This is a genomic window from Brevibacterium yomogidense (genome assembly GCF_900163715.1).
GTDB lineage: Bacteria > Actinomycetota > Actinomycetes > Actinomycetales > Brevibacteriaceae > Brevibacterium > Brevibacterium yomogidense_A.
Genome location: NZ_FWFF01000005.1, coordinates 1 through 230686, shown reverse-complemented (window position 1 = coordinate 230686; position 230686 = coordinate 1). Strand labels below are relative to the sequence as shown.

The following is a 230686-nucleotide window of genomic DNA, read 5'->3' as shown; positions in this document are numbered from 1 at the left end:
CGGTTGTCGCCGGCCCGAGTAGCGTGGGTGCATGAGCGACGACGAGACGACGGAGATCGACGACACCGCCGGCATCGCAGCGGTCCGGCTGCACCGCGATGACCAGCCGGATGGATACCGAGTGCTGGTCGACCGGCTGTGGCCGCGGGGCGTGGCGAAGTCCGACCTCGGCCACGACGACTGGGACCGCGACGTCGCACCGTCGGACGACCTGCGCCGACGATTCCACGGCGGGCACCTGACCTTCCACAACTTCGCGCAGGCCTACGAGGCCGAACTGCGGCGCTCCGACGCCCCGCAGGATCTGCTCGACCGCTTCGCGGAGTCGGGGAAGGACCTGCTGGTCCTCCTGTATGCGGCGAAGGACGAGGAGGAGAACCACGCGCTCGTGCTCGCGGATCACCTTCGTGAACTCAAGGAGGACGCATGACACCCGACAGCTCTCTGACACAAGAGGACCCGCATCGCCGCGTCGACCCGCAGCCTCTCGGATCACCCGCCGAGGCGGCAGCCGGCGCGCCCCTCATGCTCGGTCCCGCTGAGGTCGCGTCCGTCGGATTCGCCTCCGCGATCTCCGCACTGCGCGACGCGGTCGTCGACTTCGACCCGGAGTCGGACCGCATCCGGACCCGTGTGTCGATGGAGAACGGCGATTATGTCCTCATGCCGTCCGAAGTGGGCGCCCACACCGGCATCAAGGTTCTCACCCTGACCCCCGGCAATCCGGACCGCGGGCTGCCCTTCATCCAGGGAGCGGTGCTGCTGTCCGACAGCACGACGCACACGCTGCAGGCGGTGCTCGACGGTGCCGCGCTCACGAACCTCCGGACCCCGGCCCTGTCCTTCGCCGCGGTGTCCGAGACAATCCGCGCACGCTTCCCGGACGGCATCCGCCTGGTGATCGTGGGCACTGGCGTGCAGGGAAGTCTGCATCTGGACGCTGCCCGAAGCGTCGTGCCGGTCACTCACGTCACCTATGGCGTCCGCACGGCAGGCCGATCGACCGCCCTGCGGGACCTGGCCGCCCAGCAGGGCATCACCGCCGCCGAGGCCCTCATCGGCCCCGCACTCGACGCCGCCATCCGTGAGGCGGACGTCATCGTGACAGCCACCTCATCGGACGAACCGGTCGTGTCCGCAGACGCCGTGCCGGATCACGCAGTCGTGATCGGCATGGGCGCGCACGAAGCGCACCAGCGCGAGCTGCCCGGCGAGCTGATGGGGCGGTCGCAGGTGATCGTGGAGAGCCGTGCGAGTGCGGAGGCGGAATCCGGCGATGTGGGGATCGCGATCCGCGAGGGGCACCTGTCGTGGGAGTCCGTCCTCACGCTGCGCGACGTCGTCACGGCGGATGCGCCCGACCCGGCACCGGGGCGGCCCATCGTGAACGTGACGACGGGGATGTCGTGGGAGGATGTCGTCGTCTCGGCCGCGGTCTGGCGCGGTCGACGAAACGACTGACGGAGGAACCCGCATGATCGATGCACTCACCTGGAGGGAAGCGCAGCACGAGGACGTGCCCGCATTCGTGGCGCTCGTCGAATCCGCGTACCGGGGTGAGGACTCCCGCGCCGGATGGACGACGGAGGCAGACCTGCTGGCCGGTCAGCGGCTGGATGAGGCGATGGGGCGCGACATGCTCGACGCCACCGACAGCCTGGTCCTCCTCTTCTGGCAGGGGGTGGGCATCGAGGCGCTCACTGCATCCACCGGGAACGCGCCCGCCCCGCCCATCGCCTGCGTGCAGCTGGAGGACAGGGGCTGTGGCATCGCCTACTTCGGCACCTTCGCGGTGTCCCCGCAGCGGCAGGGCGGCGGGATCGGCTCGCTGGTGATGGCGGCGGCGGAGCAGGCGGTCGCGGAACGCTGGGAAGCGAAGACGCTGAGGATGACCGTCATCCGGCAGCGCCAAGAGCTCATCAGCTACTACGAGCGGCGCGGATTCGCACTCACGGGTGAGACCGAGCCCTTCCCCTACGGGCAGGAGCAGTTCGGGCTGCCCCAGCGCGAGGACCTCGAGTTCGTCGTGCTGGAGAAGCAGCTGAACTGAGCCGAAGCGGTCGGCTGGGCGTCAGCCCGCGATCATCGTGGGCACGACGAGGCCGCCCACCAGCAGGACCGGTCCCACCACGACCATCGACATGCCGAAGCGGATGAGTACCCGCGTGAGACGCGGCTTCTCCTCTTCTGGCGCGGTCGCGACGACGGTCGCACCCAGGGTGGAGAACGGCGACACGTCGACGACGGCGGAGCAGACGCCCAGCGCCGCGATGAGCGCCCAGCCGGGCAGACTGCCGTCCGCAACGAGCGGGAGGGCGAGCGGGACGAGAGCGGCGAGGATGCCGGTCGTCGACGCGAACGCGGACACGAGACCACCCACCAGGCAGAGCGCGAAAGCAGCGATGAGCGGCGAGCCCAGCGCCTTCGCACCCTCGCCCAGGAGGTCGACGGCGCCCATCTCCTGGAGGACGCTCACGAAGGTGATGATGCCTCCCACCAGCAGGACCGTCGACCAGTCGATGCGAGTGACCGCCTCCTTGCCGCGCGATGGCTTGAGGAGCAGCAGCAGTGAGGAGAGGCCGAAGCACAGGATGCCGATGTCCGGGTCGCCGCCCAGGGCCGCGACGAGGACGACGGAGCCCAGCAGCACGATGATCGCGAGCACGGTCGCGGACTGCTCGAGTGTGAAGGGCGCGGACGCTGAGCTCTGGGAGTGGTCGCCATCGGTGTCGACATCGTCTGCGGAGAAGCGTGCGTCATCATCATCGCCCTCTCCGAACTCGATGGACGACGTCGACGCACTGCCGCGGGTGAGTGTGCCGCTGCCGGCTCCCACGCCGGCGGCCACAGCCTCGGGCGTGCGAGCCGACTTCCTGAAGCCCCACACGAAGTACGAGAAGCCGAGCATGAGCAGGTAGGTCACGACGGCGATCGCGAAGAGGAGGAAGGGATCCAGATCGATGCCCGCCCCGTGCGCAGTCGAGTACGTGACGATGCCGTAGAGGCTGGTGGGGGCGAAGCCGCCCGCGCCGATCGCGAAGCACATCGACAGGCCCATGAGTGCGTAGTCGATGCCGTAGCGGCGGGCCACCTGCATGCCGACGGGCATCATGACGAGGCCGGCGAGCGGTGCGCCCATCGAGGCGATCGCCGCGGTGATGAGGAAGAAGACGAACGGCAGCAGCAGGGCGTTCGAGCCGACCTTCGCGAGTGCCCGGTCGATGAGCTTGTCGATCGTGCCGTTCAGCTGGGCGATCGCGAAGAAGAGTGTGACGCCGGCCAGCAGGACCATGATGGAGAGCGGGAAGCCGCCCACCACGTCCTCGAGCGGCATATCCGTGAGCAGGAGGGCGGTGCCCGCCGCACCCGCGAACATGAGCACACCGATGTGCACACCGCGGATGGCGCCCACTGCGAAGAGGGCGATGAAGATCGCCAGGGCGATGATCTGAGCAGTCATTGTTCCTCGGGGAGACGGTCTGGGGTTTCGAGCCGGGTGAAGACTATCGGAAGCCCGGGTCTACTGTGGGGATATGCCGAAGTCCTCACCCCAGAACCATCGCCCCGCCACACGTGTCGTCGACCTGGGCCGGCCGGCCCGCGGCGAGGACACCCCCGTGAATCCGCCCATCACGCTGTCGTCCACGTATGTGGGGACGGGCGAGGTCGCGAGCGGTGCCCGGGCGTACGGGCGGTACTCGAATCCGACGTGGGATCCGTTCGAGGACGCGCTCGCCCGTCTCGAGGGCGCGGACGTGCCCGCGCTCGTCTACGGGTCCGGACTGGCGGCGATCGCCTCGGCACTCGACCTCGTGGCCCCGGGCGGCACTGTCATCATGCCGACCCACACGTACCAGGGCGCGCTGCTGGGCGCGCAGGAGACGGCGAGGACCGGGCGCTTCGACCTGGTGACGGTCGACATCGAGGACACGCAGGCCGTCATCGCGGCTGTGCGGAGCGCGACCGAGGCGAAGGCCCCGCTGGGACACGACCGTTCCGTCATGCTGTGGATCGAATCCCCCACGAACCCGATGCTCGAGGTCGCCGACCTCCCCGCCCTCGTCGAACGGGCGAAGGCGGACGGCGCGTTCGTGGTCGTGGACAACACGTTCGCCACGCCGCTGCTGCAGCGACCGCTGGAGAGCGGGGCGGACGTCGTCGTGCACTCGGTCACCAAGTACCTCGCCGGGCACTCGGACGTGGTCCTGGGCGCGTGCGTGCCCGCCGAGGCCCCCGTCCGGGACCTGCTTCTGCACCACCGTTCGATCCAGGGTGCGATCGCCGGTCCGTTCGACGTGTGGCTGGCACTGCGCGGCCTGCGCACCCTCGCGTTGCGCGTGGAGCGCTCCGGACAGAATGCCCAGATCCTCGCGGAGCGGCTCGCAGCCCATCCTGCCGTGCAGGCGACACGCTTCCCCGGCCTGCCCGCCGATCCCGGCCATGAGCGCGCGGCCGCGCAGATGGACGGCTTCGGGGCCATCATCGCGATCGACGTGGGATCGACGGAGGCGGCGGATGCACTCGTCGACGCCTGCCGACTGTGGACGCCCGCCACCAGCCTGGGCGGGGTGGAGAGCCTCCTCGAGCGCCGTCGTCGGCACACGGCGGAGCCGGAGACCGTCCCGGAGGGCCTCGTGCGCCTGAGCGTGGGCATCGAGGACGTCGAGGACCTCTGGACCGACCTGGAGGAGGCGCTCGAGGCGGTGACCGGGGGAGTCGCCTGAACTAGGGTGGGGAGCGTCAGCTACGTCACCGTAGACGCGTTGCCGCCAAGGAGGTCATCACCGATGACGACCAATCCCCAGGGAATCGTAGACACACTCGCATTCGACACCGTCGTCGAAGCGGATGCGGTCCCGGGTCCCAAGGTCACTTTCTATGTCCCCACGGAAGTCCGGAGCACGACCGCGGACACGTCCGCAGCGATCCTCGCCGCGCAGGTCAAGACCGCGGCGTCGCGCCTCCGCGAGGAGGGCCTGAGTGAGGAGGAAGCGTTCGCGCTGCTCGCACCGGTGCGTGAGCTGGTCTCCGATTCGACGTACTGGCGGCAGCAGAGCCGCGGACTCGTCGTGTTCGCGGCGGCGGGCTTCCACTCTGCCAACCGCATCCCGATCGAGGTCGCCGATGACGTCACGGTGGGAGAGCGCTTCCACGTCCGTCCCGTCGTGCCGGTGGTGGAGAACGCCGGCAGGGCCTATGTGCTCGCTCTGTCGAAGAACTCCGTGCGCCTCTTCGACGCCACCCGCAACAGCATCGAGCAGCTGCCCCAGGGGGACATCCCGACGGACTTCGACGACGTCATCGGGGAACTGCCGGAACCGCAGCTGCAGCACCGCTCGATCGGTGCGGGCCAGGCCGCCTTCCACGGCCACGGCGGCGCGGACGAAGCGGACACGATGCTCACGGAGAAGTTCCTGCGCGCAGTGGGCGAAGCGGTGGCCGCGAGGCTGGGGACCGCCCGGTCGCAGCCGCTCGTGCTCGCCTCCGTCGCGGAGTACCTCTCGATCTTCCGCAGCGTCTGCCCGTACCCAGTGATTCACGACGAGGTGATTGCGGGCAACCCCGAGCACACCGCGCCGGACGCCCTCAGGTCCGAGGCGTGGAAGCGACTGGGCGCCCGGTCGGAGGCGGTGGAGAAGGAGGAGTCCGAGCGCGCCCTCACACAGGCCCACAACGGCCGTGGATCGTTCGACCTGGCGGAGATCGCTGCGGCCGCACAGGAAGGCCGCGTCGACACTCTGTTCCTGCCGCGCGACGGACAGCGGCTGAGCTCTCCCGATGCCTCGGAGCTCGCGGATGAGGCAGTGCTTGCGACAGTCCGCGCCCGCGGCGCGGTCCGGACGTGGGATGCGTGGGAGTGGTCGGCCGACGCGATCGCGACCTTCCGGTACTGAACAGGCGCTTCCGGTACTGGACAGGTGCGGTACTGGGCAGGTGCGGTACTGGGCAGGTGCGGTAGCGAACAGCCGAAAGGGCCCGGGGCCTCGGCGGTCGTCATGACCGGTCGAGGTCCCGGGCCCTTTCGGCTGTCCCGTGGGATCAGCAGGGGATCAGCAGGGGAACCAGTGGAGGATCAGCTGGGTCGGTGCTCCTGCGCGGTGCCCTCTTCGTAGACGGCTTTCGCGTAACCGGAGAAGTCCGTGTCCGGATCGAACCACTCGTCGAAGTCTTCGACGCTGCCCTCGTCGGAGTAGCCCAGCTCCTCGAAGCGGGCGGACCAATCCGATTCCGAAGCCTCGACCGTCTCGAGGATGTCCTCGCCGATCAGGCCATTGCCGATCGCCTGCTCGGACAGCTCCACCGAGTACTCTGAGATCTCCTCCTGGAGCTCATCGGCGAACGGAGTGACCTCACCGCCGGCCTCCTTCGCCTGTCGCACCGCGTCCGCGTTGCCGCCGATCACGGCCTCCATACCGCCGGAGGAGGCCAGGGCATTGGAGTCGAAGATGATCTGCTGGTACGCCAGCGGGAGATCCTTGAAGCTGGATCCCGCGAGGTAGGCACCGGGACTGCGTGAGAAGGAAGCCTCCGTGGTGTAGCCCAGGTGCGGCGCGACCTCGAAGATTCCGCCCTCCGCAGACGGGACGAGCTGACCCAGGGTGCAGTCGACGGTGCCGCGCTGCAGCGCCTCGAACGTCTCCGCGTACTCCATCGACGTGGGCGAACCACCCAGGTGCTGCGTCTGCGCAGCCTGTGCGGTGGATGCGATCCGCACCTGGAGGCCGTCCCAGTCGTCCTCCGATTCCACCGGCTTGTTGCAGACGGTGTAGTACCCGCCTGATGCGGCGAACGGGGTGAGAGGAGTCAGCCCCATCTCCTCATAGGTGGAGAGCGCATCCTCGTTGTTCCACCCGAGTTCGTTGCCCACGGCATTCGCGACGAGCTCACCGGTGAAGGGGGAGGGCGCGACCGCAGCCATGACGGTGCCCAGGTCGTTGATCGCTGCGAACTGAGCAGGATCGTAGACCGGCAGTGTGTACGCCACGTCGAGGCGGCCGTCGCTCAGCGCGTCGTGGACCTCCGCGTAGCCTGCGATCGCCTGGCCCCAGACGAGGTCGACGGTGATCTTCCCGCCGGACCGCTCTTCGACGATCTCCTTGAAGACCGTGCCGGCGGGCGCCATGACGGAATCGGGGGATGCTGCCGACGGCTGGAACGTGATCTCCACCGGGTCGAGGTCCGCGAGCGCCGCGTCCACGTCCTCCTGGGGGGCGTCGTACGCGAAGCCCTCTCCCGCCTCACCCCCTCCGCCGGCGGCTTCCCCGGTGCCTGCTGTGCCTGCGCAGGCGCCGAGTGTCAGCGCGAGTGCGCTGAACGCGGCGGCCGCAGTCGCAGCCTTGGGCAGTCTGTGAGTCATTCGTGCAGTGGTCATCGGCTCTCCTTTGAGTCGACGGGGCGGCGCTCCTCATGAGCGCCGCCCGAGGGGTGGAACTCGGGGTGATCTGCGCGGATCAGGCAGGTCGGTGGGGGAGGATCACCTCATCGAAGATCGCCTGGCCGACGGGGCGGAAGTCCGTGTCCTCGTCGAACCATTCATCGAAGTCCTCGGTCGATCCCTCGTCGGAGTAGCCCAGCTCCTCGATGCGAGCCGCCCACTTCTCCGCGGATTCTTCGACACGGCCCTGGAGTTCGTCGCCGGCCACACCGGAATCGGCGAGCTCCGTGCGCTTGTCCTCGCTGAACTGCGCGATGTCCTGCTGGAACTCCTCGGGGATCTGCTCGATCTCGCCGTCAGCCTCCTTGGCCATGCCGATCCCGACCGCGTTGCCGTTGATGGTCGTCATCATCTGGCCGTGGAAGTAGTCGGTGTAGGCATCGAAGATGACCTGCTGGTAGCCCAGGGGCAGGTCGTTGACGCCGGACCCCGCGATGAGCGCGCCGGGACTGCGGGAGATGCTCGTCTCCGTCATGTATCCGATGTGCGGGGCGACCTCGAAGATGCCGCTCTCCGCGGACGGGACGAGCTGCCCCAGGGTGCAGTCGACCGTGTTGCGCTGGAGGGCCTCGAAGGTCTCCGTGTACTCCATCGAGACGGGTGAGGCACCGATGCTGGACATGAGTTCGCCCTGCGTCTTGGACGCGATGCGGACCTGGCGGCCGTCGAAGTCCGACTCCTCGACGCCCGGGGTGTTGCACATCGTGTAGTAGCCGCCGGAGGCGACGGTGGGAGCGATCGGCGAGATGCCCAGCTCCTCGTACTCCGCGACGATCTCCGGTGTCTGCCACGCGACGTCGGTGGCGACGGCGTTCGTGATCATCTCGCCCACGAACGGCGACGGGTCGAGTCCACCCAGCGCATCGCCCAGCGCGTTGACCGCCGGGAACTGCGCGGGGTCGTAGACCGGCAGGGTGTAGGCGAGGTCGATGCGGCCGTCGCCCAGCGCGTCGTGGATCTCCGAGTATCCGGCGATCGCCTGGCCCCAGACGGTGTCGACCGTGATCTTGCCGCCGGAGCGCTCCTCGATCGCTTCCGCGAGCACCGTGCCCGACGGTGACTGGACGGACTCCTGCGAGGAGGCCGAGGGCTGGTAGATGATCTCCACCGGTTCGAGGTCGGCGAGTGCGGCATCCACGTCCTCCTGGCTGGCACCGGCCTCGTAGGCGCCGGCCGCGTCGCCGCCGCCGCCGGCTCCGCCGCTGCCGGCGGAACCGGCGCAGGCGGTGAGGGCGAAGGCGAGTGCACTGGCGCCGGCGACGGCGGGTGCGAGGCGGCGAAGACGCTGAGTGCGCTGGGTGCGCGCTGCGGAGAGGACCATCGTGGTCTCACTTTCTGCCGGGAGGATCTCTCCCGGAAATATCTGCGAACTGGTGGGGCGGGTAGAGGGCCGACCGACCGTGTGGCCGGTCGGCCCTCACTGCTGTACTACTGGGTGGCTGTACTACTGGGTGGCTGTGGCGCCGGCTGTGCGTTCGAGGAGGTCCGGCAGCCATTCGGTCATCTGCGGCACCGCGATCATGAGGATCAGGAAGAGGACCGCGACGGGCAGGAACCACAGCAGGGACGTGAAGATGTCCTTCAGCGTGATGGTCTGACCGAGGTTCACCTCCGGGTTCTTCGAGATGTTGTGGACGATGAAGGACAGGATGCCCACGGGCGGGGTGATCATGCCCAGCTCGCCCAGCAGGACGACGAACACGCCGAACCACAGGGGGCTGACTTCCATGACTGCCAGGGTCGGCAGCAGGATCGGGATGGTCAGCAGCATCATGGACAGGGTGTCGAAGAACATGCCCATGAAGAGGTAGAGGACGACGAGGACCAGCAGGAAGCCGATTCGGTTGAGTCCCAGTCCGGTGATGAACTCTGTGATGACCGGTGCCAGTCCGGTGATCGCCAGCAGCTTGGTCAGCATCTCCGCGCCGATGATGATGAAGAAGATCGCGGCGGTCGAGGACACGGTGGACACCGCGGCGCGGGAGACGTTGCCGACGGGGTTGTTCTTCCGCGTGTACCAGAGGGTCAGCAGCATCGCGGTCAGGGCGGCGGCGGCACCGGCCTCGGTGGGGGTGAACGCGCCGGAGAACATGCCGCCGAAGAGGACGATCATGATGAGCGGGAAGCCCCAGATCTCACCGAGGGACTGGAAGCGCTGTGCCCAGGTGACCTTCTCCTGGACTCCTCCGGTGGCGTTCTTGCCGCGGCCCACGAGCTTGGGGGCGAAGATGCCGATGCAGAAGATGAACAGGCCGAAGCTGCAGGCGATGAGGATGCCGGGCACGGCGCCGGCCATGAGCTGGGGTCCGACGGGCACGGAGGCGATGCCGGCGTAGACGACGAGCAGGATCGACGGGGGGATCAGTCCGCCGGGCAGGCCGGAGACGATGACGGTGCCCACGGCCATGCGCTTGTCATAGCCTGCGCGCAGCATCTCCGGGATGCCGGCGCGGCCCAGTGTGTAGGTCATGCCGATCGTGGAGCCGGACACCGACGCCAGGCCGGCGCCGGCTGCGGTGGTGCCGATGCCCAGGCCGCCGGGCAGCCAGGAGAACCAGCGGTCGGTGGCGCGGTAGATGCGTGCGGCCATGCCGGACTGCGCGAGCAGCATGCCCATGAAGATGAACATGGGCAGCACGGAGTAGGTCCAGGAGGAGACCGCGTTGAAGGGCGAGGTGGCCAGGATGTTCGCCATGGCCGGCACGCCGGAGAGTCCGTAGACGCCGATCAGGCTGGGGATCGCGAGTGAGAACGCGACGGGTACGGACATGAACATCAGCAGGATCATCATCGCCACGCACCACAGGCCGGCCACGGGGCCGGAGGAGCTGGTGAAGAATCCGCCCAGGCACACGGCCAGGAGGACGAAGCAGACGATCAGTGCGGTCTTGCCGGGCTTGCGGCGGTTGCCGGTGGGCAGGAGCGTGCCGGAGGCCAGAGAGGTGGTCGACGGGGCACCGGCTGCGGTGCCGTTGTCGTCGGTGGTGAGGTTCGAAGCTGTCATCGTGGGTCCTTCGCCAAGAATGTGGTGGGGCTCGTGGAGACGGCGTCTCAGAGAGCGGTCTCGTCGAGCGGTTCGGCTTCGGCCTTCTGCCCGGTGCGGACATCGATGTCCGGGTCGCCGGTGCGGGCGACGACGAAGATGTCGAGGATGTAGAGCGCTGCCAGGAAGAAGAAGACCAGGGGCACGAGGAAGTACACCGGCCAGGTCACGATGTCGGTCACGCCGGCGGTGGCGCCCATGGCCATCTTGTCCATGGCCTCCTGGAAGCCGTAGTACATGAAGCCCAGGCTCACGATGGCGCCCATGGTGCAGGCGAAGATCAGGAAGACGTTCTGGGCCTTCCGGCCGAGGTTCTCCACCAGCAGGACGACGGTGATGTGCTCCTTCTGCAGATGGGCTGCGGGGATGCCCAGCAGCGCGACGATCGGCAGGTACCAGTACGACACGATCTCGTTGGTGCCGTAGAGGGGGGAGTTGAGGAAGAAGCGCATGAGCGCGTGCGCGACGACGTGCAGCATCATCGCTACAACGGCGATCGCGGTGAGCACGGAGAGCACTTTGTCCATGCCTGCGTTCACTCGAGTCATTGAAGTCACCTTCGCCTTCATTGGACAGGCAGGCGGGTGTCCGCTGCCCGTTGGTCTTGGATCGGGGTCGGACCGATCACGGCTTCTGTGCCGGGTGCCGATCCAGGGATCGCCGACCTCGGGGTAGAACTTATCGATTGATCACCCAGAGCGCAAGGGAAGAGCATCGCATAATCGAGGTCTTGCTCAACTTGTGATCCTAGTCGCTTCTGCTGAGCATCGTTCGCGCATGCGGAAGGGGCGGGCCGAGGCCCGCCCCTTCGTGCTCCCAATGGCGTGGGAGTCAGTGCATCCGGAGTCTCCGGTGCGTCACCGATCCTGTCGGTAGCGCGACCGGATGTCCTTGCCGATGATGTGCTTCATGACTTCGGACGTGCCGCCGTAGATCGACTGGATACGGCTGTCTCGGAATGCCCGTGCAATGGGGTACTCGAGCATGTAGCCGTAGCCGCCGTGCAGCTGGAGTCCTCGCGTCACGACGTCGATCTGGAGGTCGGCGCCCAGCATCTTCGCCTTCGACGCGTCGATCGCCGTCAGCGTGCCCGCGTTGAGTGCGAGTGCGCAGCGGTCGACGTACGCCTCGAGCATGTCGATGCGCGCTTCGAGATCCGCGAGCTCGAACTGGGTCGCCTGGAGGTCGCCGATCGTCCCGCCGTACGCCTGACGGGAGAACACGTAATCGGCCGTCCAGCGGAAGGCCGCGCGAGCGCCGGCGAGACCGCCGGATGCGATGCCCATCCGCTCGTACGGCAGATTCATCATGAGGTGGATGAAGCCCTCGTTGAGCTTTCCCAGCAGCTGCGAGGACGGCACCCTGACGCCTTCGAACGACAGCTCGGAGGTGTCCTGGGCCGCGAGGCCGACCTTGTCGAGGTTCCGACCCTTTGTGAAGCCGGGCGTTCCCTCGTCGACGATGAAGAGCGAGGTGCCGCGCGAACCGCGGGCGTCGGGATCGGTCTTCGCGACGACGATGACGAAGTCGCACGTCTGTCCGTTCGTGATGAACGTCTTCGCCCCGTCGATCACCCAGTCGTCGCCGTCCTGCACGGCGCGGGTCCGGATGTTCTGGAGGTCCGATCCCGCCTCCGGCTCCGTCATCGCGATCGCGCCGATGAGATCGCCGGCAGCCAGCCCCGGCAGGTACTTCTCCTGCAGGTGCTCACTGCCGAATCCCGTGAGGTATCCGGGGACGATCCCGTCGGACACGCCCCATCCGCTGATGGAGGACTGGATGCCGCGGAGTGCGGACTCCTCGCCGCGGATCATCTCGAAGCGGTAGTCGGTGACGCCCGCGCCGCCGTACTGCTCCGGCAGGGAGAATCCGATGAGCCCGGCCTCGGCCGCGGCCTTCCACATCGAGCGGTCGACGAAGCCCTGCTCCTCCCAGCGATCCTGGTGGGGCACGACCTCCTTGTCGAAGAAGGCGGCGACGGTGCGGCGGAAGTCCTCGTGGTCCTCTTCGTAGAGGTTCCTCGCGACCATCAGAGCAGCTCGAGGATCGTCGCGTTGGCCTGTCCGCCGCCCTCGCACATGGTCTGGAGGCCGTACTTGATGCCCTTGTCCTGCATGTGGTGGACCATCGTCGTCATGAGGCGCGCGCCGGATCCGCCCAGCGGGTGGCCCATCGCGATGGCGCCGCCGTTCGGGTTGACCTTCGCGAAGTCGACGCCCAGCTCCTGCTGCCAGGCGAGCGGGACGGTGGCGAAGGCCTCGTTGACCTCGAACACGCCGATGTCATCGACGCTGAGTCCGGACTTCTTCAGTGCCTTCTGCGTCGCAGGGATGGGTGCGGTGAGCATGATGACGGGGTCGGTTCCCGCCAGCACTGCGGTGTGGATCCGGGCGATCGGCTTGAGGCCCAGCTCCTTGGCGCGGTCGCCGCTCATCATGAGGAGGGCCGCAGTGCCGTCGGAGATCTGCGAGGAGTTCCCCGCCGTCACGATGCCGTCCTCCTTGAAGACGGTCTTCAGCTTGCCCAGGCCCTCCGCGGTGCCGCCGCGGCGGATTCCCTCATCCGCGGAGATCAGGCCGTGCTCCGTCTGGATCGGGGTGATCTGCGAGGCGAAGGCGCCGGAGTCCGTGGCCGCAGCAGCGCGGGCATGGGATTCCAGTGCGAGCTCGTCGACCTGCGAGCGGGTGAGGCCCCAGCGCTCGGCGATCATCTCCGCGCCGACGCCCTGGTTCGGCTTGACGCCGTCGTAGCGCTCCATGAAGCGGTCGCCGTAGGGGTTCTTGCCCATCGAGGAGGAGCCCATGGGGTTGCGCGACATGGACTCGACGCCGCCGGCGATGACGATGTCGTACTGGCCCGCGACGATTCCCGCGGCGGCGAAGTGGACCGCCTGCTGCGAGGAGCCGCACTGGCGGTCGACGGTGACGCCGGTGACCGTTTCGGGAAAGCCTGCTGACAGGGCCGCGGTGCGCGCGATGTCGCCCGTCTGCTCGCCGGCCTGGGTGACGCAGCCCCAGATGACGTCCTCGACGAGTGCCGGGTCGACGCCCGCCGTCTTCACGAGGTCCTCGAGGACATGGGCGGACAGGTCTGCGGGGTGCACGCCGGACAGTACGCCCTCGCGCTTTCCGGTGGGGGTGCGACGGGCGGCGACGATGACTGCGTCGGTCATGGGTTCTCCTCGGTGAGAGTGAATCGAGATCGGCGAATTCAACTGAACGAATGTTCGGTGATTGTGTGCCCAGCTTCACATATCGCCCAAAACCAGTCAAGATGGACTGGTAATCGTTTTCCATAGGGCAGAGCGCTCGGAGAAGGAGCATCACCATGCAGATCAAGGACCAGGTCGCCTTCGTCACAGGAGGAGCGTCCGGGCTGGGGCTCGCGACAGTGCAGGCGATCGTCGAGCGGGGCGGCCGGGCCGTGGCGTTCGACCTCAAGGGCTCCGACGAGATCGCCAAGCTGGGCGACGACGTCATCTTCGTCGAGGGCGACGTGACGGACGAGGCACAGGTCCAGGCGGCCATCGAGCGCACGAAGGAGCTGGGCGACCTCCGCATCGTCGTCAACTGCGCGGGCATCGGCGGTTCGCACCGCGTCGCCGGGCGGAAGGGCGTCTTCCCGCTCGATGCCTTCTCGAAGGTCGTGACGGTCAACCTCATCGGCACCTTCAACGTCATCCGTCTCGCCGCGGCGTTCATGCAGGACATCGAGCCTGTGGGCGAGGAGCGCGGAGTCGTCATCAACACTGCATCCGCCGCGGCGTTCGACGGGCAGGTCGGCCAGGCCGCGTACTCCGCGTCCAAGGGCGGCATCGTGGGCATGACCCTGCCGATCGCCCGCGACCTCGCGTCGTCGAAGATCCGCGTCATGACTGTGGCGCCCGGCATCTTCCACACCCCGCTCATGCTCGGGGCGTCGGAGGAGACCCTCAAGTCGCTCGGCGCACAGGTGCCGCACCCGTCCCGCCTGGGCGTCCCCGAGGAGTTCGGCCTCATGGCCGCGCAGATCGTCGAGAACCCCATGCTGAACGGCGAGACCATCCGTCTGGACGGTGCCATCCGCATGGCACCGCGCTGATCGGCACACCGATCAGCACGCCGGAGAACCCCGCTGCCGAGGTCCCGGTCGGCCGGGCGGACCAGTCCGCCCCGGCCGACCGGGACCTCGGCGGGGGCGACCCGAGCCCCGGCGACGGGGGACAGGAGCGCGGCAGGGTCGCGAAGGACGCGATCCTCGCCGCGGCGATCGACTGTCTGCTGGAGGACGGGTACGCGGCGACGACGACGCTGCGCGTCCAGCGGCGGGCCGCTGTGTCGCGCGGCAAGCTGCTGCACCACTTCCCCTCCAAGCGGGTGCTGCTGGCTGCGGCCGTGCGGCGCCTCATGGAGGAGCGGATGGACGACGCGCTGGAGGCGCATGCGGACAGTGCGCCGGACGCGGATGCCGCGCCCGATGCGTCGGATGTGCCTGCGCGGGTGGCGTGGGCGGTCGCGAGGATGTGGGAGACGTTCTTCGCTCCCAACTTCTGGGCCGCGATGGAGACGTGGATCGCCGCGCGGACGGATCCGGAGCTCGCGGGAGAGATCGTCGACCACGAGCGGCAGGTGCTGCGGCGGGTGCGCGAGCGATCTGCAGTGTCGTTCGGCGACGTGGCGGCGTCCGCGCCGGAGTTCCGGCGCACGCTCGACCTCGTCTTCACGAGCATGCGCGGGATGGCGCTGACCTACACGTTCTCCGGGCGCGATCACCGCACGGAGCCCATGCTGGACACCTGGACGGAGGCGTTCCTGCCATGACCACCACTCGCCCTGACTTCTCGCGGCTCCGGCTGCCGCTGATCGTCGCCCCCATGCTGCGGGTCTCCGACGTGCAGCTCACGTCCGCGGCCCTGCGTGCAGGGGTCGTCGGATCATTCCCCACGCTGAATGCCCGGTCGGAGAGCGCCCTGGGGGAGTGGCTGGAGGAGCTGGGCACGGTCCAGTCGGAGTCCGCTGGACTCCTGTGCCCCAACCTCGTGATGGCCGATGCGGACTCTGCGCGCCACGCGCGTCTGATCGCCGAATCCTCGGCGCGCATGGTGATCACGTCAGTGGGGTCGCCCGCCCCGGTCGCACCCTTGTTCGCCGAGGCCGGGATCGCCGTGTTCGCCGACGTCGCCACTGTGAGCCACGCCCGCAAGGCCCTGGCGGCGGGGGCCACGGGCCTCGTGCTGCTGACCGCGGGGGCCGGTGGCCAGACCGGGTGGCTGAACCCGTTCGCGTTCATCACTGCGGTGCGCGAATTCTTCGACGGACCCGTCGTGCTCGCCGGAGGCATGACCGAGGGGCGGAGCATCGCGGCTGCGCGGGTGGCTGGCTACGACCTCGCCTATTCCGGCACCCGCTTCATCGCGAGCAGTGAGAGTCCCGCGTCACCGGCCTACAAGCAGACGATCGTGGATTCGGACCCGGACGGGATCATGCTCACCAAGGCGTTCACCGGCCTCCAGACGAACATGCTGACGCAGTCCGTCCTGGCGGCGGGGGTCGACCCGGGAACGCTCGACGAGGACGCCACGCAGGAATCCGCCGCGGAGCTGTTCGGCAACAGGGCCAGGGGGATCGGTCCCAAGCGCTGGGCGGACATCCACTCCGCCGGACATTCGGTGGCGGGCGTGCGCGAGGTGCGGTCCGTCGCACAGATCGTCGACGACTTCGCCCGCGGATACGAGGATGCCCGCGCCGCCGCACTCAGCTGAACCATGCCAGAGCTGAACAATGTCAGAACACGATGGAGGATCAATGGAGATCGCAGCTCACCTCACCGGCCCCACGATGGGCGCGCAGATCCGGCGCGTCCTCGAGCGCTATCCGGACCGGATCGCGTTCAAGGATGCGCGCGGGGAGAAGACCTATGCCGAGGTCCTCGACCTCATCAGCCGCTATCAGGCGGTGCTGTCAGAGGCGGGACTGCGTCGCGGAGAGGGGGTCGCCGCGCTCGGCGCCAACCGGTACGAGGTGTGGGCACTGGGCGCAGCGGTGCAGTCGCTGGGCCTCTACGCCACATGGCTGCACCCGATGGGTGGGGTCTCGGACCAGATCTTCCAGATCGAGGATGCCCGGGTGTCGGCACTGGTCGTCGATGAGCTGCATCATGCCGAGCGGGGCCGCGAGCTGGTGGAGTTCGCTGCCGGCGCCGGGCTCACCGCGTGGTCGTTCGGACCTGCCGGCTTCGCCGGGGACCTGGACTTCGCCGGGGGATCGGACTTTGCCGGGGACCTCGAGACCGCGGCCGCCCATGTGGGACCGCAGGCGTTCCGCGACGAGGGCCGGCCGGAGGATCGCGCCATCATCAACTACACCGGCGGCACGACCGGCCGCCCCAAGGGTGTCACGCGGCGTCAGATCAACATGGGCCCGTCCACCGCGGACATCCTCGCGGACTTCGAGATCCCGGCCTCGCCCCGCTATCTCCTGATTCCGCCGATGAGCCACGTAGCGGGCACCAACGTCACGCCGACGCTGGCGAGGGGCGGCACGGTGCATCTGATGAACGGCTTCGATCCGGCCGCCGTCCTGGAGACGATCGAGCGCGAGCGGATCACTTTCACGCTGTTCGTCCCCACCATGATCTACGCCCTGCTCGACCACCCGGATCTGGAGACGCGGGACACGTCCAGCCTCGAGTACGTGCTCTACGGGGCGTCGCCCATGTCGGAGTCCCGGCTGCGTGAGGGACTGGAGCGCATCGGGCCGGTGTTCGCGCAGCTCTACGGCCAGACCGAGTGCTATCCGATCTCCATCCTGTCGCGCGAGGACCACGAGAACCCGGCGCGGCTGCTGTCCTGCGGCAAGCCGGTGCAATCGGTCGACGTGCGGATCCTGGACCCGATGGGCGAAGAGGTCCCGGTCGGTGAATCCGGTGAGCTGTGCATCCGGGGACGCGGGGCGATGGACGGCTACTGGCAGCGCGACGACCTGACCGCGGAGACCATCGTCGACGGGTGGCTCCATACCGGTGACATCGCGCGGATCGACGAGGAGGGATACCTCTACATCGTCGACCGCAAGAAGGACATGATCATCTCCGGCGGCTTCAACGTCTACCCCCGCGAGGTGGAGGACGCGCTCGCCACCCACCCGGCGGTCGCGCAGATGGCGGTGTTCGGGGTGCCCGATGAGAAGTGGGGTGAGCGGTTGACGGCAGCCGTCGTGCTGCGGGCCGGTCAGTCAGTCGAGCCGGAGGAGCTCATGCGGCACGTCAAGGAGCTCAAGGGGGCGGTGCAGGCTCCCAAGCAGGTGTTCTTCGTCGATCAGCTGCCGCAGACCGCCGTCGGCAAGATCAACAAGCGAGCTCTGTCTGACCAGGTGGTCGGTCAGGCGTGAGGTCGGGGGCTGATCCACAGGCCGTGGGCCCGCGCACTGGGAACGCCGTCGACCAGGATCTCTCCGGACATGAACCGCTTGCGGCCCTCGACCCGATCGATCCGTCCGACCACCCGAACCGGGCGGTCGAGCGGAGTCGCGGCGTCGTACGTGATGGTGAGTTCGCGCGTGTAGGAGGCGGGCAGACCGCTCGCGTGCGAGGCGTTGCCCAGGACCTGGTCGAGCATGAGTGCGACGATGCCGCCGTGCACGCGGGCGGGAGGACCCTGGTACTGGAGGGGGAGGGCCACGTCGCTCACGGATTCTCCGCCGTCGCGGCGGATGGCCATCGGCGGTGCCAGCGGGTTGACGGCGGAGGTGATCGGCGTGATGTCCCGGCGGAAGCCGCTGCGCGGGTGCGGGTCCTCGACGGTGACCGCTGCCGGGTCCTCGGCGGCCTCGAGCAGGCGGGTCGCGAGCGCACGGACGGTGTCCGCCAGGTCCGCATCATCCGTCTCGCTCACGAGGGCGTGCGCAAGGGACCGGGTCAGGCGCGCCGTGTGCTCCGCGTACGGCGAGCGCGCAGCGGGTTCGGTGTGCTCGGTGCTCCCAGCAGGCGAGTCGTGCCCAGTGGACGCGTCGTGCCCAGTGGACGAGTCGTGTGCGACGGGGGAGGGCTGTCCCATGGTGGTCCTCTCGTGTCCGGGCCGGAGCGCGGACATATCTTGTCTGTGGTTCAGGATCTCGATAAGCTCCTGAGCAAACGTTCACTCAAATTGAGTGTAGCGTCAGGAAAAATCGTTCTCAGCACATCGACCATCACAGGGAAGTGATCACGATGTATCCAGGAGTCCACGCGGAGACGCATCCGGACAAGCCCGCTCTCATCATGGCGGACACGGAAGACGTCCTCACCTACTCTCAGCTCGAGGAGCGCTCGCTTCGGCTGGCGAACCACTTCAGGTCGCTCGGCCTGGAGCCGGGGGACCACGTGGCGATCGTCGCGGAGAACCGCTTCGAGATCGTCGAAGCGCTGTGGGCGGCACTGCGGTCGGGCACGCTCATCACCGCGGTGAATCGCCATCTCACCCCGGACGAGGCCTCGTACATCGTCCATGATTGCCAGGCGAAGGTGCTCCTGCTCTCCAGCGGTCTGGAGAAAGCCGGTGAGCTCGCGGACCTGTGCGCGGACGTCGACCACCGCATCTCGATCGGTGGGTCCCTCGAGGGCTTCGAGCCCTACGAGGACGCGCTCGCCGCCGCGAGCGATCTGAAGCCGGTCTACGAGCCGCGCGGCGACGACATGCTCTACTCGTCGGGGACGACCGGGAGGCCCAAGGGGATCCTGCCGGACCTCAAGGACCAGGCGGTCGATGACCCCAACGTCCCGCTCGTGCAGCTGTTCACCCAGGTCTACGGCTTCGACGCGGACAGCGTCTACCTGTCGCCCGCTCCGCTCTATCACGCGGCACCGCTGCGCTATGTCATGACGACGCACTCCCGCGGCGGCACTGCTGTGATCATGCCCCGCTTCGATCCGGAGGAGGCGCTCGCCGTCATCCAGCGCTACCGGGTCACGCACTCGCAGTGGGTGCCGACGATGTTCATCCGCATGCTCAAGCTCCCGCAGGAGGTGCGCGACTCCTACGATGTGTCCTCCATGCAGTACGCGATCCACGCGGCGGCACCCTGCCCTGCGGAGGTGAAGAAGCGGATGATCGAGTGGTGGGGCCCGGTGATCTACGAGTACTACGCGTCGACCGAGGCAGCAGGTCTCACACTCATCAGTTCTGAAGAAGCGCTGCGCAAGCCGGGCTCCGTGGGGCGCGACGGGTACATGGGCACGATCCACGTCTGCGGACCGGACGGCGACGAACTGCCTGCGGGGGAGACCGGGCTCGTCTACTTCGAGGTCGCGGAGGGGCGGACGCCTTTCCAGTACTTCGGTGACGAGGCGAAGACGGCGGAATCACGCCACCCGGAGCACGACACATGGGTGACGACCGGCGACATGGGCTGGATCGACGAGGAGCGCTACCTCTTCCTCGCAGACCGCACCAGCTTCCTCATCATCACCGGCGGCGTGAACATCTACCCGCAGGAGATCGAGAACGCGCTCGCACTCCACCCCGATGTACGCGACGTCGCTGTCGTGGGGGAGCCGGACGAGGAGCTGGGCGAGATCGTCGTCGCGTACCTGGAGCCCGAGGACCATGTCGAGCCGTCGCGGGACCTCGGCGGGGAGGTGCTGTCCTGGCTGGACGGCCGCCTGTCGAACTTCAAGATCCCACGGCGGTTCCACACCATCTCCTCGCTGCCGCGCACGCCCACGGGCAAGCTCGTGAAGAGGCGCCTCGACCCCACGCTCGCGCGCAGCTGAGGCACCCACGTCCGGCTGACGCACGCCCGGCCGTGCCCCTGAACCCGCTGAATCCCACCCCCACGAGAGGAACGCACACATGACCGACACCGCAGAGAAGGCCGTCCTCGTCTCCACCGATGAGCGCGGCGTCATGACCATCCAGCTCAACCGCCCGCACCGCCTCAACGCCCTGGTGCTCGAGAGCGTCGCGACCGTGCGCAGGGCACTCGAGGACGCGCAGACCGACGACGCGGTCCGTGCGATCGTGCTCACGGGCGACGAGCGCTCGTTCAGCTCCGGCGCAGACCTGCAGGCGAAGGCCGAGTCTGAGGGCGAGTCGTCGGGCAGCCTGCTGGACGACGTCAACGAGATCATCATGCTGCTCAAGGATTCCTCCGTCCCGACAGTCGCAGCGGTCTCCGGTGCCGCTGCGGGTGTGGGCTGCTCGCTCGCACTCGCGACCGACTACGTCGTGGTGGATGAGAAGTCCTTCTTCATGCTCGCGTTCACGAAGATCGGCCTGATGCCGGACGGCGGCGCCTCCGCCCTCGTGGCAGCGTCCGCGGGCCGCCACCGCGCGATGCGGATGGCTCTGACCGCAGAACGCGTCTACGGCGCGAAGGCTCTGGAGTGGGGCCTTGCGAGCGAACTCGTCGAGGACGGCTCGCCGCTCGAGCGCGCACAGGAGGTCGCCGCGACCTTCGCTGCCGGCGCGCCGCTGTCGATGGCTGCCACCCGCCAGGCGATCAACGAGATCGCGCTGCCGACCCTGCGCTCCGACCTCAACCGGGAGGTCGTCGGTCAGACGCACCTGCTGGGGACCGAGGACGCGCAGGAGGGCGCCGCCGCGTTCCGTGAGAAGCGAGCACCCCAGTACAAGGGCCGCTGAGTTCACGAGCCCCTGAGTTCACAAGTCTCTGGCCCGACATCTCCACAGCACGATCCAGCACAGCTCAACCCAGCCGATGCGCTTCCCGAAAGGAACCCATGAAAGCCGTACAGGTCACCACGCTCGACGGTCCCGACTCCCTCTCCGTCGCCGAGGTCGAAGCTCCCACCCCCGGACCGAACGAGGTCCTCATCGATGTCGCCTATGCCGGCGTCACGTACCCGGAGCTGCTCCAGACCAAGGGGCTCTACCAGGTCAAGCACGAGCTCCCCTTCACGCTCGGCTCCGAAGCCGCCGGCGTCGTCTCCGCAGTCGGTGACGGGGTGGAGAACCTCGCGGTGGGCGACCGCGTCGCCACGATCGCGGGCAAGGGCGGCTACGCCGAGGTCATGACCGCGCCCGCGAACGCGACGGTGAAGCTGCCGGACTCGGTGTCGCTGTCCGCTGCCGCCGGCATGCCGATGAACCTCCTGACCGCGGACTTCGCCCTGCGCGTCCGAGGCCGTCTGGAAGCCGGGCAGACCGTGCTGGTCCACGGTGCCGCGGGTGGCCTGGGCACGGCACTCGTGCAGGTGGCGGTCGCGATGGGCGCGACCGTGATCGGCGTCGTGTCCACGGAGGAGAAGGCGGAGACCGTCCGCTCGCTGGGTGCCGCGCACGCCGTCATGAGTGACGGCTTCAAGGACGCGGTCAAGGAGCTCGTGCCCGGTGGTGTCGACCTCGTCGCAGACCTGGTCGGCAACCCGAAGGACGGCGATCGCTTCACCGATTCGCTGCGCTGCCTGGCGACGTTCGGAACCGTGCTCGTGCTGGGCTTCACCGCGGGTGAGATCCCCCAGGTCAAGGTCAACCGCCTGCTGCTGAACAACGTGGGAGTGGCCGGCGTGGGCTGGGGTGCGGCGTTCGCGAAGGACGCGGGCCTCATCGCCAGCCAGTGGGAGGCGATGTGGGACCACCTCGTCGCGGGCACGCTGGATCCCGTCATCCACGGGACCTTCACCCTCGAGCAGGCCGGTGACGCGATCAAGGAGCTCGAGACGCGCGCCGTGCGCGGCAAGGTGCTCCTCCAAGTGAAGGAAGAGGCCTGACCATGGCTGACTCACAGGGGACAGGCGCACAGCAGAACCCAGCAGGCGCGGCCGCAGTCGGGCTCGACCTCACCGGCAAGGTGGTCGTCGTGACCGGGGGCAACCGGGGCATCGGCCTCGGAATGGCACGCGGGCTGGTCCAGGCCGGGGCCTCGGTCGCGGTGTGGGGTCGCAATGAAGAGGTGAACGCGGCCGCGGTCGCGGAGCTGCGCGGGCTGGGCGGCGACGCCGAGGCGTTCCCGTGCGACGTGGCCGACGAGGCTGACGTCACCCGGTCGATGGCCGGCACGCTCGAGCGGTTCGGCCGGCTCGACACCCTCATCGCCAACGCCGGCGTGTCCGGCGCGTACGGGCGTCTGCACGAGCTGTCGATCGATGACTGGCGGCGCGTGTCCTCGGTGAACATCGAGGGCGTAATCCTCAGCTGCCAGGCCGCGGTGCGCGCGCTCATGGAGCAGGGGGAGGGCGGCTCGCTCGTCCTCGTGTCCTCGCTGGCGGGCATCGAGGCACCCACCCGGAACACCTTGTACGGGGCGACGAAGGCCGCGGTCCTGTCGGTCATGCGCGGTCTGGCGACCGAGTACGCGCGGGAGGGGATCCGCACGAACGCGATCCTGCCCGGCTGGATCGAGACGGAGATGACGCAGAAGTCCGTGGCGAACCAGAAGTTCACCGACAAGGTGATCTCGCGGGTGCCGTTCCGCACCTGGGGCACACCGGAGGACTTCGCGGCCGCCGCCGTGTTCCTCACGGGTTCGGGTTCGTCGTTCGTCAACGGCCAGCAACTGGTGGTCGACGGCGGCTACACCGTATTCTGAGTCACATCCGCGCGGATGTACGCGTGCGGCCCCCGTCTCCCCACCGATGTCACATCGTGCGGTGCGAGACGGGGGCCGTGTCCGTCCCGTGCGGCAGCCAGCAGATCCGATCACTGCACCCGGAGGTGCCGATGCTTCGCGGAATCCCGTCCACCATGGGCGACGACTACCAGCTCAATGTTCTCTCACTCCTGCGCCACGCGGCGGTGAACTTCCCGAACACGGAGGTCGTGTACCGCCGGTCGGACGGCGACTGGGGGCGGAGCACCTACGCCGAGGAGATGCGTCGCGTGTCGCGCATCGCGCACGCGCTCACGAAGCTGGGGATCGGTCCGGAGAGCACGGTGGGCGTGCTCGACTGGAACTCGCGGCGGCACTTCGAGCTGTACTTCGCAGTCCCGGCGCTGGGGGCGACGATGGTGCAGCTGAACCTGCGCCTGGGCGAGGCGGACCTGGCGTACGTCGTCAACCACTCGCAGACCCAGTACGTCGTCGTCGACGAATCGCTGCTGCCGATCGCGGAGAAGCTCGCGGCCGGTTCGTACGTGAAGCAGTGGATCGTCGCCTCGGACACTCCGTCTTCGCAGGTCGAGACGTCGCTTGAGAACGTCGTGTTCCTCGAGGATCTGATGGCCGAGGAGTCAGACGAGTACGACTTCGAGCAGGTCGAGGAGTCGACGGCCGCGTATGCGGGCTACACGACGGGCACGACGGGCAAGCCCAAGGGCGTGTACTACTCGAACCGCGCGTCCTATCTGCACACGATGGCGATCACGGCGGGGCTGAAGGTCGGGTACACCGACGTCATCATGCCGATCACCCCGATGTTCCACGTGCTGTCGTGGGGCTTCCCGCAGATGGCCGCGGGTGCCGGAGCGAAGGTCGTGCTGCCCGGCCAGTTCGCCGCGGCAGAGATGGGCGCGATCGCGAAGGCGTTCGTCGACGAGGAGGTGACGGTCGCCAACGGCGCTCCGGCGATCTTCGCCGGGCTGCTCGAGTACATCCGCGCCCAGGATGAGACTCCGGACCTGTCCCGCGCGCGTCTGATCAGCGGATCGACGGAGCCGCCGGTGTCGCTCATGAAGGGCTTCCGCGAGCTCACGGGCGCAGAGGTCATCCACGCCTACGGCGCGTCGGAGACCACCCCCGTGGTGTCGGTGAACTGGCAGATCAAGCCGGAGCTGGGCGAGCTGGACGAGGACGCGAAGTGGGACCTCAAGCGCTCGCAGGGCCTGCCGGTGGCCGGTGTCGAGGTCAAGGTCGTCGACCCGACCGGTGAAGAGCTGCCGCGCGATGGGAAGTCGATGGGCGAGCTCCTGATCCGCGGCCCCTGGATCGCGACGGCGTACCACAAGCTGGATGACAACGCGGAGCGCTTCGACGACGGCTGGTGGAAGTCCGGCGACGTGGCCGTCATCAATGAGGCGGGCTACGTGAAGCTCACAGACCGCCTCAAGGACGTCATCAAGTCCGGTGGTGAGTGGATCTCCTCCATCGACATGGAGAACGCGATCATGGACGATGCACGGGTGCTCGAGGCCGCGGTCATCGCCGTGCCGGATGAGAAGTGGGACGAGCGTCCCGTCGCCTACGTCGTCCTGCGCGACGGTGAGACGGTGTCGGCGGACGAGGTCCGCGAGGGCCTGCTGGAGAAGTTCGCCAAGTGGCAGCTGCCCGACGTGATCGAGTTCGTCACCGAGCTTCCCCGCACGTCGGTCGGCAAGCTCGACAAGAAGGTGCTCCGCACACAGCATCTGGGCCAGGACAGCTGATGACCGGCGGGGCTGGCTCTGCTGATCGGGGCTCTGCTGGTGGGGACTCTGCTGGTGGAGATTCAGCGGTCCCCGTGCCCTCACGGCCGGACGTCACCGAGGCCGCCGAACAGGTGACTGCGACGGTGCGTGTGGAGGGGTTCCCCGCGGCCCACCTGCCGGTGCTGTTCGACGGTGTGTTCTCCCGCCTGTTCCCCGCACTGGGGCAGGCGGGGGTGCAGCCCGTGGGTGCTGCGTTCGCGCTCTACTCGCGGGTGCCGGGCGAGACGGTCGACCTCGAGGTGGGCATCCCGGTGGACCGTGTGCTGGACGGCGAATTGGACCTCGGCGAGGTGGAGGTCCCGGGCAGTGCTGAGGTTCTGGACGGTGCCGAGGTCCCGGGCAGTGCTGAGGGTGCGTCATTCGCGCTCGTCGCGCGGGCCTCGGCGCTGCCGGGCGGTCGGATCGCGACAGCGGCGCACCTGGGCGGCTACGACCGCTTGGGTGAGGCGTGGCAGACGTTCATGGGTGCACTCGAGTCGCAGGGCCATCGGGTGGCTATGCCGTTCTGGGAGGTCTACACGACGGAGCCGACACCGGACATGGACCCCGCGACGCTGCGCACAGACCTATTCACGGCTCTGGAAGGCTGAGGACTCTGCATGGAGTGTCAGACGGAGCCGCGCACATGACGCGCTTCGCCCACGAACTGGCGGCCGAGCGACCGGACTGGACTGCGATTCCCGAGATCCTCCAGCGGGCGTGGCAGTGGATGGAGGATCGTGGGTTCGGCGAGGATGCGCCCGCGGGTTACTGCCTCACCCCGTACGACGGCGAGGACGGGGTGATGGGGCCGGTGTTCGCGCCGAACCTGACGCTCGAAGGATGGTTCGACACGTCTCACCCCGCGCATGCGGCGCTGCTGCCGGTGGCGGAGGCCTCCGGCGATGGCGGGATCCTCGCGCTGTGGGATGCGGGTGGCGTCGAGGATCCGAGCGGCGGGACTCTCAGAGCGGTGGTCCTCAGCGACGGGAGCGGTTTCACCGTCGCGGACAGCGCGCGGGACCTGGTGAGACTGCTCGCGGTCGGATACGACGAGCTGCAGGAGTTCACACTGGGGCTTGAACGCGAGGACGACGAGGCGCGCGAGGCCGTCGCGGATTTCCGTGCGTGGGTCGAGGACGTGACGGGGGAGCGGGTTCCCGACGAGCTCCCCGAGGTCGATGCGGATCCCTTCCCCGCATGGCTCAGCCAGCAGCTGGGTGAGCCGAGCGCAGGGTGAGCTGACCTGCGGGCGGCCCGACGGCTGGGTGAGGTGACCCGCGGGTGACCGGACGGCTGGGTGAGCTGACCTGCGGGTAACTCGACGGCTCCTCAGGGGTGGGTGAGGAGGTAGGCGCCGCTGCGGCGGAAGCCGGTGACCTTCCACCCGTCGGCGAACAGCTCGAGGAACGCTCGGCGGACAGCCTCCCGCCAGCGTGAGGCGAGTGCCGGGTCCGTGCCGCGCAGCGTCTCGATGTCGCTGGGCATCTCGATGGAGATCAGTGTCGCCTCGCGCGGCACGTCGAACTCCAGTGGACTGCCGTCGGTGTCGTCGATCCGCACGGCCGCGACGGCGTCGTCGGAGGCTGAATCCCGCTGCGTTGCATCAGGCTGGCCGGCATTGGACGGACTGGCATCAGACTGTTCCGCATTGGGCGGCTTGGCATCGGACAGACCGGCGTCGGACCGGTCCTGCATGGCCGCGGTGAGGTCCCACTCCACGAACGCGCGGTCGGAGGCGTGGCCGGCGTTGACGCCGTCGCGCATCTGCCCGTAGAAGTCCGGGTGGTACTCGGTGGGGAGGGCGCCCAGACGCGTGATGTTGAAGTAGGCGTTGCGCGCGATGAGGGGGTCGAACGTCCAGGTCATGTGCGTGATGCCGTGCTCCAGGCACCACAGGCGCTGGTGGAGCTTCATGGCGGCGCCTATGCCGCGGCCCACCGCTTCGTGCCGCACACCGGCGACGTGCGAGTGCATCGACTTCCCGACGGGGGCGGCGAAGAATCCCACTGTCACGCCGAGCATGTTCCCGCTGCTCCGGTCGTACGCCGCGGCGGTGTAGTTCTTGGCGTGCGCCAGGGCGATGAAGAGGCTGGGTTCCAGCACCGTGGTGCCGGATCCCGTCACGCTCCAGATCTCGTCGAGCAGCAGGGAGGCCTCGGCCGCGGCCTCCGCGGATTCGATGATCCGTACATCGATGCCCGCGCTGTCGAGAGCATCTCGGAGCTCTTCCTCTGCGGCCGCGAGGTGCTCCTGACCGATCGGATGTGTGACGTGCGTCTCCATGGACATATTGTGCCACTGACTCGGGTTGGGATGCGGTTCTCCGCTGGAAGCGGTGTGGCCGGACGTACTGTGGAGAGATGGAATCGAGCGTCCAGAACTCAGCCTCTTCGCATCCATCGCAGCCACCGCAGTCGCAGTCGCCCGAGTCCCAGCGTCAGGTCCCGTCTCAGGTCGCCGTCATCGGGGCGGGGACGATCGGGCTGTCGTGGGTGAGGCTCTTCGCCTCCTACGGTTCGCACGTCACCGTCTTCGACCCCCGGCCGGACCTCGCCGAGGTCGTGAACACGGTCGTCGCCTCCGCCGGAGTCAGCCCGGACGCGGTCGATCTCGCGACTTCTGCGGCGGAGGCGGCCGACGGCGCCGAGCTGGTCCAAGAGAGCGGTCCGGAACGGCCGGACGCGAAGGCCGCGCTCTTCGTGGAACTCGCCGAGGCCGCGGCTGCGGACGCTCTGCTCGTCTCGTCGTCGTCCGCGATCCTGCCGACTCGGATCGCCGCTGATCTGTCAGACGCCGCGGCCGCGCGGATGCTCATCGGGCATCCGTTCAACCCGCCGCACATCATGCCGCTCGTCGAGGTGGTACCCGGAGAGAGGACTGCGCAGAGCTCAGTGGAGCGAGCGCTTGAGACCTACCGGGCATACGGCCGCGAGCCCGTCGCACTCGCTCGAGAGACGCGCGGGTTCGTGGGCAACCGCCTGCAGAACGCGATGCTGCGGGAGGCGGTCCATCTGGTGCAGACCGGCGTCGTGGACGTCGAGGGGCTGGACGCGGTCGTCAAGGGCTCGCTGGGTCTGCGCTGGGCGGCGGTGGGGCCGCTCGAAGGCATGCACCTGGGCGGGGGAGAGCAGGGGCTGCGCGGCTTCATGGAGCACATCGGGCCGTCGTTCGCCGCGATCGACCTGCACGAGCCGGACCTGTCTGACGATGGGATGGCGGACGCTTTCGAACAGGCCGACGCCGCCTACGGCCTGCCACCGCGCCCCGAGATCACTCGTGAACGCGACCGCATCCAGGAGGAGATCCTCCGGTTGCGGAGGCGTGGGACCGACCTCGACTGAGATGACAGAGCTGCCCAGGTGACAGAGGTACGCAGGTGACCGGGACCGCCTAGGCGACCGGGACCGCCTAGGCGACCGGGACCGCCTAGGCGACCGGGACCGCCTAGGTGACCGGGACCTCGGCGACTGGAGGTTCTCAGACTGCCGCGCGGAAGAAGTACGTGGTGCGCTTGGCGATGCGGTCCTGATCGTCGAACTCCATGAAGTCCGCGAAGCCCTCGTGCGCCTCGGCGCCGTCCTTGAGAACGCCGTCGAACGTGCCGCGGATCGCGGCGCGCTGGCCGTCGGCGATGATCTCCGTGACGGTGTGGGCACCGGACACGATGACGCGTGCGCCGCGGTAGAACTCGCCGATCTGCGGGCCGGTGAGCGTGTCGTAGCCGGGGCGGTCATAGGTGGCGTCGGGTGCGAAGAGCGCGACCGTCGCGTCCGCGTCGCCAGCGTCGACGACGGTGTAGTAGTGGCGTGCCAGATCCTCGGTGCGTGACATGGGTCCTCCGTTGTCGATCGTTGGGCTGCCGATCGTTTGTCAGTCGTACGTGTCAGTCGTGCTTGTGCGGGCCGTTCGTCTCGTGCAGGCGTGTTCGTGCGGGTCCGTGGAGCCGTTCGCTGAAGCCGCTGCGGGAAGAAGTCTTCTCACGTCGGTAGATGCGGGCGTCCATATCCGCTGGACTGCCTTTGCTCCGCGCGTGTGACCCGCCTAACGTGGAGACCACACTAGTCGGCTGACTCGCCGATTGTGTTCGTACCCCACGAAGAGGAGCAGTCAATGTCGATCTATCAGGTCCTCAACCCGGCAACCGGCGAAGTCGTGGAAACATACCCCACTGCCACCGACGAGCAGATCGTCGACGCACAGGATCGCAGTGCGGCGGCGTTCACCAGCTGGTCCGAGACGACTGTGCAGGAGCGCGCGGCGATCCTCACGAAGGTTGCGGACATCTACGGCGAGCGCTCTGATGAGCTCGCTGAGATCATCAACATGGAGATGGGCAAGGCCATCCCGGAGGCGAAGGGTGAGATCAAGCTGTGCCAGCTGATCTACCGCTACTTCGCGGATCATGCTGAGGCGTTCATGGCTGATGAGCAGCTGCGCGGGACCAGCGAGGACGAAGAGGCCTTCGTGCGTCGCAAGCCGGTCGGTTCGCTGCTGGGCATCATGCCGTGGAACTTCCCGTACTACCAGGTGGCGCGGTTCGCGGCTCCGAACCTGGCGCTGGGCAACACGATTCTGCTCAAGCACGCGCCGCAGGATCCGAAGTCGTCGGCCGTGATGGAGGAGATCTTCCATCAGGCGGGCGTGCCGAAGGACGCGTACATCAACATCTACGCGACGAATGAGCAGGTGGCGGACATCATCCTGCCGTCGCCGAAGAACCAGGGTGTGTCGGTGACCGGTTCGGAGCGTGCCGGTTCCGCGGTCGCTGCGGAAGCGGGCAAGAACCTCAAGAAGGTCGTCCTGGAGATGGGCGGCTCGGATCCGTACGTCCTGCTGGATTCGTCGGATGTGAAGAAGTCTGCGAAGACGTTCTTCCAGGCGCGGATGGGCAACAACGGTCAGGCGTGCAACTCGCCGAAGCGGATGATCGTCATGGAGGACATCTATGACGAGTTCGCCTCTGAGCTGACGAGCCTGGCGAAGGCTGCGATCCCTGCGGATCCGTCGACGGGTGATACGGGTCTGTCGCCGCTTTCGTCGCCGGCGGCGCGTGAGCGCTTCATGGAGCAGGTCGACGCGGTGAAGGCCGGTGGCGCGACGGTGCTGGCGGGTGGCGATGCCTATGACACTCCGGGTTCGTATGTGCAGCCGGTGGTGTTCGAAGGTGTGAAGCCCGGGATGCGCGGTTACCACGAGGAGCTGTTCGGTCCGGCGTTCATGCTGTTCAAGGTCGGGTCTGATGACGAGGCTGTGGAGCTTGCGAACGATACGCCGTTCGGTCTGGGTTCTGCGGTGTTCTCTGATGATCTGGAGCGTGCGGAGCGTGTCGGTTCGAAGATCGAGGCTGGCATGGTGTTCCTGAACACGCCGGAGGGTTCGCGTGAGCACCTGCCGTTCGGTGGTGTGAAGCGTTCGGGTGTCGGCCGTGAGCTGGGACCGCTGGCGATGGATGAGTTCGTCAACAAGCAGCTGGTCTTCAAGAAGAAGCGCTGAGGACAAGCGCTGGCTGGTCAGCCGCACGCTGGCTGGTGAGCAAACCACTGGTGACTGAGTCAATCGCATGTCAGTGAGCAGTCCTTGTGAGTGACCAGCTGTCAGCGCACCTGGCGGGGCCCTGGATCCTGTGGGATCCAGGGCCCCGCTCTGCGTGGTGTGCGCTTCTTCCCCGAGTGGTTCCTAGAACGGCGGCGGATCGTCATCGACGTCGTCAGCGGATGGTGTCTCTGACGTCGGCTCAGCCCCTGTCTCAGTCTCAGTCTCAGTCTCTGGCCGTGTCTGTGGCCGTGTCTCTGGCTGTGGCTCCACCTGTGACGTGGGTGAGGGCTCCGGAGGGCGGTACTGGTCGAAGCGTTCATCGACGATCACGATCTGCTGTCGGGCGCAGGCGTCGTGGAGGCTGGATGCCATCTCGTCTTCGACGGCGGAGAGCCGCGCATCCGAGCGCGAATCATCTGACCCGCTCTGCTCGTCGTGCGTTGTGCTGTCGCGCGGATCCTCGCCGGTGCGCAGGGGCTGCGCCCCGAAGAACACCGGGGTGTAGAGGCTGCCGGTCCGTCCGTGACCGAACTCGAAGTGTTCGATGCGCATCGGGATGAGTGTCCGGTACCGGACCCGTTCCGCAGCGGGCCGTGGTGGAGCAGACGGTGCGGCCCGCCTTGTGGCCTCCTCGAGCTTCGCCTCTGCTCTTGCGTGAGCGAGCGAGGCGAGCCGTTCGTCGCGTGCCACGTTCCGTTCCCGCTTCCGCACGTGCGCTTCCTGCTCCCGGAGTCGGTCCGTTCGGGCCCGCAGCTCTTGACGCGCCTCCTCCTCCCAGCGCTGTACGCGGATCTGTTCCCGGACGATGCCCGCCGCCTCCGCGGCCCGTACCGTCTGGCGTTTCGAACGGGCGTGCTCCGCAGCGAAGAACTCCCTTCCGGCCTGATCGAACGCAGCATCAGCCACGCGGCGGTTCGTCTGCGGGTCACGGATCGTCCGCCGCTCGATGGTGTGCCGCGCGTCGCGTCGCGCTTCTGAATCCGCTGGCGCGCACGCCGCCGTGAGGATTCCGCCGTCATCCAGGGACGGAGCGACGGTCGTGGCTGTCGTGCCCAGAGGAAGGAGCCAGTCGACCCCACCGTCCGTCGTGCGACGCATGCGGATGCGGCCTTCCGTCTTCGCCTGGTGGTGTGCGACGCAGAGAGGGTGCAGGTTGGCAGGTTCAGTCCTGCCTCCGCGTTCGGGGTGCTCGTGATTGAACGGGATGCCGTGGTCTATCTCGCATTCCTGCGCCGGTCTGCTGCACCCGGGAAGCGTGCACGTCCGCCATTTGCCGAGCACGGACAAGCGGGTGGCCTTGTCCGGTTTGTACTTGAGTGCGACCTCGTCGAGAACCTGCCCCGTCGCCGGATCGGTGAGCATGCGATACCAGAATTTGGAGGATCCGGCGATGCTGCGGGCCATGTCCGCGGGGATGGGTTCGCCGGCGATAGTGCCTGGCCTGTCGTCCAGTCCCAGGAGTGTGGTCATCGGGACGGTCACGACGACAGTCGCCCGCTTGCGGAGGAGGGTCGCCTCATCAGGGCACTCGATGTCGACGTGGTAGCGCTCGGCCGTCTCGCCGTTTTCGGTCAGCCGCTCCAGGACTGTCTGCGTGCGCGGAGTTGCACCGATGAGGACGTCGAACATCAGCTGGCGGATCGAACGGTCATCTGCCCGTGAGAGCCGGCTCAGGTCGGGCAGCTCGTCAGCATCAGTCGGTCCGGACCTGCCGTCGGTGTGCAGTGGGCGACCTGCGCGAGTGACGGTCATGGTGGTGAGCTGGTTCTTCCAGATCGCGGAGGCCGCTGCCCTCGAGGCTGCGTGGCGGGCCTCGATGAGGGCGGCGGGTCCCTTCATGCAGTGGATCGCGAGGCCGTCCGGCAGGTGCTCGACCCAGACGCTGCGCTCGGTCCGTGCCCGGGCCGCCAGGACCGGCTTGGTCTCGAACTGAGCGAGGAAGGACGCTGCGTGCTGGAGGAACTGGCCCAGGGAGTAGCGAGGGTCCAGCCCGGCGAGGAATTCGTCGAGTGCATGCAGGTGTGTGAGCGGCAGGTGCTTCAGCTTGCGCGTGAGTCCCTCCCACCGATTGAACCGGATCTCACCGGCGAGCATGGACCGCAGAAGGAGGGGCATCCCGATGTACGCGGTGAGTGCGAGCCCGACGCGTCGGCGCGAATCACCCGTCCGTGCGTTCAGCCGCACGTTGAGGACGGCTTCGTGTTCGCGTTCGAGCAGGTACTCCGCACGTGTGAGGAAGCGTTCCGGATCCTCCAGGCTCAGGGACGTGGCGTCGACTCCGGACGCGGGGGCCGAGAGACTGGTGGCGGCGCCGTCTGGACTCGCGTCGTTGGAACTCGTGTCGGCTGGATTCGCGCCCTCAGAACTCGTGTCGTCAGTTCCTGCTCGATCGGGTCCCTCGTCTGTGAACAGGTCCGCAAGCCGGTCCTCGGAGCTGCGCCGGGTCAGCGCCAGCGTGAGCGCGGTGGTGGCGACGTGGACGAGTTCGTGGGCGCGGAGCCGGTCAACCATCGCGGCATGGGACGACAGGTCCTCCGCGAGTCGGGTCGGCGTGGATTCTCCAGACGACTGTGCAGGTGAGGTCCGGCCGGAATCAGCGGCATCGGAAGCATCGGATGCACCGGAAGAGCGGGGCGAGTTGGAAACGCCGTTGGCGTCCGCGGCATCGGAAGCACCGGTGGGAGCGACGTGCAGGTTGCTCAGCAGGGACCCGACATCGCCGAGGACCGGGTGCCCGAACTCAAGGGCGGTCTGCACGTCCGCCAGACTGCGGACCCCGCGCTCATCGGTGATGCGGTCGGCCGAAGGGGGACTGCCCGGAGGGAAACCGCCGGAAGGAGAACCGCCCGATGGGGAACCGCCCGATGGAGAACCGCCCGAAGGGGCACCGCCGAAAGGAGAGCCATTCGAGCGAGAGCTGTCCGCATGGTCATCCGTCGTCGACATTGAGCCCCTCCTTCCAGCGCCAGCGTTCCAGAATCAGCGTTCCAGAATCAGTGATCATCGTTGATCGAATAGTTCGATTCTATACTCGAACGAACGGTGCTGCAAGAGATGATCGCACAAAAGTCGAAAGAAGCGCTCCCAGGGGAAAGCCGTCCGGAAACGACAGTGCCGCCCGGGTTCGCGGTGTGCGAACCCGGGCGGCACCTCGGCGTCGTTCAGCGGCTGTCCAGCCGCCTCCTGCGCCCGGCTGAGACGACCGGCCTGGAAGCGACAGCCAGCCCGGCTGCGCCGGCCAGCCCATATGTGACGGTCAGTCGCCCTTGGTGTCGTCCCACTCCGGCTTCCGAGCCTCGACCTTGGTCGGCAGGAACATGAAGACGAGGACGATGAGCGAGCCGATGGAGGGCACCAGGTAGAGCAGCAGGAACAGCGCGGAGAACCCTGCGTCATGCAGACGCCGCGCCTGCAGCGCCAGGGAGGGGACGATCAGCGCCAGCGAGACCAGCAGCATGAGGATGAAGCCGATCATGACGATGACGCCGCCTGCGCCCATGCCGGTGGGAACGCTGGACGAGTAGGGATCCATCGTGGCCGCGCTCGCGATCACCATGATGTACCCGATGAAGAGCGGGATCGCAGCGATCAGCATGAGGAGCGACAGGGTCAGGTACGCCCACCAGTGCTCGCTCAGCGAGGAGTAGCCGGAGAACCGTGCGTACTTCTTGAAGAAGCGCTTGGTCGCCTGCATGAACGTCGCTCCGTAGAGCGGCTGGCTGAGAGCGGGCTCGCCGTCGGGGCCCATCTGCTGAGGTCCGCCGGGAACCGTCGTCGTGATGGAGCCGGCGCCCATCGGTGCTGCGCCGTACGCGCCTCCCTGCGGAGCGCCATAGGGGCTTCCGCCCTGCTGCGGCGCACCATACGGGGAACCGGCCTGCGGGGAGCCGTAGGGAGCTCCGCCCTGCTGTGCGCCGTACTGCGGCGATCCGTACGGCTGCTGGCCGCCGGGCTGGCCGCTCGGCTGGGAGCCGTACTGCGGGGGCTGCTGCTGGCCGCCGGGCTGGGAGCCGTACTGCGGCTGCTGTCCGTACGGCTGCTGTCCGGCCGACTGTGGCGATCCGGCGCCGTAGGGGCCGGATCCGTAGGGGCCCTGGCCGCCCTGAGCCGGATCGGTCGGTGAGTTGCCGTAGGTCATTGTTCTCTCCCAGTTGTCGGGTGCGCGTCGATGGTGTGAAGACCGATTGTCTGCCGAGCGATGGTCGGACGGTGCCGACCAGCCGGTCACGATGCGCTACGTTACCGGTGCGGCGACCGTTTCTACGATGTGACGTCCTCCCAGGATACCGAGGACTGTGCGGCTGCCCCGTGAACATCGCGTTGCAGATCCGCACCATCTGCGTCATCCGCCCAGGCTCGGCGCTCTGCCGATGAGGAGAGGACCACCGTTCGATGCCCGACTCGACCGACTCGACCGATGCAACCCCAGACCACCCGGCCGACCGCGCGACGGTCCGCACCATCCGCGTGAGCGCACTCGTGCTGCGCCGCGACGACACGATGCTCATGGTGCGGAAGCGAGGCACGACCGCCTACATGCTCCCGGGCGGCAAGCCCGAGCCGGGGGAGGCCCCGATCGACACGATCATCCGCGAGGTCGACGAGGAACTGGGCCTGCCCCTCACCCGTGAGGACCTCGAGGAACTCGGCACCTTCGAGGCGCCGGCCGCGAACGAGGCCGACCACCAGGTCATCGGCGACGTCTTCGTCCACCGGGGAATGCCCGACGGATTCGACTTCGACGACATCCGGCCGCAGGCGGAGATCGATTCCGTCGCCTGGTTCGCCCCCGATGCGCTGCCGGAGGATTCTGCGGCTCTCACGATCGCGCCGCTCACGCGCGATCGGGTGGTTCCGGCGCTCGCGCGGCACGGGGGCTGACAGCGGGTCACGGGAGCTGACGGCGCGTCCGTCAGAACCCTGTGAAGACCACCGCCGCCGAGGCCGCCGTCACCACCGTTCCCGCCGCCAGACCCAGCCCCACGAGCACGGAGCGGATCCCGCTCCCGCTGCTGCTCCCGCTGCGGTGGGGGCTGCAGGGACCGGGACCAAGACTGGGACTGGGATCCGGACCGGGATCGGGACCAGACCGGTCCGGTCCCGGCTGAGCCGGCGCATGCGTGGCCGGCACATGCTGGGTCGGATCATGCTGGGCCGGCGCGGGCTGAGCCAGCGCAGGCCGGGCAGGCTCACGCCGGGCTGGCGCAGGCTGCGGGACCGGGCGGTCCGGTGGGAGTGCCGGCAGCCCGTAGAGGTCCAACGGCGGGCCCTCAGCGGAGTATGCGCGGCCGGGGCCGAGCGGGTGTCGGTAGCGCTGCACGGATCGCCTCTCCTCGGCCGGCGGGGCGGAGTGCCTCAGCGCCGGGTGATCGTCGTTGCCCTCCATTCCACTGCGGGTCCGTGTGGGAGGTGTGCCGCAGGTGTGGCAGGTTCGCCACAGGGGACTCGGTCTCCTTCGTCACAGGGGACTCGACCTCCGTGCCAGGACTCTTCGTGGCAGAACCCTCACCGTTCGCACTCGCTCTGTCGGATCGCTCCGTTCCGCGTTACCGTGAGGAGGGCCGCCGGAGCGCTCCCGGCGCTCAGGCATCCATGAACCGTCCGGCCCACGAGAGGAACAGCATGGCGCTCCCGTCGGAGATCACCGCGAGTCTCGAGGAGGGCCTCGACGCGCTCGTCGGGCTCTACCGCGAGTTCCACGCCGCCCCTGAGCTCTCGATGCAGGAGCACCGGACCGCAGAGACGATCGCAGACCACCTGCAGTCCTACGGCCTCGCGCCCCAGACCGTCGGCGGCACCGGCGTCGTCGCCGTCATCGAGAATGGCGATGGTCCCGTCGTCGCATTCCGTGCGGACACGGACGGACTCCCGATCGAGGAGGCCACCGGCCTGCCGTACGCGTCGACTGCGACCGGCACCCTGCCCGACGGCACCGTGACTCCCGTGATGCACGGGTGCGGGCACGACGCGCACATCTCCGCCGGCCTCGAGATCGCCCGCCTCCTCACCCGCCACCGCGGCGCGTGGACGGGGACGGTCGTCATGCTGTTCCAGCCCGGCGAGGAGACCGCCGCCGGCGCCGCAGCCATGGTCGAGGACGACCTGTGGGAGCGCGTCCCCAGGCCCGAGGCCGTCTACGGCCAGCACGTCTGGCCGGGCGTCGCCGGGACCGTCAACCTGTCGATCGGCACCGCGATGGCGATGGCCGATTCCCTGCGCGTGACGGTCCACGGCAGGCAGGCGCACGGCTCGCAGCCGGAGAACGCGATTGACCCGATCGTGCTGGGCGCCTACATGGTGACGCGGCTGCAGTCCGTCGTGTCGCGGGAGGTCGCCGGTTCGGACATGGCGGTGCTCACCGTCGGCACGTTCCACGCAGGGGTGAAGGAGAACATCATCCCGGCGAAGGCGGTCTTCGAACTCAACATCCGCACGTTCGAGACGGACGTGCGGGAACGCGTTCTGGCCGCTGTCCGCCGCATCATCAGCGGTGAGGCGCAGGCCGCGGGCGCACCGGAACCCGACGTCGAGAGGATGTACGGGTTCCCGCGCTGCTACAACGACGACACAGAGGCGGCGGAGGTCCTCGCCGCACTCACCGCGGAACTGGGAGGAGACAGCGTGACTGAGACGAGACCTGTGTCGGGGAGCGAGGACTTCGGAGTCTTCGCGGATTCGCTGGGAGTGCCCGGCGTCTACTGGTTCTTCGGCGGCTACGCCGCGGACACCGTCGAGACCGGCGTGCCCGGCGGCAACCACTCGCCGTTCTTCGGCCCCGACGACGTGCCTGCGACACTGCGCACCGGCGTCCGCGCCGGCCTCACCGCGCTCTTCACGCGCGTGGGCCGGACTGCGCGCGTGGGCCAGCATGCACACGCTGACCAGCGCGCACACGCCGGCCAGCACGCTGACCACGCCGTGCAGGTGGCGAAGTGACCGGCGGGGCGGCGCAGGCGCCGCGCTTCGAACCGGCCGTGAGTGCAGCGGAAGGTGCCGGGGTCGTGACCCCCGGCAGGACCTCGGCGGAGGGGGCCGCCTACGAATCCGAGCTCACCTGGCTGAGTACGCGGCAGCTGGCGGCCCAGATCGCCTCGGGCCGACTGTCCGCCCGTGAGGCGCTGGCCGACCACCTGGCCCGCCTCGATGCGGTGAACCCGACCCTTAACGCGGTCGTCACGCGCGACGACGAGCGCGCCTTTGAGCAGGCGGCTGCCGCGGACTCCGCGTTCTCGCGCGGCGATCGCCTCACCGCGCTGCACGGCGTCCCGATGACGCACAAGGACACGCACGACACCGCAGGCATGCGCACGACCTACGGCTCGCCGACCCTGGCCGACAACGTGCCGATCCGTGACGCGCTGGTGATCGCGCGGCTGCGTGCCGCAGGCGTCGTGACGACGGGCAAGTCGAACGTGCCGGAGTTCGCCGCCGGCTCGCACACGTTCAACCCGCTCTTCGGCACGACGGTGAACCCGTACGACACGACGAAGTCCGCGGCCGGTTCGTCAGGCGGCGCCGCCGCCGCGATCGCCGCGGGCGTCCAGGCATCCGGCGACGGGTCGGACATGGGCGGCTCCCTGCGGCTGCCGGGATCGTTCAACAACATCGTCGGCATGCGCCCGACGAACGGTCGGATCCCGAAGGCGCTGCCCGGCAACCCCTGGTCGTGGCTGTCTCAGTCGGGCTTCATGGCCCGGTCGGTGAGTGACGTCGCGCTGCTGATGTCCATCGCCTCCGGCCCGGCCGACGGTGCGCCGCTGTCCGTGCAGGAACCCGGATCGGTGTTCGACCGGCTCGAGTTCCGCTGGCCCGGCGAGCACCGGGTCGGTTCGGGCCTGCGCGGTCTGCGGATCGGCTTCTCGACTGACCTGGGCGGGATGCTGCGGGTCGACCCCTCCGTCGCCGAGGTCGTGGACCGGACGGCGGATTCGCTCACCATCGGCGGGGGCCACGTCGACGGCATGGTCCCCGACTTCCGGGACGCGGACGAGGTCTTCCGCGTGACCCGCGCGTATGACTTCGCCGCCCGCTTCGGCGAGACGGTGCGCCGTCACGGCGATCAGGTGAAGGAATCCGTCGTCTGGAACACGGAGATGGGCCTGAACCTCACGGTGGACGAGCTTGTGTCTGCGGACGCGGCGCGCGCCCGGCTACACGGAGCGGTCGAGACGTACTTCGCGCACCACGACCTGCTGGTCCTGACGACCAGTTCGGTGGCGCCGTTCGATGCGGACCTCGAGTACCCTGCAGAGATCGACGGCAAGCCCATGGAGGACTACCTCGAATGGATGCGTGCGGCAACGGTCATCTCGGCGACCGGGTGCCCAGCCGTGTCCGTGCCCGCGGGCTTCACGCGCGACGGCCTGCCGGTGGGAGTGCAGCTGGTCGCCGCACCCGGGAAGGACGTGGAGCTGCTGCTGGTCGCCCAGGCGTTCGAGGAGCTCACCGACCACGGCGCGCGGAGGCCCGCTCTGTGAGAGGCAGGCTGTAAGTATGAGAGGTGCGCCGTAAGAAGAGCGCAGCAAGAGGCATGCTGGAACGGAGGCCGGGCTATCGCGGGAGCGACGGCCCGGCCTCTTCGTCGTCGCCGCCGGATCCTGACACTCGGGGCGGACTCTCAGGCGGCATTGCACCTCCCCACAACTTGCGATTCTTGCTGAAGCTGACTCAAGTGTTTGCGATACTCGCAAGTAGCCTCTACTGTTGACCACATGGGACAGCAGAGTGATGTGCGCGCGCCGGAGATGACCGCGCGCTTCCGTGCCGCTGTCCGTGATTCCGGAATGGCGCAGCGTGAGGTCTCCCGGGCGATCGGTCTGGACGAGACGAAGCTGTCGAAGTCTCTCTCCGGTGCACGTCGCTTCCAGCCGGATGAGCTCTTCTCCTTCGCCACCGTCACCGGTGTGACGGTGAGCTGGCTGCTCACCGGCACGGACTCCGATGGCGAATCCACCGCCGCGCCGTCGCCCGGAGCGCTTCCCGCCAAGATGACGAACTCCCCGACGGATCGAGGACTGCGCCGGCGGCGCATCGTCGTCGAGGCCTGGACCCTGTTCGCGGAGCGGGGGTACGAGCACGTGCGGATGGCCGACATCGCTCAGGCCGCTGAGGTATCGGCCCCCGCAGTGCACTACCACTTCGCGAACAAGTGGGAGATCTTCGCGGAGGCGATGCGGTACAGCGTCAAACTCGCATACGACCGCCAGCTCGCGGAGCTCGGCGAGATCGCCGACCCCGTCGACCGCCTGCGTGAAGTGGTCCGACTCCAGCTGCCGGAGAAGACCGTCACCCGCAGGGAATGGTCGATCTGGCTGCAGATGTGGTCCGCCGCCGGCACCAACAGCGAAACAGCCCGCACGGAGCACGAGTACAGCTACGGCCGCTGGGAGCGGACCATCCGCGACATCGTCGCCGAATGCATCGACACCGGCGCCTTCCGACCCCAGCCGCTCGACATGGCGGTGCTCAAGCTCACCGGACTCATCGACGGACTGGGCGTGCGCGTGCTGTCCGGACTCCTGGATCCCCAGGACATGCTCGCCGCCGTGCTCGGCCACATCGACGACGAACTGCTCGCCGATGGACATCGGACCGACGAAGAGCGGGCCCCCGAACACCGGATGGACGACGACGACCATCAGGGCCCCTACGGCTCGCCTCCCGCGGACCGTTCCAACGCGCACTCCTCGTGACGAGGAGGCGCGGGCCCTGCACCACTGGGCCCGCGCATGTGCCCCCCATCTCTCCCCAGACACATCACGCCACAGACGCCACGACGAGACACGACAGTCGTCGGGCAGACCCATCTGAGGTCGGACCGCCCGTGGCAGAGACCTCTGACTGACACCAGCCACACCGACTGAAAACTCAGCCACTCCGTCCGAAAGGACCACCACCATGAACCGCACCGTGAACCGGAACGTCATCCTCACCTGCGCCCTGACCGGCGCCGGTGACACCGCCGGCAAGAGCGAGCACGTCCCCGTCACCCCGCAGGAGATCGCGGACTCCGGGATCGCCGCCGCTCGCTCCGGCGCCTCGATCATCCACATCCACGTCCGCGACCCGCAGACGAAGCAGGGATCCCGCGACACCGAGCTCTACGCGGAGGTCGCCCGCCTCATCCGCGCCTCCGACGTCGATCCCGTCATCAACATGACCGCGGGCATGGGCGGCGACCTGGTCATCGACCCGGAGAACCCCACGACTCAGCTCGAGGGCACCGACCTCGTGAACCAGACGGAGCGCCTCAAGCACGTCGAGGCCCTGCGCCCGGAGGTCTGCACGCTGGACTGCGGCACGCTGAACTTCGGCGAGGGATCGAACACCTACATCTCCACCCCGGACATGATGCGCGCGGGCGCCGCCCGCATCCGCGAGCTGGGAGTGAAGCCGGAGCTGGAGATCTTCGACACCGGCAACCTGTGGTTCGCGAACGTCATGTACGAGGAGGGCCTGCTGGACGACCCGCCGTTCTACCAGCTGTGCCAGGGCATCCCGTACGGCGCGCCCGTGGACGCGGGCCTGCTCCACGCGATGGTGAACATGCTGCCGGAGACCGCGCAATTCACCTCCTTCGCGATCGGCCGCAACCAGCTGCCGTGGGTCGCCCAGTCGGTCCTGGCCGGCGGCCACGTGCGTGTGGGGCTGGAGGACAACCTCTACCTGTCCAAGGGTGTGAAGGCGACGAACGCGCAGCTCACCGAACGCGCGGTCGGCATCATCGAGGGGATGGGGTCCGCCGTCGCATCGCCGGACGAGGCGCGCGAGATGCTCGGCCTGCCGGTGGCAGTCGAGGAGCGCGCCAGCCGCCACGCCACCCACCAGTCCTTCACCGACTCCGCACTCACCCAGGAGGCCTGAGACATGCAGCTTCGCGATATCGACTCCATCGACACCGTCGCCTGCGTGGGCGCCGGCACGATCGGCGGCGGCTGGGCCGCCTACTTCCTGGCCCGCGGCCTGCGGGTGCGCGTATGGGACCCCAGCCCGGTGGCGGGGGAGAAGCTCGGACGCCTCATCGACTCCGCATGGCCCGCGCTCACTCGTCTGGGCCTGGCCGCGAACGCGGACAAGGACGCCTGGAGCGTCCACACGGACCTGGCCGATGCCCTGGACGGCGCAGGCTTCGTCCAGGAATCCGCGCCCGAGGTCCTGGAGATGAAGCAGGAGCTGCTCGCCGGGATCGCCCGCGCGGCTGCCGATGACGTCGTCATCGCCTCTTCCACCTCCGGCTACTCGATGACGGACATGGCCGTCCTCGCCGCCGAGGAGGGCATCGCCGACCGTCTGGTCGTCGGCCACCCCTTCAACCCGCCCTACCTCATCCCCCTGGTCGAGGTCGTCGGCGGCGAGCGCACCGCGCCGGATGCCGTGGACTGGGCCGCTGAGTGGTACGACGCGATCGGCAAGTCGGTCATCCGTATGGAGCGGGAAGTCCCGGGCTTCATCGCCAATCGCCTCCAGGAGGCGCTGTGGCGCGAGGCGCTCCACATGGTGAACGAGGGCGAGGCCACCGTCGACCAGATCGACCGCGCCATCACCGATGGCCCGGGGCTGCGCTGGCCCCTGCAGGGCCCCATGCTCACCTTCGCACTGGCCGGGGGAGAGGGCGGCATGGCCCACATGCTCGACCACTTCGGTCCCTCACTGCTCTCCCCGTGGACCCGGCTCACCGCACCGGAGCTCACACCAGAGCTGCGCGACGCGGTCATCGCGGGCTGCGACGACGAGGCAGACGGGCGCTCCTTCGACGACCTGGTCGCGGCTCGCGACGCCGCGATCATCGACATCCGCCGGGTCGTCGGCGAACTGCGCTCGAGCATGCCCGGGGCTGCGGAGGGCGCCGGCGCACAGACCAGCCCTCAGCCGAACGGCCAGCGGTCCGACGGCGGCGCCGCATGAGCCTCACGACGTACGAAACCCCCGTCCTCGAGGACTGGATCGACTACAACGGCCACCTGACGGAGGGCTACTACGTCCTGGTGTTCGGCTTCGCGACCGATGCCGCGATGGACGCACTGGGTCTGGGCCCCGACTACCGGCAGGAGTCTGGCTGCTCGCTCTACACAGTGGAGGCGCACGTCCGCTACCTGCAGGAGGTCGCCCAGGGCGCGCGGCTGCGAGTGCGCACCCACGTCGTGGGCGTCGCGCAGAAGAAGCTCCACCTCGCCCACGAGATGTTCGTGGGCGACGAGCTCGTCGCGACGGAGGAGATCCTCGGGATCCATGTCAGCCAGGCCGACGGCCGGGCGACGGTGCTGCCGGAGGCGACTGCGGCCTCGGCGGCGGAGCATCGGATCTCCCCGCCGGTCTGGGTGGGGCGTGCCGTGCGGATCTGACGCCCAGCGGCGCCGTCGTGCACCACGAGGACGTGCACCACGACGACGGCGCCGCGACCGACGACTGAACAGAGGAGCCCGAGCGGGACGGTCCCCGGACCGTGTCCGCTGGGTGTGTGCCGGAGAGCGATTCGCTGAGCCGGCGACGTGAGGAAGAGGGAAGGCACGATGAGAACGGGAACCGGACTGAGACGGGTGGAGCAGGCGCTCACCCGCAGAGGGATATTGGGAGGGGCCATCGGGGTCGGCTCGGTCGGGCTGCTCGCCGCGTGCGGGCCCGGCCCCGCCGCCCAGGTGGACATGAGCGGTGGGCCGCAGCGCGGCGGCGCACTGCGAGTCGGACTGTCCGGCGGTTCGTCCGCGGACACGGTCGATGCGCACATCCCGGTGAACTCCGGGGACTCCGCGCGCGTGATCAACATCTACGACACCCTGCTCATCCGCGGCGATGAGTTCGAGCTGCAGCACAGGCTGGCGGAGACGTTCGAGACGAACGACGACGGCACCGTCTGGACCGCGAAGATCCGCGAAGGCGTGACCTTCCACGACGGGAAGCCGCTCACCGCAGACGATGTCGTCTTCACGTTCGAGCGGATCACCGACCCGGACGACCCGAAGTCCGGCGCGGCCGGTCTGGCCATGCTCGACGAGGTCGTCGCCACCGACGACTACACCGTCGAGTTCCGCCTGAACGAGGCCAACAGTGCTCTGGACGACGCGCTCGGCCAGTACGCCATGGGGATCGTGCCGCGCGGCTACGACCCGGAGAATCCGATCGGCTCCGGGCCCTTCAAGCTCAAGTCGTTCGAGCCCGGGCAGTCCGCCGTGCTCGAGGCGAACCACGACTACTGGGACGAGGGCCCCTATCTGGACGAAGTCCACCTGCTGAACTTCAACGACACGGACGCGGTCATCAACGCGCTCCTGTCCAGCCAGGTGGACTGCGTGGGCCAGATCCCCCTCTCGCTGGTCGACGTCATCGAATCGGATGAGCGGATGCGCATCCTCAATTCTGAGACCGGCATGTGGCTGCCCTTCTCCATGCGTGTGGACAAGGCGCCGTTCGACGACGTGCGCGTGCGACAGGCGATGCGCCTGGTGGTGGACCGCGAGGAGATGCTCGAACAGGTCTTCTCCGGCCACGGACGGCTGGGCAACGACATGTTCTCCCCGCTGGACCCGGACTACCCCTCCGACCTGCCGCAGCGCACGCAGGACATCGACGAGGCGAAGCGGCTGCTCGCGGACGCCGGCTACCCCGACGGCCTCACGGTCGAACTGGTGACCGCGCCCATCCAGGCCGGTGCCGTCGAGGCGGCGCAGGTGTACGCGGAGCAGGCGAAGCTCGCGGGCATCACCGTCGACATCCGCCGCGTCGACACCACCACCTTCTTCGGCGAGAACTACCTGTCGTGGGACTTCGCCCAGAGCTTCTGGTACACCCGCAACTTCATCCCGCAGGCCACATCGTGCGCACTCGAGGAATCGAGCACGAACGAGACGCAGTACACGGATGAGGACTTCGCGGACACGTTCTACCGTGCCCGGTCGGAGACCAACCCGCGGCTGCGCGGTGAGCTCATCCGCCAGGCGCAGCACCAGCTGTACGAGGAAGGCGGCTACATCATCTGGGGGTTCGGCAATCAGGCCGACGCCTACCAGAGCTATGTGGGCGGGTTCGTCGAGAACGCGACGGGTCTGCCGCTGTCCGGATACACGTTCCGACGCAACTGGATGGGTGAAGTCTCATGATGGCGAAGCTGATCCTCCGCAGACTCGTCCTGTCCCTGTTCATCCTCCTGGCAGTGTCCGTGCTGGTGTTCTTCGCGACACTGCTGCTGCCGGGTGATCCCGCCCGCGCGATCCTCGGCCAGCAGGCCACACCGGAGCGTGTGGCCGCACTGCAGGCACAGCTCAACCTCGACCAGCCGGCCATCGTGCGGTACTTCCTGTGGCTGGGCGGACTGTTCGTGGGCGACTTCGGCATGTCCACCGCTTTCGGCGGTCCCGTCAGTGCGCTGCTCTCCGACCGGATCGTCTCGAGCCTCGTGCTCATGGTGCTGGCCGCAGTCATCTCGATCCCGCTGGGCCTGGGCTTCGGCATCTTCTCCGCTCTGCACCGCGGCAAGCGCCGCGACAAGGCCGTCACGTGGGTGAGCCTGACCCTCGCAGCACTGCCGGAGTTCGTCATCGGCATCGTGCTCGTGACGATCTTCGCGACGACCGTCTTCCAGATCCTGCCCGCGGTGACCATGTCGCCCCCGGGGCAGCAGGTGTGGATGTTCCCGTCGCAGCTGATCCTGCCGACCATCACCCTGGCGCTCGTCGTCGCCCCGTACATCGCACGCATGATGCGCGCGACGATGATCGACGTCCTGGACTCCGGCTACGTCGAGATGGCGCGGCTCAAGGGCGTCCCCGAACGGCAGGTCATCATGCGCCACGCAGTGCCGCATGCCGTCGGTCCCGTCGCCCAGGTGATCGCCATCCAGCTGGCCTGGCTGGCCGGCGGCGTCGTGGTCGTCGAGTTCCTGTTCCGCTACCCCGGCATCGGACAGGCACTCATCGACGCCGTCACCTTCCGTGACGTGCAGGTCGTGCAGGCGGTCTCGATGATCGTCGCCGTCGTCTACGTCGTGGTCAACCTACTGGCGGACATCGTCGGCATCATGTCCAACCCCAAGCTGAGGAGCGCGTCATGAGTGAGAACACCGTGGTCGATCCCTCCGGCATGCACCGTGAGGACCAGTCGGCGGAGCTCAAGCAATCCGCTTCGAAGCCCACCAATATCGTCCAGCGGGTCTGGGCCCAGTCGGAGGGGCGGATCGGCGTCATCCTCACGGCGCTGATCGTGCTGCTCGCCTTCCTGGGCCCGCTGCTGGCTCCCGTCCTCACGGGCTACTCGCCCACCGCATTCGCAGACCGGCCCTTCCAGGACAGCGGTCTCTTCGGCACGGACGATCTGGGGCGCTCCGTCGCCTCCCGCTTCCTGGCCGGCGGAGCCCTGCTGGTGACCTACTCCGTCGCGGCGACGGCCGTCGGCCTCATCGTCGGAGCGGCCTTCGGCATGACGGCCGCGTACGCCGGCGGCGCCGTCGACGCGGTCATCATGCGCTGCAACGACGTGCTGCTGGCCATTCCGCAGCTGGTCTTCGCGATGCTCGCGATCGTGGTGCTGGGACCGCAGGGCTGGGTCCTCATCATGGTCATCGGCATCACGCACGCACCCCGCATCGCACGCGTGTCGCGTGCGGCCACACTCAACGTCATCAACGAGGACTACATCCGGGCCGCAGAGATGTACGCGGTGCCGCGCGCCCGGATCATCTTCCGTGAGATCGTCCCCAACATCATGGGGCCGCTGAGCGTCGAAGCCGGACTCCGCCTCACGTACTCGATCGGCTCGATCGCCTCCCTGTCCTTCCTGGGGCTGGGCATGCAGCCGCCCACAGCGGACTGGGGCCTCATGATCAACGAGAACCGCATCGCACTGAGCATCCAGCCGTGGGGCGTGATCCTGCCGGTCGTGGCGATCGCGATCCTCACGATCGGCACGAACCTGCTGGCCGACGCGATCGCACGCGCCACGGCCTCGACGAATGTGGAGAAATCATGAGTACCGCGATGACGACGACCGCAGACACGGTCGAGGATCTGTCGACCGTCCTGCGGATGGACGACCTGCGAGTGTCCGCAGTGGGCGGCAGTGAGATCCTGCTGGGAATCTCGCTGGAGCTGTACCGCGGCCAGATCCTGGGACTGGTGGGGGAGTCCGGTTCAGGCAAGACCACGGCGGGGCTCGCCTGCATGGGGCACTATCGCACAGGGCTCCAGCACACCGCTGGCGGGATCGAGCTGTTCCCGCGAGACGGGGATCCGTTCTACCTCGAATCGCTCAGCACGGAGCAGACCCGCGAGCTGCGGGGATCACGCGTCGCCTACATCCCACAGGACCCCGCACTGTCCCTCAACCCCGCCATCCGGGTGGGGGAGCAGATCAGGGAGGTCCTGGACGTCCACGCTTTCGGGAAGTCGTCTGCCGAACGCGGCGCGCGGGTGAAGGAAGTGCTCGAGGACGTGGGACTGCCGGGGACTGACGAGTATCAGCGCCGCTGGCCCCACCAGCTGTCCGGCGGCCAGCAGCAGCGCATCGGCATCGCGATGGCGTTCGCGATGTTCCCGGACGTCCTCATCCTCGATGAGCCCACCACCGGACTGGACGTCTCCACACAGGCACACGTCCTGGACACCATCCGGGACATGACCCGCAGGCACGATGTCGCAAGCCTCTACATCACGCACGACCTCGCCGTCGTCGCGGAGCTGGCGGATCGGGTCGCGGTCATGCTGCGCGGTGAGCTCGTGGAGGAGGGTCCGGCGCAGCAGGTGCTGCACCGGCCGGAGCACGACTACACGAAGCGGCTCCTGGCCGCCGTTCCGGACCTGGCCGGCCGCAAGGACCTGTCCGCGGCCACGATGCGCGAATCCGAGGCGGTGGAGACGCAGGCGAGCGAGACACAGGTGAGCGAGCCGGGCGAGGCGACCGAGGCCTCGGCGATGGAATCTGCAGAGCCGTATCTGCTGGAGGTGACCGACCTGGCGATGAAGTTCGGGGACAACGTCGTGCTCAGCAGCATCGACATGACGCTGGAGCCGGGGGAGTCCACGATGATCCTGGGCGAGTCCGGCTCCGGGAAGACGACGCTCTCGCGCTGCATCACCGGATTGGTGGACGGTTACACGGGCTCCGTGAGGTACCGGGGCGAAGAGCTGGCGAAGTCGACGCGCAAGCGCACGATCGACCACCGCCAGGAGATCCAGTACGTCTTCCAGTCGCCGTTCTCGTCGCTCAACCCGCGACGCACGATCGGGGAGTCGCTCACCGTTCCACTGGAGATGAGCAAGAGGCTTCCCCGCAGCGAACACAAGCAGACGGTGGAGGAGGCGCTGGACGCGGTGCGTCTGGGCCGGTCCTTCTACGACCGCAGGCCCGGCGATCTGTCCGGCGGTGAGCGGCAGCGCGCGGCGATCGCTCGCGCCCTGGTGAACGCGCCCCGCGTGCTGGTGTGCGATGAGATCACGAGCGCGCTGGACGTGTCCGTCCAGGCGTCGATCGTGTCGCTGCTGAACACACTGCGGGAGGAGCGCGGGCTGGCGATCCTCTTCGTCACCCACAACATCACACTGGCCCGGCACGTGTCCGGCCACATCAACGTGCTGAACAAGGGCGTGATCGTGGACCGCGGCACCGTGGAGGACGTGCTGGAGAACCCCACCCACGAATACACGAAGGCTCTACTGTCGGACATCCCGCAGCTGTGAGCAGCAGTTCTGTGAGCGGCGGTTCTGCCAGCGGCAGTGCTGCGAGAGGAGATTCTGTGCACGACGATTCCGGCGCGACGCGGTCGCGCTTCGAGGACCTGCCCGCATATCTGCGGGCGAAGATCACTCCGCAGATGCGGGCGGTCTTGGAGCACCAGTTCGACGACGAGGCCCGCAGACGGGCGGAGCTGACACTGCCGGAGGACCCCACCGAGGCTGCTCGGGCGGACTATCGCGCGGAGCGAGCCTTCTGGAACGAGGGCGGGCCGACGATGGCGTCGACGCGGGAGCTGCGGATCCACGCCGCGGGGGTGGATGTGCCCGTGCGGATCCACCTGCCGGTGACCGTGGACGCCGCCGGGAGCGCGGATGGGTCAGGCCTGGTCCCCGCGATCCTGTTCTTCCACGGCGGAGGCTTCACGCTGGGAGACCTGGACACGCACGACCGCATCCACCGGATGCTCGCCCATCACAGTGGGGCGGCGGTCGTCGCAGTGGACTACTCCCTGTCGCCGGAGGTGAAGTTCCCGCAGGCGCTGCGCGAATGCGCCGGAGTCACGGCTCATGTGGCGGAGCACGGCGAGGAGCTGGGGCTGGACGGCAGCCGGCTGGCCTTCGCGGGGGATTCCGCAGGGTCGGGCTTGTCGATCGGTGCCGCTCTGCTGCTGCGGGACGAGGCTCCCGACGTGTTCTCGCGGCTGCAGGCCCTGGTGCTGATCTACGGCGGCTTCGGGCTGAAGGATTCCGCGGCGCGCCGGTTGTGGGGCGGCTGGTGGGACGGCATGAAGATGGACGACCTGTCCGGCTTCCAGGACGCGCTGTACGCGGATCCGGCGGATGCCGACAGCCCGTACGTGCAGACGCTGCGCTCGGACCTGAGCGGACTGCCGCCGGTGTTCATGCGCTCGGCGGAACTGGATCCGCTGGCGGACGATGCGACGGCGTTTGCGGAGTCGCTGCGGCGGGCGGGGCACACCCCTGATGTGCGGGAAGTGCCGGGCGTGCTGCACTCCTACCTGCACTTCGGCAGGCTGCTGGACGAAGCGAACTTTACGCTGACGGAGGGCGCCCAGTTCATCGCTGCGAGGTTCGCGGAGGGGTGAGGACTGCAAATTCTCAGCCGGTGATCCGTCGGATCTGCTGAGCCTTGTCCCTGTCGCGGACGACGATGTCGCGATCGCGCAGCTGATCACGCAGGGTGGCGGCCTCTCCTGCGCGTTTGTCGGTCAGTGCCCGCTGACGGGCGCGCAGCAGCGCGTGGTCTTCTGCGTCGAGCTCCGCACCGCGATCGACCCACGGCTGGAATGCGCCTCCGCGAGGGTCCTCGTTGCCGCGCCACGTGATGCCGTGGGCTTCGAAGGCCGTGCGAAGGCGCGGTTCCAACCCGTTGTCCGATGCGGTGCGGGAGAGTTCCCGGGTGGCGTCGTCGACGAGTACCAGCTCGTCGCCGTCGAGGAAGGCCTCCGCGATCTCGTCGGTCATGAAACGAGCCGATGACTTCTCCTTCGTGATGAGCACGCCGTCCGCATCGAGGGTCACTGTGCCGACTTCACCCTCCCAGATCGCGAACACGAACCAGCCTGCGAGCGCGCCGATCACGGTCAGCGCCGGGAGTGCCACGACGAGCGGGACCTCGTCGACGATGCGCAGGAAGACCGGAGCGGAGTCCACGCGGTCGAGCAGCCAGGCGGTGACGGGCCCGGCGATGAAAGCCAGGGCGAGACCGGCAACCGCTCCCAGTCCGATGAAGACGGGTGTGAGGCGGCGGTCGAGGGTGATCGTGGTAGATGGTGCGCTCATCGCGGGGCTCCTGGGGCGCTGAATGGATTCGGGATCAGACGAGTCCGATATGCGGTGCTGAGGTGGAGGACCTCCGGCTCGTGTGCGAGACTACAGCATATAACCGAGCGGTCAGTCTGTGAATTGTGGAGGGTTTGTGGCGAGGACAGTCGACCCGGCCAAGCACGCCGCCAACCGGCGGCAGATCATGGATGCGGCGGCGCTGCTCTTCGCGGAGAATGGCTTCGAGCGGACTACGACGGCCATGATCTGCGATGCGGTGGGGATGAGTCCCGGTCGCCTGTATCACTACTTCGCCGGCAAGAAGCCGCTGTTCATCGCGGTTCTCACCGACGACAGGCGGGAGACGGGCGAGATGCTGGAGGGGCTGCGACGAAGCGAGCGTCCGCTCGAGGCGCTGCTGGCGTTCGTCGAGCATCTTGCAGCTCCGGCGACCGTTCATCCGCTGGTGTCACAGCTCGTCCTCGAGGCGATGATGCAGGCGCAGCGCGACGAGGAGGTGCGGACGATCCTCGAGGAAGTCGACGATGAGGAGCAGGCCGGGATCGAGGAGCTGCTCACTCGGGCGATCAAGGCCGGGGAGACGGACCCGGGCCTCGCACCCCGGAAAGCCGCTCAGTGGATCACGACGCTCATCGGGGCGCTGTATCTGGGCGTTGTGGGCAGCGACGGTTCGACGGACCTGCTCGCGCAGCTGCGGAGGACGGTGCGGGGATACCTCATGCCAGCGCGCGCCTGATCGTCTGCTGCGGTGCACACACGCTCCATCACGCTGGCGCCCTCAGTCGCAGTAGTCGACGATCGCCTCGACCATCCGGTCGATGCTGACGCGAGAACCGGTGAGGTCCTCTGCGCGTTCGTGGACGAACGAGAATGCGACCGATCGCTTCCGGCCCCGGCAGTAGCCCGCGAGGGAATCCTGCAGAGGGCGCCGCACTCGCCGACCTGAGACCTCCCTCCGCTCCGTGAGCGTGCCGGTCTTCGCCCGCACGACCTGTGCGGCGCGAGTGTTCCGCAGGCGATAGCGGAGGGTGCCGTCCGTACCTGCCCGCGGCAGGGTCGCCTCGAACGCGCCGTACAGCGGCGAGCTGTTCATCGCCGCGAGGTACGAGGTGATCGCCCGCGGCGCGCAGCGGTTCGCTTCACCGAGTCCTGAACCGGTGCGCACGCTGATATCGGCTCCGTGGTCCGCAGCATGCTGCTCGATGAGCCGGGTGCCACGCTGCGACGAGCCCTGCGAGGCGCCGCCGGCGACTGCTGAGCGCTTTGCCATGGACACTGCGATGACGTTGTCGCTCTCGTGTCCGCAGATGGTCAGCAGGTCGAGGATGGAGGGTGAGTCGATGCGTCCCACCTCGTGGTGAGCGTCTCCGTCGACGGCGTGTTCGGCGGCTGGGGCGGCAATGCTGATCCCGGCCGCCTCCAATGCCTGCGAGATCTGCTCCGCGGCGAACAGGACAGGCTGGTCGGCCCTCGACTGGTTGAAGGACAGAGCGGTGACCGTGGGCGACGGCCGGTCCTCGTGCGCGTACAGACTCCCGTCGCCGACGACACGACCGCGGATGCTCCGGATTCCCGCAGTGGTGACCGCCTCGACCAGCCTGTCCACGGGCGTGCCGACGCCTCCGTAGCGCGCATCGATGAAGGTGCGATCGCCCAGGAGAGGGTCTCCGTCGCCGATCACGAACAGGTCGCCGTGGAGGACGCCGTCCGCATCAGGACGGTCTGCTGAGCAGAAGCGGGTGGTGAGCGTCGCATCCGCACCGAGGTGGGTCAGCGCGGTGCCTGCGGTGAAGAGCTTCGTCGTCGACGCCATGATCCTGGGCTCATCGTGACGGAACCCGAAAGCGGTCCGCCCACTCGCCAGGTCCACGACGTGGGCGCCTGCATCTTGCTTGATCGGATCGGTGAGCTCGTTTGTCAGAAAGTCAGCGAGACGTCGCTGCTTCGAAAAGCGCATAAAAGACACCCGGTCAGCGTATCTCTCGCGCTGCCGCCAGCGGGGGAGCCCACTCATCCGGCGCGGCGGATACTCGCATTCCCATGCTTCGTGGCATACACCTCCAGATCACCGACGGGCACAGGCTCCGGATGGTTTCCGGCCTCGAGCCGCGTGCGCGTCCGTGCGTCGTCGATCCGGACATCGAGGAAGAGATCCAGCACTCCGGAGGATCCCAGGACGAGTCGGTCGATCGCCAGCTCCCCGCGCAGGAGCACGCTGTGCTCCTGCGAAGACACCTGCATCGGCAGGCGCATGTACCCGCTGCTGCGTCGCCCGACCAGAGCGAGCTTCGCCCACGCCATGGCCCCCGGACCCAGGCCGTCCACCCGCACAGAGAAGATGAGGCGATCATCGACGGTGCTGACCTCGACGAGAAGGGCGGAGACCATCGCGCTCGCTTCTGTACGCTCCACCGAGGAGGCACTCACCACCCGATGGAGTGCGTCCGCCCATTTCGCGGCGATGGTGTCTGCCGAGAACCTCTTCGACGTCTCGAGGGCAGCTCCACGCATGGCAGCGACACCTTCCTCATCCATATCGAGGAACGTGTCGAGGGCGCGCGCGAGGTCGTCCGGTCGGCCCGCAGGAACGAGGAATCCGTCGACCCCGTCGGTGATGATGTCCGAGGGGCCGTAGTCGATGTCGTACGCAATCGGAATGCACCCGTTAGCCATGCTCTCTACGAGCATCAGCGACTGGCCCTCGGTGCGACTGGTGAGGAGGCTGAAGGATGAGCGCGCGAAGTGGCTGCGCGCGTCCGGGTCGTGGCCGTGCAGGCGCACGCGCTCTTCGACGTCCAGGTCAGCGATGTATCGCTCGAGAGGCTTTCGCTGCTTCCCGTCCCCGTAGATGTCGAGCGTGGGGACGATGGGGGAAGTGGACGACGCGAGCGCAAGGATCGCGTGGTCCAACCGCTTGATCCCTGAAAGTCTCGACACGATGATTCCGCGTTCGCGACGCCTTGTCTCAGCCGCTGTGCCGATGACTCCGTGAAATGGATTCGGAATGGCAACGATGTTCTCTGACGCGATGTTCTCGTCGAGAAGATGCCGTCTCTGCCGTTCGGTGAGGACTGCGACGAGGTCATACCTGTCCGCGTTCTTGAGAATCGGCAACTTTCCTGCCGCCAGCTTGCCGAGAGCGTTGTTCTTCTTGTCGTGGTGGTGTGAGTGGATCACCTGGATCAGAGATCCGCGGGGACTCGTGAACGAATGCATGAGCCCACCCGCGAATGCGGAGTCGCAGATGATCACCGACTCGTTGGCTCCGGTGACGAAGCGAAGCCAAGCGTGATAGAACGACGTCGCACTGCTCCACTGCCCAATGGCTCGGCCACGTCGTGAGTACAGGGTGAGACGTCTGCCCCCTCGGTTTCCAGGTGCTGTCACATCTTGGCGGTCTGTAAGAAGCAGAGTTCCATTCGTGCGGAATCGTGCGACTTGGAGCTCGCGGCCGTTCTCATCGGCGACCACATGGTCCGTGTGCCCAGCAGTGGGCGTGCGCTCACGATCAGAATGGTTGCCAGCTGGTGCGCCTGCGGACATCCGTCCAAGCGCATGATCGCTGGCGTGCCTCAGCTCGTCCCAGAGGTTCCGGATCCGTATACGCCGGCTGATAAGTCCCTCGAGGTACAGCTCTCGCTGTCGAGTGCGCGGAGAGAGGTCAGGGGAGAGGGTGAGTACATCCAGGCGGCGTCTGTCGGCATCCGCAAGCAGTGAAGCGCGCTGCAGCGCGACAGTCGTCATTCCTCCGAAGGATTCAGGAATCCCCCACAGCAGATGGAAGATCGGGACGTTCGGAAGGATGCGATCTCGTCGCCTCATGGGGACCTCGGGGTCATGCTTGTCGTGCTTGGACGGCTGCCCGCTGTCTCGGGCCGCGTTGTCAGCTGGGACGAGTCTCCGGGGAGACGGTCTTCGCGGGGTCGCGCTCCGCGAGGTGACCGATCGTCTCATCGACGCGGTTCAGCACATCAGCGTCGAGCTTCACGCCGGCAGCCTGGACGTTCGACTCGATCTGCTCCGGCCGTGAGGCGCCCACCAGAGCGGAGGCCACGTTCTCATGGGACAGGACCCAGGCGATGGCCAGCTGAGCCATCGTGAGGTCCAGATCCGCGGCGATGGGTTCCAGCTGTGCTACCGCGTCGAGGTAGTCGTCGGAGAGATATCGCTGGACAGCGCGGGCGCCACCAGCCTCGTCCGTCGCGCGGGACCCAGCCGGAAGCGCCTGGCCCTTCTTGTACTTGCCGGTGAGCACGCCCTGTGCGATAGGGGACCAGACGATCTGGGAGATTCCCAGTTCCTGAGAGGTGGGGATGACCTCGGCCTCGATGATGCGCCACAGCATGTTGTACTGCGGCTGGTTCGAGATGAGCTGGAAGCCCATCTCCTTCGACAGCGCGTGGGCGGCGCGGATCTGGTCTGCACGCCATTCGGAGACACCGATGTAGAGGGCCTTGCCCTGACGGACGATGTCGGCGAACGCTTGCATCGTCTCCTCGAGCGGCGTCTCGTAGTCGAAGCGATGTGCCTGGTAGAGGTCGACGTAGTCCGTGCCGAGCCTGCGCAGGGAGCCGTTGATCGACTCCATGATGTGTTTGCGGGACAGACCGCTGTCGTTCGGCCCCTTGGGGCCCGTCGGGTTGTAGACCTTCGTGAAGATCTCCAGCGACTCGCGACGCTGGCCCTGCAGCGCATCGCCCAGGACCTGCTCCGCCTTAGTGTTCGCGTAGACGTCAGCCGTGTCGAACGTCGTGACACCTGCTTCGAGTGCGGCGTGCACGCACTGCGTGGCAATGTCGTTCTCGACCTGTGAGCCGTGGGTGAGCCAGTTGCCGTACGTGATCTCGGAGACCTTGAAGCCGGAGTTGCCGAGGTAGCGGTATTCCATGAGAGCCGCCTTTCTGCCGCGGGCGTGCAGCGAGGTGCGTGGGTGCAGAACCACTCTAACGCTGAGGGATGTCCGTGTCGGGTGACGAGGTGGCTGCCTGCTGGGAGGAGCGCGACGTCCTGCGTGCATCGACGATCGTCAGCACCAGCAGCGCGACGCAGAGCCCCGTGAGCGCGACCGCCGCAGCGCCGACGGCGGTGCGGAGCGTCCCTGCAGTGGCGAACGCGCCGATGCCGATGACGGTGGCGGCCTGGAGTGCGTAGGCGACGACGTACAGCAAGGAGAGTGAAGCACCGCGACTGTGCACCGGCGCGGCGTGGTTCATCACCCCGAGGCCACCGGTGAACGCGAACGAGTAGGCGACGCCTCCCATCACGCACCAGCACAGGAAGAGCGGGATCGATCCGAACACCGCCGCCGAGGCCATGAGAGCGAGGCTGGCGACGGTCAGGAACGTTCCGGCCCAGACTGCGGCGTGCGGGCTCACACGTGACAGCAGCAGGGCTGTCACGCCGATGGCCGCCGATGAGCATCCGAGGAGCAGTCCGGTCACAGCGGTGTCGGACGTCTGGGAGAACTGCGCGATCATCTGCGCGCCGAGCGACAGGAAGATGGCACCGACGCAGTACGCGAGCGACACGGAGAGCGTGGCTATCGAGAAGCTCAGGCGCAGCCCCGGAGCGAGGCGCAGAGCCTGAGGCCGCCACGACCGTGTGTGGGTCGGTCGATCATCATGCGTCAGCACGAGAGCGATCACCGCGCCGACAGTCAGCGCCAGGAGAACGATGTAGCTCCAGAAGAGAGGCATGGGAAGGAACTGCGCGAACACCCCACTGAGGACGAGGGCGCAGGTGAGCCCTACGGCCGTCGCGATCGTGGCCAGTGAGCTGGCGAATCGGGGGTTGCCGGTGGTGTTGTTCTCGACGAGAGAGGCCGTCGCGGCGCCCATCGCCAGGCCGGAGCCGGCGCCCTGGAGCGCACGCCCCAGGAAGAGGAAACTGACGTGAGGGGCGAAGGCGAAGACGATCGCGGAGGCCGCCAGCAGCGCCACGCCTCCGATCATCACGAGACGGCGCCCGAACCTGTCTGACAGATTGCCGAAGATCGGCAGGACGACGAGCAGCGCGAGCTGGTACGTCGCGAACACTGTGGTGACCACCACCGGAGAGAGGTCCCACTGCTGTGCGTAGATCGGATAGAGCACGCTGGGCGCACCGCTGGACCAGAGGACGAGCGCCAGGACGATGGCTGCGGTCCAGAAGGCTCCGGTTCTGCCGAACGTCACACGCGATCCTTCGCCGAGGCGTTCGGGACTGTGCTCGTCGGCCCGCCGCACGTCACCAGCCCCTGACAGCGACCACGATGTCGTTCATATCCCTCACAGTAGGCGCAGCGGAGCACGAAGGTCACGGTGCTGCTGCGGCCGTGAGACGGGGGAGGGGAGGGCTGGTCGTACCAGACTCCCATGTAACGGCGTGCAACAGGCATATCTCCTTATATCAGCGCCGGCGGGAGCTGGTCCCTCTATCTCGCTGTTCGTGAGGCAGAATCAGTGGATGGCCGAATTCCAGCAGCGACTGACCGCCGCGACACGGAGCCTTCGGGCGCAGACTGCTGCGTTCACCGAACGCGGTGCGCGGATCATGCGGCGATCACGGAGCGTGACGACGGCACGTGTGCAGGAAGCCCATGTGCCGGACTCGATGCGACCGCGAGACGACGACGGGTTCATAGCCGGCGTCCACTTCGCCGGAGATGAGGACTCTGCGTACCAACTGGAGCAGTGGCTCCGCCCGCTCGACGGGCTGAACGCACATCTGCGCGATGAGTTCGGGGTCCCGCAGCCGCTGGGGATCCTGTGCCGATCCGCCGATCATGCACTGGCGATCTCCGAGCACACGACTCTGCCCGTCCGCTTCTCCCGTCTCTTCTCCGGATTGACGACTTTCATGTCGCAGCCTGAGCTCCGCGTCGTCTTCTATGTGAACCAGTCGATGAAGAACTTCCAGGCACTGCGCTTCTCCGGTCCCGCGCACGTCCATCTGAATCATGGCGAGAGCGAGAAGGCCTCCATGATCTCCAATCAGCTGAAGGCATATGACTGGGTCTTCACTGCCGGAACGGCGGCACGAGAGCGGATCCTCGGTGAGCTCATCGGAATGCCGGAGACGCGGATGATGGACATCGGTCGGCCTCAGCTCGACGAGCCGCGGAGTGTTCCTTCTGCGTGGTCTGACTCCAGCGCCGCGAGGGAGCAGGGACCAGTCGTGTTCGTCGCGCCCACGTGGGAGGGCGACTCACCGGAGATGGCCTATGGGACTGTCGCTCTGTCTGGCATGAAGCTGCTCATGTCGCTGTTCGATGCGGGGTTCCGCGTGATCTACCGTCCGCATCCGCGCACCGGGGTCGTCTCGCCGGCGGCGCGACATGCGCGTCAGGAATGCGAGCGGCTCGTCAACGCACGTGCGAATGGCTTTCTCGATACCTCTGACGGGGTGAGTTGGCAGCTGGACGTGGCGGACGCCGCCGTGTGTGAGATGTCATCCGTCGCGGTCGATTGGCTCTCCACTGGACGGCCGCTCATCATGCTCCGCCCCGCGGATCCTCGAGCAGAAGTGATCGACGGAGGACTCTTCGACCGAGCACGGTCCCTTGAACCGCACGATGCAGCGAGGGCGGGAGTAGACCTGCGCGACGCTCTTGCTCATACGGAGGACGCCTGCGCGCTGGCCGACGAGCTCGCCTCCCATTACCTCGGCCCGACGGGGCCCGGACAGCAGCAGTCACGGTTCGAAGATGCTGCAGTCTGGGCTGTTCGTCTGAGGACGGAGCGAAAAGCCTGAAGTGAATTCCGCGTGTCGCCCCGGTAACATCGGTAAGTCAACTGGTGGGTGCTACGAGGAGGAATCTATATGCGCCGGATCATCACGTACGGCACATTCGATCTGCTGCACTACGGACACATCCGTCTCCTGCAGCGCTGCAAGGCGCAGGGCGACTACCTCGTGGTGGCACTCTCGACCGATGAGTTCAACGCCGGCAAGGGCAAGAAGTCGTACTTCAGCTACGACGACCGCAAGAACATGCTCGAAGCGATCCGCTACGTCGACCTGGTGATCCCTGAGGAGAACTGGGAGCAGAAGGCGACCGATGTGGAGAAGTACCACATCGACGCGTTCGTCATGGGGGACGACTGGACGGGGAAGTTCGACTTCCTGCAGGACCAGTGCGAGGTCATCTACCTGCCGCGTACCCCTGAGATCTCCACAACGCAGATCAAGAATGACCTGGGTAGCGTGCCGGCCTGACACGTCCGCATCGGAATGTTGAGTTCGAGCATACGAGATGAACGAACGGTAAACTTGAGTGTCATCCATGGCGATGAGCCACGTGATTCGGAGAGGGGCGTGTGATGTCCACGGCACAGCGCACCGCTTCGCCGACCCTCGACGAACTGCGTGCGGTAGCTCAGCCGCCCCATGTGCGCGCGCGCAAGAACGCTGAGCACTGGACAGCGGAGCTCTACCTCCGCCACATCTCGATCTACCTCACTGCGGTACTGGTGAGGACCCCGATCTCCGCGAACGGAGTCACGGGACTCATGATCCTGTCGGGATGGGGCATCGCTGCGGCTCTCTTCATCCCGGGGATAGTGGGGGCGCTGCTCGCGCTCTTCTTCTCGCAGCTCCAGCTCTACTTCGACTGCTGTGATGGTGAGGTCGCCCGTTGGCGGGGCACCAGCAGCGCGAAGGGTGTGTTCCTCGACAAAGTGGGGCACTACACCACCGAGGGGGCTGTCGCGATCGCGCTCGGATTCCGCGCAGTGGGCGACCTGTCGCTGCTCCGTACGGACCCCGGCCAGGCTTACCCCTTCGTCGTCGCCGGATTCGCTCTGGGATGGTGCGTCCTGCTGAACAAGGCGCTCAACGACATGGTCCACGTGGCGCGTGCTTTCAACGGACTCGACAAGCTCCCCGACACGGCCGCCGCGACGGACATCCCCCGCGGAGTCGTCGCCGCACTCAAGCGCACCGCGCGGTTCGTGCCGTTCCACCGCATCTACCACTCCGTCGAGCTGTCGCTGCTGGCAGTGGGTGCTGCGCTGGTGGGTCTCATCCCCGGGATCGGCCTCACCGCCGATCGGGTGCTCATCGTAGTACTCGCGGCCCTCTGCGCTCTGTCCGTGGTAGGCCACTTCATCGCGATCATGGCGTCAAGGAGGCTCGCATGAACGATCCACGTCGCAATCGGAAACTGCTCACGGCGGATCCGGGGCGTTCGCACCAGGTCCCTCAGAATGACGGCCCGTTCGATCTTCCGGACTCGCCGAACGCCTGGGACAGGAGCTCGCACCTGCGTCGCGACGCACATGTGCTCGACGTGGGTCCTTTGGACGAAGCTACCCAGACCTTCGAACTCCCACCACCCACCACAGCGAAGTCGCCCAGGCCTTCGGCAGCGCCGGCACCCCCGGATGGCGGCGCAGCTGACACCGCGAAGCCTGAGGTTTCGTTCACCCCTCTGACGTCGCGCCGTTACGGGTTCGGTGTCGTGGTCCTGACCCAGGGGAAACGACCGGAGGACCTCCGACGGGGCCTCGAGTCGCTGCAGGCGCAGCGAGGGGTCGACCTCGATATCCTGTGCGTCGGCAATGGGTGGGAGCCCACGGGCCTGCCTGAGGGCGTGCGCTCCCTGGCGCTGCCGGAGAACCTGGGGATACCCGCGGGAAGGAACGAGGGGGTCCCGCATGTGAGCGGTGAGTTCCTCTTCTTCCTGGACGACGACGCCTGGCTGCCCGACGACACGACGCTCATGCGTATGGCACAGCTCATGCGGACGCAGCCGCGGATCGGTCTCGTCCAGCCTCGCGTCATCGACCCCACTCGGGACGACGCTCCGACCAGGTGGATTCCACGGCTCCGGAAGGGCTCCGCGGAGCAGTCTTCAAGCGTCTTCTCCGTGTGGGAAGGAGCAGTGGCACTGCAGCGTCGTGCCTTCGACGAGTCTGGCGGCTGGCCGGCGCCGTTCTGGTACGCGCATGAAGGAATCGAGCTTGCGTGGCGAGTCTGGGACGCTGGATACCAGGTCTGGTACATGGGGGATATCACCGCGGCTCACCCAGTCATCGACCCGAAGCGGCACGACGAGTACTTCTTCATGAATGCGCGCAACCGTGTGTGGCTCGCCCGGCGCAATCTGCCGTTCCCCTTCAGCTGGGCGTATGTCGGGTCATGGACCCTGGTGCAGATGCTCCGCTGGCGGTCGAAGCCCGACCAGCTGCGTCCCTGGTTCGAAGGGTGGCGTTCTGGATGGCGCGACGATCCGTGGGCTGAGGACGAGCCGCACCGGAAGCTCTCCGGACGTGGACTCCTTGCGATGTCGATGAACGGTCGCCCACCTGTGGTGTGAAACACTCGATGAGTTCATCGTCGCTGATGGATGTGAATCTTCCAGAGCATCAGAGGACATCGCCATGACCGTTCCGATCGATGTGTCCGTCGTTGTGCCGGTGTACAACGCCAGACCCTTCCTGCCTGCATTCGTCGCCAGTCTTCGACAGCAGTCACTCAGCGACTACGGGCTGATAGCCGTCGATGATGGCTCGACGGACGGAAGCGGAGCGTATCTCGAATCTCTGCAGGAGGACTTTCCGCAGCTTCGAGTGATTCATCAGGAGAACTCCGGCTGGGCCGGTGCACCGCGCAACAGGGGCATCGAGCAGGCGAAGGGTCGGTACATCTTCTTCGCCGACCCCGACGATGTGCTGGGCGATGAACAGGCGCTTGAATCACTTGTGCGCTTCGCAGATGAGCACGGAAGTGACGTCGTCGTCCCGAAGATGGTCGCGAGTGGAGGTCGCACATACGCACAGGGACGCTATGCCACGACACAGGTGGATGCCGATCTGCCGACCGTCTTCACCACACTCACCCCGCAGAAGCTCTTTCGGCGGAGCCTCCTTGTGGATCACACCGTGCGCTTTCCCGAGGGGAAGGTGCGTCTGGAAGACGGGATCTTCCTCTCTCGGGCATACCTGTTGGCCTCACGCGTGTCGATCCTCGTGGATCGCGTCTACTACGTGCTGGTGCACCACGACGAAGGCGACCATCTGTCGAAGCGCGCGATTGATCCAGAGGCATATCTGCAATCGGTGAGCACCATGGTCGAGAACGTCGACGCACTGTGCCGCGATCGCGATACAGCGAATCGGATCATCGCCGAGCTGGTTCAGCGGAAGGCGACTCTGGGGACACAGCCGAAGAAGGCTGTGAACGCGAGGCCGAAGCGCCTGCGTGCGTGGTTCGCACCGCAGCGTGAGTTCGTGGAACGTCATCTGCAGGCTGCCGATCGACGATCCGCACTGCGCGACGAGGCGCGGATCCTCATGGACGCCGCGATGGACGATGACGCTGAGGGCCTCAAAGAATGGGCATCGGCATACACAGCGCAGTACTCGGCGGTCGATATCCGCATGGTCCGTGGGACGCTCCACATCCGAGGTGATCAATCATCGTCGGCGAGAGGCGCGACCGTGGAGCTGGTGGAACGCAATGGCACGACCGCTCCGTCGACGATCTCGATCGACGTCACCGATGACAACTGGGAACTCGCGATACCGAAGGGGCAGCTGTCCAGGCCCCGGGATGTTCGACTGTTCGACGTGTACATGCTGGTGGAAACCACGAGGGGAACGGTTCGTCGACGCGTTGCCGCTGACCTCTCGGAACCTTCGTATACGTTCACGGATGGTCGGACTGTCACCGTGTATACGACAGTGCGCGGGAACCTCTCCATCCGCGTGAGCGAGGGCCTCGGCCGCATCGCCCGCCTACGGCGTCGCGCCCGTCGGATGCTCCGCCGGAAACGGTAGTCTCAGTCCGTCGCCTCCATACTGCTGGACTGACGAGTGAAGACTTCCAGCTTCCGGGCTCGGTCCTCGATCAGCTCCGAGATCGTTGCGAGGAATGCTGTGGTCGAGGTTCCGATGCCTCCTTCGCCGAAGTAGAAGGTCCGCATGCGCGACCGCTCGTCGACGTGGTCGTCCTGCTCGAGCTGTGCTCGGACCATGGCGCTGACATCACCGACCGACTCATGATCGATGACGGGAGTGCTTCGGCTGATGGGCGCTTCGCGGTGGAGTTCGGGTGTGTCCGTCCGCCGGTCGGTGAGGACGAGGGGACTCTCCGGCCGCAGGTAGAGGAAGTCGAGGCCCACACTGGAGATGTCAGTGACGAGCAGGTCGACGTCGGCGAACATCGCGAGGATGTCGCCCTGCATCTTCACCGAGTGCGGTTCCCCCGCGACTTCGATCAGCTCGCGGATCTGCGCATCTGCTTCGGCGATCGCCGCGTCATGGGTCGATTCGACACGAGGATGCGGCTTGTAGATGACGCGCGAACCGGGGACTGCCAGCAGCGCTCGGACAATCTCGACGCCGTAGAGGTCGATGGAGGTGTAGTTGTTGGAATCGTTCTCGCCCTCCCACGTCGGTGCGTACATGAGGGTGCGCAGAGCGGATGGGGCCAGTTCGGGCTCGCGGGGGACGTCCAGCTGTGGGCGCCCGACCGCGATGAGCTTCGACTCGTCGAAGTCGAGGAGCGCCGCGCGGTGCCGTTCCAGTGCGGCCTGCCCCGCGATCAGTGTCCTGTCGTAGGCCTTCGCCTGATTCGACACCATGCTGATCTTGTCGCTCTCGCCATGGTTCACGTGCACGTGGACCATGGGGGAGTAGGACAGCGACTGGAAGTTCGTCACGCCGTTGTTGACGTAGATCGCGAGCTTGTAGTCGTTGTCGAAGTAGAGGGTGGCGAGGTCCTCGAACCGGCGCACGAAGATCATCGGCAGGTGGGTGGTGCCCTTGACCGCCCGCAGCGCACCGGGCTTGCGGAAGACCAGGAGGACAGGTCGGTCTTCGTTGAGTCGCTCGAGGATGGGCAGCCACTGGGTGAGTTGGTAGATCTTCTCCGCGTTGTCTCCGAAGTACGCCACGACCTCCGCGCGGACCGGGATGCCGTGGATCTCGTGACCCGCCGCACGACCCCGTTTACGGCCGCCGCGGATCCAGCTGCTCGTCGCCGACCAAGCGCGTGAACGCACCAGTGCCTGCGCCTGTGACCGCGCCCAAGCCTTCATCAGGGTCCTTCCTCGAGGAGTCTCACCATCCGGCTCAGTGTAATGTCCCGCGATCTCGGCGCATGGACACAGCGCCATGCCCGTCAGCGCGCGGCATCGACTCGCTGCATGAACTCCCACGCGTCCGCGACGGTCTGCTCGAGCCCGAGCTCAGGTACCCAGCCGAGGACCTCCCGCGCGAGCGAGTTGGAGGCGACGAGTGACGTCGGGTCGCCCGGGCGACGGTCCACTTCGTCCGCCGGAATAGCGTGGCCGGTCACGGTGCGACACGCGTTGAGCACCTGCCTCACCGTGTACCCCTCGCCGGTGCCCAGATTGATGATGCGGTGCACGCCCGCGGTCGATGCGCCGAGGGCGAGAAGGTGTGCGCGGCCGAGGTCCGTGACGTGCAGGTAGTCGCGGAGTGCGGTGCCGTCTGAGGTCGCGTAGTCGGTGCCGAAGATCTTGCAGGCGTCGGAGCGCCCGGCGGCGACGGCCAGTAGATTGGGGATGAGGTGAGTCTCCGGTGAGTGCATCTCCCCGAACCGATCGCGAGCCCCTCCGACGTTGAAGTAGCGGAGCGAGGTCGCTGCGAGACCGTGAGCCCGGCAGTACGAACTCAGCATGTGGTCGACTGCGAGCTTCGATGCGCCGTACGCGTTCACCGGGTTCGTGGGTGTCTGCTCGGTGATGGGGGAGTCGTCGGGCTCGCCGTAGGTCGCCGCCGTCGAGGAGAAGATCACTGTGGGGATCTCTGCCGCTCGCATGGCCTCCAAGAGGGCGAAGGTGCCGGCGACGTTGTTCTCCCAGTAGAGCTCGGGAGAGGTGACGGACTCGCTGACCAGAGACTTCGCAGCGAAGTGCAGGACGGCTTCGAAACCCTGGCCGATCAGATGTGAGCGGCTGTCGTGGATGCGCGCTCGAATGAAGTCGGCGCCCTCAGGGATCGACTCGCGGTGCCCCGTGGAGAGATCATCGAGGACCGTGACTGCATGCCCCGCATCGAGGAGCTGGGAGGTGACGACTGAGCCGATGTATCCGGCTCCTCCGGTGACGAGCAGCTTCATGGCGTCTTCCTTTGTGTCGCGGCGCATTGACGAGTCGGTAATCTGATCAGACTAGCGACCGTCCGGTGGCCGCGCATGCTGTCGAGAGAAGGGCATGAGACATGAGGGTGGGAGCGTGGCTGGTCAGTGCGCGGGATCAGCTGGTGTGGCAGCGGCACGCGAACACGCCCCTCCTGGTGGCCGTCCTGGGTGTTCTCGTCGGTGCGCTGACTCTGATCCCCGGGGTGCCGCCGTCAGCACTCTTCTGGGCGAGTCTCGTGGGCCTGGCGATCGGGCTCCTCTCCATGTTGTGGGAATGGATCGCGCTGCGCCGGCGGTTCCGAGCGTCTGAGCTCGTCGAGAGGGTTCCGGTGTTCGGCGGAGCCCTTCCGTTCGACGACGATCTGCCGAACGCGTTCCGCACCGATCGGGGAACGATCCTTCACAGTGCGGACCTCGACAGTGAGATGTGCGCGGGGAGGGAATGGCATGCGGACATGCGCAGCGAGAGGTATCGGCTGCCGGACGGCATCGAGGGCGTCGCACCGTATATCCTCCGTCGCACCAGTGGAGGATCGCTGCATTTCAACGGTTCGTGCGTGCGCATGCTCGGCGACTGCCGCGTCGACGGCAGTGCTGTCATCCCGTTCCAACCGGCAGGTTTCTTCGATCTCCTGTGCACCAACGACCTCATGCGCTGGCAGATCTCCCGCGGCAGCTCAGTGTGGGACGTTCGCGGCGAGTACCTGTACGACGAGAACCGCCGTCTGTTCCCGCTGGCCAGCAGTGAGCTCGCGAACGTGGTGGGAGTCTCGACGCTGGCGGTCTCGGTGGACCGAATGGTGCTCATCGTCGAGCAGAGTCCGGCGAACCATGCCAGCCAAGGACTGTTGGCGCCGTCCGGTTCCGGGAGCCTTGAGCCGAAGGACTTCGACGATGACCTGCAGACGTTCGCGCTGAAGGGTGCCAACAGGGAGTTCATGGAGGAGACGGGAGTACCTGCGGGACAGGTCGTCCGTTCGAAGCTGATCGGATACGGGAGGTGGCTGGAACGCGGTGCGAAGCCCGAATTCTTCGGTCTGACCCTTCTCGCCGGAACGCGAGAGGAGATCGATCGGAGCCGCAGGCGAGTCGGAGGTGCCGAAGCGATGTACACGCGGCGAGCGATCTGGGTCCCCCTGGACGCGCTGCTCGATCCGACAGATGAACGGCGAGCCGTCATGAGTGTGCCGCTGGCATTCGCGCTGGACTCTCTGGAGCGGGCGCTCGAAGAGGATCCGCACGTGTTCGCACTCCCGACCGTCTGAGACGTCGTCGGAACTTCGCGAGGCGCCCCGCGCCCGTCCTCGAACTCAGGCAGAATGGCACCATGAGCATCGATCTGGAGATCGCACAGGCAGCGTCGCTGAAGCGGATCACGGAGATCGCGGACGCCATGGGCGTGCGTGCAGACGATCTGATCCCGTATGGATGGACCAAGGCGAAGGTGCCGTTGCCCGTCCTCGAACAGGCTGAGCAGGAACGCACACCCGGCCGGCTGGTACTCGTCACAGCGATGAGCCCCACACCTGCGGGCGAGGGTAAGACGACGACCAGCATCGGTCTTGCAGACGGACTCAACGAGCGCAATCGACGGCGAGTGGCGGCGGGCGAGCCCCCTACCGGGCAGGCGGTGCTGGCGCTGCGCGAACCCAGCCTGGGGCCGGTATTCGGCATGAAGGGTGGTGCAGCCGGCGGTGGTTACGCCCAGGTCGTCCCGATGGAGGACATCAACCTCCACTTCACAGGTGACTTCAACGCGATCGCTCTGGCGAACAATCTCGCCGCTACGATGCTCGACAACCACATGCACCACGGGAACCCTCTGGACATCGACCCCCGCCGGGTGCACATCAACCGCGTCATGGACCTCAACGACCGCGCCCTGCGGAACACCACCATCGGGCTGGGCGGGGTCAACGGCGGCGTGCCACGCGAAGATCACTTCGACATCGTCGTCGCGAGTGAGGTCATGGCGGTGTTCTGCCTGGCCACGAGCCTCGCGGACCTCCGGCACAGACTGTCTCGCATCGTCGTCGCGCACACGCGCGACCGCATCCCCGTCACGGTTGAGGACATCGGTGCGGCGGGTGCGATGACGGCGCTCCTGCGCGACGCGCTGTCACCCAACCTCGTCCAGACCCTCGAGCACTCTCCCGCGTTCATCCATGGCGGACCGTTCGCCAACATCGCCCACGGCTGCAACAGTGCGCTCGCCACCCGAGCCGCGATGGCGCTGGGGGACTGGGCGATCACGGAAGCAGGCTTCGGTGCGGACCTGGGCGCGGAGAAGTTCCTCGACATCAAGTGCCGCGTCGCCGGGATCTGGCCCGACGTCGTGTGCGTGGTCGGCACTGTCCGCGCGCTCAAGTATCACGGTGGCGTCGACAAGACCGACCTGGAGATGGAGAACGTCGACGCGATGCTCGATGGAATGGTCAACCTCGAGCACCACCTGACGGTCCTCCAGGACGTCTACGGACTCACCCCGGTTGTGAGCCTCAACCGGTTCCCCTCAGATACGGACGCGGAGATCGAGGCCGCGATCGCCCATCTCGCTGAGCTCGGCGTGCGGGCGGAATCGGCAGAGCACTGGGCGAAGGGCGGCGAAGGCTGCCTCGACCTCGCCGACGCCGTCATCGCAGCCGCGGCGGAGAACGAAGAGCGCGGGGGCGGGAACCCGCGTCATGCGTACGACCTCGCATCCTCTTCTGTGGAGAAGATCGAACAGATCGCCACGCGCATCTATCGTGCGAGTTCGGTGGAGGTTCCGCCTGCCGTGCAGAAGAAGCTCGACCGCTTCGTGCGGGAGGGGTACGGAGACCTTCCCGTGTGCATCGCGAAGACGCAGTACTCACTGAGCTCCGACCCCTCGCTCCGCGGAGCCCCGGAGGGTCACGTCCTCACAGTCCGCGACGTCCGCCTATCCGCAGGCGCAGGCTTCATCGTCGTGATCTGCGGCGACATCATGACGATGCCCGGGCTGCCGAAGGATCCTGCCGCATATCGCATCGATGTGGCGGAGGACGGGACGATATCGGGCCTCTTCTGATGGGCCATCATGCTCGACATGGGCCGGACGACGGCGGACAATGAGTTGTCCGCATGCAGGGACAAATGGGGCATCGGCACATGACAGAAGACAAATGCGGGAGGCACGATGGAGCGGCTGCAAGTGAATGAGGTGCTCCGAGATCTGCGTGAGCGTACGAGGAGCAAAGCCGGAAGCGGCGGTGCTGAGACGGGCGATGTCCACCCGCCCTCGCGGGACGAGCTATTGCGACATCGGTGGGATGCCCTCGAAGCGTCGTGGACGACGATCATCAAGGATCCGGCTCAGCGCAAAGCGGTTTATTCCGCCTACAGCGAGACAGTCCCTTCGCATCCCTCCGTAATCTTTTATGAGAGCATGTCCGGCGCCAAGATCATGGACAGCCCCTATGCGATCTGCGACGAGATCCTCTCCCGTCCCGACGTCTACGGAGCGGATCGACTTCACGTCTGGTCGGTCGGCAGCGACGAACGGATACCACCCAGGTTCGAGGGCCGCCATGACGTCGTCTTCGTCCGTCGCCACACCCGGGAATACATGTACTTGCTGACGCGGGCTGCTTACATCATCGGGAACTCCGTCCTGCCGGAGTACTTCGTCCGCAAGCCAGATCAGGCGTATTTGAACACCTGGCACGGCATCGGCTACAAGACGCTCGGTCGCACAGCCGATAACCCGCTGGGCGCTTCGCTCAGTGTGACGAACATGCTGCAAGCCACCCATGTGACGAGCCCGTGCTCATTCATGACGGAGACGCTCCTCACGGGATTCTCGATGCGACATACCTATACCGGCATGCTTGCCGAGGTGGGGTATCCGCGGATCGATACCACGCTGAATGCCACGGATGCGGAGAAGGAACGGCTGCGGAAGCATCTGAGACTCGACCCGCGGAAGCGGACGATCGTCTATGCCCCAACGTGGAGAGACGGTGCAGGTCGCGACAACTTCGATTTCGAGCGCCTCGATACCGACTTGGAGGCGCTGGCGAACCTCGATGTGAACGCGATCTTCCTGCCCCACCACATCATGACTCGCAATCGAGACTTCAGCACCGTGAAGGGCCTTGTTGTGCCCCCGTCGGACACGAACACGAACCTGCTGCTCTCCCTCTGCGACCTTCTCATCACCGACTATTCGAGCATCTTCTTCGACTTCCTCCCGCTCGGGCGGCCCATCGTCCATTACGTGTACGACCATGAGAAGTACAGCGCCGCGCGTGGTCTCACGCTCAGCCTCGACGAGCTGCCGGGGACGATCGCTCTGACAGTCGCGGACCTGCTCGAAGGGATCACCGACGGGCTGTCCGCCGGCTGGGAGCCCTCACCTGCCTACAGGGCCGCCGTCAGCCGGTTCTCGCCGTTCGATGACGGCCACTCGTCCAGCCGCGTCATCCGGTGGTTCTTTGGAGGCGATGATTCGTCGGTTCGGCTTGTTCAGGGAATCGGCGCCAGACGACGTGTCGTGTTCTGGGGCGGCCGTATGGAGGGGGAGGCGGAGAACGCCGAATTCCTCTCCAGAGTCAGGCGCGAAGTCCAGAGGGACGTATCCGATGTGACAGTGCTTGTGGCGCGGTCAGTCTCGAGCGACGACACAGTCGTCGCAGCACTCCGCGATCTGGGTCCCAGCATCTCTGTGGTGTGCAGGAACAACTACACGTTCGGCATGACCGAGGAAGAGGATCACGCCCGTGGTCAGGCTTCGAAGTCAGAGGGCCGAGCAGCGCGCCGTCTCTACGACCGCATCTACGAGCGCGAGTATCGACGAATCTTCGGAGACACGCAGTTCGACGACGTCGTCCTGCATCCGAATCTCAGCCACTTCTGGAAGAAGCTCGCCGGGTACGCGAGCGCATAGATCCTTTCAGATCGTTCTGAGCGGTCGTCGGTACGCCTGGCTGTCTCCCGGGTGAACTTGGCATAGTGTCCAGGTGGCATAGGGAAGAACGCGTGGTGAATGAGCAGCGCGCCTACGTGTGAAACAGGAAGAGATGGTGAACCGGTGGTTTCAGGACCCGGGAAGAAGTTCGGCACTGCAGTGAAGCGAACCGCGATGGATCGACTTCCTCGTGTGGTGTCAGGGGTCCTGCGTGAGGAGAGGCGAGGGTGGCGCAAGCGGCTCAGGCGAGACGTCGGGGTGCTGTCGAACATGCGCAAGAGCAGCGAGTTCCGACGCGCGCTCGACTCTCCGGTCAAGACGCGAACAGTGCTCTGGGAATCATTCTCGGGCAATGGTGCGCTCTGCAATCCGGAGGCCCTCTTCCGGCACGTACTCGATGACCCACGATTCGCAGACCTGAAGCACACGTGGGTGATCTCCGCGAAGACGCGCGCGCGTGTCGTGGAGGAGTTCAAGGACCACCCACGCGTCTCGTTCGTCACGCACAAGTCGGCCCGCTACTTCCGCGATCTGGAGACACACGAGTTCCTAGTCAACAACGCGACGTTTCCGCCGGAGTTCATCAAGAGGCCAGAGCAGACGTATCTCAACACGTGGCACGGCACGCCCCTGAAGAAGATGGGGTACGACGTGGACGGCGGTGCGAAGGATGCGCGCAACGTGCTGCGCAACTTCATGTCCGCCGATTTCCTCCTGTCGCAGAACTCCTTCATGACTGACCAGATGTATCTGTCCGGCTACCGGCTCACCAATGCCTTCGAGGGGACGATCCTCGAGGAGGGCTATCCCCGCTGTGACCACATGTTCGGGGAAGAGGCGGGCGCCGCCGCGCGGGCCATCCTCTCCGAGCAGGGCATTGAGACAGAGGGCCGGAAGGTCCTCGTGTTCGCGCCAACGTGGAGGGGAACGTCCTTCTACCGTCCGTCAGCTGATGCTGCGAGGCTCAAGGAGACGATCCGGAGACTGCGCGAGCACCCACTGCTGCAGGACTGGGTCGTCCTGCTCAAAGCACACCAGGTGGTCGTCGACCAGCTGGTCGGCGATCCTGACGTCGCTGAGTACCTCATTCCGAACGATGTGCCCGCAAACGAAGCGCTCGCGATCGCAGATCTCCTGGTCTCCGACTATTCGTCGATCTTCGTCGACTACCTCGCCACGGGCCGGCCCATCGCATTCCATCTTCCAGACGCGTCCGACTACTCGCTGAATCGAGGGATATACCTGGAGCCGGATGAACTGCCCGGCCCCGTCTCCACCACGGCTGACGAACTCGTCGCACATGTCACGGCCCTCGTCGGCGACGAGGGCCTCGCGGGTGCGTTCCCCTCCGCATCACAGCGGTACGGAGAGATGGCACAACGTTTCACCGCGCGTGAGGATGGACAGTCGAGCGCACGAGTAGCCGATCTGGTCTTCGGTCGGAGGTCGACGACGGATGCCGACGTGCGGCACGCACCGTCCGACGGACGCGTCCGACTCGTCATCTACCTGGGTGGAATGATCACCAACGGGATCACGTCGTCGGCGATCAACCTGCTCAACAGCCTCGACCCCGAGGAATACGACGTCACGGTCCTGTACTACCGTCCGACCGACGGCGACCGGCGGAAGAACGCGGAGCGGATCCCTCCCCATGTGCGTCAGGTGATCCGTGATCGGGGATTCCTCCAGCACTACCTCGTGGGAAGCACGTCTGCGCTCGAGGAGGTCACTGGAACGTACGAAGACGCTTCGGGGACGGATTCAGAGCTTTGGAGCTGGGAGTGGCGTCGCCTCTTCGGGAATGCCCGCTTCGACGCCGCGATAGATTTCAGCGGTTACTCGCCCTACTGGGCGCGGGTCATGCTGTTCGCCAATGCCTCGACGAGATCGATCTGGCTGCACAACGACCTCGAAGCGGACGCACTGCGAGAGGTCGACGGGCAGCGCCCCCACTTCAAGAATCTCTCCGGCCTCTTCAGCCTGTACCGCGGCTTCGACCACCTCGTGTCGGTGTCACCGGACCTGTCGCGCATCAACCGGACGAACCTCGCGTACTTCGCGCCTTCTGATCGCTTCGTCAGCGCACGCAACACGATCGATGTCGCACGCGTCCTCGAGGGAGCCGGCAGGAAGGACGCCGATGCCGTCACGGAGTCGGTGACCGTCTCAGGAGATCTGGAGAACGTCATCGAGCAGCTGGCCGCGCACTATCCGTTCGAGGACATCGTTCGAGAGGCCTCACGACAGCAGATCACGTCGGAGTTCCTCGGTGATGGCAGCGGTCGCGTGTTCGTCACAGTGGGCAGGCTCTCTCCGGAGAAGAACCATGCACGACTCATCGAGGCTTTCGCCCGAGTCCATGCGGAAGACCCTGACACGAGCCTCGTGATCATCGGAACCGGACCGTTGGCGGGGGACCTCAAGTCGCTGGCTGCGTCGCTCGGCATCGCAGACTCCGTCACTTTCACGGGTGTGCTCTCCAACCCGTATGCGGTCATGGACCGCTGCGACTGCTTCGTGCTGTCGAGCGATTACGAGGGACAGCCGATCGTCATCCTGGAGGCCCGCGTCCTGGGCCTCCCCGTGGTCACGACCCGCTTCGGGTCGGCTGAGAGCGCGATGGAGGGAAGCGGCGGCCTCATCGTCGAGCGCGATGCGGAGGCGCTCGCGGACGGTATGCGTGCATTCCTCGCAGGAGGCATCGAGGCTGAGCCGTTCGACGGGAACGAATACAACGCGGAGGCCGTCGGCGAATTCGAGGCCGCGGTGTTCGGACGCGCGTGAGCCGCGGAGCTCATGCGTCGGACATCGGTCTGCAGGGCGCGATCATGAACGCGAGAGATCACCGCCTCGATGCGGCGAAGGGTGTCCTGATCCTCCTCGTCGTGTTCGGCCATCTGCTCGAGGACCTGAGCAACGGCTGGGAAGACGGCGCTGTGCGGCTCCTGCTCACGGTGATCTACGCATTCCACATGCCTGCCTTCGTCCTCCTGGCCGGAGTCACGGCGAAGGCGAAGCGCATGACAGAGCGGATCCTCACGTTCGTCATCCTGCTGGTCGTGTTCCAATGCGTGTACTTCGCTGCGGAGCGGTATGTGGGATACCCCTTCGACTGGAGCTGGGTCGAGCCCCACTGGATCCTGTGGTTCCTGCTCGCCATGGTCTGGTGGACTCTCACAGTGCCGATCGTGGAGCGGCTTCCCCGCATCACCCTCGCGGTGTCGATCGCTGTGGGACTCGCTGCGGGACTGCTCCTGGTCGACGACGACCAGTTCAGCCTGATGCGCGGGCTCGTGTATTGGCCGTTCTTCGTGCTCGGCAAGGTGTACGGGGCACGGATGATCGCCGCGGTCCCCCGTCTCCCACGCCTGTCACGGTGGGCGATCGGTGCTGTGGCGCTTGTGCCTCCGGTCCTGCTCTTCTCCGTCGACCTCGGCCGGCAGTGGCTCTACAGCAGTCGGAGCTACGACCACTTGGACGCCACCGGCCTCGAAGGCCTGCTCATCCGTGCGGCGCTCTATGCCACTGCACTCCTGCTCACGGTCGCGCTGTTCGGTCTGGTGCCCGACTCCGCCGGCATACTCGCACAGCTGGGGGAGCGGTCGCTGTCGATCTTCCTGCTGCACGGTCTCGTCGTCATCGGTCTGTCTCCGGCCATCTCTGCGATCTTCGAATCAGGGTATGACCGTCCCGTGCAGATCGCCGGAATAGCGGTGTGCGCATTCCTCGCAGGCGCGATCGCGCTCGTCGTCTCCCGGCGACCCCTCCACTGGCTGGTCGCGACTCCGCCCAAGCGGGCAGCGACTTTCCTCACCTCACTGGTCCCGACACGGAAACAGCCTCCTCTCTCACGCGAACCGGCGCGACATGGCGTCTGAAGCGCCGGGCGCTGTGCGGGGCGGCGGAACAGTGAGGGACAGCAGACTGGACGTCGCGAAGGGCGTCCTCATCATCCTGGTGGTATTCGGCCATCTGCTGACCCGCGTCGGGCTCGGCGACGGGCTGACGGATCTCGCCTACACCGTCATCTACGCATTCCACATGCCGGCATTCATCTTCCTCGCCGGGGTGACAGCCAAATCGACGCGCCTCGTCGAGCGGATCGCCACGTTCGTGATCCTGCTGGCCGCGTTCCAGACCCTCTACTACGTGGCGGAGAGATGGGTCGGTGATGCGTTCGCCTGGAGCTGGACAGATCCGCACTGGATCATGTGGTTCCTCCTCGCCATGATCTGGTGGACCCTCACCGTGCCGTTCATCGAGCGCTTCCCCCGGACGCTCGTCGCGGTGTCGGCAGTCGTCGGCGTCTGCGCCGGCGTGCTGCCGTTCGCGGGAGCGGACCTCTCCATCTCGCGGACGCTGGTGTTCTGGCCGTTCTTCGTCGTGGGCAAGGTGTACGGGAAGAAGCTGCTCGCCTTCACCGCAGGCTTCCCGCTCTGGACCCGTGTCGGCGGATGCGTCGTGGCGCTCCTGCCGCTGCTCGCGCTGTTCGTCGCGGACACGGATAACAGCTGGCTGTACGGATCGGGGAACTTCGACCACCTCGAGGTCTCCGATCTGCGGGGGATGCTCATCCGCGCCTGCCTCACCCTCATCGCCTTCCTCGCGATCTTCGCGCTGCTCGCGGCAGTGCCCGATGTGAGGGGACCCATCACGGTGATGGGCGAGCGCTCACTGTCCGTCTACCTCTTCCACGGCTTCGTCGTCATCGCGCTCGCCCCGGCCCTCGAGGAGTTCTTCGCAGGCGGCTACGGCCACGCGGTCCAGATCGGTGCAGTCGTCCTCTGCGGCTTCGCCGCGTTCGGCATCGCCTTCGTGCTGTCGCTGAAACCCCTCCACTGGGTGGTCTCGACTCCGCCCAAGAAGGCAGCGGCCGCGTTCGCGTCACTCGTCACACCGCGTGAACACTCCCGGAACGGACGCTGAGACCGCGTGCCTCGCGTGTTCTGCGCCCGCAGCAGGGCGTAGAGTGCTTCGGTATCCACCCGTCAGCCGCTCGTCGCGGCGATTCCCACTGAACGACGGGTGACCGGACGACAGAGGACTTGGATGTTGGAACGGCGACGCGAGCCCGCAGGCGCGCCCTCACAGGAGCAGCGGGTCACCTGGTCGCAGCGTTGGGCCGACCGCCGTCGGCTGTTCCGCGAGGTCCTCTCCTTCCTCTCCGTCGGCGGCATCTCCTACCTCGTCGACGTGGGGCTGTCGAACCTGCTGCTCTTCGGCTTCCTCGGCATCCCCGCGCTCCTGGTCGCCAGCCCCATCAAGGCGAAGATCGTCTCGACAATCGTGTCGATGGCCGTGGCGTGGGTGGGCAACCGCTTCATCACGTACGGGCAGCGGGACTCCGGTTCCACCCTCGCGGGACTGTGGAAGTTCGTCGTCGTGAACCTCATCGGCATGGTGATCGTGGTCGCGCCGTTGGGCGTCACCTGGTACCTGCTGGGCCTCCACGACCCGCTCTCCTACAACATCTCCACCAACGTCATCGGCATCGGCCTGGCGATGGTGTTCCGCTTCTGGGCCTACCGCACCTGGGTGTTCCCCGACCGCGGTGCGCAGGACCCCGCCGCCGAGGTCGTCGTCACCGACGGCTTCGACGACACCCCCCGCTGAGCCGGCCTCCGCCGCCCGCTGAGCCGGAAGCAGCTCAGCAGCTGCCGCGGCGCGGAAAGTGCCTGGTAGCCTGCCACGGTGAAGCACAACATCATCTGGGCTCCGCTGGGGACCACAGCGGACGAGGTCGGCGTCCTCGTCGAAGAGAACGACGGACTGCCGCGGTACTTCCGCATCGACACTTCGTCAGCGCAGAAGCCCGATGACGACCTGATGAAGCTGGCACTGCGGGATCCCGCCGCGAAGCAGCTGCTCATGCACCTGACGACTCTCGGCTTCTCGGTCTACTACAACACCACTGACGAAAGTCGACTGATCCGGCACGATCGGATCGTCCACCACTGGCCGGCCGTCAAAGAGGGAACGTTCAGCGCCTCGGACAGCGGAATCGTGTACCAGTTCGAAGAGCCGAGCTCAGGTCAGGTGGACGGACTGGTCGTGGTCCTCTCTCCCATCAACTCGAAGCCGAGGCTGAGCCGATACTTCTGGCCCTCATTCCCCAAGCTGCAGAAGTTCCTCGCTCCCAACACCGCGGTGCTGCGGATCGCCGACGTCGGGGGAGTGAAGGGCGCGTTCTACCTGGACACCACTGCAGTGCCGGACAACAGTCAGCGGATAAGCGCGTTCATCGCGGCCGCGGCGCGGGAGCATGACGTTCCGCAGGAGCGGATCGTTCTGTACGGCGCCTCGAAGGGTGGCACAGGAGCCGCGTACCACGGTCTTGCGGCGGGCTGGAAGTTCGTCGCAGTGGACCCGATCGTGTCCGATGAGTGGTACGAGGAGCACGAGCGGGACTACCACTTCACCTCGGGCTCCGTGTTCCCGCGGCCCAAGCAGGACGTCTTCGGCGCGTTGGTGGACGACGTCTCGAGCAGCGGCCGTACTCTCGGCCAGCGGTCGGTGATCGTCACGTCATCGCGTTCCCCGCAGTTCACCTACATCAACCGCCTGCTCGGGCCGCTGTTCGACGAGCTCACGGTCTTCGACTCCGCGAATCCCGCGATCAGGACGCACCCGGACGTCGCGCGGCAGACGATCTATCTCCAGGTCATGGCTCTGAACGCGCTCTTGACCGGGGTCCCGCTGCCCTCCGGCATCGCGCCGGTCCCCTGAGATCGTCGAGGGCGCTCAGAGGCGCTGCGCGCCCTCTGCGGTGACCTTCCCCTTGGTGTCGAGGAACCGCTTCGAGGCGCGGGCGATCGCGTCGATGTCGTACTCCCGGTGGTTCTGGACGACGACCACCACGTCCGCGTCCGGCGCCGCACGCAGAGCGTCGTCGACCCGGGGGATCTGCGTTCCCGCTACCGTCCACTCGTCGATGTTGGGATCGTGGTAGGACAGATCCGCCCCGTGCTCCAGCAGCGCCTCCGCCAGCGGGATCGCCGGGGATTCCCGCCGATCGGAGATGTTCGGCTTGTACGTCACGCCCAGCAGCAGGACCTTCGCGCCCCGCACGGCCTTCGCGTCGTCGTTGAGCATGTCCTGCACCCGCCGGACCACATACGCGGGCATCGACGAATTGATCTCCTGCGCCAGCTCGACGAAGCGGAACGGATAGCCCAGTCGCGACTTCACGTTGTACGACAGGTAGTTCGGGTCGATCGGGATGCAGTGGCCGCCCACCCCGGGACCGGGGTAGAACGCCTGGAAGCCGAACGGCTTGGTGCTCGCCATGTCGATCGCGTTCCACAGGTCGATGCCCAGCTCATGGCAGAACTGCGCCATCTCGTTCACCAGGGCGATGTTCACGTGACGGTAGGTGTTCTCCAGGAGTTTCGCCGTCTCCGCCTCCCGCGTGCCCTTCGCGGCGACGGTCGTCTCGATGAAGCGGCCGTAGAAGGCTCGCGCCCGCTCAGTGCACTGCGGGGTGAGCCCGCCGACGATCTTCGGTGTGTTGACCAGCCCGTACGTCGGATTGCCCGGGTCGATGCGCTCGGGGGAGAAGGCCAGGTGGAAGTCCTCACCCGCTCGCAGCCCGCTCTCCTCCAGGATCGGTCGGACCAGTTCCTCCGTGGTGCCGGGGTACGTGGTCGACTCGAGGACCACCAGCGTGCCGGGCGTGAGGTTCCGCGCGATGGTCCGGGTGGCGGATTCGACGGCTCCCACGTTCGGGCGGCTGTCATCGTCCAGGGGAGTGGGGACGCAGATGACGATGGAATCCGCCTCCTCCAGGATCGCTTCATCGGACGTCGCGCGGAAGCCCCGCTCGCGGATCCCAGCGATGTCGTCGTCGGAGAGGTCGTCGATGTGCGAACTGCCTGCGGTGAGCCCGTCGACCACGGTGTCCGACACATCGAAGCCGATGACCGACAGTCCCGCGTGGACCGCTGCATGCACCAGCGGCATCCCGACGTACCCGAGTCCCATGACGGCGACGTCCACTGTCATCCTGATCTCCTTCGCGACGTGTCGTACATCCGTCGTTCACATGATGTTCATTGTTGTGTAAGATAGGGGGTTTTCTGCTTAAGAGTCGTTCCGTAGATTAGCAGGCATGTCCGTCCCCCTACGCGTCCTCATAGTCACTGTCGTTCACGATCCGGAGGACGCACGGATCCGCCACAGGCAGCTTCCCGCGCTCGTCGATGCGGGATTCGACGTCGCGTACGCGGCCCCGTTCACAGCGTTCGACCGGACCCCGCCGGAAGGCGTGTGGGGGATCGACCTCCCGCGGGCGAAGGGCAGGCGCCGTGTGGCGGCGCTGCGTGAGGCGAGGGCACTCCTCGACTCGATGGCACGGACAGTCGACATCATCCTCCTGCATGATCCGGACCTGCTCCTGTCCGCCCTGATGCTTCCCCGCCGCACCGCATCGATCGTGTGGGACGTGCACGAGGACACCGCGTCCGCCCTCCACATGCGGCACTGGGCGCCCCGTCCGCTGCGTCCCGTGCTCAGCGCGGGTGCCGTGGCAGGCGAGCTGTACGCAGAGTCGCAGTTCAGGCTCCTCCTGGCGGAGCACGGCTACCGCGATCGATTCACCCGCCTGCACCCCGTCGTCCCCAACTCCGTGCGGGTGCCGACGGATGATCCTCTGGAGCCTGCGGACAACCGCGTCGTGTACCTGGGGAAGCTCACGCGTCCGCGCGGGGGAGCAGAGCTCATCGAACTGGCGCGCCGCGTTCCGGAGGTGACGGTCGAGGTCATCGGACCGGCCGAGAGCGACATCGAGGATGAGCTGCGCGCGGCGGCGGACGAGGGGATCGTCGACTGGCGCGGGTTCATGCCGAACGACCTCGCGCTCGGGCGGCTCCGCGGTGCACTCGCCGGGCTGAGCCTGCTGCACGACGAACCGAACTACGCCCACTCGCAGCCCACGAAGGTCATCGAGTACATGGCGCACGGGGTCCCGGTCATCACGACGCCGAACAAGGCGCCGAAGGATCTCGTCGAGCACGCGGGCAGCGGTGCGGTCGTCCCGTTCGGCGACGTCGACGAGGCCGCGCGCGTCGTCCGGCAGTGGGCCGCCGACCGTAACGAGCGGGTCCGCCTGGGTCGAGCCGGCTACGACTACGCACGGGCGCACCTCGACTGGAACACCGATGCCCACGAGTTCGTGAAATCGCTCGAGGACATGCGCATGCTCGACAACGCGAAGCGCTACCGCCGGCGCGCCACGATCGAGCGCGTGATGGGACGCTGCCAGGACCAGACCAGTGAACGCTGAGGGCCAGCGAAGCCCGGAATCGCAAACAGCCTCGCGCCAGGGACACGTCGTCGGCACGATCGGTGCCGCGGGGGACGACCGCCGCGAGTGTGACGGTGCCGCTCTCGCTCGTATCGACGCACACACGACGGCGTGGGCGCCCCGGACCATCCACTCCTCCCACCTGACCGATGCCGAGTCCGCTCGCCGTGCGGATGCTCTGGTGATCCGCCGCGGCGAGGACCGGGATGAGCTGCGAAGCGGCGTCTCTGGCGCTGTGCCCGTCTACGTCGCGGCGGAGGGCGGCTCTGCGCAGTTCTCCTCACGGCTGTCGTCTCTCACGGCTGACGCACCAGTGCGCGCGGACTGGGACGGATGGGCACACGTCCTGGCGGCAGGCGCACCGCTGAATGGTCGCACCACGTTCCAGGGCATTCGCCGGCTTCAGCCGTGGGAATCCGTCATCGCGGAGGCCGGTTCCGTCCGCTTCGCACGCGAGCGCTGGCCGTGGCTCGACATCGAACCCGACGAGTCCGCGCGGATCGAGGACGTGGCCGACGCCCTCACCGCGGAGATGCGCAGGCTCGCGGACGACCATTCCCTCCTCTCGCTGCTGAGCGGCGGCTGGGACTCCCGGATCCTCGCGCTCTATGCCCGCCACGCGGCGACGGCACCGCCTCGGGCCTTCACGACGTCGTCCGACACCGGCATCGTGCTCGAAGAGCTCATCGCCTCCCAAGCGGCCCACCGCCTGGGTCTCGAGCACGAGGTCGTCGTGCCCCGCATCGACCGCTTCGCCGACGACATCCGCGCCTTCGTCGACGCCGTCGACCACCAGACGTCCTACCACGTGTGGCTCGTCCCGCTCCTCGAACGGATCGCAGGTTTCGACGGGCTCGTCCTGGACGGCCTCGGCGGCGGTCTCATGCTGGGCGGGGACTTCACTGTGGGAGGCGACCGCCCCTCCCGCATCGTCGGACTCATGAAGTACCTGAACGGTGCGGACCAGGTCCTGCGGCCGGACGCCGTGCGCGGGATCGGGGAGCGGACGCGCGGAGCGTTCGATGAGTTCGACGACGCCTGGCCCGAGGTCGCCGATCACCCCTTCGAGGCGACACTCACCGCCTACCTCAACCGCACCCTGCCCGGCATCAGCCAGTCGCCGTACGGCCTGGTCGCGAAGGAACACCCGGTGGCGACCCCGTTCCTCGCCGACGAGGTCGCGCGCGCCGCCCTGCGCATCCCCGCCGCCGCACATGCCGGCGGAGCGCTCTACCCGCGGCTGACCGCGCTGCTGGACCCGCAGCTGGCCACGATGCCCACGGCGCAGAGCATGGTCCCGTGGCCGCGACCCCACCCGCGGCGCATCACTGCCGATGAATCCGTCGAGGTCCTGCGGCGCCTCGTGACCGAGGGTCCCGCTGCCGCGCTGCTGGCGGACGGCCTCGCGGAGGAGGGGACCGCGCACTGGCGGCGGCTGCTGAGCCGGACCGGCACGCAGCACCTCCTGCGCAGCCTCGCGATGCTGAATCTCTGGTTCGATGCGTATGGTGACCGGATCGCAGGACCCGGAGTCGAGGAGCTGATGTCGTGAGTGCCCACGTGCATGTGCGGGCGGATGCGATCAGCACGGTGGCGCCCGCCGTCACCGTCCTCGTCGTGCCCGGTCCGTCCCTGGGCGGGCCCGAGGATCTCAGCCCGGACCTCGTCCGCGTGCTCATCGACGCGGACGTCCGCGGCCTGCAGACCGTCGCACTGGCGGCGACGATCAGCGACCTCGCTGCGACACCGGTCGCGCTCGCCCGCTTCATCGCGACGGATGACGACGACACCGCCGCCGAGGCCGCGGCTCGGGCAGGAGCAGACCGCATCCTCCGCGTGGAGGACGCCTCTGCCGGCGCCGTCGACGGCTGGATCGCCCGGGTGCCGCGCGTCGAGTCGCGCACCCTGCGACGCCGAGTGCGCAGCGCGCTGCGCGGGATCGCGCCCGTGCGGTGGGCATACGAACGGATGGGGGCACGATGACCGGGGACACGATGGCTGGAGCACAGGCGGGGGCTGGAGCGTCGACGCGGGTCGGCTCCACGCGGGACGATCGCGTGCGCGAGTTCGACGTCATCATGGCGACTGACTGCAGGTTCCCGGGCGGATCGACCGCGAGCGTCGTGGAGGAGATCGAGGCGCAGCACCGCGCGGGGTTCCGCACGGCGCTGATCCACCTGCCGTCGCCCGTGCAGCGCAGCAGGCGCCCCTTCGCGCAGCGGATCATCGACGTCCTGCGGGCGGGCAAGGCGCAGCTGGTGCTGCCGCACGAACGCGTGCGGGCCAGGACACTGCTGGTGCGCCACCCCACGCTGTTCACGACGGTGCCCGACGACCTGCCGGACATCGACGTCGCCACGACCGTCATGATCGCGAACCAGGTGCCGGTCGACGACCGGGCTACGGAGCCCTACTACGACGTGGAGACCGTGCACCGGAACACGGCGCGCGCACTGGGCCACGCGCCCGTGTGGGCACCGATCGGTCCGTTCGTGCGGACGGCGATCGTGGACTCCTGGCACCGCGTGCCGATGGTGGACGCCGACTGGGTCAACATCATCGACGCGCCCGTGTGGGCGACGCCTCGCCACGGGCTGGTGGGCGACTGTTCCCTCGGCGACCGGCCCGGAGGCGCTGTGCCGGTGATCGGCCGCCACAGCCGCGGGCACTGGTCGAAATGGCCGGACACCCGCGATGATCTGCTGGCGGCCTACCCCGACGACCCGCGCTACCGGGTGCGGGTGCTGGGCGGCACCGAGGCGCCGGAGGAGATCCTGGGCGGCCTGCCGGACACCTGGACGTCGCTGCCGTTCGGCTCCGTCCCCGTGCCGCAGTTCCTCGCCGGGATCGACTTCCTCGTCTACTTCCACCACCCCGGGCTCGTCGAGGCGTTCGGCCGCGTCGTGCTCGAGGGACTCGCCGCGGGGGCCGTCTGCATCGTCCCGGAGCAGATGGAGAAGGTGTTCGGCGACGCCTGCCTCTACGGCACCCCGCAGGACGTCACGACGATCATCGACCGCCTGACGGCCGACCCCGAGGCCCTGGTCGCGCAGCGGGAGCGCGGCCTCGCCGCAGTGCGCGAGCGCTTCAGCTACGAGGCCCACCTCGATCGCCTGGCCGAGTTCGCAGGCCCGCCGACGGGTGTGGCTCCTGGAGCGGGTGAGGCCCCTGGTGCGGGTGAGGCTATTGGTACGGGTGACCCTGCTGGCGCAGGTGAGGCTGCGGGCACGTCCGCACAGGATTCCGCACTCCTCGTCGTGCCGGGGGACTCCTTCCAGCCGCAGTCCCAGTCCACGACCCCTACCCAGCCGCAGTCCCAGTCGCAGTCGCAGTCCCAGTCCGCTGACGCGGTCGCCGAGGCCGTGGCCTGGCTGCGCAGCGCGCTCGACGTGTCGCCGGTCGTGTGCACTCCGCGTCACGACCTCGTGGTCGGCGCACCCGTGGAATCCGGTGCCGTCGACGCGCGCCGGGTGGCGCACCTCGCCCGCGCCCACGCCGCGGCGCACGTGGTGGTGCTGGACGACGGCGGGAAGGGGGCAGCGGGAGTCTCCTCCGCCTCGGCGGCGGAAGCCACGTCCGGGCTGGGAGACGACGTCGCCCTCTCCACCCTGAGCCAGGACTCTGACGCGCACTGGCGACTGCGGTCACTCGAGCGCGACCGGGCCGTCGCTCCACGCAGCGGCGCGTCAGCCGCAGTGCGGCGGACCGCGGGACGGGTGGTCGGCGGAGCGCGGAGGCACGCACCCCAGTGGGCGCGACCCGCGGCCAAGCATGCTCTGTCCACGGTCGGAGCGGTGCGGGACTGGGGCGCGCGCCGCGCTGCGGGTCCCGGCCCGGTGCCGCCCGTGTATTCCCATGTCGCACCGGATGCGCCGGTGGGACTGCTCGTGGTGACGTCCGACGCCGTCGACGCGGAGTCCACCCTGGATGCGGTGCTCGCGCAGGCGCAGATCACATCGCGCTTCCGTCCCGCGGTGCTCGCCCCCCGGAGCTGGGTGGATGCGGCGAACAGGCGGGGCGTGTTCATCGAGACGTTGCTTCCCGTTCAGCAGTGGGACGACCGCGCCGCTGTACAGTGGACCGATTATCTGGACGAGCGACTGCGGGAGACGGTGCGTCGCACCGATGCCGCCGTTGTGACGGCGATCGACAGGACGCTCGTCCCCGGCGACCGGGACCCCGTCCTCACCATCCTGACCGCGACGGCCAGCCGCCGTTGAGACAGAAGGAGCACCAGTTGTCGATGAACCCTGCACGCGCTGCCATCAAGCGGATCAGGGCCCCCTTCGGGTGGGCGTTCCGCAAGTATCGGGCGGCGAGGGTCTTCCAGATCGCGCTGAAGAAGCTCTGGCGCAAGGAGATGCAGTGGGACGTGCCGTTCACCATGCGGCGGCCGCGCTGGTGGCTGAAGGGATTCCTGTCCCGCAGCGCCGTGCTCTACGAACTGGAGCAGGGCAACGATCCGAACCGCTACGTGTCGGACGTCCACCGGTACTTCCGCACGAAGAACATGGTGCACGCGCGTCTGCAGGACATCATCAACAACAAGCTGTCGACGCACCTGCTGCTGCGGTCGATGGACATCCGCTCACCGGAGCTGATCGGTGTCTTCTCCCGCGGACTCGTGCACTTCTTCCCGGGGGAGGGACGGATGAGCGTCGTCGACTACCTCGAGTCGATGGAGCAGGCGGAGACGGTGTTCTTCAAGGTTCTCGCCGGCGCGGAGGGAAACAACATCCACGCCGTGGAGCGCACGTCTGACAGGACGTGGGCGGTCGACGGCGTGCAGCGGACGAAGGGCTCTGCGGCATCGGTGTTCGCGGTCCAGCCCAAGCCGATGATCATCGAGCGCGGACTCATCCAGCACCCGGACCAGGCCGCGCTCTTCGCGGACTCCGTGAACACGCTGCGGGTCCTCACGATGGTGGACCTGGAGAACGGCAACGAGCCGTTCATCGCCATGGCGGTCCAGCGGATCGGCTGCCGGCGCTCCGCGCCTGCGGACAACTGGACCCGCGGTGGGCTGAGCGCCCGCGTGGATCTGGAGACGGGCCGCCTGGGAAGGGCGACACGCCTGCCGGACGGCGACGTCAAGGAATGGTTCGACACGCATCCGGACAGCGGAGCGCAGATCACCGGCGTCAGCGTCCCGATGTGGCAGGAGGTGCATGACCTGGTCCTGCACTCCGCCCGGTCGCTGTCCTTCATGGAGTACATCGGTTGGGACATCGTCATCTCGCCTGAAGGCCCCGTCGTCCTCGAGGCGAACGTGAACACCGGCCTGAACGTCATGCAGTCGCACGCCCCGCTGTTCGACGATCCGCGGGTGCGGAACTACTACAGCAAGCGCGGTGTGAAGACCCGGCTGCTGGCGGAGGCGCCCGCTGAGAACGGGGACGCATCGGTACCCGTCGTGGAAGAGGTCTGAGCGGTGGAGCAGATGGAGAGGGTCCGGACGCTGGCCAGGCGAGCGCCGAGGGTCGTCGGGCGGCGCTTCCTGCGTCGCCAGGGCTTCTCCGAGACTGCGGCGGATGAATGGGTGGGCACCATCGCCCGTGACTGGAAGCAGCACGGCTTCACGCGCGCGGCGGACCTCGTGCGCGCCCACGGATCGGGTGACTCCCTGCCCGCGCACGAGCTGCGCTCCGCGCAGAACACCCCGGTCGCCCGGATCTCCGAGCGCGATTTCTACGCACGTCAGCCGTTCGACGCCCGCCGGTCCTGGCTGCGCAGCCGCATCATCGCCGATCGCGTGGTTCCTGGCATCACCGCCAGCACTCCGACGATCCTCTGCACGATCTCCCGAGGACGCGAGGGGCTGGAGGTCGTGCGTCTGCGCGCCTACCCCGCGGACCTCGGGCCGACGGGCACGGATCTGCTGGAGCTCGTGCGCAGGGAGAAGAGCGTGCGCGTCGCTCCGGTGCAGTGGGGCGCGGGCGACGGGGTCGTCCTCGCCTGGGACGGGGAGTCGTTCCGCATCGAGGGTGCGGACGCCTCGGACAGCGTGGCGGCCACCGATGGTGCACCGGCCTCGGACAGCGCAGTCCTCGCACGCCTCGACGAGCTCGCGGCGGAGCGTCGCTGCGTCGTGCTCCGGGAACGGACCGCGGACACCGGCGACGTCTTCCGCCTGCTCGCGGCGCGCGAGGGCCTGGCCCCCGCGCGCGTCATCGCGGCCGAGCGCCGGAGGGGGAAGCGCGGTGCGAAGGCGACGCGAGCTGAGCGCCGCTCGGACGTCCCCGCAGCACTGGTGTCAGGGGTCGAGCGCCTGCTGTCGCAGGACGAGAGCCGCTTCCGCCTCCTGTCGATCGACGTGCGTGCGCGGCGGGGCGACGGCGACTTCACGATCCTCGACATCGTGACGAAGCTGCCGTATCCGCGCGCAGGAATGCTCGACGACGACGGGTGGGCGCGACTGACCGCGGCGATCGAGGACGCGTCGGCAGTGCGCGAGTACTCGCTGGGCATGGGCGCGACGGTGCGGAGGGCGCGCACGCGCATGCACCGCCTCAAGAGGAAGGTGCACGCGTTCCAGCTGCGATCGACGGGTTTCAGCCGTCGGATGGCACACCTCTGGGTCAAGCAGATCAACAATGACAACCGTCGCAACGCAGACCTGCCCTCACACGTGCGGGCGCGCCATCACCGGTCGGGATTCGTCTCCACGACGGTGTCGAGATTCGGGATCACGCCGGAGAACGCGGGCGAGTTCATCTCCACACGCGACTATCTCCTCGCCGAGCCGCTCAACGAGACATACGGGAAGTGGGTGCGCGACCGCGTCTCGTCCCTCACCGTCTTCGAACCGTTCGCCGACCGCTTCGAGACGATGCACTACCAGGTCATGCAGCGGGACGGCGGTCTCCACATCGTCCCCCTCACCGCGGAGGCGCGAGAGTGCGGGACCGACATCGCGGGGCTGGCCGCCCTGCTGGCGAGGACCGGCCCACTCGCGATGGCGTCCGCGGCATGGAGCGGCCGTCGTCCGCGCATGGTGGCGCACACGGGTGAGTCCTTCACCATCGACGGCAAGGAGTATTCGGACGACGAGTTCGATGCACTGCTCACGCAGCGGGTGCGCGGACAGTTCTTCGTCCTCTACGAGCCGGTCGAACCTGCAGGACCCCTCACGGAGCTGGTCGACGGCGGGGACGTGCATCTGCAGGTCACGATGATGAACCCGGGCGGTGGGGACCCCCAGGTGGCGGAGGCGTTCGTCGTCGCCACCGACTCCGTCGACGCTCCGCAGATCCGTCGACTCGTCGAATCGGACGACGCGGGCCTCCGCATGATCGGCGGCGACGAGCGGCGCGGGAACGGGGTCGATACGGAGGAGATCGACGCGTACCTCTCGCGGCTCGAGCACCGCGCCGATGCAGAGGTGCGCAGCGACGCGACCGCCGAGTCGTGGGTCGAGGGCGACGAGGAGACCGCAGTGCAGGCGTCCGCGCGCCTGCGGTTCGAGTCGCGCATCGATGCGGACACGGGGGACTTCGACGGAGCGCGCGCAGTGATCGGCGGACAGCTCTGGTGCCTCGAGAAGCACCCCGGGACCGAGCAGCGGTTCGCAGGTCGGATCGCCGAATGGCAGTCTGTCCGGTCGCTGCTCGTCGACCTGTGCGCGTTCGCCCCCCAGCTGAAGTTCGTGCAATTCACGGTGACGCTGAGCGCACGCGGTCCGGTCATCACGAACGTGTCGGCCACTCCGCGGTACAACAAGGAGTTCCCGTACCTCCCGGCGACCGTCGAGTTCCTGCGGGAGCACATCGAGAAGAAGCGCCAGCGCACCCACACCCTGCAGGCACGGGTCAGGCGGTGGCTCCACAACGCGAAGCTCCGTCTGCGGAGGAGCTTCGCACGGGCGCTCTACCCGGAGGGCCTGGTCCCGTACCAGTCCGTGCGGTGGCTCGAGGACATGGCGCGCGACCTCATCCAGCGCAACGGCGTCCCCCTGAAGACGAAGATCTGGGCGTACCGGAACGGGTTCCTGTCCTACCGCATCCCGCAGTACGGCATCACGCCTGAGAACCGCACGCAGTTCATCTCCGACTTCGAGTACCGGTGGCTGCGACACATCAACAAGAAGTACAAGTACTGGCTGGAAGACAAGATCAGCATCAAGTACGTGGCGGCGGAGTTCAACGAGTTCCTGCCCGGGTACTACTACTACACGAGCCAGCGCGGCGGTCGCGCTCATCTGATCCCCATGATGGACAGGCCGGAGGGGTACGGAGAGACCTTCGACGAGGTCCTGCGCCTGGCCCGTGACAAGGGCGTGCTCGCGCTGAAGCCCGATGAGGGGTCCCATGGCGACGGGTTCTACCGACTCGGATACGAGGACGGCGGATACACGCTGAACGGCGAAGCGGCGACCGGCGAGCAGGTGCTCGACATCATCTCCGATCCGCAGAACCGGTACCTCATCACCGAGTTCATCGTCATGCATCCCACGCTTGCGGAGATCTATCCCCAGTCGGTCAACACCGTCAGAATGACGGTGTTCAAGAAGGACGGTGTCACTCCGCAGATCGGGAACGCATACCTGCGGGTGGGATCGTCCGCGTCCGGATACGTCGACAACACTGCAGCCGGCGGTCTGCTGGTCGAGGTGGACATCGAATCCGGCCGCTACGGCAACGCGCAGGCCCTGGACGGCGGCCGTGTGGTCCCGTGCCCCCGCCACCCGGACACGGGTGTGCTCATGGAGGGTGTGATGCCGAATTGGGAGTTCGCGAAGCAGAAGGTGCTCGAGATGGCTGAGAGCATCCCGCAGCTGGAGTATCTGGGCTTCGACCTCGCGATGACCGAGGATTCGTTCAAGCTGCCGGAGATCAACCGGTTCCCCGATTTCCCCCGCATCGACAAGCTGACTCCGGAGATCATCGACTACCTGCTGTACAAGCTCGAGAAGAAGAAGCGGCTCTTCGGCTATGACGTGAACCCGCCGCGCAAGCTCATCTCCCTGCCGAAGCGGTAGGACGATGCGGACAAGGACGAGAGGAGCCCGCCGTGGCTGACGACAAGAGGACACCGGGACACAGGGTCGCACGGACGGTGTCGAGCACTCTCAGATCCGTCAAGCGCGGAGTGGGCGCATTCACCGACTCCATGCAGAAGGAGGAGCGCACCGAACGGGCCGACGTCTCGTCGGGGCAGGACGCCTCGCAGGCCGCGCCTCTCGCGAGGCCGGCTGAAGAGCGGGCCCCGATGACCCGCACGGTCGAGCTCGACGGGGTCTCCTATCGCCCGACAGCGAGCGGGATGAAGGTAGTGGGTGTGCGACCGGACGCCACCGAGTCCGCCGTCCACAGCGACGTCGAGGGCGTCCCGGTCACCGTCATCGGCAAGGGGGCCTTCAAGGACCGCACCGGTCTGACTGCGGTGACGCTGCCCGAAACGATCATCACAGTGGGCGCCGAGGCCTTCGCCGGCTGCACGGGTCTCACAGAGGTCGAGCTCCCCTCCGATCTCCAGGTCGTCAACGCGCAGGCCTTCGAGGGGTGCACGTCGCTTCGGACCGTGTGGCTGCCCGCGGACCTCACGCGCATCGCTCGACGGGCGTTCGCCGACTGCAGCGCGCTGGAGACCGTGCCGCACTACGTGAAGCGCGGCATCGGCACCGTCCTGGCTGTGGACCGGACCATGGTGGAGGAGGCACTGCCGACGAACCTGGTCCACATGGGAGACGAGGCGTTCCGCGGATGCGCCTCGCTGCGGCGCATCGTCGTCCCGTTCCAGGTGACCGAGATCCCCGCCTCGTCGTTCGAGGGGTGCTCATCGCTGGAGTCCGTGTGGCTGCACTCGAACGTGTCGACGATCGGCGACCGCGCCTTCGCGGGCTGCCGTGCTCTCGCACGGCTGCGGGTCCCGGAGAACACGCAGACATTCGGCGACGCGGTGATTGACGCAGCGACCACCGTGGTCGGAGCCGAAGGGTCTGCGGCGCTCACGTACGCGCGAGAGCGTGCCCTCGCCGTCGAGCCCGTCTCCACACCGTCGACGGTGATCACATCGGTATTCGGCAGTGACCAGGGGCTCACTGTCGAGGAGCTCCTCGAGTCTGCGGACTCGATGGAGGACTTCGTTGAGCGATACGAGGTGCGTCCCCCGACTCATGAGATCGTCCGCGATGACGCGTCGGCCGACGCCCCGCCGGTCGAGTCGAGCCGTTTCGTGCGCGACGGCGGGGTCTACCGTCCTGCGGAGGACCGCGGCGCGGGGGACGTGACCATCTCGATGGTCGGCGACCTCATGTGCGGCATCTTCCAGCAGCATTGGGCCCGGCGCGAGGGACGCTATGGATTCGAGGGAGCCTTCGATGACATCGAGGAGCTCCTCGCCCCGGCCGATCTGTCGATCGGAAATCTCGAGGCGATGATCGCGCCGTCCTACGAGTACATGCACCTGTCCCGCTACGTCGAGGACCGGCCCAATCTGAATGCGCCTCCGGCCTTCCTCTCCGCGGTGCGCAATGCGGGCTTCGACGTCGTCATGAACGCGCAGAACCACATGTTCGACACGGGCACGAAGGGCGTGCTCGAGACGCTCGCCGCGCTCAACAGCGCTGAACTCATCCACGGTGGGATGTACGCCCATATCGACGAGCCGCGCCATATCCTCTTCGACATCCGTGGGATGCGCATCGCGGTCGTCGCGTACCTCGATCCCGCTCGACAGAAGATGAAGCAGGCGAACTTCACCGACGAGGGGATCGCGACGTTCGCCAGCCACTTCTCCGAGGAGAAGGTCCGCGCCGACATCGCCGCAGCGCGCCGTGCGGGGGCGGAGTTCGTCCTCGCATACTGCCACTGGGGGCGGGAGTACACGGACCGGATCACCCAGAAGCAGGCCGGCTACGCCCAGATGGTCGTCGACGCAGGCGCGGACTACGTCTTCGGCTCGCACTCCCACTGCCCCCAGCCCTACACGGTGATGAGGTCGCAGGACGGACGACGGGTCCCGGTCGTGTACTCGGGAGGGAACTTCCTCTCGGACATCACGCGGAGCAAGCCGATCACAGATGACACGTTCGTCGCCTCCCTCACTCTGACACGCGACGCAGAGGGACGCGTCGTCATCGCGGACGACGGGTACACACCGTGCCGCATCCTCACGAGCCGCTCGTTCCGCGGCTACTCCCGCGTGGTCCCGCTCGAGAAGCTGCTCGACGGGGCGTACGACTACAGCCCGGTCGACGCAGAGGCGGACATCCGTCGGATCGAGGCGACGATGGGTCATCAGTACGCGCGACTGCAGGGCACCGGCGGACCCGCAGTCACCCGGGACGGCTCCGGGCCCGCAGCGGATGAGGATGCGGCGCTCGTCGAGGCGTACTCCCTGCGCGAACCGCCCTTCGCCGTGCAACAGGCCGAGCAGCCGCAGGACGACGCGGACTTCGTGCGCGATGACGCGGACGGTGTGTGGAAGCGCACCCGCGATGCGGCCCGCGGCGAGGCCGTCATCATGTGCGGAGGATCGCTCACGTATGACCGGTCCCTGGAGCGGAACGCGCACGCCGGGGACGCGTACGAGTTCCGCACGCACTTCCGGCACGTGCGAGCCGTCCTGGAGGAGGCCGACCTTGCAGTCGGCAGCCTCGGCACCATGGTCGCGGACATGTTCCCGGCGATGTCGACGCTCCCCAAGCGGTACGTCGGCCGTCACTACGTGAACGCGCGATCCGAGTACGTGGATGCGCTGGCGTACGCCGGCTTCGACTGCCTCGCCCTCGCGAACCCGTACAACCTCGACGGGGGAGTGCGCGGCGTGTCCGCGACGGAGCGGGCAGTGCGCGACCACGGCGTGGTGCCCAGCGGCCTCGGCCGGGAGCGGAACCCGGTCTTCGACGTCAACGGCGTGCGCATCGCCGTGCTCTCCCACACGGTCAACGCCTACCGCGTGCGGGAGGTCGTCACGGCAGAAGGGGCCACCGAGCTCCTCAACGTACTCGACGAGGACGCGGTCCGTCAGACGATCAGCGACGCCCGCGCGGCCGGTGCGCAGTTCGTCCTGAGCTACCTCGACTGCCGGGCGATCGGGACGCAGCTGCGTCGGACGGATCGGCTCGAAGCGGCGAAGATCATGGCTGAGTGCGGGGCCGACTACGTCGTCTGCACGCTGCCGAACGTCGTGTCGAAGTACGTCTCCCACATGACGTCGGATGGCCGCACGGTCCCGATCGCCACGGGGCTCGGCACGCTCATGGCGGGATCCGGAAGCGGTGCGGAGACCGCATCGGCGCTGCTGCGGATCGCCGTGCGGCCGGGCGAGGACGGCGGCATGGTCGTCGACGACTCCTACATCCCCCTGCAGCGGTTCCACGCGTATCGCGGTGCGCGGGGCCCCGTCGTCGCAGCGCATGAGTACTACAACCCCGACTTCGCAGCGGAGGAGTTCGGGGACGGGCCGTCGCAGCTGGCCGCGCGTCTGGGCGACGGCATCGGCCTCGACCGTTCGCGTCGGGTGAAGATCCATTCGCACTACCGGCCGCAGATGAGCCCCGCACAGGTGGCCGAGGTGATCGGAGCCCGCTTCACGGAGACGGACCGTCAGACGCTGGGCGAGGCAATGGAGGAACCCGTGCACAGCATCGTCGTCCGCCCGGACGATCTGGCACCCGGTTGCATCGCCGTGCTCGCGAAGCGCGCGACGCACGGACGCAACTTCGACGAGATCTCGATCGAGGCCGCGGTCGAAGCCGGAGCCCTCATGACGGTGTCCGAAGAACCGCACGATGACCTCCCCACACTGCTGGTGGACGATCCGTGGACGGCCATGTGCGATGTGACCGCGGCGATCCGGGAGCAGTACTCGCCCTTCACGGTCGCGGTCACCGGCACGGCGGGGAAGACGACGACGAAGGAGATGCTCGCAGAGGTCTTCGAGCGTCATTTCCGCACCCTGAACGTCGAGGGCAACTACAACACGATGCGCACCGCGGGGCTCGTCGTGCAGAAGCTCGCGGCGGACGACGAGGCCTACATCCAGGAGGTGCACGGCGGTTCGCTGGGGGCCGCACGCATGCTCTCGACCGTCATCAGTCCAGACGTCTGCCTCATCACGAGCATCGGCGAGGCGCACCTAGAGCAGATGGGTTCACTCGAGGCGATCGTCGAGGGCAAGATGCAGATCATCGACGGGATGCGCCCCGGCGGCACGCTCATCCTGAATGATGACAGCCCGCACCTGCAGGCGCAGACCCCGGACGTGCGCACGGTCCGCTACAGCCTGCAGGACCGCGATGTCGACTACCGAGCCCGCGACATCCGCCGGGTCGGCGACGCACTCGAGTTCGAGATCGTCGCTCCGGACGGCGTGCACTTCGCAGTCGTCAACAGCCGGGGCATGCACAACGTCAGCAACGTGCTCGGGGTCTTCGCGGCGGGGCGGGAAGCGGGCATCCCCGCGCAGACGATCATCGCGGGGATCTCCCGGTACCGCCCGTCGTCCACGCGGCAGAACCTGGTCCAGGTCGGCGGCTACTCGCTGCTCGTCGACGCCTACAACTCGAACCCCATCTCCCTGGAGTCGGGGGTCGAGACCCTGTGCGAGATCCCGATCGCGAACGGCGGGAGGCGGGTCGCAGTGCTCGGAGACATGGGTGAGCAGGGCGAGAGGTTCGAGGAGAATCATCGGGCCGCCGGCGACATGCTCGCGCAGTATCCGGTCGATCTCGTCCTCAGCTCCGGGCCCGGGATGAAGCTCGCCGCGGAGCGTCTCCGCTCCCAGGGAACCGCGACGCACCACTACGACGACTTCGACGCGCTCGCGGCGTCTCTCCACTCGGAGATCTCACCGGAGGACGTCGTGCTGTTCAAGGCGGCGGGATCGGTCGACCTCGAGAAGAAGGTCGTCTACCCGGTCTTCGGCCGGATCATCTGAGAGGCAGACGTGCAGCAGACATTCGCAGAGGCGACCTGGCCGACGGCCTTCTCCTCGGACATCGTCCGCTCTGCCTTCGGGGGAGGCCGGCTGTCGAGCTACTGCCTCGCACTCGAAGCCTGGCGCCGCGGTCTCGAGGTGACCTACACGCGAGCGGACCTCCACTGCTTCACGATCGCCGACGGGGAGCGGCGCGTCGCGTTCGACTGCTCGCGTCCCGACTCCCTCACCGCTGCGGAGGACCACGCGCGGCTGGACAGCAAGTGGGAGTCGAAGCGCATCCTCGGCGGGCGCGGAATACCTGTGCCGCGGGGGGTGCTCATCACCGACACGGATCTCACGGATGCGCAGCTCGCGGCGCACGCGGACGCGATCGGCGTGCCCCTCGTCGTCAAGCCGGCGTCGGGCTCGATGGGCTACGGGGTGTCCGCCGGCATCCGGAGTGTTCCCGACTTCATCAGCCGCTACCGGCATCTCGTCGCGACGTATCCGGATCAGGCGGTGATCGTCGAACAGCACATCGAGGGCGACGACTATCGCGTTCTCGTCGTGGGCGACCGCGTCGTCGCCGCGACCCACAGGGTGACGGCCCATATCGTCGGCGACTCAGTGCACACGGTCGACGAGCTCGTGTCGCGGAAGACCGCCGACCGGAAGGCGAACCCGTACCTGTCGTCGGGGCCGACCCCCAGGAACGACGACACCGCGGCGCTCCTGGACGAGCAGGGCCTGACCTGGACATCCGTGCCGGCCGCGGGCAGGACGGTCATGCTCGCACGCAACGCGAGCTCCTCGCTCGGCGGCGACACTGTCGACGTGACGGACAGCCTGCCGGATGCGATGGCACAGGCCGCAGTGGACGCCGTCGCAGCCATGCCGGGCATCCACATCGCGGGCATCGACTTCATCCATGACCCGGCCGGGACGGGCGGGTTCGCGATCCTCGAGATGAACTCCCGGCCGCACATCCCCCTCAACATGTACCCGACGCACGGGACGGGGCCGGACGTGCCCCGGGCGATGATCGACCACTTCTTCCCCGACAGCCGACGCTCCGGGCGGGTGGCGGACGATTCCCTGACGCTGTCGTTGGAGACGGTGCAGCAGACGCTGCTGGCACGGAGGGCCTCAGCGGTCACGCTCATGCCGCTGCCCGGCCATGGGCTGCCCGCGCGGCTCGAATGGACGCTGCCGCCGGTGGCGACGACGATACTCCGGAGGCTCACACGGCGGAAGCTGCTCTGGCGGTCGGCGGCACACGGAGTGTCAGGCGTCCTCCGGCGTGCGAAGGACGGTCAGGTGACAGTAATGCTGGCGGCGGAGGACGCCGCCGCGTGCAGGGGCTTCATGGACGAACTCGTCGAGATCGTGCGGGAGCCCTTCGGGCTGCCCGCGGGCGTCGTGCTCGACGACCCCGTTCCGTGGGACGGGCCGGTCTCCGTGGGCTTCGCGGTCCTGTAGTCGCGCTCCGCGCAACGTGGACACCGTGAGGGTCCTCCGCGCAGGGCCTAGTGGAAAGCCGATCGGGGGAGAGGCCGGTAGTCGGGTCCCATGACCGCTGCGATCCGGGCGCGGTCCTTCCCCGCCGTGACCGGGTCATAGCCCAGCGCTCCGTCCTCCAGCTCGTCCAGTGGCACGACGGAGACGAGTCCGCGGGTGCCGCGGTCGGCGACGATCCGGCACGGCAGGTACCCGTCGTCCTTCATGACGACGGCACCGGTCGCATCGCGTGTGAGCGTCAGGGACGAGATCAGGGTGTCCAACGTGATCGGGTGGTGCCTGTTGATGTAGGCCACGAAGTTGCCGCCGGAGTACACGACGGGGACGCGCCGACCGCTCTCCGCGGTGAGGATCGTATACGGCTGCGGACAGTGCGAGTGAGAACCGAAGATGTAGTCCGCACCGGCATCGGCGACCATCTGGGCGAAGCGGGACTGCCGCGGGCTGACCCTCTCCGTGTACTCCTCGCCCCAATGGCAGTAGGCCAGCACGAATTCGGCGCCCGCCGCTCGCGCGTCTGCGATGTCACGACGGACACGGGCGGTCGAGAACAGGCTGGTCATCGCGCTGATGCCCTCCTGCGTGAAGCTGGACTTCTTCATCTTCTGCCGTACGGGGTCCAGATAGGCGACCACGCCGATCGTGATGCCCTTGATGGAGAAGAGAAGATGGCGGGGCTCGTCCGGGCCCGCATACATCCCGCCGTGCACGAGCTGAGCGTCGTTGAGCGCGTCCAGAGTCTCGAGGACCCCTCTGGCCCCTGTGTCGTACATGTGGTTCTGCGCGCTCAGTACGGCGTCGATCCCCGCGTTGCGCACCATCGTGAGATAGCTGAAGGGCGCATTGAGGTGGGGTCGGCCATCCACGTACAGGCGATCGGCCGCCAGTGGGAAGGACGGGGCGACCATCGTCTCCAGGTTCGCCAGTGCCAGATCGGTGCCGCCGAAGATGCTGCGGACATGCCGGAGGCTCTCGGAGAAGTCGAATGCGCCGTCCTGCAGGGCCGAGCGCTGCTGGAATGCTCCGGACATGAGGTCGCCGACCATTGTGAGAGTGACGTCGGACCCGTTCTCAGCAGACGTCGACTCGTACGTCCCGCCCGCCCGGCGGAACCGGGACGGCTGCACGCTGATGCGGCAGTCCTCGTCACGGGGGTCCTGCTCAGCCATCGCCGGGCGCAGCTCGTAGACCCGCTTCAGGTGCTCGACGGCCGCCGGGTCGTCCAGCACCTCCCTGATCGTGCGCATGCTCCCGGAGCCGACTGCACCGAGGGCGCTGGTGATCGGTGCGGCCGTGGGCGGATACGGAGCCACGGAGAGTCCCTGTTCCACTGCGCGACCATGCGCCGCAGATCCTTCGGCGCAGCCGATCGCCGTCGAGTCATCGAAGGCGTCTGCGGTGAACGAGGTCAGATCGTTCGGGACGTGGATGCTCTCCAGTGATCGGCAGCCGGCGAACGCCTCTGCGTCGATCTGCTCGAGGGCGGAGTGCAGCCAGATGCTCGTGAGACCGCGGCATCCCCCGAAGGCGGATTCTCGGATCCGCGTCACCTTGTGGGGGATCGCGATGTGCGTGAGGCTCGAGCAGTTCTGGAAGGCGCCGACTCCGATGTGCTCGGTGGTCTGGGGGAGCGAGTGCTCGATGAGCTTCCGGCGGATGACGCGCTGGGCCTTCGGACCGGTCGCCATGAAGTACATGAGGGTGGAGAGAGCCGTGCAGTCCGCGAACGCCCGCTGCGCGATCCGTCGGAGATCGGTGGGGAGGACGACGGTGTGGAGTGATGAGCACGCCTCGAAGGCGCGCGCGTTGATCGTGCGCAGGGTCGGCGGCAGTTCGACGCGCTCCAGGTTCGGCGAACCGGCGAATGCGTCCGCACCCAGAGTGGTCACGGAGGTGGGGACGACGACGCTGCGCAGAGTCGCGCTTCCGCGGAGGCCTCCCGCGGCGATGGCGGTGACGGGCTTCCCCGCGACCTGGCTGGGGATCGAGAGGTCCGCGACCTCGGCCGCGAGCCCCGTGACCCGTGCAGACGAATCGCCCACCTCGAAGACCACACCGTCGCGCTCGACGGTGTGCGTCGGTGTGGCCGGGGCGAGCCTGCGCAGTCGGCGGACGACTCGCCCCTTCGCGCTGCGGGCCGCGGACAGGACCCGTGTGCTCGTGCGGTCAGCATCCTCACCCCACACGCCTGCGGGTTCCGGTGCTGGGCGCGCTGCTCCGAGGTGCAGATCGACGACCCGCCGGATGAGGTCTCCACTCGCTCCCGGTGCCTGTGAGAAGGCGACGAGGTCCGGGTTCACACTCACGTCCTCGACGACGACCGACGAGGCGGTGGCCGGCATCTTCGGATCCGTGATGATCAGCGATACACGGACGATGTCTGCGCCTGCGAATGCGCGCGCCGCGTCTGCGGCCAGGCGTCGGTGCGAACGGTGCAGTCTCGCCGCACCGCCACCGGAGCTGCCGTCCTCGATGCGGACGACACTCAGGACCCTGCCGTGGACCACGAGCAGGTGGAACCTCTCGCCCGGGTGCCGTGCCGCGATCAGCGCCCGGTGGGACCGGATGACCGAGGTGCTGCGTGTCCAGGCCGCGTCGAAGGCCGTTCGGTCCATGCCCTGCATGTCGACAGGAGCACCGCCGCCGAACTGCAGCGTCGCAGAGCCGATCTCCGCAGCATACTTCCACGCGCGGTCGCGCTCTCTGGACCCGAAGGTGCGGCCGGCGGGCAGGGGCAGCGACGCGCTGCGCAGAATCGTCCGACGCAGGAGGGGGCGGATGAGGGCGAGGCGTGCGGCCTGGGAGGTCCGATCAGTCGTCGCGCCGCGGAACCCCTGCGTCTGACCGTGTCCGGTCGCAAGGAAGAGTCGGTCTGCCAGCCATTCGATCTGGAACCCGCGCGCGCTGAGCTCTGCGGCGAGCAGCGTGGCCGAGGTGGGCGTGCGGACGGGCTGCGGCGCAGTCCGCCGCGGGATGTTCCCCGCGGGCTCTGACGGGGCGAGGACCAGATCCGCCGCATCGGAGATGACATTGCGAGGAGTTCCGCCGGGTGCTGATGTCCCGTGGGACGCGAGATCCGGCAGCGAATTGACCTCCACCGCGATGTACGAGTCCTCCTCCGCCGGCTTCCGCGGTTCCGCGATGAGGAGGTCGATCCCCGCGAAGCCCATGCCCGGGAACGCGGACGCCGCACGTTCGGCGATGCGCAGGTAGGACGGGTGGATCGTATCCGTCATGTCCAGAGGCTCACCGCCGGTCGCCAGATTCGCCTTGTGGTCGATGACGTGGGTGACGCCATCGGGCAGGACCGAGAACGGGGTGAGACCCGCACGCTCGAGGCGGTCCAACCGGTGCGGCGTCATCGCGATGAGCTTCGAATGCAGGTGGAGGTTGTCGTAGCGGATGTCGTTCTTCGCGTTGAGGAGGTCTCGGACCGTGCTGGTCCCGTCTCCGACGATCTCCGGGGGCACTCTCCGGTTGGCGGCGCGCGCCACTCCGCCGACCACGGTGATGCGCACGTCCTCGCCGACGAACTGCTCTTCGACGAGGAGGCCGGATCGGGTGGTGTCCGCCGCGATCGTCCAGGCTGCGCGGAACTCGTCGATCGTCGTCACGCCGACGGTGACTCCGCGGCCGGCGTGTCCGTCCACGGGCTTGATGACGAGCGCCGGGTGCTTCTCGAGCATGTGCAGAGCGTCGTCGACAGGTGTCGTGACGCTGAAGAACTCTCCCTCCGCGATCCTGATCCCCGCACGCAGCAGCAGGTCCCGCGACATCTCCTTGTTGCCCGACGCGGCGGACCCCGGCACCCCGGTGCGGCTGGTGTCCGTGATGTGCACGAGGTACTTCTGGCCGTCCTGCCCCTCACCGAAGAGCACGCGCGTGCCGATGGTCTCGACAGTGGCGCCGCGTCGCTTCAGCTCGCGCTCCCACATGTACATGCGTGCGGGGACGCTGCGATCGAAGCGGAGTTCGGCAGGGTCCTCCTCCCAGAGCGTCATCGTCGTTCCGGTGCCGGAGTGGGCAGCGTGGAACGGGGCACGATGCCGGTCGTCGAGGTGCGCGTGGAAGCAGCCGTCATCCGTGACGGACACTGCGCGCAGCAGAGCATCGGCGCTCACCGTGGTGCGGAGCAAGTCCATGTAGAGGCGCTCGGCCACCGCGGTGGATGCCGCGGCACGCGTGCTGACCGTCGAGCCCTCGGCGCGCAGCACGAGGGTGATCGGGTGAGGGGCGTCAGCGGCGTCGGGGACGCCCTCCGCATCGGGAGTCCCGCTGAACACGAGGCTGCCGCGCACGACGTCGATGTGCAGAGCGGAGGCGCTGCGATCCCCGATCAGGATGTTCGCGCCGGCGCTGATCGCGCGGCGCTCGAAGGGGGTCGATGCGGATGGTGGCGCAGTGCTCCCCGGGCTGCTGAGCTCGCGGGGGAACGAGTGGAGGACGACGATGAGCGCCCTGCTGTCCGCCGCACGCAGCCGGGTGATGTCTGCGATGACACCGCCCGGACGCGGCGCATCGGGGTCGGATCCGCGCGAGGACGTCACGATGAGGACGGTCCGAACGGTCCCGTCGTGGAACGGCACCGTCATCTCGAACACTCCGGGAGGCAGAGGGGAGTCGGACTGCTCGCCGCTGTGTGCGGTCGCTGACCCGTCAGCACGGAGGACGAGGTCAGCGTCCGTCGGCCGGCTGCCTGTGGACGTCAGGTCGACGGTCGCGGTATCGACGGGACCGGAAGGAGTCCATCGCTTCGCGTGTGCGGAGAAGTCGATCGGCATGGTCTCTGTCTACCCCATCCGGGGTGCTGCACAGCGGAGCGGTCTCGGAGTGCCGTGCTGATCGGCTGTCCGCTGTGAGGGTCGTCTCATCCAGGGGCGCCGTCGAGGTGGAGCGCCACGATCCTCGCGGCGATGTCCGCGGTGCTTCGGGTCGAGCCGTCGCCGAATGCGGCGAGGTCCGGGTTCGTCCGCATGTGCACGACGGCGGGCGCTGCAAGGACCGGTGCGACCACGACCTCCGCGATGTCGAGTCCCGGCAACGCCGCGACGGCCGCGCGAGCGGTGCGGAGCTCGGGTCGATCGGCCGGATCGTCGTCAGGGTCGGGGAGCGGTGAAGTCTCCGTGGTCTCAGCGGACTGAGCAACCCCGGGCGCCTCCGTGGCGGTCACGGTCCCGCCCTGCGACTCCTCGCGGACCGCGACGACGGTGCCGTGGGCGACGAGCACGCGCAGACAGGGTGCTGTTGCCGCACGTGTCACACGCATGCCGGGCATGGTCGCGTGGCCGGCCGCCTCCTCCCACGCCGCGGTGAAGGCGTCTTCCGACGCGGCATCGACCACGAGGGGCCGGTGCGTGCCGCCGTGGATCGCGACGTGCCCCCACTGTGCGGCGAGCTCCTGTGCCGTCCTCCGGTCGAATCGGGTGAAGGCGCGGCCTTCGAGGAGGGGGACGCCAGCGTGTTCGAGCAGCTCGCTCACGGTGTTCGGGTTCTGCAGTGCGAACACGGCCGCGTGGGCGCTGTGATCGGTCAGGGCATCCCAGACCCCGTGGACGTGGTTCCCGCGCTGGGCGAAGAATGTGTCGTCAGCGAGCGGGTCGATGGTGAACCCCCGTGAGGCGAAGGCCCGCGCGAGAAGCGCGTGGCTCGAGGACTCGCTGGCCGTCGCACCGATCGAGTCACGGTCGAACCTGACGTTGTCACGTGGGCGGGGGAGAGGTGACGTCGTCGCGGGAGGACGGACATCGAGGATCGCCGCGGCGAGTGCACCGGCGACGTCGAGGGATTCCCCGCCCTGAGCACCCGCATGGATGCCGAGCCCCGGGTTCGGGTTGAGCTCGATCACGACGTGGCCGTCGTCTGCCGCCGGAGTCGCCAAGTCGGTTCCCATGAGATCGACACCGGCGACCCGCAGCCCCGGGACGGCCGCCACCGCGCGTTCGGCGATGCGCAGATACGACGGCGCGATCGACTCTGTCACGTCGACCGGCTCCGCGCCGGTGCGCACGTTCCCCGTCCTGTCGAGGTCGCACCGCTGGCCCTCCGCGGGGACGGACAGCGGAGTGAGCCCCGACTGCCCGAGCAGACGCAGGCGGTGCGGGGTGAGCGAGACGGGCTTCCCGCGCAGGAAGAAGCTCTCCTGCCGCCGGCTGTTCTTCGCGTTGACCAGGTCACGGATCGTGCGCTCGCCATCGCCCGTCACGTGGGGCGGGACGCGCTGGGCGGCGGCACGGGCACGCCCGTCGATGACGAGGACCCGCACCTCCTCACCGGTCCGGACCTCCTCGACGAGGACGCCCGCGCGCGTCTCGTGCAGCGCGAGGTCCCACGCCTCCCGCAGACCGTCCGGGTCGGTCACCCCGACGGTCACGCCCCGGCCCTTGTCCCCGTCCACCGGCTTGACGACCAGCGACCCCAGCCGCTCGAGCAGCTCCAGGGCCTCAGCTGGATCAGCAGCGCGGTCGAAGGACACGCCCGCCGGAACGGCGACACCCGTACGAGAGAGCAGGGCGCGGGCGATGTCCTTCCGCTCCGCCGCGTGCACCGCGGGCATTCCGTTGAGATGCGACCGGGCGTCCTTCACCAGGAGCGGAGTGCCGTCGGGGGCCGAACCCACGAGGACGTTCCGGTCTGTTCGCGTGATCTCTGCGCCGCGGATCCGCAGTGCGCGTTCGAGCAGGACGGTGGACACGGGGATCCGGGCGTCGACGCGGAATGACTGCGGCTGGTCCTCCCACGGCGTGTGCACGGTGAGCATCGGAGAGGGCCGAGGCCCCGCGAGGACGCGGCCGTTCGCGTCGAGATGCACGCGGGCGACAGCGGAGTCGTCAGACCCGACCGGTTCGACCGCCTCGAGGAACGCCACGGGGTGCGTGGTCGTGGCCAGCAGGTGGGTGTAGAGCTCCGCGGTGGACGAGCCCGTCTGCTCGAGCGGCACCAGGCGCACCTCCGTCCCGTCGTCGAGCGGTCGGGTGCGCTGCGCGAATCCGTGGGTGCTCAGCCGACCGCGGACGATGTCGATGCGGAGCTGGTCCACGTGCTGGTCCTCGGGCTGATCCACGACAGCCCCCTCACACCCAGGTGGCGTTCCACATGCGCAGCTCCCACGCCTCGCGCGGGATGTACGTGCCCGTCCACACGGGCCAGAAGAACGCGCAGGCCAGCACGGCGAGCGCCAGGACGAGTCCCACGGCCAGGCGACGCGTACGCAGTGCCGTCGGGGCCTCGGCGGCGGTGGCAGCGGTCCTGCGTCCCCACAGCAGGCCCAGCGCGTAGGTGAGCGCCAGGACGGTGAACGGGACCATGACGATCGTGTAGAAGGTGAAGATCGTCCGCTCCTGGTACATGAACCAGGGGCCCCAGGTGGCGACGAGGGTGGCGAGCAGTGCACCCGCTCGCCAGTCGCGTCGCATCACCCAGGCGAACACCAGTACCAGGACGGCCACGGGAGCCAGACCCCAGATGACGGGGTTGCCGACGGACGTGATCGCGGCGGAGCACTGCTCGACCGTGCAGCCGTGCTCGCCGGGACCCGCCGACTGATAGTAGAAGCTGGTGGGCCTCCACTGCACGATCCAGCCCCACGGATTAGACATGTAGGTGTGCTCGGACGACAGCCCCACATGGAAGTCGTAGGCGGCCTGGTGGTAGGTCGCCAGGCTGGGGATCCACCCGGGCAGGAAGTCCCACCACCCGGAGTTCACCTCCGCCCAGTCGCGGTAGTAGCCGCCGCGGGTCAGGATCCAGCCCGCCCACGTCGCGACGTAGACGACGAACGCGACCGGCACCATGGACATGAAGGCGGGGAACGCATCCTTCAGCAGCGCCGCACGCCACGGGTGGCGCACACCCATGCGCCGGCGGTGGCCCCAGTCCCACGCGACGGTGAGCAGGCCGAACACGGCGAGCGCGTAGAGACCCGACCACTTCACACCCATCGCGCAGCCCAGCGCGAGCCCCGCGGCCAGCCGGTAGGGACGCATCCCCAGCGACGGCCCCCACGAGGACGGCATGAACCACGCGGCGCGGGCACCCATCGCTCTGCTCAGGGCATTCGGGGACGCTCCCGGGCCCGCGGCCGTAAGCGCCCGGTCGATCCGCCGTCGGGTCCGGATGCGGTCCTCGACGAGCAGTCCGAACGCCACGAGCACGAAGAACATGAGGAAGATGTCCAGCAGCGACGTGCGCGAGTGGACGAGGTGCTCGCCGTCCACCGCCAGCAGCAGCGACGCGATGGCGCCCAGCCACACGGAGCCGAACATCCGCCACGCGATGACGCCCACGACGAAGATCGACAGGGTGCCGATGAGCGCGGCCGCGAACCTCCAGCTGAAGCTGTCGTCCTGCCCGAAGAGCTCGATGCCCCACCCGATCAGCCACTTGCCCAGGGGCGGGTGGACGACGAAGTCGCCGCTGTCCAGCACCACCCAGGGGTCGCCGGCCTCGAACGAGGCGTTGGGCTCCTCCGGCCATTCGCGCTCGTGGCCGAACTGCGTGAGCGCCCAGCCCTCCTTGACGTAGTACGTCTCGTCGAAGATCAGGGTGTTCGGGTGGCCCAGGCGGAAGAAGCGCATCATGCCGCCCACGGCGGCGATGAGAGCGGGGACCAGCCACCCGAGGACGGTCGGCGTGAGGAACCGCCGCAGCGCCGGCGCGGTCGAGCGCGCGGGTGCTGATGAGAGCGCGGGCCGGCGGCGCGAGGTCGGAGTGGCGGTCACAGCCGCAAGTGTAACGGGACCGTCACCTCCTCTCGTTGTCCGGCGAACAGAGCACCGAGTAGCGTGATGGCGACGGATTCTTCAGGAGGCAGCGATGAGCGGCAGCGGTCACGGCGAGTACGGCGGATACGGGACAGGGTCCGGATCGTCCGCGGACTACGGGTACGGGAGCAGCCCCTACGGGTCGGGGTCCTCGAGCGTCCCGTCGACAACGGGCCCCTACGGCCAGTCAGACCCCTTCGGCCAGTCGGACCCGTACAGCCAACCCGCCTCGTACGGCCAACCGGCGTCGTACGGCCAGCCGGTCTCCTACGGGCAACCAGGCACCTACGGTCAGTCTGACCCGTATGCGGCATACGGCAGCGCCCCGCAGGCCGTCGACCCCTACGCGGGTGCCTACCCGGGGCCGGTCGTCTACTCGCGGCCGACGAATACGATGGCGATCCTCTCCCTCGTGTTCTCCCTGGTCGGGCTCATCACCTACGGCTTCACGTGCATCGTCGGCGTCATCCTGGGCCACGTCGCCCGCAGCCAGATCAAGCGGACCGGCGAACAGGGAGCCGGCCTCGCGCTCTCCGGCCTGATCGTCGGCTACGCGTTCATGGGGCTCGTCATCATCGGGGTCATCCTCTACGTCCTGCTCATCAGCGTCGCCCTCACAACGGCTTCGTGAGGCGACGGTGAGCGCCGTCGAGCACTCAGTCGAGCAGTCAGAGGGCACCGGCCGGCTGGTGCTCGTCGGCACCCCCATCGGCAACCTGGGAGACGCGAGCCCCCGCATGCGCGAGGCGATCCTGGCCGCGGACCTCGTCGCCGCAGAGGACACACGCCGCTTCCGCGCCCTCTGCGACCGCCTGGAGCTGAGCCCGAGCGCCACGGTGCGCAGCGTCCACGACCACAACGAGGCCGACCGCGCCCGCGAGCTCGCCGATGCCGTCGCCGCCGGTCGGACCGTCGTCCTCCTGAGCGACGCGGGCATGCCCGCGGTGTCCGACCCCGGTTACCGGGTCGTGAAGGAGGTCGCCGGGAGGGGACTGGACGTGACGTCGGTTCCCGGGGCCTCGGCGGCGGTGACGGCACTGGCCGTGTCCGGACTGCCCAGCGACCGCTGGGCCTTCGAGGGCTTCCTGCCGCGCAAGCCGGGCGAGCGCAGGCGCCTGCTCGCGCAGCTCGCCCCCGAGCGCCGCACCCTCGTCTTCTACGAGAGCCCGCACCGGGTGGGCGATGCGCTCGCGGACATGGTCGCCGCGTGCGGTGCGGACCGCCCGGCCGTCGTCGCCCGCGAGCTCACCAAGCTCCACGAGGAGGTGCTGCGCGGCACGCTGGGCGAGCTCGCCCAGGCCGCGGCCGACGGCCTGCGGGGAGAGATCTGCATCGTGCTGGGGCCCGCGGCGGCCCAGGAGGCACCCGGGCCCGAGGCCGTCGTCGGCGAGGTCGCCCGCCTCACCTCCGACGGCGTGCGGGCGAAGGACGCGGCCGCCCGGGTCGCCGCGGCCCACGGGCTGCGGACGCGCGAGGTGTACGAGGCATACCTCCACGCGGAGTAGTCGTAGACTGGCGATCTATGACCTTCTACATCACCACCGCGATCGCGTATCCCAACGGCACGCCTCACATCGGCCACGCATATGAGTACATCGCGGCGGACACGCTCGCGCGCTTCCACCGGCTGGACGGTGAGGACGTCTACTTCATGACCGGCACGGACGAGCACGGTCTCAAGATGCAGCAGACGGCGGAGAAGGAAGGCATCGCGCCGCGGGAGCTGGCGGATCGCAACGCCGCCGCTTTCCAGCAGCTGCAGGACTTCCTCGGCTCCTCCTACGACCGCTTCATCCGCACGACGGACGACGACCACAAGGTGGCGTCGCAGGCGATCTGGACGCGCATGCAGGACGCGGGCGACATCTATCTCGACGCCTACTCCGGCTGGTACTCCGTCCGCGATGAGGCGTTCTACCAGGAGGACGAGACGGAGCTGGTCGACGGCGAGCGCCGCTCCATCACGACCGGCACACCGGTGACGTGGACGGAGGAGGAGTCGTACTTCTTCCGCCTGTCCGCCTACCAGGACCGCCTGCTGGACCTCTACCGGGAGCACCCGGAGTTCGTCGGCCCCGACGTGCGCCGCAACGAGGTCGCCTCCTTCGTCGCCTCCGGGCTGAAGGACCTCTCGATCTCCCGCACCACGTTCGACTGGGGCATCCCCGTGCCCGGCGACGAGCGCCACGTCATGTACGTGTGGGTCGACGCGCTCACGAACTACCTCACGGGTGCGGGCTTTCCCGACGTCGACTCCGAACGGTTCCGCGACCTGTGGCCCGCGGACGTCCACATCATCGGCAAGGACATCTCCCGCTTCCACGCCGTCTACTGGCCCGCGTTCCTCATGAGCGCCGGGATCGAGGTGCCCAAGCGCGTCCACGCGCACGGCTTCCTCTTCAACAAGGGCGAGAAGATGTCGAAGTCCGTGGGCAACGTCGTGGACCCCTACGACCTCGTGGAGTCCTTCGGCCTCGACACGCTGCGCTACTTCGTGCTGCGCGAGATCTCCTACGGCCAGGACGGCTCGTACTCCGCGGACGGCATCATCACGCGCAAGAACACGGACCTGGCGAACGAGTACGGCAACCTCGCCCAGCGCTCCCTGTCCATGGTCGGGAAGAACCTGGACGGGTCCATGCCCGCGCTGACGGATCTGACCGCGGAGGACGAGGAGCTGCTGGCGGCCGCCCGCGGACTCCTGCCGGTGGTGCGCGAGCACGTGCACCTGCAGAACCTCCACCTCTACCTGGGCGAGGCGTGGAAGGTGCTCTCCGCGGCGAACCGCTACATCAGCGCGCAGGAGCCGTGGAAGCTCAAGAAGACGGACCCGGAGCGGATGTCCGCGGTGCTCGCCGTCGTGCTCGAGGTGGTCCGGATCGTGAGCCTGCTGGTCCAGCCCGTCATGCCGGAATCCACAGGCCGCATCCTCGACATGCTGGGTGTCCCGGCCGACGCACGGACATTCGCGGACCTCGACGCACCGGTTCCCGCGGGCACGCAGCTGCCCGCACCTTCACCCGTGTTCCCCAAGCACGTGGAGCCCGTCGCGGAGGACGCCTGATGGCGGGGGCTGACCCGAAGCGGTCCGGTCCCAAGCGGTCCGGTTCCCGTGCGGCGGGGGAGTACCCGCCGGTGCCGGAGCCGCTGCCGCACCCGGTCGTCGACACCCACACGCACCTCGACATCTGCACGGGGGCGCGCGGCCCTCTGCGCTCCGGTGAGCCGAAGCCCCAGCTGGAGCCCGGTGACGACGAGGCGTTCCCCGACGTCTCCTTCTTCCACGAGACGGCGCTGGCCGCCGGCGTGACCCGGATCGTGCAGATCGGCTGCGAGATGGGAGCGGCCCGCTGGACCGCGGACCTGGTGGCCGCCGAGGCCGCTGCCGGGCGCGACTGGATGCTGGGCGGAGCCGCGATCCACCCGAACGAGGCGCCGCGGCTGGGTGCCGCGGGAGTGCTGGACGAATCGCTTGCGGAGATCGAGGAGCTGTGCCGCCGCGACCGCATGCGCGTCGTGGGGGAGACGGGCCTTGACTGGTTCCGCATCGAGCAGGCCGAGGTCAACGGCGTGCCCGTGCCCGAGGAGAATGCCCGCCGCTTCCAGGAGGAGTCGTTCCGCGCGCACATCGAGATCGCGAAGCGGCTCGACCTGGCCCTGGAGATCCACGACCGCGAGGCGCACGACGACGTCCTGCGCGTCCTGCGCGAGGTCGGGGCGCCGGAGCGGACCGTGTTCCACTGCTTCAGCGGAGACGCCGCGATGGCGGAGATCTGCGCATCGCGCGGCTACTTCATGTCCTTCGCGGGGAACGTGACCTTCAAGAACGCCACGGGTCTGCGGGAAGCGGCTCAGCGGGTGCCGCGGGAGCTGCTGCTCACGGAGACCGATGCGCCGTTCCTCACGCCGCACCCCCATCGCGGCCGGCCCGGCGGGCCGTATCTCACTGCGGTCACGGCGCGACTCCTCGCGGAGGTCCGCGGGGAGGACCTCGCGCAGCTGTGCGAGACCGTCGTGGCCAACGCGGAGAACGTGTTCGGCCGCTGGGAGCTGTGACCTGCGGCTGCGGTGTCAGGCGGCTGTGAACGAGCCACGGAATCCGTGATCTGACGGGCCTGCAGGCGGTCGTGTGTGATCTGTGAGACGGGAATGTAACGGGGATTGCCACTTAGATAACGAACCGGTTACACTCATGCAGTCGTCGCATTCTCGATTTGATTGGAACACCGTGTTCTCTGCTCTGCGCAACCGGAAGGTGCAGATCGCCGGCCAGACCGTCGTCATCACGGCACTGGTAGGCGGCACCGCCGCATTCGTCGGCCTCAACAAGCAGGTCGATCTCACCGTGGATGGTGAGACCCAGCAGGTCCGCACCTTCTCGGACTCCGTCTCCGACGTCCTCGAGTCGAACGACGTCGACGTCGCGAAGGAGGATCAGGTGCAGCCCGGCGCGGACGCGGACGTCACGCGCGGGATGAACATCATCGTGAACACCTCCAAGGACATCGACCTCACGCTCGACGGTGTGACCACACAGGAATCGACGACCGGCAACACGATCGCAGAGGCGCTCGCGGACCTCGGCGTCGATCCGGAGGGCGCAGAGGTCTCCGAGGATCTCGACGCGACCCTGGCCGACGGTGAGAACTCCGAGTTCAGCGTCGTCACGCCCAAGACCGTCACGGTCGTCGCAGACGGCGACCGCACCCCCGTCGACGTCACGGCCGCCACCGCGCAGGACGTGCTCGACGAGGCGAACATCGAGCTGGGCGAGCAGGACACGGTCTCCACCCCACTGTCCGCTCCCGTCTCCGACGGCAGCGTCGTCGAAGTCCTCCGCACTGCCACGGACGAGAAGACGGAGACGGAGACCATCGCGAAGAAGGTCACGGAGAAGAACGACTCCTCCCTGCCCCGCGGTGAGAAGAAGGTCGAGACGGAGGGCAGGGACGGAAAGCGCGAGATCGTCTACTCCGTCACCACCGTCAACGGCGAAGAGGTCAAGCGCGAGAAGAAGTCCGAAGAGGTCGTCGCGGAGGCGAAGAACGAAGTCGTGCTCATCGGCACGAAGGAGCCCGAACCGGCTCCGGCTCCGGAGGACAACAGCGACGAGGGATCCGACGACTCCGGTGATGCGGGCGATTCCGGTGATTCCGGTGAGTCGGAGGAGTCCGGCGAATCGGGTGACTCCGGCGAATCGGACACCGGTGATCGCAGCCCGATGACGACCGCGGAGATCAAGGCGATGCTGGGCGGACCCGGCAGCAAGTGGTACCAGGTCGTCAAGTGCGAGTCGAACTTCAACCCGAAGGCCGTCAACCAGCAGAACAACGCACACTTCGGACTGTTCCAGTTCAAGCAGGCGACGTGGAACTCGGTCGGCGGATCGGGCAACCCGGCAGACGCCCACCCGCGTGAGCAGTTCAAGCGCGCGAAGATCCTGCAGGCTCAGGCCGGCTGGGGTCAGTGGGCCTGCGCCTGAGCATGAGGGAAGCACACTCCGCGTCCGGCGCGGAACATGACGTACAGCCCACGAGCGGCGGTGGCACAGCCACCGCCGCTCCGGCGGTTGCGGAGCCGGTGGTCGCGGCACCACCGAGTGGGCCACCGCTGACCCGGCGCGAGGCGCTCGCACGCGAGCGTGCCGCCCAGGGCGGGGGACGCGCGGCACAGGCCGGGGGACCGGACCCGGTCGCGACTGCGATCCCGGAGCCGGCCTCGGCGGGGGTGACGGCGAGCACCGCGACTGCGACTGCGGGCGCGGAGTCCACGCGGCCTCGGGCGCGGACAGTGCAGATCGTCGGCCAGGCAGTCGTGATCTCCGCTCTGGTCGCCGGCACCGGCGCGTTCGTGGGCCTCAGCACCCCCGTCGACCTCACCGTCGACGGCGAGACCGTGCAGGCCCGCACGTTCGGCGACACCGTGGCGGACGCACTCGCGGCAGAGGGCCTCGAGGTCCGCGACGGCGATCTGGTGCAGCCCGGCGTCGGTGCGGACCTGTCCCGCGGCATGGACATCGTCGTGAACACGGCGAAGGACGTCGAACTGTCACTCGACGGCCACGAATCGACGGAGACCACCACAGCCCAGACCGTCGGCCAGGCGCTCGCGGAGCTGGGGGTCGACCCGACCGGCGCGGAGGTCTCGAAGGACCTCGACGCGCCGCTCGACCTGGAGGCGGCCACCGGCCTGTCCGTCGTCACGCCCAAGACCGTCACCGTCCGTGCGGACGGCGAGACGATCCCCGTGGAGGCGACCGCGGCATCGGTCGGGGAGGTCCTCACCCATGCGGGCGTCGACGTGGCGGACACGGACTTCGTCACGGCGCCCCTGAGCGCGCCCGTGGTGACGGGCCAGAGCATCGGCGTCATGCGCACGGAGACCACGACGGAAGAGGTCGAGGAGACCATCGAGGCGCCCGTCGAGGAGAAGAAGACGGACAAGCTGCTCGAGGGGAAGAAGAAGGTCGAGGAGAAGGGCCGGGACGGCACGCGGAAGGTCGTCTACGAGGTCGGTGAGATCGACGGTGAGGAGATCACCCGCGTCGAATTGTCCGAAGAGGTCATCGAGGAGCCGGTGGAGAAGGTCGTGCTGATCGGCACGGGCGACCCGGAGGACCCGGACAGCTACGAGGTGCCGGCTGACGACGGGACGACGATGTCGACCGAGGACATCAAGGCCATGGTCGGCGGCCCCGGCAGCCCCTGGTACAAGATCGTGCAGTGCGAATCGGAGTTCAACCCGAAGGCCGTGAACCGGCAGAACAACAAGTACTTCGGGCTCTTCCAGTTCGGGATCCCCACCTGGGAGGGCGTGGGCGGCAGCGGCAACCCCGCCGACGCGAGCCCCCAGGAGCAGTTCATGCGCGCGAAGATGCTGCAGGAGCGCTACGGCTGGAGCCAGTGGGAGTGCGCCGGCATGGTCGGCGTCGGCTGAGTCGGCTGGAGGCGGAGCCGGAAGCGGCCGCGCGGTACCCGGGCAGGGTGCCGCGCGGCCGCTTCTCTGTGTGCGCGACCTGTGGGCAGCAGGTGGCGGGCCCGCCCTTGACTTGGTGTGAGGTGCGCCATACTCTGTGACATGCAACCTGAATCACCTTTCATGAACCGCATCGGGGACGCTCTCTCCGACAGACTCCTTCCGACGAAGAAAGGAGTGGCCATGCGCTACTCGACACCGTTCAAGGCAGGCGCCGTGACGGCCATAGCCGTCCTCGCGCTCTCTGCATGCGCCCCCGCGGCCACCGACGCGGACGGCGGCTCCGAGGCGCCGTCGGAGGTCTCCATCGGCGTCATCACCAGTGAGACCGGTCCCCTCGCAAGTTACGGCGAGCAGTACCTCGACGGTTTCCGTGCGGGTCTGGACTACGCGACGGACGGCACCGGCGAAGTCGATGGGACGACGCTCGACGTGCAGGTCGTCGACGATGCGGGCGATCCGGACAAGGCGGTCACCTCCGCGAAGGGCCTCATCGGGCAGGGGGTCGGCATCCTCGCGGGCAGCGCATCCTCCGGCGTGGCGGGCGTCCTCGCTGAGCAGGCGCAGCAGAACGAGGTCCTCTTCATCTCCGGGCCCGCCGCCGTGGACTCGATCACCGGGGCGAACGACTACACGTTCCGCAGCGGTCGCCAGAGCGCCCAGGACGTCGCCACTGCCGGCACGTTCCTCGATGACATCGACGGCAGCAAGGTCACCGTGCTCGCCCAGAACAACGCGTTCGGCGAGGGCAACGTCGCCGCCGTCGAATCGATCCTCGGTGCGGAGGGCGCCGAGGTCGCACCGGTGCTCGTCGCAGAGGATGTCACGGAGTTCACGTCCTTCGCGCAGCAGGTCGTCTCCTCGGAGCCCGATCTGGTGTTCGTCGCCTGGGCGGGCGCCACGACCGGCGCCATGTGGCAGGCGATGAGCCAGCAGGGAGTGTTCGAGGAGATCCCCGTCGTGACGGGCCTGGGCGATTCGGCCACCTTCAACTCGTACGGAGCCGCGGCGGAGGAGATCAACTTCCTGAACCACTACGTGCCGGAGGCGCCGGACAACGAGGTCAACGACCACATGGTGTCCGCGGTCGAAGAATCGGGCGGGACACCGGATCTCTTCACCCCCGATGGCTTCAACGCGGCCCTCATGGTCGTCGAGGCGGTGTCCCAGGGGGCCGGAGACGTCGACGCGATGATCGGTGCGCTCGAGGGCTTCGAGTTCGAGGGGCCCAAGGGGACGAACACGGTCCGTGCCGGTGACCACGCGCTCATCCAGGACATGTACCAGGTGAAGCTGGTGGAGGACGGCGACGCCGTCTCGCCGGAGCTCGTCGGCACCGTGCCGGGCGAGGACGTCGCACCGGCTGAAGCGGAGTGATCGATGCGTGAGGACATGAGAGAGGAAGCGCCGTCCGCCCCGGCGGCACTGAGGGTGGAGGGGCTCGGCCTGCAGATCGGCGGCGCCAGGATCCTCGAGGACGTCGACCTCGACGTCCCGCAGGGATCGATCGTCGGCGTCATCGGGCCCAACGGGGCGGGGAAGACCACACTGTTCAACGCGGTCTCGGGACTCATGGCGCCCACCGCCGGACGGATCCACATGGGCGGGCGCGACATCACGTCGCTCTCCGTCCCGGCGCGGGCGCGTGCGGGCCTGGGGCGGACGTTCCAGACCTCCAGCTACTTCCCCGGCCTCAGCGTGCTGGAGAACGTCCGGCTCGCCGCGCAGGTGCGGGAGGGCGGCAACTACTCGCTCTTCCGTTTCCCGCGCCCCGGCGACGCGGCCTCGGTCCTGGCGCACGAGACGCTCGAGACCGTAGGGCTCGCGCACAAGGCGCAGGCGCCGGCCGGCGACATCTCCCACGGCGACAAGCGGAAGCTGGAGATCGCCGTGCTGCTCGTCGCGGACGCGAGCCTCGTGCTGCTCGACGAGCCGATGGCCGGCGTCGCATCGGGCGACGTGGCGGGCCTCGTGCAGAACATCCGGGACATGCAGCGGCTCAAGGACTGCACCGTCCTCATGGTCGAGCACCACATCGACGTCCTCCTGGGGTTCGTCGACCGCGTCGCCGTCATGTACTTCGGCACCATCATCGCGTTCGACACCCCGCAGAACATCATGGACAACCCCACCGTCCAGAGCGCCTACCTCGGGAGGTCGGCATGAGCGATCCCATCCTCAGAGTCTCCGGACTCCGCTGCTCGATCGCCGGCCAGCAGGTCGTCGAGGACGTGAGCTTCGAGGTCCCGCCCGTGGGTATCACCGCGGTGCTCGGCCGCAACGGTGCCGGCAAGACCTCGACCCTGCGCGGCATCATGGGCCTCAGTGCGCGCAGGGGAGAGATCGTCCTGGCGGGTCAGCGGATCGATGCGCTGCCCACGCACCGCGTCGTGCAGCGCGGCGTCGGGTACGTGCCGGAGGACCGCGAGGTCTTCGGGACCCTGTCCGTGGCGGAGAACCTCGCACTCGCCGAGCGCCAGGCCCAGCCACGGCGCGAGTTCGTCGCAGAGCTCTTCCCGGACCTCGTGAAGCGGAAGGACCAGGCGGCCGGCTCACTGTCCGGCGGGCAGCAGCAGATGGTGTCGCTCGCCCGGGCGCTGCTCAATGACAACCGCATCCTGCTCGTCGACGAACCGACCAAGGGGCTCGCCCCGCAGATCGTCGACGACGTGGCCGATGCGCTGGCGGAGGCGTCGAAGACCGTACCGGTCCTCCTCGTCGAGCAGAACCTCGACGTGGTGAGGAGACTCGCCGCGGGCGCGGTCGTGATCTCGAGCGGACGGGTCGTGCACACGGGCGATGCCGCGGAGATCCTGGACGACGAGGCGCTCACGCAGCGGCTCCTGGGAGTCCATGCATCGGGGGAGGCCGCATGAGCGCCGTCGTTCTCACCCTCATCACCGGCGTCGGCCTGGGCGCCCTCTACTTCCTCGTCGCATCGGGACTCAGCCTCATCTACGGGCTCATGCACGTCCTGAACTTCGCCCACGGCGCGTTCCTGTCGCTCGCCGCCTTCATCGGCTGGCAGACGGCGCAGGCCCTGGGCGTGTCCTCGTGGTGGGCGCTCCTCGCGTCCATCGGCGTGGGGGCGCTCGTCGGAGCCGCCTTCGCGGTCTTCACAGAACTTGTGCTCATCCGGCCGCTCTACGAGCGCCACATCGAGCAGGTGCTCGTGACGGTGGGTCTCGCGCTCGCCGCGGTCGCCCTCTTCGAGGGGATCTGGGGCTCCGACCCGCTCACCGTCGCAGGACCTCCGTGGCTCAAGCAGACCACCGTGGTCCTGGGCGCCCACATCCCGAACATCTACTGGTTGCTCATCCTGGCCGCCGCGCTCGTGCTCGGAGCTCTCGTGCTCTTCCTCAAGAAGACCCGCTACGGCATGATCATCCGCGCCGGCGTGGAGAACCGCGCGATGGTGACCGCGCTGGGCATCGACGTCCGCCGTGCCTTCACCCTCGTGTTCGCGATCGGCGGTGCGGCAGCCGGGATCGGCGGCGTGCTGGCGATGCACTACATGACCTTCGTCTCCGCGCACCTCGGCCAGACGCTTCTCATCTTCGCGTTCATCGTCACCGTCGTCGGGGGCCTCGGATCGCTCGCGGGAGCCGCGATCGCCTCCGTCCTCGTCGCAGTCCTGCAGCAGTTCGCGAACTTCTACCTCGGCGGCACCGGCGACTTCATCGTCGTCATCATGCTCGCCGCGGTCCTGCTGCTGCGGCCGCGGGGACTCCTGGGGAGGAAAGCATGACCACCACGACCGCACAGCCGAGCACGCGGGCCACCGCACAGCCCACCGCGCGGGCCACCCGTTTCCTGCCGGCCATCGTCGGCGTCGCATTCATCGCGCTCGTGGCGATGCTGCCGCTTCTCAACATCACCGTGCCCGTCATCCTGCCCGCGCCCACCTACATGCCGGGCAGCCTCGCCCTCATCTCGCTGTGCATGGTGTTCGCCGCATTGGCACTCAGCTACAACATGCTGCTGGGGACCGCAGGCATGCTGTCCTTCGGCCACGCGCTCGCGTTCGGCGGCGGTGCGTACCTGCTGGGCGTCATCCTCGACCGGTTCGAGGTGCCGCTCGTCCCCGCGACGCTCCTGGCGCTCGTGGGTGGACTGGCTGTCGCACTGCTCGCCGGATCGATCGCGAACCGGGTCGGCGGCATCCCGTTCGCGATGGTGACCCTGGCGTTCGCCGAGGCCGGATCGGTCCTCGTGCGCAGGAACTCCGGGATCACCGGGGGAGAGGAGGGCCTGAGCCTCGCGACCGAACAGGTGCCTGACATGCTGGTGAGCGTTGCCAACACGCGCAACCTCTACTGGCTCATCCTCGCGATGCTGGTGGTCGTCTACCTCGTCGCCCTGTGGGTCGACCGCAGTCGGCTGGGTCACCTCGCCCGTGCGGCACGGGAGAACGACCAGCGGGTGCGTGTGCTGGGTCTGCACCCCTACACCGCGAAGCTCGCGATCTTCGTCATCGCGTCGCTGCTCGCCGGGGCATCGGGTATGGCGTACCTGCTCCTGCAATCGGGCACCGTGCCGCACGCGGTGTCCGCGGATCTCACGATCACCGTGCTCGTCATGGTCGTGCTGGGCGGCGTTGGCTACCGGTGGGGAGCGGTGGTCGGCGGTGTCGTCTACACGCTGCTCGACCAGCGCTTGACCGTACTGGCCGGTGCGGACGCGATCCAGGGTCTGCCCGCCGTGCTGCGCATCCCTCTGTCGGAGCCGCTGTTCCTGCTGGGCACGATGTTCGTCCTCGTCGTCATGTTCCTGCCCGGCGGAATCGCAGGGACCGTCGATAAGGTGTGGAGCCGCCGGCAGGGGCGCGTGCGGAAGTCCGGCGGGCTCGAGGCCCTCGACGGCCTGGACGGTCCGGCTGGTCCGGCTGGCCCGGCTGGCCCGGCTGGCCCGGCTGGCCCGGCTGGCCCGGCTGGTCCAGCCGATCCGGCCGACCCGGTGGAACCCACCGACCCCGCAGGCGCAGACCGAGGAGTGCAGACATGACACAGCCGGACACGTTCGGGCGACACGAGGACGCGACGCTGGCGCGCTGGCTCGCGGATCGTGCCACGGTCGACGGCCGCCGGATCGCGATCGACGACCGCGGCGTCCTGATCGACTACGCGACGCTCCACCACCGCGCCTCCGCACTTGCGGACCGGCTCGCCGCCGGCGGCTACGGCGCAGGCGGCCGGATCGCGACACTGTCCGGAAACTCCGCCGACCACGTAGTTGCCTTCTTCGCCTGCGCCTCACTGGGCATCGCGTTCATGCCGCTGTCGTGGCGACTGACGCCTACGGAGCTCGCCGCGCTCATCCGCCGCAGCAACCCGGACCTCGTGCTTCTCGAGGAGGAGTACGCCTCGGTGGGCCACGAGGCGCTTCGTCAGCGCGGTCTCGACGCACCGGAGGCGACCGGGCTGGGGCCCGCGGGTGTCGAGACCGAGGTGCCGCCGGCCCGCACTCAGCGGACCCGGCGGTCCGTCGTGGGTGAGGATCCGCTGCTGGTCATCTTCACCTCGGGCAGCGAGGCGGAGCCCAAAGGCGTCGTCCTCACCCACGCGAACTGCTTCTGGAACAACCTCGCGCTGTCCCGGGCGCTCCCGATCGCAGCGTCCGATGTGGTCCTCGCGATGCTTCCGCAGCACCACGTGGCCGCGTGGAACGTGCAGCCGCTGCTGGCGTGGTGGGTGGGCGCGACCGTGGTCATGGAGCGCACCTTCCAGCCGGACCGCATCCTGCAGTTGGTGCAGGAGCGGGGAGTCACCACGATGATGGGTGTCCCCACCCAGTACCGACTGCTCTTCGACGCCGCTGATGCCGCAGCGGCAGACCTCCGGTCACTCACCACCGTGGTGGTCGGGGGAGCGACGATCGCCGCGACGCTCGCGCAGGACGCGGCCGCGCTGGGCGTACCGCTCACCCAGGGCTACGGCCTCACGGAAGCGGGCCCCAACGTGCTGTTCCTGCGGCACGAGGAGCTCATGAAGCACCCCGGCAGCGTCGGCCGGCCCTATCCCACAGTGGAGACCGCGCTCATGGATCCGGAGTCGGGACTGCCACTCGACGGCGTCGCGACGGGAGAGCTGTGGGTGCGCGGCCCCAGCCTCTTCGCCGGATACCTCGACGACGAGGCGACGACCGCGTGGGCGTTCCGCGACGGCTGGATGCGCACCGGCGACCTGGCGCACCGTGATGCCGACGGGATCCATCGGATCGTCGACCGGCTGAAGAACATCTACGTGTCAGGGGGAGAGAACGTCGCCCCGGCCGAGGTCGAGGCAGCCCTCGAAGCCCACCCGCTCGTCACGCGTGCGTGCGTCGTCGGCGTACCGGACAGGGTCTGGGGTGAGCGCGGATTCGCCTTCGTCGTGGCCGACAAGCCGTTGAGCCCCGATGAGCTGCGGGCCCACGCGCGCTCGATCCTCGCGGGCTTCAAGGTCCCCGCGCACGTCGAGTTCGTCGACGAACTGCCGGAGACGGTCATCGGGAAGCTGGACCGGCTGCGCCTGCGCCGAGAGGCGGCAGACGGAGTCGTGGGGTATTCCGGAGGCTCGCGGTCTTCGCGAGGCTCGGAGTCCTCGGGAGACTTGGGGACCTCGGCGGCGTGTGCTTCCGCAGTGCCGGGGTCAGTGGACAGTGAGGAGGTGGACCGTGGGTGAGCACGGACGTCCGGATCAGGACGGGGCAGAGGTGCTGGTGTCGTCGACGACCGGCAGGCCGCTGACGAAGCGCGGCGAGGCCACCCGGAGGAAGATCCTGGAGGCGGCCGAGCAGGTGTTCGCCCAAATGGGGTACCCGGATGCGTCCATCGTCAAGGTGACGGAGCGGGCGGGGGTGGCACTTGGCACGTTCTACCTCTACTTCGACAGCAAGAAGACGGTGTTCGAAGCACTGGTGCTCGACCTCAACCGACGGGTGCGGCAGTCGATGTCGGAGTCGATGGCTGGTGCGCGCACGCGGGTCGAGGCGGAGCGCGGCGGCTTCGAAGGATTCTTCCGCTTCACGGCGGAGCACCCCGCCCTCTACCGAGTCATCCGCGAAGCCGAGTTCGCCTCGCCCGCGACGATGCGGCTCCACTACGAACGGATCGTCGCCGGTTACACGGAGGGCCTCGAACAGGCGCAGAGCGCCGGCGAGGTGGACCCCACCCTGGACCCGGAAGTCGCCGCGTGGGCGCTCATGGGGCTGGGTGAGCTCATCGGCATGCGCTACGTGCTCTGGGAGCGGGACGAGAACGGTCGAGCGCCGCAGCGGATCGACCCCGAGGTGTTCGACTCCATGATGCACTTCATCGCCAACGCGCTGACTGCGCGTGACGGCGCCGGAAAGGACGACTGATGAGGACCCATAAGTACCGCACCACCGATGTCGCAGTCGACGGCGGGACGCTGCACGCGGGGGTCTGGGAGCCGGTGGAGACGATCGAGGGCGCCGAGGTCCCCACAGCGCTGCTCATCCACGGCATCACCGCATCCCACCTGGCGTGGCCGTTCGTCGTCGCGCAGCTGCCGGACCATCGGGTCATCGCCCCGGACCTGCGCGGCCGCGGGGGCAGCCACGCAGTGGCGGGGCGGTCGAGCATGCGGGCTCACGCAGCGGACATGCAGGCGCTGCTCGATGCCTGCGGCGCGGAGTCCGCCGCAGTCGTCGGCCACTCGATGGGGGCGTTCGTGGCTGTGGTGCTCGCCGACACGGCGCCGGATCGGGTCACGCGCCTTGTGCTGGTCGACGGCGGGCTCCCGTTCGACGTGCCGGCGATGCCGGACCTCGAGCCGGAAGAGGTCGTCAACGCGATCTTGGGGCCCACGGCGGAGAGGCTGTCGAAGCGCTTCGCCGACGTCGAGGAGTACCTCGCCTTCTGGCGGGCGCACCCGGCTTTCCAGGAGTCGTGGAGCAGGGAGGTCGAACAGTACTTCGCGTACGACCTCGTGCCTGTCGGGAGCAGTCTGCGACCCGCGACGAGCCTCGAGACGACCATCGAGGACATGCTCGATCTCAACACCGGCTCGACGCTCACCGATGCGCTCGCCCGCGTCGCCGGACCTCACGCGGTGCGGGACGCGGGGCAGCCATCCGTGCTCTTCTACACCGTGCCTCGCGGCCTGCAGAACGAGGTGCCGGGACTGTACCCGCCGGGCTACGTCGAGGGCCTGCTCGCGCAGCACCCGGTGCTCGAGCACCACAGGTTCGAGGAGCTCAATCACTATAGTGTCGTCATGACCGAGCGTGGCGCCGCGGTCCTGGGCGGGCCGCTGCGGGAGGCGATCACGGAGAGACCGGCGGCTGTCGGGTGACGCCGGCGGGAGCCGCACCTCGGTGCGTCCGCACTTCGAGAGAGGCTGGCACTCGGGTTGACCGAGTGCCAGTGCCTCACTAGAGTTCTGATTAGCACACGCACCACGTGAGTGCTAGAAGTGCGCAATCGGCATCGCAGCCCGGCACCCGCGACGACGGGCCGCGACAGACGCCCCAGCCGGGGTGTGCCGTCCCGGCGCACGCAGTCACGACATACCTATTAAGGAGAGTGTCCGCACATGTCGGTCTCCATCAAGCCGCTCGAAGATCGCATCGTCGTCCGTCAGGTCGAAGCTGAGCAGACCACCGCTTCCGGTCTGGTCATCCCCGACACCGCCAAGGAGAAGCCCCAGGAGGGCGAGGTCGTGGCAGTGGGCCCCGGCCGCGTCGCCGACAACGGCTCGCGCATCCCGCTGGACGTCCAGGTGGGCGACAAGGTCGTCTACTCGAAGTACGGCGGCACGGAGCTCAAGTACAGCGGCGAGGAGTACCTCGTCCTGTCGGCTCGCGACGTCCTCGCAGTCATCTCCTGACTCCCTCGCGCGTTCGTGAACGCGCACTGCAGCACATTCGCTGATACGTACTCACTCCAGAGGGAGGAAGAACTCAGATATGGCAAAGACCCTTCAGTTCGACGACGAGGCGCGCAAGGCCCTCGAACGCGGCGTGAATGTCCTCGCGGACACCGTCAAGGTGACGCTCGGACCTCGCGGCCGCAACGTCGTCCTCGACAAGGCGTGGGGCGCACCGACCATCACGAACGATGGTGTGACCATCGCCCGTGAGATCGAGCTCGACGATCCGTATGAGAACCTCGGCGCTCAGCTGGCCAAGGAAGTCGCGACGAAGACGAACGACGTCGCCGGCGACGGCACCACCACCGCCACCGTGCTCGCACAGGCGCTGGTCCACGAAGGCCTCCGCAACGTGGCGGCCGGAGCAGCACCCAGCCAGCTCAAGGCCGGCATCGAAGCCGCAGTCGAGGCCGTCGAGGCACGTCTGCGCGAGAACGCCCGCGAGGTCGACGGCTCCGCAGAGATCGCGCACGTCGCGGCTCTGTCGGCGCAGTCGCAGGAGATCGGCACGCTCATCGCCGACGCCTTCGACAAGGTCGGCAAAGACGGCGTCATCACGATCGACGAATCGCAGGCATCCTCCGTCGAACTCGAGTTCGCAGAGGGCATGCAGTTCGACAAGGGCTTCCTGTCCCCGTACTTCGTGACGGACGCGGATCGTCAGGAAGCAGTCCTGGCCGATCCGTACATCCTCATCAACCAGGGCAAGATCTCGAACATCCAGGAGCTGCTCCCGGTGCTCGAGAAGGTGCAGCAGGCCGGCAAGCCGCTGTTCATCGTGGCCGAGGACATCGAGGGCGAGGCCCTCTCCACGCTGGTCGTCAACAAGATCCGCGGCATCATCAACGTCGCCGCGGTCAAGGCGCCCGGATTCGGCGATCGTCGCAAGGCGATCCTGCAGGACCTCGCGACGCTCACCGGCGGAGAGGTCGTCACGCCCGACATGGGCATGAAGCTCGACCAGGTCACTCTCGACCAGCTGGGCTCGGCGCGCACCGTCACCGTCACGAAGGACGCCACGACCGTCGTCGACGGTGCAGGCTCCGATGAGGACGTCGCCGGACGCGTCGCGCAGATCCGCTCCGAGGTGGAGAACACCGATTCGGACTGGGACCGCGAAAAGCTCCAGGAGCGCCTGGCGAAGCTGGCCGGCGGCGTGGCCGTCATCAAGGTCGGTGCAGCCACGGAGGTCGAGCTCAAGGAGCGCAAGCACCGTGTGGAGGACGCTGTGTCCGCTACGCGCGCTGCGATCGAAGAGGGCATCGTCCCCGGCGGCGGCTCCGCGCTCATCCACGCTGCGAAGGCGCTGGACGGCACGGACCTGGGCCTCACGGGCGACGCGGCCACCGGTGTGAACATCGTCCGCCGCGGCGTCGTGCAGCCGCTGCGCTGGATCGCTGAGAACGCGGGCCAGGACGGCTTCGTCGTCGCGAACAAGGTCGCAGAGCTGGAGCCCGGTCAGGGCTACAACGCAGCGACCGGCGAATACGGCGATCTGATCGCCGCCGGCATCATCGACCCGGTCAAGGTGACGCGCTCCGCCATGCGGAACGCAGCCTCGATCGCGGCACTGGTGCTCACGACGGAGACGCTCGTCGTGGAGAAGAAGGAGGACGAGGAGGACTGACCCTCTTCCGTCTCCTTCGCTCGCGCGAAGACCGAGGCCCCGATCGCCGCGCGGCGACCGGGGCCTCGGCGCATGCTGGGTGTCGACGCCTCAGGGGCCTCGACGAGAATCAGGGGCCTCGATGACCCGAGGGCCTCAGCTAATCCAGAGCAGTGCGATGGGAATATCCAGGCCGCTCATGCGTTGACTTGAGCGTACGTCACTCAATCTTTCGGGAGTTCTCTTGGCAACCTTCTTCGGCCCATCCGGTGCGGGCGGCGATTCCTTCGAGGAGTTCCTCGCCCGGCTGCTGCAGAACCAGGGCCGCGCACGTCGGCCCGTCGACATCACGCGCCTGCTCACGCGCCGTACGCACGAGCTGCTGGGTGCCGCGGGCACCTTCGCCGCGGAGCACGGCCACGCGGAGGTCGATGTCCTCCACCTGCTCCGCGTCATGATGGAGCACGACCAGATCCGCGGTCAGGTCGCGGCGACCGGCGCGGACCCGAAGGCGATCGCGCAGGCGGCTGAATCGCGCCTCCCCGAACGTGCGGAATCACGGGTGCCGGGACAGGTGTCTCTCACGCAGGCGACCCAGAAGTCGCTGCTCGACGCCTACCAGGTGGCGCGCGGCTTCGGCTCGACCTACATCGATCCCGAGCACGTGTTCCTCGCGTTCGTCCTGAACCAGGAGTCGTCCGTCGGACAGCTGCTCGCAGGCGCCGGGGTCAGCCCGCAGTCGCTGCAGCAGGCCGCCGCCCAGGCCGCCGAATCCGGACAGGTCATCGGCCAGTCGGACGACGGCATGGACGCCGAATCGGAGACCCCGATGCTCGACGCGTTCGGCCATGACCTCACGGCCGAGGCGCGCGAGGATCTGCTGGATCCGGTCATCGGCAGGTCCGACGAGATCGCTCAGACCATCGAGATCCTGGCCCGCCGGACGAAGAACAACCCCGTGCTGATCGGTGAGGCGGGCGTCGGCAAGACCGCGGTCGTCGAGGGCCTGGCGCGGGCGATCGTCGCGGACGAAGTGCCTGCACAGCTGCGCGGCAGGCGCGTGATCTCGCTCGACCTGGCCGCGATGCTCGCGGGCACGAAGTACCGGGGAGACTTCGAGGAGCGCCTCACGACACTGCTCGATGAGATCACGGCGGGCGAGGGCGAGTACATCGTCTTCATCGACGAGGTGCACACCGTGCTGGGCGCCGGAGGCGGCGGAGACTCCGGCGGCATGGACGCCGGCAACATCCTGAAGCCGCGCCTGGCGCGCGGCGAGCTGCATCTGATCGGCGCGACGACGCTGGACGAGTTCCGGCGTGTGGAGAAGGACCCCGCGTTCGCGCGCCGCTTCCAGCCGGTGACGGTCGACGAGCCGTCTCGCGAGGACGCGGTGACCATCCTCATGGGGCTCAAGGAGCGCTACGAGGAGCACCACAGCGTGCAGTACACGGATGAGGCCGTGCGCGCGGCCGTGGAGATGTCCGCCCGCTACATCACGGATCGGCACCTGCCGGACAAGGCGATCGACCTCATCGACCAGGCGGGTGCCCGCGTGAGCCTCACCCGGGTGCCCGGCATCGACATCGACGCGCTGAAGGCGACGGAGGACAGGCTCGAGTCGGAGAAGAGCGGTGCCGTCGCGGCCGAGCAGTTCGAGGAGGCGGCCCGTCTGCGCGACGAGATCGTCGGGGTGCAGGAGCAGATCGCGGAGGCATACGGCCAGCAGTCGGCGGCCGGGGCCTCGGCGGCGGACTCGGACCAGACCGCACGGTCCGGTGAGCAGGACGCCTCGGGTGACGCAGCCTCGGGCCCGGCGCCGGAGATCCTCACCGTCGATGAGGAGCGCATCGCGGAGGTCGTCGCCCGCGCGACGGGGGTCCCGGTCTCGCGCCTCACCCAGGATGACCGGCAGCGGCTGGCGCACCTGGAGGAGGAGCTGCACGAGCAGGTCATCGGCCAGGACGACGCCGTGAAGGCCGTCGCGAAGTCGGTGCGGCGCAGCCGGGTCGGCATGAGCGATGAGAGCAGGCCCGTCGGATCGTTCCTGTTCCTGGGGCCCACGGGCGTGGGCAAGACGGAGCTGGCGCGGGCACTCGCGACGTCGCTGTTCGGCGACGAGGACGCGATGGTCCGCTTCGACATGAGCGAGTTCGGGGAGAAGCACACCGCGAGCCGGCTGGTCGGCGCACCTCCCGGGTACGTCGGCTACGACGAGGCGGGACAGCTCACCGAGCGCGTGCGCAGGCGCCCGTACTCTGTCGTCCTGCTGGACGAGGTGGAGAAAGCGCACCCGGACGTCTTCAACCTGCTGCTGCAGGTGCTGGACGACGGGCGCCTCACCGACGGTCAGGGCCGCACGGTCGACTTCCGGAACACGGTCATCATCATGACGTCGAACCTGGGCTCCGAGTTCCTCACGAGCTCGATCGGGACCATCGGCTTCTCTGCCGGCGACGGATCGGGGACCGGTGCGGATGCGGATGTCCGCAGCAGGGTCATGGGCCGCCTGCGGGAGACCATGCGCCCGGAGTTCCTCAACCGGATCGACGACATCGTGCTGTTCCGCAAGCTCGATCGTGAGCAGCTGCGCTCGATCGTGCGTCTGCAGCTCAAGGACTCGGAGGCGCGACTGGCCGCACAGGGCATCTCGCTGACGGTCGACGACGAGTCCGTGGACCTCATCGCGGACCACGGCTACGAGCCGGAGTACGGCGCGCGTCCGCTGCGCCGCGTGATCCAGCGCGAGCTGGACGACGCGATCGCGGACCTGCTCGTCGATTCCGCGGTGGGCGAGGGCGACCGGGTGAAGGTCACGGTGGAGGGCGACGCGCTCAGCGTGGTCCCGGTCGCGCCGGCAGGGCCTGCTGGTCCGGCTGGTCCTTCGGGACCCGCGCAGCCGGCACTCACGGTGGGCTGAGGGCTCCTTCTGCGCTGGACGCGCACAGCGCTGGACGGGCGCGCAGCACGAGACACCAGCTTTCATCAGACCGCATAGGAAAGAAGCCATGCGACCTGATGAAAGCTGGTGTCTCGTCGTTTCGAGGTGATGTCAGCCCGCGGCAGGAGAGGGCGCGGATGCGAGCCGCTGTCCCGCCGCTGCACCCTCACCGAACGCACCCCGGTACTGCGCGGCCGGGTGGCGGTCCGGCAGGCGGTCGCTGCCGAAGATGCGGCCGCGCAGCGTCGTGGCCTCCCCGTACTCGGTCTTCGCGAGACCCCGCTCCTGCAGGGTGGGCAGCAGATCGTCGATGAACTCCTCGTAGCTGCTGGGCAGGCGCCAGTTCACGACGTTGATCCCGTCGACGCCGGCATCGCGCCATTCCTCCAGCGAATCCGCGATCTGCTCCGGGGTGCCCACGACCGTGCGGCCGATCATCCGCTCGCGGGCCAGGTCGCCCAGGACCGGTTCACGGCCCAGTCCGGCGCGCAGCCACTCGACGTGGCCACGGCCCCCGTTGTTCGGGATCGCGGACAGGGGAGTGTCCGCCGGCAGCCTGGACCCATCCGGCTGGATGCCGAGCGACGCGTGGGTGGCGTAGCCGGTGTCCGACGCGTACTCGTGGAGCTCCGCCTCCTTCGCCTTCGCCTCGGCCTCAGTCGACCCGATGACGAAGCTCATGCCCGGGAAGAACCGGATGTCATCAGCATGGCGGCCTGCGGCGACCGCCTGCGCACGGGTCTTCGCGATGTGGTCGCGGGCGACCTCCGGATTCGGGGGAGCGATGAACACGGCCTCCGCGTGTCGCGCCGCGAATGCGATGCCGCGCGGTGAGCCGCCCGCCTGGAACAGCAGCGGCGTGCGCTGGGGGCTGGGCGAGGGCAGATGCGGGCCCTCGACCCGGTAGCGCTCGCCCTCGTGGTGGATCTTGTGGATCTTCGCAGGGTCGGAGTATCGGCCGCCCTCGCGGTCGACCAGCACGGCGTCCTCGTCCCACGAGCCCTCCCACAGCTTGTAGGCGACGTCGACGTACTCCTCCGCCCACTCGTAGCGCGCATCGTGCTCCACCAGCGCGTCCAGCCCGAAGTTGCGGGCGGCGTTCTCCTGCGTCGAGGTCACGATGTTCCACGCGATCCGGCCCTTCGAGAGGTGATCGAGCGTCGAGATCTGACGGGCGAAGTTGAACGGGTGGTTCTGCATGACATTCGAGGTCGTGGCCAGTCCGATCCTCTCCGTCACCGCGGCGAGCGCACCCAGCAGGACGGTGGGGTCGTTGCTGGGGATCTGCAGGCCCTCGTGCACGTTGTCGGTGTAGACGCCGTCGGCGGGTCCGTAGAGGCCGGACACATCCGCGAAGAACATCGCGTCGAAGAGGCCGCGCTCCAGCGTGCGGGCGAGGTCGACCCACAGGTCGAGGCCCTCGAACTCGGTCTGCCGAGCGTCCGGGTGGCGCCACTGCCCGTGCTGAATATGCGACGGGGTGTTCATGAGGAACGCGTTGAAGAGGAGTGGTCGGGTCATGGTCATGCCTCCGTGGGTGTGGTGGTGGATGTGGTCGCGAGCCCCAGTGCGCTGTCGACCAGGGTCTGTGTGTACGGGTGCTGGGGGTCCTCGAAGATGGACCGCGGGTGGCCCTCCTCGACGATCGCACCGTCCTTCATGACGAGCACGCGGTCGCTCAGGTGTGCGATCACTCCCAGGTCGTGGGAGATGAAGAGGCAGCTGAGCCCCGTCTGCGCCCGCAGGTCGTGGACCAGGTCGAGGATCTGGGCCTGGATGGAGACATCGAGCGCGGACACCGCCTCGTCGAGCACGAGGACATCGGGCGACCCCGCCAGCGCCCGGGCGATCGCCACCCGCTGCCGCTGACCGCCCGACAGAGTGCCCGGATCCCGGTCGGCCACGGCCGCTGTGAGGCCCACTGCCTCGAGCAGCTGCTCGACAGTGGCCTCTGCGCGGGAATCCGCCTGAGCGTCTGCTCGCTTCGCCGCACGGATCGCGTCGTCGAGGATGCGACGCACCGACCACCGCGGGTCGAACGAGCTGAGCGGGTCCTGCCACACGACGGACAGTCGGTGCCTCAGCACCCGCCGCCGCGCCTCCGCTGCGTCGGACCAGTCCTCGCCCAGCAGGCGGACGTGCCCGTCATCCAGGTCCTCGAGCCCGAGCACGATCCGCCCCGTCGTCGACTTCCCCGAACCTGATTCTCCGACGATGCCCAGCACCTCGCCGCGGCCCAGCGTGAAGGTCACGTCGTCGACTGCGACCCGGCGCTCGCCGCCGGGCGTCCGAAAGGACTTGCGCGCGCCTCGCACCTCGAGCACCGGCACTGGCTCGAGCACTGGTGCTGGCTCGGTAACCGGCGCCGAGGCCCCGGCCGGCTCGTGTGCCTGACCCTCGCCTGCGAGCCTCCGTCCCCGCGTGTGCGGGCCGGGGATCGCCTGGATGAGAGCGCGGGTGTACGGGTGCCGGGGGGAGGAGAGGATCTGCTCGGGGGTGCCCTGCTCGACGACCTCGCCTGCTCGCATGACCAGCACCTCGTCCGCGAGCTCCGCGACGACGGCTAGGTCGTGGCTGATGAGGATCAGCGACTGACCGGCTGCGCGCCGCTGCGCGAGCAGCTCGAGGACCTGGGCCTGGACTGTGGCGTCCAGGGCGGTGGTGGGCTCGTCGGCGACGAGGACCTCGGGGCCGGCTGCCAGGGCCGAGGCGATAAGAGCCCGCTGCCGCAGACCGCCGGACAGCTGGGCCGGTCGTTCCCGGGCGCGCAGTTGAGGCTCCGGCACACCCGCATCCGCGAGCAGGCGGTGGACGTGGTCCTTCCGCGCGCGGCGGGAGAGCCCCGTATGTATGCGCAGCACCTCGTCGATCTCCGCACCGACCCGCCGCAGCGGATCGAGCGACACCAGCGCGTCCTGGAGCACGAACCCGATCCGCCCGCCGCGCACCCGCCGCCACTCCCGCGGGGTGAGGCGCAGCAGATCGAGGTCATCCTTGTCGTCCAGGCCACCCCTGTGGTCCAGGTCCTTCCGGCCATCCGGGTGTTCCCGGTCCTCCCGTTGCCCGGGGTCCCCGTCACCCGCAGCCTGCCCTCCACTCAGCACCAGGCGCTGCGCGCTCACCTGCGCGCCGGCGCCGGTGAGGCCCACGAGGGTGCGTGCGGTGAGGCTCTTGCCCGATCCGGATTCGCCGACCAGCGCGACGCAGCGGCCGCGGTGCAGATCGAACGAGACGCCGCGGACCAGCGGCCCGTCCACGTGCTCGAACCCGATCATGAGGTCGCGGACGCTCAGCAGGGCAGCGGGAGCTGCGGGGACCTCGGCGCCGGGTACCGGATGTCCGGCTGGACCGGCGTACGTGCCGGTGGCGCTGTCAGCGGCACCTGTCCGGACGATCTCGCCGCCAGCCGATGGATGTGTCGTGAGTGCGGTGGTCATGTCAGTGTCCTCCTTCGAGACGGTCGCGCAGGTGCGCTCCCACGGCGGTCGTGGAGAGTGAGAGGGCGACGATGACGAGCCCCGGGATGACGACCAGCCATCCTGCGGCGGTGAGATAGGTGCGGCCCGCATCCAGCAGCGCACCCCATTCGGGCGACGGCGGTGCGACGCCCAACCCTAAGAACGCGAGGCTGGAGGCCCACACGATCGACTGGCCGATCGACATCGTGAAGACGCCCACCAGCGGTCGCAAGGCGTTCGGCAGCACGTGCTGGACGAGGATCCGGCCGCGGGGGTGCCCCAGCACGGTCGCCGCCTCGACGTAGCCGGAGTCCGCCGCCGCGTGCAGCTGAGCGCGGATCATCCGGGCGTACCCGGGGGCGGACCCGATCCCCACCGCGATCGCGAGGGTCGTGGGGCTGGGTCCGAACATCCCCACCACGAGCAGCGCGAGCAGCAGCGTGGGGAACGCGAAGAGGATCTCGATGACGCGGTCGACCACGGCTGCGACCGCGCGGCCCGTCAGGGTGAGAGAGGCCAGCACCAGCGCCAGGACGATGCTCACGGCTGCCGCCCCCAGGCCCACCGCCAGCGAGTCCCGCGTTCCGTGCACCACGCGGGTGAAGAGGTCGCGGCCCAGCTCGTCGGTGCCGAACCAGTGCTCGAGGCTCGGGCCGCTGAGCGTCGCGGCGAGGTCGATCTCACCCGGGTCGCCGGGTGCCAGGACGTCGGGTGCGATCGCCGCGACGGCGAACACCGCGAGTCCCGCTCCGGCCACCCAGACGTGGGCCGGCAGAGAGGCGGCTGCGCGCCGCGCGCGTGAGGCGACCGCGACCGAGGCGCCGGTCGGGTCCGTCGGTGTGGTCCCGGCCGGGTCGGTGGCCGCGGTCCCGGCGGTGCCCCTGCGCGCGGTCCCGGCGGGGCCCCCGCGTGCGGGACCGGCGACGGCCTCGGGCGGTTCGGTGGATGGTGCGGGCGCCTCGACGTGTGCGGGTCGGGTGGTCATGCGTTCCTCCGAGGGTCGAGGGTGAGTGTGAGGGCGTCGACCAGCAGGCCGGCGAGGACGTAGATCACCGCGATGAGGATGACGATCCCGGTGACGACGGGCAGGTCCTGCGACTCGATCGCGGAGACGAGCACCCGGCCGATCCCGCTGCGGCTGAACACGCTCTCCACCACGACCGCGCCGGACACCGTCGCGCCCAGAGCCCAGCCGGACAGCTGCAGCGGTGAGCGCAGCGAGTGCTTGAGTGCGTGGCGCAGGCGGACGCCGGTGTCGGACAGGCCGCGGATCCGTGCACTCAGCACGAACGGCTGCGCGAGCGCTCGCTCGAAGTCCGTGCGCGCGGCCTGGCCCAGGAATCCGGCAAGAGGGATCGCAAGCGTCAGCACCGGCAGCACGAGGCCCACCGCGCCCCCGCCCACCACGGGGAACCAGTCCAGCTGCATCGCGAGGCTCAGCATCAGGATGACGCCCAGCCAGTAGTGGGGGAGGCTGGCGGCGGCGATCTCCAGAGAGGAGCCGATGCCGCGCAGCCAGGGGGCCCGCCCCGCGGTGAGCGTCGTCCACACGATCATGAGGATCCACGCGACCGCGATCGCAGAGAGGCTCAGCACCGCCGTGGGCGCGAGCTGCTCCGCGATGACGTCCCACACCGGCCGGTGCTGCTGGTAGGAGGTGCCGAGGTCGCCGCGCAGCAGCCCGCCCAGGTAGTCGACGTATTGGGCGAGGACCGGCTGGTCGAAGCCGTACTCGGCGGCGACGGGCGCGGTCTCTTCCGCGGTCCGTTCCTGGAACTGGCCGGAGCGCAGGTTGAGGATCGTCGTCGCGCGATCTCCCGGCTGGGCGACCTGCGCGAGGAACGCCGCGGTCGCAGCGCCCCACAGGACGACCAGCGAGCCGAGGAGGCGCACGGCGACGGCGCGTGCCACGGCCCGGGCGCGGACCCTGCGGGATCCCGAGGCCGAGGCGCCGGTCTCGTGCGAGAGGCCGGCCCGGTCGGCGCCGGGCTGTGAGGTGCTGGGCTGTGAGGTGTTGGGCGGGGGTGCGGCGGGCTGGGAGGCGGCAGACGGCTGGAGCGCGGCTGCGGCCTCGGGCGCTGTGGTGTGGGTGTGGGGTCGTGCGGCGGCGGGTGTCGTGTCAGTCGGCGATGTATGCGTCATGGAAGACCGGTCCTCCCTGTGAGTTCTCCTGGCGGAGGCCGTGCAGCCGGGGGCTCGCGGCGAGTGTGCTGAGGCGGTCGTAGACGCCGATCGACAGTGCTTCGTCGGCGATGGTCTCCTGGGCCTGTTGGTAGAGGGCGTCCTGCTCGGCGGGGTCGGTGGTGGAGTTGGCCTCGCGGATGAGGGATTCGAGCTCGTCGTCGAAGTAGAAGGCGGAGTTCGATGTATTCGGCTCTCCGCCGACCTCCTGCCGCCAGATGACGTGCAGGATCCCCGCGTTGATCGAGGTCCAATAGCCGATCGACAGGTCGTACTCGTCCGGTCCGGTGTAGGCACCGGCCGCGGCCTCGGACGGTGGGAAGGGGATGAGGGTGACGTCGAACCCGACGGCCTCCGCCTGCTGCTGGAGGCCCTGGATGATCGCGGCGCCGTCCTGGTTGATCGTGCGGCCGCCGGCGTAGGGGAACTCGATGTGCAGGCGTTCGCCGTCCTTCGTGCGGGTCCCGTCTGCCGCACGCTGCGTCCATCCGGCGTCGTCGAGGAGGCGGTCGGCCTCGTCCGGGTCGAAGGAGTAGCGATCGGCGGCTGCCTGGCTGTACCCGTCGGTCGCCTGGCCGACGGAGCCGTTGCCCTCGTAGGGGATGACGCCCTTGCCGACGGAGTCGACGACGGACTCGCGGTCGAGGCTGTACGCGAACGCCTGCCTGACGCGCTTGTCGTCGAACGGCGCGCGCGTCGTGTTGAAGCTGATCTGCTGCGGGCGGCCCGGGGTGTTGAAGAGGTGGGTCTCGTAGCCCTCGTCCTGCAGGTTCTCCCATTCGAACGCCTGGACGTCGTAGATCGCGTCGAGCTCGCCGGCGCGCAGGGCGGCAGTGCGGGCGGTGGGGTCGGCGAGGAACCGCCAGTCGATGCGCTCCGCCTTCGCAGGTCCCTGCGTCGCCGCGGTGGCGGGTGCCCAGTCGTAGTCGTCGCGGCGGTCGAGGACGATGTTCGTGCCGCGGTTCCACTCCGTGAGGGTGAAGGGGCCGGAGCCGATCGGGGAGGTGCAGTTCTCCTCCGCCGAACGGGTGGCGAGTGCGGTGGGCGACTGGATGCCGAAGTACGGCTGCGTGAGGTTCTCCGCCAGGAGCGGGTACGGATCGCTGAGCGCGATCTCCACGGTGCGGTCGTCGACGGCGGTGGCGTCCTCGACGTAGTCGTCCAACCAGACCTTGGCGGTGCTGTTGCCGCCCTCCAGCCAGTAGTCGACGTTGTCCACGATCGCCTGGGCGTCGACGGGGGTGCCGTCGGAGAACGTCGGCTCCTCGCGCAGGTGGAACGTCCAGGTGAGGTCGTCGTCGGAGACGTCCCAGTCGGTGGCGAGCCATGGCTCGACCGCGCCGTCGTCGCCCAGGGACACGAGTGCGTCGAGGACCTGGTGGGAGAGGTAGCCCTGCTCGATCCAGCCGCCGTGCACACAGGGCGGCTCCTGCTGGTGGCCGTACGTGATGACGTCGGTGGGGGCGGTTGAGGCGCCCGGGTCTGCTGAGGTTGAGACGGGGGCTGCTGCGCCCGGGTCTGCTGCTGCGGTGACGAGCGCGCCTCCGCACGCGGTGAGTGCGAGGGTGGAGACGGCGGCGGTGACCGCGAGTGCGAAGGGGCGGAGTGCGTGTGGCCGGTGCGGCGGCGAGTCGGTCATGCGGTGAGGTTCTCCCTGTGTGTCAGTGCGATGACCGTCACAGTAGGGAGCGCGGTGCCCTCACCGGCACCGATGCCGTCACGCCACGACGCGCACAGTCACACTGGTCAGAAGATCCGCATGTTTCCGGGGGAGCGGGAAGACCTCAGCATGACGGAATGCGGCAGGGTGTGACGCGAACCCACGACGCGACCCATGACGCGAACCACCAGCATTCATCAGGCCGCATAGCTTCTTTCCTATGCGGCCTGATGAAAGCTGGTGGCTGGTGGGATCTGTGGCTGATGGAGCCCGCGTCAGTTCGCCGTCGGCACCAGTCCGGGGCGGTTGGCGACCTTGTGCGGGTCGGCGATGACCTCGATGAGCAGTGGGAACTGTCCGTCGGCGATGAGCTGCTCCGCCGATTCGAGATCCTCCATGCTGGTCGCGCGCACTGCCTGAGCTCCCAGCGAACGGGCGACGTCGGCGAAGGACGGCCAGTCGATGAGCGCGTTCTCCACCGAGCTGCCGAAGTGGTCGAGCTTGAGGTATTCGGCCCCATAGCAGTCGTCGTTGAGCACCATCACGACCAGAGGCAGGTTGTGGCGCACCGCGGTGCTGAGCTCGACGATCCCCTGCATGAGGCCGCCGTCCCCCACATAGAGCCCGGTCGGCACATCCGGGTGCGCCGCGGCCACACCGACCGCGGTCGCGGTGCCCAGCCCGATCGACCCGAAGGTCCCGGCGTACACCCAGCGCTCGGCATCCACTGTGATGTGGGGCCACGTCGAGTAGACGAAGCGCCCCACATCGCTCACCTGCGGAGCGCCCTTCGGCAGTGCGCCGGAGAACCACCGGGTGGCATCGCGCATGTCGATGTACCCATCGCCGGTGGTGGAGGTGTACATGTCCTTGGCCTCCCGGTGCGGCGCCGCCGCGATGGCATCCATGTACGCCGCGTGCTTGACGTCGATCTCGGATTCGACGAGTCGGTCGAGCAGCGCCTGCGCCAGAGCCGCGGCATCGGCAACGATGACCTGGTCGGCCGGCCCGTAGCCGCTCAGGGCCGCCGGATCGGCGTCCGACTGGATGAGGATCCGGCCCTTCATGAGGTCGAACTTGTCCGTGGTGTGGGCGTTGAGCGAGGCGCCGAAGGTCAGCACGACGTCGACATCCGCCATGTAGTCGATGGCGACCGCGTTGGACAGCGTCCCGTGGATGCCCAGGTTCTCCGGTTCCCCGTCGAAGTAGTCCTTGGCCAGCACCGTCGTCATCACCGGAGCATTGATCGCACGGGAGAGCTCGAGGATCTGCTCACGTGCACCGGAGACCACCGCGCCGCGCCCGGCGACCAGCAGCGGTCGCTTGGCGGACACGAGCAGGGCCAGCGCCTCGTCGACGGATTCCGTGTCCGGGAGGACCCGGTGGCCGCGCACGGTCGGGAGCTTGGGCGAGCGGTACTCGACCTCGTGCCGCAGCAGGGCGAACGGCACATCGAGCACTACGGCGGTGGAGGACGCGGCGGCCAGCATGAAGGCCTTGTCGAGCATCGCGAGGAGCTCATCGGCCCTGCGGACCTTGACGAAGCCTGCTCCGGCGTAGCGGGCGAAGCCCTCGATGTCCGTGTACTGGAAGTGGCCGTTCACCTCGGGCGGTGAACCGGTGAGGAGCACGATCGGGCTGTGGGAGCGCACCGCCTCGGTGAGCGCGGTGAGGGTGTTCGTGAGCGCCGGCCCGTGGGTCACGGAGGCGACCCCGACCTCATCGGTCTGCCGCGCCCAGCCGTCAGCCATCGACACTGCGCCGCCCTCCAGGGCCGCCCCGATGTAGCGCCCGCCCTCGTGCTCCATGTAGGCGCCCAGGAATCCCAGGTTCGCGTCGCCCATCAGGCCGAACACCGGCCGCCCGGCGCGCTCCTCGGCCAGGTACCGGGCCACCGCTTCGTACACTCGCATAGCTTCCTCGCTCCGTGTGTTGACGAACGCGCGGATCGGCTTCGACCCACGCGTCTTAACGATCGTTCAGTGGCAGTCTAGGACACCTCGCGCGCGGCCGCCCGTGAAGCCCACGCGGCGGAACTCGCTGCCATGCGACAGTCGCCAGCCCACAGTCGCCAGCCCACAGTCGCCAGCCCACAGTCGCCAGGCCACGGTCGCCACACCACCCACCAGCTTTCATCAGACCGCATAGGAAAGAAGTCCGTCGGTCTGATGAATGTTGGTGGGTCGCGCCTGCCACGGGGAGGGGCTGGCCCGCGACTAGGATCGTGGATCATGGCCCGTTCTCCTCTTCCGCCCCGCGAGGGGATCTCCGCCACGCGTCTGCGCGCTCCCGGTGGAGCCGGCATGCACCCGCGGATGCACCAGCCGGTACCGCCGTCCGTGGGCGCGTGGCTGCGCGCGGACTTCCCCGATGCCTCGGAGGACGAGATCCTCGATCTCACCGCCACGCGCGAGCTCACCGCGGAGGACGGTTCCCGCGTGAGCCTCGAGGACCCCGTCATCCCGGGCGGCTTCTACTGGTTCCACCGCTACGTGCCGCCGGAGGAGCGCGTGCCGGTCGAGATCGGCATCGTCCATGAGGATGAGCACCTCCTCGTCGTGGACAAGCCGCACTTCCTCGCGAGCACCCCGAACGGCCGCTTCGTCCGCGAATGCGTCGTCACCCGCATGCGCGTCGAGCGCGACGACCCGGACCTGGTCGCGATCCACCGTCTAGATCGCGTGACGGCGGGTCTCCTGCTCCTGTCGAAGCGGCCCGAGACCCGTGGCGCCTACCAGACGCTCTTCCAGAACCGGCGCATCCGCAAGACCTACCGTGCGCTCGCCGCCCTGCCGCCCGCGCCAGTCTCCGCACCCGTTCCGCAGCCAGTCGACGGTGCCGACCGCGCCGGCTCTCAGACGACCACCGCCGCCGAGGTCCCGCTCGGCTGGGCCGCCTGCCGCACCACCCTGCTCCACAAGGAGTCGGGGGACCGGCAGGTGCGCGAGGTCCCCGGCCCGCCGAACTCTCGGACGGAGGCTCGCCTCGTGCGCATCCTCGGGGAGGCTGACCTCCCGACGTTCGCCGATCTGCCGACGGATGACGGTCTCCCGCCCTCGACGAACCCGCAGGCCGACGGTGACCTTCCGACCGCACCCACAGGCGCGACCCCGCGGATCGGCGAGTTCGAACTGACGCCGCACACCGGACGCACGCACCAGCTGCGGGTGCACATGAATGGGTGGGGGACCCCGATCCTCGGCGACCCCGTCTACCCCGTGGACCTGGGTCCCGACCCCTACGACCTGTCGTCTCCGCTCCAGCTGCTCGCGAGCCGTCTGGAGTTCCGCGACCCGCTCACGGGCGAGGGGCGCGTCTTCGACAGCAGGCTCAGCCTCCGGCCCACTCGGTCGCAGCTCGCGATCTGAGTCCTTCCGGTCCTTCCGGATTCGTGTCTGTCGTCGCGGCCACTAGAATGGAATCCGATTTCGACGAGAGGTGCGCCGTGACTGTTCCCGACTCCTCCGTCGTCGCTCCGGACCCCGACATCCCCCGCCCACCGCGCCTCCTCCGCATCGGACTCGTCGTGTTCGAGGTGGTGAGCTGGGTCAGCGCGGGCGTTCTCGCGATCTTCGGAGTTCTGGGCATCGTCTCGATGCTCCAGGGGACCGTGCCCGGGACGGCGCGGGTCATGGACGGAGCCTCGCTCATCGCCGCCGGCGGTGCGGCAGTCGAGGGCGGCACGATCGACGTCGTGTTCGAAGGCGTGCCGGTGAGTGTCTCCTGGCCCTACCTCTTCACGATCGTCGCCACGTTCGGCACGTGGATCGTCATGTGCCTCGCACTCGCCGTCGTCTCCCGCGGGATGCGGTCGGGAGCTCCGTTCCGCTGGGTCACACCGAAGTTCCTCTACACCTTCGCCGCGATCTGGACGGTGCTGGCCTTCGCCGCGCCCTTCGTCGTCGGTGAGGCCCAGCCTGCGATGGCACGTGCGGCGGGGGTCGTGGTCCCGGGTGCCACCTTCTCGTACACGATGCAGGTCGAGGACCTGCTGGGGATCCTCTCGGGGCCGGTCGTCGCCGTCGTCGTGGCAGTGCTCGCCACCGGATCGCGGATGTGGGCCCAGCACAGGCGACGCACCTGAACCGATGCACGTGAGCCGACTCATCTGAACCGACGCATGCGAACCGACGCATGTGAGTCGCGGCGCCCGCCGAACCGTGGTGCGGGTGCGGCGCACCTCACGGCCGGCCTCCCAGCGGGCGCTCCGCTGCAGGCGGTAGCGTTGTCCGCGCCCTGCGGCGCCCCGGACACACGACGCAGCAGATTCCGCCGCCTCTCGCACCACTGCCCGGAAGGACGATCCGCATGTCACCCGCACGTGTCTTCGCCACCGTCCTCGCCTGCCTCACCGTGCTCGCGATGGGAGCCGGGCTGTGGATCCTCGTGTCGTTCCTGTCGCTGGCGCCCGGGCCGCAGTCGGACCCCTCCGACGCCGAGGCCGACCGCGGTCCCGCTGACGGCGCCCCGTCCCGGCCCGAGGCCCCCGAGAGGATCGGTGGAGGAGTCGCCGCGGCCTCGGGCACGGCAGACGACGGCCGGGCGGAGCCGGCAGCCGGATCGCCCGCCGCGGACTTCGCAGTGGCCCCCGGCTGGGTGGAGGACCTCGCGCAGCGCACGGGCATCCCGGAAAGGGTGCTGGAATCGTATGCGTCAGCCGCGCTGTGGGCGGGGGAGGAGCACTCGACCTGCGGGCTCGAGTGGAACACCCTCGCCGGGCTCGGCTGGGTCGAGAGCCGCCACGGGTGGCTGCAGGGGGCCTCGGTGACGGCGGACGGAGACGTGCGACCGGAGATCATCGGGATCCCGCTCGACGGGACCAACGGCACGGCGGAGATCACGGACACCGACGGCGGTCGGCTCGACGGCGACACCGAGTACGACCGCGCGGTCGGCCCGATGCAGTTCATCCCGGAGACGTGGGAGATGTTCGCGGTCGATGCGCGGGGGCTCGGCGGCGCGGATCCGCATCAGATCGACGACGCAGCGTTCACCGCGGCGAACTATCTGTGCAGCATGCAGGTGGACTTCGCATCGGATGACGAGTGGTCGAACGGCATCCTCCGCTACAACGCGTCGGACCAGTACGTCGAGGACGTCCACTCCGCGGCGCAGCACTACGCGTACGTGTGAGACTGCGGGGACGCGTGAACTACGCGGACGTGTGAGCGGCGGCGCCCTGCTCGCCCGCCACCTCGAGCACGATGCGCCCCTGTGACCCGCCCGCCTCCATCTTCTCGTGCACCTCGCGGGCTCGTGTGTACTCGACGACCTCGGTGACGTCAGCGCTCAGCCGTCCGGCGGCGACCTCGGCCAGCAGAGCCTCGAGCTCCTGGTTCGTGCATGACTTGGTGCCCAGCAGCGCGATCTCCTTGAGGATGAGGTAGGCGGGAGGGATCGACACCTCAGCGCCTTCGACGTTGCCCACGACGACGACCGTCCCGCCGGGCTTCACCGCATGCAGCGATTCGCGCAGGGTCGGAGCGCCCACGACCTCGAGCACGAGATCCGCCTTGAGCCCCAGGTCATCCTTCAGCCGACGCGCGAACTTCCGTTCCGGATCCACGATGACGTCGTGGGCTCCGGCATCGTGGGCCACCCGGGCCCCTGACTCCGACGACGTGATCGCGATGACGCGGGCGCCCTGCGATGCTGCGATCTGGACCGCGTGCATCCCGACACCGCCGCTGGCTCCCGTGATGACGACGTCCTGACCGGCTCGCAGTGCTCCGCGCGTCACGAGCGCGTGCCACGCTGTGCCCAACGTGCAGGTGACGATGGCGGCAGACGTGAGCGAGACCTCGGCGGGGACGTGGACCGTGGTCGAGGCCGGGATCACGACGTACTCCGCGTAGCCGCCGTCGAGGTCCTCGCCCAGGAACTTCGGCGTGACGACGGTGCACAGTGACTGGTTGCCCCCGATGCAGTTGTCGCACGTCCCGCAGCCCGAGAAGATCATCGACATCACGCGGTCACCGGCGGCGAAGCCCTCCACACCGTCGCCCACCGCATCGATGACGCCGCTGACCTGGTGGCCGAGGGTCAGCGGGTGGATGGCGCGGGGGAACCTCCCGGCTCGGGTGAGGAGGTCGTGGCGGCACACGCCGCAGTAGGCGACGCGGATGCGTATCCAGCCGGAATCCGGCTGGGGGACGGGGACGGTCGCAGAGTGGAGGACCTCGGGGCCGCCGAAGTCCTCGAGCCGGATCGCGTGCATCTGCGTGGGCGTGGGGGTCGTCATGGAGATCCTTCTGTTCGTGCTGTGCGTGGGGAGAAGCGGGTGCGGAGACGTGGGCGCGGATATGTGGGTAGGGAGATGTGAGTGGGGAGCAGCGGATCAGCGCGTGGGGAGCACGTCCTCGGCCATCTCGCGCAGGCGGTTCCGCTGGATCTTGTCGCCGTTGGCCCCGCGGACCGTGGGGAACTCGTCGAGGGGGATCACACGCTTGGGCACCTTGAACGTGGCCAGGACAGCGCTGCAGTCGGCGAGGACTGCGTCTTCGTCGAAAGTCGTCTCCGCGGCCGGATCCAAGACCACGAAGGCGACGGGTACGAGGCCGCGTGGTCCCGGTGCCGCGACGAACTGCGCCTCGCCGATGCCGGGCAGGGTGATGAGGAGGTCCTCCACCTCCCGCGGCGCGACGAGGAAGCCGCCCAGTCTGAGGACATCGCCCATGCGATTGAGATAGACGACGTCGTCTGCCGTGCGCATGTACCCGAGGTCGCCCGTGCCGAACCAGCCGTCCTCATCGACGGGCGTGTCCTCATAGCCGTGCTCGGTGATCCTGCCGGGGGAGACGAACGGTCCGCGGATCTCGATCTCGCCTGTCGGCGGCTCATCGGAGGTGGTGTCAGGGGCGGCAGGGGCGTCGGTGGTGTCAGGGGAGTCGGGGGTATCGGCGGCGACTCGGACTTCTATGAGCGGTGCGACGGGGACTCCGCCGCCCTGCGAGAGGCGCTCCATGTCTGCGTCGGCGGGCGGATAGCACATGAGTGCCTGGACCTCACTGGAGCCGTAGGTCTGGAAGAACCTCTTGCCGAGCTCCCCTCCGCGTCTGATGATGCCGCGGACGTCCGTCGCGGTGAAGTTGCCGAATCCCACTTCGCACAGCGTGCTGATCCGTGTGGGGTCCTCCACCGCATCGAGCATCATGGCGAGCATGGCGTCGGCCATGTTCGTGTGCGTGATCCGGTGCCGTTCGATGAGGTCGATCGTCTGACGCGGGTTGAACGCGGCCTGGAGCACGGCGGGGCGCCCGGCGCACAGCGCGGCCATGAGGGTGTTGAGACCGAACACTCCGCACAGGGGGAGAGTGGCGAGCACCACGGTGGACGCATCCATGTAGCCGAAGGTGCGAGCCACAGCGGTCGAATGCCCGATGAGGCCGGCCTGCGTGTGCATGATGATCTTCGGGACCCCGGTGCTTCCGGAGGACGTGAACGCGCTCGCGTGGGTATTCGCGTCGTGGGTGGACGGTTCGCGAGGGGCGGCTTCCAGGAGTCGTGCGTAGTCGATCGTGGCGAACGGGGTGGGTTCGGCTGTGGTCCCGGTGTCGGCGGCAGTGGTCTCGGCGGCAGTGGCCGGTGCCGCGGCACCGGAGGATGCCGCGGGAGCAGCGGGGGAGGGGGCCTCGGGCGCGGTCGCCTCGTCAGACGGCAGCGCGACCTCCACGACCAGGCGGATGGCTTCGGGATCGTCAGCATGGATCTCGCGGAGCATGTCGCGGAAGCCGATTCCCCTGAACCCGGGATCGGTGATCACCAGATCACAGTCTGCACGTGCGAGCAGGCCGCTCACGTCGTGACTGCGCAGCTTCGTGTTGATGCCCAGTGCGGTGGCGCCCAGAGCGGCGAGCGCTGCAGCGGTCTCGACCCACTCGAGGCAGTTGGGCAGCCAGACCGCCACGATCTGTCCCGGCTCCACTCCGAGGTCCGCGAAGCCGCCGATGAGTCTGCGGACACGGGCGAGCAACTCCGCGTGCGTGAGCGTGCGCTCGCCATCGATCAGAGCGCTGTCATGCGGAGCAGTGCGGGCGTTGTGCTCGAGCAGTCCGTACCAGGTCGAAGGGGACTGCGCAGGTGGTCCGTCGGTCGTGGGGGACGGGTGGGCCGCTGTGGCCTCCCTCGTCGTCTCGCCTGCAGTCGTCACTGATTCTCCTCACGCGCGGCATCCTCGCTGCGCTGATGTTCGCCGACCATCCGCGACTCTGCCGTGTGGTCTGGATCATATGCGTTTTGTCCAGTATGGTTCATAGAAAATATTCTGTAAACACGAGGCGGATGACTCGCTTCGGAATCTCAAAGGGGAGGTGCCACGGGATGACTGCTCTGCGAAGTCGCAGGAACCGGCGCAACAGACTCAGCGATCGAGCCGCCTCATGGGTGCGCGAGGCGATCATCGCGGGCAAGCTCCATGAGGGCGACAGGCTCTATCCGGAGAAGCTCGCAGAGGAGCTCGACATCAGCGTGACGCCTGCCCGCGAAGGTCTGCTGGCAGTCGAGGGCGAAGGCTTCGTGGAGATGGTCCCGCGCAAGGGCTTCGTCGTCTCGCCGCTGTCCTCAGAGGACATTCGAGACATCTTCATCTCCCAAGCGCTCATCTGCGGCGAGCTCGCCAGCCGGGCGGCCCTGAAGATGTCCGACGCGGACGTCGAGGAGCTCTTCGCGGTCCAGGCCGAGCTGGAGCGGGCAGTCAGCGAAGACGACTACACCGCCTATGCCGTAGCCAACCACCGGTTCCATCGCATGATCAACGTGGCGGCGAACGCACCCAAGATGGTGTGGCTGCTGGCGATCACCCTGCGCTACACCTCTCCGTCGCTGTACACGGAGACGTCGGGCTGGCTCGAAGCCTCGTGCACAGACCACCACACGATCCTCGACGCGCTCAGGCAGCGCGATGCGGAGACATCTCGCGCAGCGATGGTCGAGCACATGACCCATCTGGGAGACCTGCTGGCGGCACGCATCGCAGCGAGTGAGGGTCGTGCCGGCGAGGGTGACGGCGGCGATGATCGCGTGCGCATCCCCGCAGGGGCGTCGGTGCCCGCAACGAAGCCGGCGTAGGCGATCCCAGGCGATTCCAAGAGGTCCGGTTCAGAGAGGAACCATTATGAGCATTGAGCACAACGTCGCGGTAGGTGAGCAGCCAGCCGCTGGCACTGAGTCGACTGAGAGTGCAGGTCGCGGCCTGTCGCTGAGGACCATCACCGGTCCCTTCAGCAGATTCGTCGAGAGATGGATGCCCGCTCCACTGATCTTCGCGGTGGCCCTCACTGTCATCGTCGTCATCATGGCGCTCACGATGACGCCCGCGACCCCCGTCGACGTGCTGTCGGGCTGGGGCGATGGGCTGGCAGGCCTGCTGGAGTTCACCACCCAGATGTGCCTGATCCTGCTGCTGGGTCACGCGCTGGCGAACACCGCACCCGTCCGCAAGGTCCTGGTGGCGATGGGGCGGATGCCGCGCACCGCCTACCAGGCATACGCGTGGGTGACGCTCATCGCGTGCGTCGCCTCGATGCTCACCTGGGGTCTGGCGCTCGTCGTGGGTGGTCTGCTGGCCCGTGAGGTCGCAGTCCAGATGCGCAACCGAGGCGTTGAAGTGCATTTCCCCCTGCTGGTCGCCGGCGCCTACACGTCCATGAGCGTGTGGTCGATGGGCTACTCGAGCTCCGCCCCGCTCGCAGCTGCCACCCCCGATTCGTTCATCATCGACACGATCGGTTCGACGATCCCGGTGTCGGAGACCCTGGGCACACCCTGGAACCTCATCGGCATTCTCGTGGTCATTCCAGCACTCGTGCTCATCATGCCGACGCTGAGGCCACGCCGCGGTGAAACGATCATCCAGCTGCCCAAGGACCTGGCGTCCGGCGAAGCGGGCGTCGAGATCGCAACCTCCGATGTGGAGGACTCCTCGCCGGCAGCACGGATGGACGCCTCACGCATCGTGCCGATGCTTCTGGGCCTGGCGGTCACCGCCTACATCATCTGGTACTTCTCGACCAACGGGTTCGCGCTCACCCTCGACATCGTGAATTGGTCGTTCCTCGCGCTGCTCCTGCTGCTGTCGCGCTCCACCCACGAACTGGGACAGCTGATCAAGAACGCTGCCTCGACCGTGGGCGACATCCTCCTCCAGTTCCCGCTGTACGCGGGCATCATGGGCATCATGGTGTCGACCGGTCTGGGGGCTGTCATCAGCAGCTTCTTCGTCGACATCTCCACTCCGATGTCGTTCGGCGTCATCACCTTCATCTCCGCCGCGCTGCTCAACGTCGCGATCCCCAGTGCCGGTGGACAGTTCGCCGTGCAGGGGCCGGTCATGATCGACGCGTCGCAGGCACTCGGAGTGGATCCGGCGATCACCACGATGGCGATCGCGTACGGCGACAGCATCACCAACATGATCCAGCCGCTCTTCGCGCTGCCGCTGCTGGCGATCGCGGGCTGCCGACTGCGCGACATCGTCGGTTACACGTCCGCGTCGATGATCGTGTCCGGAACCGTGCTGATCGGAGTCATCTTCGTCGCAAGCATGCTGTGAACCGTGATGATTCCGCGCCGGGCGTGAGCAGTCTCATGCCCGGCGCGGTGCCGTCGCGGAGTAGCATGGCGTGCACACGCGAAGCATCGAGGCGGCAGCGGCAGTCGCCCCGCACACATGCGGTCAGCGCGCGGTTCATGAGGATGATGGGGGACACATGGCGGATGACCAGACAGACTTCACAGTGGCGGGGGACCCCTTCGGTCTGACCGGTCTCACCTACGATGACGTGCTTCTCCTTCCGGGCGATACGGACGTCATCCCCTCGGAGGCCTCCACCGCGACGCGGGTGACGCGCGAGCTCGAGATCAGCATCCCACTCGTGTCCGCGGCGATGGACACCGTGACGGAGTCCCGCATGGCGATCGCCATGGCGCGGATCGGCGGTCTGGGCATCATCCACCGCAACCTGTCCAAGGAGGACCAGGCCGAGCAGGTGGACTACGTCAAGCGCTCCGAGTCCGGGATGATCGACAACCCGGTGACTATCACGCCGGACCGCACCCTGGCTGAGCTCGACGAGATCTGCGGCCAGTACCGCATCTCCGGTCTGCCCGTCGTCGACGGGGGCGGCGTGCTGCTCGGCATCATCACGAACCGCGACCTCCGCTTCATCCCTCGGAACAAGTTCGCCTCTGCAACCGTCGGCGAGTTCATGACCAAGGCTCCGCTGCACACCGCGAAGGTGGGCGTCGAGCCGGACGAGGCCTACGCGGTCCTGCGCGAGCACAAGATCGAGAAGCTCCCGCTGGTCGACGACGACTACGTGCTGCGCGGCCTCATCACCGTGAAGGACTTCGTCAAGAGCGAGGAGTACCCGCTCGCGGCGAAGGACGGCCAGGGCCGCCTGCTCGTGGGTGCGGCGGTCGGCTTCCACGGCGACGCGTACGAACGCGCGGGCTTGCTCGCGGAGGCAGACGCGGACGTACTCGTCGTCGACACCGCGAACGGTCACGCCCGCGGAGTCACGGAGATGATCCGGACGCTCAAGTCCGACCCCGCGTTCCGTGACGTCCAGATCATCGGCGGCAACGTCGCGACGACCGAGGGAGCACAGGCGCTCATCGACGCGGGTGCCGATGCCATCAAGGTCGGCGTGGGCCCGGGCTCCATCTGCACGACGCGCGTCGTCGCAGGTGTGGGCGTCCCCCAGGTCACGGCGATCCACCTCGCCGCGCAGGTGGCGCGCAAGGCCGGGGTCCCGGTGATCGGCGACGGCGGACTCCAGTACTCCGGCGACATCGGCAAGGCACTGGTCGCCGGTGCGGACGCCGTCATGCTCGGTTCGCTGTTCGCCGGCACCGCGGAGAGCCCGGGTGAGCTCCTGCTCATCAATGGCAAGCAGTTCAAGGGCTACCGCGGCATGGGCTCACTGGGAGCGATGGCACCGCGCCAGGGACAGTCGTTCTCGAAGGACCGCTACTTCCAGGCTGATGTTGCGGCGGATACGGACCTCATCCCCGAGGGCATCGAGGGCCGGGTCGCCTACCGCGGACCGCTGCGGCAGGTGGCCAACCAGCTGACAGGCGGGCTCCGCCAGACGATGTTCTACGTGGGTGCGCGGACGATCCCGGAACTCAAGCAGCGGGGCCGCTTCGTGCGCCTCACGGCTGCGGGTCTCAAGGAGAGCCACCCGCACGACATCCAGATGACGGTCGAGGCGCCGAACTACCACTCGAACTGACTCGCGCTCCTCCCCTGCACCCCGGCCGTCCACTCTGCGCCGGGGGTAGGGGAGGATGATCGCATGACTCCTTCCCCGGCGCCGGGTCGCCCCACGCGGTATCTGCCGGTGCTGCTGATCTTCGTCGCCGTGTTCATCGCGGCGATCAACCTCCGTGCAGGCATCGCGTCGCTGGGCGCCGTGCTCGACGGGGTGCTCACCTCGTTCGGCGCCGGCGGCCGGCTGGCGGGTGTCGTCACGGCGATGCCCGGCTTCTTCTTCGCCGTCATGGGGCTCGCCGCTGTGCCCCTGGCCTCACGCTTCGGGCTGAGCAAGATGCTCACGTGGGGCATGGTGCTCACGCTCATCGGCCTGGCGGCCCGGCCGTGGGTGGGCGTGTTCTGGCTGTTCATCGCGCTCACCGCCTGCGTGGTCGTCGGCATTGCGCTCGCCAACGTGCTGCTGCCCGCGTGGATCAAGAATCACGGCGGGCGGAACATCATCGCGCTCATGACGATCTACACCTCGGTACTTGGTCTCTCCGGGGCGCTGGGTCCCCTGAGCGCCCTCCTCTTCCACGGCGATGACGCGTGGCGGGGCGCGCTGTTCGTCTGGGCGATCTTCGCCGCCGGCCAGGTCGTCGTCTGGGTGGTCATCGCGGCGCGCACCGGTTTCGACTTCCCCTCGCTCGCGCGGACGCGTGTGGTGCCGGAGGTTCCCGAGACGCCAGAGACTGCCGAGGCGACAGAGATTGCCGAGGTACCGAAGACTCCCGAGGCGCCTGCGACAGTCGATGCGTCCGCGACTCCCGAGGTGCCGGGCGGCTCGGATGCCGCCACCGCCTCGGCGTCGGTATCCGATTCCACCCCGCCGGCGCGCGCCCGCGCGTCACTGTGGCGGGCACCCACCGCCGTGTTCCTCATGCTGTTCTTCGGGCTGCAGTCGATGAACGCGTATTTCCAGATGGGGTGGCTGCCGCAGGTCTACATCGACAACGGCGTGTCGGCGTCGGTCGGATCCGTGGCGCTGGCGCTCGTCGGCGCGCTCAACATCATCGGCGGACTCACGATGCCCACGATCATCGACCGATCACGCTGGCTCGCGATCTATCCAGTCGTGTTCTCCGTGTTCGCGGCCGCGGGCTACCTGGGGCTGTACCTCGCCGCGGACACGTGGCCGCTGCTGTGGGCGTTCCTGCTGGGGCTGGGCGGCTTCTGCTTCCCCACCGCGATCGCTCTCATCCCCGCGCGCAGCCGGACCCCACTGGTCACGGCCCGCGTGTCCGGCTTCGTCCAGCCGTACGGCTACTTCGTGGCGGCCGCGGGCCCGCTGATCGTCGGTGTCGTGTACGGCGCGACGGGGGAGTGGTCGGCGATCCTGCTGGGGCTGGTCGCCGCGACAGTGCTCATGGCGATCGTCGGCTACCGTGCCAGCCGCCGCGGCTTCATCGACGACGAGCTCGAGGCCGGAGCAGGGGCGGTCTAGCAGCCACCCTGACCCGGATCTGCCGAGCCGCCGCCCGGATCTGTCGGCCACGAGCACCGCGACCGCAACCGCGACCCACCAGCTTTCATCAGACCGCATAGGAAAGAAGTCGTGCGACCTGATGAAAGCTGGTGGGTCGCGCGGGTGACGACGGTCGCGCCCCGCCGCCCCGTCAGAACTGCGGCCCGTCAGCGCTGCGGCTCAGTCCTTCTTGGTCGGGCGGAACAATGTCTCCTGCGCGATCGTCGCCAGGTGCTCGCCGTTCTCGTCGCCCAGCCGTCCCCGGTACAGCCCGCGACCGTGGGTGACGGCCTCCGGGTGCAGGTCCATGAGGACCCAGCCGTTCATGTCGATCTCCCGGTGGAACCACACGACGTGGTCGAGGCTCGCGTCCGACCGGAAGTCCTCCGTGTTGTAGGCGCCCACACCGGACGAGATGTCCGACAGGTACGTGAGCGCGCACTGGTGCAGCAGCTGCGAGTCGCCCAGGTCCTCCGTGCAGCGCGCCCAGAAGCGCAGCGGGTAGTCCTTCGCGTCGTACACCTGCTCCGTCGTCCGCGCCTCGAAGCCGAACATGCGCGGCAGCGTGGAGTGCGTGCCCTTGGGCGCCTCCTCGACCGGCAGCCGATCGCCGTACTCGGGGCTCTCCACGGGGTGGGCGAACGACGCGGACATGCTGAAGATGACCTTGCCCTCCTGCAGCGCCACGACGCGGCGTGCGGAGAACGACCGCCCGTCGCGGTCGCGGAACACCTGGAGGACGGTGGGCTTCGCGGCGTTGCCGGGGCGCAGGAAATATCCGTGCAGGGAATGCGGCGCCCGGTCGTCGTCCACGGTCAGTCCCGCCGCCATGAGCGACTGCGCGGCGACCTGTCCGCCGTACAGGGCGTAGGGCTCTTCGAAGACGTAGCCCGCGCGGTAGATGTTCGTGTCGATCTCCTCGAGCGACATCATCTCCGTGAACGACCCGTCCATCGGGGCGGCGTGGGAGAACTGGACTTCCGGCATGGAGCCTCCGATCAGCGGGTGGGGACACATGCCTGGCATGTGTGGGGGATCATCTGATCCTAGACGGACGCTCCCGGCGGGGACTGTGCCACCCCGGCCACCGATCAGTCGAGACCCCCTCAGCCGACCACCGGTCGCCCCGTGTGACCCAGGCCTCGGCCACCGGTTAGACTGCCCGGACAAGTGACATGGGGTGCCCCACCTCGCGCGCCGCACCGGCGGTGGACGACGTGGAGGGCTGAGATCACACCCACCGAACCTGCTCTAGTCAGCACTAGCGAAGGGATCGTCATGACGACAGTCGACGTCGCCGCACACCTCACTACGATGCGCGCCCAGGTGCCGCTCGTCCAATGCATCACCAACACCGTCGTGCAGCAGTTCAGCGCGAACGTGCTGCTGGCCGCCGGAGCCTCGCCGGCCATGCTGGACCACGAGGCGGACGCCGCCCAGTTCGCCCGCCTTGCCAACGGCATCCTCGTGAACTTCGGCACCGCGACCAGTCACCAGCTGCTCGCCGCCGATGCCGCGACCGCGGCCGCCGCTGAATCGGACACTCCCTGGGTGCTGGACCCCGTGTCCTTCGGCGGGGTCGACCACCGCACCGTGCACATCCGCCGCCTCGCGCAGTCGGGGCCCACCTGCATCCGCGGCAACGCCTCGGAGATCGCGGGACTGGCCGGCGCCGGGGCCGGAGGACGCGGCATCGAATCCACGGACGAGGTCGACGCGATCCTCGACCACGCCGGCCGCCTCGCCATCGACACAGGCGCGATCATCGCCGTCTCGGGCCCGCGCGATGCGATCATCGGCACCGACCCTGAGGACCCGGGCCGCCTCGTCCGCGCCCGCGTGGCCGGCGGCTCACCCCTCATGCCGCTCGTCGTGGGCACCGGCTGCTCGCTCGCCGCGCTCACGGCGGCCTACCTGGGTGCCGTCCCCGCGGATCAGGGACCGGACCTGGCCGGGGACCGCTTCGCCGCCGTCGTGACCGCGCACGTCCACTTCGCGGCCGCGGGCGAGGTCGCCGCACGCACCGCCGAGGCCCCCGGCTCCTTCGCCGTCGCCTTCCTCGACGCCCTGCACACGGTGTCCGAGGACGATCTCACCGCCGTCGACGTCACGGTCGAGACCGTGGAAAGGACACACTGATGCCCACTCCCGTCCTGCCCGCACGCCTGGCTCCCTACGACTGGAGCCTGTACCTCGTGACCGACACCGCCCAGTGCGCGGCTGCCGGCCGCACCGTCCCGCAGACCGCCGCCGAGGCCGTCGCCGGCGGAGTCGGCATCGTCCAGATCCGCGACAAGCACGCCTCCGACGCTGAGGTCGCCGCGCTGACCCGCGAGACCATCGCCGCGATCGAGGCCACCGGACGGTCGATCTCTCCAGACGCCACCCCCGCGGCATCCTCCGCCCGTCCCGTCGCAGTCTTCGTCGACGACCGGCTCGAGGTCGTGAAGTCACTTCGCGCCGAGGGCCTCGACGTCCACGTCCACGTGGGCCAGACCGACGAACCGGTCGAGGACGTCCGCGCGGTCCTGGGCCCGGACCCTCTCGTCGGGCTGTCCGCCGGCAGCCCCGCCGAGTTCTCCGTCGCCGGCTCCCTGCGCGACGAGACGACGGGAGCCGCGCTCGTCGACCTCGTGGGCATCGGTCCGGTGCACGACACGACGACCAAGCAGGGCGCACCCGCGGGGATCGGCCCCGAGCGCACCGCCGCCCTGGCGTCCATCGCCGCAGAGATGGGACTGCCAGCCGTCGCGATCGGCGGGATCACCGCGGACCGCGCCCCCGCACTGCGCGACGCTCCGCTCCTGGGCATCTGCGTCGTGTCCGCGATCTGCACAGCCGAGGATCCCCGCGCTGCGGCGAACGCCATCCGCAGCTCCTACCTCGCCGCCTGACTGAGCGTCCTCGCTCCACCCGAAAGGCCTCTATGACCTCGCCTGTGCCAGCGTCAGTGCCCGTGCCTGCCCACTCCCGCCCGCCTGTCGCCCTGTCGATCGCGGGGACGGACCCCTCCGGAGGCGCCGGCATCCACGCGGACCTCAAGGCGTTCACCGCCCGCGCCGTCTACGGCACGACCGTCATCACCGCCCTCGTCGCCCAGAACACGCACGGCGTCAGCCGCGTCTACCCGATCGACACGGACTTCGTCGCCGATCAGTTCGCCAGTGTGCTCGACGACATGCCGGTCGACGCGTCCAAGACAGGGATGCTGGGCTCCCGTGCGCTCGTCGAACTCGCAGTGGACCGCGCCGCACGGACCCGCGAGGACGGGAGTTCCCACCTGGGCTTCTTCACCGTCGACCCGGTCATGGTCGCGACGTCGGGGCATCGCCTCCTCGAGAGCGACGCGGTGACCGCGGTGCGCGATCTGCTCACTCCGGTCGCCCAGCTCATCACACCCAACCTCCCGGAGGCCGCCCTGCTGCTGGGCGATGAGGTCACCGAGGCCGCGGACGTCTCCCAGCAGCGCGCCCAGGCGGTCGAGCTCGTCCGCCGAGGCTCCCGCGCCGTCCTCCTCAAGGGCGGCCACATGGACGGCGACCGGCTCGTCGACGTGCTCGCGGTCGCGGCGGCGACCGGGACCTCGGCGGCGGCAGCGGCCTCGGGAGAGTGGGTCCAGGACGGCGACGTCGTCCTCCGCGAGTTCCACCACCGGCGGATCGCGACCCCGCACACGCACGGGACCGGCTGCACGCTGTCGGCCGCGATCACCGCGGAGACGGCGGCGGCAGTGCATGCGGGCCGCGACATGTCGTCGCCGGACGCCATCGCCGAGGTCGTCGCCAGCGCACTCGCCTACCTCGCCCGCGCGATCGGGTCGGGGTCCGGGTGGCGGCTCGCGTACGACCCGGCCGATGCCCACGGACCGGTCGACCATCTGGTCGACCTCACGAGCCACGTGCGAGGACCGCACGGACAGGGACAGCAAGACCAAGGTCGGCACGGTCAAGGACAGGGAGAAGCATGATGCGGACGTATGAACAGGGTGAGCACAGCAGCGCGGTGTGGGCCGGGGTGTCGGGGACGCTGGAGAAGATCGAGGCGCTCGACTTCCTCGACCGACTGGCCGCGGGCGACCTGGACGCCCAGTCCTTCGTGAACTACATCCACCAGGACGGTCTCTACCTCAACGGATACGCGAAGGCGATGTCGCTGCTCGCGGCGAAGGCGCCCACCGCGGAGGAGGCCCGGTTCTGGAACCGGTCCGCCGCAGACGCCGTCGAGGCGGAGACGGTGATGCACGCGGACCTGCTGTCGGACGACCGGTTCGCGAAGGTCTCCGAGGAGATCGCCCCCGGCGGCGTCGCGGAGCCGTCGCCGACCACGCTGGGCTACGTCTCCTACCTCGTGGCGACCGCCGCGACCGAGCCCTACGAGGCGGGCGTCGCAGCCGTCCTCCCGTGCTTCTGGGTGTACGCCCACATGGGGAAGGTGCTCGTCGAGCGCGCCGGCGACCTCACCGCCAACCCGTACGCCGCGTGGGTGCAGGCGTACGACTCACCCGACTTCGACTCCGCCGTCGACGACGCGGTCACGCTCTACGAACGATGCGCAGCCGGGACGACGGAGGACGGCCGGAGGCGGATGGCCGACGCCTTCGCACAGGCGACGGTGTACGAACTGCACTTCTGGGCGACCTCGGCGGCCTTCCAGGACTGGAGTGTGTGACCAGGACTGGAGCGTGTGACGCACGGCTGCGAACCCGGGCGCACGCCCGGCGCGAGACCCGACGGCACGCCCGGGAACAGTCGCGGGCCGGGTGCTGTTGTCGGTGGTGAGAGCGCACGATGTCCGGGGTGCGCTCGACTGAGGAGGAGAAGACATGAGTGTTGAGCAGTTCCTGCCCGAAGAGGGTGCCGTCACGATGTTCACGACGTCGTGGTGCGGCTACTGCCGTCGGCTCAAGCCGCAGCTCGACCAGGTCGGGATCGACTACTCCGAGGTGAACATCGAGGACATCTCCAACGGTGCGGCCATCGTCGAAGAGGCGAACGGCGGCAACCAGACGGTCCCCACGCTGCTGTTCTCCGACGGGTCCACGCAGACGAACCCGTCGCAGGCGCAGGTGAAGGCGAAGCTCGAGGAGCTCTCCGCCGCAGGATGAGCAGCCTCACGCTCACTCAGGAGTTCCAGCACGCGCTGGAACTCCTGAGTGCTGGTCGCCACCTGTTCCTCACCGGGCGCGCGGGAACGGGGAAGTCGACGCTCATCCGGCACTTCGTGGACACGACGGACCGGAACGTCCTCTCCGTCGCACCCACCGGCATCGCCGCACTGAACGTCGACGGGTACACGATCCATCGGCTCTTCTCGTTCCCCATGGGGGTGAACGCGGAGACGGTGCGCAGCGGCCGGTACTACCCGGGCCGCTTCGCAAAGGCGCTCGCCTCGCTGGACACCCTCATCATCGACGAGGCGTCCATGGTGCGCGCCGATCTCTTCGACGCGCTCGCCGCAGCTCTGGAACGGTTCGGCCCACAGCCGGGAGAGCCGTTCGGAGGCGTCCAGCTGGTGCTGGTCGGTGACCTCTATCAGCTGCCGCCTGTCGTGCACGATGACGAAGCGGCATACGTCGAAGAGCATTTCGGCACGCCGTACTTCTTCTCCGCGAAGTCCTTCGAACCCGATGCGTTCCCCTCGGTCGAGCTCACGACGGTCTTCCGACAGGTCGGTGACTCGCGCCTGGTGGACCTGCTGAATGCGGTGCGGGAGGGAACGCTGCTGGACGACGCCCGCGCGGAGCTGAATGCCCGCACGGACGCGGACTTCGAGCCGGCACTCGACGAGTTCTGGCTGACGCTCGCCACCACCAACCGCATCGTGCGCTCCAGGAATCGTCGGATGCTGGAGCGCCTCGACGCTCCGACCCAGACATTCCGCGCGGAGATCCGCGGAGACACGGACGGGTTCGAGCACCCCACCGACGACGATCTCGCGCTCGCCGTCGGAGCCCAGGTGATGCTGCTGAACAACGACCCGTCCGATCGCTGGGTGAACGGGTCGATCGGGAAGATCACCGCGATCAGCAGTGACGACGGCGAACCCGTCGTCCACGTGCATCTGCGCGACGACCGCACCGTCGACGTCCGTCCGCACACGTGGGAGATCACCCGCCCGGTCGTCAGCGGGGGCTCGCTGACTCACGAGGTCATCGGCACCTTCACCCAGCTTCCGATGAAGCTCGCGTGGGCGATCACGATCCACAAGAGCCAGGGCCAGACGCTGGACCGCGTCGTCGTGGACCTCACGGGCGGGACGTTCGCCAACGGTCAGCTCTATGTCGCGCTCTCCCGCTGCACGAGCCTCGAGGGACTGGTGCTCAGACGCGACGTCCTCCCACGGGATCTGAAGTCCGATCCCCGCATCCGGCGCTTCCTGGCGGGTTCCGGCGGTTCCGCGGCGTCCCTGGGGGACGTCTACCTGTCTGCGCTCACCGTCGGGAACGCGGGGGACCGCTACCGTCCACGGCCGGTGGAGATCGCGGCCGTCACCGATGACGGGGACGAGGCGACGACGGTCGTGAACCCCACGAGCGACCTCTACGCGGCCCGCACGGACTTCGGGATCACGACCCGCGACGTCCAGCTCGCGCCGCTCCTGTCGGAGGCCTGGTCGGCATTGTCGCCGCTGCTCGCCGGCCGCGTGCCGGTCGGAGTCCGGATCGACGAGTCGCTGGGCTGGATCGACTTCGAGCTGAAGCGGGTCGGCCGCGTCGAGCCCATGCCGCTGGGCGTCGAGCTGCCGCTCACCGAGACGACGGCGGCGGAGGCGGAGGGACTCCGCGCACCGACCGCGCTCGCCCGTGCCCGTGCGGCCCGCGACCTCGCCGCCCGAACAGGACTGCGGGGAGACGCTGCAGGCCACGGCGGCATGCCCTTCCCGGCCCTCGCCCGAGGCTGCGGCTACCTCCTCGCCCGCACCTCCGGACCGGACGGTGCCCGAGGCCCGGAGGGATTCACCGTCGGCGGGAACCTGTCCGCCGAGGACGACCCGGCGCTCGTGCTGGCGCAGATGCTCGAGGACGCGTGGTCACGCGTGACGGATCGGGACGCGGAGATCGTCGTGCGGCTGCGCGACGTGGAGGAGCACTTCGGTGTGAGCATCCTGCCGGAGGGCTTCGAACTGGAGGAAGCGGCCGGGGCCGGTTCAGTGCTCCAGGCCGGAGTGCGGGTGTGCTTCACCGGAGAGGTCGTCTCTCCGACCCTGGGATCGCTGGATCGCGACCAGATGGAGGACCTCGCCCGAACCCGCGGTCTGATCCCCGTGCCGACCATGACGAAGACCAGGACGGATGTGCTCGTCGTCGCGGAGCGCGGCACCCAATCGGGCAAGGCCAAGAAGGCCGCCGGGTGGGGAAAGCCGGTCCTCCACGCGGACGAGTTCCTCGCGTGGGCGCATGGATGAGAGCCGGCCGCGACCATTCGCCGCCTGCGTGCCCCGGACGCCGCTGCAGGAACCGGCCACGCGAGCACGGAAGCGGCGAACGGGCCCACCGGTCTGCGTGACAGGTCCCTGATGATCGGCTCTGCGCCCAGCCGGTAGGCTGGGAGGGTGAGCCAAGAGATTGAGATCGGTCGCGGGAAGCGGGGTCGTCGCGCCTACGGGCTGGACGACATCGCCGTGGTCCCGGCCCGTCGTACCCGTGACCCCCAGGACGTCGACCTGTCGTGGCAGATCGACGCCTATCGCTTCGAGCTGCCGTTCATCGCGGCGCCGATGGACTCCGTGATGTCGCCGGCGACGGCGATCGCGCTGGGGAAGCTCGGCGGCCTGGGCGTCCTCGACCTCGAGGGACTGTGGACCCGCTACGAGGATCCGCAGCCCCAGCTCGACGAGATCTCCCGACTGGACCGCGCCTCGGCCACGGCCCGCATGCAGGAGATCTACTCGGAGCCGATCAAGCCGGAGCTCATCACCGCGCGCATCGAGGAGATCCGCGACGCGGGCGTCACCGTCGCCGCGGCGCTGTCCCCGGCCCGCACGCTCGAGCACTGGAACACCGTCGTCGAAGCCGGTGTGGAGCTGTTCGTCATCCGCGGCACGACCGTGTCCGCGGAGCACGTCTCCAGCGGTGACGACACCCTGAACCTCAAGCAGTTCATCTACGAACTCGACGTCCCCGTCATCGTCGGCGGGGCCGCCACCTACACGACGGCGCTGCACCTCATGCGCACCGGCGCCGCTGGCGTGCTCGTCGGATTCGGCGGCGGCGCGTCCTCCACCACGCACCGCACCCTGGGGATCCGCGTGCCGATGGCCACCGCCATCGCGGACATCCACGCCGCACGCCGTGACTACATGGACGAGTCCGGCGGCCGCTACGTGCACGTGATCGCCGACGGCGGACTGGGCCACTCCGGCGACATCGTCAAGGCCTTCGCGATGGGGGCCGACGCCGTCATGCTGGGCACCGCCCTGGCCCGTGCGGACGAGGCCCCCGGCCGCGGCTCGCACTGGGGCGCAGAAGCGCACCACGCGCAGATGCCGCGCGGGCACAAGGTCGAGCTCGGCACGGTGGGCCCGCTGGAGCAGGTGCTCCAGGGTCCCGGCCACACCGCGATCGGCGAGGTGAACATCGCGGGTGCACTGCGCCGTGCGATGGCCACCTCCGGCTACCTTGACCTCAAGGAGTTCCAGCGCGTCGACGTCGTCGTGTCCCCGGAAGCCGATAAGCGGAAGCTCTCCTGAGTGCTCCGACTCGCGCTGACACCGCGATGGCTGTCATTCCTCGCGCTGGTGCTCGTCCTGGCGAGCATCTTCGTCGGCCTGTCCATGTGGCAGGTCGACCGCGCTCAGCATAAGAACGACGTCCTCACCGCGCAGGACGTCGACACGATGCGGCCGTTCAACGACGTGCTCGACGCGCAGGTGCCCATGCCCCAGCGCCTGGTCGACCAGCGCGTGAGCCTGTCCGGCCGCTACCTCCCCGATGCCGAGGTGCTGGTCACCGACCGCATCCACGAGGGGGACTCCGGATTCTGGGTCGTGACGATGTTCGAGGTCGCGGGCGCCCAGCTGGGTGAGGAGGCCCAGTTGAGCAGCCCCGATACGGCCACCGCCAAGCCCATCGCGATCCCGGTGATCCGCGGCTGGGTGGCCGATGCGGCCTCGGCGGCGGACCATCCCGCACCCGCGGGAGACATCGACATGGAAGCCCGGCTGGGTCCCGTCGAGGGGCCGCTGCAGGCCTCCGACCTGCCGGACGGGCAGGTGCGCAGCGTGTCGACGTCGCAGCTGATCAACATGTTCGACGTCCACACCTACTCCGGCGTCCTCTTCCCGGAGCACGCCTCCATGACCGGCGCCGGTGACGGCATGCCGCACGTCGACCTCGAGGCCCAGGAGGACGGCAAGGGCGTCGACTGGCAGTCTGCGATCTACGCGCTCGAATGGATCTTCTTCGCAGGGTTCGCCTTCTACATCTGGTTCCAGCTGCTGCGCGACGCTCACCGCGCACAGCAGCAGGAGGAGTTCGGCGGGCCCACCGAATACGTCATCGTCAAGCAGGCCGGCGAGAAGGACCTGCAGTCGAGGGGCTCGCAGACCGGCGACACGCAGACCAGCGACACGCAGTCCGGACGCACGGACACCAGACGCACGGACGCCGGCGACACGGACACCAGCAGCACCCGGAACACGCACGCAGGAGGAACACCGCAGTGACGCAGAACCCCGATGCCGCGCCACAGTTCGACCCGGACGAGGTGTGGACGGTCAAGCAGTTCACGTCCGCACGGAACGCCGTGCGGTTCTACCGCGTGATGGCGCTCATCACCGGCACGATGCTCATGATCCTCACCGTGGAGATGCTCTACAAGTACATCTACGTGCCGTTCGTGCTGGGCGGCTCTCCCGCTGAGGCGCTGAACTTCGGCGGCTTCGACCTCGCCGCGGCGATCGCGATCAGCCACGGCTGGTGCTACGTCGTCTACCTCATCGCGTGCTTCTGGCTGAACTCGTCGATGCGGTGGAAGCTGGGTCGCCTGCTGATCCTCGCACTCGCGGGCGTCGTGCCCGTCATGTCGTTCATCCTGGAGCGCCGCATCCACCGCCAGGTCGAAGCGGAGCTCGATGCGGCGGTCGTAGTCGCACCCAAGGAGTGACGACTCCGTCGGGTTCGCACGTGCCTGACGGGCCAGACCAACCGGCGCAGCGAGATCGCCTCGACCCGTACGAGCGGCAGAGCGTCCGCCGCACCCTCGGACGGTTCGGCTGGTTGCGGACCGAGGTCCTGGCCGGGCTCGTCGTCGCACTCGCCCTCATCCCGGAGGCCATCGCATTCTCCATCATCGCGGGCGTGGACCCCCGGGTGGGTCTCTTTGCGTCCTTCACCATGGCGGTGACGACCGCGATCCTGGGCGGACGACCCGCGATGATCTCCGCCGCGACGGGTGCGGTCGCCCTGGTCATCGCGCCGCTGTCGTCCTCGCACGGTGTCGACTACCTCATCGCCGCTGTCATCCTGGCGGGCGTGTTCCAGGTGATCCTCGCGGTCGTCGGCGCAGCGCGCCTCATGCGCTTCATCCCGCGCCAGGTGATGGTGGGGTTCGTGAACGCACTCGCGATCCTCGTGTTCATGGCGCAGGTGCCGGAGCTCGTCGGTGTCCCCTGGTTGGTGTACCCCGTGTGCCTCGCCGGTCTGCTCATCGTCTTCCTGCTGCCGAAGCTCACGACGGCTGTCCCCGCGCCGCTCATGGCGATCCTCGTGCTCACGCCGCTCGTCGTGCTCATGGACTGGGACATCCCGACCGTGGGGGACCGGGGCGAGCTGCCCGAGGCGATCCCGGTCCTCTTCCTCCCGGACGTGCCGCTCACGTGGGAGACGTTCCAGGTGATCGCCCCGTTCTCGCTCGCGATGGCGGTGGTGGGTCTGCTCGAATCGCTGCTCACGGCGAAGCTCGTCGATGACATCACCGACACCCGGTCGAACAAGACCCGCGAATCCTGGGCGCAGGGCGCGGCGAACGTCGTGTCCGGGTTCCTGGGCGGCATGGGCGGCTGCGCGGTGGTCGGCCAGACCATGATGAACGTGAAGGCGTCCGGTGCGCGCACACGGATCTCCACGTTCTGCGCGGGTGTGTTCCTCATGATCCTCGTCGTGCTGCTGGGCGACGTCGTTGCCGTCATCCCCATGGCGGTGCTCGTCGCGATCATGGTGTTCGTCTCTTGGGCGACGTTCGACTGGCACTCGATACGGCCGTCGACGCTCAAGCGGATGCCCAAGTCGGAGACGACCGTCATGCTCGTCACCGTCGTGGGCACGGTGCTCACGAACAACCTGGCGATCGGCGTGGGCCTGGGCGTGCTCGTCGCGATGGTGGCGTTCGCGCACCGCGTCGCCCACTTCGTCACCGTGGACCGGGACGTCGTGGAGGAGGGACGGGTCGCCCGCTACACCGTGGAGGGCGAGCTCTTCTTCGCCTCGTCCAACGACCTCTACACGATGTTCCACTACGCGGCGGACCCGAATCGGGTCATCATCGACATGCGCGCCTCCCACGTGTGGGACGCCTCGACGGTGGCCGCGATCGATTCCGTGACGGACAAGTACGAGTCCTACGGCACCGTCGTCGAGGTCCACGGACTCAACGAGGCCAGCCGCCGCATGCGGGAGCGCCTGTCCGGCACACTGGGTGACTGAGCGGGTTCGAGCGGGCACCGCGAACTGAAGGAGTGCACATGGGCGAGTACGACCACCTGCGGCTGATCGACGGGACGGGTGCGGCGATGCCGCCGTACGAGCAGATCCGCCGCGGCATCATCGACGCCGTCGCGACGGGCGAACTGCTCGCGGGCGACAGGCTCCCGGCGATCCGGGCGCACGCCACGGACCAGGGGCTCGCCGTGAACACGGTCGCCCGCGCCTACCGCGAACTCGAGGAGGCCGGGATCGTCACCACCCGCCGGGGTGCCGGCACCCGCATCAGCGAGGGGATCGATCCAGCGGATCTGCCGACGGCCTCGGGCCTGGATCCGGCTGTGGAGACCTACGCCGCCGAGGTCGTCGCCACCGCCCGTGAACGCGGACTGCCGCTCGACCAGCTGGTCGTCGCGGTGCGCGACGCTGTGGCCGGCTGACGAGCGCGCGTGAACGGCACGGTGGCGGGGGACGTAGGATGGCACGCATGAGTGAGTCCCCCTCCGCTGCGGGTATCCCGCACCCGCAATCACGCCCGGTCCTCGTCGTCGACTTCGGCGCCCAGTACGCCCAGCTCATCGCTCGCCGTGTGCGGGAGGCGGGCCTCTTCTCCGAGGTCATCCCGCACACCGCCACGGCAGAGGAGTTCGCCACGAAGGATCCCCGGGCCATCGTGCTCTCCGGCGGGCCGTCCTCCGTGAATGAAGAGGGAGCACCGGCGCTGTCGGCGGGTGTCCTCGATCTGGATGTGCCGGTCTTCGGCATCTGCTACGGCTTCCAGACGCTCGCCCGCGCATTCGGCGGGACCGTGTCGAAGACCGGCAGGCGGGAGTACGGCTCGACGGTCGCGACCGTCGCCGCGGACTCCGGCGCGCTGCTCGCCGGAGTGAGCGGTGAGCAGAAGGTGTGGATGTCCCACGCGGACTCCGTCACCGAGGCTCCGGCAGGCTTCTCCGTCCTGGCGTCGACCGCCTCGACCCCCATCGCCGCGTTCGAGGACCGTGCGCGCAGGTGCGCAGGTGTCCAGTGGCATCCGGAGGTCCTCCACTCGGAGAACGGCCAGAAGGTGCTCGAGAACTTCCTCTTCGAGGTGGCGGGCCTGGAGGCGGACTGGACGGACCAGTCGATCATCGAGGACCAGGTCGCACGGATCCGCGCGCAGGTGGGCGACAAGAAGCTGATCTGCGGCCTGTCCGGCGGCGTCGATTCCGCCGTCGCGGCGGCGCTCGTGCACCGGGCTGTGGGGGACCAGCTCACGTGCGTGTTCGTCGACCACGGACTGCTGCGCGAGGGCGAGCGGAAGCAGGTCGAGGAGGACTTCGTCGCCTCGACCGGCGTGCGCCTGGTGACGGTCGACGCGGTCGACACGTTCCTGGGCGAGCTCGACGGCGTGACGGATCCTGAGGCCAAGCGGAAGATCATCGGCCGCGAGTTCATCCGCTCGTTCGAGCAGACTGCGGCGGATCTCGTCGCAGAGTCCCGTGAGGGCGCAGGTGGGGACATCGAGTTCCTCGTCCAGGGCACCCTGTACCCGGACGTCGTCGAATCCGGCGGCGGGGCCGGCACCGCGAACATCAAGAGCCACCACAACGTGGGCGGACTCCCGGAGGACCTGCAGTTCCAGCTCGTCGAGCCGCTGCGGGAGCTCTTCAAGGACGAGGTCCGAGCGATCGGCCGCGCCCTGGGCCTGCCCGAGATCATCGTCGGACGCCAGCCGTTCCCCGGCCCCGGCCTCGGCATCCGCATCGTCGGTGCGGTCTCCGCGGAGCGCCTCGCGATCCTCCGCCGCGCGGACGCGATCGCCCGCGAAGAGCTCACGAAGGCGGGCCTCGACGACGAGATCTGGCAGTGCCCGGTCGTGCTGCTCGCGGACGTCCGCTCCGTGGGCGTCCAGGGCGACGGCCGCACGTACGGCCACCCGATCGTGCTGCGCCCGGTCAGCAGCGAGGATGCGATGACGGCGGATTGGACGCGGGTGCCGTTCGACGTGCTCGCGCAGATCTCCAACCGCATCACGAACGAGGTCGACGAGGTCAACCGCGTCGTGCTCGACGTGACGTCGAAGCCCCCGGGCACCATCGAGTGGGAGTGAGCGGGCGAGTCGCGCTGGCAGCGTGACTCGTCCTTTCGCGGCGTGAGCAGTCGGCTCGCGGAGTGGGGCAGTCCGCAGGAACGATGAAGGAGGCCTCCATGGATCTCGACGATCTCCTGGAAGCGCTGAATGCCGGTCAGACCATCACGGGGGACTCCCCGCTGCACGAGGTCATGCACCGCACCAGTCAGGATGCGCTGCGCATCACCGGCGAGCTGAATGGCGGGTATCACGAGCCTGCACAGGTGCGTGAGCTGCTGGCCTCACTCATCGGTGGGCCCGTCGATGAGACCGTCACCGTCTTCCCTCCGCTGCACTCCGACTTCGGGAAGAACATCGCGCTCGGGAAGCGCGTCTTCATCAACTCGGGCTGCCGGTTCCAGGACCAGGGCGGAGTGACGATCGGCGACGACTGCCTGATCGGGCACAACACGGTGCTGGCGACGCTCAACCATGATCTCGACCCCGCGCGGCGCGCAGACATGCACCCGGCTCCGATCGTCATCGGTCGCAACGTGTGGATCGGGGCCAACGTGACTGTCCTGCCGGGAGTGACGATCGGGGACGACGCAGTCGTGGCGGCCGCGTCCGTGGTGACGAAGGACGTCCCGAAGGGCACCGTCGTGGTGGGCTCCCCGGCGCGCGTGGTGCGCACGGTGACGGACTGATCCCAAGAGCAGCCGTCCGCCTCGCCTCCTGAACGGTGTTCAGGTACTGTGTGCCCATGCCCTGAACGCCGTTCAGGAGTACGGTGTCGCACAGACGAAGGAGTCCCCATGTCACACGCAGCGACCGCAGACCGCGGAGCGGTGTCGCAGTCCGAGGTCTCGGCCTCCCGCAGTCGATGGGGCGCCGGCGATCTGGCGTTCATCGCGGTCTTCGCGGCTCTGCTAGCGGTGTTCGCCGCGATGCCCGCGATACCCGTGGGCGGAGCGGGTGTACCGATCACCCTCCAGACACTCGCCATCGCGCTGTGCGGCATGGTCCTGGGGCCCGCGCGCGGCTTCCTCGCCACCGCGCTCTATGTGGCGCTGGGGCTCATCGGCCTGCCGATCTTCTCGAACTTCTCCGGCGGCCTCGGTGTGCTTGCGGGACCGTCCGCCGGATACATCGCGGGCTTCGCGCTCTACGCGCTGGTGGTCGGTGCGATCGCCGGCTGGGCCGTCAAGCGCCTGCGCGGCTGGAAGCTGTGGCTGGCCCTCTTCGCAGGCGGGCTGATCGCGAGCTTCCTCACCGTCCACCCGCTGGGCATCACGGGCATGTCCCTCAACCTGGGCCTCACCCTGCAGCAGGCGTTCGTCGCGGACATGGCCTTCTGGCCCGGGGACGTGCTGAAGAACGCCGGCGCCGCAGCCCTGGCCGTCGTCGTCCACCGCGCCTTCCCCGCCGTGCTGATCCGCCGATGACTGGTTCTCCGATGGCCCACCCGCCGATGACCGACCCCGCGATCGTCTTCGAAAACGCCGGCGTCCACGTACTCGACCCGGCTGCCGATCGCCGTCCGGATGAGGCGACGAGCCGCAAGATCCTCTCGGATGTCTCGTGCACCCTCACGGAGCCGACGGTGACCGTCATCGGGGCCAACGGATCCGGCAAGTCGACCCTGCTCCAGCTCATCAACGGGCTCATCCCGGTCGACGAGGGGCGGGTCATGGTCGACGGGCTCGACGTCGCAGACCGCGGACGTGAGGTCCGGCGGCGCGTGGGATTCGTCTTCACGGATCCGGCCGCTCAGCTCGTCATGCCCACCCCGCTCGAGGACGTCGAGCTCTCCCTCAAGCACCTCGTCCGTGACAAGCGCGAGCGCCGCACCCGCGCACTCGCAGTCCTCGACGAGCTGGGCGTCGCGGATCTGGCGGAGCGCAGCGTGTACGAGCTGTCGGGCGGGCAGCGGCAGCTCGTGGCCCTGGCGACCGTCCTCGCCGTCGACCCCGCAGTGCTGGTGCTCGACGAGCCCACGACCCTGCTCGACCTCGCGAATCGGGAGAAGCTGCGCGGCGTGCTCGCCGACCTCGTCTCCCGTCGCGGAGTCCGCACCATCCTCTCCACCCACGACCTCGAGGTCGCCCAGGACGCCGAGCGCACCCTCCTCATCCACCATGGTCGCCTGCATGCGGACGGCGCCCCCGCCGAGGTCGTCGCCGCCTACCGCGCGGTCGTCGCCGAGGAATCCCGCGCCGTGGAGTCCGGCGCGCCTCGGGCCCGTGAGTGACGGCCCGCGCATGAGAGCCCGCATAGCGAGAGAACGAATAGTGAGAGCCCGCACAGTGAGAGCACGCGCATGAGGGCCCGCCAGCGCTTCCTCGGGCGCCGGGTCCCCGGTGACTCGTGGCTGCACCGATCGCCCGCGTGGACGAAGCTCGCAGGCGTCGCCGCCCTGAGCGTCGTCGTGCTGGCGACGCGTGACGCCCAGGTCAACGTGGGCCTCCTCGTGCTCATCGTCGCCGTGGCGGTCAGCGCCCGTCTGCCGCTGCGTGAACTCGTCGCTCCCGTCCTGCGGATCGGCCTGATCATCGTGGCCGTCTTCGCCGCGCATCTCTGGCTCACGGACTGGGCCACTGGCCTGCGGCTCTCCTCGACCATCGTCGTGTGCATCATGGCCGCCGCTCTGCTCATGCTCACGACGACGGTGGGCGAGCTGATCGCGGTGTTCGAGGTCCTCGCGTGGCCGCTGCGGTTCGTCGGCCTGCGACCGGCAACCGTCGGCCTGGCCGCAGGGCTGGTGGTCCGCAGCCTCCCCGTCATCGCCGACCTTGCGCGGGTCGCCGGAGACTCCGCCCGCGCCCGAGGTCTCGAGGGCTCCCTGCGCGCCCGCACCATCCCGCTGGTGCTGGGCACGGTGAAGTACGCGCAGGACACCGGGCGCGCCCTCGAAGCGCGCGGCCTCGAGTGAGATGCTGAGCCTCCGCTGAACGTGAGTCATGTCATAACAGCGGTGCTCTGAGTCACACGTCACCTCCCTTCCGGATACCGTGGCGCATATGGGACTCATAGATGACCTCAACACATGGCTCGGCAACGCCGAAGGGTGGCTGTGGACCTGGCTGGGCATGCCCGTCGTCGGGCTGCTCGCCCTGTACTTCACGCTGCGCACCGGCGCCGTCCAGTTCCGGATGCTGCCGGCCATGTTCCGGTCCATCACAGAGAAGCCGCAGTCCGACGAGGGCGCCAAGCACGACACGAAGTCGCTGTCCGCGTTCCAGGCGTTCGTGATCTCCGCCGCCGCCCGCGTGGGCACCGGCAATGTGTCCGGCGTCGCCGGCGCGATCTTCATCGGCGGCCCCGGCGCCGTCGTGTGGATGTGGATCATGTGCCTCTTCACCTCCGCTGCGAGCTTCATCGAGTCGACTCTGGCTCAGCTGTACAAGGTCCGGGCGGAGGACACCTACAAGGGCGGACCGGCCTTCTACATCCACCGCGGGCTGGGCAGCCGTGGGTTCGGCGCGTTCTTCGCGCTGCTCTTCATCTTCTGCTTCGCCCTGGCGTTCACCTCGCTGCAGGCGAACACGATCACCGATGCCGTGAGCGGTGCCGTCGGTGCCTTCGCAGATCCGGCGGGTCTGCCGTGGCTGCCGTTCCTCGTGGGCATCGTGCTCGCACTCTTCACCGCCGGCATCGTGGTCGGCGGGATGCGCCGGGTCGCGAACGTCGCCCAGAACATGGTCCCGGTCATGGCGGCCATCTACCTGCTGATCGGACTCATCGTCGTCGGCATGAACTTCGGCGAGCTGCCCCGCGTCTTCGGCCAGATGTTCGAGGGCGCCTTCAGCCCGCAGGCGGCTGTGGGCGGCGGCATCGGCGCTGCGATCGTCAACGGCGTGCAGCGCGGGATGCTCTCCAACGAGGCGGGCATGGGCTCGGTGCCGAACGTCGCAGCGACGGCCTCGGTCAGCCACCCCGTCAAGCAGGGCCTCGTCCAGACGCTGGGCGTCTACTTCGACACGCTGCTCATCTGCACGATCACCGCGTTCATCGTGCTCGTGGCCTTCCCGGACCCCTCGACCGGCGGCGAGGGCCTCCTCATGGTCCAGGAGTCGCTCACCGCGAGCCTGGGCGCCTGGTCGGCGATCCTCCTGGGCGCGATCATGCTGCTGCTCGCGTTCACATCCGTGCTGGGCAACTACTCCTACGGCGAGGCGAACGTCCACTTCCTCACGTCGAAGCGCGGCTGGCACCTGGCCTTCGGTCTGTCCGTCGTCGCGATGGTGTTCATCGGCTCCGTCATCTCCGTGGAGCTCGCGTGGTCCATCGCCGGGGTGTCGATGGTCGTGATCGCGCTCATCAACCTGGTCGTCATCACGATCCTCGCGCCGACTGCGATGCGCCTGCTGCGCGACTACCGGGCGAAGCTGGGCAAGGGGGAGGACCCGATCTTCCTCGCAACCGACATGCCGGACATCAAGAATGTCGAGACTTGGGCCCCGGAGGACGTCCGCGACTACGTCGACATCCGCGACAGGACCTCCGCCCAGGGAGCCTGAGCCCAGCCGCTCACGTCCTCGCTGACCTCTCTCGCAGAGCCCAGCCGCTCACGCTCTCGCGAAACGCCGGTGACCGGTATGAAACACCGCGCCTGAACACGGTGTTTCATACCGGTAGCCGGCGTCTCGCCGTGTGTGCTGGTGGCTGTACCTGTGCGGGTCTCGTGCACGGGCCTCCGGCGGCGCCCGTCAGACGAGACCCACGACTGCGCCGTGCCCCTCAGGCGCGCCCCAGGCCCCACCCCTCAGACGCGGTCCTGCGCCCACCGGGCACCACCGGTGTACGACCGGCCGATGACCTGCGGCGCGGGCCTCGCGATCGCCGCCGAATAGTGGCCGATCAGCTGCGAGCACACGCTCTTCCACGTGCGGCCCAGCACCGTCTCCCGCGCCGTTAGTCCGAACGCCCTCCGCTTCGCCGCGTCCCCCGCGAGGTCCGCCACGTGCGCGCGCAGCCCCTCGAGGTCGCCCGGGCTGTACAGCCACCCGGTGCGCGATGAGTCGACCAGGTCCAGCGGGCCGCCGCGCGCAGGCGCCACGACGGGGACGCCGGAGGCCATCGCCTCCTGGATGGTCTGGCAGAACGTCTCGAACTCGCCCGGCGACGCCATGATGTCGAAGCTCGCAACGGCCTGGGCCAGCGCCTCTCCACCCAGGAACCCGGTGAAGTGAGCGTCGGGGAGCAGCCTGCGCAGGCGGTCCTTCTGCGGCCCCTCGCCGACGATGACCAGCTTCACATTCGGGACCGACGACAGGACGCGCAGGTCCTCGACCTGCTTCTCCACGGCGAGGCGTCCCACGAAGCCGACGACGACCTCGGGCCCGGTGCCATTCGCGCTCACACCGACCTTCGCGCGGAACGACGCAGACCGATGGGTGGGGTCGAACCGCGAGGAGTCCACGCCGCGGGCCCACAGGCGCACGTCGCTCACACCGATCCCGGTGAGCTGGTCGACGGTGTAGGACGACGGCGCGAGCGTGAGGGAGGCGTGCTGGTGGATGTTGCGGACGTGGTTCCACAGCACGGTCTCCAGGCCGCGCATCCCGTAGCGGGCGGCGTAGGCCGGGACCTCGGTCTGGTAGACGGCGACGGACGGGATCCCCAGATCCTGCGCGGCGAGCACGCCCCGCCAGCCCAGGACGAAGGGTGAGGCGACATGGACGACGTCCGGGTCGAAGTCGGCGAGCAGCCGCCGGATCCGGGCGACTCCGCCCGGGGCGACGCGGACCTTGCGGTACTTCGGCATCGCGAAGCTGGGGACTCGGAGGACTCGGGCACCTGCGACCTCGCGCGGCCGATCACCGCGGCTGCCCGGTGCGATGACGATGGCTTCGTCTCCGCGCTCGGCCAGATGGTCGAGCACGCGGAGCAGGCTGTGGCTGACCCCGTTCATCTGCGGGAGGAACGATTCTGCGATCACTGCGACTCTCACATGTTTCATTTCACGTGAGAAAGGTGACGGACAGCGGGTGGAACAGGTGACGGATCGGCGAACGCCTCGCGAATCCGCGGTGCCCGGCCCCGGGTCGGCGTCATGGCCGGTCACCTGCGCCCGCCATCCTGCCGGTCAACGGCGGCTGAACGACCGGTGAACGTGTGCGCCCTGCGGGTACCCTGGTCCCTGAGGATTCGTGGGACACGTCGTCGGAGTGGGGGCTTCCAGGCACATGCAGTGGAGTTGGGTCGTTCTCATCGCTGTGCTCGTGCTGGCGGCGGGCATCGTCGTCCTCCTGACCATCCGCTACAACCAGCTGTCGCTCAACAGATCGCTCACGCGGGAGGCCCGCCGCCAGTTCGACGTGGCCCGCGCCGCCCGGCACGGGCTCGTCCCCGTCTACGTCGCCGAGGCCCGCCGCCTCCTGGGTGAGGACCCGCGGATCGCGGACCTCGAGTCAGCCGTCGTGGCCGCGCAGACCGTGCGCAGCCGGATCGACGCCGGAGTCGCCGAGCATGTCGTGACCGACGCCGTCCGCACCGTCGCCGCGGGCATCCGGGAGAAGGCATCCGCGCCCGAGGCCCCGCCCGGGTTCGCCGATGACCTCCTCGTCCAGCTCGAGGGGCACGAGACCCATATCGGCGCCGCGGTCCGCCACCACAATGCGAGCGTCCGCGCCTACACCCGTCGGCGCGCCCGGGTGCTGGCCCTTCCGTGGCGCGGTGTGTACACGGAGATCAAGCAGATCGAGTACACGCCGTCGGAACCCGATGAGCGCCACATCCACGACGATGTCTCGCCGGGCTCGGAGAACTACCGGCCGGGACGGGTGGGGGAGGAGCTGTGACTCTCACCCCGGACGGTGAGGCGACCCGGTTCCGGATCGACCTCGGATACGTGGGGACGGACTTCCACGGCTGGGCGGCCCAGCCGTCCCTGCGCACCGTCCAGGGTGTGCTCGAAGAGAGCTTCGCGACCGTGTTCGGCCAGCGGGTGCGCACCATCGTCGCGGGTCGGACGGACGCGGGCGTGCACGCGCGGAGGCAGGTGGTCCACTGCGACCTCCCGCCTGCTGCCCTCGCCGCACTCACCGGCCGGGGGAAGCGGGTCAGGGAGCCGGCCGACGGACTCGTGAGCCGGCTGCGCGGCGTGCTGGGGCACCTGGGGGCCCCGGACCTCGTGATCCATGGGGCGCAGGAGGTGTCCGCAGCATTCGACGCACGGTTCTCCGCCGTGTGGCGCAGGTACTCCTACCGCATCGCGGACGAGGGGGCGCTGCGCGACCCGCTCGCGGCGCAGCACACGGTGGTCCATCGGGGGGCGCTCGACCACGGCGCGATGGCGCGGGCCGCCGGCGAGGTGCTGGGGCTCCATGACTTCCTGCCCTTCTGCAAGCCGCGACCGGAGTCCACGACGATCCGCACACTGCTCGACCTCTCCGTGGTCCGGGAGGATTCGGGCGTCATCGCACTGGACCTGCGCGCGGACGCGTTCTGCCACCACATGGTGCGGGCGCTGGTGGGCGGTCTCGTGCGGGTCGGATCCGGAGCGTGGGGCGTCACGGAGCCCGCGCAGCTGCTGGCGCGGGCGGAGGCGGGGGCGGATCGCGCGGAACTGCCGCCCATGCACCTCATGCCCGCCCACGGCCTCGTCCTCGAAGAGGTCGGGTACCCCGACGGGCCGGACGGATGGGCGCAGCAGGCGGAATCCGCCCGCAAGCGCAGGCAGGCGGACGAGCTCCACGGCTGAGCGCGGGTGCGGGTTGGTGTGGCTCGACGGATGGGTACGGGTGGACGCCAGAGTGGGCGTGTGTGAAGCCAGTCGCGGGAATTCACGCCGCATTCATGCGGAATCGGGCTATTCTTCGAGTGTATTCACAAGAATCTCGGACGTAACACCCACCTTCTGTTGTGAGGACGACGATGAAGAAGACTCTTCTGCGCGGCGTGGTCGCCGGCGCGGCCGCCACGGGGATGGTGCTGCCCCTGGCAGCGCTCCCCGCATTCGGCGAGGCACCTGCCGGCACCCAGGTCCAGCTGCTCAACATCACTGATTTCCACGGACGGATCGCCGACGCCGGCCACGGAGTCGCCTCCGTCGTCGAACGTGAGCGAGCGGCCTTCGACGGCGAGACCGCCTTCCTGACGACCGGTGACGACATCGGCGCGTCCACCTATGCGTCCTCCTCGCAGGAGGACAAGCCCACGATGGATGTGCTGAACGCGCTCGGCGCGGACGCCGCATCGGTGGGCAACCACGAATTCGACCGCGGCTACGCGGACCTGCGGGACCGTGTCTCCCCGAGCACGGACTTCGCGAACCTCGGTGCGAACGTGTACAAGAAGGGCACGACGGAGGTCGCGGACGGGATCACCCCGTACACGATCGTCGAGCAGGGCGACGTGCGGATCGGCGTCATCGGCGCGGTGACGGAGGAGACCGCACAGCTCGTGAGCCCGGGCGGCATCGAGGACATCGAGTTCGGCGACCCCGTCACGGCGATCAACGATGCGGCAGAAGAGCTCGAGGCGCTGCCGGATGAGGAGAAGCCGGACCTCACGGTGCTGGCCGCCCACCTGGGCCCCGCCAGCGTGTCCGATCTGGATTCCGCACTGGGATCGAACGAGGAGTTCAACTCCGTCGTGACGGGCGCCGACGCCTCGATCGACGCGATGTTCTTCGGCCACTCGCACATGCAGGCGAACTTCTCTGCACCGGTGCCGGGTGAGGACGGGCGCACGCGCCCCGTCGTCCAGTCGGGCAACTACGGCGAGATCGTCGGCAAGGTCACTCTCACGAGTGAGGGCGAGGGCGACTGGTCTGTGGACGAGCAGGAGCTGCTCGACACCGCGGATCAGTCCTTCTCCTCACCGATCGTCGACGAGGTCGACGGGATCGTCGCGGACGCAGAGGCGAAAGCGCAGGAGATCGGTTCCGAGGTCGTCGGCACGATCGACGAGGACATCACCCGTGCGTTCAACGAGGACGGCTCGGAGGATCGCGGCGGCGAGTCCCAGCTGGGCAACCTCGTGGCGGACGCCCTCACGGAGGGCGTGGGGATGTCGCAGCTCGAAGAAGCCGACTTCGGCATCACGAATCCGGGCGGCCTGCGCACTGATCTGCTCGTCGATGACACCTTCGGCGACGAGGAGCCGGGCGAGGTGACGGTGGGCGAGCTCAACGCCGTCCTGCCGTTCGCGAACGACCACGGCGTCGTCACGCTCACGGGCGCGGACGTCATCCAGCTGTTCGAGGAGCAGTGGCAGCCGGACGGCGCATCGCGGCCCTTCCTGCACATGGGCATCTCCGACGAGCTCGATGTCGTCTACGACTCCGATGCGGCGCGCGGCGAGCACGTCGTGTCCGTCGAAGTCGACGGTGAGGAGATCGATCCGAACGCGGAGTACCGCGTGGCGACGCTGAGCTTCCTGGCCGCTGGCGGCGACAACTTCGCGGCCTTCGCGAACGGCGAGTTCCAGCAGTCGGGCATCACCGACTTCGAGGTCTGGGAGAACTACTTCGAGACGCGCGAGGTCGTCGAAGGGGACCCGCAGGAGCGGCAGGCGGACTTCGCGCTCGACGTCATCAACACGGAGGACCTCGAAGCGTCCTTCGGCTATGAGGGCGGCGCTGATGGTGGCGAGGAGATCGAGGTCGAGCAGGGCGGCGACGTCGGGCTCACCTTCATGACTGAGGCCGCGCGGGATATCGACGGCCCCTTCAGCCTGGCGCTCGAGCTGCCGGAGGGCTTCACCGCCGACCTGGCAGGAGTCGAGGACGCGTTCACAGCCGCGAACGCCACGACCGTGGAGTCCGCAGTGCTCGAGGCGATCGCAGAGGGCACGACGGAGAGTGAACTCACCGTCGCAGCCGGCGACGACGTGGAGACCGGCGAGCACACGGTCACCGCGACGCTCATCGCGGATCCGGAGCACGCGTGGTGGGATGACAATCCGCTGCCCGTCAGCCGGTCACTGGACCTCACGGTCACCGTCACCGACGCCCAGCCGGGCGAGGACGACGATGACAACGGATCCGACGGCGGAAGCGACGGAGACGAGGACGCTGACGGCGGCAGCGACGGCGGCGGCGATGGCGATGACGGCCGGGACGACGACAACGGTGGGAACGACAACGGCGACGACGGCAGCGGCAGTGACGGCGGCGGAAACGGTGATGACGGCCGCGACGACGATGCCCGTGACGACGGCAACGGTGACCTGCCCCGCACCGGCGCAGAGCTGGGCGGCATCCTGGGCCTCGCGGCGGCGCTCGTCGCAGCGGGCGGCGCAGCACTGGCCGCCAGCCGCAAGCGCGGCAAGGGCCTCTGACGAGGTGCTGACAGAGACTCTGGTGGGGTGCTGATGGAGGCCCTGCCAGAGAGCTGACGGATAGTCGGGGGCTTCGGCTCTGAGAACGATGCAGGACCCGCACGGAATCGTGCGGGTCCTGCGTTGTGTGTGGGCGGTCTTGTGTGTGAGCGGCGTTGTGTGTGGGCAGCGTGGCCCAGCCCCGGTGCCGTGATCGAGTGAGTGCAACCTGGTCCTGATCTCTCGCGGGCGGGGCCGGTTTGTACTCACTCGAACTCGAACGGAGGCTCGCCCGTCGCCGTGGGGCGAGCACCGCTCATGCAGGGGCGACCACCCGTCAGTTCTGCACATCCACTCGACGCTCCTGCACACTTCTGGGCCGACTCGTGTGCAGGATCGTCGGCTCGACGGAGCATGGTGCGGGCACATACCGCCGTCGATGGAGGGTGCTGGATCGACGGGACGGTGAGCCTGGGATTGAGCCTACGGCTGAGGCGGCGTCCCCGGCCGGGGATGAGCCTGGGATTGAGCCTGCGCCCCCGGCTGGGGCTGAGCTTGACCCTGAGCCTGAGCCTTCGGCTGGTCCTTCGCCTTCGTCCCCACGAGGTGGGTGAGGGCCGGCATGAGGAAGAGGATGCCGACCGCCGGCACCACGATGCCGGAATCGTTGATGAACGTGCCCACGGTCAGCAGCACGGCCAGGGAGATGATGGAGGTCCGCAGCAGCGGCATGTCCCGGTACCACTCGCCCAGCAGGGGGATGCGGAAGCGATCCGGGGAGATGGCTGCCCACAGGATCGCCGCCAGCACGAACGGCAGGAGCACCGTCGCCCAGCTCTGGGTCAGGATGTCGATGTTCATGCCGATCTTCCGCAGGAGCACAGCGCCCGCCTCACCGGTGAGGATCGAGTCGAAGAAGTTCCCGAAGTGGGTCCGCTGGTCCGTGGGGCGCAGCCAGTCGAGGAACAGCACGAGCAGCATGAGCCCCGCCGCTCCACCGCCGCCGATCAGCAGGAGGCGCTTCCACGACATCGTCACACCCGCGGCGGTGACCGCGAAGACTGCGGTGCCCAGGAGGAGCGTGGGCACGGAACCGAACTTGGTGCCCAGCCCCGGGGTCGCGAGCAGCACGCACGAGGCCAGCACCGCCACGGCGACCACCGCAGTGATCGACCAGCGCCGTCGCATCCAGGAGCAGACGACGCCCAGGCCCACCAGCAGAGCGGTGCAGTACAGCGCGAGCGCCGAGTTGCCGATCCCGTAGAACCGCGACGCGATGAGCAGGGGCTCTCCGAGCAGCGTCGACATCTGCAGAGACGACCCGGTGCTGACGTCGACGGCGAGCACCCCGACGGTCGTGGCGGCGATGAATCCCAGCGGGCCGGCCGGCAGCCTCCGCCACGGGCCCAGCAGCCCGAGCGCGGTGAGCACGATAGCCCACCCGGTCACCCCGCCCAGCATCGCGACGTCCGCGGACGGCCACCGCTCCCACGGCAGCACGTTCACGAGGAACGTGGAGATGGGCAGCGCGGCGCCTAGCAGTCCGCCGACCCTCATGATGTTCGCCGCCCGCCGCAGTCCGCGCCGCTTGACGATCACGGTGCACGTCACGAGCAGTCCCGTGAGGAGGATCCCCCACGCGGCGTAGAACCAAGCGGAGACGTTCTCCTGGGTGAGGACCGCGGTCTGCCGATCGAGCATCCGCTGCTGCTTGCTCGCAGCATCTGCGGGGCCGTCGACGAACGACAGCGGCGCGCCCGCGAACCCGCCGGCTCCGGTGACGCCCGCAGACGCGAGGAGCGTGGGGGTGAGGTCCGTGACCTGCAGGAGGCCGGGCTGCCGCGTGGACGACGACGTCAGCAGCTGTGACGTTCCCTCTCCGCCCATCGGCCCACCGGCCCCGACCCCTCCGCGCACGGCGGCGAACTGCATCCGGGAATCATCGGTGCGGGCATCGGCGATCGACGCGGCGATGAGGGTGGGAGCCTGGCCTGCGGGGAGTTCGTCGGTCGCAGCGAGGACCTCGCCGACGGCCGCATCGATGCCCGCGACGGACTGCCCGGGCGAGTACACGCTGCCGAGGTCGACGAGCACGATGTCCGCCGTCCCCGAGGCCGACGTCACCTGCTCGCCCAGCTCACCGGACTCGCGCAGCGGCTGCCAGTCCTGGGTGCGCCCGTCCGGCTGAGCGGTGCCGATCGCAGCGCCGGGGCCGATCCCGGTGATGCGGGCGCCGGCCTTCTCCGCCGTCTCCGTGAGGGTGCCGACCGACGGCGTGTAGTTGTCCTCCGCGGCCTGGTCCAGGTACACATCCCAGTCGGGCACCCACCCGCCGATCGGCTCCTGCAGCACGCGGCACGTGGGCCGGGGCTCATCCGCGGCGCGCCGTCCGGAGCTCAGCGCGAGCCATCCGTCGGCAGCGCAGCTGGTGTCGCGCACGGAACGGGGAGTGAGCGAGCCGACCGCGCTCTCGTCGATGAGCCGCCACAGGTTCGGCGTCCGGTTCGGATCGAGGTCCTCGAAGGTCAGACCGGCGAAGCCCAGGAGGACGACGGGGTGGGCGCTCGCCTCCTCCTGCTCGGGGACGGGCTCCTCCGACGGCGTCCCGGCTGCCAGATGTGAGGAGTCTGCCTGCGGTGACGATGCTGACGGTGCCGGAGACGAGGCAGACGGTGCCGGTAACGAGGCAGCCTGTGCCGTAGACGCCGCGGCAGGTGCGACAGTCAGCGCGAGGATGAGGACGACGGCCCACACCGCGGCGAATGCACGCCTCATCGGCTGACCCCGCCCACCGTCGTCGCGGACGGACTCTCACAGTCGACGCCCTCACGGTCGACGTCCCCACGACCGAGACCCTCCCGGTCGACACCCTGACGTCCGACTCCCTCCCGGTCGATGCCCACGCTCATGACGACGAGCATCGGCACGAGCATCATGGCCCCGGTCGCAGGGACCGCGACGCCGGAATCGGTGATGACGAGCCCCACGCCCAGAGCGATCGCCGCGGACAGGAAGCCCGCATGCACGGTGGGGTGCGCGAGCGCCGGCGGCAGCGTGTTCGCCCAGGGCCGCGCGAGTCCCGCGGTGGTCCGGTACCGCTTCAGGTACCCGAGGCTGAAGAGGACGGTGAAGACCGACAGCGGCACGACGATCGCGAGCGCAGGATTGATGACGATGATGTTCAGGTTCGCCTCGAGCTTGCGGGTGATCACCTCGATCAGCTGGCCGTCGAGGGCCTGGCCGAAGAAGTTGCCGAAGTGCGAGCGATCGGCGGGCGGTCGCAGATAGTCCAGTCCGGCGACGCCCACGATGATCACGAGCGCACCCGCCCCGATGAGGACCAGTCGCAGGATGCTCACGCGGATCCGGAAGAGGGCCAGCAGCAGGACGGTGAAGCCGACGATCGCGGCGACCGTCCCGCCGAACTTCGCGCCCCATGCGGGGTTGCCCAGGACGAAGACGGATACGACGGCGAACCCTGCGACCAGCAGTCGCGCCGTCACCGCCCTGCCCGCGTCGAGCAGGCGGGCTGAGACGATGCCCAGCCCCAGGAGCGCAGCGGCGAGGAACAGCGCCGCACCTTGGTTGCCGAGGCCGTAGAAGCGGCCCGCGACGATCGGGTTGTACCCCATGAGCGCGTTGAACTGCAGGCGCGATCCCAGCGCGACGTCGACGACGAGCACGACGGCGGACACCAGTGATGCCGCCGCCACACGGCCCTGCCAGGTGCGCCTCCAGGGCCCTGCGACGGACAGGGCCAGGAGCGCGACCGTGCCCAGCGCGATCGCACCGGTGAGGCCCCAGCCGGGTGCCGGCACGCGGCCCCACGGCAGGATCCCGGCGACGAAGCTCGCCATCGGCAGCAGTCCGATCGTGAAGCACACCCATGCGCCGTATCTCCGCAGGGCGGTCAGCGTGCGGGGCGTCTTCGTCCTCAGTGTGCGGACGACGGGCACCAGCAGCAGGATCGCCAGTGCGATCGTGAGCACGTAGTGGATGACGTCGAGGAGGACGCTGAAGGTCTGCGCGTGCGTGTGGACCGTCCCGGCCTTGCGGGAGTCTGCGACAAGGTCGTCCATGCGGGAGGCGGCGTCGTCGGAGGGATCGACGAGGAAGTCTGCGGGGGAGGTTCCCTCCGATTCGAGTCCGACCTCCCCGATCGCTGCCGGCAGCACGTCGGTGAGCTGCACGAGGCCCGGCTGCCGGGTCGAGGAGGAGCGCAGCGTGCCGGGCTCGTAGGAGGGGCCCGCGGCGATGACCGCGCGCAGGCGCGAGGGGTAGTCGGCATCGCCCAGACCGGCGACGACGACGTCGGAGGTGTCCGGAGTCTGCTCGAGGACGCGACCCACGCGCGCGTCCAGTGCCGCGATCTGCCCGGTCCGCGTGCGGCCCAGCGATTCGTCGTTCCACGCGTGCCACGCGTTCGGCTCCCACGTGGGGTCCGCGGCGGTGCCCGCGTCGATGAGCGTGAGCGCGCAGGAATCGAGGATCTGCTCGTCCTCCTCATCCGCCGAGGTGCCGGTCGGGTCCGTGACCAGGCTCGTCGTCGGGGCCCAGGTCTCGACACGGCCCTCTTCGTCCGCCGCCGCGTACGCGGCTCCACGGCCGTAGGCCACTGTGCACCAGTCGGCATCCTCCGCGGCGCGGGTGAAGACACCCGGATCCGCGCCGTATCCGGAGCCTGCGTTCGCCGCGAGGACCCGCTCGAAGTCCTCGAAGGTGGCGGGCCCGGCCGCGACCGGCGTGCCGGCGGGGACCTCGGGGTCGTCGGAGACATCGGAGTCCACCGACGGTTCGGCGGCGTCGGGATCCTCTGCCTCCGGCGCCTCGGCGGCGGAGGCCGGGACGGGGTCGACCATCCGGGGGCACGAGGTGTGGGCGAGCAGCGGACTGAACCAGTCCGGTGTGAGGTCGACGCTGTGCATCCGCGCGCCCGCACCGAAGCTCAGCCAGCCCGCAGCCGCGCACGTGGCGGGCGTGAGTGTGCGGACCGCGAGGTTCGCAGACGCTCCGTCCTCCACCAGCGACCAGAGGTTCGGTGTGCGCTCCGGTCCGATGTCCGACAGTGTGAGACCGGAGGCGCCGATCACGACGACGCCGGTCGCGGCGTCCTCGTCCGCGGACGGAGCGCTGGATCCTGCGGGAGAAGCGCTGGATCCAGCGGTCTGGGCAGGCGCTGCGACGGCTGCGCCCGGGACGACGAGGCCCAGGACGCAGGCGACGGACGCGAGCACACGGAGGAAGAGCACCGTGTCAGCCTACCGGCGAAGCCTGCGGACCGGCTGGAGCGGGTTTGCAGGGTCCTGTGCGGATGCGGTAGATTTGAGCGTCGTTGCGTACGTCAGCACACGTTCCTCGCTAAGCCTCTAGTCGCGTTGCAGGTTTCAGGTGGGTCATCCGTGTCGGAAGCGTAGCGCGCACAGGACAGGCCCGTCCGCGAACTCGACGTCACGACTCGAGCAAGTGGGTGTGTATGGGCCCTAGGACTACTGACGAATGTAAGAAGGCAACTTTGCGTACGTACACCCTGAAGACCGGCGATGTTCAGCGCCAGTGGCACGTCATCGACGCCACTGACGTCGTTCTCGGCCGGCTCGCTTCGCAGACCGCGCGTCTGCTCCGCGGAAAGCACAAGCCGACGTTCACGCCGAACGTCGACTCGGGCGATTTCGTGATCATCGTGAACGCCGACAAGGTCGCGCTCACCGGTGCCAAGCTGGAGCAGAAGCGCGCCTACCGCCACTCGAACTTCCCGGGTGGCCTCAAGAGCGTCAACTACGCCGAACTCCTCGCGACTCACCCCGAGCGCGCGGTGGAGAAGGCCGTCACCGGCATGATCCCCAAGACTCGCCTCGGTCGGGCGCAGATGCACAAGCTCAAGGTCTACGCAGGCTCAGAGCACCCGCACTCAGCCCAGAACCCCCAGCCGTACGAGATCACCCAGGTCGCGCAGTAAGCGCGCGGGTCGAACAGCTTACCGAGGAGAATCGTGGCAGAGAACACAGTCGAGGACGTCGACCTCACCGAATACAGCACTGAGACCCCGGCCTCCGCTGGCCTGGGCGAAGCCGTGGCCGGTGGCCGCGGACAGTCGATCACCGCACCGGGATCGGGAGTGGGCCGCCGCAAGCAGGCGGTTGCTCGCGTCCGTCTGGTGCCCGGCACGGGCGAATGGAAGATCAACGGCCGTGACCTGGAGACCTACTTCCCGAACAAGCTGCACCAGCAGCTCGTGAACGAGCCCTTCCGCCTGCTCGATCTGGAGGATCGCTTCGACGTGATCGTCCTCATCAGCGGCGGCGGCCCGTCGGGCCAGGCCGGAGCAGTCCGCCTGGGCATCGCTCGTTCGCTCAATGAGATCGACCGCGACAACAACCGTGCGGAACTGAAGAAGGCCGGCTACCTGTCCCGTGACGCTCGCGTCCCGGAGCGCAAGAAGGCCGGACTGAAGAAGGCGCGCAAGGCGCCGCAGTTCTCCAAGCGCTGATCCAGCGCCTCTGCAGCATGCTGCGGAGCGGAACGTGCGAAGGCCCCCGACCTCTTGGTCGGGGGCCTTCGTGCTGTTCCATGCGCGTGCAGTGCACGCGAGGGCATCGCCGGGCCCCGTAGACTGGCGGAAAAGTCTCAGGAAGGATCCCTGCTTATGTCTCGACTCTTCGGCACGGACGGTGTGCGAGGTCTCGCGAACCGTGACATCACCGCTCGCCTGGCCCTGCAGCTCGCAGTGGCCGGCAGCCGCGTGCTCGCGCGTCCCGAGAACGCGCCGTTCGGCAAGCGCCCCGTCGCGATCGTCGGTCGTGACACGCGGGTGAGCGGCGAGTTCCTCACCGCCGCGACGTCGGCGGGGATCGCCTCGACGGGCGTCGATGTGCAGGACGTCGGCATCCTGCCCACGCCGGGGATCGCCCACGCGGTGAAGTCGACCGGAGCGGCGTTCGGCGTCGTGCTCTCCGCGTCGCACAACGCGATGCCCGACAACGGGATCAAGTTCTTCGGCCAGGGCGGCACGAAGCTCACGGACGCGCAGGAGGACGAGATCCTCGATCTGCTGGATGCGGAGTGGGAGCGCCCCACCGGGGCCGGCGTCGGTCGCATCGCGCGCTACCCCGCCGCCGCGGACGAGTTCACCGAGCACCTGGTGCGCGGCCTGGGCGAGACGACGGATGCGAGCCCGCTGTCAGGCCTCACCGTCGTCGTCGACTGCGCGCACGGAGCGGCCGCGGTCGTCGGACCGGCCGCCCTGCGACAGGCGGGCGCGGAGGTCATCGTCACCGCCGCGGAGCCCAACGGCTACAACATCAATGACGGCGTCGGCTCCACGCACATCGAGAACCTCCGTGCCGCGGTCGTGGGGCAGCAGGCGGATCTGGGCGTCGCCTTCGACGGCGACGCGGACCGCTGCCTGGCGGTCGACTCCCTGGGACGCGAAGTGGACGGCGACCAGGTCATGGGCATCCTCGCGCTGGGGATGAAGGAGGCCGGGACGCTCGCGGACGACACACTCGTCGTCACCGTCATGTCGAACCTGGGCCTGCGCCTGGCGATGGAGAAGCGCGGCATCGCGATCGAGGAGACGGCGGTCGGCGACCGCTACGTGCTCGAGCGCATGCTCAAGGGCGGGTACTCCCTGGGCGGTGAGCAGTCAGGACACGTGCTGCTCCTGGAGCACGGCACGACCGGCGACGGCGTCCAGACCGCTCTGCACCTCATGCACCGCATGGCATCCTCGAAGAGGACGCTCGCGGATCTGGCAGCAGAGGTGCCGAAGCTCCCGCAGGTCCTCATCAACGTCAAGGGCGTCGACAAGACCGCCGCCGGCGACGACGCGGACGTCCGGGCGGAGGTCGCTGCGGTGGAGGCGGAGCTCGGTGAGACCGGGCGCGTGCTCCTACGCGCCTCCGGGACTGAACCCGTCATCCGCGTCATGGTCGAGGCCGCCACGCAGGAGGCCGCGCAGTCGCAGGCCGAGCGCCTCGCCGCCGTGGTGGGGGAGCGCCTGGCCCTCTGAGCGGGGCCAGGTCGTGGGGGCGGGAGCCGCTCAGCGGTCCTGGCTGAACTGCGTCCGGTAGAGCTCCGCGTAGCGTCCGCCGCGTGCGAGCAGGTCTGCGTGCCCGCCGCGCTCAGCGACCTGCCCGTCCTCGACCACGAGGATCTCGTCCGCCGCCTTGATGGTGGACAGTCGGTGGGCGATGACGAGTGCCGTGCGGCCCTCCATCGCCTCGCCCAGCGCCTGCTGGATCGCCGCCTCGTTCGTCGAGTCGAGCGCGCTGGTCGCCTCATCGAGGATGACGACGGGCGGTGACGCGAGCAGGAGCCTGGCGATCGTCAGGCGCTGCCGCTCGCCGCCGGACAGGCGGTACCCGCGCTCTCCGATGATGGTGTCCAGGCCGTCCGGGAGGTTCGCGAGCACACCGGTCAGGCGCGCGCGGTCGACGGCGGACTCCAGCTGCTCGTCGGTGGCGTCCGGCTTCGCGATGAGCAGGTTGTCGCGGATCGATTCGTGGAAGAGATGGCCGTCCTGCGTCACCATCCCCACGGCGTTCTGGAGGTCCTCGAACGACAGGTCGCGGACGTCGACGCCGCCCAGCTCCACCGCGCCACCGGTCACGTCGTAGAGGCGGGGCACCAGCGACGCGATCGTCGACTTGCCGGCGCCGGACGAGCCGACGAGCGCGACGGTGCGTCCCGCGGGGACCTCGACGTCGATGCCGTGCAGGACCTCCGTGCCGCCCCGCTCGTCCAGGATGGCGACCTCTTCTAACGAGGCGAGCGAGACCTCGGCGGCGGAGGGGTACGCGAAGCGCACGTCGCGGAACGCGACGGACAGTGCGCCGGACGGCAGCGGAGTGGGGTCGGCGGGCGGCCGGATCAGTGCTACGAGGTCCAGGACCTCGAAGACGCGCTGGAAGCTCACCACCGCGCTCATGATGTCCATGCGGGCGTTCGCGAGCATGGTGAGCGGACCGTAGAGGCGGGTGAGCAGCATCGCGAGCGTGACGACCTGGCCGGCGTCCAGCGGACCCGTGACCGCCTGCCAGCCGCCCAGCCCGTAGACCAGGGCCAGCGCCAGCGCGCTCACCAGGGTCAGCGCTGTGACGAAGGTGGCCTGCAGCATCGCGACGCGCACGCCGATGTCGCGGACGCGGCCGGCGCGCTCGGCGAACTCGGACGATTCGTGGGCGGGGGAGCCGAACAGGCGCACCAGCGTCGCGCCGCCCGCGGAGAACCGCTCCGTCATCCGCGTGGACATCGCCGCATTATGATCAGCGGCCTCGTGCTGGAGCTTCGCGAGCCTGTCTCCCAGTGTGCGTGCCGGGATGAGGAAGATCGGCAGGAGGAGGATCGACAGGACTGTGACCTGCCACGAGATCGTCACCATGACGCCCACCGTGAGGGCGAGGGAGACGACATTGGACACGACGCCGGAGAGCGTGTTCGAGAACGCTCGCTGCGCACCGATCACGTCGGTGTTGAGGCGGGAGACCAGCGCGCCGGTGCGGGTGCGGTTGAAGAACGCGATCGGCATCGTCTGGACGTGGTCGTAGACGGCCGTGCGCAGGTCGAAGATCAGGCCCTCGCCCACATGGGACGACAGCCAGCGGTTGACGATCGTGAGGACCGCCTCCGCGATCGCGAGTCCGGCGATGCCTGCGGCGAGCCAGCCGATCGTGCTCAGGGGCCCACCTGCTGTGATCGCATTGACCACATTGCCGGAGAGCACGGGCGTGATCACGCCGACGACGGCCACCAGGACGGACAGCAGGAGGAAGCCGATGAGTCGGCCCTTCTGGCGTGCTGCGAAGCCGATGATCCGCCGGATCGTCGGACGGTCGATGCGGACGTCGCGGGCGTCGCCGCCCTGGCGCGCGCTGCTCGTCTGCCGCCGCATCATCATGTGCGGACTGGGCATACTCATGGGGCCTCCCTCCGTGCACGTTGAGCGCGCACCCGAAGGTCAACACCGGCGGCTGCGGTTTCATTTCCGCATCGTGGAGGGGTGGAGGGGCCGGCAGCGCCCGCCCCGCTCAGAGCTTGCGCAGCTGGATGCGCGACACGGAGTGGTCCGAGGACTTGCGCAGCAGCAGATCCGCGCGACCGCGCGACGGCATGACGTTCTGGTGGAGGTTCGGGGCGTTGATGGAGTCCCAGATCTCAGTCGCGAGGTCCCTGGCCTCCGTGTCGCTCAGCTGCGAGTAGCGGTGGAAGAACGAGTCCGGGTCGGTGAAGGCGCCGTGCTTGAGGCGCAGGAACCGGCTGATGTACCAGGAGCGGACGTCCGCGGAGGCCGCATCGACGTAGATGGAGAAGTCGAAGTAGTCGCTCACCGCGACCCCCAGCTTGCCGTCTGCGCGGGGACGCGGCGGCTGGAGGACGTTGAGGCCCTCGACGATGAGGATGTCGGGGCGCCGGACCGTGATGCTCGCTCCGGGGACGATGTCGTACGTGTGGTGCGAGTAGACAGGTGCGCGGACTTCCCGGGCGCCGGACTTCACCGCCGCCATGAACCGCAGCAGGGCGCGACGGTCGTAGGACTCGGGGAAGCCCTTGCGCCCGCTCAGGCCTCTGCGCTCCAGTTCCGCGTTGGGGAAGAGGAAGCCGTCGGTGGTGAGCAGCTCCACGCGCGGGGTGTCGGACCAGCGGGCGAGCATCTCCCGCAGCAGACGTGCGGTCGTCGACTTGCCCACCGCCACGGAGCCGGCGACGCCGATCACGAACGGGGTGCGCTGGGGTGCGGGCTCGAAGCCCTCGTTCGCCAGGGGCGAGAGGAACTTGCGCGTCACGTCGTGCTTCTGGCCCCGCGCGGCGGAATAGAGGTTGAGCAGGCGCGACAGGGGGAGGTAGACGGTCTCCACCTCGTCGATGTCGATGCGCTCGCCCAGACCGCGCAGCCGTCCGACGTCGGACGTGGTGAGCGGGAGTGGGGTCGAATCGGACAGGCGCGACCACTGCTCGCGGGTGAAGTGCCAGTAGGGGGACTGGGCGGCTTCGGAGTCCTGACGGGGCGCGGGGCGCAGCCCGGCGAGCCTGCGGGCGGCATCGGAGACGAGGGACTCGTCGGCATTCGCAACCATGGCCACGATTGTTCCACGGTCGGACGTGAGGCACGTCTCCCGGGTGGGGGATGAGACGACCGGCTCAGCTCACAGTGCGAGGATCCGAGCCGATCCGAATGTCAGCGGTGCTGCACGCCACATGACGCCTGACCAGGGTCTTCTGCTTAACCATACATATGGTAGGTTCGTGCTGTGTCGACCAAGAGTGAGATCCTCGAAGGAGCGCAGGCCGTGCTGCGCCGCAGGGAGCCGCTGACCCTCGACTCCGTCGCCGCGCAGGTCGGCCTCACGAAGCCCGGCCTCGTCCACCATTTCCGGACGAAGGAGGCGCTCGCCGTCGCGGTGGTGGAGCACGTCGCCCTGCGCTGGCTGGACGGACTGAAGCGGTACGCGGGGGAGTCCCCGTCGCCGGTGGAGCGCCTGCGTGCGTACATCCGATACACGATGACCGAGGACATCGACGCGAGCGACCTCGCACTGCTGTCCGACGCGAAGCTGTCCGGACAGCTCGTCGCGCTCTGGGACAGCACGCTCTCGCCCTGGATGGGCGAGGTCATCGATGCGTCGCCGTCGGATCGGGCTCGCTACCGCGCGGCACGTCTCGCCGCAGACGGCGCCTGGTTCGACCGCGCACTGGGAGTCGTCTCCTTCTCCCGCGAGGATCTGGCAGAGGTCCTGGACGTGGCGCTGAGCCTCACCCGTGCATCGCAGAGTCCCACCCACGAGCGGGGCCCCACTCACGAGCAGAGCCGCACGGGGGACCGGTGAGTGCCCGCACGCGCGCCTGGATCGCTCTGGCCTTCGCCGTGATCCTGGAGGTCGGCGGGTCGTTGTCGATGAAGGCCGCGCTCGAGGCCCCGTGGCTGTTCCTACTGACCGGTACGGCGTACGCGGGCGCATTCGTCCTGCTTGCGCAGGCGCTGCGGATGGGCATGCCTCTGGGCGTCGCGTACGGCGCCTGGGCCGCTGCCGGCGTCGCACTGACCGCGGTCCTGTCGGCAGTCGTCTTCGCGGAGCCCTTCACCCCGGTCATGGGGGTCGGCATCGTGCTGATCGCGGTCGGTGTGCTGTGCGTCGAGCTGGGAAGCTCCCTGCCTGCGACGGGGCGAGGGCAGCAGACACCAGGGCAGGAACCACCAGGGCAGGAACCACCAGGGCCGGAGCCGCGGCGGCAGGTGGTCGACGTATGACGGCGTGGCTGCTGCTGGCGGGTGCGATCGTGCTCGAGGTCTTAGGCACCCTCGCCCTGCGGATGGGATCCCATGACTCGCGGCTCTGGTACATCGCCGTCGGCGTCTTCTATACGGGGGCGTTCTCCCTGCTGGCGCTCGTCCTCGCTCAGGGCATGCCGCTCGGCGTCGCCTACGGCATCTGGTCGGCGGTGGGCGTCTCCGTCACCGCCGTGCTGGGCCGGGTGCTCTTCAAGGAGCCCTTCACCTGGCTGAGCGGGTTGGGCATCGTGCTCATCGTGGGCGGCGTGCTGTTGGTGGAGACCGGGGCGGCGTGATCGTCCAGTGGATGGAGGACCGGCAGATATCGCTGTATCTTGCGGGCCTGGCGATCGGCGCGCTCATCGGGCTGCTCGCGCCTGCCCTCGCGGGTCCGGCCGCGGCGGTGATCCTCCCGGTGCTGGCGCTGCTGCTCTACACCACGTTCCTCGCCATCCCCTTCGACAGGATCGGACAGGCCTTCCGCGACTGGCGCTTCCTCGCGACCATCCTGGGGGTGAACTTCGTCGTGGTGCCGATGGTGGTGTGGCTGCTGTCGCGGATCGTGGCCGATGATCAGGTCCTGCTGGTCGGTGTGCTGTTCGTGCTGCTGACGCCCTGCATCGACTACGTCATCGTGTTCACCGGGCTGGTCGGCGGAGACGAGGAGCGCCTGCTGGCCGCCACACCCCTGCTGATGCTCGCCCAGATGCTGCTGCTCCCGCTCTACCTCTGGCTGTTCGTCGGCGCCGAGTTCGTCTCCGCCGTCGAATTCGCGCCTTTCCTCGAGGCGTTCGTCCTCATCATCGTTCTCCCGCTCGCCGCGGCCGCTCTCACACAGGCCGCCGCGCACCGGACACGCGCTGGACGAGTCGTGGAGCAGGTCGGATCGAGCGCGATGGTGCCGCTCATGGTCATCACCCTCGCGGTCGTGGTCGCCGCCCAGGTCGCGGACGTCGGCGCGCAGCTGGGCTCACTGCTGAGAGTGGTCCCGGTCTTCCTCCTCTTCGCCGCGGTCATGGTGCCGATCGGCATGGCCGCCGGACGGCTGGGCGGTGTCGACCCAGCCGGCCGGCGCGCGGTCGTGTTCAGCGGTGCGACGCGGAACTCCCTCGTCGTGCTGCCGCTCGTCCTCGCCCTGCCCGCGGAGTTCGATCTCGCAGCCTCTGTGGTCGTCACCCAAACCCTCATCGAGCTGCTCGTCATGGTGGCCCTCATCGTCCTCATCCCACGGCTCATCCCGAAGCCGGCGCAGCCGTGACGACCAGACAGACGAGAAAACTGCGATTTCTCTTCGGATCCGGGGTGACAGGCTGTGGAATGCAGAGAGCCGCGGCCTCGGACCGCTACGCTTTTCCCCATGTGTGGAATCGTCGGATACGTCTCGTCGGCCGCTGCGAACAGCGCTGACCACCTCGCTCTCGACGTCCTGCTGCAGGGCCTGGGAAGGCTCGAGTACCGCGGATACGACTCCGCGGGCGTGGCAGTCGTCACTGAAGGGGGTGAGCTCGCGGCGCGCAAGCGCGCAGGCAAGCTCGCGAATCTCCTCGATGCGGTGACGGACGATCCACTCCCCGACGCTCGGACCGGCATCGGGCACACCCGCTGGGCCACACACGGCGGACCGTCGGACGACAACGCCCACCCGCACCTCGCGGACGGTGGCAGGCTCGCTCTCATCCACAACGGCATCATCGAGAATTTCGCGCAGCTCAAGCGGGACCTCGTGGCCGACGGCGTCGAGTTCTCCTCGGAGACGGACACCGAGGTCGCCGCCCACCAGCTGGCCAAGAACTACCGTGCGACCGGTGACATGACCGAGGCCATGCGCGTGACGGTCGGCGAGCTCGAGGGTGCCTTCACCCTGCTGGCCGTGCACGCGGACGCCCCGGACACCGTCGTCGCGGCCCGCCTCAACTCGCCCCTGGTCATCGGACTGGGCGAGGGCGAGAACTTCCTGGGCTCCGACGTCGCCGCCTTCATCGACTACACGCGCAGAGCCGTGGAGATCGGCCAGAACCAGATCGTGACGATCACACCGGAGCAGGTGCGGATCATCGACGCGGCAGGCGCCCCTGTCGAGGGTGAGCCGTTCGAGGTCGACTGGGACCCTGCGACCGCGGAGAAGGGCGGCTTCCCCTCCTTCATGGACAAGGAGATCCACGACCAGCCGCAGGCGGTCGCGGACACCCTGCGGGGGCGCTTCGGACTGGACGGACGTCTCCAGCTGTCGGAGATGACCATCGACGAGACGATCCTCAAATCCGTCGACAAGATCGTCGTCATCGCGTGCGGCACCGCGGCATACGCGGGGCAGGTCGCGAAGTACGCGATCGAGCACTGGTGCCGCATCCCCACCGAAGTCGAGCTGGCGCACGAGTTCCGCTACCGCGATCCGGTCGTGACGGAGAAGACGCTCGTGGTGGCCATCTCCCAGTCCGGCGAGACGATGGACACCGTCATGGCCGTGCGCCACGCGCGGGAGCAGGGCGCGAAGGTCATCGCCATCTGCAACACATTCGGCTCCACGATCCCGCGCGAATCCGACGGCGTGCTCTACACGCACGCTGGCCCGGAGATCGCCGTCGCCTCGACGAAGGCGTTCCTGTCGCAGGTCGTCGCCTGCTACCTGCTGGGCCTCTACCTCGCCCAGCTGCGGGGGAACAAGTACAACGACGAGATCCAGCTGATCCTGTCCGAGCTGGAGACGATCCCCGGCAAGATCGAGCGGATCCTCGAGGGGACGAAGCAGCAGATCACGGATTTCGCGATCCGGCACAAGGATGAGCAGTCGGTGCTCTTCCTGGGACGCCACGTCGGCTACCCGGTCGCGATGGAGGGTGCGCTCAAGCTCAAGGAGCTCGCGTACATCCACGCGGAGGGCTTCGCCGCCGGCGAGCTCAAGCACGGTCCGATCGCGCTCATCGACGAGGGGCAGATGGTCATCATCGTCGTTCCGTCGAGCCGTGGCCGCGACTCGCTGCACGCGAAGGTGCTGTCGAACATCCAGGAGGTGCGCGCCCGCGGGGCGAACGCGGTCGTCATCGCCGAGGAGGGGGAGACGGAGGTCGAGGAGTTCGCCTCCGAGGTCTTCTACGTCCCGGAGACGACGACGCTGCTGGCTCCGCTGCTCGCCACCGTGCCGCTGCAGATCTTCGCGATGGAGCTCGCGACGGCGAAGGACCTCGACGTCGACCAGCCGCGCAACCTGGCGAAGTCCGTCACCGTGGAGTGAGCGCGGTCCGGTCCGCGCGTGCGCGGCGCACGCGCGCGATCGGCTACCGTCGGTGACATGGCGATCATCGGAGTAGGCGTCGACATCGCGGACGTGCCGCGGTTCGCGGAGCACATCGAGCGCGTCCCGGAGCTGCTGGACCGGCTGCTGACCCCGGCCGAGCAGCTGAAGAAGAACGGCAAGCGCCGGTCCGCGGAGTCCCTGGCCGCGCGCTTCTCTGCGAAGGAGGCGCTGGTCAAGGCGCTCCAGCTGCCGCAGATCATTCCGTGGCAGGAGGCCGAGGTCGTCTCCGCCTTCTCCGGAGCGCCCAGCTTCCGGCTGACCGGCTGGGTGCTCGAGCACTTCCGGCAGAAGGGCGGCGAGACCGTCCACCTCTCCATCACCCACGACGCGGACCGCACCGTCACGTTTGTCGTGGTCGAGGGCGACGGCGCGAAGATCGTGCCGCCGGTCGACCAGCCCGCGCCCCTGCTCCCCGGCTCGCCGGAGGCCCTCGCGGAGCTGGAGAGGTTCCGCACGATGGCCCGCGCGACGCGGGAGGCGCGCCGCGCCGAGCGCGAGGCGGCCCGCCGCCCTCGTGGGGACTGACTCAGCGAACCCCAGCGACGACCTCGGCGGCGGCTCGCTGTCCCAGACGCCCGCACTCGTCAGTCCGCGCCCGTCGCTACCCTGGAGCCATGTCCCTTCCGACTCCTGCCGCGAACCCGCCCGCACCCTTGCCGACCACGGCCGAGGCCGATGCCCTCCTGCCTAAGCTCCAGCAGATCCGCCGGTCCCTCCACCAGAGCCCTGAGGTCGGTCTGGACCTGCCGCTCACGCAGCGCACGGTGCTGGACGCGCTCGACGGACTCGACCTGGAGGTGACGACGGGTGCGGGGCTGAGCTCCGTGGTCGTCGTGCTGCGCGGCGGCAGGCGGGAGGAGACGCACGCGGGAGTGCTGCTGCGCGGAGACATGGACGCGCTGCCGATCACCGAGGAGACGGGCTTCGACTTCGCCTCCGACAACGGCGCGATGCACGCGTGCGGCCACGATCTCCACACGACCGGCCTCGTCGGTGCGGTCCACCTCCTCCACGCGCACCGCGCACAGCTCCCCGGTGACGTGGTCTTCATGTTCCAGCCGGGGGAGGAGGGCTACGACGGCGCGGGGAGGATGATCGACGAGGGTGTGCTCGACGCGGCCGGAGTCCCGCTCGTGGGCGCCTACGGCGTGCACGTGTCAGCGGATCAGGAGCCCGGACACGCGTACACGCGGCCGGGGCCGTACATGGCCGCGTTCTCGCGCTTCGACGTGACGGTGCGCGGCCGAGGCGGGCATGCGGCTCGTCCGGAGAACGCACTCGACCCCATCGAAGCCGGCGCCGCCCTCATCGGCCAGCTCCAGGAGTACATCACCCGCCGCTTCAACATCTTCGACTCGGTCGTCCTCACCGTCGGCATGTTCCACGGCGGGACGGCGCCGAACATCATCCCGGAGACGGCCGACCTGTCGATGAGCGTCCGCACCTTCTCTCCGGAGGCCACAGCCCGGGCGGAGGAGGAGTTGCCCCGCGTCGCGCAGTCGTTCCTCGCGGCGCACGGAATGGGCGCGGACATCACGTTCGAGACCCTCCTGCCGGCGACCGTCAACGACGACGGGGAGGCCGACTTCTTCCTCGAGACCTTCGCAGAGCTGTTCGGCGACGACCACGTGCATCGGGTCCCGCACCCGCGGACCGGATCCGAGGACTTCTCCCGCGTCCTGCAGCGGGTGCCCGGCTCGTACGGCCACTTGGGTGCGGCGATGCCGGGTGTCGACGCCGCCGCTCAGGAGGTCAACCACTCGCCGCGTGCCCGTCACGGCGACGGCGGCCTGGGGGACCAGTCCCTGTTCCTCGCCCACCTCGCCGCTCGCAGGCTTCACCGGGAACTGGACCGGAGGGCCGCAGCCGGCCAGTCGTGAGGCTGCGTGCGACCGGGCGGAGGCTCCGCGCGACGTGCCTGGGGCACTTCGCGACGTGCCCGGGGCCGGGTTCCCGGTACTAGTCTGAGAGCATGCCCGTCCCCGCCCACAGCGCCGCCGCAGTCCGCGCCGCCGAACAGCCGCTCATCGACGCAGGCCGGGGCGAGTCCCTCATGCGCACGGCCGCTGCGGGGCTCGCCACCGCCTGCCGCCGCGCGCTCACGGCCACTCGCGGCCGAGTCACCGGCGCCCGCGTCGTCGTCCTCGCCGGCCCCGGCAACAACGGCGGGGACGCGCTCTTCGCCGCCGCGAACCTCGCCCACCGCGGCGCCCACGTCACCGTCGCCGCACCCCTGGGCCGCCTCCACGAGGAGGGCTGGCGGGCCGCTCGCCGTGCCGGTGCGCGGTTGCTGGACGGGCCCCCTGACACTGCTGCCGACACCGCCGCCGAGGCCGCTGTCGCCGAGGCCGTCGCCGGCACCGCCGCCCTCGCGGCCGCCGCCGACCTCGTCCTCGACGGACTGCTGGGCACGGGCGCCCGCCCGCGCCTCGAGCCACCGCTGAGCACGCTCATCGACTCGTGGCAGAGGGCGGCTCGCCGCCGGTCTCGCCAGCAGCAGTCCACCTCCCACGGCACCTTCTCCTCCCACAGCACCTACACCTCCCACAGCACCTCCCCGGTCGTCGTCGCGGTCGACGTCCCCACCGGTGTCGACGCCACGACGGGGGAGTGCGGGGACGTCCACGTGCGCGCTGACATCACCGTCACGTTCGGCGGGAGGAAGGCGGGCCTCCACCTGCCCGGCGGGGCGGAGGCGAGCGGGCGCATCGAGTTCGTCGACCTCGGCCTGGACCTCCGCTCCTCCCATGACGCTGGGAAACCTGACGAAGGTCAGCCCTCCCACGACAGCGACGCGACCCCGCCGGCCGCGACCCTGCCGGCCACGACCCTGCCGGCGACTCTGCCGACCACGACCTCGGGCCCGGCGGTGTGGGTCGTCGACGACGCCGATCTGCGCGACTGGCCCCGCCCCGGCCCCCACGACCACAAATACACACGAGGCGTGCTGGGCGTCATCGCGGGCTCCCAGCAGTTCCCGGGCGCCGGGGTGCTCACGAGCCTCGCCGCTGTGAATGCCGGGGTCGGCATGCTGAGGGTGCAGGGCGCTCGGACGGTGCAGGACGCGGTCGTGGCCCGCGCACCCGAAGTTGTGACCGTTCCCGGCCGAGTCCAGGCGTGGACGATGGGCTCGGGCGCTCCCGAACCCCACGACATGATGGAGTTCCTCAGTGAGGCGATCGGCACGGGGACGCCTCTCGTGCTCGACGCAGGTGCGCTCGCCCTGCTGCCCGCGCTGCTGGCGGTCGCGACCGCACCGCTGCCGCCCTGCACGGTGCTCACTCCACATGCGGGCGAGCTCACGGAACTGCTCACCCGCATCGACGACGAGGCGTCCGATCTGGAGCGCGAGGACGTCGAATCCGCTCCCGTCCGGTGGGCCCGCCGCGCGGCCGCACAGACCGGTGCGGTCGTCCTGCTCAAGGGCCACCGCACCATCATCGCCGCACCGGACGGACGACTCTGGGCGCCCACACCCGGGCCGCCTGGACTCGCGACGGCGGGCAGCGGCGACGTGCTCGCGGGCCTGGTGGGCGCTGCACTCGCGACCGGGCTGCTCCAGGACCAATCGGACGATCCCGCCGGCGACGCCGCGGCTTTGGCAGCGCTCGCCGTCATACTGCACAATCGTGCGGGCCGCTTCGCACGCAGTGCCTCGGGAATCGTCGAGGCGATCGCGGCGGAGCTCGCAGGGATCGAGCACGTCGGTCCGACGGGGACGGGAAGAGGAGACACGCATGCACGCTGAGGCTCCTTCGACCCTGCGCGCGCAGATCGACGCTGACGCGCTGGCGCAGAACGTGGCGGCGATCCGCGCGCGGATCGGTGAGCGCACCCTCATGGCCATCGTGAAGGGCGATGCCTACGGCCACGGCCTGGCGCAGGTGGTGCCGACGGTGCTCGCTGCGGGTGTGCGACGGTTCGGAGTCGCCACCCTCGCCGAGGCCCTGGACCTGCACGAGCACCTCTCCCGCCTGCCGTGCGGAGACGAGGCGACCGTCCTGTTCTGGCTGCATGACGACACGACGGACCTGGGTCCTGCCCTCGCGCATGGATTCGAGGTGGGAGTCTCGACCGCGGACGGATTCGCCCGTGCCCGTGATGCGGCCCGCCGCACCGGCACGACCGGGCGCGTCCACCTCAAGGTCGACACCGGACTGGGGCGCGGCGGCTTCGCCCCAGCGCAGCTGCGGGAGTTCCTCGCGGAGCTCGATGGCAGCGACGCGGCGGACGTGCAGATCGTCGGACTCATGAGCCACCTGGCGAACGCCGACCTTCCGGGGGACCCTGCGACCCACCAGCAGAAGGACGTGTTCGCAGCCGTCCACGGCGGCGTCGCGGACTTCCTCGCGGGCCCTGGCAGCCCCTTCGCCGCGCCCGGCGGTCTCATGACGCACACCGCGAATTCGCCCGGCGCGCTGGGTGACGACGACGTCCCCGGTGACACGGTGCGGGTGGGGCTGTCGCTCTACGGACTCAGCCCCTTCGAGCAGACCAGCGCGCAGGACCTGGGACTGCGCCCGGCCATGTCCCTCGTGTCCCGGGTGCTCACGGTGAAGGACGTTCCCGCAGGTCACGGCGCCTCCTACGGACTCACGTACAGGACGGAGAAGCCCACGCGCTTCGCCCTGGTCGCCGGCGGGTACGCGGATGGGATCCCCCGTCCCGCCTCCGGCCGTGCCGAGGTCACGATCCGCGGACGCCGCCTGCCGGTCGTCGGTCGCATCGCGATGGACCAGATGATCGTCGATGCAGGTGACGCGCCCGTCAAGACAGGAGATGCGGTCACCGTCCTGGGCGACGGCGTCACCGGTCCGACCGCCGAGGAATGGGGCGAGTGGGCCGGCACCATCAACTACGAGATCGTCACGCGCATCGGCCCCCGAGTCGACCGGGTCGCGATCCCAGCGCCGTCGCGTGAGGACACCCCAGTGCCGTCGCGAGAGGGCTCCCGCGAGCGGGAGCCCCTGTCGGTGACGCTCACCATCCCGGGGCGGGCCGCGATGGCCGATTTCGCCGAGGCCGTCGGCCGGGTGGTCCGTGCCGGCGACGTCCTCGTCCTCACCGGCAACCTGGGTGCGGGCAAGACGACGTTCACGCAGTTCCTCGCGCGCTCACTCGACGTGCGCGGGAGGGTGTCGTCGCCGACGTTCGTCATCGCTCGCGAGCACCCGCCGCGGGGCTCAGGACCCGGGCTGATCCACGCCGATGCCTACCGGCTGGGAGGCGCCGACGAGTTCGACGATCTGGGGCTCGACGCCTGGCTCGACGAGTCGGTCACCGTTGTCGAATGGGGGCGCGGCATGGCGGAGACCCTGGGCGACCACCTCGACGTGGAGATCCTGCGGGATGCGGAGACTGCGCGCGGCGGTGCTGCTGACGGCGGGGCTGCGGGTGGCGGTGCTGCTGACGACGGGGCCGCGGACGGAGTCGGATTCGGCTTCGGCAGCGGCGGCCACGATGCCCCGGACGAGGACGGTTCCGATGACGAATTCCGCACAGTCATCCTCACCGCTCACGGGGAGGCCTGGACCGGTAGACTCACGAAGCTCCGCGCCCACTTGAGTGCACGCGCGGACTCGAGCGCGACTGACGACTCCAGCAGCGACCGGACCAGTCACCCGAACAGTGACCTGCGTAGTGACCTGACCAGCACCCCGACCAGCGACCCGAGCACAGAGGAGGCCCCGTGATCGTCGTGGCGATCGACACCTCGGCGGCGGCCTCCGTCGCACTGGTCGACGGCGAGCGGCTCATCGCCGACCGGACCGAGTTCGCCGCCAGGCGCCACGTCGAGTTCGTCGGTCCTGCGCTCGCAGAGGTGTTGGCCGAAGGCCGCGCGGAGGGCCTCGTGCCGGATGCGGTCGTCGTCGGGATCGGCCCCGGACCCTTCACCGGTCTGCGCGCCGGTATCGCCGCGGGCATCGGTGCCGCACTGGGGATCGGGGTGCCGGTCCACGGCGTCGTCAGCCACGATGCGCTGGCGCTCCGCGCACTCGCAGACACGGCTGCCACCGGTGCAGCCACGACAGTCACCATCGCCACCGATGCGCGTCGCCGGGAGGTCTACGCGACGACGTACAGCGGCCTCGACGACGCCGGCCTGCCCGTGCCCGCGTCCGGACCGGCCGCACTGTTCCCCGCGGACCTCGCTGAGTGCCGTCCGGCACGGCGTGTGGGGCGCGGCTTCGCCCTGTACCGTGACGTGCTCGGCGATCCGGAGGACGAGGACCCGAACGCCCTCGATCCGACGGCCGCGTGGTTGGCGCGCCTCGCGCATCGCGCCCTGTCCAGCGGGCGCGCGCTGCGGGGGACGGAACCGCTCTACCTGCGCGAGCCCGACGCGAAGCCCAGCGCACGCCGCGAAACGCTTCTCAGCTGACGAGAGGACGGAATCGACCCCTCTCACCCGCCTGATCTCACTCTCATGTCACCCGATCGCACGCCCCGCACGCACACCTCTCGACCCATCGACGGAAGAACCCTGTGAAGCATCCCGACCCGGCCGCACACACCGAACCCGCCCCCGAGCAGTCGCAGCCCCCCGCGTCCCCGCAGCCAACCGTGCCTCGGCTTCGGCGCATGCGCTGGTGGGACATCGATCGCGTCGCCGAACTCGATACCGTGCTCTTCGGCCCCGACACCTGGACGCCGGAGTTCTTCTGGTCGCAGCTGGCGTCCCCGGTCGCGCGGATGACGATCGCAGTGGAGGTCGGTGACGGGCTGTGCGGCTACGTGGGCGTGAGCGTGGCGGGTCCGCAGGCGGACATCCTCACGATCGGCACTGCGCCGTCTGCGCAGGGACGCGGACTGGGACGGCGGCTGCTGTCCCACGCGGCGGACTGCGCACGGGATGCGGGCGCCGAGGTCCTCCACCTGGACGTCGCCGCGGACAACACGGCGGCGCTCGGCCTCTACCAGTCCTTCGGCTTCGACGAGCTGGGTCGCCGTCCTGCCTACTACGCGGGCGCGGACGCGATCGTGATGAGGGCGTTCCTCTGACGCCGGCCTCCCGCGCACTCGATCTTCGCGCATAGGATGAGGGCATGACGGAACATCTGGTGGACGCCTCGGTGACCGAGTGGGAAGACGGCATCGACCTCGTCCTCGACACCCAGGTCGCCCTGCCGCCCACGCAGGTCTGGCCGTACGTCACCCGCTCCGAACTGCTCGAGAACTGGTTCGTCGGCTATCAGTCGGACTCCGGTGATGCGGACATCCTCCTCGAGCTCGACGACCAGCCGGTGCCCGCTCACGTTCTGAGCGTCTCCGCGCCCGAGGACGACACCGACGTCGCCCACGTCCTCCTCGAGGTCGACGGCATCGGCCGCCTGGGACTGACGCTCGCGCCGCTCCCGGACGCCGCCGGGGCCCCGGGCACCCGCATCACCCTGGCCCACACGATCGCGGACCGGGGGATCGACCACGACATCCTCGCCCAGGCGATCGCGCAGGTGGGGCCCGTGTGGGAGACACACCTGCGCCTGCTCGCCGGGACGCTCACCGACAGCCCGGGCGCCTACGACGTGCCGGAATCGCAGATGACGACCCGCTACGAGGCGCTGGCCGAGGAGATCGGATGACCCGTGCCGAGCCGCTGGTCCTCGGCATCGAGACGTCGTGCGATGAGACCGGTGTGGGCATCGTCCGCGGCCGCACCCTGCTCACGAACACCGTCGCGACGTCGATGGACGAGCACGTGCGGTTCGGCGGTGTCGTGCCGGAGGTCGCCTCGCGCGCGCACGTGCAGTCGATCGGCCCGATGATCGAGAAGGCGCTCGCGGACGCAGGGGTGACTCTGGACGACCTCGACGCGCTCGCCGTCACGGCGGGGCCGGGCCTGTCCGGCGCGCTCATGGTCGGCGCCGCGGCCGCGAAGGGGCTGGCCGCGTCGACGGGGCTGCCGCTCTACGGCATCAACCATCTCGCCGCGCACGTCGCAGTGGACCTGGTCGCCCCGGATTCGCCGGGGCTGCACACGCCCACCATCGCGCTGCTGGTGTCCGGAGGGCACACGGAGATCCTGCGCATCGGCGACATCGTCGATGACATCGAGCTGCTGGGTGCCACCATCGACGACGCCGCCGGCGAGGCCTTCGACAAGACGGCCCGACTCCTGGGCCTCGATTATCCGGGCGGCCCCAGCATCTCCCGCGCCGCCGCCGGGCTGCTCGACGAGAGCGGCGTCCCCGGCGACCCCACTGCGGTGCGCTTCCCCCGCGGGCTCTCGACGAAGAAGGATCTCCGCGATCCGGAGCGTCGGTTCTCGTTCTCGTTCTCGGGCCTCAAGACTGCCGCTCTGCGCACCGTCACCGCCGCCGAGGCGGCAGTGTCCGCCCAGCCGACCGGCACCTCGGCAGCGGGCGAAGCTTCTGTCTCCGGCACCTCGGGCGCGATCTCGTCCGGCACCGCCGGCGCCTCGACCGCAGGATCGGTGGGGGCCCTGCGGCTCGCGGACATCGCCGCCTCGTTCGAGGAGGCCGTCGTCGACGTGCTGGTGAGGAAGACCCTCCTGGCATGCGCGGACACCGGCATCGACCACGTGCTGCTCGGAGGCGGTGTCGCTGCGAATGCACGGCTGCGTGAACGGCTGGCTGAGCGGTGCGAGGCCGTCGGCGTGACGCTCCGCGTTCCTCCTCTGGACCTCTGCACGGACAACGGGGCCATGGTGGCCGCGCTGGGAGCGGAGATCGCTGCGCGCGGGAGTGCGGCCTCGGGCCTGGGATTCGGAGTGCTGTCGTCGCTGGAGGTGGACGATGTCCTCGTCTGATGAGTCGCGGGGGGAGTCGTCTAAGGAGAACATCGTGCCTGGTGGTACGTCTGCTTCGGGTACGCCGGGTGTGCCCGTTCCTGGTAGTCCTGGTGCTCCGGGCGCGACGGGCGAGCTGTCGCAGGAGCTTCGCGAGCACCTGCGTGCTCGTCGTCGAGCCGGCGATGGCTGGGTGGAGACCCCCAAGGGTCGGTTCTGGGGGCTGTTCGGTGCGGCTGGGTTGCTGCTGCACGATCCGGATCGAGGGGTGCTGCTCCAGCATCGAGTCTCGTGGTCGGCTCACGGCGGCACCTGGGGGATCCCGGGCGGTGCGATCGACGCGGGCGAGACGCCTCTGACAGGTGCGATCCGCGAATGCCACGAAGAGGCCGGGGTTCCGCAGCTCGACGGGTCTGATATCCGCATCATCCACACCCATGTCATCGACATGGAGGGATGGTCGTACACGACTGTCGTCGCGCGGACGCTCGCCCACCTCGAGGAGTACATCAACGACATCGAGAGCGTCGAGCTGCGCTGGGTGCCGCTCTCCGAGGTGACGGAGTACCCCCTCCACCCCGGCTTCGCCGCGGCGTGGCCGAAGCTGCGCGGCGTGCTCGAGGGCTGAGAGAGCCGCGGCTCGGAGCGGGCGTCCTGCGTGGGTGCTCTGCGGCGGAGCGTTCGCCTTGCTGACTGCGGCAGACACCTTGGGCGCAGTGCTGTCCTCTACGCGCGTCTACGGCCTCGGCATGTGCCTATAGCCTTGGAATGTGTCTCAACCACTCGAGTCAGCGCGTGTCTTGCTGGTCGCGTCGTTGGCGACGGCAGTCGCCGCCGGAGCTCTTGCAGCGGCGTGGCTGTTCATCGGACCTACGGGGTTCTCCTTCGCCGTGGTCACTCATTTCGTCCTCATGGCGTGGGTGTCTGCGATCGTCGGCCCCCGAGTCCAGATTCCGAATCTGGGTTGGCTGTGGGTCGGGCGCTGGGAGTCGCGGCTGTACCCAGCACTGGGGGTCCGGCTGTTCGGGAAGCTGCTCGACGTCATCGGATGGAACCGGGTCATAGCAGAAGAACGCGGATTCACCGGCACGCGAGAGGGCTTGCAAGAGCTCGATCAGCACACGCGGCGCTCCGAGGTCGGCCACAGCCTCTGCATTCTCGTCACTGTGGCTATGGCCCTCGGCGTGCTATCGACAGGGTCATGGCAAGGCGCTGCGTGGCTGGTTGCACTCGGACTGCTCGTGCACCTGTACCCGGCGCTGCTGCAGCGACTCCTGCGCGCCCGCATTCAATCCGTATCGGCCAGGCTTTCACGGAAGAGCTAGCCGATCGACGCTGTGGAGCTGGTGGTTCGTCAGCCGGAAACGACTGTGAGAGCGAGCCGCCACGCAGCACCGTGATCACCCCGCCACTGATCTCTGCAATCCAATCTCTGCAATCCACACCCCTCGATGAAGAACTCACCCGAACACTCTTGTGCGCTCGTCTGTTCTGATCTAGAATAGAACAGGAGTTCGATCGAAGTCGATCAACTGCAGATGCGCAACGAGGCGTGAGGCGGGTGAGTGGCATGGCGGAAGGTGCGGACCGGTCTGAGCCCTTCCCTGGTGCCCAGCGTCGTGTCGAGCCCCTTGTCGCCATTCCTCCGATCGCGAGCGTGGACGCACTCTATGAGACGCTGGATTTAGGACATCCGGTACTCGGTGGCCTCGAGTACCTGGACTGGAGCGCGATCGTCTCGCCGTGGAGCACGTGCGAAGGAGCCTCCGGCGACAAATCACCTGGTGCTGGCGTCGAGACTAGTTTTGAGGCTGGTGCCAGTGCCAGTGCTGAGCATGGATCTGAACCTCGGCCCGGTGCTGCGGCGTCGTGTGCGGAGCGGCTCTCGTCCCGGTCGGTCGCGCTGGATCGACTCCGCGGCTTGGAACTCGTCGACCTCGCCACGACTGCGCTCTCCCTGGCGCGGGCGGAGGAATCTTCGCGCCAGAGGATGGAGAACCTCTTCGAGGACTGTGAGTCCGATGAGGATGACTGCACCTCAGAGCAGTATGCGCAGTTGGCTGAGAGCTACGAAGCGTTCGGGGCCCATGCGGAGTATCTGCTCACGACAGAGCATGAAGCCACCCTGAGTGCGCGTTTGAGCACGCGCACCGGCACGGCGCGGAAGCGCGTCGGGCAGGCGATCACCGCGTACGTCGGCGTGCCGCTCACGCTGAGCGCGATTCTTGAAGGGCGCCTGCGTTTCAATCGGTGGGAAGCCATCGTACGGCGGATCGAGAGCCTGTCGCTTCCACATCTGCGTGCGCTTGATGTGTTCATCGTCGGGTTGGATCCCCGGTACTCACTGGGGCAGTTCACCCTTCGAGTGTGCCGCTTCTTGGCCGATCTGGTGGACAAGCCGGTGCTCGCTGCGAAGGTGCGTTCGCGGCGGACCGCATGGGTGGAGGACTTGCCTGACGGGGAATCTGTCGGCTCCATCCGGGGACCCACCCCACTCGTGCACGCATGGTTCCAGGAGGGCTATGCGCTCTCCGCCGCAGCGTTGAAGCGTCAGTTCGCGAACGTGGACGTCACTCCCATCGACAAGACAGTCGACTCGAACCCAGACCCAGACCCAGCCTCAGACTCAGGCTCAGTCTCAGGCTCGGACTCGGGCTCGGACTCAGGCTTGAGTTCGGCTGCGGACTCAACTGCGGCTGCGGGCGCGCCTTCGGACTGGAGCGCAGCTTCGGACGTGAGTTCGGCCTCGGTGCCGGAATCAATCACACCGATGACCGCGGCGGACGAACTCCCGCCCCTCGGGTCGCTGGCGGTGAAAGATGAGCGGCAGATCCGGCAGATGATGTTCGACGTGATCACCGGTGCCACCCCGCGGACTGAGACGGTGCTCGAGGAAATCGACGACGAGGACGGCACGAAGACCCGGTACCGCGTTGGTATCGCCTTCTCTGATGAAGCGTCCGTTCTGCGCAAGCACGCGTCTGTGGTCGTGACGGTGCCGATGACCACGCTCATGGGCCTGGACGACCGGCCCGGAACGATCGCTGGGGCCCCCGTTCCGGCGGATATGGCCCGTATGGTCGCCTCCAGCTCCACCGTCTGGTATCGGATGCTCACAGATCCCACGACGGGCAGAGTCCTCGACGACACGGCGCTGAAGTACGAAGCAGACCGCGCCACGAGGATCGCAGTCCGAGGCAAATGGCAGACCTGCACGGCACCAGGCTGCTCGCGTCCAGCACTCGAATGCGAGATCGACCACGGCATACCGTTCAACCATCACGAGCCGGAACTCGGAGGTCGGACCGAACCGGCGAATCTCCACCCGCTGTGCAAACGGCACCACCAGGCGAAGACCGAAGGCCGCCTGCGCATGCGACGGACCACTGCGGATGAGATCGAATGGATCATGTCCATCGGCACCACTGACACGACAGTGGCTCCTTCCGTGGACGACGGAGGCATCCTCAGCGACGCATGCGCGGTGGAGGATTCTCCGGAGAGGGCTGAAGCGCGCCGCGTCATGAGAGAACGTGTCGTCACGGATCCGCTGACGGGTGCGGACGCGGCCGATGCGGTGCTCGCCGGAGCGTGGCGGGAACTCCAGGAGGAGGAAGCCAAGCGCGAAAGGCGCTACGCGGAGCAGGCAGCGGCACGCTCTGTGCGGGAGGCGGCTCTCGAAGCAGAGTGGCAGCGCGTGAAAGCGTGGCCGGCGGAAGAGCGCGTGCGACTGGAAGAGTGGGAGGCGCGTCTTGGACGACGGTCGCTCGACGTCGCCAGACGGGATGAGAGGGTGACTCGGGACGAGCGCCTCGTGTCACTGCTGCGGGCGGATGTGGAGCGACGCCGTCAGGATCTGCGGACACGTCAGCAGTCCGCGCCCCAGCAGTCCGTGCCCCATCAGTCAGTGAGCCAGCAGTCCCAGAACCAGCAGTCCGTGAGTCGCCAGTCGGTGAGCCAGAGGACGGAGGACCCACCGGAAGGCGACCAGTCAGCTGCTCCATCGAAGCGCGGCGAGTCCAGCATCGCGATGCGGACGATCATTCCCATGACGACGACGGTCTACGAGTATGAGCGCGGTGTGACCAGCAGTCTTCACAGTCCGCTCTTCGGATCGAGAGCACAGCGGGCGGCGAGGCGCGGCGAGATCGACGAGCTTGCGGCCACGTACGACGAAGCCCGGCAGTCGGGGGAGTGCGAACCTGGGGGCCGCGAGCCCGGGGACCGCGAGTCTGGCGAGTTCACATCCGGCGAGAACTCCGTGCGAGGACCACGGTCCACAGGGAAGCTCGCGCGCAGCGCCTCCGTCATCGAGGACCGGCTGGCGACAGAATTGCACGATCGCATGGCGGACAGGGTTCCCGATCTGGTGGTGTCCTTCGGACAGATTCCGCCGGCGGATGCGACGCCTCCCTGGCCTGAGGAGCTCCGTCGAAGGATGGCTTCCCTCCGCGGGGACTCGGCAGATCCTCCGAGCGATCCACCGGACTCCCATAAGCCACAGGACTCCGGCACGACGCACGACTTCCGTGAGTCATACGACTCCCGTGAGCCACAGGACTCCGGCACGGCAGCAGAAGAGAACGACCCCCCGCCATTCTGATCGGGAAAGAAGGGAAGTGCCCTGCGGCCTATCCGCTACGGCTTGCCGGCGCGGAACTCGGAGACCAGCAGCTCGGCGACAGAGGTGAGCGAACCGGTCTCGGCCAGCCTGGCCCGCTGGCGCTGGTACCCGGCTCCCCATGTGGCGAATCCGTTCATCAGCTCGAGCTCTTCGACACACCCCAGCCGCACGGCGACGGGGCGCAGGCGCACGACCTCATCCGCGATGACCTCTGTGACAAGGCGTTCGTTCGCAGCAGCATCCTCGATGATGATCGCGTCCATGCCGTATCGCGCAGCGCGCCACTTGTTCTCGACGTGGAACCAGTCCGGCATCGTCGGCAGGGTCTCGCCCGCGTCCAGGCGAGCAGAGAAGTCGTCGACCAGGCACTGCACGAACGCCGTGACCGCAGTGATCTCCGACAGGGTCGACAGGCCGTCGCAGACACGGACCTCCACGGTGCCCCAATGGGGGGCGGGCCGCAGGTCCCAGCGGATCTCCGTCAGTTCGTCGATGACGCCGGTCCTCTTCATATCCGCGATGTAGGACTCGTAGCCCGCCCAGTCGTCGAAGAGGTAGGGCAGCCCGGCGGTCGGGAGCTGCTGGAACATCATCGCGCGGTTCGACGCGTAGTGGGTGTCCGTCGCCTCCCAGAACGGCGATGTCGCACCCGCCGCCTGGAGGTGCGGGACGTAGCAGGTGAGCGCCGCGAGGATCGGCAGCACCTTGTCACGGTCATCGATGCCCACATGCGTGTGCACGCCGTAGATCAGCATGTGGCGCCCCCACCACTGGGTGCGGTTGATGAGCTCGGCGTACCGCGCGTGGCCGGTGATCTCCTGGTTCTGCCAGAGCGCGAACGGATGCGTGCCCGCGCACAGGAGCTCGAGCCCCAGCTCGTCCAGCACCGGCCGCAGCTGCCCGATCGCGTCCTCGAGGTCGCCGGCGACACCGCTCACGGAACGATGCACACCGGAGACGACCTCGATGGTGTTCGTGAGCATCTCACCCACGACCCGATCGGCCAGGGGCGTGCCCGCGATCGCGTCGAGGACCTCACCCGCCCGAGGGACGAGGTCCAGCGTCGTGGGGTCGACGAGCCCGAGCTCCCACTCAACGCCCAGCGTCGATCGCTCCGACCGTGCGAAATCAACCATGTGTCGAATCCTAAGTCACGGTGAACGGTGCCGGATGAACACAGGTGACGCGCTCGGCGCCGCGAACCGTGGTCCACTGCTCAGAACAGCCCCGTTCCGAACCGACTCGCCGCCAGCCGAAGCACCCGAGGTCACCCCAGCTGCACGCGCTCGGCGCGACGGAGAACCTGCTTCGCGGCGATGTCCGCACCCGCCAGCAGCGGTGAGGGCAGCCCCGGAGTCGCGCCGATCGCGCTGCCCGGCTGCGTCGTCGACGCAGGGATGCCCAGCACGATGACGGACTCATCGACCTCACCGGATGCGGCGACGAGGTTGTGCCCCGTCCTCACCGCCTCGGCGGCCTCCGCACGGGTCGCCTCGATGAAATCGGTCATGACGCCGTCCACCTGGTGGATCCGCGCGCGACCGGAGTCGAGCAGCGACCGCAGCAGCGGGTCGTTCGTATCCGGCACGCGCCCCTTCGACATGCGGGTCTCGACCAGCACTCCTGACTCGACCGCACGCCGGGTGATGAGCGACTCGGCGCGGAAGCGGCCGGAGTCGGCGTCCGCGCGCACCACCGTCTCCGGTCCCAGCAGGTCGATGACCCCGGCATCGATGAGGGCGAGCACCTTCCGCACGCGCACCGACGGCGGTCCCGACGCGAGGAACAGGCCGTCCGCGTCGAACCAGCCCTGCAGGTCGCGCACGAGCGAGGTGCCGGCGATCGCTCCCACGGCCCCCAGACGGTGTGCCGAGCCGCGCAGCATGCTCATGACCCGGTTGACCGCCGCACGGGGGTGGCGGGCCGGCTCACTCATCGACGCGAGCTCATCCTCGACCATCGCGGCGACGAACTCCCGCCACTCGTCGGACGTGACGCTGCAGCCGCGGGTGGGCCAGCGCAGATCCGCGATGTTCCAGGACCAGCGCGGGTCGACGACGTGGTCAGTGAGGACGCGCTCCACGTCCTCGGCAGTCCGTGCGGATTCGAGGTCCGCGATCCAGGGCTTGACTGCGGACCATGACTTGACTGCGGACCAGGACCCGACCGCGCCCGAGGTGCCGGTCATCGCCTGCTCCGAGCCCGCGGATCGCTCGGGTCCGGGGGCTGCCGCCGCTGCTATGGCCTCGGGCCTCCAGGCGGCGAGAGCGCTGAGGTACTGGTCGGCGATCTCCTTGGCGATCGTGGGCCAGACCTCGGTGGCGAAGTCCAGGCCGCGACGGTGGGAGAGCTCCTCGAACCAGTCGGGCGTCGCCCAGCGCGGTGTGACGTCACGCTGCTCGGCGTAGGGGATCGGCTTCGTCCGATACGGCATGCCGCGACGTGAGCCGGCGACCAGGTGCGGTTCGCGTCCGGTCGGCAGGTAGCGCAGGCGGCCGTGCGGGTCGCCTGCGACGGGTTCGAAGGCCCCGCCCCACTCCGCAATCAGCCCGCCGATGACGTCGAAGAAGTTCGCTCCCAGACCACGGACGATCACCGTCTGGCCAGCGGGGAGCCCCGTGAAGTCCCGCTCGGCGGGCATGCCCGGAGCCACATAGAGGAGGCCGTGCTCGTCCGCGAAGCGCGTCAGCCCGGCGACCTCCGTGTCCGGCAGCGACTGCACCATTCCCTGTGCGAGCACGACGGTCGGCGCCGCCAGCCTGGTGCCGTCGGCCAGTACGACAGCGGTGAGCGGGTCGCCGGAGAACGGCTCGACCTCGACGGGCTCGAGGTCGTGGGCAGTGGTGACGAACTGCTCCACCTCGAAACCGCCTGCCTCGATCGCCGCGGCCAGCTGGTCGCGGTAGTAGACGCCCTGGAGCCGCCGGGACGTGAAGTCGAGGGCGCGGAGGTCGCGCGCCTCCTCGACGACCCAGTCACCGGCCGGGTGCGAACCTGCGTCCGCGACCTGCCGCATCCAGTCGACGAGGTCGGGGCCGGGCGACGGCGGACCGCTCATGTTCGTCGACTCGTCTGGGAACAGCGTCGTGGCGGAGGCCGTCGTGTTGTTGAGGTACTGCGCGGGCTGCGTCGTGAGCCAGGTGGCGCCGGATCCGACTTCGAGGGCGTCGACGATCGCGATGCGCAGTGGCCGGCGAGCGGGGGTCGGGTCGCCCTCATCTGCGGACACGGCACCGTCGAGTTCGTGACGGAGCCGCGCCGCCATGCGGATGAGGGTCGCGACTGCGCGGGGGCCGCCGCCCACGAACACGGCATCGAACTGCTGGGCGGCCCGAGCGGTCCGCGTGACATGAGTGGTGCTGGCCGCGTCTGATCGATCCGACGAACCAGTCATGCCGTTGCCTCTGTCTCCGGCCAGTAGGGCTCGCCGAGGGTGAGCATGAGGCGATTTGCCCAGCCGAAGAACGCGGTCGAGGCGATGTGGTCGACCATCTCCAGGTCGGTGAGGCCGATTCGGCGGAGACGGTCAGCGTCCTCGGCGACGAACTCGGGCACCAGCGCAGCGAGCCGTGCCGCGGTCTCGATGAGCACGGTCCAGCGGTCGTCCTGACCGGCGGCGAGTGCGGTGACGTCCGCCGCGACCCAGTCCGCGTCGCGGTCCAGCTCGACGGCGAGCATGCGGTCCACGTCCTCGTCGCGATGCGTGCGCTGCACGGCCTTCCGCGCGTGCACCGACGCGCAGTACACGCAGTCGTTGACTTTGCTGGAGACCGCCGCGGCGAGTTCCCGCTCGCCTTTCTCCAGGCCCTCCTTCGACGTGAAGACCGCGTTGTCGAGCGTCGAGCGCGCGAGTGTGACGCCCGGGGTGCGGGCGATGAGGCGGAAGTACACGCTGCGGGTCGTCGCCTTCGAGGCGAAGGACTCGATCTGCTCCTCGGTGAGCTCGTCCTCGGCCGGCGCGGGGAGCCACGGCTCCCAGTCGAGGAACTCGCGGGTGAAGGAGGTCGGACGGGACCGTCCCGTCGCCGTGAGCGCAGAGCGGTCGCCCGTGCGGCCTCGGGAGTGGGGATCGCGGTCGAGGTCGGGCAGTGGGGTGGGGACCTCGGCGGCGGTTCCGGGAGCAGCAGCAATGCCGGGAGCATCGGCAGTGACGGGGGCAGTCGCCGTGCCGGGAGTCGCCGCTGCCGCAGCTGCCGCCGTCGAGGCGTCCAGTGCGGCGAGGCCCGCGACGAGCCGGATGAGGTACGACTCGAAGGCGACGAGCTGGCCGATGAGGACGACGAGGTCCGGGTCCGCGCCGGCTGATGCGAGGGCGTGCTGATCCTCGGCGGTGGCGAGCGCCGGGGACACGGACACGGTGTCCACGTACGACATCAGGGCGGCGAGCAGCGGTTCTGCGGGCGTGGCACCGGACACGAGGTCGTCGAACAGTCCGCGGTCGTCGACATGGGCCAGGTGCCAGCCGAGGAGGGCGGAGGATCCCTGCTGCGTCGCGACCACCGCGGCCAGCGTGTGCAGAAGCGCTGGTGGCAGCGGGTGCGATGCGGAGTAGAGGGCGTCGTGGGCAGCCTGCGTCTGCTGGGTGACGGTGGGCTTCCGATCCGTGAGGACCGCGAGAGCGGCGCTGTCGCCGAGCAGCGACTCGAGGATGGACCGAGCCGGCGCGGAAGAAGAGGCGTTCATGACAATCGACTCTTGCACGTCGTGCCCGCCCGCGCGAGGGCCGGGGTGAGGGTTGTTAAGAAAGTCACCAGGCGAGCGGAGCCATGAGCATGCGCGCCTCGGCTCGCTGCTGCTCCTGTTCGAGGGTGCGCTGGGTGTGGTGACGGCGGATGAGGGTCTCGTGGTCGGCGTGCGTCAGGGTCTGTGTGCTGGTGCTTGAATGCGTGCGGCGGTCGGTCGCAGGACGGCTGGCGGTGCGGCGACGTCGACGATGCTCGCGCAGCACCTGGGTGAGAGCACCGGGCAGACGAGCTATCACCTCCGGCAGCTGGAGAAGCACGGTCTCGTCGAGGAGGACCCCGGTCGGGGCACCGGTCGCGAGAGGTGGTGGAAGCCCATCAGCTTCTCGATCCGCCGCGCCTTCGTCGAGCCGGACGGTGCGACCTCGGCGCAGCTCGACGTGCTCATGGGCCACCAGCTGCAGGACCGGTTCGAGAAGCTGCGCGCGTGGCACGGCTACCACGCGCACGAGACTCCCGCATGGCAGGACGCGTCCGTGGACACGACGTCGACTTCCCAGCTGACCTCCGAGCAGGCGAGAACGATGACGCGCGAGATCATGGAGGTGATCGAGCGCCACACCGATGCCGCGCAGCAGGACAACCCCGATGCCAGCCCCGATGCCGACTCCGATGCCGACTCCCGCAGGTTCAGGGTCTACGTCAGCGCCTTCCCCCTGCGCGACTGAGCGGTTCGAGCGGCTGTCGTCCGCCGATACGATGGACGCCATGCGCACCTCCTTCGGCGTCTTGGGCGCCGCCGCTGCACTCGTCCTCGCAGGCTGCTCGTCGGCGCCACCGGACGGGGAGGGCGACGAATCGCCGGAGCCGACGGGGGCCTCGGCGGCGGGGGCTGCTGCAGGCGACCCGGGCGAGCACGCGACCGCGGATTCGGAGGCACCTCCGGCGGACGGCGTGACGGACGAGGATGTCGAGGCGGCAGCCGACATCGTCGCGGACATGGATGACGACGAGCTCGTCGGGTCCGTCGTGATGCTCACCTACAACGGCACGGACGTCGACGCGGCTGCGGACGTCGTGAGCGAACGGCACCTCGCCGGAGCGATCGTCATGGGCTACAACCTCTCCGACGGCGCAGGTGCGGACGAGGTGCGCGGAGTGACCGACGCCCTCGCGGCCGCCGCGGGCGATCGCGGATGGCCCGTCGCGATCGGCGTCGATCAGGAGGGCGGCCCCGTCGCTCGGCTCGACGACGCGGCGATCGAGTTCCCGCCGCTCATGGCGGCCGGAGCAGCCGACGACGCGGACATCACGCGCGCTGCGATCGAGGCACAGGGCGCCGACCTGCGGAACCTGGGTTTCACTGCTGACTTCGCCCCCGTCGCGGACCTCACCATCGGAGCCGACGACCCGGTCATCAACCTGCGCTCTCCCGGCGACGATCCGGAGCGGGTCTCCGAGGTCGTCGACGCCGCAGTGAGCGGATACACCGCGACCGGACTGGCCTCGTCCGCCAAGCACTTCCCGGGCCACGGAGCGCTCACAGTGGACTCGCACGAAGACCTCCCCGTCTCCGAGGACTCCCTCGACGAGCTCGCCGGAGACAGCTTCGAGCCGTTCCGCACCGCGACGGAGGCCGGAGCGCCGATGGTCCTCGTCGGCCACATCGGCCTGCCCGGGGCGGAGGACGTGCCGGGCACTCTCAACCCCGACGTCTACGACGCGCTGCGCGAGGACGTGGGCTTCGACGGCGTCGCCGTCACGGACGCGCTCAACATGGGTGCGGTGACGGAGGAGTCGGGGCAGGAGACCGTCAAGGCGATCGCGGCCGGCGCGGATCTGGCACTCATGCCGCCGGACTCCGGTGAGGCCGTGGCGGCACTGTCGGAGGCTCTGGAGAGCGGCGATCTGCCGCGCGAGCGAATCGTCGAGGCCGCGACACATGTCGTCGCGATGCAGCTCTGGCAGGCGCGGATCGGCGCTGTCGGCGGCACTGGCGGTGAGGGTGCCGGCGGTGAGGGCGCAGCGGGTGAGAGCGCAGAGTCGGACGAGGACGCGTCCGCCGCTGCGGATGGTGCGCTCACCGATCTGGCCGACGCCTCCCTCACAGTGCTGGCGGGCGAGTGCAGCATCGAGGAGCCCACGGATGCGGTGACCGTGACCGGTGGGTCCGACGCCGCGCGCGCTGCCTTCACGGAGGCGGCGGAGGACGCGGGGATGACCGTCGGCGAGGGCGGCACGACCGTGAGCCTGGGAGCCGGGGAGGGCGCTGCGGGCGCGGACGTCGTCGTCGGCACGACCGGCCCGTGGAATGCCGAGGACGCGGGTGCCGACACGATCGTCGAGGTCTACGACGACAATCCGCACGCGCTGGCAGCCGTCGCGAAGTACCTCACGGGGGACCTGGAGGCGGCCGGCTCCTCGCCCGTCGAGCTCTCCGTCGATGCGCCCGACTGCGCCGCGGGCTGAGTGTCCGGCGTTGAGCGTCAGTCGCTGAGCGTCACTTCTGCGGCGGGTGCACCGTCTCGTCGTCGGCTGTGCCGGTGGCGACCGGGCGCGCGGTGTCGTTCGACCACGCTGACCAGCTGCCGGGGAAGAGCGCCGCCTCGACGCCGATGCTCGCCAGCGCCAGCACCGTGTGCGACGCACTCACACCGGAACCGCAGTACGCGCCGATGGTGGGAGGTGCGGGTCCGTCTGGATTCGTCACGTCTGGTGTGCCCGCGACACTCGGTCCACCGACAGCTCGGTAGTACTCTGCGAGCTCGGCGGGCGAGCGGAAGCGTCCGTCCGCCGTGTTGCCCCCGGCCGGTGCGTTGAGCGCGCCCGGGATGTGCCCTGCCTGCGGATCCAGAGGCTCCGTGCGTCCCTCGAACCGCTCGGGCGCGCGGGCGTCCAGCAGGACCCCGCTGCCGGAGCCGGCCAGCGCCTCGGCCTCGTCCGCAGTGAGCGACGGCATCGATCCGGGTCGGATGACGAAGAGGCCGCCCGCGCCCGAGGTGCCGGCTGAGTCGGAAGCCGCCGCCGGGTCAGCTTCCTGCGGCAGGCCGGTCTCCTCCGGCAGGTCTGCAGCCCGCCACGCGGACCAGCCGCCGTCCAGGACGCGGACGTCGCTGTGTCCGGCCCAGCGCAGCATCCACCAGGCGCGTGCGGCGCCCTGACCTGCGACATCGTCATAGACGACGACGGGAGTGCCAGCGCGGACTCCCCAGGATCGGACGGTCGCCTCGAACCGGTCTGCGCTCGGCAGCGGATGCCGACCCCTCGTCGGATCATCGGACGAATGGTCGGACAGCTCGGTGTCCAGCGCGACGTACCGGGCGCCCGGGATGTGTCCGGAGGCGAAGTCCTCACGGCCATCGGGCTGCGTGAGGGTCCACCGGACGTCGAGGAGGACGGGAGCGGGAGTGGCATCGGCCCGGAGCATGCCCGCCAGCTCATCGACGGTGATGAGGACACTGCTGCGCGTATCGGTCATGGATGGATCCCTTCGCTCAGAGGCACGGTGTGGGCAGAGGCTCAGCCGGCAGCCACGGGCTGGGTGAGGAGGACGACGTGGTCCTCGCCCACGCGGGTGAAGACGAGGGTGGCGGAGTCGCCGGCGGGCAGCTTGAGCTGACGACGGACCTGGTCCGGCACGATGTCCGCCCCGCGCTTCTTGATGACGACGCGACCGATCCCGCGATCCACGAGCGCACGCCGCAGCGCCTTGATGCCCGCCGGGAGCACATCGACGATGCGGTAGCTCGCCACGGCGGAGGCGGCGGTGCCCTCCGGGAGCCGATCGCCGGTCAGGTAGGCGATCGGTCCGCTCACCCGACGCATGCCCAGGGGGCCGCACAGCGCTGTCACGAGACCTGCACGGATGATCGCGCCATCGGGCTCGAACAGGTACTCGCCCAGGTCTCCGATCCCGTCCTCGTCGTCGGCGGGCAGCTCGGACTCGTGGATCTGGAGGGCACCCTGCGGCCCGTGCACCAGCGCATTGCGGCCCGGACGGTCGCGGACCTCACCGTGGTAGAGCGCGACTTCGACGACGTCTCCGTCTTCGGACACCCACTGCGCCTCCCAGCCGTCCGGGATGAGCGCGTGGTCGAGAGCGGGACCCAGCTTGATGCCGACGCTGGGCACGGTCTCCGCCACGGAGAACGCCCAGGTGAGGCTGGGGGAGAAGGATTCTGGGTCGACGAGCCGGCGCGAGGCGGTGGTCCTCCCATCACCCGTGCGCCGAGCGGGATCCATCCAGACGGCGTCGAAGCGCTGCAGGTCCGCCTCTTCGGCGAGGCCCTGCGTCACGGACACGGTGTCGAGCGCCTTGAGGTTGTAGGCGGCCAGTGCCGCGGTGACGGAGTCCGCGTCGAGAGCCTCGACGCGGGTCGCACCGCCCATCCCCGCGAATGCCATCGAATCGGCGCCCAGCCCGCACCCCAGATCGGCGACGATCTCCGGTGCCGTGGCGAGCATCCGACGGGAGTGGTGCGCGGCGACGGACAGCCGCGTCGCCTGGGCGAGGCCGTCGCGGGTGAAGAGCATGGAGGCGGCGAACGGGCCGAACTTCGCCTTGGCCTCGGTCCGCAGCTGCGCCTGGTTGAGGAGTTCGGACGCCAGGTCCGGACTCATCCCGTCCTTCCGCAGGCGCGAGGCGATCGCGAGCTCGTCCGACGGCCGGTACTCGATCGACTCGAGCAGCGCGAGCGCCGCGGGATCCAGGAGCTGTGCGAGAACGGACTCATCCATGCGGTTCACCCTAGTGGGTGCAGGCGACACCACCACGCGTCCGCACTGGTGTTCCCGTGCACGTCCACTAGTGTGAAAGACATGACGACTCTCCTCAGCGCCCGCGACGTCCGCGTCCTCGCCGACGGGTTGGGTCTGAGGCCCACGAAGCAGCGGGGACAGAACTTCGTCATCGACCCGAATACGGTGCGGATGATCGTCGGTGCCGCGCAGCTCGACGGACCGCAGACGGTCGTGGAGATCGGCCCCGGACTGGGCTCGCTCACGCTGGGGCTGCTGGATGCGGGTCATCGGGTCGTCGCCGTGGAGATCGACGAACTGCTCGCCTCCCGCCTGCCGGAGACCGTCCACCGGTTCGCCTCGGACGTCTTCGAGGCGGCCGGCCGCTCGGATGGTTCGGATGACCCTGTGGGCTCAGAGACCGCAGAGACCACAGAGGCCTCAGAGACCACAGAGAACCCTGCGTCCGGATCCGCTGGGCCCTTCGCGCTCGTGCAGGCCGACGCGATGCGCGTCACCGAACTGCCCGACCACCTGGGGGAGCCCACCGCGCTCGTCGCGAACCTCCCGTACAACGTCGCGGTCCCCGTCCTCCTCCACTTCCTCGCGACCTTCCCGACCATCAGGCAGGTGCTCGTCATGGTCCAGGCCGAGGTCGCCGATCGGCTGGCCGCCCCTCCCGGATCCCGCACGTACGGCGTCCCCAGCGTCAAGGCGCAGTGGTATGGCACGGTCGAGCGCGCGGCGGACGTCGGGAAGAACGTGTTCTGGCCGGCCCCGAACGTGGGCTCCGGGCTCGTGCGCATCACGCGCCGTGACACGCCGCGGACCGGCGACCGGGACGCGGTCTTCGCCGTCGTCGACGCGGCCTTCGCCCAGCGTCGCAAGACCCTGCGCTCCGCTCTGTCCGGGTGGGCGGGCTCCGCCGCCGCCGCCGAGGCCGCACTCACCCGCGCGGGCATCGATCACCGCGCGCGCGGTGAGACGCTCACCGTCGACGACTTCGCAGCGATCGCCGAGGCCGCGGTATGAGTGCCCCACGCAGACTCCACCCCTCCGTCACGGCGCGCGCGTACGGGAAGATCAACCTCCACCTGGGGGTGGGGGATCCGGGCCCGGACGGCTACCACGCACTCGTCACGGTCTTCGAGGCTCTGAGCACTCCGGAGACCGTCACGATCGAGCTGGCCCAGGAGGACTCCGTCGCGGTCACGGGTCGTCGGGCCAGCGAGGGCATCCCCCTCGATGAGAGGAACCTGGCCCTCGCCGCGGTCATCGCCTTCCGTGAGCGGACGGGATGGGGCGGAAACGTCGCGATCACGATCGACAAGCAGGTGCCGGTCGCCGGCGGGATGGGCGGCGGATCCGCGGATGCCGCCGCAGCGCTCGTCGCCGTCGCGAAGCTGGCGGGCTTCGACGACCGCGCGGTGCTCGAGGAGATCGCCGCCACGCTCGGAGCCGACGTCCCCTTCGCGCTGCACGGCGGAGTCGCCCTGGGCCGAGGCCGCGGAGACGACCTGACCCGGGTCCTGTCCCAGGGCACGCACCACTGGGTGCTCGCGACATCGACGGGGAAGCTGTCGACCCCGGACGTCTACCGGCGGGTGGACGAGCTGCGCGAACAGGAGGCGACAGGCGGCTCCGGCTCCACTGACACAGATGGTTCCACTGACACGGACGGCTCCGCTGCACGACTGGCAGAGCCCACTGAGGTTCTCGCTGCGCTCGCCTCCGGTGACGTGGAGGCTCTTGCCGCGCATGTCCACAACGACATGACGGATGCGGCCGTCTCCCTGCTGCCGGACATCGCGCACGTCATGGACGAGGGTCGGCGAGCGGGTGCGCACGCCGTGCTGCTGTCCGGTTCGGGCCCGACGGTCGGCTTCCTCGCGCAGAACGCGACGCACGCGCTCGAGCTGGCCGTGCTGCTGGAGGCATCGCGCGGTGTGCGGGAGGTCGTGCGGACGACCGGTCCAGCTCGCGGCGCCCACATCGTGGAGTGAGGTGCGTGGCGCCTCGGCGTCATTCGACCGGATCAACGACAGCGAACCCCAGCTGTTCGGCCACGCGCGCCATGTTCGCATCATGCGTGGCGACAGTGACGTGCCCTGCACCGATGCGTCGGGCTGAGGCGAGGTGCAGTGCGTCGAGCGTCTTGATGTGAGGACGGATCGCCGCGGCCTCGACGAGCAGCGCATCGTCGAGACGCAGAAGCAGAAGCCGGTCGATGAACTCCTCTGCCCATGTGATCGGCAGGGATTCGCGGCGGAGGACTCGCGTCATCTCCAGTTCCAGGAGCCGCGACGAGACCATGCGTGCACCCTGATCGCGCATGTCATTGAACCAGTCGATGGCGGACGTGCTGTGCCCAAGCACGATCCTCAGCGCGACTGACGAGTCCAGATAGTACGGAGTCGGCTCGTCAGAGGCTGGCATCTCGTCAGAGGCCGGCATCGCTGTTGGTCTCCTCGATCAGCTCGTCGACGCTGCGGGACACGGACACGGGTGCGCGATGCTCGATCCGCGGATGCTCGCGACGGGGTGGGGCGGCGAGCCCTGCCGCGAAGAGTGCTTCGATCGGGCTGTCGGCGGAGTCCGGTTCCGGGACGAGTCGCAGGACGACCCGGCCGCGGTTCGTGATGCGCACGACTTCACCCTGCTCGATCGCTTCTCGTGCGACCGCGGAGACCCTCTGGTTGAACTCGGTCATCGTGATCGTCTTCATGGAGTGATTCTAGTACATCCATGCTAGATCGAACAGGACTGGAAAATCGTGCGCAGCGGTGCATCACCCCTGGGCCGCGAACGCGTCCTCGACGGCGTGCGCGAAGGCGAGGAGTGAGGGGTGCTCGGCGTCCGGAGTGATGCTCATGCGGGGATCGGGCGTCGCACCCCAGCCGGGACGATCGTGGCGGCGGTTGATCCAGACTCCCGGCAGTCCGATCGCCTTCGCGGGCACATGGTCGTGGAACAGCGACTGGGCGACGTGCAGCAGACGGCCTGTCAGCCCGAGGTCCGCGGCGCGATCCGCCAGCGCGGCGAAGTTCGCCGGGTCCGGTTTGTATGAGCCGATGTCCTCCGCAGTCAGGATCTCGTCGAAGTCGACGACGAGCCGTCGGTTCGAGGCAGCGAACCCGGCCCGGTCCACGTTCGACAGGATGATCAGCCGGTAGTGCCGCTGCAGGATCGTCAGCGCCTCGACCGAATCGTCGAAGGCCGGCCAGCCGGGCACGGAGGTGCCCAGCGCCTCGGCATCCGCATCCGCGACGGGGAAACCGAGCGAGCCGCCTGTCCGACGGAAGGCCTCGCGCAGGGCATCGGGGTAGAGGATCGTCGGTGTCTCGCGCAGAACCGCCGCCTCATTCTCCGCATACGCGACGAGCACTTCCTCATCCGTGAGCGCAGGGTCGTGGCGCCGTGCCCACGGACCGATGACGGCGGCGATGCCGGCCTCCCAATCGATGAGGGTGCCGTAGCAGTCGAAGCTCAGGGCCCCGAACGCTGTGAGGTCGAGAGCGCTGAGGTCGAGAGCAGTGAGATCGCGGGGCATGGGCGACTCCTTCGTCGTTGTGGGCTGTTCCGTCGTGCTGACCGTGGGCTGCTGTACTGACGCCGCTCACAGCCTATGACGCGTCCCGTCGCCTGCGGACGAGTAGGCTGGAGGCCGCTCCACACCACCTGCGAAAGGACCCCTGTGCACCTGCTCGGCGCAGAGACGATCAGCCTCAGCTATCCCAACCGGACGATCCTCGACGAGCTGACGATCGGTGTGGACGCGGGCGATCGGATCGGCATCGTCGGTCGCAACGGTGACGGCAAGTCCACGCTCGTGACGATCCTCGCGGGCCTGCGCGAACCCGATTCCGGCCGCGTGACCCGCCGCCGCGACGTGACGACCGGGTACCTGCATCAGGCGGACGACTTCGCGCCCGGCGCATCGATCCGCGAGGCGGTGGTCGGCGACGCCGCCGACCACGAATGGGCGGCCGTCCCCCGTATCCGCGACGTCATGTCGGGACTCCTGGGCGACCTCGACCTCGAGGCCCCCGTCGACGGACTCTCCGGCGGGCAGCGACGCCGCGTCGCGCTCGCCGCCCTGCTCGCGGGTGACCACGACGTGCTGTTCCTCGATGAGCCGACGAACCACCTGGACGTCGAGGGCATCGCGTGGCTCGCACGGCACCTCAGGAACCGCTGGTCAGCGGGCCAGGGGGCCGTCCTGGTCGTCACGCACGATCGGTGGTTCCTCGACGAAGTCACGACCCAGACCTGGGAGGTCCACGACGGCACCGTCGACCAGTACGAGGGCGGGTACGCCGCGTACGTCCTCCAGCGGCTCGAGCGCCGCCGCCTCGCAGACCAGGCGGAGGCGAAGAGGCAGAACCTCATGCGCAAGGAGCTCGCGTGGCTGCGCCGCGGAGCGCCCGCCCGCACCTCGAAGCCCAAGTTCCGCATCGATGCGGCCAATGCGCTCATCGCGGACGTCCCGCCGGTGCGCAACTCGGTCGAGCTCGTCGGCATGGCGACCTCGCGACTGGGCAAGGACGTCTTCGAACTCACCGATGTGGGTGTGGACTACCCCGGGAAGACGGTCCTCGACGGCATCGACTGGATCGTCGGACCCGGAGACCGCATCGGGATCCTCGGTCGCAACGGCGCCGGCAAGTCGACGCTGGCGGGCCTGCTCACGGGCGATGTCGATCCCACACGGGGCCGGGTGAAGAAGGGGAAGACGGTCTCCGTCGCGGTCCTCGACCAGCAGCTGCGGGACCTCGAGCCGCTCATGGGCGAGTTCGTTCGCGAACTCCTGGGTCGGAAGAAGACCGAGTACAAGACGGCGGGCGGCGATCTGACACCCGGCCAGCTCGCGGAGAAGCTGGGACTGGGCGATGTGCTCGCCAACCGGGTGAAGGACCTGTCCGGCGGCCAGCGGCGTCGCCTGCAGTTCCTGCTGACCTTGCTGGACGAGCCGAACGTCCTCATCCTCGATGAGCCCACGAACGACATGGACACGGACATGCTCGCTGCGATGGAGGACCTCCTCGACACCTGGGCCGGCACACTGCTGGTCATCTCGCACGACCGCTACTTCATGGAGCGCGTGACCGACGATCAGTTCGCCGTCCGCGGGGCCGGGGTCCGGCACCTGCCAGGCGGGATCGACGAGTACCTCAGGCTGTCCGCGGCGCAGGACGCGGCTGAGGCCGCGACGCGGGCCGCCGGTGGCGCCGCGGCAGGCGGATCCGCGACCGAGGCCCTGTCCGGCTCCCGCTCGGGGGCTCCGGCTGCCGGTTCGGCAGGGTCGGCGGGGTCAGCAGGGTCGGCGGGCCAGAGCGCGGCGGGGACCGGGACCTCGGGCGCGGGCTCCGGGATGTCCAACGCGCAGCGTCGTGCCGCGCAGAAGGAATTGTCCGCCCTGGAGCGGAAGATGGGGAAGCTGCAGCGCAGCGTCGATGACGTGCACGCACGGATGGCGGCCCACGATCAGAGCGATTTCTCGGGCCTTGCGTCGCTCACGCAGGAGCAGCAGGGGTACGAGGCGGAGCTCGCCGACCTCGAGGAGCGCTGGCTGGAGCTCACGGACGAGCTGGACTGAGGCCTGGACTGAGGCTCAGCTCGCCTGCCCCTGTCAGGAAGCAGTCTGCTTCGCGGCCTCGACGAAGCGGCGGATCAGCGCGTGGTCCTTCGTGCCCCGGTGCGCTTCGACGCCGCTGGAGACGTCGACGCCCCAGGGACGCGCGGTCGCGATGGCGCCTGCAACGGTGTCCGGGCTGAGTCCGCCGGCCAGCAGCCAGCGACCGTGGGGCCGTTCGGCGAGCATCCCGAGGTCCCATGTCGTGCCGGAGCCCGGGGTGCTCGAATCCAGGAGCAGCGCGTCCTCGCCGTACGCGCCCACGGCGGTGGGTCCGCGATCCGCGGACGTCGCGCGCCAGATCTCCAGTCCGTCGACCTCGACGGCGCGGCGGGTGTCGCTGTGTGAGTAGCCGTGGAGCTGCAGGACGTCGACGCCGATCGCCTCTGCCGCCGCGATCGCCTCGTCGATGCCCAGATCGTGCACGACCGCGACGGTCGTGAGCGGCTTCGCCGACGGTCCCACGGCCTCCGCGTGCGCGACGAGGCTCCGCGCGTGCTCGACCGACACCGCTCGCACGCTGGTGCTGCTCAGCACGACGCCCATGGCATCGGCCCCCGCGTCACGCACGGCGTCGACGTCGCCCACAGTTCTCAGACCACAGATCTTCACGTACACGGGGCGATCCTATCGGTGGGGAGAAGCAGAAGGCGCCGGGACCTTCGTGGTGAAGGTGCCCGGCGCCTCGGCGTCGATGTGGGGGTGCCCTGCGGCAGTGGCAGTGGCAGCGGTCAGTAGGTCAGTAGGTCAGTGGGTCAGCTGGCGGCCTGGTCGTGGGCCAGCTGCTCTGCGGAGGCCTGCGGATCGGCCAGTGCCGCGCGGCCCTGAGTGGCGCTGCGCAGGTTCTCTCCCGACTTCTCGAACTCGTCGACGACGCGCTGGTTCGCGGCCCCGAGCTCGCAGACGAAAGCGGTGTGGGTCTGGACCTCGGAGTCATCGGCGGGCTCGAACGCGGCCTCGTACTGAGCGGCGAGCTGACGGTAGAAGTCCGCCATGAGCTGCGCGGACTTGTCCGTGTGGTAGATCGAGATGCGGCGGCGGTCAGCGGAGTCGCGTTCGCGGATGAGGTAGCCGGCGCGGACGAGGCGCTCGAGGATCGAGGTGAGGGTCGACGCGGACAGCGACAGTCCGCGCGCGATGTAGCCGGGCGTCGCCGTCTCCTGCTCGTCGTCCAGCGAGATCACCGACTGCACGACGTGGAAGTCGATCAGGTTGAGGCCGTGCGTGTGTGCGAACTGCGCCGCGGCGGTCCGGGAGACCATCGTCTGCACCTGATTCGCGTGGATGAGCTCCACGATGGACAGGCGGGGTGAGGGGCTGTTCGCGGTCGACTGCTCGGGGAACAGTTGAGTCCGGAGGTGTTCAGGAAGCATGGTTCCGAGTCTAGTTCACAACGATTGTGTTTCGATTGGGTCGACAAGTGCGAAAGCCCGGTGAATTCGGTCCGAATCCGTGGAGGATGATGCATTGGAATAACGGACCACCATCGATGTCGTCGGCGGATGCCGCACGCGCGCGCGGGGAGTGGGTCCGTCCTCGTACTCATGGAGAGTGAGAAACCAGTGAAGCGAAAGCATCTTGCATCGGCGACGGCGCTGATGGCGGCGAGCGTACTCGCGCTGAGCGCGTGCGGAGAAGCACCGGAGGAGTCGAGCGGTGGCTCAGAGGGCGGCGAGGGCGCCGACTACCTGGGCTGCATCGTCTCCGACGCGGGCGGGTGGGACGACAAGTCCTTCAACCAGTCCGCTGCGGAGGGCCTCGAGATGGCAGTCGAGGAACTGGGGATCGAAGAGGCTCGCGCGGAATCGCAGAGCGATGCGGACTTCGGCCCCAACGTCGACAGCATGGTCGGCCAGGGCTGCAACATGACGATGGGCGTCGGCTTCCTCCTCGAGGACTCGATCCAGCAGGCCGCAGAGGCCAACCCGGACATGCACTTCGGCCTCATCGACTCGACGTTCTCGGACGCGGACGGCAATGAGACGGAGCTGGAGAACGGCAAGCCGATCATCTTCAACACGGCGGAGGCCTCGTTCCTCGCGGGCTACCTCGCCGCGGGCATGACGGAGACCGGCACGGTCGCGACGTTCGGCGGCATCCAGATCCCGTCGGTCACGATCTTCATGGACGGCTTCGCCGACGGCGTCGACGAGTACAACTCGGACAACGACGAGGAGGTCGAGCTGCTCGGCTGGGACAAGGAGTCGCAGGAGGGCTCGTTCTCCGGCGACTTCGACAACCAGAGCCAGGGCCAGGCGCTCACGGAGCAGTTCATGTCCCAGGACGCGGACATCATCATGCCGGTCGCGGGCCCCGTCGGCCTCGGTGCGGCATCGGCCGCGCAGGGCGAAGAGGGCACCAAGATCATCTGGGTGGACTCGGACGGCTACGAGTCGACCGACTACGGGGACATCATCCTCACCTCCGTCATGAAGGAGATCTCCAACGCGGTGAAGGACACGATCGCAGAGGACTCGAACGGGAACTTCTCCGCAGAGCCGTACGTCGGCACTCTGGAGAACGAGGGCGTCGGCCTGGCTCCGTACCACGACTTCGAGGGCGATGTCCCGGAGGAGCTCGATTCGAAGATCCAGGAGCTGCGCGAGCAGATCATCTCCGGTGAGGTGACTGTCGAGAGCCCCAGCTCGCCCTGACCCCACCAGGGGCCTGATACGGGTCCCGGCGGTGCGCCGCCATCCGCTCCAGCCGTCGGTTAGGCTGTGGCCGCGGATGACGACGACCGCCGGGGCCCGTCACCATCCTCCGCCCCGTGTTCCCACTCCAGGAGAATCCGCACGTGAAGCTCGAACTCAGAGGAATCACCAAGCGATTCGGCTCGTTCACCGCCAACGACTCGATCGACCTCGTCGTCGAACCCGGTGAGATCCATGCGCTGCTGGGGGAGAACGGGGCGGGCAAGTCCACTCTCATGAACACCCTCTACGGCCTCTACGCGCCGGAGGAGGGCGAGATCCTCATCGACGACCGCCCGGTGGCGTTCAGCGGTCCCGGCGACGCGGTGTCCGCAGGCATCGGCATGGTCCACCAGCACTTCATGCTGGTCCCCGTCTTCACCGTCGCGGAATCGGTGGCCCTGGGCTATGAGCCCACCAAGAGCGGCGCACTCCTGGACCTCGGCGAAGCCCGGCGGAAGGTCACGGAGATCTCCGCGCGCTTCGGCTTCCACATCGACCCCGACGCGGTCATCGAGGACCTGCCGGTGGGTGCGCAGCAGCGCGTCGAGATCATCAAGGCACTGTCCCGAGACGCGAAGATCCTCATCCTCGACGAGCCCACCGCCGTGCTCACACCGCAGGAGACGGACGAGCTGATCGAGATCATGCGCCAGCTCAAGGCGGGCGGCACGTCGATCGTCTTCATCACGCACAAGCTGCGCGAGGTCCGCGCCATCGCAGACGGGATCACCGTCATCCGCCGCGGCAAGGTGGTGGGCGAGGCCTCGCCCGAATCCAGCGAATCGGAGCTGGCGGGGCTCATGGTGGGCCGCGACGTCCACCTCACGACGGACAAGACGGACGCGGACCCGGGCGAAGCCACGTTCTCCGTGCGCGGGCTCACCGTCGTGGACAAGTCGGAGTCCGTCGTCGTCTCCGATGTGAGCCTCGACGTGCGACGGGGCGAGATCCTCGCGATCGCGGGTGTGGACGGCAACGGCCAGTCCGAGCTGGCGGAGGCGATCGTGGGCCTCGTCGAACCGCGCAGCGGCACGATCTCCCTGGACGGGGACGACCTCGCGGGCCTGTCTGTGAAGGAGCGCCTGCGCAAGGGGATCGGCTTCGTGCCGGAGGACCGCTCGACCGACGGGGTCATCGCCTCGTTCACGATCAGCGAGAACATGATCCTCGACCTCTACGATCAGCCCCCGTACGCCAAGGGGCTGTCGCTGCAGCCGGCCGTCGTGCGATCGGAGGCCGAAGAGAAGGTCAGCGAGTTCGACATCCGCCTCACGTCGATCGACGACCCGATCTCCACCCTGTCCGGCGGCAACCAGCAGAAGGTCGTGCTGTCCCGCGAGCTGGGCCGTCCGCTGCGCCTGCTCGTCGCCAGCCAGCCCACCCGCGGCCTGGACGTCGGCTCGATCGAGTTCGTCCACAAGCGCATCATCGCCGAACGCGACTCCGGCACACCCTGTGTCATCGTCTCCACGGAGCTCGACGAGGTGTTCAACATCGCCGACCGCATCGCCGTGATGTACCGCGGACGCATCGTCGGCGTCGTGCCGGCGGACACGCCGCGCGATGTCCTGGGCCTCATGATGGCGGGCGTGCCGGAGGACGAAGCACTGGCCCGCGTCGAGGACGGCTCCGCCGCGACGGAGATCTCTGCAGCTGAGGAGGACCCGGCATGACCGAGAAGACCGCGACCGGGCAGCCGGTACCCGCTGCACCGGAGGACGCAGCCGCGCCCGAGGCCCCCAGGCCGACCGTGCTGAGGGACATCCTCTCCGGGTCCTGGATGGTCTCCGTGCTCTCCATCTTCGTCGGACTGCTGGTGGGGGCCGTGCTGGTCGCCGCCGCAGACACGAGCGTGCAGGCCACGCTCGGCTACTTCTTCTCCCGACCCGCCGACTTCTTCGTGAGCGTGTGGCGGACGGTGAGCGAGGCGTATCTGGCGCTGTTCCGCGGTGCCGTCTTCGACTGGGAGGCGCAGTCGTTCGTGCGCGCCGTGCGTCCGTTCACGGAATCGCTCGTCGCCTCGGTCCCGCTGATCCTCGCGGGACTGGGCATAGCCCTGGGCTTCCGGTCCGGGCTCTTCAACATCGGCGGTCAGGGTCAGGTCATCCTCGGCGCGATCTTCGCCGGCTTCATCGGCTACTGGCTGACCCTCCCGCTGGGCCTCCACATGCTCGTCGCGATCGCGGCCGGCATCGTCGGGGGCGCGATCTGGGGCGGCATCGCCGGTGCGCTCAAGGCGCGCACGGGCGCCAACGAGGTGATCGTGACGATCATGCTGAACTCGATCGCGGGCTACCTCATCGCCTATCTGCTCAAGCAGGAGTGGTTCCGCCAGTCGGGCTCTGCGAACCCGCAGTCGCGCGCCGTCGACGAATCGGCAGCGCTCTTCCCGCTCCTGCCCGACCCGTTCCGCCTGAACGCAGGGTTCCTCGTCGCCGTCGTCGCGACCGTCTTCGTGTGGTGGCTGCTCGAGCGCTCGACGCTCGGGTTCGAGTTCCGCGCGGTGGGGGAGAACCCGGATGCGGCGCGGACGGCCGGCATCTCCGTGGGCCGCGTGACGTTCGTCGTGATGATGATCGCGGGCGCACTGGCGGGCCTCGCCGGTGCGGCACAGGTGCTGGGCACGGAGCAGAAGCTCACGATGGGCATCGGCGGATCCCTGGGCTTCGACGCGATCACCGTGGCGCTGCTGGGCAGATCCCGTCCGGTGGGCACATTCCTCGCCGGCCTGCTGTTCGGTGCGTTCAAGGCCGGCGGCTACACGATGCAGGCACAGACGGGCACACCGATCGACATCATCCTCGTCGTCCAGTCCGTCATCGTCCTCCTCATCGCGGCACCGCCCCTGGTCCGCGGGATCTTCAGACTGCCGGCACCGGTTGGGAAGGGAGCACGATGAGCACCTCGACTGAAACCCACATCCTGACGACACCGGGCGGAGGGCCCACACTGCGCTCGCCCATCGACTGGAAGTTCCCGATCGTCTACGGAGTGCTCGCGCTCGTCACGCTGCTGCTCTTCGGCCTGTTCGGCGGCACAGGGGGCAAGAGCACCACATTCTCGTTCGCCGCGGGCACCGACCTGTTCGGGATCCCGCCGCTCACGGTGTCCGCGATGGCGACCACCGTAGCCGTGGGCATCGTGCTCGTCGCCATGGCCGCGGTCGCGACCTGGCTGGCCGTGAAGCGCGAGAAGATCGGCATCTGGTTCCCGATCCTCTTCGGCGTCCTCTTCCTCTTCGCGTTCCTCACCTGGGCAGGTGCGGGCAACGGGCACATTCCGCTCACCCCGCTGCTGGCGGGCGCGCTCGCATTGTCGGTGCCTCTGATCTTCGGCGCGATGTGCGGGCTCGTCGGTGAGCGCTCCGGCGTCATCAACATCGCCATCGAAGGACAGCTGTTGGCCGGGGCGTTCCTCGCCGCAGTCGTCGCGTCGGCCGTGAAGAACCCCTACGCGGGTCTCATCGCGGCCCCCTTCGCCGGTGCGCTCGTCGCCGTCGTCCTGTCGTTCTTCGCGATCCGCTACTGGGTCGATCAGATCATCATCGGCGTCGTGCTGAACGTGCTGGTCGTCGGTGTCACGAGCTTCCTCTTCTCCACGGTGCTCACGCAGAACCCGGAGCTGTGGAACGCGCGCCAGGCGCTGCCGGTCATCCCGATCCCGCTGCTGGGGGACATCCCCGTCCTGGGACCGGTCCTCTTCCGGCAGTCGATCCTCGTCTACATCATGTACGTCGTCGTCGCGGTGCTCTACGTGGCGCTGTTCCACTCGAAGTGGGGCCTGCGCACCCGCGCGATCGGCGAGCACCCCAAGGCCGCGGACACCGTCGGCATCCCCGTGAACCGCAACCGGGTCATCAACGTGCTGATCGCCGGCGCCATCGCCGGTCTGGGCGGCGCGTTCTTCACAGTGGGATCGGGGCTGGCGTTCGGCAAGGAGATGTCCGCGGGGCAGGGCTTCATCGCGCTGGCCGCGATGATCCTCGGCAAGTGGAATCCGCTGGGGGCGGTCTTCGCCGCGCTCCTGTTCGGCTTCGCCCGCAACCTCGGCAACACCCTGTCGACGATGGGCACCCCGGTCCCCGGCGACCTGCTGCTCATGCTCCCGTACATCGTGACGATCTTCGCGGTCGCAGGCTTCGTCGGCCGCGTGCGCGCGCCCGCAGCGAACGGCAAGGCCTATGCCAAGCAGTGAGGTGCCGCGCGGCGAGGTGCCGAACAGTGAGGTGCCGCGCAGTGAGGCTCCCGACCACGGGATCGCAGCGCCTGGCCACTCCGTGACCTGGGACGACCTGCGCTCGCAGGCGAGGGCCGCGATGGCCCACGCGTACGTGCCGTACTCCCGCTACCCGGTGGGTGCGGCGGCCCTCGTGGACGACGGACGCGTCGTCACCGGCTGCAACGTGGAGAACGCGTCGTACGGCCTGGGCCTGTGCGCGGAGTGCGGCCTCGTGTCCGAACTCGCGCGCACCGGCGGTGGCAGACTGCTCGCATTCGCCTGTGTGGACGGGCAGGGGGAGCGGCTCGTGCCGTGCGGACGGTGCAGGCAGCTGCTCTACGAGTTCGGCGGACCGGATCTCCTGCTCGACATGCCGTCCGGCGTCCAGCCCATGTCGGTGGTCCTGCCGGACGCGTTCGGCCCGGACCACCTGCGATAACCTCCCCATCACAACTGCTCCCGCATCCTGGTGGGAGGCCTGGCCAAGCTCTATGCTGTCCAGCACAGCTTCTACGGAAGGACGATCATGGTCGAGCGGTTCGACGCAGTGGACATCATCACGACCAAGCGGGACGGCGGCACGCTGAGTCCCGATCAGATCGACTGGGTGCTGGACGCCTATACGCGAGGACGCGTGGGCGACGAGCAGATGGCGGCGCTCGCGATGGCGATCCGCATCCGCGGCATGGACTCCGGTGAGATCCGACAGTGGACCCGGGCGATGATCGCGTCGGGCGAGCGGATGGACTTCGGGACGCTGTCGAAGCCCACCGCTGACAAGCATTCCACCGGCGGGGTGGGCGACAAGATCACGCTGCCGCTGGCACCGCTCGTCGCCGTCTTCGGCGTCGCAGTCCCGCAGCTGTCGGGACGCGGGCTCGGCCACACCGGCGGCACCCTCGACAAGCTGGAATCGATCCCCGGCTGGCGCGCAGATCTCACGAACGAGGAGATCCACGCGCAGCTCGAGGACCTGGGCCCCGTCATCTGCGCGGCGGGCACCGGACTCGCACCGGCGGACAAGAAGCTCTACGCACTGCGCGACACCACAGGCACCGTCGACTCGATCCCGCTCATCGCCTCGTCGATCATGTCGAAGAAGATCGCAGAGGGCACGGGGACGCTCGTGCTCGACGTCAAGGTGGGCTCCGGCGCGTTCATGAAGCGCCTGCCCGACGCCCAGGAGCTCGCCCGGACGATGGTGGAGCTCGGGACCGGTGCGGGAGTGAGCACGTCCGCGCTCATCACCGACATGTCCGTGCCGCTGGGACGCACCGTCGGAAACGCGCTCGAGGTCCGGGAGTCGGTCGAAGTGCTCGCCGGCGGCGGGCCCAGGGACGTCGTGGAGCTGACCGTCGCGCTCGCGACTGAGATGGTGTCCCGCGCGGGGGAGGGCGAGCGCGATGTCGCGGCAGCGCTCAAGGACGGACGCGCGATGGACATGTGGCGGCGGATGATCTCCGCACAGGGCGGCGATCCTGATGCGCCCCTGCCGACAGCGCGGGAGAAGCAGCACGTGCGCGCGACGAAGTCCGGCATCGTCACGGAGATGGACGCGCTCCGCGTGGGCTACGCCTCGTGGCGCCTGGGTGCGGGGCGCGCCCGCAAGGGCGACGCGGTCCAGGCGGCCGCCGGCATCGAGATCCACAAGGTCGTGGGCGAGGCGATCGAGGCGGGCGAACCGCTCTTCACCCTCCACACGGATGAACCGAACCGCTTCGAGCGGGCCGTCGACATGCTCGACGGCGCGACGATCATCGACGGCAATGCGGCGCAGAGCCGCGGCTCGGTGATCCTCGATCGTGTGAGCTGACCCGCGATACGACCCTGTCCCACCCCCTACGCCGCACACTGAAGCGCTCTCGAGGAGACACGATGACCCACGCCGTCACCGCAGCGGATCTCGCCGCCCGCATCGACCACACCCTGCTCAAGCCGGAGTCCTCCTCCGCGGACTTCGCGGGGCTCGTCGCCGATGCCCGTGCACTGGGGGTGCTCGCCGTGTGCGTGTCACCGTCCGCGCTGCCGCTGAAGGACACGGGCGACCTCGTCATCGCGACGGTGTGCGGGTTCCCCTCCGGTGCCGTGCAGACCGACGTCAAGGCCGCCGAGGCCTCGCGCGCTGTGACCGACGGTGCCCGGGAGGTCGACATGGTCGTGAATCTGGGTCTCGTCAAGGACGGTGCGTGGGACCTGTTCGAGGCCGACGTCCGCGGGGTCGTGGGTGCGGTCGCCTCAGCCGCCCGGCGGCTGGGGCTGCCCGAGGCGGACGGTCCCGAGTCCGCGGCGAAGGGCGCCGCGATCGTCAAGGTCATCCTCGAGTCCGCGGCGCTGACGGATGAGGAGATCGTCGAGGCCTGCCGCAGGTCCGAGGCCGCGGGTGCCCACTATGTGAAGACGTCGACGGGCTTCCACCCGTCGGGCGGAGCGAGCGCGCACGCCGTCGCCCTCATGCGGGAGACCGTAGGGGACCGGCTGGGCGTCAAGGCGTCCGGTGGCGTGCGCACGCTCGAGGCGGCGCAGCAGATGCTCGATGCCGGTGCCTCGCGCCTGGGGCTGTCCGGCTCGAAGGTCATCCTCGACCAGCTGGCGGGCTGACCTCCGGCGAATGGAGCTGGATTCCGGTCAGCAGGCGGCGCTCGCGGCGCTGACGGCAGGGACGGCGCACGGGTTCTATCTGTGGGGTGACGTCGGTCGGGGCAAGACGATGCTCGCCGACCGGTTTGCGGCGTCGCTCGCCACCACCGAGGTGGAGCGCGTCCACTTCCATGGCTTCCTCCGAGCGCTGCACCGGCGGATCGCCGCGGAGCGAGCGCCGCTCCCACGCGTGCTGTCACAGATGCTGGGTGACGTGCGGGTGCTCGTCTTCGACGAGTTCCACGTGCACGATGTCGCAGACGCCGTGTTCCTCACTGCACTCCTAGAACACGTCCTCGAGCATCGGATCCTGCTGGTGGCGACGTCGAACTACCCGCCGCAGGAGCTTCTGCCCGACCCGCTGTTCCACCATCGGATGGAGAAGGCGATCGGACTCATCGAGGAGCACCTCACAGTGGTGCCGATCGGGGATGGTCCGGACTATCGGGGTGCCGCTCCCTCGCAGGAGCGGACGGGGTTCGCCGCAGGCCGCTGGGTGATCGGGAGCGGACCGGATGGCGCGGGTGATCGCGCAGACCGTGCTGCGCGGCCTGTGACTGGGCAGCCTGTCGTCGTGCGCGCGGCGGGAATCCCCGTCCAGGCGCTGCACGTGACCGACACGGAGCTGGTGTGCACCTTCTCCGCCGTGTGCGAACAGGCAGTCGGCACACATCAGTACCTCTGGATCGCGGAGAGCTTCCAGACCGTCACGATCGTGGACGTCCCGGACCTGGCCGCTGTGCGGCGCGACGCGCTGCTGCGATTCGCGCTGCTCGCGGACATTCTGTGTGACCGGGAGACGGCGCTCGTCGTGCACGCGAGGTCGGAGGCCGCGCGCCTCCTGCTGGCGGATGAGCCGCCGCGCGATGCGTCCCGCACCCTGAGCCGTCTGTCACTGCTGGGGCGCTGAGCAGCGCGTCAGCGCAGCATGTTCACCCCGAGGGCGGCGAGGGTGCCGAAGCCCACGCCCCAGAGGGTGATCCCGACGATCTGCCAGCCGATGACCGCGTTCCTGCTGGCGCCGAAGCCGACCATCATCGCCGACGTGATCTGGCTCGGCAGCAGCCACTGCCCCAGCAGGCTCACGCCGGGGACGCCGAACCGGTCGAAGGCCCGCTTGACCTTCTCCTTCTTCCGCGAGCGGGTCTCCGCGCGCTCAGGATCCTCTGCGTCCGTCGTGCCCCTCGCACCGCGAGCGCCGACGGCCTTCCGCCGTCCCGCGTCCGCGAGGAGGACGAGGACGAGCATGCACACGGCGTTGCCGACGATCGCCGCGAGGATCGCGATGGGGGCGGGAATCCCGACGACCACGCCGATCGCGGATCCCAGGTACGACTCGACGAACGGGATCGCTCCGATGAGCATGACTCCGAGCCATTGCAGCGCTCCGGGCAGTGATGAGGTGAAATCGATGAGCTGGTCCACAGGGTCTCCCAAGAGTGTCAAGTGCGCTTTACCCGTCAAGCGTGCTTTACAGGTGGATCCTCTGTCAAGTAGATTTGACACATGGAGAGTCGGATCCGTGAACTGCGGACGGAGAGCGGCCTGTCGCAGCAGGCGCTCGCCACTGAGGTCGGCGTTTCCCGGCAGACGATCAACTCCCTCGAGAAGGGGCGCTACGATCCATCGCTCAAGCTGGCGGTGCACTTGGCGCGCTTCTTCGGGGAGACGGTGGAGGAGGTCTTCGATGTCGACGGATGAGGGATCGGCGAATCATCGATCCGGCGGACGCGGTCGACCTCCGGAGCGATTCCGCGTGTCGCCGATCAATGTCGTCTTCACTCTGCTGTTCCTCACAGGCAGCGTGCTCTTCTTCGTCTACGACACGTGGCTGACCGGCACGGTCTTCCTCGTCGCCGCGGTGTGCCAGTATTCCTTCGCCGTGTTCACGCGCCGCGGTCGCTCAGGGTCCGACCTGTGGCGGATGAGCGTGTTCGAACCCAGCGATGAGCGCGACCGGGCCATCCTCAGGAAGGCATCCGCCTTCGTCGCGTATGTCGTGGCGACCGGCAGCATGGTCGTCTTCCTGGCAGCGCTGCTGTTCCTACGATCCGAGGGAGTGCTCGTCGTCTATCTCGCGTTCCAGGCGATGGCCGTCAACCTCCTGTGGGGCGTCACGATTTGGGTCGTGGCCCGCCGGAGCTGAGGGTGAGTGCCCGTTCTCAGAGCCGGAAGAAGGCGCGCAGGTCAGCGGCCATCATCGTGAGACGGACACCTGCGACGTCCCAGGCCGGACCCACGAGCACATGGGGATCCGCCCGTGCCGGGTCCTTCGCGGCGAGCTGCGGGTCCACGGGCTCGATGTCCTCGACCGCTTCGAGGTAGCACTTGAGCTTGGGCTCCGTGCCCGAGGGCCGCACGATCGCCCGGTCGCCCGTCTGCGTGAGGATGACGATCCCGTCCGTGGGGGCGAGGTCCCCGTACCCCACGGTCATGTCGAAGACCTCTGTGACAGGTGACCCGCCCAGCTCTGTCGGGGGATTCGCGCGCAGTGCTGTCATGGCCTCGGCGATGAGGGCGGTGTCCTCAAGGCGGAACGTGAGCGGCTGGGTGCGGAAGACGCCGTCGGTGGCGCGGATGCGGGCGAGCTCGTCCGGGATCGTCCGGCCCGCCGCGCGCAGGCGCGAGGCGTACGCGGCGAACAGCAGTGCGGCGCTGATCCCGTCCTTGTCGCGGACCGTGTCCGGATCCACGCAGTAGCCCAGGGCCTCCTCGTATCCGTAGACGATGCCCGGGACGCGGGAGATCCATTTGAAGCCGGTGAGCGTCGGTGTGTGCGCGATCCCGTGCCGTTCCGCCAGTGCAGCGAGTGCGCGCGAGGACACGACGGAGCTCGCGAAGACCGGACGCTGGTCCTGGTCTGAGTCCACGGCAGACTCCTCGGCCGAGTCCACGGCAGTTTCGTCCGACGGCGCCTCGGCCTCGGCGAGTCGGAGGGCGACGGCCTCGCCCAGGAGGAGGCCGACCTCGTCGCCGGACAGCTGGTACCAGCCCGAACCGTCGGGGGAGGGGACGGCGGCGGACAGGCGGTCCGCATCCGGGTCGTTCGCCAGGATGAGGTCCGCGGTCACGTCGTCCGCCAGGGCGGTCGCCTCATCGAGGGCGCCGTCCTCCTCCGGGTTGGGGAACGCGACGGTCGGGAAGTCCGGATCGGGGTCCCGCTGGGACTCCACGGGGTGGACGTCTGCGAAGCCGGCCTTCTCCAGACCGCGGGCGAGCGTCGTCGCGCCGACACCGTGCAGCGCCGTCGTGACGATGCGCAGCGCACCGCGCGGGTCTGCGACGGCTGCGAGGCGTGCGAGCGACTCGAGGTAGGCGGTGACGACCTCCGACCCCAGCGACTCCCAGCCGGAGCCCGCGCGCGGGACGGAGGCGACGGCCTCGACGGCGGCGATGCGGTCGGCGATGAGCTCGTCCGCCGGTGGCACGATCTGTGCGCCGGTGCCGTGGGCGGCCGGCTCCGGTCCGTCCAGAGCGGTGAGCGGGCGGGTGCCCAGGTAGACCTTGTAGCCGTTGTCGCGGGGAGGGTTGTGAGAAGCGGTGACCATGACCCCGGCATCGGCGTCGAGATGCTGGACGGCGAACGCGAGGACGGGCGTGGGCAGCTTCGCCGGCAGCAGCAGGGCGCGGCCGCCCGCAGCGGTGACGACGGAGGCGGTGTCACGCGCGAAGTCGGCGGACCCGTAGCGGGCGTCGCAGCCGATGACGACGGTGAACGGCGTCGAGTCTGCAGCACCGGAGGCCGCGTCAGCACCGGACCCTGCGTCGCCGCCCTGCGTGTGCTCGGCGAGGAACGCGGAGAGCCCCGCCGCCGCACGGATCACGACGGCCCGATTCATCCGGTGGGGGCCCGCGGCGATCTCACCGCGCAGACCGGCCGTGCCGAACTCCAGCGGTCCGGAGAACCTGTCAGAGAGGTCCGCGAGCGCCTCGGCGGAGGCGGGTCCGGCCTCGGCCGTCGCGGCCTCGAGCAGCTCGCTCAGCTCCGCGCGGGTGACGGGGTCCGGATCATCGGCGATCCAGGCGCGGACGATGTCCGCATCGAAACCGGACGTGAAGCCGCTGGCGACGCGCACTCCCTCAGCCCTCCGAGATCTTCGTGACGATGCGGGCGAGCAGCTGCGAGATCCGCGGCCCGGCCTCCTGGCCCGCCTCGATGACCTCCTGGTGGCTGAGCGGGGTCTCCTGGATGCCCGCCGCGAGGTTCGTCACGAGCGACAGGCCCATGATCTCCAGTCCTGCGGCACGGGCTGCGATCGCCTCGAGCGCCGTCGACATGCCCACGAGGTCGCCGCCCAGCGTCTTCGCCATGCGCACCTCTGCGGGGGTCTCGTACTGGGGTCCGGAGAACTGGACGTAGACGCCCTCCGGGAGGCTCGGGTCGATCTCACGCGCGACGTCGCGCAGGCGCGAAGAGTAGAGGTCGGTGAGATCGACGAAGTTCGCGCCGGTGAGCGGGGTGGCGCCGGTGAGGTTGATGTGGTCCTCGAGGAGGACGACGGAACCCGCCGAGTACTCCGGGTTGAGGCCCCCGCACCCGTTGGTGAGGACGAGCGTCGAGCAGCCGGCTGCCGCGGCGACGCGCACTCCGTGGGCGGTGGCGGCGGCATCGCGGCCCTCGTAGAAGTGTCGACGCGCACCCAGCACCAGCGCGTGCGTGCCGTTCTCCAGGCGGATGGTCCGCAGGCGGCCGCCGTGGCCGGGGACGGAGGGGGCGTGGAAGCCGGGGACGTCCTCGGCTGCGGTGTCCGCGATGGTCTCGCCCAGCAGGTCGGCGGCGCCGCCCCAGCCGGAGCCCAGGACCAGGGCGATGTCGTGGCGTTCGATCCCCGCCGCCTCGGCGAGTACCCGGGCGGCCTGCTGTGCGGTGACCATCGCCGCATCGGTGTCATGTGCGCTCATATTCTCGAAGGGTACCGGGCGCGGGCGGCCGGGTCATGCCCCTCGCGCAGAGAAGCCGGTTGGCGTGCCTCGAGAAGGGGTGGCATGCCTCGATAGGATCGACGCAGTCCCGGCCAGTCCATCCCCGCTCAGGAGGCCCCCATGGCGCCCAGCACACCCGAGAAGCCCCGCATGACCGGCTCCGTTGCCATCCGCCCGTGGCGAGACGGCGACGACCGGGCGCTCGCCCAGGTCCTCCCGGACCCGGGCAGCCCCGCCCAGCTCGCAGCGCGCGCCCTGCTGCGGGAGCCGGGGGAGTCTCCCCTCACCCGCACACTCGTCGCCGTCGTCGACTCCGTCGTCGTGGGCGCGGCCGCGATCGCTGCGTCTCCTGCCCATCCCGGCCGTGCCTGGATCCACGTCGAGGTGGCGCCGGAGGAGCGACGGTCAGGTGTCGGTTCCGCCCTGCTCGAGGCCGCCGCCGCCGAGGCCTCCGGGACTGCGCTGGATGGGCTGGGTCTGCGGACGCGGATCGTCGCTGGAGACCCCGAGACCGGGGCTTTCGCTCATGCGCGGGGCTTCGCGGATCTGTTCACGACGCGGATCATCCTCATTGATGCGGGTGCGTTGGGTGCAGCAGGGCTTGAGCGCGCGGAGGATCTCCAGGTCATCGATACCGGTTCTGTCGCCCTCACGCAGGCCTTCGCAGGATGGTACGAGCGAGTCAACGAGCTGGATCCCGCTGCCCCGATGAGCATCGGCCAGGTGAACACCCGCTTCCTGTCCGAGGCCGCAGGTGCGCATGGCGCAGCACTGTGGCGCCCGGACGTGGACGGTGGCGGGGCAGACATCAACAAGCGTCCTGTCACGGCGTTCGCGGTGTCGTATGCGCAGAAGCCTTCTGAAGACGCGGAGGTGCAGGCGGCGGAGGCATCTGTCGTCCCGGAGGACGACGATCACGTCTTCGCGCTCAGCGGCGGTGAGGATGCGACGGAGTTGACCATCGGCAGTGTGGACGGTGAGGTGCAGGACCTGCGGTCGCTCGTGGCGCGCCTGTCGGTCGACACCCCGGTGGTCGTCGAGGTGACGGACGCGATGGAGACGGAATCCGCGCTGGTCGAGGAGCTGCTGGCATCGGGCAGCGCGCGAATCCTCACGGCCTACACGACGCTGGTGCGCGACCCGCAGGGGTGAGGCCGTCCGCACTTCTGTCACCGGTCGAGATTCCTGTCACCGGTCGAGGCCCGGTGCACGGAGGCGAATCGGTGTGGTGGTTTCGGCTGTGAGCCACCAGTGAGCGTCCGCGCGGTGCGGTATCGGGGCGAGTGCGCGGTGACCGGCCACGCGCAGCGATTCGCCCGACCACGTGCCGAGGAGCAGGGTCAGCCCGGCCCCGTCCATGGGGGTCATACTCGGTAGGAACCTGGGAGAGGCACCGCCGAACCTGGTCGTGCGCGAAGCTCCGAATGCTGCGGACGGGCTTCCGGGGACGAAGCAGACCTGGCTGTGATTCGAGGCCGTGGCATCAGTCTGGGGACGACGACTCCGCGTGAAGGTCCGATGGGCCTCGATAGCTGAGTTTGACGACGCTGGCGGCGCTTGCCCCTGTGACGCTCAGCAGGCCGCGCCGATTCGGATTGAGCGGCACTTTGAGCAGACCGGCTCGTCGGCCGTCCGCGGACTCGAGGACGGTCTCGCCGCTGGCATGCGACGCGGCCCGATACGGGGTTCCGCTACTAGGCTGGTGATCGCGGAGCCACGTCACGGCCGCGTCCTCGACCGTGTGGATCCATGTTTTCTCCGGTGCGGCAGCGCTACGGTTAATGAAGCCAACCCACAGCTCGTGGGATGACGCGGTCGGCCAGTCGGTGTCGTTCGCACGTTGCTTCACATCCTCCGAGTTCATCCATTGGTGAAGCTCCGTCACGGTAGTGAAGGTGCCGGCCGCGGCTGCGACCGCGGCGAGAGCCCCGGCACGGGAGGGGAATCCGGCCTGCATGAGCAGCGCGGCAGGGCGGCTTAGGGTCCCTGTCTCCACTGCCGCCACAGCGAGGCCATACTCGTCGGTGGAGAACGTCCAGGGTCCCCCGATTGGGTCCTCGTGAGCCGTGGCTCGGACCCGGACCGCTTCTAGCGCCCATGGCAGCCTGTAGGCCAACGAATCCTCGATGAACTCCAGTGTCTCCGTGATCTCGTCTCTTACCATCTGGGCGGCATCCTCGCCGCGAAGCCATGCGGCGAGGATGTCTTCCCACTGTGGAGGAAGCGTGCGGGGTGCGAAGGGGTGGATGTCGAACGCGATCGTGGCGAAGCAGGTGAGGGCGTCGATTACGGCCTGGTCGTCGCCATGCTGAATGCCTTGTTCTGCGTCGTGCAGATGCGATTCCAAGGTGCGGGCGTGTTCGTCGAGTTGACGTCCGGTTTCGAGGCCGACTCCCGCGAGGAAATAGCCTCGGCGCTGTGCTGGGGTGGACTGGCTCCAGAGAAATCGTGTGCGAGCGGTCAGGCCGGCTCGAATCGCTGTTTGAACCGGCTCCGTCCGTCGAGCCAGGCTCCTGGCCCACAGGGAGGAGGCGAGCACGTCATCGAGAGCCTGCTCAAATCCGTCCTCGGCAATCACGGAATCGCTGAGGAGGCTGAGGAGGGCGTTGTCGAGGCTGGCGAGCTGCGAGCGCCACACAGTTCGGGCCCTCTCAGCTTCCTCGTCGGTCTCGGCAGCGACTTCTGGGTAGTCCCAAGCCGCGGTGCCGGCGACGTAGTCCAGCAGTGCATTCAGGTCGTTGACGCCCAGCTTCGACTGCATCCTGACGAACAGGTTCACCACCAGCTGCAGCATGCCGCTTTCCACGTCTCGCAGAGCGGTGTCCTCGACCAACTGCCTCCAGTTCCGCCGGCCTTGGGACACGTCCTTGAAGATCGGGTGGACGACGAGGCCGATCGAATCCACGAACGCTCGGCCAGCCCTGCCGACGATGTTGCGGAACTCGGACGCCTTGATCAGCTGCCGACTGCGCCAGAGGCTGTGCATCACCAGGGCGCTCGCTGAGAGGTTGAGCCCCTGCGCAAGGGTCGGTGACGAGACCGTGACCTTCAGTGCTCCTCGCTGTAGCAGCCTCTCGATCTCCCTTCGGTAGGGCGCGGGGAGCGAGCCGTGGTGGATCGCCACGCCGAGTCGCAGACACGCGAGGATCGGGTGATCTCGGCCGAACCATTCCTCTCCGATCGCGATAGCTGAGGCGAGACAGTCCGGATCTCCGGCTAAGACGTTTCGGAGCGCTCCCTGCCTGTGAAGGGTGACGATGACCTTGGCAAAGGCGTTCACCGACGCCTTGAGCGGGCAATAGATCAGGACGGTCTGCCCGTCGTCGACGAGCCGCCAGGCGGTGGCGAGCGTCAGTTCCTGCTGATTTTTGGGGAACGGCGTCGTCCTGCGGCTGATCGCAGGAACGAAGGGCTCAAGGAAGCGCGGTACGAAGGGCTCTTCGTCGCCCACGATGATACTAAGGCGGGCTCGATCGTCTTGCCAGATCACTTCGCCATATCGGAGCCTCGTCGGTCGCCACGAACTCGCGATGAGACCGTTGGGCTGGTCATCGGTCAGCCAGTTCACGAAGTCTTCCACCTCGTTTCCCTCTGGCAGGATCGCCGAGAGACAGATGATGCGTCTGGTGTCCGCATCGGGACGGCGCAGCAGACGTTGAACCTGCACTTCATATCGGACTTCGCGCTCGTCCGCGCCGATCATGTGTCCCTCGTCGAGGACGACAAGTCCTACGTCGTCTAAGAGCCTGGGGTCGTTGCGCAGGGCGAAGTCGAGCTTCTCCGGGGTGGCGACGACGATGTCCCTTTCCCGCAGCAGGTCCTCGTCGACGCTGCTGGCGCCGATCGCACCGTAGAGGGACGTGACGGTCTTCCCCAAAGGGGTGAAGGTGCGCTGCAGAGCCGTTTCGGTCTGGGCCGACAGCGCCCGCAGTGGGGTCACGAAGACAACCCGCCGGCCTTCGGCGAGGCACGCGAGGATGCAGAGCTCGGCGATCCGGGTTTTGCCGGCGCTCGTCGGCAGAGACAACACGAGGTTCTCGCTGGTGTTCAGTACCCGCTCTGCGGCGGCGAGTTGCGAGGGCCACAGGTCGATCTCCGAACGTCGCCTCCGGAAGAGAGATGCGATGAAGGTCGCACGTAACCCTGCCCAGTCGCTCCCGTCACTATCGAGGGGGCCCTCCGGGATCAGGCGATGGAAACTGGCATCCCACAGACCGCGGAGCAGGTGAATCGCGAGTCGATGGCACCACCACTGAGGAATCATATTCAGTTCGCTGGCGGCTCTGAGACCGACCTGTAGTGTGGCGAGAGCCTCATCCAGCAGTGCTTCCTCGCCCCGTTCGAACGCGAGCAGGGCCATGCTGATCGCACTGACGAACGCGTCAGTCAGTGCGAGGTCGACTACGTCGATGACATCGGTGTCGCCGTGGTTCTCACCGGGACGCTCGTCGCTGATGGGCTCGAGGAGCCCACGCAACGTCTCAACGAGGTTGGTGTCTGCTGCTGCGTCCTGGTCGCGGTGGCTCAAGATGAGCGTGGCCAGAGTGTCGAGTTCTCTGCGGATGATGGGGACTGCTGCACGAATAGGTGACATCTGATCTGGCTTGCCCGAGCGGTGGGCC

General features: G+C 68.6%; 184 protein-coding genes. 132 read left to right on the top strand and 52 right to left on the bottom strand.

Annotated elements, in window-relative coordinates; translation table 11 throughout:
• Positions 1–31 precede the first annotated feature (31 nt).
• From FM105_RS04830 to FM105_RS04820, 3 genes are read left to right on the top strand one after another with little or no spacing between them, the layout of a single operon-like run.
• Entirely contained in the window at positions 32–430 is a 399-nt protein-coding gene (locus tag FM105_RS04830; RefSeq protein ID WP_087005581.1) for a DUF488 domain-containing protein, read from the top strand.
• Entirely contained in the window at positions 427–1461 is a 1035-nt protein-coding gene (locus FM105_RS04825) for an ornithine cyclodeaminase family protein (RefSeq protein ID WP_087005578.1), read from the top strand. Before FM105_RS04830 ends, FM105_RS04825 begins: the two co-directional genes overlap by 4 nt.
• A gap of 13 nt (positions 1462–1474) precedes the next feature.
• Positions 1475–2050 (top strand): GNAT family N-acetyltransferase, encoded by a 576-nt coding sequence (locus FM105_RS04820; protein ID WP_087005575.1) that lies wholly within the window; start codon positions 1475–1477, stop codon positions 2048–2050.
• 21 nt (positions 2051–2071) lie between these two features.
• Here the strand turns inward: FM105_RS04820 and FM105_RS04815 are convergent, their stop codons facing one another.
• Positions 2072–3460: an SLC13 family permease gene (locus FM105_RS04815; protein WP_087005573.1), complete on the bottom strand. Its 1389-nt coding sequence runs from the start codon at positions 3458–3460 to the stop codon at positions 2072–2074.
• 73 nt (positions 3461–3533) lie between these two features.
• Between FM105_RS04815 and FM105_RS04810 the strand changes: the two genes are divergently transcribed.
• Positions 3534–4724, top strand: a complete 1191-nt coding sequence (locus FM105_RS04810) for a trans-sulfuration enzyme family protein (protein ID WP_087005570.1) — start codon at positions 3534–3536, stop codon at positions 4722–4724.
• A gap of 63 nt (positions 4725–4787) precedes the next feature.
• Positions 4788–5894, top strand: coding sequence for a baeRF3 domain-containing protein (locus FM105_RS04805; RefSeq protein WP_087005568.1), 1107 nt, complete (start codon positions 4788–4790; stop codon positions 5892–5894).
• Between the two features lie 179 nt (positions 5895–6073).
• Here the strand turns inward: FM105_RS04805 and dctP are convergent, their stop codons facing one another.
• The 6 genes from dctP to FM105_RS04775 all read right to left on the bottom strand — a co-directional run bounded on the left by dctP (position 6074) and on the right by FM105_RS04775 (position 13650).
• Positions 6074–7372 (bottom strand): TRAP transporter substrate-binding protein DctP, encoded by a 1299-nt coding sequence (dctP, locus tag FM105_RS04800; protein WP_087005565.1) that lies wholly within the window; start codon positions 7370–7372, stop codon positions 6074–6076.
• A 79-nt stretch (positions 7373–7451) separates the two neighbouring features.
• The gene (locus FM105_RS04795; RefSeq protein ID WP_087005563.1) at positions 7452–8756 is read right to left on the bottom strand and encodes a C4-dicarboxylate ABC transporter substrate-binding protein; all 1305 of its coding nucleotides are present in this window, start codon (positions 8754–8756) and stop codon (positions 7452–7454) included.
• A gap of 123 nt (positions 8757–8879) precedes the next feature.
• The gene (locus FM105_RS04790; protein WP_087005560.1) at positions 8880–10439 is read right to left on the bottom strand and encodes a TRAP transporter large permease; all 1560 of its coding nucleotides are present in this window, start codon (positions 10437–10439) and stop codon (positions 8880–8882) included.
• Positions 10440–10486: 47 nt separating this feature from the next.
• On the bottom strand, positions 10487–11026 hold the full coding sequence (locus tag FM105_RS04785) for a TRAP transporter small permease (RefSeq protein WP_256970233.1): 540 nt from the start codon (positions 11024–11026) through the stop codon (positions 10487–10489).
• Between the two features lie 309 nt (positions 11027–11335).
• Positions 11336–12508, bottom strand: coding sequence for an acyl-CoA dehydrogenase family protein (locus FM105_RS04780; protein ID WP_087005554.1), 1173 nt, complete (start codon positions 12506–12508; stop codon positions 11336–11338).
• Positions 12508–13650 (bottom strand): thiolase family protein, encoded by a 1143-nt coding sequence (locus FM105_RS04775; RefSeq protein WP_087005552.1) that lies wholly within the window; start codon positions 13648–13650, stop codon positions 12508–12510. Before FM105_RS04775 ends, FM105_RS04780 begins: the two co-directional genes overlap by 1 nt.
• Positions 13651–13805: 155 nt before the next feature.
• On the opposite strand from FM105_RS04775, the gene FM105_RS04770 reads away from it, so the two are divergent.
• Genes FM105_RS04770 through FM105_RS04755 form a run of 4 tightly spaced genes read left to right on the top strand, consistent with a single transcriptional unit; the run spans position 13806 to position 17845 of the window.
• On the top strand, positions 13806–14558 hold the full coding sequence (locus FM105_RS04770; RefSeq protein ID WP_087005549.1) for an SDR family NAD(P)-dependent oxidoreductase: 753 nt from the start codon (positions 13806–13808) through the stop codon (positions 14556–14558).
• Positions 14555–15277, top strand: a complete 723-nt coding sequence (locus FM105_RS04765; protein WP_087005686.1) for a TetR/AcrR family transcriptional regulator — start codon at positions 14555–14557, stop codon at positions 15275–15277. The genes FM105_RS04770 and FM105_RS04765 overlap by 4 nt, the downstream gene beginning before the upstream one ends.
• Positions 15274–16218, top strand: coding sequence for an NAD(P)H-dependent flavin oxidoreductase (locus tag FM105_RS04760; protein WP_087005546.1), 945 nt, complete (start codon positions 15274–15276; stop codon positions 16216–16218). The genes FM105_RS04765 and FM105_RS04760 overlap by 4 nt, the downstream gene beginning before the upstream one ends.
• A gap of 43 nt (positions 16219–16261) precedes the next feature.
• Positions 16262–17845 carry an AMP-binding protein gene (locus FM105_RS04755; RefSeq protein WP_087005543.1) on the top strand — a complete coding sequence of 528 codons (1584 nt, stop codon included), beginning with the start codon at positions 16262–16264 and terminating at the stop codon, positions 17843–17845.
• Here FM105_RS04755 and FM105_RS04750 read toward each other — a convergent pair.
• Complete coding sequence (locus FM105_RS04750) at positions 17836–18510, bottom strand: PaaI family thioesterase (RefSeq protein ID WP_179207070.1); 675 nt, start codon at positions 18508–18510, stop codon at positions 17836–17838. The two genes, FM105_RS04755 and FM105_RS04750, sit on opposite strands and share 10 nt — an antisense overlap.
• Before the next feature lie 152 nt (positions 18511–18662).
• Between FM105_RS04750 and FM105_RS04745 the strand changes: the two genes are divergently transcribed.
• The 7 genes from FM105_RS04745 to FM105_RS04715 all read left to right on the top strand — a co-directional run bounded on the left by FM105_RS04745 (position 18663) and on the right by FM105_RS04715 (position 26014).
• Positions 18663–20204: an acyl-CoA synthetase gene (locus tag FM105_RS04745; protein ID WP_087005683.1), complete on the top strand. Its 1542-nt coding sequence runs from the start codon at positions 18663–18665 to the stop codon at positions 20202–20204.
• A gap of 79 nt (positions 20205–20283) precedes the next feature.
• Positions 20284–21075, top strand: coding sequence for an enoyl-CoA hydratase-related protein (locus FM105_RS04740; RefSeq protein WP_087005537.1), 792 nt, complete (start codon positions 20284–20286; stop codon positions 21073–21075).
• A gap of 98 nt (positions 21076–21173) precedes the next feature.
• Positions 21174–22163: an NADPH:quinone oxidoreductase family protein gene (locus FM105_RS04735; RefSeq protein WP_087005534.1), complete on the top strand. Its 990-nt coding sequence runs from the start codon at positions 21174–21176 to the stop codon at positions 22161–22163.
• Positions 22164–22165: 2 nt separating this feature from the next.
• A complete protein-coding gene (locus FM105_RS04730) occupies positions 22166–22981 on the top strand; it encodes an SDR family NAD(P)-dependent oxidoreductase (protein ID WP_087005531.1) in 816 nt (271 codons plus the stop codon).
• 131 nt (positions 22982–23112) lie between these two features.
• Positions 23113–24753: a long-chain-fatty-acid--CoA ligase gene (locus FM105_RS04725; protein WP_179207069.1), complete on the top strand. Its 1641-nt coding sequence runs from the start codon at positions 23113–23115 to the stop codon at positions 24751–24753.
• Positions 24753–25385, top strand: a complete 633-nt coding sequence (locus FM105_RS04720) for a GyrI-like domain-containing protein (RefSeq protein ID WP_256970231.1) — start codon at positions 24753–24755, stop codon at positions 25383–25385. Before FM105_RS04725 ends, FM105_RS04720 begins: the two co-directional genes overlap by 1 nt.
• A 35-nt stretch (positions 25386–25420) precedes the next feature.
• The gene (locus tag FM105_RS04715) at positions 25421–26014 is read left to right on the top strand and encodes a hypothetical protein (RefSeq protein WP_087005525.1); all 594 of its coding nucleotides are present in this window, start codon (positions 25421–25423) and stop codon (positions 26012–26014) included.
• A 92-nt stretch (positions 26015–26106) separates the two neighbouring features.
• Here the strand turns inward: FM105_RS04715 and FM105_RS04710 are convergent, their stop codons facing one another.
• On the bottom strand, positions 26107–27060 hold the full coding sequence (locus tag FM105_RS04710; RefSeq protein WP_087005677.1) for a hypothetical protein: 954 nt from the start codon (positions 27058–27060) through the stop codon (positions 26107–26109).
• 77 nt (positions 27061–27137) lie between these two features.
• On the opposite strand from FM105_RS04710, the gene FM105_RS04705 reads away from it, so the two are divergent.
• A complete protein-coding gene (locus tag FM105_RS04705; RefSeq protein WP_087005522.1) occupies positions 27138–28118 on the top strand; it encodes a 3-hydroxyacyl-CoA dehydrogenase NAD-binding domain-containing protein in 981 nt (326 codons plus the stop codon).
• A gap of 136 nt (positions 28119–28254) precedes the next feature.
• Here FM105_RS04705 and FM105_RS04700 read toward each other — a convergent pair whose 3' ends face one another.
• The gene (locus FM105_RS04700; RefSeq protein WP_087005519.1) at positions 28255–28608 is read right to left on the bottom strand and encodes a nuclear transport factor 2 family protein; all 354 of its coding nucleotides are present in this window, start codon (positions 28606–28608) and stop codon (positions 28255–28257) included.
• Positions 28609–28887: 279 nt separating this feature from the next.
• Between FM105_RS04700 and FM105_RS04695 the strand changes: the two genes are divergently transcribed.
• Positions 28888–30270 carry an NAD-dependent succinate-semialdehyde dehydrogenase gene (locus tag FM105_RS04695; RefSeq protein WP_087005516.1) on the top strand — a complete coding sequence of 461 codons (1383 nt, stop codon included), beginning with the start codon at positions 28888–28890 and terminating at the stop codon, positions 30268–30270.
• Positions 30271–30453: 183 nt separating this feature from the next.
• Here the strand turns inward: FM105_RS04695 and FM105_RS04690 are convergent, their stop codons facing one another.
• Both FM105_RS04690 and FM105_RS04685 read right to left on the bottom strand, forming a co-directional pair.
• Positions 30454–33069 (bottom strand): HNH endonuclease signature motif containing protein, encoded by a 2616-nt coding sequence (locus FM105_RS04690; protein WP_087005513.1) that lies wholly within the window; start codon positions 33067–33069, stop codon positions 30454–30456.
• Between the two features lie 499 nt (positions 33070–33568).
• The gene (locus FM105_RS04685) at positions 33569–34450 is read right to left on the bottom strand and encodes a DUF805 domain-containing protein (RefSeq protein ID WP_087005511.1); all 882 of its coding nucleotides are present in this window, start codon (positions 34448–34450) and stop codon (positions 33569–33571) included.
• 254 nt (positions 34451–34704) lie between these two features.
• Here FM105_RS04685 and FM105_RS04680 point away from each other — a divergent pair, with 254 nt between their 5' ends.
• The 13 genes from FM105_RS04680 (at position 34705) to FM105_RS04625 (ending at position 49078) form a co-directional block, all read left to right on the top strand.
• Positions 34705–35193: an NUDIX hydrolase gene (locus FM105_RS04680; RefSeq protein WP_087005508.1), complete on the top strand. Its 489-nt coding sequence runs from the start codon at positions 34705–34707 to the stop codon at positions 35191–35193.
• A gap of 41 nt (positions 35194–35234) precedes the next feature.
• A complete protein-coding gene (locus FM105_RS14495) occupies positions 35235–35420 on the top strand; it encodes a hypothetical protein (RefSeq protein ID WP_143275822.1) in 186 nt (61 codons plus the stop codon).
• A gap of 514 nt (positions 35421–35934) precedes the next feature.
• Positions 35935–37248: an amidohydrolase gene (locus tag FM105_RS04675; RefSeq protein ID WP_087005674.1), complete on the top strand. Its 1314-nt coding sequence runs from the start codon at positions 35935–35937 to the stop codon at positions 37246–37248.
• A gap of 65 nt (positions 37249–37313) precedes the next feature.
• A complete protein-coding gene (locus FM105_RS04670) occupies positions 37314–38789 on the top strand; it encodes an amidase (RefSeq protein WP_256970230.1) in 1476 nt (491 codons plus the stop codon).
• Positions 38790–39023: 234 nt separating this feature from the next.
• Positions 39024–40004, top strand: a complete 981-nt coding sequence (locus tag FM105_RS04665; RefSeq protein ID WP_087005503.1) for a TetR family transcriptional regulator C-terminal domain-containing protein — start codon at positions 39024–39026, stop codon at positions 40002–40004.
• A 217-nt stretch (positions 40005–40221) separates the two neighbouring features.
• The gene (locus FM105_RS04660) at positions 40222–41175 is read left to right on the top strand and encodes a 3-keto-5-aminohexanoate cleavage protein (protein ID WP_087005671.1); all 954 of its coding nucleotides are present in this window, start codon (positions 40222–40224) and stop codon (positions 41173–41175) included.
• A 3-nt stretch (positions 41176–41178) separates the two neighbouring features.
• Positions 41179–42216: a 3-hydroxyacyl-CoA dehydrogenase NAD-binding domain-containing protein gene (locus tag FM105_RS04655; protein ID WP_087005500.1), complete on the top strand. Its 1038-nt coding sequence runs from the start codon at positions 41179–41181 to the stop codon at positions 42214–42216.
• Positions 42213–42653, top strand: coding sequence for a thioesterase family protein (locus FM105_RS04650; RefSeq protein ID WP_087005497.1), 441 nt, complete (start codon positions 42213–42215; stop codon positions 42651–42653). The genes FM105_RS04655 and FM105_RS04650 overlap by 4 nt, the downstream gene beginning before the upstream one ends.
• 168 nt (positions 42654–42821) lie before the next feature.
• A complete protein-coding gene (locus FM105_RS04645) occupies positions 42822–44405 on the top strand; it encodes an ABC transporter substrate-binding protein (RefSeq protein ID WP_087005493.1) in 1584 nt (527 codons plus the stop codon).
• The gene (locus tag FM105_RS04640) at positions 44405–45355 is read left to right on the top strand and encodes an ABC transporter permease (protein WP_087005668.1); all 951 of its coding nucleotides are present in this window, start codon (positions 44405–44407) and stop codon (positions 45353–45355) included. The genes FM105_RS04645 and FM105_RS04640 overlap by 1 nt, the downstream gene beginning before the upstream one ends.
• Positions 45352–46269 carry an ABC transporter permease gene (locus FM105_RS04635; RefSeq protein ID WP_256970229.1) on the top strand — a complete coding sequence of 306 codons (918 nt, stop codon included), beginning with the start codon at positions 45352–45354 and terminating at the stop codon, positions 46267–46269. Before FM105_RS04640 ends, FM105_RS04635 begins: the two co-directional genes overlap by 4 nt.
• Positions 46266–47975, top strand: a complete 1710-nt coding sequence (locus tag FM105_RS04630) for an ABC transporter ATP-binding protein (RefSeq protein ID WP_256970228.1) — start codon at positions 46266–46268, stop codon at positions 47973–47975. The genes FM105_RS04635 and FM105_RS04630 overlap by 4 nt, the downstream gene beginning before the upstream one ends.
• A 56-nt stretch (positions 47976–48031) precedes the next feature.
• Complete coding sequence (locus FM105_RS04625) at positions 48032–49078, top strand: alpha/beta hydrolase fold domain-containing protein (RefSeq protein WP_256970227.1); 1047 nt, start codon at positions 48032–48034, stop codon at positions 49076–49078.
• 13 nt (positions 49079–49091) lie between these two features.
• Here the strand turns inward: FM105_RS04625 and FM105_RS04620 are convergent, their stop codons facing one another.
• The gene (locus FM105_RS04620; RefSeq protein WP_087005486.1) at positions 49092–49775 is read right to left on the bottom strand and encodes a YqeB family protein; all 684 of its coding nucleotides are present in this window, start codon (positions 49773–49775) and stop codon (positions 49092–49094) included.
• A 136-nt stretch (positions 49776–49911) separates the two neighbouring features.
• On the opposite strand from FM105_RS04620, the gene FM105_RS04615 reads away from it, so the two are divergent.
• Positions 49912–50514, top strand: a complete 603-nt coding sequence (locus FM105_RS04615) for a TetR/AcrR family transcriptional regulator (RefSeq protein ID WP_087005483.1) — start codon at positions 49912–49914, stop codon at positions 50512–50514.
• Between the two features lie 42 nt (positions 50515–50556).
• Here FM105_RS04615 and FM105_RS04610 read toward each other — a convergent pair whose 3' ends face one another.
• The 4 genes from FM105_RS04610 to FM105_RS04595 form a co-directional block, all read right to left on the bottom strand.
• On the bottom strand, positions 50557–51735 hold the full coding sequence (locus FM105_RS04610; protein WP_179207068.1) for a D-alanyl-D-alanine carboxypeptidase/D-alanyl-D-alanine-endopeptidase: 1179 nt from the start codon (positions 51733–51735) through the stop codon (positions 50557–50559).
• Between the two features lie 53 nt (positions 51736–51788).
• Positions 51789–52994 (bottom strand): glycosyltransferase, encoded by a 1206-nt coding sequence (locus tag FM105_RS14650; protein ID WP_179207067.1) that lies wholly within the window; start codon positions 52992–52994, stop codon positions 51789–51791.
• A 667-nt stretch (positions 52995–53661) separates the two neighbouring features.
• Complete coding sequence (locus FM105_RS04600; protein WP_087005474.1) at positions 53662–54666, bottom strand: aldo/keto reductase family protein; 1005 nt, start codon at positions 54664–54666, stop codon at positions 53662–53664.
• Between the two features lie 55 nt (positions 54667–54721).
• Positions 54722–55951, bottom strand: coding sequence for an MFS transporter (locus FM105_RS04595; RefSeq protein WP_256970226.1), 1230 nt, complete (start codon positions 55949–55951; stop codon positions 54722–54724).
• Between the two features lie 271 nt (positions 55952–56222).
• On the opposite strand from FM105_RS04595, the gene FM105_RS04590 reads away from it, so the two are divergent.
• The 5 genes from FM105_RS04590 (at position 56223) to FM105_RS04570 (ending at position 61537) form a co-directional block, all read left to right on the top strand.
• Positions 56223–57509, top strand: coding sequence for a CDP-glycerol glycerophosphotransferase family protein (locus FM105_RS04590; protein ID WP_087005472.1), 1287 nt, complete (start codon positions 56223–56225; stop codon positions 57507–57509).
• A 69-nt stretch (positions 57510–57578) separates the two neighbouring features.
• Positions 57579–57974 (top strand): glycerol-3-phosphate cytidylyltransferase, encoded by a 396-nt coding sequence (gene tagD, locus FM105_RS04585; protein ID WP_087005468.1) that lies wholly within the window; start codon positions 57579–57581, stop codon positions 57972–57974.
• Positions 57975–58078: 104 nt separating this feature from the next.
• Complete coding sequence (locus FM105_RS04580; RefSeq protein ID WP_087005465.1) at positions 58079–58897, top strand: CDP-alcohol phosphatidyltransferase family protein; 819 nt, start codon at positions 58079–58081, stop codon at positions 58895–58897.
• A 320-nt stretch (positions 58898–59217) separates the two neighbouring features.
• The gene (locus FM105_RS04575; protein WP_306298557.1) at positions 59218–60075 is read left to right on the top strand and encodes a glycosyltransferase family 2 protein; all 858 of its coding nucleotides are present in this window, start codon (positions 59218–59220) and stop codon (positions 60073–60075) included.
• A 64-nt stretch (positions 60076–60139) separates the two neighbouring features.
• The gene (locus FM105_RS04570; protein WP_087005461.1) at positions 60140–61537 is read left to right on the top strand and encodes a glycosyltransferase family 2 protein; all 1398 of its coding nucleotides are present in this window, start codon (positions 60140–60142) and stop codon (positions 61535–61537) included.
• Positions 61538–61539: 2 nt separating this feature from the next.
• Here FM105_RS04570 and FM105_RS04565 read toward each other — a convergent pair whose 3' ends face one another.
• Together FM105_RS04565 and galE are read right to left on the bottom strand one after the other, a co-directional pair.
• A complete protein-coding gene (locus tag FM105_RS04565) occupies positions 61540–62799 on the bottom strand; it encodes a CDP-glycerol glycerophosphotransferase family protein (protein ID WP_087005458.1) in 1260 nt (419 codons plus the stop codon).
• An 83-nt stretch (positions 62800–62882) separates the two neighbouring features.
• Positions 62883–63845 (bottom strand): UDP-glucose 4-epimerase GalE, encoded by a 963-nt coding sequence (gene galE, locus FM105_RS04560; protein WP_087005456.1) that lies wholly within the window; start codon positions 63843–63845, stop codon positions 62883–62885.
• Positions 63846–63946: 101 nt separating this feature from the next.
• Between galE and FM105_RS04555 the strand changes: the two genes are divergently transcribed.
• The 8 genes from FM105_RS04555 (at position 63947) to FM105_RS04520 (ending at position 75522) form a co-directional block, all read left to right on the top strand.
• On the top strand, positions 63947–65131 hold the full coding sequence (locus FM105_RS04555; protein ID WP_143275820.1) for a hypothetical protein: 1185 nt from the start codon (positions 63947–63949) through the stop codon (positions 65129–65131).
• 62 nt (positions 65132–65193) lie between these two features.
• Entirely contained in the window at positions 65194–66915 is a 1722-nt protein-coding gene (locus tag FM105_RS04550; RefSeq protein WP_087005450.1) for a formate--tetrahydrofolate ligase, read from the top strand.
• 108 nt (positions 66916–67023) lie between these two features.
• Positions 67024–68772: a CDP-glycerol glycerophosphotransferase family protein gene (locus tag FM105_RS04545; RefSeq protein WP_087005447.1), complete on the top strand. Its 1749-nt coding sequence runs from the start codon at positions 67024–67026 to the stop codon at positions 68770–68772.
• A 291-nt stretch (positions 68773–69063) separates the two neighbouring features.
• Positions 69064–71580, top strand: coding sequence for a glycosyltransferase (locus tag FM105_RS04540; protein WP_179207066.1), 2517 nt, complete (start codon positions 69064–69066; stop codon positions 71578–71580).
• Between the two features lie 44 nt (positions 71581–71624).
• A complete protein-coding gene (locus FM105_RS04535) occupies positions 71625–72674 on the top strand; it encodes an acyltransferase family protein (RefSeq protein WP_218777910.1) in 1050 nt (349 codons plus the stop codon).
• Between the two features lie 31 nt (positions 72675–72705).
• Entirely contained in the window at positions 72706–73722 is a 1017-nt protein-coding gene (locus tag FM105_RS04530) for an acyltransferase family protein (protein ID WP_179207065.1), read from the top strand.
• Between the two features lie 123 nt (positions 73723–73845).
• Positions 73846–74409: a GtrA family protein gene (locus FM105_RS04525; RefSeq protein WP_087005434.1), complete on the top strand. Its 564-nt coding sequence runs from the start codon at positions 73846–73848 to the stop codon at positions 74407–74409.
• 78 nt (positions 74410–74487) lie between these two features.
• Positions 74488–75522, top strand: coding sequence for an XcbB/CpsF family capsular polysaccharide biosynthesis protein (locus FM105_RS04520; RefSeq protein WP_179207064.1), 1035 nt, complete (start codon positions 74488–74490; stop codon positions 75520–75522).
• A gap of 15 nt (positions 75523–75537) precedes the next feature.
• On the opposite strand, the gene FM105_RS04515 is transcribed toward FM105_RS04520, so the two are convergent.
• The gene (locus tag FM105_RS04515; RefSeq protein ID WP_087005430.1) at positions 75538–76797 is read right to left on the bottom strand and encodes a nucleotide sugar dehydrogenase; all 1260 of its coding nucleotides are present in this window, start codon (positions 76795–76797) and stop codon (positions 75538–75540) included.
• A gap of 106 nt (positions 76798–76903) precedes the next feature.
• Between FM105_RS04515 and FM105_RS04510 the strand changes: the two genes are divergently transcribed.
• From FM105_RS04510 to FM105_RS04475, 8 genes are read left to right on the top strand one after another with little or no spacing between them, the layout of a single operon-like run.
• Complete coding sequence (locus FM105_RS04510) at positions 76904–78076, top strand: glycosyltransferase family 4 protein (protein ID WP_087005427.1); 1173 nt, start codon at positions 76904–76906, stop codon at positions 78074–78076.
• Positions 78066–79649: an asparagine synthase-related protein gene (locus FM105_RS04505; RefSeq protein ID WP_087005424.1), complete on the top strand. Its 1584-nt coding sequence runs from the start codon at positions 78066–78068 to the stop codon at positions 79647–79649. The genes FM105_RS04510 and FM105_RS04505 overlap by 11 nt, the downstream gene beginning before the upstream one ends.
• Complete coding sequence (locus tag FM105_RS04500; protein ID WP_087005421.1) at positions 79646–80080, top strand: hypothetical protein; 435 nt, start codon at positions 79646–79648, stop codon at positions 80078–80080. Before FM105_RS04505 ends, FM105_RS04500 begins: the two co-directional genes overlap by 4 nt.
• Entirely contained in the window at positions 80077–82317 is a 2241-nt protein-coding gene (locus FM105_RS04495; RefSeq protein WP_087005418.1) for a glycosyltransferase, read from the top strand. The genes FM105_RS04500 and FM105_RS04495 overlap by 4 nt, the downstream gene beginning before the upstream one ends.
• Positions 82318–82340: 23 nt before the next feature.
• Positions 82341–83525 carry a sugar-transfer associated ATP-grasp domain-containing protein gene (locus FM105_RS04490; RefSeq protein WP_087005415.1) on the top strand — a complete coding sequence of 395 codons (1185 nt, stop codon included), beginning with the start codon at positions 82341–82343 and terminating at the stop codon, positions 83523–83525.
• Between the two features lie 12 nt (positions 83526–83537).
• On the top strand, positions 83538–87074 hold the full coding sequence (locus FM105_RS04485) for a sugar-transfer associated ATP-grasp domain-containing protein (protein WP_087005412.1): 3537 nt from the start codon (positions 83538–83540) through the stop codon (positions 87072–87074).
• Between the two features lie 32 nt (positions 87075–87106).
• Entirely contained in the window at positions 87107–91978 is a 4872-nt protein-coding gene (locus tag FM105_RS04480; protein ID WP_087005409.1) for a CapA family protein, read from the top strand.
• 9 nt (positions 91979–91987) lie between these two features.
• A complete protein-coding gene (locus FM105_RS04475; protein ID WP_087005406.1) occupies positions 91988–93439 on the top strand; it encodes a hypothetical protein in 1452 nt (483 codons plus the stop codon).
• A gap of 47 nt (positions 93440–93486) precedes the next feature.
• Here FM105_RS04475 and FM105_RS04470 read toward each other — a convergent pair whose 3' ends face one another.
• The 3 genes from FM105_RS04470 to FM105_RS04460 form a co-directional block, all read right to left on the bottom strand.
• On the bottom strand, positions 93487–98259 hold the full coding sequence (locus FM105_RS04470; protein ID WP_087005403.1) for a CapA family protein: 4773 nt from the start codon (positions 98257–98259) through the stop codon (positions 93487–93489).
• Positions 98260–98345: 86 nt separating this feature from the next.
• Positions 98346–100538, bottom strand: a complete 2193-nt coding sequence (locus tag FM105_RS04465) for a hypothetical protein (protein WP_087005400.1) — start codon at positions 100536–100538, stop codon at positions 98346–98348.
• A 10-nt stretch (positions 100539–100548) separates the two neighbouring features.
• A complete protein-coding gene (locus FM105_RS04460; protein WP_087005397.1) occupies positions 100549–102195 on the bottom strand; it encodes a dolichyl-phosphate-mannose--protein mannosyltransferase in 1647 nt (548 codons plus the stop codon).
• Positions 102196–102289: 94 nt separating this feature from the next.
• Here FM105_RS04460 and FM105_RS04455 point away from each other — a divergent pair, with 94 nt between their 5' ends.
• The 17 genes from FM105_RS04455 to FM105_RS04375 all read left to right on the top strand — a co-directional run bounded on the left by FM105_RS04455 (position 102290) and on the right by FM105_RS04375 (position 122611).
• Positions 102290–102868, top strand: coding sequence for a DUF4190 domain-containing protein (locus FM105_RS04455; RefSeq protein WP_087005394.1), 579 nt, complete (start codon positions 102290–102292; stop codon positions 102866–102868).
• Positions 102869–102875: 7 nt separating this feature from the next.
• Positions 102876–103742 carry a 16S rRNA (cytidine(1402)-2'-O)-methyltransferase gene (gene rsmI / locus FM105_RS04450; protein WP_087005391.1) on the top strand — a complete coding sequence of 289 codons (867 nt, stop codon included), beginning with the start codon at positions 102876–102878 and terminating at the stop codon, positions 103740–103742.
• Positions 103743–103759: 17 nt separating this feature from the next.
• On the top strand, positions 103760–105301 hold the full coding sequence (gene metG, locus FM105_RS04445; protein WP_087005388.1) for a methionine--tRNA ligase: 1542 nt from the start codon (positions 103760–103762) through the stop codon (positions 105299–105301).
• Positions 105301–106293, top strand: a complete 993-nt coding sequence (locus FM105_RS04440; RefSeq protein WP_087005385.1) for a TatD family hydrolase — start codon at positions 105301–105303, stop codon at positions 106291–106293. Before metG ends, FM105_RS04440 begins: the two co-directional genes overlap by 1 nt.
• A 136-nt stretch (positions 106294–106429) precedes the next feature.
• Positions 106430–107719, top strand: coding sequence for a resuscitation-promoting factor (locus FM105_RS04435; RefSeq protein WP_256970225.1), 1290 nt, complete (start codon positions 106430–106432; stop codon positions 107717–107719).
• Between the two features lie 98 nt (positions 107720–107817).
• Positions 107818–109173 (top strand): resuscitation-promoting factor, encoded by a 1356-nt coding sequence (locus FM105_RS04430; protein ID WP_256970224.1) that lies wholly within the window; start codon positions 107818–107820, stop codon positions 109171–109173.
• 222 nt (positions 109174–109395) lie between these two features.
• Positions 109396–110589, top strand: a complete 1194-nt coding sequence (locus tag FM105_RS04425; RefSeq protein WP_087005379.1) for a substrate-binding domain-containing protein — start codon at positions 109396–109398, stop codon at positions 110587–110589.
• A gap of 3 nt (positions 110590–110592) precedes the next feature.
• On the top strand, positions 110593–111378 hold the full coding sequence (locus tag FM105_RS04420; RefSeq protein WP_256970223.1) for an ABC transporter ATP-binding protein: 786 nt from the start codon (positions 110593–110595) through the stop codon (positions 111376–111378).
• Positions 111375–112088, top strand: a complete 714-nt coding sequence (locus FM105_RS04415) for an ABC transporter ATP-binding protein (RefSeq protein WP_087005376.1) — start codon at positions 111375–111377, stop codon at positions 112086–112088. Before FM105_RS04420 ends, FM105_RS04415 begins: the two co-directional genes overlap by 4 nt.
• Positions 112085–112960 (top strand): branched-chain amino acid ABC transporter permease, encoded by an 876-nt coding sequence (locus tag FM105_RS04410; protein WP_087005373.1) that lies wholly within the window; start codon positions 112085–112087, stop codon positions 112958–112960. Before FM105_RS04415 ends, FM105_RS04410 begins: the two co-directional genes overlap by 4 nt.
• A complete protein-coding gene (locus FM105_RS04405; protein ID WP_087005370.1) occupies positions 112957–114216 on the top strand; it encodes a branched-chain amino acid ABC transporter permease in 1260 nt (419 codons plus the stop codon). The genes FM105_RS04410 and FM105_RS04405 overlap by 4 nt, the downstream gene beginning before the upstream one ends.
• Entirely contained in the window at positions 114213–115874 is a 1662-nt protein-coding gene (locus tag FM105_RS04400; RefSeq protein ID WP_087005367.1) for a class I adenylate-forming enzyme family protein, read from the top strand. Before FM105_RS04405 ends, FM105_RS04400 begins: the two co-directional genes overlap by 4 nt.
• The gene (locus FM105_RS04395) at positions 115867–116553 is read left to right on the top strand and encodes a TetR/AcrR family transcriptional regulator (RefSeq protein WP_373404769.1); all 687 of its coding nucleotides are present in this window, start codon (positions 115867–115869) and stop codon (positions 116551–116553) included. Before FM105_RS04400 ends, FM105_RS04395 begins: the two co-directional genes overlap by 8 nt.
• Positions 116553–117509, top strand: a complete 957-nt coding sequence (locus FM105_RS04390) for an alpha/beta fold hydrolase (RefSeq protein ID WP_087005364.1) — start codon at positions 116553–116555, stop codon at positions 117507–117509. Before FM105_RS04395 ends, FM105_RS04390 begins: the two co-directional genes overlap by 1 nt.
• Before the next feature lie 240 nt (positions 117510–117749).
• Positions 117750–118043, top strand: a complete 294-nt coding sequence (gene groES / locus FM105_RS04385; RefSeq protein WP_087005361.1) for a co-chaperone GroES — start codon at positions 117750–117752, stop codon at positions 118041–118043.
• 79 nt (positions 118044–118122) lie between these two features.
• The gene (groL, locus tag FM105_RS04380; RefSeq protein ID WP_087005358.1) at positions 118123–119712 is read left to right on the top strand and encodes a chaperonin GroEL; all 1590 of its coding nucleotides are present in this window, start codon (positions 118123–118125) and stop codon (positions 119710–119712) included.
• A gap of 223 nt (positions 119713–119935) precedes the next feature.
• Positions 119936–122611: an ATP-dependent Clp protease ATP-binding subunit gene (locus FM105_RS04375; RefSeq protein WP_087005356.1), complete on the top strand. Its 2676-nt coding sequence runs from the start codon at positions 119936–119938 to the stop codon at positions 122609–122611.
• 132 nt (positions 122612–122743) lie between these two features.
• On the opposite strand, the gene FM105_RS04370 is transcribed toward FM105_RS04375, so the two are convergent.
• From FM105_RS04370 to FM105_RS04345, 6 genes are all read right to left on the bottom strand, one after another.
• On the bottom strand, positions 122744–124153 hold the full coding sequence (locus FM105_RS04370) for an LLM class flavin-dependent oxidoreductase (RefSeq protein ID WP_373404767.1): 1410 nt from the start codon (positions 124151–124153) through the stop codon (positions 122744–122746).
• A gap of 2 nt (positions 124154–124155) precedes the next feature.
• Entirely contained in the window at positions 124156–126069 is a 1914-nt protein-coding gene (locus FM105_RS04365) for a dipeptide ABC transporter ATP-binding protein (protein ID WP_256970222.1), read from the bottom strand.
• Between the two features lies 1 nt (position 126070).
• Entirely contained in the window at positions 126071–127075 is a 1005-nt protein-coding gene (locus tag FM105_RS04360) for an ABC transporter permease (RefSeq protein ID WP_087005349.1), read from the bottom strand.
• On the bottom strand, positions 127072–128232 hold the full coding sequence (locus FM105_RS04355; protein WP_087005346.1) for an ABC transporter permease: 1161 nt from the start codon (positions 128230–128232) through the stop codon (positions 127072–127074). Before FM105_RS04355 ends, FM105_RS04360 begins: the two co-directional genes overlap by 4 nt.
• The gene (locus FM105_RS04350; RefSeq protein ID WP_087005343.1) at positions 128210–129910 is read right to left on the bottom strand and encodes an ABC transporter substrate-binding protein; all 1701 of its coding nucleotides are present in this window, start codon (positions 129908–129910) and stop codon (positions 128210–128212) included. The genes FM105_RS04355 and FM105_RS04350 overlap by 23 nt, the downstream gene beginning before the upstream one ends.
• Before the next feature lie 296 nt (positions 129911–130206).
• Entirely contained in the window at positions 130207–131844 is a 1638-nt protein-coding gene (locus tag FM105_RS04345; protein WP_087005340.1) for a thiamine pyrophosphate-binding protein, read from the bottom strand.
• Positions 131845–132162: 318 nt separating this feature from the next.
• Here FM105_RS04345 and FM105_RS04340 point away from each other — a divergent pair, with 318 nt between their 5' ends.
• The 3 genes from FM105_RS04340 (at position 132163) to FM105_RS04330 (ending at position 135064) form a co-directional block, all read left to right on the top strand.
• Positions 132163–133299 carry a pseudouridine synthase gene (locus tag FM105_RS04340; RefSeq protein ID WP_087005337.1) on the top strand — a complete coding sequence of 379 codons (1137 nt, stop codon included), beginning with the start codon at positions 132163–132165 and terminating at the stop codon, positions 133297–133299.
• 77 nt (positions 133300–133376) lie between these two features.
• Positions 133377–134015 (top strand): hypothetical protein, encoded by a 639-nt coding sequence (locus tag FM105_RS04335; RefSeq protein ID WP_143275818.1) that lies wholly within the window; start codon positions 133377–133379, stop codon positions 134013–134015.
• 224 nt (positions 134016–134239) lie between these two features.
• Positions 134240–135064: a lytic transglycosylase domain-containing protein gene (locus FM105_RS04330; protein ID WP_087005331.1), complete on the top strand. Its 825-nt coding sequence runs from the start codon at positions 134240–134242 to the stop codon at positions 135062–135064.
• A 19-nt stretch (positions 135065–135083) separates the two neighbouring features.
• Here the strand turns inward: FM105_RS04330 and FM105_RS04325 are convergent, their stop codons facing one another.
• Positions 135084–136172 (bottom strand): alcohol dehydrogenase catalytic domain-containing protein, encoded by a 1089-nt coding sequence (locus FM105_RS04325; RefSeq protein WP_087005328.1) that lies wholly within the window; start codon positions 136170–136172, stop codon positions 135084–135086.
• 96 nt (positions 136173–136268) lie between these two features.
• Complete coding sequence (locus tag FM105_RS04320; protein WP_087005325.1) at positions 136269–138080, bottom strand: AMP-binding protein; 1812 nt, start codon at positions 138078–138080, stop codon at positions 136269–136271.
• 170 nt (positions 138081–138250) lie between these two features.
• Here FM105_RS04320 and FM105_RS04315 point away from each other — a divergent pair, with 170 nt between their 5' ends.
• The 4 genes from FM105_RS04315 (at position 138251) to FM105_RS04300 (ending at position 143628) form a co-directional block, all read left to right on the top strand.
• Complete coding sequence (locus FM105_RS04315; protein WP_179207063.1) at positions 138251–138997, top strand: GntR family transcriptional regulator; 747 nt, start codon at positions 138251–138253, stop codon at positions 138995–138997.
• Between the two features lie 46 nt (positions 138998–139043).
• Positions 139044–140480, top strand: a complete 1437-nt coding sequence (locus tag FM105_RS04310; protein WP_087005319.1) for a short-chain fatty acid transporter — start codon at positions 139044–139046, stop codon at positions 140478–140480.
• Positions 140481–140637: 157 nt separating this feature from the next.
• Entirely contained in the window at positions 140638–142164 is a 1527-nt protein-coding gene (gene guaB / locus FM105_RS04305; RefSeq protein ID WP_087005316.1) for an IMP dehydrogenase, read from the top strand.
• Positions 142165–142227: 63 nt separating this feature from the next.
• Positions 142228–143628 (top strand): MFS transporter, encoded by a 1401-nt coding sequence (locus FM105_RS04300; protein ID WP_087005313.1) that lies wholly within the window; start codon positions 142228–142230, stop codon positions 143626–143628.
• A gap of 201 nt (positions 143629–143829) precedes the next feature.
• On the opposite strand, the gene FM105_RS04295 is transcribed toward FM105_RS04300, so the two are convergent.
• A complete protein-coding gene (locus FM105_RS04295) occupies positions 143830–144636 on the bottom strand; it encodes an acyl-CoA thioesterase (RefSeq protein WP_087005311.1) in 807 nt (268 codons plus the stop codon).
• A 291-nt stretch (positions 144637–144927) separates the two neighbouring features.
• Here FM105_RS04295 and thiM point away from each other — a divergent pair, with 291 nt between their 5' ends.
• From thiM to FM105_RS04210, 17 genes are all read left to right on the top strand, one after another.
• The gene (gene thiM, locus FM105_RS04290) at positions 144928–145788 is read left to right on the top strand and encodes a hydroxyethylthiazole kinase (RefSeq protein WP_087005308.1); all 861 of its coding nucleotides are present in this window, start codon (positions 144928–144930) and stop codon (positions 145786–145788) included.
• Positions 145788–146543: a thiamine phosphate synthase gene (locus FM105_RS04285; RefSeq protein WP_087005305.1), complete on the top strand. Its 756-nt coding sequence runs from the start codon at positions 145788–145790 to the stop codon at positions 146541–146543. The genes thiM and FM105_RS04285 overlap by 1 nt, the downstream gene beginning before the upstream one ends.
• A 62-nt stretch (positions 146544–146605) precedes the next feature.
• Positions 146606–147616 (top strand): bifunctional hydroxymethylpyrimidine kinase/phosphomethylpyrimidine kinase, encoded by a 1011-nt coding sequence (gene thiD / locus FM105_RS04280; protein WP_256970221.1) that lies wholly within the window; start codon positions 146606–146608, stop codon positions 147614–147616.
• Positions 147613–148317, top strand: coding sequence for a TenA family protein (locus tag FM105_RS04275; protein WP_087005299.1), 705 nt, complete (start codon positions 147613–147615; stop codon positions 148315–148317). The genes thiD and FM105_RS04275 overlap by 4 nt, the downstream gene beginning before the upstream one ends.
• A gap of 154 nt (positions 148318–148471) precedes the next feature.
• Complete coding sequence (locus FM105_RS04270; RefSeq protein ID WP_087005296.1) at positions 148472–148753, top strand: mycoredoxin; 282 nt, start codon at positions 148472–148474, stop codon at positions 148751–148753.
• On the top strand, positions 148750–151053 hold the full coding sequence (locus FM105_RS04265) for an AAA family ATPase (RefSeq protein ID WP_087005293.1): 2304 nt from the start codon (positions 148750–148752) through the stop codon (positions 151051–151053). Before FM105_RS04270 ends, FM105_RS04265 begins: the two co-directional genes overlap by 4 nt.
• 147 nt (positions 151054–151200) lie before the next feature.
• A complete protein-coding gene (locus FM105_RS04260) occupies positions 151201–152337 on the top strand; it encodes a GuaB3 family IMP dehydrogenase-related protein (RefSeq protein WP_087005290.1) in 1137 nt (378 codons plus the stop codon).
• The gene (locus FM105_RS04255; protein ID WP_087005286.1) at positions 152338–153312 is read left to right on the top strand and encodes an SURF1 family protein; all 975 of its coding nucleotides are present in this window, start codon (positions 152338–152340) and stop codon (positions 153310–153312) included.
• Positions 153309–153752, top strand: a complete 444-nt coding sequence (locus FM105_RS04250) for a DUF3817 domain-containing protein (protein WP_087005283.1) — start codon at positions 153309–153311, stop codon at positions 153750–153752. The genes FM105_RS04255 and FM105_RS04250 overlap by 4 nt, the downstream gene beginning before the upstream one ends.
• 20 nt (positions 153753–153772) lie before the next feature.
• Positions 153773–155290: a SulP family inorganic anion transporter gene (locus tag FM105_RS04245; protein ID WP_087005640.1), complete on the top strand. Its 1518-nt coding sequence runs from the start codon at positions 153773–153775 to the stop codon at positions 155288–155290.
• A gap of 38 nt (positions 155291–155328) precedes the next feature.
• Entirely contained in the window at positions 155329–155727 is a 399-nt protein-coding gene (locus FM105_RS04240; RefSeq protein ID WP_179207062.1) for a GntR family transcriptional regulator, read from the top strand.
• A 47-nt stretch (positions 155728–155774) separates the two neighbouring features.
• Positions 155775–157379, top strand: coding sequence for a glutamine-hydrolyzing GMP synthase (gene guaA, locus FM105_RS04235; protein ID WP_087005279.1), 1605 nt, complete (start codon positions 155775–155777; stop codon positions 157377–157379).
• Positions 157380–157477: 98 nt separating this feature from the next.
• Positions 157478–158047, top strand: coding sequence for a DapH/DapD/GlmU-related protein (locus FM105_RS04230; RefSeq protein ID WP_087005276.1), 570 nt, complete (start codon positions 157478–157480; stop codon positions 158045–158047).
• A 108-nt stretch (positions 158048–158155) separates the two neighbouring features.
• Entirely contained in the window at positions 158156–158785 is a 630-nt protein-coding gene (locus tag FM105_RS04225; RefSeq protein WP_087005273.1) for a biotin transporter BioY, read from the top strand.
• Positions 158782–159591 carry an energy-coupling factor ABC transporter ATP-binding protein gene (locus tag FM105_RS04220; protein ID WP_256970220.1) on the top strand — a complete coding sequence of 270 codons (810 nt, stop codon included), beginning with the start codon at positions 158782–158784 and terminating at the stop codon, positions 159589–159591. Before FM105_RS04225 ends, FM105_RS04220 begins: the two co-directional genes overlap by 4 nt.
• Before the next feature lie 69 nt (positions 159592–159660).
• Positions 159661–160272, top strand: a complete 612-nt coding sequence (locus FM105_RS04215; RefSeq protein WP_087005267.1) for an energy-coupling factor transporter transmembrane component T family protein — start codon at positions 159661–159663, stop codon at positions 160270–160272.
• Positions 160273–160360: 88 nt separating this feature from the next.
• A complete protein-coding gene (locus FM105_RS04210) occupies positions 160361–161860 on the top strand; it encodes an alanine/glycine:cation symporter family protein (protein WP_087005264.1) in 1500 nt (499 codons plus the stop codon).
• Between the two features lie 245 nt (positions 161861–162105).
• Here the strand turns inward: FM105_RS04210 and FM105_RS04205 are convergent, their stop codons facing one another.
• Positions 162106–163293 (bottom strand): glycosyltransferase family 4 protein, encoded by a 1188-nt coding sequence (locus tag FM105_RS04205; protein WP_218777909.1) that lies wholly within the window; start codon positions 163291–163293, stop codon positions 162106–162108.
• A gap of 235 nt (positions 163294–163528) precedes the next feature.
• Between FM105_RS04205 and FM105_RS04200 the strand changes: the two genes are divergently transcribed.
• The 3 genes from FM105_RS04200 to FM105_RS04190 all read left to right on the top strand — a co-directional run bounded on the left by FM105_RS04200 (position 163529) and on the right by FM105_RS04190 (position 167627).
• A complete protein-coding gene (locus FM105_RS04200) occupies positions 163529–164143 on the top strand; it encodes a LemA family protein (protein WP_143275817.1) in 615 nt (204 codons plus the stop codon).
• Positions 164140–165045, top strand: coding sequence for a tRNA pseudouridine synthase A (locus FM105_RS04195; protein ID WP_087005259.1), 906 nt, complete (start codon positions 164140–164142; stop codon positions 165043–165045). The genes FM105_RS04200 and FM105_RS04195 overlap by 4 nt, the downstream gene beginning before the upstream one ends.
• Positions 165046–165218: 173 nt before the next feature.
• The gene (locus FM105_RS04190) at positions 165219–167627 is read left to right on the top strand and encodes a bifunctional metallophosphatase/5'-nucleotidase (protein ID WP_087005256.1); all 2409 of its coding nucleotides are present in this window, start codon (positions 165219–165221) and stop codon (positions 167625–167627) included.
• A 462-nt stretch (positions 167628–168089) separates the two neighbouring features.
• Here the strand turns inward: FM105_RS04190 and FM105_RS04185 are convergent, their stop codons facing one another.
• Positions 168090–170381: a hypothetical protein gene (locus tag FM105_RS04185; RefSeq protein WP_143275816.1), complete on the bottom strand. Its 2292-nt coding sequence runs from the start codon at positions 170379–170381 to the stop codon at positions 168090–168092.
• Positions 170378–172855: a hypothetical protein gene (locus FM105_RS14645; protein ID WP_087005251.1), complete on the bottom strand. Its 2478-nt coding sequence runs from the start codon at positions 172853–172855 to the stop codon at positions 170378–170380. Before FM105_RS14645 ends, FM105_RS04185 begins: the two co-directional genes overlap by 4 nt.
• 263 nt (positions 172856–173118) lie before the next feature.
• Here FM105_RS14645 and rplM point away from each other — a divergent pair, with 263 nt between their 5' ends.
• The 3 genes from rplM to glmM all read left to right on the top strand — a co-directional run bounded on the left by rplM (position 173119) and on the right by glmM (position 175614).
• Positions 173119–173562, top strand: coding sequence for a 50S ribosomal protein L13 (gene rplM / locus FM105_RS04175; protein ID WP_087005247.1), 444 nt, complete (start codon positions 173119–173121; stop codon positions 173560–173562).
• 33 nt (positions 173563–173595) lie between these two features.
• The gene (gene rpsI, locus FM105_RS04170) at positions 173596–174093 is read left to right on the top strand and encodes a 30S ribosomal protein S9 (protein WP_087005245.1); all 498 of its coding nucleotides are present in this window, start codon (positions 173596–173598) and stop codon (positions 174091–174093) included.
• A 156-nt stretch (positions 174094–174249) separates the two neighbouring features.
• Positions 174250–175614, top strand: coding sequence for a phosphoglucosamine mutase (glmM, locus tag FM105_RS04165; RefSeq protein WP_087005242.1), 1365 nt, complete (start codon positions 174250–174252; stop codon positions 175612–175614).
• 30 nt (positions 175615–175644) lie between these two features.
• On the opposite strand, the gene FM105_RS04160 is transcribed toward glmM, so the two are convergent.
• Entirely contained in the window at positions 175645–177522 is a 1878-nt protein-coding gene (locus tag FM105_RS04160; protein WP_087005239.1) for an ABC transporter ATP-binding protein, read from the bottom strand.
• Between the two features lie 109 nt (positions 177523–177631).
• Positions 177632–178678, bottom strand: a complete 1047-nt coding sequence (coaA, locus tag FM105_RS04155) for a type I pantothenate kinase (RefSeq protein WP_087005236.1) — start codon at positions 178676–178678, stop codon at positions 177632–177634.
• A 174-nt stretch (positions 178679–178852) separates the two neighbouring features.
• On the opposite strand from coaA, the gene FM105_RS04150 reads away from it, so the two are divergent.
• From FM105_RS04150 to FM105_RS04075, 16 genes are all read left to right on the top strand, one after another.
• Positions 178853–179428 carry a TetR/AcrR family transcriptional regulator gene (locus FM105_RS04150; protein WP_087005234.1) on the top strand — a complete coding sequence of 192 codons (576 nt, stop codon included), beginning with the start codon at positions 178853–178855 and terminating at the stop codon, positions 179426–179428.
• Positions 179425–179850 (top strand): DMT family transporter, encoded by a 426-nt coding sequence (locus tag FM105_RS04145; RefSeq protein ID WP_087005231.1) that lies wholly within the window; start codon positions 179425–179427, stop codon positions 179848–179850. The genes FM105_RS04150 and FM105_RS04145 overlap by 4 nt, the downstream gene beginning before the upstream one ends.
• Entirely contained in the window at positions 179847–180167 is a 321-nt protein-coding gene (locus tag FM105_RS04140; RefSeq protein ID WP_087005228.1) for a DMT family transporter, read from the top strand. Before FM105_RS04145 ends, FM105_RS04140 begins: the two co-directional genes overlap by 4 nt.
• Positions 180168–180178: 11 nt before the next feature.
• Positions 180179–181129 (top strand): bile acid:sodium symporter, encoded by a 951-nt coding sequence (locus FM105_RS04135; RefSeq protein ID WP_087005632.1) that lies wholly within the window; start codon positions 180179–180181, stop codon positions 181127–181129.
• Between the two features lie 99 nt (positions 181130–181228).
• Positions 181229–183103: a glutamine--fructose-6-phosphate transaminase (isomerizing) gene (gene glmS, locus FM105_RS04130; protein ID WP_087005225.1), complete on the top strand. Its 1875-nt coding sequence runs from the start codon at positions 181229–181231 to the stop codon at positions 183101–183103.
• A gap of 57 nt (positions 183104–183160) precedes the next feature.
• Positions 183161–183691, top strand: a complete 531-nt coding sequence (locus FM105_RS04125; RefSeq protein WP_087005628.1) for a holo-ACP synthase — start codon at positions 183161–183163, stop codon at positions 183689–183691.
• 89 nt (positions 183692–183780) lie between these two features.
• Complete coding sequence (locus tag FM105_RS04120) at positions 183781–185046, top strand: M20 metallopeptidase family protein (RefSeq protein WP_087005222.1); 1266 nt, start codon at positions 183781–183783, stop codon at positions 185044–185046.
• 92 nt (positions 185047–185138) lie between these two features.
• On the top strand, positions 185139–186914 hold the full coding sequence (locus tag FM105_RS04115; protein ID WP_087005219.1) for an NAD(P)H-hydrate dehydratase: 1776 nt from the start codon (positions 185139–185141) through the stop codon (positions 186912–186914).
• Positions 186904–188859: an alanine racemase gene (gene alr, locus FM105_RS04110; protein WP_087005216.1), complete on the top strand. Its 1956-nt coding sequence runs from the start codon at positions 186904–186906 to the stop codon at positions 188857–188859. The genes FM105_RS04115 and alr overlap by 11 nt, the downstream gene beginning before the upstream one ends.
• Positions 188856–189548, top strand: coding sequence for a tRNA (adenosine(37)-N6)-threonylcarbamoyltransferase complex dimerization subunit type 1 TsaB (tsaB, locus tag FM105_RS04105; protein ID WP_087005213.1), 693 nt, complete (start codon positions 188856–188858; stop codon positions 189546–189548). The genes alr and tsaB overlap by 4 nt, the downstream gene beginning before the upstream one ends.
• 200 nt (positions 189549–189748) lie before the next feature.
• Positions 189749–190168 (top strand): ribosomal protein S18-alanine N-acetyltransferase, encoded by a 420-nt coding sequence (gene rimI / locus FM105_RS04100; RefSeq protein ID WP_087005625.1) that lies wholly within the window; start codon positions 189749–189751, stop codon positions 190166–190168.
• A gap of 44 nt (positions 190169–190212) precedes the next feature.
• On the top strand, positions 190213–190749 hold the full coding sequence (locus tag FM105_RS04095) for a hypothetical protein (RefSeq protein WP_087005210.1): 537 nt from the start codon (positions 190213–190215) through the stop codon (positions 190747–190749).
• Entirely contained in the window at positions 190746–191936 is a 1191-nt protein-coding gene (locus FM105_RS04090; protein ID WP_087005207.1) for a tRNA (adenosine(37)-N6)-threonylcarbamoyltransferase complex transferase subunit TsaD, read from the top strand. The genes FM105_RS04095 and FM105_RS04090 overlap by 4 nt, the downstream gene beginning before the upstream one ends.
• Before the next feature lie 172 nt (positions 191937–192108).
• Complete coding sequence (locus tag FM105_RS04085; protein WP_256970219.1) at positions 192109–192543, top strand: NUDIX domain-containing protein; 435 nt, start codon at positions 192109–192111, stop codon at positions 192541–192543.
• 142 nt (positions 192544–192685) lie between these two features.
• Positions 192686–193240, top strand: coding sequence for a glycosyl-4,4'-diaponeurosporenoate acyltransferase CrtO family protein (locus FM105_RS04080; RefSeq protein WP_143275815.1), 555 nt, complete (start codon positions 192686–192688; stop codon positions 193238–193240).
• A gap of 596 nt (positions 193241–193836) precedes the next feature.
• Positions 193837–196518, top strand: a complete 2682-nt coding sequence (locus FM105_RS04075) for an HNH endonuclease signature motif containing protein (RefSeq protein ID WP_087005198.1) — start codon at positions 193837–193839, stop codon at positions 196516–196518.
• 35 nt (positions 196519–196553) lie between these two features.
• On the opposite strand, the gene FM105_RS04070 is transcribed toward FM105_RS04075, so the two are convergent.
• From FM105_RS04070 to FM105_RS04060, 3 genes are all read right to left on the bottom strand, one after another.
• Complete coding sequence (locus FM105_RS04070) at positions 196554–197675, bottom strand: glutamate--cysteine ligase (RefSeq protein ID WP_087005195.1); 1122 nt, start codon at positions 197673–197675, stop codon at positions 196554–196556.
• Positions 197676–197806: 131 nt separating this feature from the next.
• The gene (locus FM105_RS04065; protein ID WP_087005192.1) at positions 197807–199933 is read right to left on the bottom strand and encodes an FAD/NAD(P)-binding protein; all 2127 of its coding nucleotides are present in this window, start codon (positions 199931–199933) and stop codon (positions 197807–197809) included.
• Positions 199930–201222 (bottom strand): peroxidase-related enzyme, encoded by a 1293-nt coding sequence (locus FM105_RS04060; protein WP_087005189.1) that lies wholly within the window; start codon positions 201220–201222, stop codon positions 199930–199932. The genes FM105_RS04065 and FM105_RS04060 overlap by 4 nt, the downstream gene beginning before the upstream one ends.
• Positions 201223–201421: 199 nt before the next feature.
• On the opposite strand from FM105_RS04060, the gene FM105_RS04055 reads away from it, so the two are divergent.
• Both FM105_RS04055 and FM105_RS04050 read left to right on the top strand, forming a co-directional pair.
• Complete coding sequence (locus tag FM105_RS04055; protein ID WP_087005187.1) at positions 201422–201949, top strand: helix-turn-helix domain-containing protein; 528 nt, start codon at positions 201422–201424, stop codon at positions 201947–201949.
• A 40-nt stretch (positions 201950–201989) separates the two neighbouring features.
• Positions 201990–203690 carry a glycoside hydrolase family 3 N-terminal domain-containing protein gene (locus FM105_RS04050; RefSeq protein WP_087005622.1) on the top strand — a complete coding sequence of 567 codons (1701 nt, stop codon included), beginning with the start codon at positions 201990–201992 and terminating at the stop codon, positions 203688–203690.
• Between the two features lie 31 nt (positions 203691–203721).
• On the opposite strand, the gene FM105_RS04045 is transcribed toward FM105_RS04050, so the two are convergent.
• Complete coding sequence (locus FM105_RS04045; RefSeq protein WP_087005184.1) at positions 203722–204699, bottom strand: sulfurtransferase; 978 nt, start codon at positions 204697–204699, stop codon at positions 203722–203724.
• A gap of 41 nt (positions 204700–204740) precedes the next feature.
• The gene (locus FM105_RS04040; protein ID WP_087005181.1) at positions 204741–205958 is read right to left on the bottom strand and encodes a class I SAM-dependent methyltransferase; all 1218 of its coding nucleotides are present in this window, start codon (positions 205956–205958) and stop codon (positions 204741–204743) included.
• Positions 205959–206039: 81 nt separating this feature from the next.
• On the opposite strand from FM105_RS04040, the gene FM105_RS04035 reads away from it, so the two are divergent.
• On the top strand, positions 206040–206990 hold the full coding sequence (locus FM105_RS04035; protein WP_087005179.1) for a ribosomal RNA small subunit methyltransferase A: 951 nt from the start codon (positions 206040–206042) through the stop codon (positions 206988–206990).
• Positions 206987–207961: a 4-(cytidine 5'-diphospho)-2-C-methyl-D-erythritol kinase gene (locus FM105_RS04030; RefSeq protein ID WP_087005176.1), complete on the top strand. Its 975-nt coding sequence runs from the start codon at positions 206987–206989 to the stop codon at positions 207959–207961. Before FM105_RS04035 ends, FM105_RS04030 begins: the two co-directional genes overlap by 4 nt.
• Positions 207962–207980: 19 nt before the next feature.
• On the opposite strand, the gene FM105_RS04025 is transcribed toward FM105_RS04030, so the two are convergent.
• The 3 genes from FM105_RS04025 to FM105_RS04015 all read right to left on the bottom strand — a co-directional run bounded on the left by FM105_RS04025 (position 207981) and on the right by FM105_RS04015 (position 209508).
• Positions 207981–208412, bottom strand: coding sequence for a PIN domain-containing protein (locus FM105_RS04025; RefSeq protein WP_256970217.1), 432 nt, complete (start codon positions 208410–208412; stop codon positions 207981–207983).
• Positions 208399–208683 (bottom strand): type II toxin-antitoxin system Phd/YefM family antitoxin, encoded by a 285-nt coding sequence (locus FM105_RS04020; RefSeq protein WP_087005173.1) that lies wholly within the window; start codon positions 208681–208683, stop codon positions 208399–208401. The genes FM105_RS04025 and FM105_RS04020 overlap by 14 nt, the downstream gene beginning before the upstream one ends.
• Positions 208684–208746: 63 nt before the next feature.
• Positions 208747–209508: an HAD family hydrolase gene (locus FM105_RS04015; protein WP_087005170.1), complete on the bottom strand. Its 762-nt coding sequence runs from the start codon at positions 209506–209508 to the stop codon at positions 208747–208749.
• 144 nt (positions 209509–209652) lie between these two features.
• Here FM105_RS04015 and FM105_RS04010 point away from each other — a divergent pair, with 144 nt between their 5' ends.
• Entirely contained in the window at positions 209653–211554 is a 1902-nt protein-coding gene (locus FM105_RS04010; RefSeq protein ID WP_087005167.1) for an ABC-F family ATP-binding cassette domain-containing protein, read from the top strand.
• A 33-nt stretch (positions 211555–211587) separates the two neighbouring features.
• Here FM105_RS04010 and FM105_RS04005 read toward each other — a convergent pair whose 3' ends face one another.
• Positions 211588–212208, bottom strand: coding sequence for a phosphoribosylanthranilate isomerase (locus FM105_RS04005; RefSeq protein WP_087005164.1), 621 nt, complete (start codon positions 212206–212208; stop codon positions 211588–211590).
• A gap of 137 nt (positions 212209–212345) precedes the next feature.
• The gene (locus tag FM105_RS04000) at positions 212346–212963 is read right to left on the bottom strand and encodes a MarR family winged helix-turn-helix transcriptional regulator (RefSeq protein WP_087005161.1); all 618 of its coding nucleotides are present in this window, start codon (positions 212961–212963) and stop codon (positions 212346–212348) included.
• A 189-nt stretch (positions 212964–213152) separates the two neighbouring features.
• Here FM105_RS04000 and FM105_RS03995 point away from each other — a divergent pair, with 189 nt between their 5' ends.
• From FM105_RS03995 to zapE, 8 genes are all read left to right on the top strand, one after another.
• Positions 213153–214244 (top strand): BMP family lipoprotein, encoded by a 1092-nt coding sequence (locus tag FM105_RS03995; protein ID WP_087005158.1) that lies wholly within the window; start codon positions 213153–213155, stop codon positions 214242–214244.
• Positions 214245–214387: 143 nt separating this feature from the next.
• Complete coding sequence (locus tag FM105_RS03990) at positions 214388–215959, top strand: ABC transporter ATP-binding protein (RefSeq protein ID WP_087005154.1); 1572 nt, start codon at positions 214388–214390, stop codon at positions 215957–215959.
• Positions 215956–217185: an ABC transporter permease gene (locus FM105_RS03985; protein WP_087005151.1), complete on the top strand. Its 1230-nt coding sequence runs from the start codon at positions 215956–215958 to the stop codon at positions 217183–217185. The genes FM105_RS03990 and FM105_RS03985 overlap by 4 nt, the downstream gene beginning before the upstream one ends.
• Complete coding sequence (locus FM105_RS03980; protein WP_087005149.1) at positions 217182–218480, top strand: ABC transporter permease; 1299 nt, start codon at positions 217182–217184, stop codon at positions 218478–218480. Before FM105_RS03985 ends, FM105_RS03980 begins: the two co-directional genes overlap by 4 nt.
• Complete coding sequence (locus tag FM105_RS03975) at positions 218467–218943, top strand: cytidine deaminase (protein WP_087005147.1); 477 nt, start codon at positions 218467–218469, stop codon at positions 218941–218943. Before FM105_RS03980 ends, FM105_RS03975 begins: the two co-directional genes overlap by 14 nt.
• Before the next feature lie 87 nt (positions 218944–219030).
• Entirely contained in the window at positions 219031–220317 is a 1287-nt protein-coding gene (locus FM105_RS03970) for a thymidine phosphorylase (RefSeq protein WP_087005145.1), read from the top strand.
• Between the two features lie 62 nt (positions 220318–220379).
• Positions 220380–221102 (top strand): deoxyribose-phosphate aldolase, encoded by a 723-nt coding sequence (gene deoC / locus FM105_RS03965; RefSeq protein ID WP_087005142.1) that lies wholly within the window; start codon positions 220380–220382, stop codon positions 221100–221102.
• Positions 221103–221112: 10 nt separating this feature from the next.
• Entirely contained in the window at positions 221113–222051 is a 939-nt protein-coding gene (zapE, locus tag FM105_RS03960; protein WP_179207058.1) for a cell division protein ZapE, read from the top strand.
• Positions 222052–222059: 8 nt separating this feature from the next.
• Here zapE and FM105_RS03955 read toward each other — a convergent pair whose 3' ends face one another.
• Entirely contained in the window at positions 222060–222566 is a 507-nt protein-coding gene (locus tag FM105_RS03955) for a hypothetical protein (protein ID WP_087005136.1), read from the bottom strand.
• 81 nt (positions 222567–222647) lie between these two features.
• Between FM105_RS03955 and FM105_RS03950 the strand changes: the two genes are divergently transcribed.
• Both FM105_RS03950 and FM105_RS03945 read left to right on the top strand, forming a co-directional pair.
• Positions 222648–222842, top strand: coding sequence for a helix-turn-helix transcriptional regulator (locus tag FM105_RS03950; RefSeq protein ID WP_087005134.1), 195 nt, complete (start codon positions 222648–222650; stop codon positions 222840–222842).
• Positions 222829–223287: a hypothetical protein gene (locus tag FM105_RS03945; protein WP_087005131.1), complete on the top strand. Its 459-nt coding sequence runs from the start codon at positions 222829–222831 to the stop codon at positions 223285–223287. Before FM105_RS03950 ends, FM105_RS03945 begins: the two co-directional genes overlap by 14 nt.
• Before the next feature lie 16 nt (positions 223288–223303).
• Here the strand turns inward: FM105_RS03945 and FM105_RS03940 are convergent, their stop codons facing one another.
• Complete coding sequence (locus FM105_RS03940) at positions 223304–225217, bottom strand: phospho-sugar mutase (RefSeq protein ID WP_087005128.1); 1914 nt, start codon at positions 225215–225217, stop codon at positions 223304–223306.
• Between the two features lie 4 nt (positions 225218–225221).
• A complete protein-coding gene (locus tag FM105_RS03935; RefSeq protein ID WP_087005125.1) occupies positions 225222–226043 on the bottom strand; it encodes a purine-nucleoside phosphorylase in 822 nt (273 codons plus the stop codon).
• Between the two features lie 141 nt (positions 226044–226184).
• On the opposite strand from FM105_RS03935, the gene FM105_RS03930 reads away from it, so the two are divergent.
• The gene (locus FM105_RS03930; protein ID WP_256970216.1) at positions 226185–227216 is read left to right on the top strand and encodes a GNAT family N-acetyltransferase; all 1032 of its coding nucleotides are present in this window, start codon (positions 226185–226187) and stop codon (positions 227214–227216) included.
• Positions 227217–227252: 36 nt separating this feature from the next.
• Here FM105_RS03930 and FM105_RS14485 read toward each other — a convergent pair whose 3' ends face one another.
• Positions 227253–227432: a hypothetical protein gene (locus FM105_RS14485; protein ID WP_143275814.1), complete on the bottom strand. Its 180-nt coding sequence runs from the start codon at positions 227430–227432 to the stop codon at positions 227253–227255.
• Positions 227433–227547: 115 nt separating this feature from the next.
• Positions 227548–230658 carry a DEAD/DEAH box helicase gene (locus FM105_RS03925; RefSeq protein ID WP_256970215.1) on the bottom strand — a complete coding sequence of 1037 codons (3111 nt, stop codon included), beginning with the start codon at positions 230656–230658 and terminating at the stop codon, positions 227548–227550.
• Positions 230659–230686: the final 28 nt, after the last annotated feature.

Excerpts from the sequence above, each read along its gene's own strand:
- FM105_RS04635 (WP_256970229.1), top strand. The coding sequence starts at position 45,352 with ATGAGTGAGAACACCGTGGTCGATCCCTCCGGCATGCACCGTGAGGAC.
- FM105_RS04065 (WP_087005192.1), bottom strand. The coding sequence starts at position 199,933 with ATGACTGGTTCGTCGGATCGATCAGACGCGGCCAGCACCACTCATGTC.
- FM105_RS04215 (WP_087005267.1), top strand. The coding sequence starts at position 159,661 with ATGAGGGCCCGCCAGCGCTTCCTCGGGCGCCGGGTCCCCGGTGACTCG.
- FM105_RS04680 (WP_087005508.1), top strand. The coding sequence starts at position 34,705 with ATGCCCGACTCGACCGACTCGACCGATGCAACCCCAGACCACCCGGCC.
- FM105_RS04740 (WP_087005537.1), top strand. The coding sequence starts at position 20,284 with ATGACCGACACCGCAGAGAAGGCCGTCCTCGTCTCCACCGATGAGCGC.
- metG (WP_087005388.1), top strand. The coding sequence starts at position 103,760 with ATGACCTTCTACATCACCACCGCGATCGCGTATCCCAACGGCACGCCT.
- FM105_RS04345 (WP_087005340.1), bottom strand. The coding sequence starts at position 131,844 with ATGCGAGTGTACGAAGCGGTGGCCCGGTACCTGGCCGAGGAGCGCGCC.
- FM105_RS04295 (WP_087005311.1), bottom strand. The coding sequence starts at position 144,636 with ATGCCGGAAGTCCAGTTCTCCCACGCCGCCCCGATGGACGGGTCGTTC.
- FM105_RS04600 (WP_087005474.1), bottom strand. The coding sequence starts at position 54,666 with ATGGAATACCGCTACCTCGGCAACTCCGGCTTCAAGGTCTCCGAGATC.
- FM105_RS04665 (WP_087005503.1), top strand. The coding sequence starts at position 39,024 with ATGGGACAGCAGAGTGATGTGCGCGCGCCGGAGATGACCGCGCGCTTC.
- FM105_RS04610 (WP_179207068.1), bottom strand. The coding sequence starts at position 51,735 with ATGCGCTTTTCGAAGCAGCGACGTCTCGCTGACTTTCTGACAAACGAG.
- FM105_RS04425 (WP_087005379.1), top strand. The coding sequence starts at position 109,396 with ATGCGCTACTCGACACCGTTCAAGGCAGGCGCCGTGACGGCCATAGCC.
- FM105_RS04815 (WP_087005573.1), bottom strand. The coding sequence starts at position 3,460 with ATGACTGCTCAGATCATCGCCCTGGCGATCTTCATCGCCCTCTTCGCA.
- FM105_RS04620 (WP_087005486.1), bottom strand. The coding sequence starts at position 49,775 with ATGAGCGCACCATCTACCACGATCACCCTCGACCGCCGCCTCACACCC.
- FM105_RS04140 (WP_087005228.1), top strand. The coding sequence starts at position 179,847 with ATGACGGCGTGGCTGCTGCTGGCGGGTGCGATCGTGCTCGAGGTCTTA.
- FM105_RS04795 (WP_087005563.1), bottom strand. The coding sequence starts at position 8,756 with ATGGTCCTCTCCGCAGCGCGCACCCAGCGCACTCAGCGTCTTCGCCGC.
- FM105_RS04565 (WP_087005458.1), bottom strand. The coding sequence starts at position 62,799 with ATGAAGGCTTGGGCGCGGTCACAGGCGCAGGCACTGGTGCGTTCACGC.
- FM105_RS04775 (WP_087005552.1), bottom strand. The coding sequence starts at position 13,650 with ATGACCGACGCAGTCATCGTCGCCGCCCGTCGCACCCCCACCGGAAAG.
- FM105_RS04720 (WP_256970231.1), top strand. The coding sequence starts at position 24,753 with ATGACCGGCGGGGCTGGCTCTGCTGATCGGGGCTCTGCTGGTGGGGAC.
- groL (WP_087005358.1), top strand. The coding sequence starts at position 118,123 with ATGGCAAAGACCCTTCAGTTCGACGACGAGGCGCGCAAGGCCCTCGAA.
- FM105_RS04540 (WP_179207066.1), top strand. The coding sequence starts at position 69,064 with ATGCGCAAGAGCAGCGAGTTCCGACGCGCGCTCGACTCTCCGGTCAAG.
- FM105_RS04640 (WP_087005668.1), top strand. The coding sequence starts at position 44,405 with ATGGCGAAGCTGATCCTCCGCAGACTCGTCCTGTCCCTGTTCATCCTC.
- FM105_RS04735 (WP_087005534.1), top strand. The coding sequence starts at position 21,174 with ATGAAAGCCGTACAGGTCACCACGCTCGACGGTCCCGACTCCCTCTCC.
- tagD (WP_087005468.1), top strand. The coding sequence starts at position 57,579 with ATGCGCCGGATCATCACGTACGGCACATTCGATCTGCTGCACTACGGA.
- FM105_RS04370 (WP_373404767.1), bottom strand. The coding sequence starts at position 124,153 with ATGACCCGACCACTCCTCTTCAACGCGTTCCTCATGAACACCCCGTCG.
- FM105_RS04470 (WP_087005403.1), bottom strand. The coding sequence starts at position 98,259 with ATGCCGATCGACTTCTCCGCACACGCGAAGCGATGGACTCCTTCCGGT.
- FM105_RS04830 (WP_087005581.1), top strand. The coding sequence starts at position 32 with ATGAGCGACGACGAGACGACGGAGATCGACGACACCGCCGGCATCGCA.
- FM105_RS04095 (WP_087005210.1), top strand. The coding sequence starts at position 190,213 with ATGACGGAACATCTGGTGGACGCCTCGGTGACCGAGTGGGAAGACGGC.
- FM105_RS03925 (WP_256970215.1), bottom strand. The coding sequence starts at position 230,658 with ATGTCACCTATTCGTGCAGCAGTCCCCATCATCCGCAGAGAACTCGAC.
- FM105_RS04785 (WP_256970233.1), bottom strand. The coding sequence starts at position 11,026 with ATGACTCGAGTGAACGCAGGCATGGACAAAGTGCTCTCCGTGCTCACC.
- thiM (WP_087005308.1), top strand. The coding sequence starts at position 144,928 with ATGACGACAGTCGACGTCGCCGCACACCTCACTACGATGCGCGCCCAG.
- FM105_RS03930 (WP_256970216.1), top strand. The coding sequence starts at position 226,185 with ATGGCGCCCAGCACACCCGAGAAGCCCCGCATGACCGGCTCCGTTGCC.
- galE (WP_087005456.1), bottom strand. The coding sequence starts at position 63,845 with ATGAAGCTGCTCGTCACCGGAGGAGCCGGATACATCGGCTCAGTCGTC.
- deoC (WP_087005142.1), top strand. The coding sequence starts at position 220,380 with ATGACCCACGCCGTCACCGCAGCGGATCTCGCCGCCCGCATCGACCAC.
- FM105_RS04135 (WP_087005632.1), top strand. The coding sequence starts at position 180,179 with ATGGAGGACCGGCAGATATCGCTGTATCTTGCGGGCCTGGCGATCGGC.
- FM105_RS14650 (WP_179207067.1), bottom strand. The coding sequence starts at position 52,994 with ATGCATTCGTTCACGAGTCCCCGCGGATCTCTGATCCAGGTGATCCAC.
- FM105_RS04125 (WP_087005628.1), top strand. The coding sequence starts at position 183,161 with ATGGCGATCATCGGAGTAGGCGTCGACATCGCGGACGTGCCGCGGTTC.
- FM105_RS04485 (WP_087005412.1), top strand. The coding sequence starts at position 83,538 with ATGGAGAGGGTCCGGACGCTGGCCAGGCGAGCGCCGAGGGTCGTCGGG.
- FM105_RS04315 (WP_179207063.1), top strand. The coding sequence starts at position 138,251 with ATGACTGCTCTGCGAAGTCGCAGGAACCGGCGCAACAGACTCAGCGAT.
- FM105_RS04580 (WP_087005465.1), top strand. The coding sequence starts at position 58,079 with ATGTCCACGGCACAGCGCACCGCTTCGCCGACCCTCGACGAACTGCGT.
- rimI (WP_087005625.1), top strand. The coding sequence starts at position 189,749 with ATGCGCTGGTGGGACATCGATCGCGTCGCCGAACTCGATACCGTGCTC.
- FM105_RS04410 (WP_087005373.1), top strand. The coding sequence starts at position 112,085 with ATGAGCGCCGTCGTTCTCACCCTCATCACCGGCGTCGGCCTGGGCGCC.
- FM105_RS04510 (WP_087005427.1), top strand. The coding sequence starts at position 76,904 with ATGTCCGTCCCCCTACGCGTCCTCATAGTCACTGTCGTTCACGATCCG.
- FM105_RS04070 (WP_087005195.1), bottom strand. The coding sequence starts at position 197,675 with ATGGTTGATTTCGCACGGTCGGAGCGATCGACGCTGGGCGTTGAGTGG.
- FM105_RS04650 (WP_087005497.1), top strand. The coding sequence starts at position 42,213 with ATGAGCCTCACGACGTACGAAACCCCCGTCCTCGAGGACTGGATCGAC.
- FM105_RS14485 (WP_143275814.1), bottom strand. The coding sequence starts at position 227,432 with ATGACCCCCATGGACGGGGCCGGGCTGACCCTGCTCCTCGGCACGTGG.
- FM105_RS04265 (WP_087005293.1), top strand. The coding sequence starts at position 148,750 with ATGAGCAGCCTCACGCTCACTCAGGAGTTCCAGCACGCGCTGGAACTC.
- FM105_RS04760 (WP_087005546.1), top strand. The coding sequence starts at position 15,274 with ATGACCACCACTCGCCCTGACTTCTCGCGGCTCCGGCTGCCGCTGATC.
- FM105_RS04210 (WP_087005264.1), top strand. The coding sequence starts at position 160,361 with ATGGGACTCATAGATGACCTCAACACATGGCTCGGCAACGCCGAAGGG.
- FM105_RS04220 (WP_256970220.1), top strand. The coding sequence starts at position 158,782 with ATGACTGGTTCTCCGATGGCCCACCCGCCGATGACCGACCCCGCGATC.
- FM105_RS04405 (WP_087005370.1), top strand. The coding sequence starts at position 112,957 with ATGACCACCACGACCGCACAGCCGAGCACGCGGGCCACCGCACAGCCC.
- FM105_RS04330 (WP_087005331.1), top strand. The coding sequence starts at position 134,240 with ATGTCACCCGCACGTGTCTTCGCCACCGTCCTCGCCTGCCTCACCGTG.
- FM105_RS04790 (WP_087005560.1), bottom strand. The coding sequence starts at position 10,439 with ATGACAGCTTCGAACCTCACCACCGACGACAACGGCACCGCAGCCGGT.
- FM105_RS04310 (WP_087005319.1), top strand. The coding sequence starts at position 139,044 with ATGAGCATTGAGCACAACGTCGCGGTAGGTGAGCAGCCAGCCGCTGGC.
- FM105_RS04700 (WP_087005519.1), bottom strand. The coding sequence starts at position 28,608 with ATGTCACGCACCGAGGATCTGGCACGCCACTACTACACCGTCGTCGAC.
- FM105_RS04675 (WP_087005674.1), top strand. The coding sequence starts at position 35,935 with ATGGCGCTCCCGTCGGAGATCACCGCGAGTCTCGAGGAGGGCCTCGAC.
- FM105_RS04030 (WP_087005176.1), top strand. The coding sequence starts at position 206,987 with ATGAGTGCCCCACGCAGACTCCACCCCTCCGTCACGGCGCGCGCGTAC.
- FM105_RS04695 (WP_087005516.1), top strand. The coding sequence starts at position 28,888 with ATGTCGATCTATCAGGTCCTCAACCCGGCAACCGGCGAAGTCGTGGAA.
- FM105_RS04805 (WP_087005568.1), top strand. The coding sequence starts at position 4,788 with ATGACGACCAATCCCCAGGGAATCGTAGACACACTCGCATTCGACACC.
- FM105_RS03980 (WP_087005149.1), top strand. The coding sequence starts at position 217,182 with ATGAGCACCTCGACTGAAACCCACATCCTGACGACACCGGGCGGAGGG.
- FM105_RS04200 (WP_143275817.1), top strand. The coding sequence starts at position 163,529 with ATGCAGTGGAGTTGGGTCGTTCTCATCGCTGTGCTCGTGCTGGCGGCG.
- zapE (WP_179207058.1), top strand. The coding sequence starts at position 221,113 with ATGGAGCTGGATTCCGGTCAGCAGGCGGCGCTCGCGGCGCTGACGGCA.
- FM105_RS04040 (WP_087005181.1), bottom strand. The coding sequence starts at position 205,958 with ATGGATGAGTCCGTTCTCGCACAGCTCCTGGATCCCGCGGCGCTCGCG.
- coaA (WP_087005236.1), bottom strand. The coding sequence starts at position 178,678 with ATGGTTGCGAATGCCGACGAGTCCCTCGTCTCCGATGCCGCCCGCAGG.
- FM105_RS04000 (WP_087005161.1), bottom strand. The coding sequence starts at position 212,963 with ATGCTTCCTGAACACCTCCGGACTCAACTGTTCCCCGAGCAGTCGACC.
- FM105_RS03985 (WP_087005151.1), top strand. The coding sequence starts at position 215,956 with ATGACCGAGAAGACCGCGACCGGGCAGCCGGTACCCGCTGCACCGGAG.
- FM105_RS04570 (WP_087005461.1), top strand. The coding sequence starts at position 60,140 with ATGACCGTTCCGATCGATGTGTCCGTCGTTGTGCCGGTGTACAACGCC.
- FM105_RS04270 (WP_087005296.1), top strand. The coding sequence starts at position 148,472 with ATGAGTGTTGAGCAGTTCCTGCCCGAAGAGGGTGCCGTCACGATGTTC.
- FM105_RS04120 (WP_087005222.1), top strand. The coding sequence starts at position 183,781 with ATGTCCCTTCCGACTCCTGCCGCGAACCCGCCCGCACCCTTGCCGACC.
- FM105_RS03950 (WP_087005134.1), top strand. The coding sequence starts at position 222,648 with ATGGAGAGTCGGATCCGTGAACTGCGGACGGAGAGCGGCCTGTCGCAG.
- FM105_RS04490 (WP_087005415.1), top strand. The coding sequence starts at position 82,341 with ATGAACCCTGCACGCGCTGCCATCAAGCGGATCAGGGCCCCCTTCGGG.
- FM105_RS04535 (WP_218777910.1), top strand. The coding sequence starts at position 71,625 with ATGAACGCGAGAGATCACCGCCTCGATGCGGCGAAGGGTGTCCTGATC.
- FM105_RS04730 (WP_087005531.1), top strand. The coding sequence starts at position 22,166 with ATGGCTGACTCACAGGGGACAGGCGCACAGCAGAACCCAGCAGGCGCG.
- FM105_RS04360 (WP_087005349.1), bottom strand. The coding sequence starts at position 127,075 with ATGACCACCCGACCCGCACACGTCGAGGCGCCCGCACCATCCACCGAA.
- FM105_RS04020 (WP_087005173.1), bottom strand. The coding sequence starts at position 208,683 with ATGAAGACGATCACGATGACCGAGTTCAACCAGAGGGTCTCCGCGGTC.
- glmM (WP_087005242.1), top strand. The coding sequence starts at position 174,250 with ATGTCTCGACTCTTCGGCACGGACGGTGTGCGAGGTCTCGCGAACCGT.
- FM105_RS04750 (WP_179207070.1), bottom strand. The coding sequence starts at position 18,510 with ATGGGACAGCCCTCCCCCGTCGCACACGACTCGTCCACTGGGCACGAC.
- FM105_RS04685 (WP_087005511.1), bottom strand. The coding sequence starts at position 34,450 with ATGACCTACGGCAACTCACCGACCGATCCGGCTCAGGGCGGCCAGGGC.
- FM105_RS03935 (WP_087005125.1), bottom strand. The coding sequence starts at position 226,043 with ATGAGCGCACATGACACCGATGCGGCGATGGTCACCGCACAGCAGGCC.
- FM105_RS04275 (WP_087005299.1), top strand. The coding sequence starts at position 147,613 with ATGATGCGGACGTATGAACAGGGTGAGCACAGCAGCGCGGTGTGGGCC.
- FM105_RS04090 (WP_087005207.1), top strand. The coding sequence starts at position 190,746 with ATGACCCGTGCCGAGCCGCTGGTCCTCGGCATCGAGACGTCGTGCGAT.
- FM105_RS04495 (WP_087005418.1), top strand. The coding sequence starts at position 80,077 with ATGACCGGGGACACGATGGCTGGAGCACAGGCGGGGGCTGGAGCGTCG.
- groES (WP_087005361.1), top strand. The coding sequence starts at position 117,750 with ATGTCGGTCTCCATCAAGCCGCTCGAAGATCGCATCGTCGTCCGTCAG.
- FM105_RS04630 (WP_256970228.1), top strand. The coding sequence starts at position 46,266 with ATGAGTACCGCGATGACGACGACCGCAGACACGGTCGAGGATCTGTCG.
- FM105_RS04055 (WP_087005187.1), top strand. The coding sequence starts at position 201,422 with ATGCGTGCGGCGGTCGGTCGCAGGACGGCTGGCGGTGCGGCGACGTCG.
- guaB (WP_087005316.1), top strand. The coding sequence starts at position 140,638 with ATGGCGGATGACCAGACAGACTTCACAGTGGCGGGGGACCCCTTCGGT.
- FM105_RS04645 (WP_087005493.1), top strand. The coding sequence starts at position 42,822 with ATGAGAACGGGAACCGGACTGAGACGGGTGGAGCAGGCGCTCACCCGC.
- FM105_RS04400 (WP_087005367.1), top strand. The coding sequence starts at position 114,213 with ATGACACAGCCGGACACGTTCGGGCGACACGAGGACGCGACGCTGGCG.
- FM105_RS04185 (WP_143275816.1), bottom strand. The coding sequence starts at position 170,381 with ATGAGGCGTGCATTCGCCGCGGTGTGGGCCGTCGTCCTCATCCTCGCG.
- FM105_RS04780 (WP_087005554.1), bottom strand. The coding sequence starts at position 12,508 with ATGGTCGCGAGGAACCTCTACGAAGAGGACCACGAGGACTTCCGCCGC.
- FM105_RS04545 (WP_087005447.1), top strand. The coding sequence starts at position 67,024 with ATGGAGCGGCTGCAAGTGAATGAGGTGCTCCGAGATCTGCGTGAGCGT.
- FM105_RS04655 (WP_087005500.1), top strand. The coding sequence starts at position 41,179 with ATGCAGCTTCGCGATATCGACTCCATCGACACCGTCGCCTGCGTGGGC.
- FM105_RS04350 (WP_087005343.1), bottom strand. The coding sequence starts at position 129,910 with ATGACCGACTCGCCGCCGCACCGGCCACACGCACTCCGCCCCTTCGCA.
- alr (WP_087005216.1), top strand. The coding sequence starts at position 186,904 with ATGCACGCTGAGGCTCCTTCGACCCTGCGCGCGCAGATCGACGCTGAC.
- FM105_RS04190 (WP_087005256.1), top strand. The coding sequence starts at position 165,219 with ATGAAGAAGACTCTTCTGCGCGGCGTGGTCGCCGGCGCGGCCGCCACG.
- FM105_RS04365 (WP_256970222.1), bottom strand. The coding sequence starts at position 126,069 with ATGACCACCGCACTCACGACACATCCATCGGCTGGCGGCGAGATCGTC.
- FM105_RS04435 (WP_256970225.1), top strand. The coding sequence starts at position 106,430 with ATGCAGTCGTCGCATTCTCGATTTGATTGGAACACCGTGTTCTCTGCT.
- FM105_RS04810 (WP_087005570.1), top strand. The coding sequence starts at position 3,534 with ATGCCGAAGTCCTCACCCCAGAACCATCGCCCCGCCACACGTGTCGTC.
- FM105_RS04355 (WP_087005346.1), bottom strand. The coding sequence starts at position 128,232 with ATGACGCATACATCGCCGACTGACACGACACCCGCCGCCGCACGACCC.
- FM105_RS03975 (WP_087005147.1), top strand. The coding sequence starts at position 218,467 with ATGCCAAGCAGTGAGGTGCCGCGCGGCGAGGTGCCGAACAGTGAGGTG.
- FM105_RS04420 (WP_256970223.1), top strand. The coding sequence starts at position 110,593 with ATGCGTGAGGACATGAGAGAGGAAGCGCCGTCCGCCCCGGCGGCACTG.
- FM105_RS04755 (WP_087005543.1), top strand. The coding sequence starts at position 16,262 with ATGGAGATCGCAGCTCACCTCACCGGCCCCACGATGGGCGCGCAGATC.
- FM105_RS04050 (WP_087005622.1), top strand. The coding sequence starts at position 201,990 with ATGCGCACCTCCTTCGGCGTCTTGGGCGCCGCCGCTGCACTCGTCCTC.
- FM105_RS04710 (WP_087005677.1), bottom strand. The coding sequence starts at position 27,060 with ATGGAGACGCACGTCACACATCCGATCGGTCAGGAGCACCTCGCGGCC.
- FM105_RS04240 (WP_179207062.1), top strand. The coding sequence starts at position 155,329 with ATGGGCGAGTACGACCACCTGCGGCTGATCGACGGGACGGGTGCGGCG.
- glmS (WP_087005225.1), top strand. The coding sequence starts at position 181,229 with ATGTGTGGAATCGTCGGATACGTCTCGTCGGCCGCTGCGAACAGCGCT.
- FM105_RS04115 (WP_087005219.1), top strand. The coding sequence starts at position 185,139 with ATGCCCGTCCCCGCCCACAGCGCCGCCGCAGTCCGCGCCGCCGAACAG.
- FM105_RS04705 (WP_087005522.1), top strand. The coding sequence starts at position 27,138 with ATGGAATCGAGCGTCCAGAACTCAGCCTCTTCGCATCCATCGCAGCCA.
- FM105_RS04285 (WP_087005305.1), top strand. The coding sequence starts at position 145,788 with ATGCCCACTCCCGTCCTGCCCGCACGCCTGGCTCCCTACGACTGGAGC.
- FM105_RS04160 (WP_087005239.1), bottom strand. The coding sequence starts at position 177,522 with ATGAGTATGCCCAGTCCGCACATGATGATGCGGCGGCAGACGAGCAGC.
- FM105_RS04515 (WP_087005430.1), bottom strand. The coding sequence starts at position 76,797 with ATGACAGTGGACGTCGCCGTCATGGGACTCGGGTACGTCGGGATGCCG.
- FM105_RS04825 (WP_087005578.1), top strand. The coding sequence starts at position 427 with ATGACACCCGACAGCTCTCTGACACAAGAGGACCCGCATCGCCGCGTC.
- dctP (WP_087005565.1), bottom strand. The coding sequence starts at position 7,372 with ATGACCACTGCACGAATGACTCACAGACTGCCCAAGGCTGCGACTGCG.
- FM105_RS03970 (WP_087005145.1), top strand. The coding sequence starts at position 219,031 with ATGGTCGAGCGGTTCGACGCAGTGGACATCATCACGACCAAGCGGGAC.
- FM105_RS04555 (WP_143275820.1), top strand. The coding sequence starts at position 63,947 with ATGAGGGTGGGAGCGTGGCTGGTCAGTGCGCGGGATCAGCTGGTGTGG.
- FM105_RS04035 (WP_087005179.1), top strand. The coding sequence starts at position 206,040 with ATGACGACTCTCCTCAGCGCCCGCGACGTCCGCGTCCTCGCCGACGGG.
- FM105_RS04745 (WP_087005683.1), top strand. The coding sequence starts at position 18,663 with ATGTATCCAGGAGTCCACGCGGAGACGCATCCGGACAAGCCCGCTCTC.
- FM105_RS04820 (WP_087005575.1), top strand. The coding sequence starts at position 1,475 with ATGATCGATGCACTCACCTGGAGGGAAGCGCAGCACGAGGACGTGCCC.
- FM105_RS04300 (WP_087005313.1), top strand. The coding sequence starts at position 142,228 with ATGACTCCTTCCCCGGCGCCGGGTCGCCCCACGCGGTATCTGCCGGTG.
- FM105_RS04590 (WP_087005472.1), top strand. The coding sequence starts at position 56,223 with ATGGCCGAATTCCAGCAGCGACTGACCGCCGCGACACGGAGCCTTCGG.
- FM105_RS04525 (WP_087005434.1), top strand. The coding sequence starts at position 73,846 with ATGTTGGAACGGCGACGCGAGCCCGCAGGCGCGCCCTCACAGGAGCAG.
- FM105_RS04440 (WP_087005385.1), top strand. The coding sequence starts at position 105,301 with ATGGCGGGGGCTGACCCGAAGCGGTCCGGTCCCAAGCGGTCCGGTTCC.
- FM105_RS04715 (WP_087005525.1), top strand. The coding sequence starts at position 25,421 with ATGACGCGCTTCGCCCACGAACTGGCGGCCGAGCGACCGGACTGGACT.
- FM105_RS04230 (WP_087005276.1), top strand. The coding sequence starts at position 157,478 with ATGGATCTCGACGATCTCCTGGAAGCGCTGAATGCCGGTCAGACCATC.
- FM105_RS04045 (WP_087005184.1), bottom strand. The coding sequence starts at position 204,699 with ATGACCGATACGCGCAGCAGTGTCCTCATCACCGTCGATGAGCTGGCG.
- FM105_RS04015 (WP_087005170.1), bottom strand. The coding sequence starts at position 209,508 with ATGCCCCGCGATCTCACTGCTCTCGACCTCAGCGCTCTCGACCTCACA.
- FM105_RS04025 (WP_256970217.1), bottom strand. The coding sequence starts at position 208,412 with ATGCCGGCCTCTGACGAGATGCCAGCCTCTGACGAGCCGACTCCGTAC.
- FM105_RS04340 (WP_087005337.1), top strand. The coding sequence starts at position 132,163 with ATGGCCCGTTCTCCTCTTCCGCCCCGCGAGGGGATCTCCGCCACGCGT.
- FM105_RS03945 (WP_087005131.1), top strand. The coding sequence starts at position 222,829 with ATGTCGACGGATGAGGGATCGGCGAATCATCGATCCGGCGGACGCGGT.
- FM105_RS04770 (WP_087005549.1), top strand. The coding sequence starts at position 13,806 with ATGCAGATCAAGGACCAGGTCGCCTTCGTCACAGGAGGAGCGTCCGGG.
- guaA (WP_087005279.1), top strand. The coding sequence starts at position 155,775 with ATGAGTGAGTCCCCCTCCGCTGCGGGTATCCCGCACCCGCAATCACGC.
- FM105_RS04325 (WP_087005328.1), bottom strand. The coding sequence starts at position 136,172 with ATGACGACCCCCACGCCCACGCAGATGCACGCGATCCGGCTCGAGGAC.
- FM105_RS04725 (WP_179207069.1), top strand. The coding sequence starts at position 23,113 with ATGCTTCGCGGAATCCCGTCCACCATGGGCGACGACTACCAGCTCAAT.
- FM105_RS04415 (WP_087005376.1), top strand. The coding sequence starts at position 111,375 with ATGAGCGATCCCATCCTCAGAGTCTCCGGACTCCGCTGCTCGATCGCC.
- FM105_RS04060 (WP_087005189.1), bottom strand. The coding sequence starts at position 201,222 with ATGAACGCCTCTTCTTCCGCGCCGGCTCGGTCCATCCTCGAGTCGCTG.
- FM105_RS04225 (WP_087005273.1), top strand. The coding sequence starts at position 158,156 with ATGTCACACGCAGCGACCGCAGACCGCGGAGCGGTGTCGCAGTCCGAG.
- FM105_RS04550 (WP_087005450.1), top strand. The coding sequence starts at position 65,194 with ATGAGCATCGATCTGGAGATCGCACAGGCAGCGTCGCTGAAGCGGATC.
- FM105_RS04455 (WP_087005394.1), top strand. The coding sequence starts at position 102,290 with ATGAGCGGCAGCGGTCACGGCGAGTACGGCGGATACGGGACAGGGTCC.
- FM105_RS04390 (WP_087005364.1), top strand. The coding sequence starts at position 116,553 with ATGAGGACCCATAAGTACCGCACCACCGATGTCGCAGTCGACGGCGGG.